Source organism: Paenarthrobacter nitroguajacolicus, from assembly GCF_007786235.1.
Lineage (GTDB): Bacteria > Actinomycetota > Actinomycetes > Actinomycetales > Micrococcaceae > Arthrobacter > Arthrobacter nitroguajacolicus_A.
Genome location: NZ_VNFK01000006.1, coordinates 1 through 230,686, shown reverse-complemented (window position 1 = coordinate 230,686; position 230,686 = coordinate 1). Strand labels below are relative to the sequence as shown.

Sequence of the window (230,686 nt, the reverse complement as noted above, 5' to 3'; positions counted from 1 at the left end):
CAGGCTGAGGTAGTTGGCAAGCAGCTCGGCCGGATCTTTAACATCTGCCTTCGTAATGAGCAGCAGCGGCTCGATGCCGGCGTCGTACGCCGCCACCAGTGCACGGTCGATGAATCCCGTGCGCGGTTCAGGGTTGGCTGCTGCCACCACAATGACGAGTTGGTCCGCGTTGGCCACAACCACCCGTTCGATGGGGTCGGTGTCGTCAGCGCTGCGGCGCAGGAGCGTCTTGCGGTCCTCTACGCGGACCAATCTCGCAAGAGTGTCCGGCGACCCCGAAACGTCTCCCACCAACGCCACGAAGTCGCCGGGAACGACGGGGTTGCGCCGCAGTTCACGGGCGCGCGCGGCGATAACGATGCGCTCGTTGGCGGAGTCTTCTCCCACGATTGCCCGGTAGCGTCCGCGGTCCACCGTGATGATCCGTCCAATCACGGCGTCATCATAGCTGGGGCGGTCCTTGGTCCTGGGGCGTGAGCCTTTTTTATTGGGACGGATCCGGACATCGGACTCGTCCCAGGAGCGTGCGTCGCGGCCCATGGTCAGTTGCTGGCCTCGCTGGTGCCGGCCGACTCAAGCATTCGTGCCCACATCTCCGGGAACTCCGGCATGGTCTTGGAAGTGGTGGCGATGTCTTCAACCTGGACACCTTCGACGGCGAGCCCCAGGATGGCGCCGGCCGTAGCCATGCGGTGGTCTGCGTAGCTGTGGACCACGCCGCCGTGCAGGGTTGCCGGGCGGATCACCAGGCCGTCTGCGGTCTCCTCGGCATCTCCGCCGAGGCGGTTGATCTCGGCCACCAGTGCCGCCAGCCTGTCGGTTTCGTGCCCACGGAGGTGGGCAATGCCGGTCAAACGTGACGGGCCCGTGGCCAAGGCGCACAAGGCGGCTACCGTTGGAGCAAGCTCGCTTGTTTCGTCAAAATCCGCACCCTTGATCTCGTTCCCGCCGGTGACCGTCAGCGTCCCGTCGTCAAGGGTCACGGTTGCGCCCATGGCCGCAAGGATGGTTCGCCACAGATCACCCACCTGCGTGGTACCGGTGGGCCAGTTGGGAATGCGGACAGTGCCGTGCGTGGCCAGTGCGGCGGCCAGGAAGGGGCCTGCATTGGAGAGGTCTTGTTCGATCCGTTGGTCAAAAGCCTTGATGGGCCCGGGGGAAACCCGCCAGTGGTTGGGGACGGAGTCGTCCACGGTGACCCCGACGCTGCGGAGTACCGCCACGGTCATGCTGATGTGGTCAAGGCTCGGAACCGGCTTACCTACGTGCTCCAGGTGCAGGCCTTCAGTGAAACGGGCCCCCACCAGCAGCAAGGCGGAAACGAACTGTGACGACGCACTGGCATCGATGACCAGGTGGCCGCCCCGGACCTCGCCGGTGCCCTCAACCGTGAAAGGAAGGGCCGACGGCGTCCTGCCGCCTTCAGCCGCGACAGGAACACCGAGGGCGATCAGGGCTTCGATAATCGTTCCCATGGGCCGGTTGCGAGCGTGGGGGTCGCCGTCGAAGACGGTGGAGCCATTCCGCAGCGCTGCCAGCGGGGGAACGAAACGCATAACCGTGCCGGCCAAGCCGCAGTCGATGGCCGTCCCTGCGCTGGAAGCGGCCGGATCCAGTGGTGAGATTTCCAGATCGGGACCGTAATCACCGTCGCCCGGAACCTCCGTGACGGTGGCACCCAACTGACGGAGGGCTTGGATCATCAGGGCGGAATCACGTGAATGAAGCGGAGCCCGAAGGCGGGAGGGGCCATCCGCCAAAGCCGCCAGCACCAGGAAACGGTTGGTCAAGGACTTTGAACCGGGTACCGTCACCGTGGCATCCACCGGCCCCTTGGCGTAAGGAGCCGGCCACAAGGGGAGGGCGGCGGCCGTGTGTGGTTCGGTGTTAGCGGCGGTGGTACCTGTCATGCTTCCTTATGCTCCAACTGCATTGTCAACGGCCTTGCGTACTGCTTTGTCTGCTCGCTTGATCTGTTTGCCTGTGACCTTCTTGGCATCTGCTGCCAAATGCTCTGCGCGCCAGGCAATGCTTGGGCGCCCTTCGGTGTCTACAGCGGCAAGCAGAACGCCACCGGTCAGGGAGATGTTCTTCAACAGCTGCGCCTTGCGGGCGTGGCGGCCTTCTTTGGTGCTGATGTCGGCAGAACGCCATTCGACGTAGGAGTTCAGTGCGGAGGTCACAGCGAGCACCGTGGCTGCGAAGCGGGAGAGCTTGCCGAGTCCGAGCAATGCTCCGGCACCCAGCTGGGCACCGCCGAGGACGCGCGCGAGGGTTTTCTCATCCGCCTTGAAGGGCAGGGACTCCGAGGCCCGGCGAAGGACGGGGGAGAGCTGCTTGGCAGTGTCGTCCGCGTTCCTGAGCTTGTCCAGACCTGCGACGACGAAGCTGGACGCGAGCATAGGTCGCGCGAGAAAACGGATAACTGACATGTCTTGCCTCCTGGGTGGCTTGCCACACTGTTCGATGAGTGTTGTGTTCACGGGGTGCAGTCTGCTCTAGTCTTGCACCTTTGCGGAATATTTACCCAGCGGCAGCCGTTGTGAGTTTCAGGTGCGGTGGAGACCGGACCGCGGCATGGTGTTGCCGCCTCGCTGAATGGAGTTGGTTTTTTGACTTTGGTGAAGGACCGCAGGGTTCTACCGGAGGCTGGGTTCGGGACGCAGCCGGATTCCCCCCAGCTGACAGTAGACTTGGCAACGATGAGCACCATTGAACCGGCCGCAGCGGCCATGTACGAAGCAGCCGACGCGTCAGCCGAAGACAGCAGTCCGGCACCGGCCGCCGTCGATGTCTCCACGGAAACTCCCGAGCAGCGGCGGGCGCGCTTCGAGCGCGACGCAATGCAGTACGTGGACCAGCTGTACTCGGCCGCCATGAGGATGGCGCGAAACCCGTCTGACGCCGAGGACCTTGTCCAAGAGGCCTACACCAAGGCATTTTCGGCTTTCCACCAGTACAAGCCGGGCACCAACCTCAAAGCCTGGTTGTACCGGATCTTGACCAACACCTACATCAACCTCTACCGGAAGCGGCAACGCGAGCCGCTGCAGTCCAATTCGGACACGATCGAGGACTGGCAGTTGGCCAAGGCCGAGTCGCATACTTCAGCAGGTTTGCGGTCCGCGGAAGCTGAGGCCCTGGACCACTTGCCCGACTCCGACGTCAAAAACGCGTTGCAGGCGATTCCGGAGGAGTTCCGGCTCGCCGTCTATTTCGCCGACGTCGAGGGATATGCGTACAAGCAGATTTCAGAGATTATGAACACCCCGATCGGCACGGTCATGTCGCGGTTGCACCGCGGCAGGAAGATGCTGCGGGACATGCTGGCGGATTACGCCGCCGAACGGGGCTTCAGGGCCCATACCGAAGATCAGGCCGCGGCCGGAAGCAACAATCAGGAGAAAGAGAAATGAGCGACTGCCAGGGATTGGGCGATTGCGACGATACGCGAATGCAGCGGATCTATGAGTACCTCGACGGTGCGCTGACACGCGAAGACCTCACAGAGATCAAGCAGCACCTGGACACGTGCGAGGAATGCGCTGAGCAGTACGACCTTGAATGCCTGATCCGCACCATGGTCAAGCGTTCGTGCACGGAGTCTGCGCCGGAGAACCTCAAGAACTCGATTCTGGACAGGATTCACTCCATCAAGCCGGTTGACGCTTAGCCGGCCACAACCTGATCTTTACCACCAACGTCGAAGGCCCCGGAAACCGCATGGTTTCCGGGGCCTTCGCTTTAAGGCTGTGACGCTAAGCCGATGGCTTAGGTGTTGGGACGCTTGCCGTGGTTCGCGCCGCCGCGCTTACGGTCACGACGCTTACGTGCACGCTTGCTCATAGCTGGCCTCCTTCAAGGATTGATACTCAATAAAGCTGCCCTCCAGTTTCGCACATCCGAGTGCTGCGCCGCGAACCGGGCTGCTGCTGTGCTGCTTCTGAGCCGGCACTTCGGTCAGTTCCGCAGCGAATTCCTGATGGAGATGCGGGCCTGGTCCAAGACGGCGCGAACCGTTTCCAGCGCTACGGGAGTCAACGGGTGGGAGGCGCCGTGCTGGCGTAGTTCAACCCTGATGTCATCCCGGAAGGACTGAACCATCAGCTCAGCTTCCTTAAGGATGCGCTGGCCTTCGGGGGTGTAGCCCGCAGTCCGGCTCCGGAAGGGGGCCGTGGTTGCGGTGGTGCGCGCGGCTTCCGCAGTCGCCGCCAGGTCTGCCCGCAGGCCCCGCATGTTGGTCCGGATGTCCTCTCGCAGATTGTCGGCGAGCCGCCTCACAGAGGCCGATATGGTGTCCTCGACATCGGCAAGCTCCTGGCGGCGGCTGTCCAGTTCAGCCCGGCCTGCCTCCGTCATGAGGTACTTGGTGCGGCGCCCTTCGGTCTCGGTGGCAACGAGGCCTTCCTCCTCCAGTTTGGCCAGGCGCGGGTAGATGGTTCCGGCGCTGGGGGAGTATGTGCCGCCGAATCTGTCGCCCAGCGCCTTGATCAGCTCGTAACCGTGTTTGGGACCTGTCTCGAGCAGCGCCAGGAGGTACAGCCGCAGTGCTCCGTGCGCGAAAACCGGAGGCATCAGAGGCCCGCTTCCCCGGGGACCGGTTTCCCGTTTTCCGGTGCGGGCGCTGAGCCGTGGATGATGTAGGTCTTGCCGGATACTGTGTTGGTCCGAACCAGCATCAGCCGCTCATCCGGGCCAACAATGGTGTGGACATTGCTGCCGGGCTGGGCGTACATCTGATCGTCGATCACCACGGTTCCGCTGGCGGACTTTGCCACGATGTCCAGGCCGACATCATGCGGCAGGCGGATGGTGAGGTCCCCTGAAACGGAGTTGGCCCCGAGGTCGTTGGTGTAGTCCTGAAGATCGAAGCTGAGGTCGCCGCTCACCGTGCTGGCACGAACGTTCTTGAACGTGCCAGAGGCGGTAACTTCACCGGAAACGCTCTTGGCGGTCAGGACGCCGTCGTGGTTCCTGGCGATCACTTCACCACTGACCGTGTTGACGTGCAATTCGCCACTGGTTCCGTCAGCCATGACGGAACCGGACACGGTGTTCAGTCGCGTGCGGCCGCTGATGCCCGACACCAGGCCGTCGCCGCTCACCGTTCCCGCTTCGACGTCGACGCCGGGCGGCAGTGCTATGCCGACCACCACTGAGTTGGTGCTGGTGTTGTTGACGGTTCCCATCAGGTTGCGGAACCAGCCTTGCGGTCCCTGCAGTTGGTGGCGTACTTCCAAGCGTCCATCCACCAAAGTGACAGTGAGTGGGTCACCGGTGATCTCGCTGATCTCGATGCGGACGAAAGGTTCGTCGTGGGTCATGACGTCAAAGCGGCCTTTGACGATTCCCAGTTTGAGAGAGCGGACGTCGTCCACATCAATGGTTTGTGGTCCTGTCACGGTCCATAATTCGTCAGACATGATCCCTCCAAGTTGCGATATATCGCGTTGATGAAGTCACGATATATCGCGAATTGCCGAGAAGCAAGGGGCAATCGTGGAGAGTCAGGACGAAGCGCGGTAGACCTTGCCGATAAGGGAACGGGCAATAATCGAGGCAGGGTCCCGGCCGTCGGCGGTGGGTGCCAGGTTGGTCCACACCACCAAGGTGACGCCGTTGGTTGGATCGCTGCCCATGAAGGTGTTGAAGCCGGGAAGCTCTCCAGTGTGGCCATAGAGGTTGCCGAACTTCGCAATGCCCCAGCCGTAGGAAGCGCCACCTGGAATATCCGGGTTGGTCGGGGTGACGCTGTCGAGTCTCTTTTGCTGAAGTTCCGATTTCAGGAGCTTTCCGTTGACGAGGGCTTCGCCCAGGGTCTTCAAGTCCGCTGCTGTGGAGATCCCGGAGCCGGCGGCCCAAGCCCACGACGGGTTGACGTCAGTGACGTCGTTAGGGGCAAGGGTACCCGCCGTTGCTTCCTTCTGCATGTCCTCGGGAAGGGCGGGATTGGTCATGGTCAGGACGTTGTCGCCATAGAAGTAGCCCTGGGGGTGCGGCTCCGGAATGCCGTTGGAGGAGATATCGGGAAAGACTGTTCCGTTCAACCCAAGGGGCTTGAAGATGCGTTCGTCGAAAAGCTCACCGAGCGGCTTTCCTCCGACTTCCTCAGCGATGAGACCAAGAAGGACCGTGTTCGTATTGGAATAATGGAAGCCTTGTCCGGGCGCGAAGTACGGTTGATGGGCGAAAGCCAGGGCGAGCAATTCCTCCGGTTTCCACGCCCGTTGAGGTTCCTTGTCCATGGCTGAGTTGAGCTCAAGGGTCTCGGTGTAGTTGAACAGTCCGCTCCGCATGGTCAGCATTTGCTCAAGCGTGATGGCATCACCGTTGGGAACGTCCGGGCGATACTTGGACACGGGATCAGCGAGCGCGAGCTTGCCCTCCTGGACCAGCTGAAGGATCACCGTGGCTGTCCAGGTCTTGGTGACGGACCCTACGCGGATGTGGTCTTCCACTGATAACGGGCGTTCGGCCCCGCGGACACCTGTGCCGTACGAAGCGGTGAGGGTTCCTTCCGGAGTCTCCAGCAGCAGCATGGCGCCGGGAACAAGGACTTCCTTCGCGGTCCGTTCGAAGTCCGCGCGCAAAGTTGCTGCGTCGAAGGGCTGCAAGGCTGCGGGCGCCGCTGAAGAAAGAGGCGTGGACGTCGGCGCCGGTACGGCTGTGGAGGACTCCGCTGAGGGAGCCGGTGGACTGGAACTGCAGGAAACTGTGGCTGCCACTGCGGCTACTAAGGTCGCGGCCATTGCTGCTCTGACAGGTACCTGCACGTTCCGCGTCATGGCTACTCCGGTTGAGCGATGTTAAGCCACTGGAACCAGCCACGGTGCAGGACAAGCCACGCAATCAATCCGTAGCCCGCCTGGCCCGGTGTTCCCCCATTGGCTGCGAGGTCCGTCCTCCACTGCTCATGATTGAGCAAGGGAGAGAACGTGTCAACGTAATGGTGGTTCCGCCGTGTAGTCACATCGGCAAACGCAGTATTGAGTTCGGCAAGCCGCTTGTTCCGCGCTGGATCCAGAGTGGGAGGCGGACCCACCACAAAGACCTCCACGCTGCTGTGCGAAGCCCCGTCCAGGATGTTGGCCAGATTCAGTCGGCTCCGCGCCGTGGACAGGCCAAACTCAAGGTCGCGCCCCGAAAGACCGATTACCAGCCTGTTTTCGTGCGTATCACTGAAGCGCCTGCCGGCTTCGTCCTGCCAGCGGGCTGCGAGACCCTCAGTACCTTCCATGGGGCAGGGGAGCGGGAAACTTTCCACCACAACGGAGTCCTGGGGTGTCCGGGCCAGCACTCGTCCGAGCCAACCCAATGCGCGGGGATCCCCCAGGCCCGCGAGCAGTTCATCTCCTACAGCTGCGATGCGCAGCTTCCTGTCTTCCACGGTTACCTCTTCACACTCGTTACGGTCCTTGCACGGATTGGCGGATCATCGGCCGGTTCTGGAACCGGGTACCTGTCCCATTAAACAGAACTGCCCGGCCTGAGGCGTGCTTATCGCTCCTCAGGCCGGGCAGTTTCGTTTTACTTGCGTTCGAACGCCTGCTTAATCAGGGCATCCTGCTCAGCAGCGTGGCGCTTCATGGAACCGGCAGCCGTGGAGGCCGACGCCGGACGCGACACCAAGCGAAGCTTGCGGTCGAGTTCCGGTGCCAGGTTCAGGCCCATGAACGGCCACGGTCCCTGGTTGGCGGGCTCGTCCTGGGCCCAAACGATGTCAGCGTTCGGGTACTTGGCGAGCTCGGCGTCAATCTCAGCCTTGGGCAGCGGGTACAGCTGCTCAACGCGGATGATCGCAGTCGACGTATCACCGGACTTCTGACGGTTGGACAGGAGATCGTAGTACAAACGGCCCGAGACCAGGATGACCCGATCCACGTTGGCCGGCTGGACGTCCGGGTCTCCAATGACCGGCTTGAAGCCGCCGTTGGTGAAGTCTTCGACGGCGGAAGCGGCACCCTTGAGGCGGAGCAGCTGCTTGGGCGTGAAGATGATCAACGGCTTGCGCGGACGGCTGTAGGCCTGGCGACGCAACAGGTGGAAGTGCGAGGCCGCTGTAGTGGGGTTGGCCACGATCATGTTGTCCTCGGCGCACATCTGCAGGAAGCGCTCGATGCGTGCGGACGAGTGGTCCGGTCCCTGTCCTTCGTAGCCGTGCGGAAGCATGAGCACCAGCGAGGAACGCTGGCCCCACTTCTGCTCAGCAGAGGAAATGAACTCGTCAATGATGGTCTGGGCGCCGTTGACGAAGTCGCCGAACTGGGCTTCCCAAAGCACCAAAGCATCCGGACGCTCCACTGAGTAGCCATATTCGAAGCCCATGGCAGCGTATTCGGACAACAGGGAGTCGTAGATCCACAGCTTCGCCTGGTCATCGGAGAGGTTGCCCAGGGGCAGCCATTCGTTGCCGTTGGCGCGGTCATGGAATACAGCGTGGCGCTGGACGAACGTGCCGCGGCGGGAATCCTGGCCGGCCAGACGCACGGGGACGCCTTCCATGATCAGCGAGCCGAAGGCCGCGATTTCGCCGAAGCCCCAGTCGATTCCACCTTCGCGGGACATCTGCTCGCGCTTCTCCAACAGCTGCTTGAGCTTGGAGTGAACGGTAAAGCCGTCCGGGATTTCCAAGTGGGCCTTGCCAATGCGGGCAAGGGTATCGGCGGAAATCGCGGTGGACGTGGGGGAATTGGTCCCGAAGTCAGCCTGCTGCGCAATGGGGCGCTCAATGTCCGAGACAGCTGCGGAGTCCGCGGTGATAATCGGGATCGGCGACGTCTGCGCAGCGTGTGTCTCGGCGAAGACACGCTCGAGGCGCTCCTGGTAGTCGCGGAGCAGCTGCTCTGCTTCTTCTTCCGTGATGTCCCCGCGGCCAATGAGCGACTCGGTGTACAGCTTGCGAACGGAGCGCTTGGCTTCGATCAGGTTGTACATGAGCGGCTGGGTCATCGAGGGGTCGTCACCTTCGTTGTGGCCGCGACGGCGGTAGCACACCATGTCGATGACGACATCCTTGTGGAAACGCTGACGGAACTCGTAGGCGAGCTGCGCCACGCGCACCACGGCCTCGGGGTCATCGCCGTTCACGTGGAACACCGGAGCCTGGATCATCTTGGCAACGTCCGTGGAGTACGTGGACGACCGCGATGACGACGGCGCAGTGGTGAAGCCAACCTGGTTGTTGACGATCACGTGGATGGTACCGCCGGTGCGGTAGCCGCGCAGCTGCGAGAGGTTGAGGGTTTCCGCCACAACGCCCTGGCCGGCGAACGCGGCGTCACCGTGGACCATGATGGGCAGCACCGGGAAGGACTCGCCCTGGTCCAAACGGTCCTGCTTGGCACGGACGATGCCCTCCAGGACGGAGTCAACAGCTTCGAGGTGGGACGGGTTGGCGGCGAGGTAGACCTTGGTCTGCTTGCCGTTGTCCGAGGTGAACGTACCCTCGGTGCCGAGGTGGTATTTGACGTCACCGGACCCTTGGACCGAGCGGGGATCCTGCGTGCCCTCGAATTCGCGGAATACCTGTGCGTAGGTCTTGCCGGCAATGTTGGTGAGCACGTTCAGGCGGCCACGGTGGGCCATGCCGATGGCAACTTCGTCCAGGCCATCGTCCGCTGCGTCCGAAATAACGGCGTCGAGCAGCGGAATCAGCGACTCGCCACCTTCCAGGGAGAAGCGCTTCTGACCAACGAACTTGGTCTGCAGGAAGGTCTCGAAGGCTTCAGCGGCGTTGAGCTTGGAGACGATGCGCAGCTGCTCTTCGCGGCTCGGCTTGGAGTACGGGTGCTCCAGCTGATCCTGGAACCACTTGCGTTCTGCCGGTTCCTGGATGTGCATGTACTCGATGCCCGTGGTGCGGCAGTAAGCGTCGCGGAGCACGCCGAGGATGTCGCGGAACTTCAGCTGCGGCTTGCCGCCGAACCCGCCCGTGGGCCATTCGCGGTCCAGGTCCCACAGGGTCAGGCCATACGTCAGGACGTCAAGGTCAGGGTGCTTGCGTTGCACGTATTCCAGCGGATCGGTGTCGGCCATCAGGTGGCCACGCACGCGGTAGGAGTGGATCAACTGCTGGATGCGGGCAACCTTGTTGATCTCGTCTGCCGGATCCACCTGGAGATCCGGGCTCCACCGAACGGGCTCGTACGGGATACGCAGGGCTTCGAAGATTTCGTCGTAGAAGTTCTGCGCACCGAGGAGGAGCTGGTGGACAAGCTTGAGGAACTCGCCGCTGCCCGCACCCTGGATGACACGGTGGTCGTAGGTGGAGGTCAGCGTGAGGATCTTGCTGATGGCGTTCTGGGCGATGATCTTCTCGCTGGCACCCTGGAATTCGGCCGGGTAGTCGAGCGCACCGACGCCGATAATGGCGGCCTGTCCCTTGGAGAGGCGGGGTACCGAGTGAACTGTACCGATGCCGCCGGGGTTGGTCAGCGAGACAGTGGTGCCTGCGTGGTCATCGGCCGTGAGCTTGCCATTGCGGGCACGCTTGATGAGGTCCTCGTAGGTGTGCCAGAACTCCGCGAAGTCCATGGTCTCGGCCTTCTTGATGTTGGGAACCATCAGGAGGCGCGTGCCGTCGGGCTTGGGCATGTCGATGGCGATGCCGAAGTTGACGTGTGCAGGCTGCACAGCACTCGGCTTGCCATCAATTTCGTCGTAGTAGACGTTCATCGAGGGGAACTGGGAGAGTGCGCGAACCACGGCGTAGCCGATGAGGTGCGTGAAGGACACCTTGCCACCGCGGGCACGGGCAAGGTTGGAGTTGATGACTACGCGGTTGTCGATGAGCAGCTTGGCGGGAACTGCCCGGACGCTGGTAGCGGTTGGCACTTCGAGGCTGGTGACCATGTTGGTGGCAATGGCCTTGGCCGGACCCCGAAGGACGGAAACGACATCTTCCTCGGGCGCCGTTGGAGCCTTGGTGCTCTTGGGCAACTGGGCGGGGATGGGCTGGGCAGTGGTGCCGGCGGCGGGCTTCTTTGCTCCGTCCCGGGCAACCGTGGCAGGTGCCTTCTTCGCCGGGGCGGGAGCCGCCGCGGCAGGGGCCTCGGCAGGTGCAGCTGCGGGAGCGGCCGGCGCCGGTGCCGGTGCCGCTGCAGCCGGAGCTACCACGGGAAGTACTTGGGTAGGGGGATTGGCAGCTGCTGGAGCTGCTGAGGTTCCGTTGGAAGAAGTGCCGTCAGCGGAAGCAAAGGATTCGAAGAGCGGCCACCACTTGGTGTCCACCGAATTCTTGTCCTGTTGGTACCGCTCGTACAGTTCGTCAACGAGCCACTCGTTTCCGCCAAATTCCTCTGGTAGACGGTGGCTGGGCTGCTCTGGCACTTGAAATACGCCTCTTCCATGAGTGTTGTTTTCCCGCTGGCCAAAGTTGCACTTCCGCAACGATGGGACAGGGTCCGGGTCCCGCGAACTCAGACCCCTGACAGTCTAGTTAGGATCGTTGGTTAACTGCCAATAGTGGTGACCTAAATCATGTTGCGGCTGACTTAGTGAGCTGACTCGGGTTTTTTATTGCGAAGTTACCCGGCACGTGGGAGCCTTCGGCGGGCTGACTGTAGACTGAAACCCTTATGGACAGTAAATCTAGGTGCCGGCCTGGGAACTGTCGGGGGAGCCAATCTGGCAACTCCGCACAGCGCGCCCGTCGAGCCGGCAATACCCGTTCACATGCCCATCCCGCGCCGGCGCTTATAGCCGGTGGTGCCGCAGACCATGCGTCAGCGGCGCCCGACCAGCCTCCGCCGGGGCGAATTCCCCAGCCGAAGGCACCAAGCCCCTTGCACGCGCCCACCCTTGGAGTGATGCGCTAGGTGGAATGGATTCTTCTCCTGGCCGGTTTTGCCCTGATTCTCGGCACCGGCTTCTTTGTAGCAGTTGAGTTTTCCCTCGTTGCCCTGGACCAAGCAAGCGTCCAGCGGGCAGTCGACAACGGCGACCACGCTGCAGCCCCGCTGCTGAAGTGCCTCAAGTCGCTTTCCACCCAACTCTCCAGTTGCCAGCTTGGCATTACGCTGACAACACTGTTGACGGGTTTCGTGATGGAACCCTCCGTGGGGCAGTTGCTTATTGGGCCCCTTGGATTATTGGGCCTCCCGCCCGAGGTGGTTCACTCCGTAGCGTTGATTGTGGCCATGGCTTTTGCCACGCTCCTGTCGATGCTTATCGGCGAGTTGGTTCCCAAGAACATGGCCATTGCCCTTGCGTTTCCGTTGGGGAAACGCCTGGCACGTCCCCAACTGATGTTCACTGCGGTTTTCAAGCCGGCCATCGTGGTGCTTAACGGCTTCTCCAACAAGGTCCTGAACCTCTTCGGGCTCGAAGCCAAGGAAGAGATCTCCGGGGCAAGGACCCCGGCCGAGCTTGCTTCCCTGGTCCGCAGGTCCGCCGAGCTTGGGACCCTGGATGCCGGTACGGCCAACTTCGTTGCGCGCACCCTGAACTTCTCGGGTCGCACAGCAGCCGACGTGATGACGCCCCGTATTCGCATGGAAACGATCGACGCCGACCAGCCAGTGGCTGACATCCTGGACGCCGCCCGACGGACGGGATACTCCCGCTTCCCGATCATAGGTGATTCCACGGACGACATCCGCGGCGTGGTCCACGTCAAGAAGGCTGTGGCTGTGCCCGCGGAGCGTCGGGCGAAACTCCAAGCCGGAGCGATCATGACCGATGTCCTGCAGGTCCCCGAGACCATCCACCTGGACGCGCTCCTGTCCGAATTGCGTGAAGGCAACCTGCAACTCGCCGTCGTGCTTGATGAGTATGGTGGCACCGCAGGCATTACGACGCTCGAAGACCTGGTGGAAGAGATCGTCGGTGAAGTCTCTGACGAGCATGACAAAGTCCGCCCAGGCGTGCTGCAAAGTGCCTCGGGGGATTGGTACTTCCCGGGGCTCCTGCGGCCGGACGAAGTGTCCGAGCAGATCCCCAACCTCACTGTTCCCGACGAATCCGCCTATGAAACTGTGGGTGGCTACGTCATGAGTCAGCTTGGCCGCATTGCCAAAGCCGGCGACGTTGTGGACACGGTGGGCGGCACGCTGACGGTGACCAGGATGGATGGCCGGAGGATCGACAGGATTTGTTTCCATCACGTGGAGACCGATGAGTCGTCTCCGGCGGACGCCGGCAACGCGCGCAATGAAGCAGGTGCCGTATGAACGACTGGGTAGGAATTGTCTGGCTCGTCGTGCTGCTGATCGGCAACGCCTTCTTTGTGGGTGCCGAGTTCGCGGTCATGTCCGCGCGCCGCAGCCAGATAGAACCGCTGGCGGAGGCAGGCTCCAAGCGCGCGCAGACAACCCTGCGTGCCATGGAAAACGTGTCGCTGATGCTCGCGTGCGCGCAATTGGGCATTACCGTCTGTTCCCTTCTGATCCTTCAGGTAGCCGAGCCTGCCATCCATCATTTGCTGGCTGAACCCCTCGAATTGGTGGGCGTTCCGGTGGAGCTCGCGGACATCATCGCTTTTGCGATCGCCTTGCTGTTCGTCACCTTCCTGCACGTCACCTTTGGCGAGATGGTTCCCAAGAACATTTCGGTTTCCGTGGCGGACAAGGCGGCCCTGCTGCTGGCGCCGCCGTTGATGTTCATCGCGCGTGTGGTCAACCCGATCATTTGGTCCCTCAACTGGCTGGCCAACCACATCCTGAGGTTGATGAAGATTGAGCCCAAGGACGAAGTGTCTTCATCGTTCACTCTGGAAGAGGTGCAATCAATCGTCCAGGAGTCCACGCGGCATGGCTTGGTGGATGACGAAACGGGATTGTTGAGCGGTGCCCTCGAGTTCTCAGAGCACACGGCCTCGCACATCATGGTCCCCTTGGACAAGCTGGTGGTTCTCAAGACGGCTTCCACTCCGGTGGACCTGGAAAAGGCGGTCAGCCGTACCGGCTTCTCACGCTTCCCGATGGTGGACGACGACGGCGAACTGGCCGGGTATCTGCATGTGAAGGACATCTTGTCCATCCCTGACGAAGGGCGCAGGCACCCGATCGCCGAGGGTCGTATCCGGTCCCTTGCCAACCTGTCGCCGGACGACGAAATTGAGCAAGCAATGTCCGTCATGCAACGCACTGGTTCCCACCTGGCCCGCGTCGTCGGTCCGGGTGGTGACACCCAGGGTGTCTTGTTCCTTGAAGACGTCATTGAGCAACTGGTTGGTGAGATCCGCGATGCCACTCAGGCGACGGGGATTCGGCGCTACGGCGGTCAACAGGTGCAGTAAAACGCAGCGAAAGCAGTCTGGCGCCGACCGAATCCGGTCGGCGCCAGATGCGTCTAATAGGAATCATTCCCATTTAGGGTTACACTTGAACCTGCCAATAATTGTGTTTGATTCTCATTTTGAGTAGATCCGAGGTCTTCGTGCGTCGTTCCGCCGCCCGCCTGTCCGTGGCCGCTTCCGCCGGTCTTGCCGCCCTCTTGCTTTCCTCCTGTGCCGGCACGGCCGGGGCCGATAGTTCGTCGTCGCCGGGCGCCATCGAGGTGGTCACCTCCACCAACGTGTACGGGGACATCGTGAAGGCCGTTGGCGGGGACAAGGTCAACGTCAACGCCATCATCACCAAAACCAGCCAGGACCCCCACTCCTACGAGGCCAGCGCCCAGGACAAGTTGGTAATCTCCAAGGCCAAGCTCGTGGTGGAGAACGGTGGCGGCTATGACGAGTTTCTTCACAAGATCGCCGACGAGACCAAGATCGGCCACGAGAACATGATCAGCGCCGTGGAAATCTCCGGGCTCGCTCCCGAGGGGGAAGCCCACAGCGAAGAGGCGCACGGCGAAGAAGGCCACACGCACAACCACGGCGAGTTCAATGAGCACGTCTGGTACAGCCTGGACACGATGGGCAAGCTTGCCGATGCGGTGGCAAGCAAGCTCGGCAGCCTGGACGCAGCCTCGGCTTCAACCTTCACCAGCAACGCCGACGCCTTCAAAGCCAAGCTCACTGACCTGACAGGAAAGCTTGACGCCGTAAAGGCGGGCAACGAGCATGCTCCGGTGGCCATCACGGAACCCGTTCCTTTGTACCTCCTGGAAGCTGCCGGGCTGGAGAACAAGACGCCCGAGGCTTACAGCGCCGCCATTGAAGAGGGGACGGATGTCCCGGCCGCTGTGCTGAAGGAAACCACGGACCTCCTCAGCGCCAAATCAGTTCGGCTCCTTGCCTACAACGAGCAGACCGAAGGCCCCCAGACCGAGGCAGTCAAGCGGGCTGCGGAAGCTGCCGGCGTGCCGGTCCTGAACTTCACGGAAACGCTGCCGGACGGCAAGGACTATGTCCAGTGGATGACCGACAACGTGGAATCCCTCTCCTCCGCGCTGAAGAAGTAGCGTTTCCCCACCCCGTATGCGGTGAAGGGCCCCGTCAGCGTCCTAAGATATTGAGGATGGCTGCGGGGCCTTTTGCCTGCCACCAGGACACTCGCCAACCCCAATGGCACAACAACTGCGTTCCCAGCAGCGCATGGATCGAGGACAACTTTTGACACCGGTAGTGAGCCTCCGCGGAGCCAGCCTGCAGTTCGGCAAGAGGACTCTCTGGCGGGATCTCGACCTCGACATCAACCCGGGAGAGTTCTTTGCTGTCCTGGGGCCCAACGGCAGCGGCAAGACGAGTTTCCTCAAGGTCCTCCTCGGACTGCAGGAACTGCACTCCGGAACGGTATCCCTGGGCGGCCACCCGGTGGAACGTGGAAGCAAGCGGATCGGCTACATACCGCAGCAAAAGTCGTTCGCACCGGACACCCCCCTGCGCGCCCGCGACCTGGTGGGCTTGGGCATCGACGGGCACCGCTGGGGCATGCGTGTCTCGTCCGGTAGTGTCAACCAGCGGATCAATGACCTGTTGGAGCAGGTGGGCGCTTCGGACTACGCCAAGGTGCCGGTAGGGCAGCTGTCCGGTGGTGAGCAGCAACGGCTCAGGGTTGCCCAGGCGCTGGCGACTGAACCACAAGTCCTCCTGTGCGACGAACCGCTCCTTTCCCTTGACCTTCATCATCAGCAGGGCGTCAGTTCGCTGATCAACAAGCAGTGCCACGAGCGGAACAGCGCCGTGGTCTTCGTAACGCACGAGATCAATCCCGTGATCGACTATGTGGATCGTGTGCTGTACCTGGCCGGGGGCCAGTTCCGTGTCGGAACTCCCCAAGAGGTCATGACCACAGAAGTCCTGTCCGAACTGTACGACAGCCATGTCGAGGTCATCCATACCAACGGAAGGATCGTCGTCGTGGGTCTTCCAGACGCCACCACGCACTTCCATGACGATGCCCACGCAGCCGCCGGGGAGGAGTTCTAAATGGACCTGGCCAACATACTGCAGACTATTTTCAACTTCGAGAACTACGGCGAATTGCTGGTCCTCGTCCAAAACTCCATCTGGGCCGGTGCCGTGCTGGGCCTTCTTGGCGGGCTGGTTGGCACGTTCGTGATGAAGCGCGACCTCGCTTTCGCCGTCCACGGCATCTCCGAGTTGTCCTTTGCGGGCGCCGCTTTTGCCTTGCTGATCGGTGCCGACATCATCTTCGGTTCCCTGATCGGTTCTGTGGCTGCGGCCGTCCTGCTGGGCTTCATGGGGGTGAGGGCGCGGGATAAGAACTCAATCATCGGCGTCATCATGCCTTTCGGGCTCGGCCTGGGGATCCTGTTTCTCGCTCTGTACGAAGGCCGTGCGGCGAACAAGTTCGGCCTGTTGACCGGACAGATCGTGTCCGTCGATACCGTTCAGCTACAGGTTCTGGCTGGGACCGCGGTGGTGGTGATGATCGCACTGGCGGCCATATGGCGACCGCTGAGCTTCGCCAGCGTGGACCCGGAGATGGCTGAAGCCCGGGGCGTTCCCGTCCGTGGACTGGCGATCGGCTTTATGGTGCTGCTGGGTGTGAGCGTGGCGTTGTCCATCCAGATCGTGGGTGCGCTGTTGGTTCTCGCCTTGCTGATTACGCCGGCTGCAGCAGCCCTGAGGGTGACCACCTCGCCCCGGCTCGTGGTGCTGCTGAGTGTGGCCTTCGCAATGACAGCCACAGTGGGTGGCATCCTCCTGGCACTCGGAAGCCGGATTCCCATCAGCCCGTACGTCACCACGTTGTCCTTCTTGATCTACGTGGTGTGCCGGATCATCGGTCGGGTCCGAGCCAACCGCGGCCTCAACGGCCGCGTGTCGCGGGACCTGCCCGCGGGGGCCCTCTAAAGTTTCCCGGCGGCCTTCTTGGCAGTGCACTCGGGGCACAGCCCAAAGATCTCCACGGTGTGGGCTACTTCGGTGAAGCCATGTTCGGCTGCCGTGCGGGCCGCCCAGGTCTCGACGGCGGGAGCCTCCACCTCAACAGCCTTGCCACAGTTTCGGCACAGCAAGTGGTGGTGGTGCCCGGTGACGGCGCAACGACGGTAGACAGCTTCGCCTTCACCGTTGCGGAGGACATCGATGAGTCCGTCGTCGGCCAGCGACTGAAGGATGCGGTATGCGGTGGCCAAGGACACGGAAATGCCCTTGTTCTGCAGCAGGCGGTACAGCTCCTGGGTGCTGACGAAGTCATCCAATTCATCCAGGGCGGCGCTGACGGCCAAGCGTTGCTTGGTGACGCGCTGCTCCTTTACGCCGCTGGTGGCCGGCGCGGCGGGAGCGGTCGTGGCGGAATTGGTGCCGTGTGGCATGGAAAGACTCACTTCCGTGGGGATGCTGGCAAAGCCTAATTTTACCAGTAGGCCAAGGTTGGAAACTGTCAGCGGGCGACCATAGGCTGTCCCCATGAAGCTCACCAAGTACACCCATGCCTGTGTCCGGTTGGAGAAAGAAGGAAAGGTCCTGGTGATTGATCCCGGGACATTCTCCGAATCGGAGGAGGCGCTGAGCGGGGCCCACGCCGTACTTGTTACACACGAGCACAACGACCACATCGACCGTCCTGCGGTGACGGCAGCCCTGCGGAGCAACACTGTGCTGGAGGTCCACGCTCCGGCCGGGGTAGCTGCTGCACTGAAGGAAAACAGTGATATCGCCGACCGCGTACACGCAGTGGAGCCCAACACCGGCTTTGAAGTGGCAGGATTCAGCATCCGGACCTTCGGTGGGCAGCATGCCGTCATCCATGCCCAGATCCCGGTGGTGGCGAACATCGGTTACCTGGTGGATGACAACGTGTTCCACCCCGGGGACTCTTTTGTGGTCCCGGACGGGATCGATGTCAAAACGCTCCTGGTCCCCATCCATGCCCCGTGGTCCAAAATTGGCGAGGTAGTGGACTTCGTCATCTCAGTCCGCGCCCCCAAGGCCTTCCCGGTCCATGACGGCCTGCTCAACGAGCTGGGACGCGGCATTGTGGAGGGGCATGTCACCCGGATCGGTGCACGTTATGGCACCAGCTACGCCCGGCTCGCAGCCCGGGATTCCGTAGAGGTCTAGCTTGTCCACACGCCGGTGTCGTGAAAGCGTTCCAGAACCGCTTCATGTGGCTCCGGGTCCAGTCCGTGCCCAGCCAGCCAGCCGGCGTCGTTGTAGCTGCCCGCATAGCGATCGCCGCCGTCGCACATGAGCGAAACGATGCTGCCCGTCCGTCCCTCGGAAACCATCCGGGCGACCAGCTGCCAGACTCCCCAAAGGTTGGTGCCGGTCGAAGGGCCGGCGTGCAGTCCGGTGAGCTTCCGGAGGTGGCGCATGGCTGCAACGGAAGCGGCATCGGGGACTTGGATCATATGGTCGATCACCGCGGGTACGAAGCTCGGTTCCGACCGTGGTCGGCCGATGCCCTCGATCCGGGACGGCAAGCCGGTGGCTGCGGCCGCGTTGCCGTCCCGCCAAGCCGGGTAGAAAGCTGAGTTTTCCGGGTCCACTACGGCCAGGCGGGTGCTGTAGCGGTTGTACCGGAGATAGCGGCCAATGGTGGCGCTGGTGCCACCGGTACCGGCGCCCACCACGATCCATTCCGGAACCGGGTGCTCTTCCAAGGAGAGTTGCTCGAATATCGACTCGGCGATGTTGTTGTTACCGCGCCAGTCCGTGGCCCGTTCGGCATAGGTGAACTGGTCCATGTAGTAGCCACCGGACGTCTTGGCTGTCTCTTCCGCCACGGCGTAGACCTCCGAAGCATGGTCCACGAGCAAGCAGGCGCCGCCGAACTCCTCGATCAGGGCGATCTTCTCAGGGCTGGTGGTCTTGGTCATGACGGCGATAAACGGCAAACCGATGAGCCGGGCGAAGTAGGCCTCGGACACAGCAGTGCTTCCGCTGGAGGCTTCCACAATGGTGGTGCCTTCCGTGATCCAGCCGTTGACCAGGCCATAGAGGAACAAGGACCGTGCCAAGCGATGTTTGAGGCTGCCCGATCGGTGCGTGGACTCGTCCTTCAAGTACAGGTGCACACCCCAGTGCTCCGGCAGGGGAACCGCATAAAGATGCGTGTCCGCCGAGCGGTTGTTCTCGGCTTCGATTTTGCGGATGGCCTCGCTGGCCCAGGTCCTGTCCTGAATACACGAATTGCTCACTGGATAAGCCTAGGCTGGAAAGCGGGCGCCGGCAGCAACGGAGCCCGAGCTGACGGAATGAAGGGAGAACCCATGGCCACGTTGATGACTGCGTCGGAACTACGCCAGCGTGTCGAATCAGGGGAAAGGACGGTAGTGCTGGACGTCCGGTGGGTCCTTGGCAGGACTGACGGGCACAGCGAATACCTGGCCGGGCACCTGCCCGGTGCTGTCTTCGTGGACCTCGCCGAAGAGTTGGCCGACCACGCGCAGCCCGGCCTGGGACGCCATCCCCTGCCCTCACCGGATCGCTTCCAGGACGCAGCGCGCTCGTGGGGGATAAACGACGGCGACACCATCGTCGCGTACGACAACAGTGGCAGCATGGCCGCAGCACGTGCCTGGTGGATGCTGCGGAACGCCGGGGTGGAGTCCGTTCACCTGCTCGACGGCGGCCTGGCCGCCTGGCGTACCAGCGGCTACCCGGTGGAGACCGGCGAGGTGCGTCCCGGCGTCGGGAACGTGTCCTTGGGCGATGGCCGCATGCCGGCCATCACCGAGCAGGAAGCTGCGCAGTGGCACCGCAACGGAGTCCTGCTGGACGCCCGGGCGGGGGAGCGGTACCGGGGTGAGGTGGAACCGATCGACCCCCGGGCGGGACACATTCCGGGAGCCGTCAGCGCTCCAACCACGGGAAATGTCACAAGCGACGGCGCCTTCCTGCCGGTGGAGGAGTTGCGGCGGCGGTTTGAGGAGTTGGGACTGGATGAATCGTCCAATATTGCGGTGTATTGCGGTTCGGGCGTGACGGCATCCCACGAGATCGCAGCCTTGGAGATCGCGGGATACCGCGCTGCGCTGTTCCCGGGGTCGTTCTCGCAATGGTCCACCAATGATGCGAATGACGTGGCCGTGGGAAGCGAGCCATTCGAAGGGGACGCCGGTGGTCCAAGTGGCACAAGCACGACTGCCGGGAGTAGCGTCGGAGCATGACACCCGGACGCCCCGTGCCCCCACCCTTGGCCAAACCCATCCTGATTGACAGCAGTGAGTCCCCAGCAGCGACCACGCTGGCTGCCGCATTTGGGGCTACCTCTGCGGACAGTGGCCTGGTACCCCTGACGGTGGCACGCCGCGCACCCAAAGAGGACGACGTGGAGATCGCCATTGAATTCTGCGGGCTCTGCCACTCGGACGTGCATGCAACCCGTGGTGAGTGGCGGGTCCCTCCCTATCCGTTGGTTCCCGGCCACGAGATCGTGGGCCGTGTCACCCGGGTAGGAGCCGCAGTGCAGGATTTCGCCCCCGGTGACCGCGTGGGCGTGGGCTGCTTGGTGGACTCCTGCCGGGAATGCGAGAGCTGCCTGGAAGGGCTGGAGCAATACTGCGAGCGGGGCAACATCGGCACCTACGGAGCCATTGACCCCCGCAACGGCGACTCGATCACCCAGGGCGGGTACTCGACGTCGGTGGTGGTTGATCGGCGCTTCGTGCTGCGCGTACCAGAGTCCCTTGACCCGGCCGCCGCTGCGCCACTGCTGTGCGCCGGCATCACCACCTACTCTCCACTGCGATACTTCGACGTCGAAGAGGGCGATTCCGTGGGCGTTGTGGGGCTGGGGGGACTGGGCCATATGGCGGTCAAGATCGCCAAGGCCATGGGGGCGGACGTCACCGTCTTCACCACCTCGGAGTCCAAGTTCGACGCCGCCCGCGGACTGGGTGCCGACCACGTGGTCCTCTCCAAGGACGCCGACGCCATGGAGGCGGCTAACCGAAGCATCGACGTCATCATCGACACCGTAGCGGCGCCGCATGACCTCAATCCCTACTTCCGGACGCTCCGCCTGGACGGTGCGCTCTTCCAACTGGGGCTCCCCGCCGACGACATGCCTCCTGTCAGTCCTGGACTGTTGATCCGCCGCCGCCTTGCCTACGCGGGCTCGTTGATCGGCGGTATCGAGGAAACGCAGGAAATGCTGGACTTCTGCGCCGAGCACGGTGTGGCCAGCGACATCGAGGTTGTTGGCGCCGATCAACTGAATGAGGCCTACGACCGCATGGTGGCCGGAGACGTGAAGTACCGGTTTGTGCTGGACACCTCAACGCTTCAAGAACCATCAGAAAGGGCCGACGCATGAGCACGCTGTTCACCAAGATCATCAACGGAGACATCCCGGGGCGTTTCGTCTGGAAGGACGAGGACGTGGTGGCTTTCCTGACCATTTCGCCCATTACCCATGGACACACGCTGGTGGTGCCGCGCGAAGAAGTCGACTCGTGGACGCACGCCAGCCCGGAATTGCTGGCAAAGGTCATGGACGTTGCCCAGAGCATCGGCAAGGTCCAGGAGAAGCTGTTTGATGCGAAACGGGTAGGGGTCCTCATGGAGGGCTTCGAAGTTGACCATCTTCACGTGCACGTGTGGCCCGCCTACTCCACTGCGGACTTCGAGGTCCACAATGTGGATCACAACCCGGATCCCGCAGTCATGGATGCCACTGCGGTGAAACTTCGTGCCGCGCTTCGCACAGCCGGTCATGGGAACACCATCCCGGAGGACTGAGTCTTTGCAGGAAGTTAAGGCCTTTACAGCGAGTTAACCCGGCGGTGCTGAATCAGCGCCGCCGGGTTTCTCGTTGCTGCTTGCTAAGCCGGGGCCAGTGCCTGGTTGAGCACCGTGCGGATGCGCTTCTCCGAGACGGAGTAGGCCGTGCCCAGCTCAACTGCGAAGAGGCTCACCCGAAGCTCCTCGATCATCCAGCGCACGCGGGTTAACTCAGTGCCTGCCCTGCGTCCGGGAAGCAGCGCGGAAACGGCGTCGTCGTAGTCATCCTCCAGGGCCTGCACGATTCCCATGTTCAAGCTGTCGCGCTGTACGTTCCCTGGAAGCTTTTCCAAGCGCTTCTCGATGGCCTGCGAATACCGTGGCAGCTGGCTGAGCTGCGCATAGCCCGTCTGTGCCACGAAGCCCGGGAATACCAGTTGCTCCAGTTGGCTTTTCATGTCGTTGAGCGCACTGATCAGCGGCAGGCTCGCATTCGACTTGAGTTCCTTCTGGATCCTGCGGGTGCTGGCCAGGACCCGTTCGACGACGGCCGTCACCGTGAAGACGGTATCGATCAGTTCTGCGCGGACAACTTCGTACAACGCATCGAAGGCCTGCTTATCCCAGGGCAGATCCTGGGGAACCAGTTTGTCGATGGCTGCCAATGCGCAGTCAGCGATCAGGGCGCTCACGGAGCCATGCGGGTTCTGGCTGAACGTCAGCTTCTCGGTGTTGCTCAGGTGTTCCAGGACGTATCGGTCGGGCGAGGGAATCCGCAATGCCAGGAGCCGGATGACGCCGCCGCGCATGGCGGCTTCCTGCTCCGGCCGGGTCTGGAAGACCCGGAGGGCCACGGACTTGCCCTCATCGACGACGGCGGGGAAGCCGGTAACAGAATGCCCCTTGACCGTCCGGGTGACCTGGCGCTCCACCACGCCGAAGTCCCATTCTGTGATTCCGCTGCGCTCGGCGAGTACGCCGTCACCGGTCGAAGTGCCACCGGGGGTTGGTGTTTGGCCGTTGGGCGTGCTGGTTCCCTTGCCACTCTTGGCGCGTGTCGTCGTCGCCGGCGTGGCGCCGAGTGATTCGGCGATGGCGCGGCGTGTGGCCGGGGCCAACTTTTCCTGGAGCGCGGCGAGGTCCTTGCCCTCGTCCAGCACCTTGCCCTTGCTGTCCACCACCTTGAAACTGACCCGGAGGTGCGACGGCACTGCGTCCCAGTTCCATGATCCTGGTGGAATGACGTGGCCGCGGAGTCGGCGCAGGACCAGTTCCAAGGAGGCTTCGAGCTCGTCAGTGGCGGGGTCGAAGTCCGTTTCCAGGGCGGCAGTTGCCTGCCGGGCGACGTCCGGGGCGGGCACAAAGTTCTTACGAACCTGCTTGGGCAGCGATTTGATCAGCGCCGTGACCAGCTCGGCCCGTTGTCCCGGAATCTGCCAGCGGAAGGGGGCGTCATCCAACTGGTTGAGGAACAGTACCGGAACCTCAGCGGTGACGCCGTCGGACGGATTGGGAGCCGAGCCGGGTGCCACGGGGTGGAACTCGTACGTCAGGGGGAGTTCGAAGCCCTTGTGGAGCCACGTCTTAGGATACGCGGAGTCATCCAAAGCCTCGGCGTCTTCGCTCATCAGGAGCGATTGGTCGAAATCCAGCAGGGTGGGATCCGAGTGGCGGGCGTCCTTCCACCACTTATCAAAGTGCCTCTCGGAGACCACTTCCTTGCCCACTCGCGCGTCGTAGAACTCGAACAGGGTCTGGTCGTCCACCAGGATGTCCCGCCGCCTCATGCGGGTCTCGAGTTCTTCGATTTCCTGGAGCAAAGCGCGGTTTCGGTGGAAGAACCTATGGTGCGTTTTCCACTCCCCTTCCACCAAAGCATGGCGGATGAACATTTCCCGTGAGAGTTCAGGATCGATGCGTCCGTAGTTGACCCGGCGGTTGGGAATGATCGGCACGCCGTACAGCGTGACTTTTTCATGGGCCATGACGGCGCCCTGCCGCGATGACCAATGCGGTTCGCTGTAGGACCGCTTCACAAGGTCCGGGGCAACCTGTTCCGCCCACAAAGGATCGAACTTGGCAGCAACACGGGCCCACAGACGACTGGTCTCCACAAGCTCTGCGGCCATCACGAACGCTGGTGATTTCTTGAACAGCGCCGAACCGGGGAAGATCGCGAAACGGCTGCCGCGGGCGCCCGCATATTCGCGCTTGCGCTCATCCAGGAGCCCGATATGGCTCAGCAGGCCTGACAGCAAGCTGATGTGGATACCCTCGTAGTTCCCTACGGGATCGGCCTCCCGCTTGTTGTCCAGCGCTATGCCCAACGGCTTGGCGAGCTGCCTGAGCTGCGTGAAGAGGTCCTGCCATTCGCGGACGCGCAGATAGTTGATGAACTCGTTGCGGCACAGTTTGCGGAACTGCGTGGAGGACAGCTCGCGCTGCTTTTCCTGGAGGTAGTTCCACAGGTTCAGGAAACCGGTGAAGTCCGAGAGCTCGTCCCGGAAACGAGCATGCTTTTCCGAGGCAAGCTGCTGCTTGTCCGTAGGCCGTTCCCGTGGGTCTTGAATGGTGAGGGCAGCTGCCAGGATCATGACTTCGCGGACGCAGCCACGCTTGCCGGCCTCCACAATCATGCGGCCCAGCCGCGGGTCCACCGGCAGTTGGGCAAGTTTCTGCCCGACGGCGGTCAGGCCACTGCCGCCGCGGCCGTTACCCTGCGCGTCCCCGGACTTGGGCGAGCTCAAGGCGCCGAGTTCGCGGAGGAGCGTGACGCCGTCGTTGATGGCCCTGGAATCCGGGGGTTCCACGAACGGGAAGTTTTCTACATCCTTGGGACTGCGGGCAACGCCCATGGCGGTCATCTGCAGGATGACCGCGGCCAAATTGGTCCGGAGGATTTCCGGATCGGTGAACTGCGGCCGCGACTCGAAGTCCTCCTCGGAGTAGAGGCGGATGGCGATGCCCTCGGACACGCGCCCGCAGCGCCCGGAGCGCTGGCTGGCCGAGGCCTGCGAAACGCGTTCAATGGGAAGCCGCTGGACCTTGGTCCGGTGCGAGTACCTCGAGATGCGCGCGGTTCCGGTATCAATCACGTACTTGATGCCGGGGACGGTCAGGGACGTCTCCGCCACGTTGGTGGCCAGGATGATGCGTCGTTTGCCGCCGGGATTGAAGACCCTGTGCTGCTCCTGGAGGCTCAACCGGGCAAAGAGCGGCAGGACTTCGGTTCCGGCAAGCCGCCGGTTGGTTTGGATCCGGCCGTTGATGGCCTCTGCGGCGTCACGGATCTCACGCTCGCCGGAAAAGAAGATGAGGATATCGCCCGGAGCTTCCTTGGCGAGTTCGTCCACGGCATCGCAGACGGCATCCAGGGGATCGCGGTCCTCTTCAAGTTCGTCGTCCGAGCTGTCCTCATCCGCGGCGGGTTGGGACAGCGGACGGTATCGGATCTCCACCGGGTAGGTACGGCCGGAAACCTCGATGATCGGCGCGGGATCTTCCTCGCTGCCGAAGTGCTTGGCGAAGCGTTGGGGATCGATGGTGGCCGAGGTAATGATGACCTTGAGGTCCGGGCGCTGGGGGAGGATGCGCTTGAGGTAGCCCAGGATGAAGTCAATGTTGAGGCTGCGTTCATGTGCCTCGTCGATGATGATGGTGCTGTACTTCCGCAGCAGTTTGTCCCGCTGGACCTCGGCCAGGAGGATGCCATCGGTCATCAGTTTGATCTTGGTGGACGCGCTGACCTCGCCGGTGAAGCGGACCTGGAAGCCAACCTCCTGGCCGATCTCGACGTCGAGTTCGGACGCGATGCGTTCGGCAACCGTGCGGGCTGCCAGGCGGCGCGGCTGGGTGTGCCCAATCAGGCCCTTCTCTCCAAGGCCAAGTTCGAGGCACATCTTGGGGATCTGGGTGGTCTTACCCGAGCCGGTCTCACCGGCAATGATGGTCACCTGGTTTGCGGCGATGGCCGCCATCAGATCCTCGCGTCGCTCGGAGACGGGCAGCTCTGCGGGGTAGGAAATATGAAGTGTCATGGCTGCTGCCAGTCTACTGTGGCTGGGGCCCCACGTCCGCTGTGCCCGTCACGGTCCGGGCTGCGGCACTCAGCCGGTGCGAGAGTTCGAGTGCGTAGGACGCGAATTCCTGGGGTTCGAGGATCTCGAAGTCCATGTCCAGCGCGGCCAGGTACGCGGCCGGTGCGGCCAGGTTGTCCCACCCGGACCTCAGTATTGTTGCCGCCGCACCATCAGCCGTCAGCGTCGCGTATTGGGAACTGACGACGGCGGCCACCTCGGCGAGGGGCGCGCGGAGCCGCACCACGACGTCGAACCTGTAAGGCGACCGGGTGATGGATTGTTGCACGTAGGCCGCGAGGTCCTCGGCAGGGAGTGGCCGTGGCGTGTATTTCTTGCGTTCCGAAGGTAAGGACGCAAAGCGGTCGGCGCGGAAGGTTCGCCAATCCTCCCTATCCACATCCCAGGCCACCAGGTACCAGCGGCGGCCAGTGTCCACCAGACGGTACGGTTCCACGAGCCTTCGTGCTGAGTCGCCGTCGGATTTTACGTATTCAAAGGAGATCTGGCGTCGGTCCGATATCGCGGCCGAGACCACGGTCAGCTGCTGAGGATCGACCGTGGCCGCATTGCTGGGGAGGGTAGTGACGGCGGCCTTCAACATGGCGAACTTGGGGCGCAGCCGGGACGGCAGGACCTGCTCGAGTTTGGCCAAGGCGCGCACCGATGCTTCGCCGATCCCCGCCACGGGGCCTGCCGCTACGGAATTCAAGCCCAAGGCGACGGCCAGTGCTTCATTGTCGTCCAGTAGCAGGGGTGGTAACTGGGCGCCGGCGCCCAGCTGATAGCCGCCGGCGATGCCGGGGGAGGCGTGGATGGGGTAGCCCAGGTTGCGGAGCTTGTCGATGTCGCGACGCACGGTCCGCTCTGTCACGCCCATGCGGTCGGCTAGGGCAGGTCCCGTCCACTCCCGACGCACCTGCAACAGTGACAACAGCTGGAGGAGCCGGGCAGAGGTTTGGATCATGCAAGTGAATCTAGCCTATGCGCCCTGTGCGCGGGTCCCGGGCGGCGTTGCGTCAGGCACTTACGCCGGACATAGGGACGCCCGCCGTTCGGGGAATCCTGCAGAATTCCTTGAACGGACGGGCGTCGGTTGGATATGGCGTGGTGGACCTTGCAGCGGCCTGGCATGCCCCTAGTAAATGCGGGGGTTCCAGTACGGGCTGCTCGGAGCATCGAAGGCGCTCCAAGGTTCCTTGGAATTGATGGGCGGGTTGTGTCCGCGGCCATCCTTCAACAGGGCTGAGACGGTAGCGGCGACGGCAGTGATGAGGACGATGAAGAGGATGATTCCGAAGATTTCCATGTCTCAAGCCTGCTCCTGTGACCGACTAAGAAACAGTGGCAGAAATGCCCCATATAGATAATTTTCTGCCACACTGGAACTATGTTGAAATCAGTGGCAGTGATCGTTGTTCCCAACTTCTCGGTCTTCGAGTTCGGTACGGCTTTCGAGGTCTTCGGCATCGACCGATCGGACCGGGACGCCGGAGTTCCGGCTTTCGATTTCCGCGTGGTGACGCCCGAGCCAGGTGACGTCCGCATGAAGTCCGGCTTGTCCTTGCACGTAAATCTTGGCCTCGAAGCAGCCGCTGATGCCGACCTCGTCATCATGGCGCCCTTCGGCCGGGACCAGGAGGTCCCCGAATCGGTGATGGATGCCTTGCGCGCAGCCCATGCCAGGGGCGCCTGGGTGATGTCCATCTGTTCAGGGGCTTATGCACTGGCCCGCGCCGGCCTGCTGGACGGGCGGCGCTGCACCACGCACTGGCACTATTCGCAGGACCTGGCCAGCCGGTACCCGTCCGCCATCGTGGATGAGAACGTCCTCTACGTACAGGACGGAAACATCATCACCAGCGCAGGCACGGCAGCCGGCATCGATGCCTGCCTCCACCTTGTCCGGGTGGAGCTTGGCGCTAACGTGGCGGCCGCGATCGCACGAGACATGGTGGTTCCGCCTCATCGCGACGGAGGCCAGGCCCAGTTCATCGACAGGCCAATGCCCACGTGCGGCTCGGCGCCCATGGAAGCGCTCTTGCGGTGGATGGTGGAACACCTGGACGAGGAACACAGTGTGAACGAGTTGGCTGCGCGCCTCCACATGTCGCCCAGGACCTTCGCGCGCCGCTTCCGCGCCGAAACCGGTGCTACTCCTGCGGCTTGGCTGAACTCGCAACGAGTCCTTCGTGCCCAGGAACTCCTGGAGACCACCGAACTGAATATCGACGAAATCGCCCGTGAGGCAGGGTTTGGACACTCGGTGTTGCTACGCCACCATTTCACCAGGGTTCTGGATACAAGCCCGCAGAGCTACCGGCGGGCATTCCGGGGGCAGTTGGCCGAGGCTATCTAGGGCTCTGAGCCAGGTTGGTGCTGCGTCAGTTTGGTGCTGCGTCAGCGTCGGCCGCCGAGGCGGCCGCGGGATTCTGCCCCCTCCGCCTTGGCGCACTCGACCAATTCCTGCCAGGGGCCGGTGACGGCGCGGTCCGGCAGGGTGGCGCGGCGTTGTCCGGCTCTGATGGAGTACATGAACCGGTCCGGCTGGTTGGCTGCGCGCGCCTGTCCCTTGGCCTCGTCCCAAGGGCACGCCTCAACAATGGGGAGCCACCGCTCCTTCTCGTCGGGGGACACAGCGTCAACGCTCCAGACACGCGTCATTGCGGCGATGCCCCCACTGCGTTGGACCGTGATCTTCATGACCGGCTGCTTCTCGTTCCACCTACTCACGTCAGTCAGTTGGCGGGTTCCAAACGTGGATGTCCGGTCCCGCCACCTGACTAAACCTTGACCTTCACAGTGTCCCACGCCTTCCGGACGGCGTCATGCTCCGGTGAGCCGGCACCGAAGAGTTCTTCCGCAGTCGTAACCGTGGTCTTCGCGAACTTGCCGAAGGTGCACGTCGCCGGGAGCGCTCCGCTGGTCAACGTGCCGTACCAGATCTGGCCGGGTGCCTCCCACGCATTTCCCCCGAGCTCTTCAGCCACTACGTAGAAGGCCCGGTTGGGAATGCCCGAGTTGATGTGCACGCCGCCGTTGTCCGCACTGGTTCGCACGTAGGTGTCCATGGAGTCGGGCTGCGGGTCCTTACCCAGAACGTCGTCGTCATAGGCGGTGCCCGGTGCTTTCATGGAGCGAAGGGCCGCACCCTGGACTTGATCGGTGAAGAGTCCCTCGCCAATGAGCCAACTCGCCTGCTCAACGGATTCCTGCTTCAGATACTGCTCAACCAGGACCCCAAAAACGTCAGACATTGACTCGTTGAGCGCCCCTGCCTGGTTCCGATAGGCCAGGTTGGCCGTGTATTGGGTGACACCGTGGGCCAGTTCGTGGCCGATCACGCTGACGGACTTGGTGAAGCGTTGAAAGATTTGGCCGTCACCGTCGCCGAAAACCATCTGGCTCCCATCCCAGAAGGCGTTGTCATAGAGCGTTCCGTAGTGGACGGTGGCATCCAGGGCAAGACCGGCGTCATCGATGGAATCCCGGCCGAAGATCTCCCCGTACAGGCGATGCGTGCTTCCCAGGCCGTCATAAGCTTCGTCCGCGGCGGTATCCCCAACCGGTGGCGCACCCTCCTTGCGCACGACGCGGCCAGGGAGGTTTTCCGATGACTCGGCGTCGAAGATGGTCCGCTGCGGCGGCCCTGGCTTGGCTTGCCGGGCACTGGGCGGCGCCGGGGGAATCGGAGCCGTGCGGATGGCCTGCAGGTCCTTGATGTGCAGGAGGGACTCTTTGGCGGCCCGGGCAACGGCCCGCAGCCGGGGTTCGTTCTGGGCGGCAATCCGGCGCAGCATGTAAGGCGGGACGATGGAGCAAATCACGGCAAACCCCTTTGGCTATCGACTAAGACCAACTGGGATCAGCCTAGGAGCAAGGACGGACAATATTGCGCGGTGAACCCGGCAAGCCTTGAACTGATAGTCGGAATCCGGCAGACAAAAATACCCCCGCCAGCAGGACTGGCGGGGGTATTCATTGTGCCCTCGATAGGATTCGAACCTACGGCCTTCTGCTCCGGAGGCAGACGCTCTATCCCCTGAGCTACGAGGGCATCCAGGGTTCCCTCCGTTGCCGGTGGGACGTCCTAGAGCTTAGCAGCCACTGCGCCGCAAAGGAAAACCCGGCGCGGCGGACGTATGTACTGGTCAGCAGCGAGTCAGTACCCGGCAAACGAGTCCACATGGACCCGCCGGGCTCCCGCCCCACGTGCAGCAGCGCGCAGGGAATCAACACTCGCTGGCGAACCTGAGACGAACACTTCCCTGTCCGCGATATCCGGTACCAGCTCCTTGAGGCGTGTTGCATCGATCCGGGACGAGCCGGCGTCGATCATGAATTCCGGGGGAGTGGAGCCGTCGGCGAGCCTTGCGATGACCGCCGCTCCTGATGCTTCCAGTTGCTCAACGCAGGCCAACTCGTCGCGCCCCTTCGCCAGGTACAGCACCACGGTGTCGCGGGCGGTGCCGTCGGCTGCAAGTTGCGACAAGAAAGGTGTGATCCCGATGCCTGCGGCTATCAGCAGGACCGGCTTCCCGGCGTCGTGCGGTAACAGGAAGTCCCCACCAACAGCCGTCGCCGAGACGCTGTCCCCGGGGCGAAGCGCCAGGAGAGCCTTCTTGGCCGTCGACAAGGGCTCTGCAGTACCGACGCCGAAAGTTACCTCCGGCGCGCCGGGGGCACTGGTGATGCTGAAAACCCTCCGGCGGCCCTTGCCGTCGGAACCGGAATGCGGGAGGTTGAGTTCCATGAACTGGCCGGCGGCGAAACGGACCGGCCGTTGCGGTTCGAACTTGAATTCCGTGCTGCCGGGGGTGAGGGCGCGCGAACCCTTGAAGGTCAATTCCACTCCGCCGCGCTGTCCCAGGAAGAACGCGGCGAGGTTGCCCAGCAGGAGTGCCAGTTCGGGGGAGTTGGCCACGAAGCCAAAGTTGTAGGGAACAGCAAAAACAACACCCACGACGGCGGCAAGCGCTAACTGTTGCCAGCGGCGCGGAGGCAGGGTGAGGGGCTCCGAGAGCATGAAGCCCACGAAGAAGAGGAGCGGCCGCTGCGCCAGCGACTGCCACAAGGCCTGGCCAAAGGTCATGCTGCGGCCCAGAAGCTCAATGGTGATGATGCTCGTGGCGGCCACCAGGAACACCCCGGCCATGAGCAGTTTTCGGGTGCGGTAGAGGACAGCCAGCACACCGGGCACCAAGAGCCACAGCATCGCCGGAGTGGCTGCCCACCACGTGGCGATGTTCAGCCCGGTCAGGCCGGTTATGAACGCACCGGCCGCGGCAGGATTGAAGATGTGCCGTCCGCGAAACGCCAAGGCGTACTTGGAAACACTTGCCAGCACGCAAGCCAAGGCCACGCCCGCCATGTCAGTGGCTCCGAAGGTAGGCCAGAACAGGAAGTAGAGCAGCAGCCCGGTGATGAGCGACGACTCCGTGTGCGGCTTGACCCGGAACACCACAGCGAGAAGGCGGTTGGAGGCATAAGTGACGCCCAGGCACAGCGCCAGATGCGCCAGCATTTGAGGAAGCCCGAAGGTCAGCCACCCCAACACGTTCAGAAGCATGCTGTAGGCGACCAGCACGCCCAATACCCAGAGGACCAGGCGGTACATGGTGAAGCGGCCCAGCCAGGTGTCCAGTCGGGACTTAGCGGCAATCATGTGAACAGTCTCCCCTCAAAATGCCTCGAAAACGTGGCAGCGCCATTTGAGGACACTCTGAGCCACGAGAAATCGAAGTCCTCCTCCAACGAGGAAGGTTCCATCATGAACATGGCCGTGGCCAAGGCATCGGCCACCATGGCGCTCGCAGCCAAGGTCCACGTCGCCACTGTGGTTTCGATGGGCTTGCCCGTGGTGCCATCCAGGACATGGTGCAGCCCGTCACCCCATGCACGCCGATTCGAAGCCGACGCGCACAGTGCAGAATTCTGCAATTCCAGGGTGCCGATGGCTTGCTTCGGGTTGTAGGGGTGCTCCAACGCCACGGTGACCGGCTGGCTTCCAGCATGCAGCATGTCGCCGCTGCCATCCACCAGGAAATCGCTGTGCCCGGAGGCGCGCAGGACTTCGCCCAGGAGATCCACGAGCTGGCCTTTTCCGGCGGCACCGATGTCCAGGACCAGCGGCTCCTTGGCGGTCAGCTGTGTGCCGGACCACTCCAGGACGTCTTCCCACCGCGGCGCGGCCTCGGGGTTGCCCGAAGGTTTCAGGGTGTAGCCGGCATCGTAACCCAGCCGTTCGAGGCTGGTGCCAATGAGTGGGGTCATGGCGGCGTCACTGAGTTGATAGAGCGTCGAATAGAGGCTTTGGAGGGCCACTGCGTGCTCCGGAAGCGTGATGCTCCCAGGGCCCCGGGACAGACCGGAGACCAGCGAATCCTGCCGGAACCGAGACCACGTCGCGTCGTACGCTGCGACTGTCTGAAGCAGTTGGTGACTGACAGTGGGAGCCAGCACCTCCGGCGTCGAAATTTCCCACTGCGTACCGATCCCTTCGAAGCTGAAGATGCTCCAGCCAGGGTGCGGCATGGCTGCTACTTGGCCTGGGACTTGATCTGTTCCACGGCTTCGTTGAAGCCGCCGGAAGTCAGGGATGACCCTGCAACCTTGGAGACATTGAGTTCGTCGATGTCCTTGCCCACGATCTGGGCGGCGATGCCACTGGCGAACTCGCCCTGGAACTTCTTGGTGTTCGGGTTGGAAGGGTGCACCGTGATGTTGACGGCGGATACCTTGTCAGCGGCGAGCGTCAGTTCAACGCCCACCGTTTCCTGGCCATTGGGCGACGTGTAGGTGCCATCGGAGCTGTAGGTTCCGTCCTTATACGTCGACTCACCGCTGGCGGCGGCCGCGCCAGACGACGAAGGGCTGGTGGTGGAGGCCTGCCCGCCATTCTGGGTGGCGGGGGTTTGGGTGGACGGGGACTCCGTGGTGGGAGCGCACGCAGCGGCTGTTCCCATGATGGAGAGACCTGCGATACCAACGTAGAGGCTCTTGCGGAGTGGCGTAGTCATGATTCTGCTCGTTTCAACTGGACAAGATTGGTCGATGGGCAATGGAGTCAAAGACAGTGAAGTCGACGGACACTGGGTTGCTTCGGGAGGACCAACGAGGCCACCTCCTACGTCTTCACAACGTTGAATTCAGCGTAATGGTTCAGTCTGTGGCGCCCGATAGCTGTTCCTGTGTGCTGGCTGTGTCCACATTTTCCACATAAGGGACCCTCAATTCCGCGACTTTGCAGGCCCCCGGTAGGCTAGATGCGTGACTCCCGAAGAACTCTCTGCTGCCATATCCGCCTGCCTTAAGGACGCCGTCTCTACCGGTGAAATCGCCTTGACGGAATCTGCTGTGCCCGACGCCGTGCGAGTGGAGCGACCCAAGAACAGGGATCACGGAGACTGGGCCACCAACATCGCCCTGCAGTTGTCCAAGCAGGCCGGTATGAATCCCCGCGAATTCGCCGGCATCCTCAGTAACCATTTGCAGGGTATTCCCGGCGTTACCGGAGTGGAAATCGCTGGGCCGGGCTTCCTGAACATCACGGTGGATGCGGCAACGGCGGGTGCCCTTGCCAAAGCCATTGTTGAGGCCGGAACCTCGTACGGGACCAACACGGCGCTCGCAGGCCGCGTGGTCAACATGGAATTCGTTTCCGCCAACCCCACGGGTCCGCTGCATATCGGACACACGCGCTGGGCTGCCTTGGGCGACGCCATCGCCCGTGTCCTGCGTGCCTCGGGAGCCGACGTCACGGCCGAGTATTACATCAACGACGCCGGCTCGCAGATGAACGTCTTCGCCAACTCCGTGCTCTCCCGCCTTCACGGCCGGGGCGTCCCGGAGGGCGGCTACCCGGGCGAATACATCCGCGAACTCGGTGACGAAGTCCTGAAGGCACATCCGGACATCCGCGAGCTGACGGATGAGGCCGCGCTGCCGGTCATTCGCGCCGCTGCCTACGAGGCACAGATGGCCGACATCAAGTCAACGTTGGCTGAATTCGGCGTGGAGTTCGATGTCTTCTTCTCGGAAAAGGAACTGCACGACGCCGGCGCCATCGAATCTGCCGTGGCCCGCCTTCGCGAGCAGGGCCATGTATTCGACGACGGCGGTGCCGTCTGGTTGCGCACCACCGACTTCGGCGACGACAAAGACCGTGTCATGATCCGTGCCAACGGTGAACCGACGTACTTCGCTGCTGACGCTGCCTACTACCTTTCCAAGAAGGACCGTGGGTTTACCGAAAAGATCTACCTCCTCGGTGCCGACCACCACGGGTACATCAACCGCCTGAAGGCCATTGCGGCCTGCGCTGGAGACGACCCCGAGGTCAACATCGAGGTCCTGATCGGGCAGCTCGTGTCAGTCAATGGTGCCAAGCTGTCAAAGCGTGCAGGCAACATCATCGAGTTGAAGGACCTCATTTCCTGGCTCGGCAAGGACGCAGTCCGCTACTCACTGGCACGTTTCCCTGCTGACTCGCCGTTGACACTGGACCCCGAGCTGTTGAAGAAGCACAGCAACGAGAACCCCGTCTTCTACGTGCAGTACGCGCACGCCCGTTCCCGCGGCACGGCACGCAACGCCGCCGAGGCAGGCGTGGATCGCTCGGTCTTCGACGCGTCGCTGCTCGATCACGCCACGGAAAACGAGTTGCTGTCCTACCTCGGCAGCTACCCGTCCATCGTCGCCAAGGCAGCGGAACTGCGCGAGCCGCACCGTGTGGCCCGCCATCTCGAAGTCATCGCGGGTGCGTACCACCGCTGGTACGACGCTTGCCGCGTTTCCCCGCTGGGAGACGAACCTGTTCAGGACGTCAACCGCACTCGCCTGTGGCTGAACGACGCCACCAGCCAGGTGCTCGCCAACGGACTCGAACTGCTGGGCGTCTCGGCGCCGGAACGGATGTAGGGAAATGAACACAGACGCTGCACACGCTTCTCCGCTTGCGCCGGAGTGGCTGGCCGTTCCCGGGGACCTCAATGCCCTGCAGGCGCCGATGTGGGCGGCCGGAGTCGAGAAGAACGACGCCGGCGAGGTCACCATCGACGGGATTCCTGTCAGTGTGCTCAAGGAACAGTTCGGCACCCCGCTTTTCGTGATGAGTGAATCGGACTTCCGTTCCCGTGCCCGGGCGTTCAAGGACGCCTTTGATGCAGCATTCGAGGACATTTGTGGGGGAGTGGACGTCTACTACGCCGGCAAGTCGTTCCTTTGCACCGCCGTAGCCAGCTGGGTGGCCGACGAGGGCCTGCGCCTGGACACCTGCTCCGGCGGTGAGCTTGCTGTTGCCGCCCGGGCGGGAATTGAGGGGGCCCACCTTGGGCTGCACGGCAATAACAAGTCGGATGCCGAAATCAACCGTGCCTTGGACATGGCGGTTGGCAGGATCGTGGTGGACAGCCTCGATGAACTTGAGCGCGTAGCCAAGATCGCCTCCAGCCGGGGCGAGACAGCCAAGGTCATGCTCCGTCTGACCCCTGGCGTGCACGCCCACACCCATGAGTTCATTGCCACCGCCCACGAGGACCAGAAGTTCGGCCTTTCCATGGCAGAGGACTCCACCGAGGAAGCAGGGCTGTCCGCAGCGGAGGAAGCGGTAGCAGCAGCCACGTCCTATCCCAGCATCGAACTGCTGGGCCTGCACTGCCACATCGGCTCCCAGATCTTTGAACCGGACGGCTTTGCCGTGGCAGCGGAAAAGCTCGTTGGCTTCCTTGCTGCCATGCAGGCCAAGTACTCCATCCACTTGCCTGAGCTGGACCTCGGTGGTGGGTACGGCATTGCCTACACCCCGGTGGACACTCCCCGGCCGCCAGCCGAGATCGCTCAGGCGATGGCCGCCGTCGTGCGTTCCACATGTAGTGAGCTTGGCATTACGCCTCCGCGAATCTCCATTGAACCGGGACGCGCCATCGTAGGCAGCACCACGTTCACCCTCTATGAAGTCGGCACCCTCAAAACCGTGCGTGTTGACGCTCCGGAGGGTGCAATAGGGCAGGAGAACGTTACGTATCCGCGGCGCTATGTGTCGGTGGACGGCGGCATGAGCGACAACGCCCGTCCAGTGCTTTACGACGCGGATTATTCGGCAATTTTGGCCTCCCGGGACTCGGAGGCGGCACCGCAGCTGTCCCGAGTAGTGGGCAAACATTGCGAGAGCGGCGACATAGTTGTTAGAGATGTATATCTGCCCGCGGATGTGGCAGCCGGTGATTTGCTCGCAGTACCGGGTACCGGCGCCTACTGCTGGGCCCTCTCCAGCAACTACAACTACCTGGCCCGGCCTGGCGTTGTCGCTGTACGCGACGGAGCCGCCCGGCTGATTGTCCGCGGGGAAACCGAAGAAGATCTCTTGAACCGCGACATGGGAGTGGCGAATGTCTGAAGTGCGAACCTTGAAGGTGGCCCTGCTGGGCTGTGGCAACGTTGGGGCCCAGGTTGCGCGGATTCTGATTGACGACGCCGAGGCCCTCGCTGCCCGCAGCGGTGCCCGTCTGGAACTGTCAGGCATTGCCGTGCGCAACATCGACTCCCCGCGCGATGTCGAATTGCCCCGTGAGCTGTTCACCACGGACGCCGACACCCTGGTCAAGGATGCAGACCTGGTCATCGAACTGATGGGCGGCATTGAGCCGGCCCGTTCGTTAATCCTGACGGCCATCCAGAACGGCGCCTGTGTCGTCACCGGGAACAAGGCCCTGCTTGCGCAGGACGGACCCACGCTGTACGAAGAGGCTGATAAGGCCGGCGTCCAGCTGTCCTACGAGGCCGCTGTGGCGGGCGCAATCCCGATCCTGCGACCGATCCGCGACAGCTTGTCCGGAGACCGCATCACCCGTGTGCTGGGCATCGTCAACGGCACCACCAACTTCATCCTTGACCAAATGGACAGCACCGGTGCTCAGTTCGCAGATGCCCTCGCCGAAGCGCAGCGCCTCGGATACGCCGAAGCCGACCCCACCGCAGACGTCGAAGGCCACGACGCAGCAGCGAAGGCAGCGATCCTTGCGTCGCTGTCTTTCCACACACGCTTTTCCCTGGACGATGTCTACTGCGAAGGCATCACCAAGGTCAGCGCCGAAGACATCGCTTCAGCCAAGGAAGCCGGCTTCGTCATCAAGCTTCTTGCCATCGCCGAGAAGATTGGCTCCTCGGACAACGGCAGCGGCATTTCCGTGCGGGTGCACCCCACCCTTCTGCCGCGCGAACACCCGCTGGCGGCCGTCCGCGGAGCCTTCAACGCTGTCTTCATCGAGGCAGAGAACGCCGGGGAGCTGATGTTCTACGGCCAGGGGGCGGGTGGAACCCCCACCGCTTCCGCCGTGCTGGGCGACCTCGTCTCTGCTGCTCGCAGGCTGGTGCTGGGCGGCCCGGGCCGTACCGAAACCACCACGGGCCACGTCCCGGCGCTTGCCATCGACGCCTCCAACACGAGCTACTACATCGGTCTGGACGTCGCTGACCAAGCCGGTGTGCTGGCCCGGATTGCCCACATCTTTGCGGAAAACGGCGTTTCCATCGAAATCATGCGCCAGACGATCCACCGCGACTCTGCCTCGAACGTTGAGTCGGCCGAGCTGAAGATCGTGACGCACCGTGCGTCCGAAGCTGCACTCGCAGCAACCGTTGAGGCCGTAAAAGGCCTGGACGTCATCAATTCTGTAACATCCGTTCTGCGGGTAGAAGGGGTCTAAGTGGCTCACCAATGGCGCGGAGTAATCCGTGAATATGCTGATCGTTTGCCCGTAACGGAAGCCACCAAGGTCATCACCCTCGGCGAGGGCGGAACTCCGCTTGTCCACGCCCGGAAGCTTTCCGAACTGACCGGCTCAGAGGTCTACCTCAAGGTCGAGGGCATGAACCCGACCGGTTCCTTCAAGGACCGCGGCATGACTATGGCAATGACGGCTGCTGTCGAAGCAGGAGCCAAGGCAGTCGTGTGCGCCTCCACCGGCAACACGTCCGCCTCGGCTGCGGCCTATGCCACAGCCGCCGGCCTCAAGTGTGCCGTGCTGGTGCCCGAGGGAAAGATCTCCATGGGCAAGCTGAGCCAGGCCATCGCACATGGTGCCACCTTGCTGCAGGTTGACGGCAACTTCGACAACTGCCTGGACATCGCTCGTAAGCTTGGCGAGGCCTACCCGGTGTTCCTGGTGAACTCCGTGAACCCTGCCCGCATCCAGGGCCAGAAGACCGGCGCTTTCGAAGTTGTTGACTCCCTGGGCGATGCCCCGGACATCCATGTGCTGCCCGTCGGGAACGCCGGCAACATCAGCGCCTACTGGAAGGGTTACAAGGAGTACTCCGCTCCCTTCGAAACTGCCAATGGGACGCTGCCGGCAGTGTCCACCAAGACGCCCATTATGTGGGGTTTCCAAGCTGCAGGTGCCGCGCCGTTCGTTGCGGGACACCCCATCACCGAGCCTGACACGATTGCCACAGCCATCCGAATCGGCAACCCTGCTTCATGGGACACCGCCGTCGCGGCCCGCGACGAATCGGGCGGACTGATTGAGGCCGTCACGGATGACGAGATCCTGGCCGCACACCGCTGGCTGTCAGCCAAGGAAGGCGTCTTCGTCGAACCCGGCTCCGCTGCCGGGGTTGCGGGCCTGATCAAGAAGCACGCTGCAGGCGAGGTTCCCTCGGGCAAGACCATCGTTATCACTGTCACCGGCCACGGGCTCAAGGATCCGCAGTGGGCCCTCCGCACCGAAGACGGCAGTGACGTCCAGCCCGTCAAGGTGCCGAACGACGTCGTGACCGTTGCCGCAGAACTGGGACTGGAAGAAAACTAAGAGTGGAATCAACGCAGCCCACCGCGACTGATCGTGCACTTGTCGCGGCAGGCCAGCGGCTGACCGTCAAGGTCCCCGGTACGAGTGCCAACCTGGGCCCCGGCTACGACAGCCTCGGCTTGGCCCTGTCCATTTACGACACCCTGACCGTGGAGACGCTGAGCACCGGAGAGCTCGAGTTCGAGCTCTCCGGTGAGGGCGCTGACACCCTCCCGCGCGATGCCAGCCACCTGGTGGTCCGTGCCATCGACCTGGCGTTGGACCGCCTCGGCTTCCAGCGGTCCGGCCTGAGAATCACTGCTGACAATGTCAACCCCCATGGGCGCGGATTGGGCTCTTCTGCCTCCGCTGTGGTTGCAGCTGTCACGGCCGCCAACGCGTTGGTGCCCGCGGAGTCACAGCAGAACCGCGATTGGATCCTGCAGCTGACCAGCGAGATGGAAGGCCATCCGGACAACGTCGCACCTGCGATTTTCGGCGGACTCGCGCTGTCATGGCAGGACAGCGAGCAGTACAGCAGTACCCATGCCGACGTCGCGCCGACCGTCATTCCCGTAGTGGCCGTCCCGGACTACGAGTTGTCCACGGAGACCGCGCGTGGTTTGCTCCCGGCATCCGTTGGTCACCATGCAGCTGCCATGAATTCCGGGCGGGCCGCCTTGCTGATCCATGCGCTGACGGCCCAACCTGAGTTCCTGTTGCCTGGTACCGAGGATTACCTTCACCAGAGCTACCGTGCCCAGGCCATGCGCCCCAGTGCTGACCTCATTGCCGCCCTTCGAACAGCCGGTCACGCGGCAGTCGTTTCCGGAGCAGGACCCACCGTGATGGTGCTGGCAAACGGCGAAGGCGAAGCGGCTGCGGTTGTTGATTTCATTGAGGCATTCACCTCGTCCAACACACCCGACGTTGGTTGGCGCGTGATGACGCTGGCTGTGGACGTTCAAGGTGCTAGAGTGGAAGTGCACCGCCGGTAAAGCCGCGGGCAGTTCCCTGATTTTGGATTTCGGTGGTTTCGCCGTACCTTTCGTCAACTGTGCCAACGTTGGTGGTGTCGTCTCTTTCCGGCCTGTCTCAGGTGCCGCAGAACTCTCTGTTTCCTGATTATTCAGCCGGCTGTCCGGGCAACTGGATCCAGTGAAGACGATCAGTATCCGGCCCTGTTGGCCACAATCCATCAGGCACGGCCAAATTCACCGGCTGCAGATCTGAACTGCAGCCCAGAACAAATCATCGCGTCCAGCTCTCGCTCTGGACGCCGTCGAGGGGGAAGGATCCTTCGTGACAGAAACCACTGAGCTGGCTTCAGCTGTGGACACAACATCTTCTGCTGCTGAGTCGTCAACTGCAGCAACCACCAAGAGCAGCGGCCTTGCAGGCCTTAAGCTCGCCCAGCTCCAGGCTCTCGCGAGCCAGCTGGGCATCTCCGGGGGATCCCGTATGCGCAAGGGGGACTTGGTCACGGCCATTTCGGCCCATCGTGCCGGTACCTCCACTGCCAAAGCACCGGCCAAGGCCACGGCTCCGGCAAAGGGAGCCACGGCTGTGGTCAAGGAAGCCCCGGCTGCCAAGTCCAAGGCCGCTGACACCGGTGCTGCCGCTGAGGTTGCTGCCGAGACTCCGGCTGAGGAAGCACCCCGCAGCCGTGGACGTGGCCGCAGCCGCCGCGCCACCAGCGATGGTGTTGTGGCAGCACCGGAAACCGCTGCTGCTCCCGCGGAAACGGCAACGGCAACGGCACCCGAAGCTGCCACTCCGGCAGCAGCCGAAGCTACCGACGCCGGTACCGAGCGTCGTCAGCCGCGCACCCGCAACCGCCGCCGTGGCGAAGCTGCCGCAGCCCCCGCTGAAGCAGCAGAGGCCCCGGCAACGGAGCAGCGCGAGCAGCGGGCTGACCGCACCGAACAGCGTGAGCAGCGTGCTGACCGCACAGAGCAGCGTGAGCAGCGTGAGCAGCGTGCCGACCGCACAGAACAGCGCGAGCAGCGTGAGCAGTCCGATTCGGGCGACCAGCAGCGCGAACGCCGCGACAACACCCGTGGACGCCGCGAAGACAACAACGACGGCGAGGACGGCGGCAACCGCCGTAACCGCCGCAACCGTCGTGACCGCAATGACCAGAACGACCGGAGCGATCGTCGGGGAGGTCAGGACAGCCGTGACGGCGGCAACACCCGCAGCGATCGCTTCCGCGACCGCAATGAGCGTCGTCGTGGCCGTGCGCAGGGACCGGACGTTGACGACGTCGAGGTCACTGAGGACGATGTGCTGCTTCCCGTTGCAGGCATCCTGGACGTCCTGGAGAACTACGCGTTCATCCGTACGTCCGGCTACCTCCCGGGCGCGAACGACGTCTACGTCTCCTTGGCACAGGTCAAGAAGTACAACCTCCGCAAGGGCGACGCCGTTGTCGGCGCCATCCGTGCACCGCGTGACGGCGAAGACCGCAGCCAGCAGTCGGCCCGCCAGAAGTTCAACGCCCTGGTTCGCGTCACTTCCGTCAACGGCAAGACGCCGGAAGAACTCAAGGACCGTGTCGAGTTCGCCAAGCTCGTACCGCTGTACCCGTCCGAGCGCCTGCGCCTCGAGACCGACCCCAAGAAGATCGGCCCGCGTGTCATCGACCTCGTGGCTCCGATCGGCAAGGGCCAGCGTGGCCTGATCGTCTCCCCGCCGAAGGCCGGCAAGACGCTCATCCTGCAGTCCATCGCGAACGCAATCACCACTAACAACCCTGAGGTCCACCTCATGATGGTGCTGGTTGACGAACGTCCCGAAGAAGTCACGGACATGCAGCGCACGGTCAAGGGCGAGGTCATTGCCTCCACCTTCGACCGTCCCGCCGACGACCACACCACGGTGGCCGAGCTCTCCATCGAGCGTGCCAAGCGCCTCGTGGAAATGGGCATGGACGTGGTGGTCCTCCTGGACTCCATGACCCGCCTGGGCCGTGCCTACAACCTGGCAGCACCGGCCTCCGGCCGTATCCTGTCCGGTGGTGTGGACTCCGCAGCCCTGTACCCGCCCAAGCGTTTCTTCGGCGCAGCCCGCAACATCGAGAATGGTGGCTCGCTCACCATCCTGGCAACGGCTCTGGTGGAGACCGGTTCCAAGATGGACGAAGTCATCTTCGAAGAGTTCAAGGGCACCGGCAACATGGAGCTCCGCTTGTCCCGCCAGCTGGCAGACAAGCGCATCTTCCCGGCCGTGGACGTCAACGCGTCCGGCACGCGCCGCGAAGAGAACCTGCTCTCGCCTGAAGAAGTCAAGATCATGTGGAAGCTGCGCCGCGTCCTTTCCGGCCTGGAGCAGCAGCAGAGCCTTGAGCTGCTGACCAACAAGATCCGGGAGACACAGAGCAACGTCGAGTTCCTCATGCAGGTACAGAAGACGACGCTCGGAGCGAAGTCGGACAACGACAAATAGCGTTATCTGGGGTGGGGCCGTCGAGTAATATTGCCGGCCCCGCCCCTTCGCGTTGCTGCTGACGTACTGCGTACGTCAGCAGCAACGCTACGACAGGCCCGATGCCACTCCCGGGCCGGCAATATTACTCGACGGCGGTCAGGTCACCTTGGGCGTTGCCGTCACCTTCGCTGGCCGGCTTATTTGAGCGGTTGGTCGTTAAGACACCAATCGTCGCAACTAGACTTGTCTGCGAGTCGAAAGAGGTTTGAAAATGTTTGAGTCCGTACAGGGATTGCTTGATGAGCATGCTGCTATCCAGGCGCAGTTGAGCGATCCTGCCGTTTATGCCGATCAATCTGCTGCCAGGAAATTGGGGCGGCGGTCCGCTCAGCTTCAGGGCATTGTGGAGGCGTACAACAAGTGGCGCGGACTCAATGACGATCTGGAAGCGGCCAAGGAAATGGCTGACGAGGATCCCGAATTTGCTGCCGAGGTTGTGCAGTTGGAGGAGCAGATACCGGCGGCACAGGAGCGATTGCGCCGCCTGTTGATCCCGCGCGATCCGGACGATGCCCGCAACGTCATCCTTGAAGTGAAGGGTGGCGAGGGTGGCGACGAAGCCGCCTTGTTCGCTGGCGACCTTCTGCGCATGTACATGCGTTATGCCGAATCGCGCGGCTGGAAGACCGAAATGATTTCCGCCACCGAGTCCGATCTTGGTGGCTACAAGGATGTCGCCGTCGCGATCAAGGGCAACTCGAATGATCCCGCGCAGGGCGTTTTTGCCCGTTTGAAGTTTGAGGGCGGCGTGCACCGTGTGCAGCGCGTCCCCGTTACTGAATCGCAGGGACGCATCCACACCTCGGCCGCCGGCGTTCTGGTGCTTCCCGAAGTGGACGAGCCCGAAGAACTCGAGATCAACCAGAACGACCTCAAGATCGACGTCTACCGGTCTTCCGGTCCCGGTGGGCAGTCCGTGAACACCACCGACTCGGCCGTCCGCATCACCCACTTGCCCACGGGCATCGTCGTCGCCATGCAGAACGAGAAGTCGCAGTTGCAGAACCGCGAAGCCGGCATGCGCGTCCTCCGCGCCCGACTCCTTGCCCACCAGCAGGAACAGATCGACGCCGCCAACTCCGAGCAGCGTAAGTCGCAGATCCGGACCATGGACCGTTCGGAGCGCATCCGCACGTACAATTTCCCGGAAAACCGCATTGCAGACCACCGCACGGGCTACAAGGCCTATAACCTCGACGCCGTGATGAACGGCGATCTTGAACCGGTCATCCAGTCGGCCATTGAAGCGGACGAACAGGCACGCCTGGACGCCATCGGCGAATAGCCGCACCCCAAGCGCCCACGAATTCAGCAATCAGGGTTCATCCATGACGTTTTATCAAGGCCAGAGCCTCGCGGAAGCTGTTCGCGAGGCTACTGCCGTTTTATCCGACGCCGGTGTCCCGAGCCCGCGGGTGGATGCAGAGTTGCTCGCCGGCCACCTGCTCGGAGTGGGCCTCGGTCGTCTGCGTGCCATGTTGCTCGGCGATGCCCCGGCTCCCGAAGGCTATGGAGAACTGGTGGAGGAGCGTGCCGGACGCGTCCCACTGCAGCACATCACCGGCGTCGCGTATTTCCGCCATCTTGAGTTGCGTGTGGGGCCGGGAGTCTTCATTCCCCGACCCGAAACTGAATCGGTGGTCCAATTGGTCATCGATCACGTCTCGGCAATGGAACATCCCAAGGTGGTGGACCTCGGCACCGGTTCCGGTGCCATCGCAGGCTCCATCGCCCACGAGGTGCAGGGCGCTGAAGTCCACGCCGTGGAATACAGCGCTCTGGCGCACGCGTGGGCTGCCGGAAACCTGAAACCCTTGGGCGTCACGCTGGTCCAGGGCGACCTGCGGGATGCCCTGCCCGAACACAACGGCACCTTCGACGTCGTGGTCTCCAATCCGCCCTACATCCCAGCCGAAGCGATACCCACGGAACCTGAAGTCGCACTGCATGATCCGCCGGAGGCGCTGTACGGTGGGGGAGCGGACGGCATGGAACTCCCGACGGCGGCAGCTGCCTCAGCGGCCCGCCTCCTGAAACCAGGCGGCTACTTCGTGATGGAACATGCGGAGGTCCAAGCAGGCTGGATCGCAGGAATGCTTCGACGCACGGGACGTTGGAATGACGTCACCACGCACTTTGACCTGAACGGCAAGGAACGTGCAACCAGCGCAGTGCTGGCGGGCACCGCTCCGGATGAGTGAAAGAATAGCGCTGTGACCACAACCTACAACTGCACTTCCGATGACCAGCGTGCTGAAGGACTTCAGCACGCCCAGCGTGCCATCAGCGAAAAGAAGTGCATCGTGCTGCCCACGGACACCGTCTATGGCATTGCCGCCGACGCCTTTTCGCCCCTGGCCGTGACCATGTTGCTGGCCTCTAAAGGACGCAGCAGGCAGATGCCTCCGCCGGTGTTGATCCCCCGGATCAATGCCTTGGACGGACTGGCGACCGATGTACCTGCTGATGCCCGGGCCCTCGCCCAGGCGTTCTGGCCGGGTGGCTTGACGCTGATCCTGCATGCCCAGCCCTCCTTGGACTGGGACCTCGGGGAGACCAAGGGCACCGTTGCCCTTCGGATGCCCGATGACCACCTTGCTTTGGACCTGTTGAGCATGACCGGACCCTTGGCGGTGTCGTCAGCAAACCGTACGGGCCAGGAAGCAGCGCAGACGGCTTCGGAGGCGCGCCTTCAGTTGGCAGAATCTGTCGAGGTCTACCTTGAAGGCGGGTTCCGGCCGGTGAAGGGCACCGCTGCCCTTCCGTCCACTATTGTCGATGCGACATCAACGCCGTTCCGTGTGGTTCGTCAAGGGGCCATTGAACTCGAACGTCTCCGCGAGATCGTTCCTTCGATCCTGGGCTTTGGTGAGACCGTCCCGGTCGAAGCAGTGCCTGTTGAAGGCCAGCCTGCGGAACAATCGGCTCGGGACGAAGTGGGTGCGGAAGAAGCAACTCCCGAGGCGGAGGCTGTAGAGGAGGGCACCACGGCGGATGGTTCGCCGCTGGACGCAACCGAAGCCGCCGCCGTCGAGGTTTCAACGCCGGAGGCTGTTGCGTCCGACGCAGCGGAACCGGAGGCGACGGATCCCGAGGCAGTTGTCACTGATGCCGTTGGAACTGATGCCCCAAGAGAAGCCAAGCCCGAATGATTCCTGACCGCCAGCGCGTCCCCGTCCTGGACGTCGACGCTACTCCGTTGCGTGTCAATGAACTCATGGATGCCATGGCCGGCTTGATCGCTGACGGGACCCCCGGCACTGTGCTCGGACACAACCTGCACAGCATCACCCTGTTTCATTCCTGCCAGGATTTTCGTTCGCTCTACCAAAACAGCTCGATTGTCCTCTTGGACGGTGCCCCGGTCGCAATGCTCTGGGGGCTCGCGCACAGGCGGCAACTGCGGCTCCTTGGCCAGGGGACCATGTCCTACCGGCTCGGCTCGATGGACTGGATCCCGGAGCTCGGCAACGTTACTGGGCTGGAGCGCGTGGCCGTGATCGGCGCCGGTCGGGAGGCCAACACCACCGCCGTTGCCCGGTTGCGGTCCATCATTCCAGGCGCCACGGTGGACGGCATGCCCGGCGAAGGATGGGATGACGCCTTGGAGTCTGCTGTGGTGAAGTGGCTCAAGGAATTCCGCCCGCAGTTGGTTTTGCTTGGCTTGGGGATGCCACTTCAGGAGTCCGTGCTGCTTCGCAGGCTCGGACAACTTCCGCCGGCTGTTTACTGCACCGTAGGCGGAGCCATTGAGCAGGTAGCAGGAATCCAGAAACTGGCACCGCGCTGGCTCGGGCGCTTGGGGCTTGAATGGGCCTGGCGCCTGGTTCTCCACCCGGGCCGGGTTGCCTACCGAGTATTCGTTGAACCTTGGAAGCTGGCGGGCCTGTTGATTCGGCGTCGCTTTCAACCATCCAAGACCAAAGGCAAGTAAATGACGTCCCAACCCGTTGTGGTCGCTGTCGTGGTGACCTATAACCGGCGTGAACTCCTCCAGACCACTTTGGCGGGCATCGCCTCCGGCACCCGGGTGCCGGACGCCGTCGTCGTCGTGGACAACGCTTCCACGGATGGAACTGCCGAGTTCCTCCGTGACTACCAAGGACCGGTGACCACCGACGTCGTCACCCTGAATACCAACGTTGGCGGTGCTGGCGGCTTTGTTGTTGGCATGGAACGTGCCCTCCTGGACCACGGTGCCCACCACGTGTGGATCATGGACGACGACACCGAACCGCAACCGAACGCACTCCGCGAGGCATTGGACGTTTCCCTGGCCTATCAGCAGGAGACAGGCCAGGCCCCGGCGTTCATCGCAAGCCGCGTGGTCTGGACCGACGGCCGGGACCACCCCATGAACCGTATGCGACCCCGAATGGGCGCCAGCGAGGAAGCCCGCAGCACTGCTGCGCGCCTGGGTGCCACCCAGATCCGCAGCGCCTCTTTTGTATCCGTGCTGATCCGTGCCGACGAAATCAGGGAACATGGGCTGCCGATCGCGGACTACTTTATCTGGAACGACGATCTCGAATTCACCGCCAGGGTGTCCCGCCGAGGGACCGCGCTGACCACCAATGCGTCAGTGGCCAATCATCACACAAAGGTCTTTGGCGACGCCGGGGCTGACCCTGGCCCACGCTTCTACTACGAAGTCCGAAACAAGATTTGGGTTTATACGAGGTCGAATGCCCTGGCACCGTGGGAAAAGGTTCTGTTCACCGGCGCTTCGCTCCGGAACTGGACCCGCACCATTGCCGCCTCGCCCAACCGCAAAGTGCTGCTGGCCGGTCTTTTCAAGGGCCTGCGGCACAGCCTGAGGGCGCCGCGTTCCAACGCACAAGTGCTCGACGGAGTCTACGCATTGCGCAACGTCCAGGAGCCGGTCAGGTAAAGGCCACGCAGCTTAACCCCAGCCAAACAAGCTGGGCCCTGCGGCTGCGTCACAGGGTGGTCACGGCCGTTGGCATTAGTATCGTGACTAGAGTCCACAGAAATCCCGCAACATTCGGCACAGCCGGTGCAGGCATGGCGACGGAGTAGTTCCATTTATCCAAAGACAGAATTCCACACCTTGAGCTGCCCGGAAATTCTCGGTCCTCAAGCGACGCACCGGCTGCGTTCGCTGGTCCGGGTTTCCGGTGCGGTTGGCGGGCTGCTCGCGGGAGCCGCGTCATGATCATGTATCTGCTGATGGCCCTCACGGCTGCCGTGGTGGCCTATGCGGGAACGTGGGGTGCCCGCGTGGTGGGAAACAAACTGCGGTTGTACCGTCCCATCCGTAGCCGGGACATGCACTCGGCCCTGATCTCCAAGCTCGGTGGGCTGGGCATTTTCGCCGGTTTCTTCGTTGCCTTGGTGGTTGCCAGCAATTCTTTCTTCGTGAAGGACATCTTCAGGCACAACGATGCCCCGTGGGGGATCCTTGCTGGTGCGGTGGTGATCGTTGCAGTGGGAGTCGCCGACGACATCCTGGACATCCGTTGGTGGATCAAACTGCTTGGTCAGGCCGCGGCGGCGTTCATCGTGGCCATTTGGGGCGTTCGAATGTCCGTGGTGCCCTTCATTCCAGAACCGATCTTCCTCGAGTCCGAGGTGGTTCAGATCGTGCTCACTGCCGGTCTCATCGTCACCACCATGAACGCCGTCAACTTCATCGATGGGCTGGATGGCTTGGCGGCCGGGGTGGCGACCATCGGTGGGGGAGCCTTCTTCCTCACCGCCTATTGGGTCCACAGGAACAATCCGTCCACTGACAATTCGGACCTCGCAACGCTCCTGATGGCTATCCTCGTCGGCAGTTGCATTGGCTTCCTGCCGCACAATTGGTTCCCCGCGAAGATTTTCATGGGGGACTCGGGCGCGATGCTCATCGGCCTGCTGATGGCCTCCGCCGGTGTCGTGGCCACCGGACAGATCGGTTCCGGCCTCTACGACCGGGCCAACGGTATTCCCACCGTCGTGCCCATTCTGCTTCCGTTCGCGGTTCTGTCCCTGCCCCTCCTTGACTTGGGGATGGCTGTCGTCCGTAGAACGGCGCGAGGCCAGTCGCCCTGGTCGGCAGACCGAGGGCACCTCCACCACAAGCTGGTGGACCTCGGGTACTCGCACCGCACCGCCGTCGTCATGCTGTACGTGTGGACCTGCATCCTGGCCTTCGGCGGCGTCGCCTTCGCCGTGTTCCCCTGGCAGATTGTGCTCATCGTGGTGATAGCGGCGGCGTTGGTCATGGCTGCTGTAACGGCGTGGCCTTACTTCACCCGGAACTCGACGCGGCCGGGGGAGTAGTTATGACGGCCGGTTATGGTCACAGTTCTATCTCATGTAGAATTCTTTCTGCGGACAGTCACTCGCCCGTAACCCCACTTTGAGAATATGGCACCCGTGCCACGAGGATTGGTATCCCCATGACATCCAACGCCGATTCCGGACGCCCGTCCGGCAAGCGTCGTGTTGGAGTTTCCGGTGAGACATCCAATCTTTGGCTCCGGCTGCTCTTCTTGAGCTCCGTTGCTTCCTTGGCCGGCCTGGCCATCACGAGCATCGTGGCAGCATTGATGAACGGCGGCCAGGGTGCGCTCTCAGCTACCTTCGGCGGCGGGCTGGTCATGGTGTTCTTCGCCATCAGCCTCTTGATCGGCCACTTCGTGGGCCGTAATAACCCCTCCGGCGCTGTCGGTCTCTTCGTGGCCACCTACTTTGTCAAAGTCGTTGGATTCGCCGTGGTTCTCTTTGCGATCGGCACCCCGGCGTGGTTGCACGGCCGTTGGTTCCTCATCGGCGCAGTGGTCGCCGTCGTCCTATGGCAGGCAGCAGAAATCTACGGTTTCAGCAAGGCCCGCCTGCAGATCTACAACGATCCCGCTGATCCGAAGGGTGGTCCGGATGTCTCCGCGTAAGCGTTATTCCCGCCCGTCTCTCGGTGGCCAGCAGGCTTCTCACCGTAATGAATCTGCTGAAGCCGGAAACGACGGCGGATACAACGCAGGCATCGCTGTCTTCAGCTACATCGTTGGCGGGATCATTGTCTGGAGTTTGATAGGCTGGGGTCTGGATAATCTGTGGGGGACCCGCTGGATTGTGCTCCTCGGCGCTCTGCTGGGAGCCACAGGGGGGTTCTATCTTTCCCATATGCACGGCCTCACCAGACAAAGCTCATCTTCTGGCGAGAGCAACGCAGACAGCGGTCCGTCCACGGACGGGGACAGTAATGCCAAATAATTTCACATGGAATACGGATGCGTCCAACGTGTCCACGTTCCGCCAATTGCCCAATGATGGACACAGCAGAGAGGAAACGCGTTGATCGCGCTTGCGCTCCCCGCCCAGGATTCGGGGTCCTTCACCCCGCCCGGAATCGACGAAATGCACCTGCCGGCAATCCTGCCTTGGGGTGCGCACGACGGATTCTCCAAGCAGATGCTGCTGGTGATCCTTTCGGTCGTCATTATCGCTACATTCTTCATCCTCGCTGCACGTAAGCAGCAGCTGGTTCCCGGCAAGCTGCAGTTCGCAGGCGAGATGGCCTACGGCTTCGTCCGCAACAGCATCGCCAAGGACATTATCGGCGGCAAGGACTTCATCAAGTACGTCCCGCTGCTGTTCAGCTTGTTCTTCTTCATACTGGTGAACAACATCTACGGTGCCATTCCGGTGATCCAGCTCCCGAGCTTCTCGCACGTTGGCGGCGCCTATGTGCTGGCCGGCATCGTGTACTTCACCTGGATCATCATCGGCATCAAGAAGAACGGCCTGAAGTACTTCAAGCTCGCAACCGTTCCTTCGGGCGTGCCCTGGTACATCCTCCCGATCGTTGTTCCGATCGAAATCATCTCCAACTTCCTGGTCCGCCCGGTCACGCACAGCCTCCGTTTGTTCGCGACTATGCTTGCAGGCCACTTGATCGTGATGCTCGCAGGATCCGGCATCGAGTTCCTGGTCATGCAGGAAAACGTCCTCCTGAAGGGCACCTCGGTCCTGGTACTTGTTGGCGCCATCGCCATGTACATGCTTGAGGCATTGATTATGGCCCTGCAGGCGTATGTGTTCACGCTGCTGACCGCGATCTACATTGAAGGCGCCCTGCACGCCGACAGCCACTAGGCTCCCAAAAGCTTCCCCTTGTGGGGATTGAAGTAAACCAAACAACCTGCCACATGGGTGGCATCTTGAAAGGAAAAAAATGGAAGGCAATCTCAACCTCGTAGGTTACGGTCTGTCCGCAATCGGCGGTGGTATCGGTGTGGGTCTCGTATTCGCGGCTTACATCAACGGTGTTGCTCGTCAGCCGGAAGCTCAGCGTGTGCTGCAGCCGATCGCGTTCCTTGGTCTGGCACTGACCGAAGCCCTCGCCATCCTCGGCCTCGTTTTCGCCTTCGTTCTCTAGTCTTCGGCTTCAGAACAAAGCGAATTCCGCAACCGAGTAGATAGGACGGGTGAAACATGAATCAGCTGATCATCTCAGCCGCCACTGAAGGCGAGGCCGCCAACCCTCTCGTTCCCAACGTTTGGGAAATGGGCGTCGTCCTCGTCGGCTTTGCTGTCCTCCTGTACATCGTGGTCAAGTTCATTGTCCCGATGTTCGAGAAGACCTTCGCAGAGCGCGCCGAAGCAATTGAAGGTGGCATTGCAAAGGCCGAAGCGGCCCAGGCAGAAGCTTCTGCAGCTCTCGAAGAGTACAAGCAGCAGCTCACCGACGCCCGCGCCGAAGCCAACCGCATCCGCGAAGAAGCACGCGCCGAAGGCGCCCAGATCCTCGCGGACCTGAAGGCCAAGGCAGCTGCGGAGTCCGCACGGATCACCGAGCAGGCACACGCTGCCATCGAATCGGAGCGCCAGGCAGCTGTTGTCTCGCTCCGTTCCGAGGTCGGTACCCTGGCCACCACGCTGGCCGGCCGCATCGTTGGTGAAGCACTCACCGACGACCAGCGCGCCGCACGTGTTGTGGACCGCTTCCTGGCAGATCTGGAGACCCAGAGCGCAGGTGCAGCTAAGTAATGGCAGGTATATCGAGCGAATCGCTGACCACAGCGCTGGCGCAGTTGGAAGCAAAGCTTCCCTTCGCTTCGCTGCAGTTGGCTAAGGACCTCTTCGGAATCCTGGGAACGGTGGACAGCTCGGCTGGCTTGCGCCGCGCCCTGACTGACCCGTCCCGCAGTGGAGACGAAAAGTCGGCGCTGGTCAAGCAGCTCGTTGGCGGAAAAGTCTCCGCTGATGCTGCTGAGATTGCAGGCGGATTGGCCAGCTCACGCTGGGCATCGGCACGCGATATCGGCGATGCACTCGAGACGCTTGCCGCCACGGTGGTTATCGCCGTAGCTGAAAACAAGTCGGCCGTTTCTGCCTCCGGTATCACGGGGCTGGAAGAGCTGGAAAACGATCTGTTTGCCTTCAACCAGGCCGTCGCCTCCAGCCACGAAGTACAACGTGCTTTGTCTGAGCCGCAGGCATCGCCCGCGGCAAAGATTGCACTGGCCGAGAAACTTGTTCCTGGCAGCAGCGAGGAAGCCAAGGTTCTCATCAGCCAGGCAGTTACGCAGCCGCGCGGTGTCAAGCCGAGCAAGCTCGTCGAGTCGTTCGCCAAGCTTGCAGCAAAGCGTCAGCAGCGCTGGATTGCAACTGTCAGCGTTACCCGTCCGTTGACGGAAACGCAGGCCAGCCGTCTGCAGGCCGGGCTGGATGCCCTGTACGGCCGCGAACTGAAGGTCAACGTCAATGTTGACCCCGCACTGATCGGTGGAATCCGTGTCCAGGTAGGTGACGAAGTGCTCGACGCTTCGGTAGTTGCCCGCCTGAGCGAACTCCGCCGTCAGCTCGCTGGCTAGCGAAGACAAAGCACAACTTAACTGATATAAAACCCGGTCATCGTGAGCAACGATGATCACGAAAACAGGAGAGCAGGGACTGCAGATGGCCGAATTGACCATCAACGCCGACGACGTCCGTAATGCGTTGAACGAGTTCGCGGCGTCCTACGAACCCGGTAACGCAGAGCGCGTAGAGGTTGGTCGTGTGACCACCGCAAGTGACGGCATCGCCCGTGTTGAGGGTCTTCCCTCGGTCATGGCGAACGAGCTGCTTCGCTTCGAAGATGGCACGCTGGGCCTGGCCCAGAACCTTGACGTCCGCGAGATCGGTGTCATTATCCTCGGTGACTTCACCGGCATTGAAGAAGGCCAGGAAGTTCACCGTACCGGTGAGATCCTGTCCGTTCCGGTTGGCGACGCCTTCCTGGGTCGCGTCGTCGACCCCCTGGGCCAGCCCATCGACGACCTCGGCGAGATCAAGGCCGAGGCCACCCGTGCACTGGAACTCCAGGCTCCGGGCGTTACCGAACGCAAGTCGGTTCACGAACCGATGCAGACCGGCCTCAAGGCTATCGACGCCATGATCCCGATCGGCCGTGGCCAGCGTCAGCTGATCATTGGTGACCGCCAGACCGGTAAGACGGCCATCGCGGTGGACACCATCATCAACCAGAAGGCCAACTGGGCTTCGGGAGATGTCACCAAGCAGGTACGTTGCGTCTACGTTGGTGTTGGCCAGAAGGCTTCCACCATCGCAGCCGTCCGCCAGACCCTCGAGGACCATGGCGCACTGGAGTACACCACCATCGTGGCGTCCCCGGCATCGGACCCCGCTGGCTTCAAGTACTTGGCACCGTATGCAGGTTCGGCCATCGGCCAGCACTGGATGTACGGCGGCAAGCACGTTCTGGTGATCTTCGATGACCTGTCCAAGCAGGCCGAAGCCTACCGCGCCGTGTCCCTGCTGCTGCGTCGTCCGCCGGGACGCGAAGCCTACCCGGGTGACGTCTTCTACTTGCACTCCCGTCTGCTGGAGCGTTGTGCCAAGCTCTCTGACGAGCTCGGTGCAGGTTCGATGACCGGTCTGCCGATCGTCGAAACCAAGGCAAACGACGTTTCTGCCTACATCCCGACCAACGTGATCTCCATCACCGATGGCCAGATCTTCCTGCAGTCGGACCTCTTCAACGCCAACCAGCGTCCCGCTGTTGACGTTGGTGTGTCCGTCTCCCGCGTTGGTGGCGCTGCACAGGTCAAGTCCATGAAGAAGGTCTCCGGTACTTTGAAGCTGGACCTGGCTCAGTACCGCGATATGCAGGCCTTCGCTATGTTCGCCTCTGACCTGGATGCTGCTTCCCGCCAGCAGCTGACCCGTGGTGCACGCCTGATGGAACTGCTCAAGCAGGGCCAGTACTCGCCGTTCCCGGTTGAGAACCAGGTTGTTTCCATTTGGGCCGGCACCAACGGTTACCTGGACGACGTTCCGGTTGAGGACATCAGCCGCTTCGAGTCCGAGTTCCTGGAGCACCTCACGCACAAGTCCTCCATCCTGACCACGCTGGCACAGACCAACGTCCTGGATGACGACACCGCTGCAGCTCTGAAGGAAGCAATCGTTTCCTTCAAGAAGGGCTTCTTCGGCGAGGGCGACAACCACTTGGTTGGCGCCGGCCACGAGGAGCACGCAGCGATCTCCGGCGGCGACGTCGACCAGGAAAAGATCGTCAAGCAGAAGCGCTAGTTTCGAGAACCTGCTCTGCCGGGGTCCGCAAGGGCCCCGGCAGGGCAGCACATCGGGAACTTAGGAAAGGATAAGTATGGGAGCCCAGATTCGGGTCTACCGTCAGAAGATCAGCTCGACGACGTCGATGCGCAAGATCTTCAAGGCGATGGAACTGATCGCTACCTCGCGCATCGGTAAGGCCCGCGCCCGCGTAGCAGCTTCACTGCCTTACGCGAACGCGATTACCCGCGCCGTTTCTGCTGTCGCAACTCAGAGCGAAATCGACCACCCGCTGACCACCGAGCCGGAGCAGATCCGCCGCGCCGCCGTCCTGATCATTACATCGGACCGTGGCCTTGCAGGATCCTACTCCGCGAGCGTGCTCAAGCAGGCTGAAGGTCTCACCGAGCTTCTTCACGCAGAAGGCAAGGAAGTCAAGGCGTACCTGGTTGGCCGCAAGGCGCAGGCGTACTTCGATTTCCGCAACCGGTCCTACGCCCGCGTATGGACCGGCGGCACGGACGCGCCGGAATTCGAAACCGCGCAGGAAGTCGGAGCTGCACTTCTCGAAGACTTCTCCACTGACTTCGAAGAGGGTGGCGTGGACGAGATCCACGTTGTCTACACCCGCTTCAAGTCCATGGTGACGCAGGAGCCGACGGTCATCCGTTTGCTTCCGCTGGAGGTAGTCGAAGAGGAAGCAGCCTCGGAATCCGAGCTGTTGCCGTTGTACGAGTTTGAGCCGGAAACAGAGCAGGTGCTTGACGCACTGCTTCCGCGTTACATCGAGTCCCGCATCTTCGCAGCCATGCTGCAGGCAGCAGCTTCCGAGCTCGCAGCCCGCCAGCGTGCTATGAAGTCGGCCGGTGACAACGCGACGGATCTGATCAAGAAGTACACGCGCCTTCGCAACACGGCCCGTCAGGCCGAGATTACGCAGGAGCTTTCCGAAATCGTGGCTGGCGCCGACGCTCTCGCGTCCTAGCCGGCAACGGATTCGGCTCGAAGCCGCACCTGCACCAAACAGATAAACTTAACCCCACGCCATCTACTGAGTGAAGTGAGAGAGATGACTGCCACTGCTACCGAACACGTAGCTACGGCCGGTGCCACCGGCCGCATTGCCCGTGTTATTGGTCCGGTTGTCGACGTCGAATTCCCGGCTGACGCAATCCCCTCGATTTACAACGCTCTGACCACTGAGATCACTCTCAACGGCCAGACGAAGACCATCACGTTCGAGACCTCCCAGCACCTGGGTGACAACCTCGTCCGCGCCATCTCCCTGCAGGCAACCGACGGCCTCGTCCGCGGCACCACCGTGCAGGACTCCGGCGCTCCGATCTCCGTGCCCGTCGGCGACGGCGTCAAGGGCCACATCTTCAACGTTCTCGGCAAGCCGCTGGACGTCGAAGAGTCCGAGATCAAGGCTGACGCCTACTGGCCGATCCACCGCAAGGCTCCGGCCTTCGCTTCCCTCGAGGGCTCCACGGAGATGCTCGAGACCGGCATCAAGGTCATCGACCTTCTCACCCCGTACATCAAGGGTGGAAAGATTGGCCTGTTCGGCGGCGCCGGCGTTGGCAAGACCGTTCTGATCCAGGAAATGATCACCCGTGTTGCCCGCAACTTCGGTGGTACTTCCGTCTTCGCCGGTGTTGGCGAGCGTACCCGTGAAGGTAACGACCTCTGGGTTGAAATGGAAGAGGCCGGCGTTCTCAAGGACACCGCCCTTGTATTCGGCCAGATGGATGAGCCGCCGGGAACGCGTCTGCGCGTGGCCCTGTCCGCCCTGACCATGGCGGAGTACTTCCGCGATGTCCAGAACCAGGACGTGCTGCTCTTCATCGACAACATCTTCCGCTTCACGCAGGCAGGTTCGGAAGTTTCCACGCTGCTCGGCCGCATGCCGTCCGCTGTGGGCTACCAGCCGAACCTTGCTGACGAGATGGGTCTGCTCCAGGAGCGCATCACCTCAACCAAGGGTCACTCCATCACGTCGATGCAGGCCATCTACGTGCCGGCTGATGACTACACCGACCCGGCTCCGGCCACGACCTTCGCACACCTCGACGCGACCACGGAACTTTCTCGTGAAATCGCATCCCGTGGTTTGTACCCGGCCGTTGACCCGCTGACGTCGACCTCCCGTATTCTGGATCCCCAGTACATCGGCAAGGATCACTACAACACGGCTGTCCGTGTTAAGCAGATCCTGCAGAAGAACAAGGAACTCCAGGACATCATCGCCATCCTCGGTGTTGACGAACTCTCTGAAGAGGACAAGATCGTCGTGTCGCGTGCACGCCGTATCCAGCAGTTCCTCTCCCAGAACACCTACACCGCCAAGCAGTTCACCGGCGTTGAAGGCTCCACCGTCTCCATCAAGGACACCGTTGAAGGCTTCACGGCCATCTGCGACGGCGAGCTGGACCACATCGCAGAGCAGGCGTTCTTCAACGTCGGCGGCTTGGATGACGTCGAGCGTAACTGGGCCAAGATCCAGGAACAGACCAAGTAGTATGGCTGAGCTCGAGGTTGAGATTGTCGCGGCGGACCACTTCGTGTGGTCCGGTGCGGCCAAGATGGTGAAGGCCCGCACCAGCGATGGTGAAATCGGAATCCTGCCGGGCCACTCGCCCCTTCTGGCCATCATGGCCGCGGGCGAGCTGGCAATCCAGCCGGTTTCCGGTGATCGCATTGCGGTAGTCGTCGATGGCGGATTCTTCTCCGTCGACAACGATCGCGTGGTCATTGTTGCTGACAACGCCAAATTGGGCGAAGCGGCTACAGCGGGGATCCGATAGCACGACCTTGATGGACGATTCCCTTATTCCGTTCATCGCCCTGGCAACGGCGTTTACGTTGCTGATCATTTCACTGTGCCTTTTCGGGGTGCGCCGCTTCAATCTGCGGCGTGCCCTGGGCACGGTCGACGCCTCCATTTGCATGGCTGGAAACAGCTGGCAGATGGGGGTTTGTCGTTATCAGGACAACGAGCTTGAGTGGTTCCGCCTGATGTCGCTCAGCGTGATCCCCAAGCATAAATTCACACGCAGTTCGCTGGAACTGCTGGGCCGCCGCCAACCCACGGAAGATGAACTCGTCAGGGTGCAGCCCGGCGTAGTGGTGGTTGAACTGCAGTACGAAGGCAAGAAGTTCATGCTTGCCATGAATTTCGACGCCTACGCAGGTCTGTCCTCCTGGCTGGAGGCCGGGCCGGTCATCGGCGTCGGCACCTGGCGCTAGGCGTTATGGATTTCCTTTCGGATATCAGCCTTGTGGATGGTCCGTTCCTCTGGTTCAGCATCGCCTGCGGTGCAGCCGGAGGGGCGTACCTGCTGTGGTGGCCACGACGTACGTGGCCACTCATTGTCGCAGCCTCCCTGATCATTTCCGTGGGCGTTGTGGCCTTGGTCCACTGGATCCTGATTGACTTATTGGCCACGTTCTCGGAAAACCTTCCCTTCGAAACGTTGGCGTGGTCCGTTCCTGCAGTAGCGGCCGTCCTCCTCTGCGGTGTCCGCTTCCCACGAAATTCCTGGCGTGGCCGCAGCCTCAGCGTTGTGGCGATGCTTGGTGTCGTTCTCCTCTGTGTGGTGCAGGTGAACTTGTACTTTGGCTTGAACAAGTCGGTAGCCGACCTGCTGGGTACGGCAGTAGCTCGGATACAGCCTCTCGAAGCTGGCCTGGAACGGAACCCGGACGCCAAAACGGGGCCCTCCCTTTCAGCGTGGAAAGCCCCGGAATCCATGCCTGGCAGCGGGATAGTTCGCAGGGCCGACATCCCCGGTACCGCTTCCGGCTTTGCTGCCAGGGAAGCGTACATCTACCTTCCCCCCGCCTACCAGACGACTCCCCGGCCCAGCCTGCCTGTGCTGGTGCTCTTCGCCGGCCAGCCCGGCGGACCGGCGGACTGGCTGAGCGGTGGACAACTTCGTCTTCTCCTGGATCGTTTCGCTGCAGAACATGACGGGCTGGCCCCTGTCACAGTAGTTGTCGACCCGAATGGATCGGCCAACGCAAACACCATGTGCATGGACAGCCGCATCGCCCAAGTTGACACGTATCTTTCGCAGGATGTGCCGGCCTGGATAGCGAATACCTTGGACGTCTCGCGCGATCACCAGCAATGGGCAGTGGGTGGCTTCTCATTTGGAGGCACGTGTGCCATGCAAATGGGAACAGCCCATCCGGGGATTTTTTCGTCCATACTCGGTTTCGCGGCCGAGCGTGAACCAGCACTTGCCAAAGATCGCAGCAAGACGATCGCAGACTCGTTCGATGGGGACATTGAGGCATTCGAGGCCAACACGCCCTTGGTGATGATGGAGCAGCGCAATTACGCGGGCAGTGGCGTGTATCTGGTCTCTGGTGAAGCCGACCACGAGTTCACCGCCTACATGCTCGAGCTCGCCCAAGCGGCGAGGAACGCGGGCTTTGAAACCGAGGATAATTCCATCCCGCATGCCGGGCACTCATGGGACGCTGTGATCAGGGGAATGCCCGGCGCCCTCGATTTCCTCGCCTCCCGGTGGGGATTGCCGCAGTGAGTCTTGCCCTCAGAGCTGTGATCAGGCCAGCTATTGGGCAGGCTGGCAGACATCTGCGGGCCACTCCCTTCACCTTGATTGTCCTTGCCCTCTTTGTGGTGATGTCGTTTGTCTCCGGCAGCTTCCTGGCGGGACCTCCGGAACCGTGGCTTTCCGTAGCTGGTGTTTCCCTGGAAGGGCTGAGGTCGGGGGAGTGGTGGTCCATTTGGTCCTCGCTGTTCTTCACCACCAATCCGCTGGCCTATGCCACAGCGGTCCTGATGATCCTCTTCCTCCTGGGACTGGCAGAGCGGCATTTCGGCTTCCTGAGAACTGCGGCGGTGTTCTTTGGCAGCCAGTTCGCTTGTGTGTCTGCGTTCCTGTTAGTCACCCAAGTGGCACGGTATGCCGATGATGGATGGCTCTCACGGATGGCTGATACGCGGCTGATTGGCCCGTACGGTGCAGTCCTGGCCACCACTTTGGCTGCCAGCGCCCTCCTCCCTACGCTCTGGCAAAGACGCTTGCGTACGGTGGCACTTTCCATTTCACTGCTGCTGGTGCTGTACGTGGGACATGCGGAAACCGTGGTTGGGCTCCTGGGTGCGCTGATAGGGCTCGGCGCCGGTTGGTGGATGCAAAGCAGTCAGGGCCATCTCCATCTCCACCGGTCCACCGGCAGGGAGGTGCGGAACCTGCTGTCGCTGACCATGGCAATCTTCGCGGTGGGTCCAATCGTGACTGCTGCCGCAAAGAGCCCGTCAGGGCCGTTGGCATTGCTCCGGGATGTGATCCTTAACCCGCTACCCACGCTCAGCCAACTGGAAAGCAACTGCGGGGGCACCATAGACGTCGCTTGCTTGGAGGTTGGCCGTCAGGGCTACACGGGCCCCTTCGGCTTGGCACTGGCAGTAGTACCGGTGGTGCTGCTCCTTATTTGTGCCGACGGCATGAGGCGGGGACGTCGGCTGGCACTGGGAATCGCTATCGGTGTTCAGCTGGTGGTGGTGGCGTTGTCGGCCATCTACCTTGGACTATTCGCCGGAATGCCCCGGCCGCCGGGCCGCCCGCAGGTGGGAATGCTGAACTCGGCAGTTGTGCATCTGATCCCCCTCGTCCTGGTCCCGTTGGTTCTTGCCATCCTTCTGTTCGCTTACCGCGGCCACTTCAGGGTGGTGTCTTCGGACCGCCTCCGGCGCAAGGTCTTCTGGTTGGTAGGACTCACCGGGGGAGCATTGATTCTGGCCTATACGGTGGTGTGGTTGGCTTCGGGAGGCATGGACCGCGACGGCGGCCTCTTGGGATTGGCGGCTGAGCTCGCCAGGCAGTACCTCCCCGTTCCCCTGCCGGGGGTCTACCGGAAGGTCTTTGCCGAACGAGACGTTCTGGAGGTCTTTCTCTTTTCCTATTCGGGTACGGTCTTTTGGCTTGTTGCCTTAGTGGGCGTGTGGATCCTGCTTATTCGCGGCCACCATTCCGGCGGCTTGGACCATCAGACACGGCAGGCTGCCCGCGCCCTAGTGAAGCGCGGCGGTGATTCGTTGTCGTGGATGGCCCTGTGGGAACCGAATAAATACTGGTTCAACCCTGAAGGCACTGGAGCGGTGGCGTACCAGCAGCATGGACATGTGGCGCTGACTTTGGCCGGACCGATTGGTTCCGCTGAACACCACGTGACAACGGCCAACGGCTTCTTGGACTACTGCTCGCAGCACGCGTTGATACCTTGCCTGTATTCGTGCACCGACGAGCTCTGGCCGATGCTTCGTGGGCGCGGTTTCCGCAGGGTGGCGGTTGCGCAGGAAACAAGGCTCCGGATCAGGGACCTGGAGTTCAGGGGCAAGGAGTGGCAGAACGTCAGAACGTCCCTGAATCGAGCCGGGAAGTTGGGGATATCGGCCAAGTGGGGCCGCTACTCCGAGCTGTCGCACGGAGTGCGCGCACAGGTGAGCGAGGTTTCAGAGGAGTGGGCGGCGCAGAAGAAGATCCCGGAGATGGGCTTCACGCTGGGCGGCCTGGACGAACTCGACGACGACGATGTGCTGTGCTGCGTCGCCGTGGATGACACGGGGCTTGTCTATGGGGTTACGAGTTGGCTTCCTGTTTACCAGGACGGCAGGGTGGTCAGCTGGACACTGGACTTCATGCGCCGGCGGGGCGACACCTTCCCTGGAGTCATGGAGTTCCTCATCGCCTCGGCTGTCCTCCACTTGCGTGACTCCGTCGAGGTGATCTCACTATCCGGTTCGCCGTTGGCCCGGGAGAAGGGCGAGATCGAGCAGCAGGCAAAAGGCCTGGCCGGAATTCTGGACGTTGTGGGGCAGGCGCTGGAACCTGTTTATGGTTTCAGGTCGCTGGCTTCCTTTAAGTCGAGATTCCAGCCCGAGTACCGAACACTGTATATGTATTACCAAGACCCGCTGCACCTTCCCGCAATGGGTCGCGCACTGAGCAGGGCGTACCTGCCGGGATTGTCAGTGCGGCATTCTGCGCGGCTGCTCAGGACCTTGGTTGGTTGAATTGTCAACGCTTATTCGAGGCCACGTTTTCGCATTTCTTCAAGGTGTCGAAATATCAGACAACTTCGCTGGCATTAACTTGGTTAAACAGGTTGACCCCGGCCCTAAAGCCGGGGTCAACCTGTTTGCTGCATCTGCGACAAGCAGAATTCAGCGGGTAAGGCTAGACGACAGTAACGCCGGTTGCCTGGGGGCCCTTGGCGCCCTGACCGATCTCGAACTGAACGCGCTGGTTCTCATCGAGGGTCTTGAAGCCGCCGGTCTGGATCTCGGAGTAGTGAACGAAAACGTCACCGTCCGAGTCATCCGGGGTGATGAAGCCGAAGCCCTTTTCAGCGTTGAACCACTTGACGGTTCCCAGTGCCATGTATTTCTCCTCATTATGGAACAGCAGTCCGATACACCTCGTACCGGCTTTGTTACTCCGCGAGAAGACCATGGAATCCGTCCGGGATGGGCCCGGATGGTTTCGCAGGAGCTTCACGCTCGCAACTCGTCTTGCGAGCATGAAAACCACCTACACAAAGACTGCTACAACACTTTCATGTGCCCTGCCGGAGGTCAACGGTCTTTTGGGCAATTCGGGAAAATTTTCGGTAAAAAGAAGGTAACAGGAGGCCCTGCAATTCCCTCAAGGCTTTGTTACGACAACCATTGGCCGTTGCGCAGCACGCCGGTGAGTTCCAGATCCTCATTGGTAACTACAACGTCGGCGCGGAGGCCGCGTCGCAGTCCGCCTACTTCGTCGGAAAGTCCCAGGACAGCCGCGGGCACTGCCGTTGCGGAACAAATCGCGTCAGGAAGTGCGACGCCGGCCGCGACAGTCTTGCGGACTATCTCCAGCATGGTTGCGGTGCCTCCTGCGATGGATCCGGTGGCATCCAGGGTGGCGACGCCGTCGCGGACAGTCACGGGGGAGGGGCCCAGCATGTAGCTTCCATCCGACAGTCCGGCGGCCGCCATGGAGTCGGTGACAAGGACGATGTTGGCGGCTCCCACGAGCTGGAAGACCGTGGCTACTGTGCTGGGGTCCAGGTGGGTGCCGTCCGCGATGAGCTCGACGACTGCCTTGCCTTCCTGGGCCATCCGCAGGCAAGCGGCAACAGGGCCCGGTGCACGGTGATGCATGGGAGGCATCCCATTGAAAAGGTGAGTGACCGTGGGGAGTGAGCTGACGCCGTCGAACCCCGCTGACTCAAGCCCCTCGCGGGCCGCAGCCAGCGACGCCGCCGCAGTGGCGTCGTCGCAGTCTGTGTGGCCCAGTGAGGGGGTGACGCCGTGGGAGGTCATCAGGTCCACCAGCGCAGCGGCTCCCGGAAGCTCCGGGGCGTAGGTCATGGTGGCGAGTTTGCCGGCAGCGGCACCGACGAGCTCGTCCATGAGGTCAAGGTCGGGTTCCAACAAGTAGTCCGGGTTCTGGGCTCCACAACGGGCGTGGGACAGGAAGGGACCTTCGAGGTGGATGCCGGCCACAAGCCCTTCGTCAACGAGCTTTACGTAGAGCTCGATGCCGCGCAGGAGGTCCTCGCGGGGAGCCGTGACCATGCTGGCAAGGAATGTGGTGGTCCCTGAACGGTGGAGGAACTCGATGGCCTTGCGGGCCGATGCCTCTTCGCCGCCAGGAAAATCACCGCCGTTGCCACCGTGGCAGTGAACGTCCACGAGGCCCGGGATGAGGTAGCTGCCGCTGGGAACGCCCAGCCGGATTGCGCTCTGGAAACCCTCGAACGTCTCAGCATCAAATCCGTCGGCTGGTCCGGCGTAGGCGATCCGGTCACCGTCGATCGCAAGCAGCCCGTCCTCCACCACCTCGCCATCGCTGACAAGCGTTCCTTTGATGATCTGGTGGCTTGGCGCGGAAGAAGTGGGAAAACGGGATGCGGCAGTCATGGTTTTGATTCTAGTGGTCTGCGGCACACTGGCTTGAAGGTGCGGGCCTAGAAGAGCCGCGACTCACTGTCATCCACGCCGCGCATCGCGTCATAATCCAGAGTGACGCAGTCGATGCCGCGATCATTGGCCAGGACCTTGGCCTGAGGCTTGATCTGCTGGGCAGCGAAGATCCCGCGAACAGGTGCCAGCAGGGGGTCGCGGTTAAGCAATTCCAAATAGCGGGTGAGCTGCTCAACGCCGTCAATGTCGCCGCGGCGCTTCAGCTCAATGGCCACTGTGGCGCCCTTGGCATCCCTGGCCAGGATGTCCACTGGGCCGATCGCCGTGAAGTACTCGCGTCGTATGAGCGAATATCCGGATCCCAGAAGCTCGATTTGCTCGGCCAACAGCCGTTGGAGATCCGCTTCGACGCCGTCCTTGATCAGGCCTGGATCAGTGCCGAGCTCATGGGAGGTGTCGTGCAGGTGCTCATAGATGTTGATGATGAGGCGGTCATCGGTTTTGGCGGACTGGACCGTCCACTGTTCCACCACCCCTTCTTCCACCTCGGTCTCCTCCGGGGACGTCACCCGCAGCGTGGCTGGTGGGCTAATCCAGTTCAGCGGCTTGTAGGAACCACCGTCGGAATGCACCAGCACGGAACCGTCCGCCTTGACCAGCAGCAGCCGGGTGGCGAGGGGGAGGTGGGCCTTCAGGCGGCCAACGTAATCAACAGAACAACGGGCTATGACGAGTCGCACCCGCCCCACATTACCGTCTGTGCCCGGTTGTCTGGGGCAGAATGGAGGTATGCCCCGCTCCAACCGTCCCCGCCGCAACGCGTCCGGCCCACGTACCGGCGGTGGTGGAGGCAAATGGACGGAACCGGTGCCTGAACTCGACCTCGAGCGGGCCCGGGCGGGGATCGCCCGGCGCGAAAGTGCGCCGGACGGCGACTGGATGGTGCGGACCATGACGGCCAAGAAGGCGGAAAAGCAGTACATCTGCCCGGGGTGTTCAACGGCGATCCTGCCGGGAATCGCGCACCTGGTGGTGTGGTCCGACAACCACCTGTTCGGCCAGGCGGCCGGGTTGGCTGAACGCCGCCACTGGCACACCAATTGCTGGACATCCCGGACCTACCGGTACCGCTGATTCGCTTAGGCTTGGAAGCATGACTTTCGACCCCGCCTCGTTCGTTTTCACCCCGCAGGATGCTCCCTCGGAGATCCGTGCCTCCACGGTACTCCCGGCCAAGCGCGAAAATGTGGAATTCACCACCGAGGACGGCAAAGTGCTGCGCGGCGAGCTTGCCATGCCGGAGTCGGGGGAGATCACAGCCACGTTGATTACACTGCACCCGCTGCCCACCCACGGCGGATTCATGGATTCGCACGTCTACCGGAAGGCTTCGTACCGGCTCCCTGCGCTGGCCGGAGTTGCTGTGTTGCGGTTCAACACGCGCGGCACCCAGTCGCCGCGGGGGACCAGCGACGGGCAGTTCGAGGAAGGCATTGGCGAGCGTTACGACGTCGAGGCGGCCGTGAGGTTCGCGGTGGAACGTGGCCTTCCCAATCGATGGCTCGTTGGGTGGTCCTTCGGTACCGAGCTCGCCCTGATGTACGGAGCGGTGGAGCCTGTTGCGGCGCAGATTGAGGGTGCAGTCCTGTTGTCGCCCCCGTTGCACCGGGCCACGGACGTTCATCTCAAGGAGTGGGCCGCCTCCGGCAAGCCGCTAACCGTCTTGGTGCCTGAACATGACGACTACCTGCAGCCGCCTGAGGCAGCCCAGCGGTTCAGTTTGGTGCCGCAGGCCCGGCTGGTCGGCGTCGACGGCGCCAAGCACCTCTGGGTGGGCGAGAAGTACGCGGCGCGGGTGCTGAATGAAATTGTCGACGACGTCACTCCCGCAGGTGCCGGCGTTGACGGTCTGCCCCGCGAGTGGGCGGGGCCGGTTACGACCGGATAGCCGGATTTTCCATGGAGTACAGGTAATGCCCCTCAACAACATGTCGGGGGGCATTACCTGTACTCCAACACAGGGAACTCAGTGCCGGTCTTGTCGGATGATGAAGACTTCCTTGATGAGCAGCATGATGGCCGCGGCAGTGGGGATGGCGATCAGGGCGCCGAGCACCCCCAGCAGGCTGCCGCCGGCGATAACGGAAATCACCGCTACGGCACCTGGGACAGCCACTGCGCGCTGCATGATGCGGGGCGAGATGAAGTACGCCTCGAACTGCAGGTAGGCGAAGTAGGCGATCGCGTAGACAACCGCCGTCTGCCAGCCGCCGGTGAGCGCCACCAGGATGACAACGACGGCAGCGATCATGCCGCCCACCAATGGAATGAATGCCAGCAGTGCAACGACGAACGCAAGCAGGACGCTGAAGGGGATGCCCAGGATGGTCATCACGATGAAAGCGAAGATCGCGTTCAGGAGCGCAACGCAGGCCTGGCCGATCACATAGTTGCCCACGGAGTCGGTGATGGCTTCGGAGAGCGCCTCGACCCTGGGTCGCCGGGAGCGGGGAGCCAGGCGGTAGGCCCACTTTTTCATGGACGGAAGGGCTGCGAGGAAGTAAAGGCTCAGGACCAGGACAATGAGCGAGCCGAACAGTCCATTCGCCACAGTGGAACCGAAGCCCACCACGCCGCCGAAGATGCCGCCCATGGCTTCAGGATCCTTGACGAACTTATCCAGCTCCGTTGTGATCCGGTCCCGAACGCCAAACTGGCTGTCGGCGTTGCGGAAGAAGTCGGAGTCGAGGAAGCCTCGGATCCACTCGGGTGCTTGGCGAACGATTTCCGACACCTGTTCAACGATGGTGGGAATCAATGTTGCGAAGAAACCGGCGACGGCGAGTACCAAGGCCGAGACGGAGATCAGGATGCCTGCGGGGCGGGGGACCCTGCGGGACTCCAACCACCGGACCACGGGGTCCAGGCCGAGTGCAATGAAGAGGGCGGCGACGATCCAGAGGATCAATTGGGTCGTGTTGCTGGCGATGTAGAAGACTGCCAAGGCAACGCCGACGCCTGCAGTCCCCATGAACCCTACATATAAGGGGTGCTGCGAGGACATCCGGGGGCCGGGCGCCCCGAAGCCGTGGTCGTCCTCGGGGCGGAGGCCCTCGCGGGTTCCTTCATCTTGGTCTTCCGGAGGCATCTCGAAGCGAACACGGGTACGGGCGCCGGGGATGGGCTGCCGCAGCCTGCGGCCGAGGGCTGCAAGGCGTCCGGTTCGGACAGGAACCGTAGCGGCGGTGCCGTCTGAGGGCGCCTCCACCGCACTTGACCCGGGCTCATTGGCGGGACGGGGTTCCAAGTGGTCTTTCACGCGGTTTAGCTGCCTTTTCATTGGTGGAGCGAGGGTGAATCAGGCGCCGGATGGCCCGAATATCATGATCATCGCCACACTATCAGGAGGGCCGAACAGGGCTGCAGGGGCGCCACGGCGGGGTTTTCCGGATGTTGGGGAGATCACGCCGATCTGACTCTCTGATAACAAAACGGTTACCCTTGAAGTTCAACGACCGCTGATGATAGGTGATCCTGTGCGTTTGAAGACTGCAGCCTTACTGGTGCTGCTGGGCCTGCTGACGATGCTGGCCGGCATTGGCCAGCTGACTTTTTGGGCCCCCGCCGAGACGGTGACGGCTTCGGTTCCCAGCGATACCAAAGCTGCCCCGCTGACCGTGATCGACCCAAAGTTGATCGCTCTCCATGACGGGCCGGTGAAGATCAAGATCCAAGGTGAAGGCAACTTCATGGTCGCCACGGGTCGCCCGGACGACGTCGAAGCGTGGGTCGGAAAGACTGCCCACACCACGCTGTCCGGAGTCTCGGCCGACCAGAAATCGCTTGAGACCGCCTCAGTCGACGGAGAGGCCACTGCGCCGTCTCCGGCTGGATCCGATCTCTGGGTCAGCACCGAGGACGCCAGCGGCGACCTGGACTACACCTGGAACCCTCCCGCTGATGGCGAGTGGTCCCTTCTGGTAGCCGCCGACGGAACCCAGCCTGCGCCGTCGTCCATTTCCATGACGTTCCCGAACAACGCCACCACCCCCTGGGCCGTGCCGCTGATTGTCTTGGGCATCATCATCATCCTGGTTGGTGCGGCTTTGCCGTTCGTCGCCAAGGCCCTCAGCAACCGCCGTCATGACGGGGAGGGTGATGGCCCGCACGATGGTGGCGAAACCACCACCTTGCCCGTGCAGACGCCGGCCAGCGACGCCGCCCGCCGTCGTGGCAACGAAACCGAAGGCCCCGCCCTTCGCGTCACTGCCCTCGCTGCTGCCCTGGCAGCCGTGATGGTTGGCGGAACCGCCGTCGCCGCGCAGGCGACGACGACCCCCGAGCCGACCACCACCAGCGCTGCAGCGGCCCCCGCTGAAGGTGAAGACGGCACGCCGGTTCTGTTAGAGTCCCAGTTGCAGCGGATCCTGGAGCAGGTTGCCAGCACCGTGGATGCTGCCGACGCCGCCAAGGACGCCGCCAAACTGGCTCCGCGCGTTGACAAGATGGAACTTCAGATCCGCACGCAGAACTACAAGATCCGATCAGCTGTCTCTGCCTACGAACCGCGCATGCCTGTCCGTGCCACCAAGCTCCAGAGCAGTGTTATCAGCACCAAGCGCGATTGGCCGCGCACGGTCTTCGCCCTGACGCAAGGTGAAGGAAACGTTGTTCCGCAGGTACTGACGCTCGTACAACTTTCACCGCGTGAAAACTACAAGCTGTGGGCCAGTGCACCGCTCCAGCCCGGCACCAACTTCCCATCCTTCCCCGTCCCACGGGAGGGAACCGAGGCCGTTCCCGCCGCCGACAACACCGGCTTGGCCTACAGCGGCAACGAGGCCTTGGGCATCCTGGCTGAAATGCTGACCACTCCTGACTCTCCGAACCGAAGCAAGTTGGCCGATGGACAATCGTCGCCGTACATCGCTGGGGCCCTCGCCTACCAGGCGGACACTGTGAAGAACGGAACCAGCGCCAACTTCAAGTTCACGCACACTCCGGTTAATAACCAGACCGTGGTGTTGCGCACTGCCGATGGTGGCGCACTGGTTGTCGGCCGCCTGGACTTCGCTTTTGAGGGAACGCCCAAGGCCGCTGGCGACAAGCTCCTGCTTGAAGACGATTCCGCAGTCTTCGCCGGGGGCAAGGAAACCACAACAGGCATGGTGCTGAACTTTGCCGAGTCCGTGGCCGTGTACATTCCGCCGGCCGGCTCAACCGATCCGATGAAGCTCGTGGCAGCTACGCGTGGCCTGGTGGGGGCCAGCTTCAAGTAGGCGAACCCTTGGCAGGGCAGCGGCTAGAGTGGACGATATGAGTTCGCCCGGATACCGACCCACTCCAGCCGCTGCCAGCCAGCTCAATCTTCGCGGCGCAGTCGACCTCTCGTCGTTGCGCCGCCAGGCCGCGCCCCCGGCGCCACCGGCCTCCGTTTCAGCGGACGGCGGGGCGCCTGACGGCGGCGACGCCGGCAAGGCACCGCTTCGTGTGGAGGCCACTGAAACAAACTTCCAGGACCTGGTGCAGCTGTCTGCCCAGATCCCTGTGCTCTTCCTCCTGTGGTCGCGCTACGCAGCGGAATCTCCCGCAGTACTTGAAGCTGCCGAGCGAGTCGTTGAAAGCTACAGCGGCCGTTTGGTTCTTGCAGCCGCGGACGTTGACGCGTTCCCGCAACTTGCCCAAGCTTTCCAAGTGCAGGCCGTGCCTACCGCCGTTGCCGTGATCAAAGGCCAGCCCGTTCCCCTTTTCCAAGGTCCGGCCGACGACGAGCAGATCCGAAACCTCGTGGACGAGCTCCTCAAGGTGGCCGCTGCCAACGGCGTCACCGGAAGCATCGGTGACGCCGCCCAGGACGAGGACGCCGAACCGGAGCCAGTGCCGCCGCTTCACCAAGCCGCCATCGACGCGATCGAGGCCGGTGACTACGCCGGAGCAGCCTCCGCCTACAAACAAGCCCTCCTCGAGCAGCCTGCCGATTCGGACGCCAAAGCCGGCCTCGCCCAGGTTGAGTTGATGGCCAGGCTGGACAAACTCTCCGCTCCCGACGCTGAAAGCCTTCGCGAACAGGCCGCCCAAGAGCCGGACAATGTCCAGGCCCAGTTGGGCGTCGCTGACCTCGACATCTCCGGCGGCCACATCGAGGACGCCTTCAACCGCATCATCACCTTTATTGGCAGGAATTTCGGTCCCGAGCGTGAAACTGCCCGCGTGCGGCTTCTGGAGCTCTTTGAGGTAGTCGGAACACAGGACGAACGGGTGGCCAAGGCCCGCCAGGGACTCGCGAGGGTTCTCTTCTAGTGCCGTCAGCACTGTTCTCCCCATTGCAGTTGCGTTCGCTCACCGTGCCTCACCGCGGTTGGGTGTCACCCATGTGCCAGTACAGCTGCCACCCGGAGACCGGAGAGGGCGTCCCCAACGACTGGCATTTGATGCATCTGGGCGCTTTCGCCGCGGGTGGCGCCGCTCTGATCATGAGCGAGGCCGCCGCGGTGAACGCGGCGGGCAGGATCAGCCCCCTGGACGCAGGCCTGTACTCCGATGAGCAAGCAGCGGGCTGGGAACGCATAGTCCGGTTTGTGCACCAGCATGGGGCCGTAGAGTGCAAAATCGGTGCCCAGTTGGCCCACGCAGGGCGCAAGGCCTCCACGTACTGGCCGTTCTCCGGCCGATCGGGTTCTGTACCGGAGTCCGACGGCGGATGGCTTACCGTGGGACCCACCAGCCAGGCTTTTGACGGCTATGCAGCGCCGGCGGCCATGAGCGAAGAGGACATCCAGGGCGTGGTGTCCGATTTCGCAAGTGCGGCAGCCCGCGCCGTGGCTATTGGCTTCGACACCGTGGAGATCCACGGCGCACACGGGTACTTGTTGCACCAGTTCCAGAGCCCCCTCATCAACACCCGAACGGACGGCTGGGGTGGAAGCGAGGACGGCAGGAACAAGCTCATGCTCGCAGTGGTGGACGCAGTCCGTGAGGTCATCCCTGATTCCATGCCCCTCCTGCTCCGAATATCGGCGTCCGACTGGGCGGATGGGGGAGTGGACGTCGCGGCGTCTGTCCGTCTTGCCCGTGCAGCGTCCGAGCGCGGGGTGGATCTGGTGGATGTCTCCAGCGGTGGCGCCGTGGCGCATCAGGACATCAGGGCCGTGCCTGGCTACCAGGCGGGATTCGCCGAGCAAGTAAAGCGCGACGCCGGTGTCCCCACCGGGGCGGTGGGGCTCCTCACGAGTGCCACACAGGCAGAGGATATCGTCGCCAACGGCCGCGCCGACGCCGTTTTCATGGCCCGTGCGGCCTTGCGCGATCCACACTGGTGGCTGAGGGCAGCCTACGAACTCGGCCATGACATTTCGTGGGTTCCGCAATACCAGCGGGCCGTTCCCCGCCACGGCTTCTAGGGCTCCCTCAGGTTCCCGCACGCGCGGTTAGGCTGGTCACATGACGGAACCACGCCATGAACCCACGCCCATGTCCGCGCCGCCACACCTTGACGCGCCGCCACACGCCCTGCAACCGCCCCAGGCCGCGGCTCCAGCCGCACCGAGCGAAGGTTCCGTTGCGGGGGCGCCGATTGCTGCGCTGTCCATTCGAGGCTTGGCCAAGCGCTTTGGAGAGAAGATCGCCGTCGATGGTGTGAGCCTCGAGGTACCCGCGGGGTCGTTCTTTGGGATGGTCGGTCCCAACGGTGCCGGAAAGACCACCACTCTTTCCATGGCTACAGGATTGCTGCGGCCGGACTTCGGCACGGCCCTGGTTCACGGCGTGGACGTTTGGGCGCGGCCGCTGGAGGCCAAGAAGCTCATGGGGGTCCTGCCTGATGGTGTACGCCTCTTTGACAGGCTGACGGGCGAGCAGCTGGTCACCTACTCGGGACTGTTGCGCGGCATGGACCGCGATGTTGTCGGGACCCGGGTGTCTGAATTGTTGGCAGCCCTGGACCTTGAAGCGGACGCCGGCTCTTTGGTGGTTGATTACTCGGCCGGTATGACCAAGAAGATCGCTTTGGCTTCCGCCCTGATCCACGCGCCCCGCCTCTTGGTCCTGGACGAGCCGTTCGAATCGGTGGACCCGGTGTCCGCTGCGAACATCCGCGGCATTCTTGAAAGCTACGTCGCCTCAGGCGGCACCGTGATCGTTTCCAGCCATGTGATGGATCTGGTCCAGCGCATGTGCAGCCATGTTGCAGTGGTGGCCGGTGGCCGCGTGCTGGCGGCGGGATCCGTGGACGAGGTCCGTAACGGGTCAACCCTGGAAGAGCGCTTTGTCCAATTGGTGGGCGGCGGACACCGGACGGAGGGGCTGGAATGGTTGCGCACCTTCTAGGCCTGAAGTGGCAACTGCTTCTCAATGGGTTCCAGCGCAGTCCTTGGCAGTTGGTCGGCATGGCCCTCGGGCTGCTTTATGCCCTGGGCGTCCTGGTCCTCCTGGTGGGCGGCTTGATTGCCCTTCGGTGGGCCGACGCCGAAATTGCCCACACCGTTGTGGTCCTGGGCGGTGCCGCCACTGTCCTGGGATGGGCGATCATTCCGCTCGTTGCCTCGGCTGCGGACATGACCCTGGATCCCGCACGTTTCACCACGTTCGCTATCCCGCCAAGGCAACTGCTGGCCGGACTCGCCCTGGCGGGCTTCATCGGGATTCCGGGGCTGGCTACCCTCATAGCGGCCTTGGGGTCTGTTGGAACCTGGTGGCGCAGCGTTCCGGCCGTTACCGGGGCGTTGGTGGGGGCGGTTTTGGGAGCCTTCACCTGCGTGGTGTTGTCGAAAGTGGTGACGACGGCGACTGCCGGTCTTGCCTCCTCGCGACGCTTCAAGGATGTCAGCAGCATCATCGTGTTCATCCCATTGATGTTGCTGGGGCCCATCATGGTTGGTGTCGTCGACGGGGTACGAAGCAGCGCTGACTATCTCCCCGTGCTTGCCCGCACTGTCTCCTGGACACCACTTGGTGCCGCGTGGTCCCTCGGGGGCGATCTTGAGGCCGGTGACTTCGCAGCGGCAGGATTGAAGTTCCTGATCTCGGCGGTCACCATTGCCGGTCTCCTCCTGTGCTGGCATCTCCTGCTGCAACGCGCCCTGGTGACACCTCCCTATTCCGGAGGATCGGCCAGGAAGGGCGGCAAGCTTGGACTGTTCGGCCTTCTTCCCGCAACGCCGTCTGGTGCTGTTGCCGCGCGGGCTTTGATCTATTGGATGAAGGACCCCCGCTATGCGGCATCTTTGGTGATTGTCCCGCTGTTCCCGGTCCTCTTCTTCTTCAGCGGCTCACAGGGAGGTGGCTATGGCTTGCTCATGATCCTTGGGCCTTTGACCGCCTTCATGATGGCATGGTCGATCTGCGCTGATGTTTCCTACGACAACACTGCATTTGCCCTGCACCTTGCTGCCGGAGTTCGAGGGGTTGACGACCGGCTGGGACGGGCCATGGCCTGCCTGGCCATCTCCCTCCCTGTGGTGCTGGTCTTCACGGTCGGACCGCTTTTCGTCACGGGTGATTGGCAATGGCTGCCCAACCTCCTGGGCTTGTCGCTGGGTACCCTCTTCACGGGCCTGGGCCTTTCCTCCGTGATTTCTGCGCGCTACAACATCGCCGTGCCCCTCCCGGGCGACAGCCCCTTCAAGAAGCCGCCAGGAAACGTGGCTCAGACCCTGGCCGTCCAGGCCGTGGGGATGGGTGTCCTGGCGCTACTGCTGATCCCGGAACTTGCCCTGGTGGCTGTCCAGGCGTTCAGCGGCGGTCCTGAGGCGGGCTGGATCAACCTGGCCGTTGGTCCTTTGCTCGGCGTCATACTGTTCGTAGTGGGGGTCCGTCTCGGTGGAAAATGGTTGGACGCCCGTGGTCCTGAAATGTTCGCCCAGCTCAGTGTGAACCGCTAGTTGCGTAACAACCATGCCCAAAGGTGGGACATGGGATAACCTCTCAGACAGATAGTTCGACGACCCTTACCTAGAAAGGCGTGACGATGGAAGTTGTCATTCTCCCTGGCACCAAACAGATCGGTGCGCTTGCCGCCGACGCCATCGAGGCGCTGGTCCGCCGCAAGCCGAACGCTGTGCTGGGCCTGGCAACAGGGTCCTCGCCGCTGCCTGTCTACGACGAGTTGGCGAGTCGCTATGAAGCCGGGGGCCTGGATTTCAGCCAGGCCCACGGCTTCGCCTTGGACGAGTACGTCGGCCTGGAAGCCGGACACCCGGAGTCCTATCGCGAGGTCATTCGCCGCGAATTCACCAACCGTGTCAACATCAAGCCTGAGAACGTCCATGGGCCGGACGGTGCGGCAGAAGACCTCGAGGCGGCGTGCCAAGGCTACGAAGACGCCATTAAGGCTGCGGGTGGCGTGGACCTCCAGATCTTGGGCGTGGGCACGGACGGGCATATTGGCTTCAACGAGCCCGGCTCCTCCCTGGCTTCCAGGACGCGCATCAAAACGCTGATCGAACAGACCCGCAAGGACAACGCCCGCTTCTTCGACAGCATCGACGACGTTCCCCACCACGTTGTGACGCAAGGCCTGGGGACCATCATGGACGCCCGGCACGTGGTGTTGATCGCAACAGGCGCTCAAAAGGCTCAGGCCGTGCGCGATTTCGTGGAAGGCCCAGTAGCGGCAATATGTGCGGCATCCATTCTGCAGATGCACCCTCACGCCACGATCTTGGTGGACGAGGCTGCCGCGTCATCGTTGAAATTGGCGGACTACTATCGGCACACCTACGACAATAAGCCGGAGTGGCAGGGCCTGTAGACGGTAAGATGTTTGGCATGACTACGCTTCCTCCGGATCCATTCGAAAACGACCCCATGCGCGAGCTTTCCGGAGCCGGAACGTCCACTGCCACCATTGAGCGCGAGGAAACGCGCCAGGAAGTGGAGCCCGGCGACCGCGAGCGGTTTTCCCACTATGTGCGCAAGGAAAAAATCATGGAGTCGGCTCTGACCGGCGAACCCGTCATTGCCCTGTGCGGCAAAGTCTGGACGCCGGGTCGCGATCCCCAGAAGTTCCCGGTCTGCCCGGAGTGCAAGGAGATTTACGAAGGCCTCCGCCCCGGCAACGACGGTGGAAAAAACGGCGGCCCGGGCAACTCCAAGTAGTGGGTGGGAAGAGAACACAGGCCCCTTCTGATCGTTACCGCCTCGCGGTCCGCTGCGGCGTGCCGGGAGAGCGTGGGACACTTGTCGCTGCCGTCAGGCCGGGGGAATCAGCATGACAGAAACACTTTTTGGCGGTCCATCCCTGCCTCCGGCGTATCCGGAACGTGCCGCGTGGGGTACAGCCCCCAAGCTCCGTGCCTGGCAGCAGGAGGCCCTTGATCTCTACATGACCCGTAACCCGAAAGACTTCCTCGCCGTGGCTACGCCGGGTGCGGGTAAGACCACTTTCGCGCTGCGGATTGCCACCACCTTGCTGGACAGCGGAGTGGTGAACCGCATTACCATCGTGGCACCCACCGACCACTTGAAGCGGCAGTGGGCAGATGCTGCAGCCAAGGTGGGTATCGCCATCGATCCCAACTTCAAGAACTCCGATGGCCAGCACGGCCGCGGGTTCGTGGGCGTAGCTGTGACGTATGCGCAGGTGGCCAGCAAGCCCATGCTGCATCGGGCGAAAACCGAAGCTGCCCGCACCCTGGTGATTCTGGACGAGATCCACCACGGCGGCGAAGCCCTCTCGTGGGGAGACGGGCTGCGTGAGGCCTTTGACCCGGCCGCGAAGCGCCTGTCGCTGACAGGTACGCCGTTCCGTTCGGATACTTCGCCTATTCCTTTTGTCGAGTACGCGGAGGACCGGGACGGTATCCGCCGTTCCAAGGCGGACTACACCTACGGTTACGGCAACGCCTTGCGGGACCACGTGGTGCGCCCGGTGCTCTTCATGGCTTATTCGGGCCAGATGCGCTGGCGGACCAGCGCTGGCGACGAGATGGCAGCCTCGCTTGGTGAGGCTGCCGTCACCAAAGACATCACCTCGCAGGCCTGGCGCACGGCGTTGAACCCCACGGGCGAATGGATTCCAGCCGTGCTGGCTGCGGCGGACAAGCGGCTCAGTGAGGTACGGAGGACTGTGCCGGATGCCGGTGGCTTGGTCATTGCCACGGATCACGACGACGCACGCGCTTACGCCGGGCAGCTGAAGAAGATCACGGGGCAGTCGCCCACGGTGATCCTTTCGGATGATTCGAAGGCCTCCAGCAAGATCGAGGAGTTCTCCGCCGGCGACAAACGCTGGATGGTGGCCGTCCGCATGGTGTCCGAAGGCGTGGACGTTCCTCGCCTGTCGGTGGGCGTCTATGCAACGTCAACGTCAACGCCACTGTTCTTTGCCCAGGCCGTTGGCCGCTTCGTGCGTGCCCGCAAAAGGGGAGAGACGGCGTCGGTGTTCCTGCCGTCAGTACCTCCGTTGATGATCCTCGCCAATACCATGGAGGCGGAGCGCGACCATGCGCTGGACCGTCCCGAGAAGGACGACGACGGACTCTTCAGCCCCGAAGAGAACCTGATGGCGGAGGCCAACCGCGAGGACAAGGCCTCAGACGAGCTGACCAAGGGAAAGTTCGAGGCCCTGGACTCACAGGCGTCATTTGACCGCGTGCTTTTCGACGGCGGCGAGTTCGGCACGGGAGCGGACATCGGTTCCGACGAGGAACTGGACTTCCTTGGCATTCCAGGACTTCTGGACGCCGAACAGGTTGGAACCCTGCTGCGTCAGCGCCAGCACGAACAGCAGTCACGGAAGAAACGCCAGTCGCCGTTGGCTGCTGCGGCATCGCCGGCAATTCCTGACCACCGTATGCTGATGGACCTCCGGAACGAGCTGGCGAAGAACGTGGCTGCATGGTCGGCCCGTACCGGTACACCGCACGGAGTGGTTCATACCAAGCTGCGTGAAGTGTGTGGTGGGCCGGCAGTTGCCCAGGCCAACGAGGAGCAGCTGCAGGCCCGCCTGCGGAAGCTCCAGGACTGGTTCATCGGCAGGAAGTAGCCACCCTGCCTTGGTCAGGCAGGGGTAGGCAGGGGCTGGTAGGGACAGACAAGGCCGACTGGCAGACAGACGAAAGGGCGCCGCTTTCTGCGGCGCCCTTTCGTGTGCTGATAGGTGATGGGAGGGTCAGTCGCGTTCAACCTCGACGCCGGCCGCTTCCATTTCGTCGAACGCCTCGGAGAGGTCCTCGGCGATGCCTGCCGTGAGCCCGGCGATCACGGAGGTGTTGTACCCGGCCTGGATGGCATCGAGTGCGGTGGCTTTGACGCAGTAGTCGGTGGCGAGACCCACCACCACAACCTCTTCGACATCGTGGCTCTGCAGCCAGTCGTCCAAGCCGATCGCGTCTTCATCAAGGACTTCCGCCACCGCGGCTCCGGCTTTCAGGTCGCCCGTGGGGACGTCGTCTTCCGGCGCCAGGACGCCCTCAAAACCGGAGTAGGCAGCCGTGTACTGTCCCTTGCGGAAGTAGGCCTGGATGTACTCGGGGTCCAGGTCCTCGTGGAGCTCCGCCCCTTTCGTCCGGGCCTGGCAGTGTGGCGGCCAGGAGTCCACCATGTCGGGTTCGTCGGAGAAGTGGCTTCCGGGTTCGATGTGCCAGTCCTGGGTTGCCACGATGTGGTCGAAGTGTTGCTGGTTGGCGTCAACAAATTCGGTGATGGCGCCGGCTACCGCGGCTCCGCCTTCAACTGCGAGGGTGCCTCCCTCGCAGAAGTCGTTTTGCACATCGACGATGATCAGGGCCCTGGACATCAGTTCTCCTCGTAGATGGTGGGAATGGCAGCTTCGCCGCGTTGCAGGCGGTTCACGACGGCGGGCAGTTCAGCCATGGTGGCCGCGTGCCTCTCCTTGGCCCGGACTACGCCTTCAGGGCCGGTCCACCCGGGCAGTACCTCGCCGTTCTTGACGAACTGCTGGAGCAGCGAGCGGTCGTTGCCGTCATCCTCGGGCCGGTGGCCGATACCCACGATTTCATGGGTGGCGCGGCCCCGTTCATTGAGCTTGCGGAGGGCGTATTTGCGTCCGCCCACGCTTGCCTTGTTCTTGGCGGCCTTGGCAACGGAGATGAATTCGCCGGCGTCGTTGGTGCGGCTGACCAACTTGTAGACCATGCTGGCTGTGGGGGCGCCGGAGCCGGTAACCAGAGAGGTGCCCACCCCGTACGAGTCCACCGGGGCGGACTGCAGGGCCGCGATGGCGAACTCGTCCAGGTCCGAGGTCACCACGATGCGCGTATTGACGTTGCCAAGGTCGTCCAGCATCTGCCGGACCCACTGGGCCTGGGCCACCAGGTCGCCTGAATCGAGTCGTACCGCTCCGAGCTTGTCGCCGGCGAGTTCGACGGCGGTTCGCACCGCCGTCTCGACGTCGTAGGTATCCACCAGCAGCGACGTTCCGGGCCCGAAGGCCGCGATCTGTGCTTCGAAGGCTTCACGTTCGGTGTCATGGAGGAGCGTGAAGGAGTGTGCCGCGGTGCCTACGGTCTTGATGCCGTACCGCCGCCCGGCTTCCAGGTTGGAGGTGCTGGCGAAGCCAGCGATTACCGCGGCGCGTGCGGCCGCCGTCGCCGATTCCTCCTGGGTGCGCCGGGACCCCATCTCGATGCATGGCCGGGAACCGGCCGCAGAGGTCATCCTCGAGGCAGCGGAGGCAATGGCGCTGTCGTGGTTGAGGACTGAGAGGATGTACGTTTCCAGGATGCAGGCCTCAGCGAACGTGGATTCCACGATGAGGATGGGGGAATTGGGGAAGTAGGCATCGCCCTCGGCATAACCCCAGATGTCCCCACTGAATTTGTAGTTGGCCAGGTAGTCCAGGGTCTCTTGGTTGACCACCTTGTTCTGCTCCAGGAACGCGAGCTCGGCGTCGCCGAACCGGAAGTCGGCGATGCCCTCCAGCAGGCGTCCGGTGCCGCCCACCACGCCGTAGCGGCGGCCGTCAGGCAGTCGCCGGGCGAAGGCTTCAAACACCGACCGGCGATGGGCGGCACCCGAGTGAAGGGCGGCCTGAAGCATCGTCAGTTCGTAGTGGTCTGTGTACAAGGAAGTTGCGGGGTGGTCCCACGACGTGGCTCTACTCACGAATTCACTCTAGTGCGAGCCGCCATAGAATGGACAGATGAGCCCTAGCGTTGCGTTTGGCACAGACATCGATGAACGGACGGAAGCTGCAGAGCAGACGTCCACCGATGTCCTGACAGCCCCTGATGTCCCCTGGAACCTGGTGATCTGGAACGATCCCGTCAATCTCATGAGTTACGTGAGCTACGTGTTCCAGAGTTACTTCGGTTACTCCGAGTCCAAAGCACACAAGCTGATGATGGAGGTCCACAAGAAGGGCCGGTCCATCGTGGCGTTCGGGAGCAAGGAACAAGTGGAGCAGCACGCGGTGGCCATGCACGGCTTCGGCCTCTGGGCAACGGTGGAGAAAGCCGCCAGCGGCAACGAGACACCCGGAAAGGGCGGCCGCCAACGTGGCTAAGGCATTCAAGTACGGTCTCAAGGGCATCACTGGATACCTTGAACCGGCGGAACGGGACCTCCTTCGCGGTTTGTTGGACGATGTAATTTCCATGCTGGAATCCGATGTCCGGGAAAATGAGGACCCGTTGGCGGCGCTGATCGGGTTGGACATGGACGTGAAGCAGCCCAGCGACCGCGCACTTCTGCGGCTCTTGCCGAACGTCATGAAGGACGACGACGGCGGCTCCCTGGAATTCAGGCAACTCACCGAACGCTCCGTCCGGGAGAATAAGATCGGTGCCTTGAAGGCTACGGCCATGGGCCTGGACAAGGACGACCTTGCCCTGACGCTGGAGGATGCCACCCGCTGGTCCATGGCGTTGAACGACGTTCGGCTGGTGCTGGCCGAACGCCTGGACATCCGGGACGAAGCAGACGCCGAGCACATCCACAGCATGCAGGACTGGAGCCAGGCGGAGGACGTGGAGAGCTATTTGGCCTTGGTGTACAACTTCACCACATGGCTGCAGGAGTCCTTGGTGCAGGCCATGATGTCCGCCAGGCAGGCAAAATCCTGATCCGGGCGGCCGACGGAGTTCCCGTCCTGTGACACATCAGACACGAGGCGGAGACCACAGGTAATGGCCGCACACCATGGGAAGCCTTATTCTCGAATAATTATGACTTCAGCATCGGGCAGTTCAGCGGGCGCCCAGGGCAGTGGCGCCTCCACCAGCACCGGGGGCATCGTGGGGGCGCGCCCGATCGGCATCTTCGACTCCGGCGTGGGCGGCTTGACGGTGGCGCGGTCCATCATCGACCAACTTCCCAACGAGTCCATCCTGTACGTGGGCGACACCGCCAACGGGCCCTATGGTCCACTGCCCATCGCCGAAGTACGTGCCAACGCCCTGGGCGTCATGGATGAACTGGTGGACTCAGGCGTCAAGCTGTTGACCATCGCCTGCAACTCCGCTTCGGCCGCCGTACTCCGGGATGCCCGGGAACGCTACACGGCCCGGTACGGCATTCCGGTCATCGAAGTCATCCAGCCCGCAGTCCGGCGTGCCGTCTCTGCAACGCGTTCCGGCAAGATTGGGGTGATTGGGACCTCTGCGACCGTGGGGTCGCGGGCTTATGAGGATACGTTTGCCGCTGCTCCGGACCTCACCATCACGTCCGTGGCGTGCCCCGCGTTCGTGAACTTCGTAGAGGCCGGCGTTACTACGGGAGCTGACCTCCTGGCTGCTGCCAATGAGTACCTGGCGCCGCTCAAGCAAGCGGGCGTGGATACGGTCGTCCTGGGGTGCACCCACTACCCGTTGCTGACCGGTGTGATCTCCTTCGTAATGGGCGAGGATGTCACCCTGGTGTCCAGCGCCGAGGAAACCGCCAAGGACGTCTACCGCGCACTGGCCAACAACGGCATCCAGCGCACCGAGCCCAGCGCTCCGAGTCACGAATTCATTGCCACCGGTGACGCCGCCCAATTCGAGACCTTGGCCCGCCGTTTCCTGGGACCGGAAGTCCTCTCGGTGAAGCACGTGGACCACGTTGCCGCGCAGTACCCCACAGGGAGCTTGGCTCGCATAACCCCTGAAATGCTGGAAGCGGCGCGTTCCGGATCCGGCCTGTCGCGGCGGTCCTACTTCGTGCAGCCCGATGACATCCTCAATGCCGGCGCAACCATGGGGCGTGCCTGGTGAAACTGACCATCGTAGGGTGCACCGGTTCCTTCCCCGGTCCGGGCTCCCCGGCGTCGTGCTACCTGGTGACAGCGCACGACGGTGAGCGCGAGTGGAAGATTGTGATGGATCTGGGCAGTGGTGCCCTCGGTGCCATCCAGCGCTACACCGATCTGGAGGACATTGACGCGATCTTCCTCACCCACCTGCACCCGGACCACTGCATGGATCTGTGCGGACTCCACGTCGCGGTCCGCTGGAAGCCCGGCGGCTGGGGCAGGGACAGGCTTCCCGTGTGGGGTCCTGCGGCTACCGCGGACAGAATGGCCACAGCCTACGGACTTGAGCTGGACCCGGGCATGCATGAGGAATTCGACTTCACCAACTGGACTGAGCTCAAGCCCGTTACGGTCGGTCCCTTTACCGTGACGCCCTTTGCCGTTAACCATCCTGTGGAAGAGGCCTACGCCCTCCGGGTGACGGCCACGGAACCGGGCAAGGACGGGGTCCCTGTCACCAAGGTCCTGACCTACTCCGGGGACACCGATTCCTGCCAAGGGTTGGAGGACGCGGCCAAGGGATCCGATCTCTTCCTCTGCGAGGCGGCGTTCGAGGAAGGCCGGGACGACGACATCAAGGACGTGCACCTCACGGGCAAACGGGCGGGTGAAGCGGCGACTAACGCCGGTGCCAAGCGCCTGCTCCTCACGCATATTCCTGTGTGGACCTCGCAAACCAAAGTATTGTCCGAGGCCAAGCCTGTCTTCGCAGGCGACGTCGCCGTGGCGGTTGCCGGGGTGCATTACACGATCTAGCGGCAGGCGGCACGGGTACCACCGTCATCGTCGCTAAGCTTGGAGCATGACTTCTGAAGCTACCGCCACACCCGTCATCCGCGCTGATGGCCGGACTCCCGACCAACTGCGCCCCATCAGCATCACCCGCGGTTGGTCGAAGCAGGCCGAGGGCTCGGCGCTGATCGAGTTCGGCAACACCCGGGTTCTGTGCACGGCTTCGCTCACCGAGGGCGTACCCCGCTGGCTCAAGGGGGAGGGCCGCGGTTGGGTCACCGCCGAGTACGCCATGCTTCCCCGGGCTACCAACACCCGTTCGGACCGGGAGTCCGTCAAGGGAAAGATCGGTGGGCGCACCCACGAGATTTCGCGCCTTATCGGCCGTTCTTTGCGGTCCATCATTGATACCAAAGCCCTCGGCGAGAACACGATCGTCCTGGACTGCGACGTCTTGCAGGCGGACGGCGGCACCCGCACGGCCGCGATCACCGGCGCCTATGTGGCGCTTGCAGAGGCCATCCGTTTCGCCCGCGAGAACAAGCTCATTGCCCGCAACGCCGAGCCGCTGGTGGACACCATCGCAGCAGTCTCTGTGGGCATCATCGACGGCGTCCCCATGCTGGACCTCCCATACGTTGAAGATGTCCGCGCCGAGACGGACATGAATGTGGTGGTCACCGGCTCCGGCAAGTTCGTGGAAGTGCAGGGCACCGCTGAAGGCGCTCCCTTCGACCGCGACGAGCTCAACGCACTGCTGGACCTCGCCCTGCTGGGTACCACCCAGCTGTCCGCCATCCAGCGTGAGACGCTGGCGGAGGCTCCGTGAGCGCCGCAGGTGTGGACCAGCCCCGGTTGGTCCTTGCAACCCACAACAAGGGCAAGCTGAAGGAACTCCGCGAACTTCTTCGAGGCCAGGTTCCGGGGTTGGACGTCGATACCCAGGTAGTGGATGCCGCTGCGGCCGGAGCGCCGGACGTTGCCGAAACGGGTGTGACGTTTGCCGAGAACTCGCTCCTTAAAGCTCGCGCAGTCGCTGAGGCGACTGGCCTGGTGGCCATCGCGGACGACTCAGGCTTGGCCGTGGATGTACTGGGCGGGGCGCCGGGCATTTTCTCGGCACGCTGGTCCGGACGGCACGGGGACGATGTCGCCAACCTGAACTTGCTGCTGGCGCAACTTTCCGATGTGCCGGATTCCTTCCGCGGTGCAGCGTTTGTTTGTGCCGCTGCCTTGGCCGTTCCCGGACCTGACGGCATTGCCCAGGAAACCGTGGAGTACGGCCAGCTGGAGGGAACGCTGCTGCGTGAACCTCGCGGTGAAGGTGGCTTCGGCTATGATCCCGTCCTGCAGCCGGCTGGAATGGACCGGAGTTGCGCGGAACTGACCTCCGAGGAGAAGAACGCCATCAGCCATCGGGGACAGGCGTTCCGGGCGTTGCTTCCGTCGATCGTTTCCGCGTTGTTGAAGGCCGGTTCGAACTAGTACCCTCCAGACAAAACAAATGGCACCCCGCGAATGCGGGGTGCCATTACTTGTTGGAGCTGGTCTCCGGCGCTCAGTGCTCGCCGTGCTTGCCGCCCTCGTGTTCCTCGATGAATTCCTCCACGGGGTCGGTACCTTGTGCAGCCGCCTTGCGCTTGGCCATGAAACCACGGGCTACCTCGATGAAGACCGGAATGACCGAGATGAGGACGATGACGATGAAGATGATGTCCAGGTTGTCGCTGACCCACGGCACCCGATCGCCAAGGACGTAACCCAGCAGGGTGACACCGCCACCCCAGAGTAGGGCGCCGATGACATTGAAGAGGAAGAACTTCCGCTTGTCCATCTGGGCCACGCCCACGATCACGGGCACGAAAGTGCGGATGATGGGGACGAACCTCGCCAGGATCAAGGCCTTGCCGCCATGCTTTTCAAAGAAAGCATGGGCACTTTCGACGTTCTCTTTCTTGAAGAGCTTGGAGTCGGGGCGGTTGAAGATCGCAGGGCCGGCCTTGGAACCAATGAGGTAACCGGTTTGGTTACCGATGATCGCAGAGACGATGATCAGGGCCGCCAACGCCCAGATGTTGAACTTGATGGTGTCTGTGGCCACCAGGAGACCCGCGGTAAAAAGCATGGAGTCGCCGGGGAGGAAAAAGCCCACCAGCAGACCTGTTTCGGCAAAGACGATGCCGCACACAAGCAGCACAACCCAGGGGGCGAGGGCCGGGTCGGCCAGGAAGATCTGGGGGTTCAACCAGTCCGGCAGGAACGAGGCCATGGCTGGCTGCACCGGTCCAGCGCCCCCGATGGTGGATACGGCAAGGTCGCTCATCGCAGAAAAGATCACCCAACAAGCCTACTTGACGGCCGTCGTCGTGATTTTCGGGGGAGACCCTTGACTCCTGCCTCACTGCTTGTATGGTTAGTTACATGAGTAATGAACCAGTGAGGCGGCGGTGCTCATGATCGATGACAGCAAACCGATCTTTATGCAGATCGCCGAACTCATCGAGAACGGAATCGTGGACGGCAGTATGGCCGAAGAGTCGCAAGTGCCCTCCACCAACGAGTTCGCAGCGTTCCACCGCATCAACCCGGCAACCGCTGCCAAGGGCGTCAACCTGCTGGTGGATTCAGGAATTCTCTACAAACGCAGGGGGATAGGGATGTTCGTGGCTACAGGGGCGCGCGCCCAGGTGATAGCGCGCCGCACCGAGGAATTCTTCGAACAATACGTGAAGCCGCTGGCGCTGGAAGCCCGCAAGCTGGGCATCTCGGCAGAGCAGCTGAACACCATGATTGAACGCAGCTCCGGACTCGCGCCGGAATCCGGAACAGACAAGGAAAGGAGCGCGGCCCTGTGAACGACACCATCGTCGAGGCCCGTAACCTGTTCAAGCATTACAAAGAGCTCAACGCGCTGGATAACGTCAACCTGAGCCTCACGGCCAACCGCATCTACGGCTTGTTGGGACGCAACGGCGCTGGCAAGACTACCTTGATGTCCATCCTCACAGCCCAGGCCTTCGCAAGCTCGGGGGAAGCCCTCGTCTTCGGTGCCAGCGCCTACGAGAACGACTCTGTACTGTCCCGGATTTGCTTCATCCGTGAATCCCAAAAATACCCGGATGACTTCCAGCCCCAGCACGCCTTCCGCTCAGCTGCGTTGTTCTACAAGAACTGGGACCAGGAATTCGCGGACCGGCTGGCCGAGGACTTCCAGCTTCCGGTCAAACGGCGGATCAAGAAGCTCTCCCGCGGACAGCTGTCCGCCGTCGGCGTCATTATTGGCCTCGCCTCACGCGCGGAACTGACGTTCTTCGATGAACCGTACTTGGGACTCGACGCCGTAGCCCGGCAGTTGTTCTACGACCGGCTGGTAGAGGATTATGCCGAGTACCCGCGAACCATCATCCTGTCCTCCCACCTGATCGATGAGGTCGCCAACCTCCTGGAACACGTAGTTGTTATCGATCGGGGCCGGATCATCATGGACGCTGATGCGGAGGACATTCGTGGTTCGGCTGTCACCGTTTCCGGTTCCGCGGACAAGGTGGACGCCTTCCTGGCCGGCCGGAAGATCCTCCACCGCGAAACGCTGGGCTCTTTGGCGTCCGTCACCGTGGACGAGGCACTGGACAGCCGTGAGCGGACCGAAGCCCAGGAGCTGGGACTTGAGTTGTCGCCCGTTTCCCTGCAGCAGTTGGTGGTCCGCAAGACCATGGCCGGGGCGGCCGCCACCGGAACAGGTACTGGAGACTTCGCCGATGACACGATGGAGGCAAGGCGATGAGCAGGACGGTAGCAGTTGCCCGGATGCAACTGATCAACAAATGGACGTACATCGGATGGCCTTTGACCATCCTGGCGGCATCCTTCCTGATGTCGCTGGCGATTTTCGCGCTCATTCCCGTCAATGAGGGCAAATACGGTGGCGGCAGCCAGGCTCCCATGTGGTACTTCCTGGTCCTCGGGATACAGAGCATGACCCTGGTCTTCCCGTTCTCCCAGGGCTTGAGCATCAGCCGCCGGGCGTTCTACCTGGGTACCTTGGGACTCTTCTCGCTCATCGCCTTGGGCATGACGGGCCTTTACCTGCTGGGTGGCGTCATTGAACGTGCCACCAACGGCTGGGGCGTCTACGGATTCTTCTTTAGCATTCCGTGGGTAACGGACGGTCCCTGGTATTCCACGGCAGCGTTCTTCTTCGTGGTGATGATGTTCATGTTCATCATCGGATTCTGGTTCGCCACCATTTTCAAGCGATGGGGAACCACTGGCACGCTGGTCTCAACGTTGGGAACGTCGATTGCCTTGATCGGCCTTGCCGCCCTCACCACGCTGCTTGAATGGTGGGGACATGTTGGAGCCTGGTTTGCCCAGCAGACACCGTTGAGCATCAGCGGGTGGGCAGCCCTCCTGTGCGTCGTACTTGCCGCAGGCTCCTACACCACCCTTCGTCGAGCCACGCCGTAAACGTGGCGATGTAGCGTTCGCCACAATGAAGTCCGGAAGGGCCGCCCCGCCGTAGAAATCGGCCAAGGGCGGCCCTTCCCGCCTGTAACCTTGTCCAGTGGCATTGGACTTTACGGCGATCGACTTTGAAACAGCCAACGGCTTCAGGGGGTCGCCGTGTTCGGTTGGCCTCAGCAAAGTCCGCGGTGGCGTGGTAGTTGAGGAAGCCTCCTGGCTGATGCGACCACCGGAGAACCACGATCACTTCGAGTTCCACAACACCCGCATTCATGGCATCCGCGCCGAGGACGTGGCTGGTCGCCCCAGGTTCGGGGAGCTCTTCCCGGAAATCGGCGCGTTCTTTGGGAGCGACGTGCTCGCCGCCCATAATGCAGCCTTCGACCTTGGAGTCATCCGGTCCGGCCTGGAAGTCTCCGGTCTTGCCGGGCCTGCCTATGACTATGTCTGTACCGTGATGCTGTCCCGTCGCTGCTATTCGCTGGTGTCCAACTCTTTGCCGTATGCGGCAGAGGAGGCGGGTGTGCCCTTGGTCAACCACCACGACGCTGCCGAGGATGCCCGTGCCTGCGCCGGCATCCTGGTGGACATTGCCCGGCGCAACAACGCCAACAGCATCGCCGAACTCTATCTTTCGCTGGGCCTCACCTTGCCCCAGCAGCCCGCCTTCGACCCCGCGCTCGGCCTGTCCAAAGCAACCATGTCTGCGATCGCAGCCAGGACCGGCAGCACCATGGACCGTACGCCGGGACAGGCTGTTCCTGTTGGTTGGTCAGCGTGGCCGGAAGAAGGCCCCAACCCCCTGCCGAATCCCGCGGCAGAACCGGGCCACCCGCTCTTCGGGCAGACCGTGGTTTTCACGGGCGACCTCACCATCACCCGACCGGAAGCGAAATCCCGGGCAGCAGACATGGGCGCACGGCCGGAGAGCCGGGTAACCGCAAGGACCACTGTGTTGATCGTTGGCGATGGGTTCGTGGCTGGCGATCTTCGGGCCGGGCGGTTGACGGGCAAAGCCAAAAGGGTCCTTGAACTTCACGCCAAGGGCCAGCAGATCGAGGTTGTCTCAGAAGGTGAGTTCCTCCAGATGGTCGGCGGCGCCTAAGAGCGTCCCACACGCTCTCTCACATCCCGCCCCCATTTCCCACACGCTCTCTCACATCCCGCGGTGTGCCCGCCGGACTATCGCGAGCGTCGTCACGGAGCGGATCGGCGCTTGGACAGGATCTGCCTCTGGGCAGGTGAGAAAGGGGCGGGGATGAGGTTGTTAAAGTGCGATTGGGTCATACTGCGCAACAATGCTTCCCGCCGGATCGGCCGCGCTCCTAGCCTTGGTACATGACCAAGCCCTCTCTTCCCCCAGCACCGGTGAGCCAGCCAGCGGATGCTCCCGTGAGCAGTGGGGTTGATTGGCGGAGTGTTTTCGCGTTCCCCAACCCAGTCAATGAATATGCAGCACGGATCACCGCGGGGCTGGTAGTGGTGCTGGCGGTTGCCACGCTTCTGACCGGGTGGGCATGGGGGCTGGTCGCCTTGGCCGTCGGTTTCTGGCTGCGTGTGCTGTTCGGCCCCCGCATTTCTCCGCTGGCCCTGCTGTCCGTCAAAGTCCTGGCACCCAGGATCGGGCACGCCAAACTTGTAGCCGGTCCTCCCAAGCGCTTCGCCCAAGGCATCGGAGCCGCACTGACGAGCGCCGCCGTCGTGCTGTTCTTCATTGGTTACCAGCCAGCCGCGTGGGTTTTGCTGGCCCTTCTCATCGTGGCTGCTTCGCTGGAAGCATTCGTCGGTTTTTGCCTGGGCTGCGCCATTTTTGGTTTCCTGCAGCGCAGGGGGCTCATACCGGCTGAGGTCTGCGAAGCGTGCAATAACATCACGCTTCGCAGCGCCTGAGGTCCATCAGCCGGTGGTTACGGCAAGCAAGCTGTCCGCCATGCCGCGAATAACCTCGGGTGCTTCCAAGGCTTCAAGCCAGTCAGCCGGCAGGCACTCCTCGCCGTAGTAAGCCCCCAGGATATTGCCTGCTATGGATCCCGTGGAATCACTGTCGCCGCTGTGGTTGATGGCCACGGCAATGGCGCGGCGGAAGTGCTCCGTCGGTTCAGTGGCGCTGGTGGACAGGACGGCATAAAGCCCGACGGCGAGTGCCTCCTCGGCGACCCAACCCTCGCCGAGCGCTGCGGTCATTTCTTCGGGACCCAGCATGGTGGGCTGCGCCGACAGCTGCAGTGCGGCTTCCAACCGCTCCGCAAGCTCAGCCGCTTTCGTGGGGACGTTGTTCACATAGGCCAAGGCATCCGTCGCGGCACTGCGGATATCGCTGCCGGCAACGAGATTGTGGATCAGCAGGCTGAAAGCCGCTGCGCTGAGTCGTGCCGACGGGTGTCCGTGGGTCAAGGAGGCGGCGTCGGAGCTGAGTTTGTAGACAGCTTCCCGCGAGATATGGGGGATGAGCCCAAACGGTGCTGAGCGCATCACCGTGCCGCAGCCTTTCGAATCGGGATTGACGGGCCGGGCCACCGTCCCCATTTCTCCAGTCGCGAGGCCGCTGAGGCAGGCGTTCCCTGGAGCACGGCGATGCCGAAGGACGGCCTGGCCATCGATCCACCGCGGTTGCGGCACGGGGGCAGACGCGGAAACGGCGACGTCCTGGGTGCCCAGCCAACGCAGGTACGCCAGCCACAGGCAGGCGATCTCGTCCGCGGCGACGCCGTCGTTGGCCCACTCGAGGGCTTCCACGAGGCCATCAACCGTGTACAGCGTCATTTGCGTGTCGTCCGAGAAGTGGCTTTCGCCGTCGAGCTGTCCAAAGGACGTCAGTCCGGCGGAACCGTAGTGTGCGCGAATCGCCGCGATGGAGTCGAACTCCACGGCGTAGCCCAGGGAATCGCCCAACGCTCCGCCCAACAGGGAGCCCCGGACGCGGGACTCGAAGGACGGGGCAACGGGGGAGGAAGCTTCAACACTCATGCCAGTAACTTACCGTGCCCGTCAGCGGCCGCTGGTATGGTGGGGAAGCTGCCCGCCACTGACCAAACCCTTGGAGAGACAACGTGCGTGAACCTGCTTGGCGACGGACAGGCAAGACTCCTGACTACAGGTTTTCGCTGGCGAACGAGCGTACCTTCCTAGCGTGGATCCGCACATCCCTGGCCTTGCTCGCCGGCGCAGTTGCTGTGGACCAGCTGGCTCCCAATATCGCTCCCACACCCGTCAGGCTGGTCCTGTGCGTCCTGCTGGCACTCGTCGGCGCCGGCCTGGCCGCACTGTCCTATCGCCGCTGGGGGCAGATGGAAGCCGCGATGCGCAACGACCAAGCATTGCCGTTCTCAAGGGTGATGCTGTTCATGACCATCGTGGTGGCCATCGCGGCCTTCGCCTTTGCCGTGCTGATCCTGGTGGCCCGTTGAGTCGAGTGCCCCGATGAGCATGGACGTCCGTGATCCCGGCCTGCAGCCCGAGCGCACCACATTGGCTTGGCGCCGGACGCTGATCTCGCTGGTGGTGGTGGACTTGTTCATCTGGCGGAGCTGGCTCACATCAGAGCCATCGACGGGAAACATCATTGCCGGCCTTCCGGGGCTCGACTACCAAGGGATCTGTGCCTTGATGGCCGCAGCCGCCACTGTTGTCCTTGCCTCCGCAGTGTGGGTTCGCTCACGGCAGCTCCACGCCGCAAATGCGGCGGCTTCCGCGCGGCTGGTCCTGGTCAGCACCCTCGCGGTGATGGGTTTGGGCGCCTCCGCCATCGCGGCCATCGCCCTGGGCGGCTAAGCTCGGAGGCGGGATTCAGCAACCGTCCAGACTCGGCTGCCAAAATGCTCAGGGGCCCGGGCGCCCAAGCCGGGCATCCGCAGAGCTCACCCCAGAGCTCATCCCGAGAGCTCACCCCAGAGCTCAACAAAGTGCAGCGCGCTGTGCCGCCGGCTTCAACCAACCGTTAGGACTCATTCGACATGACCACACCTGTGCAGGCCACTTCCGATCCACAACCGGGGCTCATTGCACGGTTGTCGGCTGAAGCGCTGGGATCGATGTTCGTTGTGGTGGTAGCTGTGGGTGTGGCCATCTTCTCCAACCCCTCGGGTGCGCCACTGCCGGCAGCCTTGGCAACGGGCCTGACGGTGACAGTGGCCATGCTGGCCTTCGGCTACGTCTCCGGAGGGCACTTCAACCCGGTGATCACCTTGGGCAACCTGATCGCGGGCCGTATTCGGGCCGTCGCTGCCCTGGCCTACATCGCGGCGCAGGTTATCGGCAGTGTGGTGGCCGCGGCCTTGGTCTACTTTGTGGTGCTGACCGTACCTGTCCTCACGGACGCGCGGGCGGCCTTTGGGTCCGTGGCGCCGGGGTACGGCGAGCATGCAGCGGCCCAGACGCAATTGGCAGGCGTCCTCCTGGTCGAGGTGGTGGGTTCAGCCCTGCTCGTTGCCGTGTTCCTGGGTGCGACGGCGGGTCGCCGAGCCATTCCGGCCTTGGCTCCTTTCGCAGTAGGACTGTCAGTTGCCGTGTTGCTCCAGTTCGGACAGGTCCTGGGTAACCTTCCCTTCAACCCCGCGCGCGCAACCGCCCAGGCCTTCTTCAGCCCGTCATGGGCGTTGGATGGATTGTGGCTCTTCTGGGTGGCCCCGTTGATGGGTGCCGCACTTGCCGGACTCGCTTTCCGGGGATTCCGTGGCCTTTCCTCCACCAACGACTCCGAAACAGGCGACCTTCCGGGCAGCAGCGATGGCGTCAACGATGCTTTCGATGACGCCGATGACCTGCCGGAGGACATTGACGCCAAGGACGCATCGCCAAAAGCCGAGGCCGTGTTGCCTGCTCCGGCTGCGCCCGCCAAAGATGACGCACGCGACTTTTTCGACGGCAAGAAGGGCTAGCAGCCGGCCAGGATCGACGCCGGGCGGCTTGTCTGCGCTTTATTGTCGGTGACCCCGGTTAGCTTGGAATTATGCGGTTACTCCACACATCCGATTGGCATCTGGGCCGATCATTCCACGGCGTTGGCATGCTCGAAGCCCAACGCAACTTTGTGGACCAGTTGGTGGCGTTCGTCGAAGCCAACTCGGTGGACGTCGTCCTGATTGCGGGCGACGTTTACGATCGTGCCCTGCCGGGCTTGGACGTCGTCAAACTGCTGGACGATGCCCTCGTGCGCCTTACCCAGGCCGGCGCGGGCGTGGTGCTTACCAGCGGTAACCACGATTCCGCCATCAGGTTGGGTTTCGCTTCCCGCCTGCTGGAGCGCGGGGGAGTGCACTTGCGCACGCGCGTGGAGGATCTGGACGTGCCAGTGGTTTTTCCCTTTGGAGTGGAAGGGGAGAAGCAAGGCAACGTGGCCATCTATGGCGTTCCGTATCTGGAGCCCAGGCTGGTGGCAGAGCGGCTGGGCGTGGACAACGCAAGCCACTTCGATGTCACGCAGGAAGCCGTGGAGCGGATCAGGCGCGATGTTGAGCACCGCCGCGAAGCCGGGCCGGTTCATCCGGTGGTCCTGGCACACACCTTTGCCAGCGGAGGCATCACGTCGGAGAGCGAGCGGGACCTCAGTATCGGAGGGCTCGGTGCCGTGCCCCTGGATCTCTTTGACGGCTTCACTTATACGGCGTTGGGCCACCTTCACGGCCGTCAGCAATTGGCCGCCAACGTCCGTTACTCAGGCTCGCCGCTGGCCTATTCCTTTTCCGAAGCCAAGCACCTCAAGGGCGCTTGGCTGGTGGACATCAGTACAGCCGGCGAGATCGACGTCCGGGAAGTGGTGTGGGAAGCGCCCAAAAACCTCGCCGTGCTGCGCGGCACGCTGGACGACCTCCTGGGATCCGACCAGTACGCCTGGGCGGAAGAGGCCTACTGCCAGGTCACGCTTACTGATGCACAGCGGCCCAACCAAGCCATGGAACAACTGAGGGTACGCTTCCCGGACACCCTGGTCCTTGCCTTCGATCCTGAAGGTGCCGGGACCCGGACCACGACGAGCTACAGTGATCGCCTCGCCGAGGCCCGGGACGATCTTGAAGTCTGCTGCGGCTTTCTGGAGCATGTCCGGGACCGTAGCGCCGGGGACGCCGAAGAGGCCGCGCTTCGGGAAGCTCTCGAAGCCGTTCGCTTGGAGGAGGCGGAACTGTGAGAATCCATCGCCTGGAAATCGAAGCTTTCGGCCCGTTCGCCTCTGCCCAGCACATCGACTTCGATCACTTGGGGGCGCAGGGACTCTTCCTCCTCAACGGCGCCACGGGAGCAGGTAAGACCAGCATCCTTGATGCCATCTGCTTTGCCTTATATGGAGCCGTGCCAGGCGCACGCCAGGAAGGAAAGCGGCTTCGCAGCGATCACGCCGCACCCTCGGCCGAACCACGCGTCGTTTGTGAATTCTCGGCTCGCGGCCGACGTTTCGAAGTGACGCGGTCGCCTGCCTGGGAACGCCCGAGTGCGCGGGGCCGGAAGGGGTTCACCACCCAGCAAGCCAAGACCCTCCTTCGGGAATGGAACGCTGGGAGCTGGGAGGAGAAATCCTCAAGGAATGACGAGGTTGGCGCGGAACTCTCGGACGTCTTGGGAATGGACAGGGAGCAGTTCACCCGCGTGGTGATGCTTCCCCAGGGTGACTTTGCTGCGTTCCTTCGATCCAAGGCCAACGATCGCCTGGAACTCCTGCAGAAGCTCTTCGGCACGCAACGCTTCGAAGCCGTCGAGCGCCAGATCGCGCGTCAGGCTGCGGAAGCCGCCCGTGCCGTGCAGGAGAACGCGACGGAACTGAAGATGTTGCTTGACCGGGTTGCTGCAGAATGCGAGCAGCTGGGGCTCGACGGTGCCGAGTCGGAAGCCGGTGGCACTACTGCTGGAAATACGGGTGCTGGAACCACTGCCGCCGAGGAGCCTGAGTCATGGCTGGCCCAGATGGAAGCCATGGTGAACGCTGAATGGATGCGGAGGAAAGACGAGGCAAGCCACGCAGAGTCCCTGTCCTCGCGCCTTGCTGAACAGCTGCAACAAGCCCAGGAAAAATCCTTGCGGCATGGTCGGCTCGGAGCCGCAATGCAGAGGCGCGTCCTCCTTGAACTGGCCGCGCCGCGGGCACTCGAAAACAAAGACAAGCTGGGGAGGCATCGCCGGGCTTCTGTCCTGAGCGGCCAGCTTGACGCCGTCGACTCCTCCGTACGCAAGTACCGCGAGGCCGTTGCCCAGGTTGAGGAAATCCGGGGGAGGCTCGAAGCGGCAGGCTTGGACGCGGCAACCCCCACCACATCCCTTGAAGGCCTCAAAGCCACGTATGCGGTTCTTGAGGCACGTCTTCCTGACGAACAGCGCCTGGAGGACATCGCTGCCCGCCTTGCCGCCAAGCGTGGCGAACTGGCACGCCATGAAGCATCCGCGGAGGAGGCGGTGGCCACCTTGGAACAGCTGCGCGAAGAAACGTCAGCTGTGAGCGGCCTGATCGAACCCCTGGAACCGGTAGCCGATGGGCTCGCCGAACTCGAACGCGAAACGGCTGCAGCTGCCGAGCTGGTGGGCATCGTTTCCCGCCACGCCATGGCAGCCAATGAGTTGGAAATGATCTCCGCGAAGCACCTCCACGCCCGCGCCACGTCCCAGGACCACCGGCAGGACTGGCTGGACATCCGCGAGCTCCGCCTGGCCAACGCGGCGGGGGAGTTGGCGGCGGCGTTGGAGAGCGGTCAGCCGTGCGCTGTGTGCGGGAGCGTGGAGCACCCCCACCCCGCCGCTGCTGTACGGTCAGCCCTGTCCTTGGCTCAGGAAGAGGAAGAAGCCAGGGAACGGTTCGACGCCAGCGAGAAAGCTCTGGGGATCCTTGCTGAGCAAGTGTCTGTGGCAGCCCAAGTCCTTGCCGGACTGGCGGCCCAGGGAGGCACCCTGGATGCTGCAGAGGCTGAGGCGCGTCTGGTGTCCGCCCAAACGGCCACCTCGGCTGCGAAGAAGGCATCCCGGACCTTGGACCAGCTTCGGAGCAAGCTGGAGGTCATTACCAAGAGGCTCGCTCAAGTGCAGGAGCAACACGCAGAGGACACCGGCGCAGCTGCCCGGGCGTCATCGGCAGTCCTTCACCTGCAGGAGCAGCATGACGCCCTTGAAGCAGACCTGGCAGGTTTACGGGAAGATTTCCGGAGCCTGCGTGAACGTTTGGACGCCCTCTCCGCCGAGCGCGTGCTCCTCCAATCGGCAGCTGATGCTGACCGGGAAGTCGAGCGGGCAGGGCAGGCCCAGGCCGACGCCGCCGTTTCCCTCGAGAACGCCTTGCCTGACTCCGGGTTCGGCTCGGCCGAGGAAGCACGCAGGGAACTCCTTCCACCCGCCGATGTGGTGGGCCTGGAAAAAGACGTGGCTGATTTCGACACTGAGACGGCTCGGCTGGACGAGCTGTTTGCCAGCGAGGACCTGGTTCTGGCAGCCAAGGAAGTGCACATCGGCGAACTTCCATTGCCCGAGCCTGAACTCGCGGAGGCGAAGCTTCACGCGGCCAGTGCTGCGGACACGGCGAGGTCCGCGGCTTTGGCGGCGGCGCTGGCCGGCAAGTCGGCGGCGGCTGTTGTCCGGTTCCGTGACGAGTACAACACCTTGGCCCAGGCCGGCAGGGAGCCGCGGAAGCGGGCTCGTGTCCTGGCTGAACTGGCTGACACTGTTCGGGGTGCCGGGGACAACAACTACCGGATGAGCCTGAATGCCTATGTGCTGGCGGCCCGTTTGGAACAAGTGGCCCTCGCAGCCTCGGAAAGGCTCGTTGCCATGAGCGACGGCCGCTATACGCTGCAACACACCGACGCCAGGGCGGCACGGAACCAGAAGTCCGGGCTTGGCCTGGAAGTGGTGGATGAGTGGACCGGCCAACGACGCGACACGTCCACCCTGTCCGGCGGCGAATCCTTCATGGCCTCGTTGGCCCTGGCCCTCGGCCTGGCTGATGTTGTCCAGCAGGAAGCGGGAGGAGTCGACATCGAGACCTTGTTCGTCGATGAAGGCTTCGGCAGCCTGGATGATCAAGCGCTGGAGCAAGTGATGGACGCCTTGGAAGGTCTGCGCGACGGCGGCAGGGTAGTGGGATTGGTCAGTCACGTTGCGGAGATGAAGCAACGCATCACCAATCAGCTTCAAGTGGTCAAAGGACGGCACGGTTCCAGCGTGCGGATTGCCGAAGCAGTTCCGGTCTGACAGGTATCCGATAGACTTAACCCGTTACACCGGGTCGCGCGCATCGGGAGGAGGGACGATGCGCACTCTTTAGCGAACCCGGATTAATGGAAAAATCTTCTGTGGCCTCCCAGCCTTTGTCATCGGCGCCTACGCGCTCATCACGCCTGCCAGGCCGTTTCGCACGCCTTCCGGAACTGGCGGGACCTGGGTTCCTGCCGCTGGGCCTCTTTGCCCGGCTTCCCCTGGCCATGTTGACCGTTGGCACCCTGACGCTGGTGACTGCGGTCAGCCATTCGTATGCAATCGGCGGCATGGCTGCCGGAGCGGTCGGCATTGGCTCGGCTTTGGGCGCCCCCGTCCTTGGCTCGTTGGCTGATCGCGCAGGGCAGCGCATCGTCCTGCTCGTTGCCGCCGTCATCAATACCCTGGCTGTTGCCGGACTCCTGGCCGCGGCCTATGTAACTCCCGGCTACAGTTCAGTGGCCGATGCCACAGGCGTCCTCATCGCAGCCTTCCTCGCCGGCGCCAGCTGTCCCCAAGTTGGTCCCATGGCGCGCGTGCGCTGGATGGCGTTGACCACCCGTAACCTTTCTCCGAGCGGCCCTGGCGGCAGCAAGAGCGTCGCCGCCAACCGGGCGGACCTGGACACCGCCCTGTCCTACGAGGGCACTGCGGACGAGGTCACCTTTGTTCTTGGCCCGGCCTTGGTGGGCGTGTTGGCCAGCATGGTGGCACCGTGGTTGCCGCTCGCGCTTGCTGCTGTCATGACCATCACCTTGGTCCCCGCGTTTGCTGTCCACCCCAGTCAGCAAGCCGTGGTGCCGGCGCCACGGAAGGCGACGGCCGTCGTCGTGGTTTCCGGTGACCAAGTCACGCAGACAACCCCGCCGCGTCGCAGCCGATGGGCCGGTGCCGTAGTGGCCGTGCCGGTGGTGGCGATGGTGTGCATGGGCACCTTCTTCGGTGCCACGCAGAACGCCTTGAGCGCTTTCTCCGCTGAGTACGCGACGGCTGAGATCGCCGGGCTGCTGTATGCGGTGATGGGCCTCAGCTCGGCGGTGGCGGCGTTGTCTGTGGCTTTCTGGCCGCAGCGCTTCAGCTTGGCCTCGCGGTGGGTTGTGGCCGCGCTGGCGATGTCGGTTTTGTCCTTGCTTCTGCTTCTTCCTGCGGGCATTTGGCCGATGATCTTTGTGTTGCTGGTACTCGGCATTCCGGTGGGTCCGGTGATGGTCACGGTCTTCAGCATTGGTGGCGTTGTTGCACCGGCAGGCCGGATGGCGACGGTGATGACGGCCCTTGCCAGTGGCATCGTGGCCGGAACGGCCTTGGGCTCCTACTTGGCTGGACAGTTGGCCGAAACACAGGGCCCGGGTGCGGCGTTCGTGGTTTCCATGGCCGCCGCTGCCGGCCTGTTGCTGCTGGGGGTTGTCACGTCCCTGGTGATGAAGCGCCGGCCTCAGGCGTAGTCAAGCGCTCCGGCGAGGGACAAGGCCATGAGTTCCACCAATCGCATGGACCGTTCCTCGTCGGGGTCGGCCAAATGTTGCATGCTGATGCCGTCGATCCCCGAAATGAACAAACGGGTGATGTCTGCCAGGTTCGCGGGGACGGGTTCGCCGGCGGCCTGAGCTGCTCCGCGGAATAATTCCAGTGTTGAACTGACCCAACCGTCGTACATGGAGCGGTTCATCAGCAATGCCTGCGGCTGGTCTTCGGCTTCCACACGGAAGCGCCGGAGCAAGAGTTCGAACGTGGTGACCTGCTCGTGAGGATTCTCCAGCATACGGCTCCAGATGCGTCGGGCGTGGGCACCCACCATGTGGCGCAACCCCATGCCCGGGTCGTCCACGGGTTCGAGTGCCTTGGCATAGTCCCGGCTGAGGAAGTTGTACACCTCTTCGAGGAGCTCGTCCTTGCTGCGGAAGCAGTAGTGCAAAGCCGCAAGGGGAGCGTCGGCTTCACTGGCGATTCGGCGGGTCGTAGCCGAGGCGAGTCCATCCTGTGCGATCACCCTGGCTGCCGCTTCGACGAACTGCAGCCGCCTTTCTTCGGCGGGAACCCTGGCCATCCGTTCACCTTCCTCATGGTCATTCCACCCGTGATCGGCTTCACCGAACCAAGGGTCTCATCGATCGTAGGTGCTATCCGCCGTGACGGCCTTTTGGCCGTGCCGTGAAGGCGGAAAAGTCCTCTGGAAGAAATTTTACGTCAAAACCTAGTCAAGTGACCCAGTCAAGCGACATACTTCTTGGAAGAACGTTGTCTGCATCACATTTTGATGCGGTGACCTGAGGAGAACCGATGCAAGATTTCGCTGATCTGGTGATTGTGAATGCCTCGGTCCACACCATGGACCCGGCACAGCCAGACCGCATGGCAGACGCCATCGCCGTCAAGGACGGCCGCATCGCGGGGCTTGGCCAAGAAGAAGTGAGCCAGTGGATCGGGCAGAACACGCGTGTGGTCGATGCCGAGGGTGGGGCCGTCATACCGGGCATCAACGACGCCCATCTGCACTTCGTGTCGGCGGCCATGGCCGCCTTTGGGTATGTGCGCCTGGACCCGGCAGTGGCGCCGGACTGGGCGGCCGTCGTCGACGTCGTCTCGGCAGCGCAGGTGGGGGAGGACGGCTGGATTCGTGCCCATGGTTGGGACGAGGCCGTCCTGGGGTCGGCGAAGGGGCATCTGCTGGATTGCGCGCCCGGCACGCCCGTGGTGGCATTCGACAGCACAGGCCATCAACTCCTTGCCAACCGGGAAGCGCTCCGCCGAGCGGGGATTACCGCTGCAACGCCGGACGTCGACGGCGGGGTGATCGTGAGGGCAGTAGATGGCAGTCCCATCGGCCTGCTCCAGGACGGAGCCATGGAACTCGTCTCGCGGGCCATGCCGCCGGTTCCCGCAGCGACGCTGCGCCCCGCGCTGCTAAGCCTCCAGGAACAGCTGCACTCGCTTGGCATCACGTCCCTCACCGACCCTGGTCTGGGGCCAGCCAGCGCGGGACTCATGGACGGGGCCGGCTCGACGGCGGCACTTGAGTTGCTGGGCGACCTCGCCGCTGCGGATGAGCTGACGTTGAGGATCAACGTCCTGATGCTCTTCGCGGGAACCGGTGGAGCCAATGCCCAAGCCATCGACGCCGGCCTCCGCAGTGGGCTGGCAGGAACCTACCTGAATCGCGGCATCGATCCGGAGCAGTTGAGGATCGCAGGCGTGAAGATTTTCGCGGACGGGATTCCACGCAGCGGCACCGCCTGGATGAGCGAGCCCTACGGCGCGGCGTGCACGCACGGCAGCCTGGTGATCCAAGGAGCCACTGATGAAGGGCGGGTGGCCGAACTCAACAAGATCCTGAAGCTCATCAATGACGCCGGTCTGCAGGCCGGTGTCCACGCCACGGGAGATGCTGCCACCGCCGCGGCCGTGGAGGCGATCATCGCAGCGGACGGCGGATCCGGAGGGACGTCATCCTCGGCCGGGAATCGCCACTACGTCATCCACGGAGCCTTCAGCGATTCCAGCCTGCTGAACACCATGGCGTCCCGAGGCATTGGTTACAGCACCAACCCCCTGATCCGCCAAGAAGCAGGTGACATCATGCGCCAAGTGCTCGGTGAGGACAGATTCTCCCACCACCAACCCCTGCATTCAGCCTTGGAAGCGGGCGTCCGTTTCAACTTGGCCTCCGACGCTCCCGTGACCAGCGCGGACTGGCGACGCACCGTAGTGGCTGCCGTCCGCCGGGCCACCCGTTCCGTACCGGGCAGGCACCATGATCCGGAGCGGATCACGGGCCTTCAGGCGTTGGCCGCCATGACCGTTGACGCCGCCTGGCAGGACCACGCCGAGCACTTCAAGGGCGCACTGATACCCGGCAGGGCAGCTGACCTGTGCCTGCTGAACAACCCATGGCCCGCCGATGACGAAATCGAGAAGCTCCTGGACACAGGGGTCAGCCTCACCCTGAGCGGCGGCCGCGTAGTCCACCAATCCACCAGCTAGAACCATCCCTTTCCGTTCCACCATTCATGATTCAAGGAGCACCACATGCGACGCACTATTCCTTTGGCCGTGGCCGCAGTCCTGTCCATGGCGCTTGCAGCCTGCGGGGGCGGGTCGGGCCCGGCTGCCGCCCCAGCCGCGGACGGTACCACCACCCTCAAGGTGGGAACCATCGGCATCGGGTCCGATGCCGGTATCCGCCTGGCCGTTGACAAGGGCTACTTCAAGGAGCAGGGTCTCAACGTCGAGATCTCTGTCATAGCCAACCCGCCGGCAGGCATTGCAGCTGCCCAAAGTGGTCAGATCGACGTCACCTACACGCCCTCCATTCCGCTCCTGAACGCTCTGAGCCAGAACGTGCCGCTCAAGATCGTCGCCGCCGCGGACGGTTACAAGGACGGGGCAGGAGAAGCCAGCGACCTCAACCGCGTGGACGACACTGGCCTCCTTGTCCAGAAAGCATCCTCCATCACCCGACCGAAGGACCTCGAAGGCAAGAGCGTCAGTGTTCCGGCACGGAAAGCGCAGCTGGAGGTCACGGTCAGCAAACTGGTCAAGGACGACGGGGGAGATCCCGCCAAAGTGAACTGGATGGTCCTCGACCCGTCGTCGGCCCTGCAATCGCTGAACTCCGGACGCGTTGACGCGGCCTCCCTGGTTGCCCCCTTTACGTCCAAGGGAGTCTCCGAGGGCAACCAGCTGTTGGCTTCGCCAGGGGTCGAATTCTTCGAACAGGGAGCCATTGGACTCTGGGTTTCCGGGGCCAACACTGTCAAGTCCAAGGAAAAAGCCCTGGAGGGTTTCAAGGCAGCCATCTACAAGGCGAACGCTTACGCCAACGGCCACATCGATGAAGCCCAGCAGCTCAGCGCCGAGATCACCAAGACTCCGTTGGAGGTGGTCAAGTCCGGTGCGGTGAACTACTGGCCGGAGGAGGTTCGCTTGGAGGACATCGAGCGGGCCAACAACAATCTTGCCGACCTTGGCTTCCTGAGTGCCCCGGTGAAGCTGCCTGCCGACATCATTTTCGACAAGTAGGCAGAGGAGCGACGTGGGAGATTCATCATGAAAGCATCCATCCGCCCCTTCGCCTTCAGTGTCCTTGGCGTCGCGGCAGCCCTGGTTATCTGGCAGGTCCTCGCGGACGCCAAGGTGGCAGGAAACGCTCTTCCTCCGGCCACCACGGTCTTCACCACCCTCGCGACCATTCTGGGGACTGGCACCTTCTGGTCCTCCCTCGGTGCCACCATCGGCATCGCATTGCTCGCATTGGCAGTGGCCGCAGTGGCGGGAGTAGCAATCGGGTTGCTTGTCGGCAGCTTCGAAGCCGTCCGGTACGCCACCTTGGCAGTGCTGGAGTTCCTCAAGCCAGTCCCGCCGATCGTCATCCTGCCCCTTGCAGTGCTGGTCCTGGGACCCACCGTCGAGATGTCGCTGTTCCTGGTGGTGTTCGGGTGCTTGCTCCCCATCGTTATGCAAACCGTTGACGGCGTGCAGGGCACCGACCCCGTGGCACGCGACACCGCCCGATCCTACGGCATGGGTGAGGGAGAAATCCTGGCTCGGGTGGTGCTGCCCAGTGCCATGCCCTACATCGGAACAGCGATGCGAGTGGCAGCGCCCGCCGCGTTGGTGGTCACCGTGGTGGCGGGACTGCTCGGCGGCGGTCCAGGCCTGGGCCAAAACATCTACCAAGCCCAAGCAGCAGGTGACTACGCCACTCTGTATGGACTGGTGATTGTCCTCGGTGTCCTGGGTCTGTTGTTCCAAGGTGCCACCAGGCTGGCCGAGCGCCGTGTCCTGCACTGGCATGAGACCTACCGGGAAGTGGTGCCCTGATGCGAAACCTCACAATGCGTAACTGGGTGATCGGCGCAGGCGCCCCCGTACTGCTGCTGGTGGCGTGGTGGTTCCTCTCCGCGAACTCCACCGATCCCTTCTTTCCCCCGTTGGAAACCATCCTTGTCCGTTTCCAGGAGTTGTGGCTCTTTGACCACTTCCAGTCCGATGTCCTGCTCAGCTTGGGAAACCTTCTTATCGGTTTCGCCATCGCAGCCGTGGCGGGCATTGCACTGGGCTTCATTACGGCCCTGGTTCCGCCGGTCCGGTGGATGATCGACCCTTTGATCCACTTCCTTCGGGGTATTCCGCCGGTGGCACTGGTACCGATCTTTATTTCCCTCATCGGCTTCGGTACCCAAATGCGTGTCACAAGCATCGCGCTCGCGGCGTTGTTTCCCACCATGATCGCCACAGTGGACGGCATCCGCAGCGTTAGCAACGACCTCTTGGACGTCGCCAGGGTCTACCGCCTGACACGGAAGGAGCGAGTGCTGAATGTCCTCCTTCCCGCGGCGGCTCCACAGATCTTCTCCGGGCTCCAGGTGAGCCTGCAGGTGGCCTTTATCGTGATGATCGCCAGCGAAATGCTGGGCAGTTCGCAGGGTATCGGGGCCATGACCTTGCTGGCCCAACAGAGTTTCATGACCGCTGACATGTGGGCAGGGATCCTGCTCCTGGGCGTCATCGGATTCCTGGTCAACATCCTGTTCGGCCTGCTCCGGCGCAAGGTCCTGTCCTGGTACATCGGATCCCGTCGCCTGGCGCGTGCAGCATGAGCAGCCGTCAATCCCCGACTCTTTCCACCCGCAACAGAAAGTCCACCATGGCACAGCAACCAGAAACCCGCGTCAGCGAAACCACGCCACGGCTGGACGTGGCGCATCTCGCAAAGACGTACGGCAGCGGCGGAAAAGCCCGCACTGTGATCGAAGACCTGACCTTCACCGTGGATGCCGGCGAGGTTGTCTGCATCGTGGGTCCTTCGGGCGTTGGCAAGACGACGCTCCTGAAATGCCTGGCTGGGCTCCAACCGGCCACCAGCGGACGGGCGTCCATTGACGGGCGGACCATCAGCGGCCCGCCTCCGGAAATGGCACTGGTCTTCCAGGACTACAACCGCTCACTGATGCCATGGCTCACCGTCCGGAAGAACCTGGTCCTTCCCCTGCGGCACCTCAAGCTGCCCGCAGCGGAACTGAAGGAGCGCTGCGACAGTGCGCTGGCCGCCGTCGGTCTCTCCCACGCAGACAACCAGTATCCTTGGCAGCTGTCAGGAGGCATGCAGCAGCGTGTCGCGATTGCCCGGGCACTGGCCTACCGGCCCGAAATCCTGATCATGGACGAGCCTTTCGCCTCAGTGGACGCGCAGACCCGCTTTGACCTGGAGGATCTGTGCTTGACGATCCGGAGGGACTTCAACATGACCATCCTGGTGGTGACCCACGACATCGACGAGGCTGTCTACCTCGCGGACCGGGTAGTGGTGCTGGGGTCCCGGCCAGCGCGCGTCCTGAAGGTGGTGGACGTGGACCTGCCCGCGCCGCGCGACCAGATCACCACGCGCTCGCTGCCGGAATTCGCGCGGCAGCGGACGGATGTGCTCTCGCTCATCAAGAGGCCCGCATGACGGGGCAGCGCCGCAGGACCGATAACCGCCGACCCAACGTGCTGTTCATCATCGCCGATCAGCTCCGGGCCGACCACTTGGGTTTCGGTGGCAATGGCACGGTCAAAACGCCGCGCTTGGATGCGCTCGCGGCCAAGAGCATCGTTTTTGAGAACGCGACAGTGGCCAACCCCACGTGTATGCCAAACCGTGCCAGCCTGATGACCGGAAGATGGCCGTCCGCGCACGGGACGCGGTGCAACGGCATCACCTTGGATCCGCTCACGCAGACCGTTCCAGGGTCCCTGGGCGCGGACGGCTATCGGACTGTGGGTGTGGGAAAGCTGCACCACCAGAACATGGGCTGGGAGTTTGAGCCGCACCAGGCCGAGGAGATCCGGGCCACCGACCCCATGTTGCTGGACGCGGGAGCAACCGACGCCCGTCGCCCGGCTTTCCCTCCGGGGTGGGACCAATGGGAGAACCGTGATGCACACGATGATCGGTTTATTGCGCTGCCCTCGGACTACTACGGCTACCAGCATGTGGACCTGGTGATCGGCCACGGGGACCGGCCCGGCGGCCACTACGTGCACTGGGCACGCGAACGGGGCGTCGACCCGGAAATGCTGGGTGGTCCTGCAAATTCATCCAGCACGTACGGCGGGTGGGACCAGGTATACCAGACGGCCATTCCGGCGGAGGTACACCCCACGAGCTATGTGAGCGAGAAGGCAATCGAGCACCTCAAGGATGCCGCGGGCCAGGACCAGCCCTTCTTCATGTTCGTGTCCTTCCCCGATCCCCACCATCCGTTCTCTCCGCCGGCGGGCTATTCGGACCTCTATGATCCAGAGGACTTGCCGCTCCCGCTCGGCTTTGACCAGGATCACTCAGGGTCGCCGGCGCACGTGAAGGACATGATTGAGCGCCGTGGGGAGCCCAACATGGACCCGACCATGACGTGGGCGGCCACCGAGGACCAGTACAGGAATGCCGCTGCCGCGCAATATGGCCTGATCACCATGATGGACGAGCACATCGGCCGGATCCTGGACGAGTTGGACCGCCAGGGGTTGGCCGAGGACACCATTGTGGTGTTCACCAGCGATCATGGAGACCTGTTCGGCGACCACGGCCTGATGCTCAAGCACTTTGTCCACTACAGGGCAGTGACCAATGTGCCCTTGGTGGTGCATCTTCCCGGCAGCCCGCCGCGCCGCACCGAGGCTTTGGTTTCCAGCGCGGACCTTGCCCCGACACTCCTGGAGCTCACTGGCTCCCAAGGCTACCGGGGAATTCAGGGCCGCTCGCTGGTGCCGTTGCTGCAGGGGAAGGCGGAGCATCATCGGGACGCGCTGTTGGTGGAGGAAGAGCAACCGTTTGGTTTGGACGGACTTCCGGGGCCGGTCCGCATGCGGACGGTCATCACGCCCGAGGGCCGGTTGACCCGGTACTTCGGCACCGGGATTGCCGAACTGTACGATCACCTCTCCGATCCGGGGGAATTGATCAACCGTGCGGGTGATCCCGCTTGCGCAGGGTTGGAGGACCGCCTGCTGCGGACCATGCTGGAGGAGATGGCGGCCCTGACGGACCAGGGGACGGCCCCGACGGCGGCCGCATAGCAGCGGCCGCCAGGTTACGGCCGCCCAGCAACTGCTCGACGGCGTCTGCCGGGCTTTCGGTGCAAGGGCCGTCAGTCGCCGTTGCGGTAGCCGGTGGGGGAGTTCCCGAAGGCGGCCCTGAAGATCCGGCTGAAGTGCGCGGCGTCGGTGAATCCCCAGCGTGCGGCGATGGCCGTGACGGGGCGATCGGCCAGCACGGGATCCCTGAGGTCCCGCCGGCAGCGTTCAAGCCGGCGCTGGCGGATGGAGGAGGCCACGGTGGTGCCGATTTCCTGGAAGAGATCGTGCAGGTGCCGGGTAGAGATGTAGTGCGCCGCTGCAATGCTTCCGGGGGAGAGGTCGGGATCGCCGAGGTTGGCCTCGATGTAGTCGTGGATGCGCCCCAGCAACAGGAGGTGGGGATCCCGGCCGGTCTCGATCAGTTGGTCGAGCTCACCGTTGAAGAGCGTTGTCACCAGGTCCAGGGCGTTGTGGACCAGCCGGAGCTCATTGGCACCGGAGAGGGCTTCAAGGTTGTCGGCCAGCTTCACCAGGAAGGGGCTGATGAGTTCGCCCAGGCCTTCATCTCCCGGAATCCTCAAGGCAGTCACGTGACCCATGGCTTCAGCCGGCAAGTCCAGCAAAACGTGCGGGAACATCAGCACCAGAGTGCGGAAGTCGTCGTCGAACGTTAGCTGATACGGGCGGGAGGTGTCGTAGATGGAAAGATCGCCAGGGCGCAACACGGCTTCACGTTCGTCCTGAACAAGACGACCGGACCCGGTGAGCTGGATGCTGAGCTTGAAGTAGCGACCACTGGACTTGGCAATCAGTTCAGGCGTACGCAGGACAGTGTGGGGTCCGGCGGTGATTTCCACAACGGAGATCTGCCCCAGGACGCGAGCACGCATGGTGCCGTGAAAAGTCGAATTGCGCGGCCCCTGGGCCAGCAGGGGTACGAAGGAGGCAGAGATTGCCCTGCTCCACTCCTGGAACGACTCCGCCACGATGGTTTCCACGGTTGCGGGGCCCGTATCAGCCGCGACGGTCATCAACTTCCCTTTCAATGGCCCGCGGTGCCGCTGCCACTGGGGCCTGAATGCCGGGTGCGCGGACGTGAGCTTGCCCACGATTCTACACCGGAGCCCGCATGCCGCCGTGCTTGCGTGCAGCGACAAACACCTTGCCGTGTGAGACAAGTCACGCGCGCTCCCTGCGGTGGAAGATTGCGGAATGACAGACACCGTGCCGTGCAATCTCCCGCGGCACCGAGGCAGGAGCACACTATGAGCGTGGATAACCCCGTCAAGGGCAGGACCGCCGGAGCGGTCGGCACCAAGAGGCGGCTTGGCGTACCGGCAGTGACCTTCATGATTATTGCGGCCTCGGCGCCGCTCACCGTCCTCGCAGGCGGAGTGACCACTACCTTCGCGGTCACCGGCGTGACGGGGGTTCCGTTGTCCTTCCTCATCCTGGGCGGAATCCTGGCGCTGTTCGCCGTGGGATATGCCGCGATGAGCCGCTACGTCACCAACGCCGGTGCCTTCTACGCCTACATCGCCCAAGGCATCTCAAGGCCCGCCGGGGTCGGAGCGTCGCTGATTGCCCTGATGGCCTACAACCTGATGCAAGTGGGCATTTATGGACTCTTCGGCTTCACGGTTTCATCGCTCCTGTCGGCCCGCCTGGGCGTCAGCGTTCCCTGGTGGATCCCGGTACTCGTCTGCATCGCCATCGTGGGGTGGCTGGGCGTGAACAGGGTGGATCTGTCCGCCAAAGTGCTCGGGGTCCTGGTGGCCCTCGAATTCCTGGTGGTCATTGTGTACGACGTCATCAGCCTCGCCGTGGCTCCTGAGGGAATCAGCGCTGTGACCTTCAGCCCCGAGAGCCTGTTTGTTCCCGGGATCGGAGCAGTCCTGTCCTTCGGCATTGCCGCGTTCATGGGCTTTGAATCCGCCGCCATCTACGGTGAGGAGTCCAAGGACCCCAAGCGCACTGTAGCGCGGGCTACGTTCGCAGCAGTGGGTATCATCGCCGTCTTCTACGCGGTATCGGCCTGGGCCATGACCATGGGGGCTGGCCCGTCCGCTGTCATCGAGACGGCCACCGCCAATGGTCCGGACATGATCTTCGCTTTCCTTGGCGCCAACGGAGGCGTGCTGTTGAGCGACATCGCCCAAATCCTCTTCGTCACCAGTCTCTTCGCCGCACTTGTGAGTTTTCACAACGCCGTGGCGCGCTACTTCTTCTCCCTCGGACGCGAACGCGTCCTGCCGTCGGCGCTCGCCAAGGTCCGGACGGACAGCGGGGCCCCGTTTGCCGGTTCACTGGCGCAGACGGTGATTGCCGTCGTCGTGACCCTGGCTTTTGCCATCGCGGGATCCGGTTCCGAACTTGGCGAACTTTACCCTGTGCTGACCATGTTCACCTGGCTGACCAACAGCGGTGCCATGGGCTTGGTGCTGCTGATGACCGTGGTGTCCTTGGCCGTGATCGGCTTCTTCCGCCGTCAGCAGCACGGAGCGGGTTTGTGGGTCAGGGTGATCGCCCCAGCCCTGGGATTTGTGCTCCTTGCCATCGTGTTTGTTCTTATAGTGGCCAACTTCAACGTCTTGCTGGGCCAGACAGAGTCCACCGCCGCTACGTTCGTCTTACCGATGCTGGTCCTGTTGCCCGGAGTGGTGGGTGTGGTGTGGGGCCTGCGTCTGCGGCGCTCGCAGCCGGCTCTTTACGCCCGGATTGGCCACGGGTCGGACGACTGAAACCGTACCCAGAGAGAAAACCCCGGCACGTTCCACGTGCCGGGGTTTTCTCCGTCCCACCTTCAGGTCAGGTGGCGGTGGCTGGATTCAGTTCCGGCGTGTGATGGGTGATGCTGATCAAGCGGCCGTGTGCGCCGAACGTGAAATGTACGGGTTCCGTGCCTTCCTCGTTCCAGCCGAAGAGGCTGCCGTGGGAGCGGATAGCGCGGGGATCACGGTGGTCGGCCACTGTGACCGAACCGCACGGGATGACTTTCTCCCGCCAGGTGAAGACGAAGATTCCGGGGCGGACCTGGAAAACGGTGTTGGAGTCGGTGTCTGCCAATCCGCGCTCCGGACCGGCGAGGCACTGCCAGGTGTACCAGGTGGGGCTGAGGTAGACGTGTTCGTAAGCGTGTGAGTTGCTGTACACCCATTCGACGCGCCGGCCGATGAGTGCTGTGCTTTCCGAGATGGCCTCGCCCGTTGCGGGGTAACCATCCAGTGTTCCGGGGCGGAAGTCGTGGTGCACGGCGACACTGGAGGCGGTGGCCCTGCCGAGCGCGGCGCCGATGTAGAGCGCCCGGCCCTGCGCAAGATCAAGGACCAGGGATACGGCGAGTTCCGGTTCCAGGACACTCTGCCATTGGCAGTAATACAGTTCCTCGGCTACAACGAAGGCCTCGTAGGCGGCTGTTCCTGCGTGGCCGGCTGCAGCCCATTGCACTTCTTCGTCGTCGAAGCTGAACGTCATGGGTCCGCCGTCACCGCGGACTGAAAATTGTTGTCCCGCAAGGTCCTGCACGGTTGGGGCCTTATTGGCGTCGAAGCCAGGGGCCAAGCCGTCAAGGGGCAGCCAGTTGGAGGTGTCAAGAAGATTCAGGCTCATGGATTCCTTCTCGTGCTCGAAAGAAGGACCGGACGGCGTGTCCGGTCCTTCTTCGAGTATTCGGTGCCCATGCTCCGGAGTCTTGTGCTGTGGGGCACATCACTTGACCTGGACGGAAAGGCTTAGGCCAGCTGGCTTTCGATGCGTGCAGCACTGGCGGCCAGTGCCTTGCCAACGGCGTCGGCGTCCTGGTCCAGACGGATATAGACGACGGCGATCGCGGCCGGCCGCCCGCCCGGAACCCTGATGGGGGAGGCGATGGAGGATAACCCGGCTATGACTTCGTCGTGGCTGGTGGCGTAGCCGAGGCGCCGGGCCTCGTGGGCTTCGGGGCGGTAGGGGTTGCCGGCACCCACTTGCTGCCAGCGCTCCTCCGTCATGGTTGATTGGATGGCGATTCCGGGAGCTCCGGTGCTCACGGGGTGCCGGCTTCCAGGGTGTTGGGCGAGTGCGGCGCCGGAGTGCCGGGGCTCCACGGTGACCAGCGTGACGCATTCCTGGTGATCCCATACCGCAACGAAGGCCGTCATGTGCAGCGTGTTGGCCAGCTGGGTGAGTTCCGGCAGCGCCGCGGTTTGCAGGTTGCGCGAGACGCCGCTGGCGAGGACTGAAAGGCCGGGGCCGGGCTGGACGCGGCCGGAGTCGTCGCGAACCAGCAGGGAGTGATCTTCCAAAGTGCGCAGGATGCGATAGGCAACGGAGCGGTGCACGCCGAGTGCCTCGGTGAGTTCGGCGATGCTGAGGGGGCGCTCGGCCGCGGCGAGGATCTCCAATGCCCGGATTCCCCGCGAAAGGGTTTGCGACGGCGGAGCTTGCGTTCCCGCTTCCTGCGGACCGTTGACGTCGCTGCTGGCTTTCATGCGAACCATCCTATGTTGGCCGATGATCGCAGGGGCTGTGCTTTGGGTCACAAGCTGTAGTATTCTTTCCTAACTGACCGTTCTGTCGGTTAATGCATCTCGCTCGCCGACCAGTCACTCTCACCCCATGGAGTTCCAATGACCGCAACTTCCACTGTCGACTCCCCGTCAGGACCCAGCAGCAAGCGCGAAGAGCGCCGGGTACTGGCCGGGACACTGGTGGGCACCACCATCGAGTGGTACGACTTCTTCATCTTTGCCCAGCTCACGGCCACGCTGTTGGCGCCGTTGTTCCTCTCGCCACTTGAGAAGTCGAACCCGGGAGTGGCGCAACTCCTGTCGTTCGCCACCATCGGCATCAGTTTCCTGTTCCGCCCGCTGGGCGCGTTCGTAGCCGGCCACCTCGGCGACAGGATGGGCAGGAAGGCCGTCCTGGTCATGACGCTCGTCATGATGGGGGCTGCCACCGCGTTGATCGGCCTCCTGCCCACCTATGCCACCATCGGCCTGTGGGCACCCGTCCTGCTGATCACCCTTCGTGTGGTCCAGGGCTTCTCTGCCGGCGGTGAATGGGGCGGTGCCGCGCTCATGGCTGTGGAGCATGCACCGATCAAGAAGCGCGGGCTCTTCGGGGCCTACCCGCAGATCGGTGTTCCCATCGGCATGATCCTGGCCACTGGGCTGCTGTTCCTCCTGCAGTCGGGCATGTCAAAGGAAGACTTTGCCGCTTGGGGTTGGCGCGTTCCGTTCCTGCTGTCCGTGGTCCTCATTGTGGTGGGATACCTGATCCGTCGCGCTGTTGGTGAGAGCCCGGTGTTCAAGGAAATCGCCCAGCGCAAAGCCGAGAGCAAGGCACCGCTCGGTGATCTCTTCCGCAAGAACAAGAAGGAAGTTGTCCTCGCTGCGCTGATCTTCATCGCCAACAACGCCGCCGGCTACCTGCTGATTGCCTTCTTCATCTCCTACGCCACACGAACATTGAAAATGCCCACTCCGCAGGTCCTGTTGGCCACCACCATTGCGTCCTTCGGCTGGCTCATCTTCACCATGGTGGGTGGCTGGTTGTCGGACAAGATCGGCCGCGTCAAGACGTTCCTGATCGGCTATGGCCTGGTCTTCGCCTGGATGATTCCCATGTTCATCCTGATCGATTCCAAGGACATCCTGCTCTACGGAACCGCACTGTTCGTGCTGACCATTGGGCTGGGTCTTTCCTATGGACCGATGTCCGCTATGTACGCCGAGATGTTCCCCGCCCAGGTCCGGTATTCCGGAATCTCCATCGGCTACGCCCTGGGTGCGATCCTCGGTGGAGCCTTCGCGCCACTGATCGCACAGGCACTCCTGGATTCCACCAAATGGTCCGGTTCGGTGGGCCTCTACATCATGGGTCTGTGCATCATCTCCGCAGTGGGCGTCATCCTTGCCAAGGAGACCAGGGGCCGGCCGCTGGGCTACAGCGTCCACCACTAGTCCACCTCGCGGAAGTCGTATACCGGGTGCGGTCCATAGGGGCCGCGCCCGGTATTCGTTAAGAGCCTGTGACCCGGGAAATGCGGCTACTGACGGCCGCTGACGCTGCAGCTTCCAATTGGCCTACGACGTCGGCATCGGAGAGTTGCTCGAATCGCTCGTAAAACGCGCCAACAGCGTGGAACTTTCCCGGCGTGTGGAGGGAAAATACGTGGTCGCACACCCTTGCCAGGGACGTCGATGCCTCCAACGATGCCACTGGGACTGCCGCCACCACGGTGCTGGCTCCTCCCGCCCGGACCGCTTCGACGGCGGCACGCATGGTGGCGCCGGTAGCGAGTCCGTCATCTGCCAGCACTACGGTTTTACCCCGCAGGTCATGGCCGGTTCCCGGGTACTGTTTTGCGCGGCGAAGCAGCTCGGACCGCTCGTGGGCTTCCACGGCATCCAGTGCTGATTGCAGAATTCCGTGGGCGAGAATGAGTTCCTTCAACGGCTTGTTGACGATGCGGAGGACCTCGCCCTGGGACCAAGCCAAAGCCCCAAAAGCGGTTTCGTCCCTGCCCGGGATGCCCAGCTTACGGACCAGGACGGCGCCGAACGGCAGGTACAGCTCGGAGGCTGCAGCCGCTGCCACCGGTACACCGCCACGGGCGAGGCCGAGGATGATGGTGTCCGGGCGCTCCCGCAACTGGGGGAGTCCTTCCGCCAAGCGTCGACCGGCTTCCGCGCGGTCCTTGAAACGCATGCCCATCTGCTCCACTTCCACGTTTTTCCTTGCACTTCCAAGCCTACCGTCCACACCTTGCCCGGTAACGCCTCCACTGAAAGCATGGCCTTGTGAACAAGCCCATCGGATATTGGATCAAGAGGCTCGACGCCGCGTTGGAGGTGCAACTGGACAGTACCTTGGCCAGGATCAAGCTCACGCGGCGCCAATGGCAGACCTTGGGCACCTTGTCGGAGGGCGCCTTGCTTCCGGACCAGCTGGAGACAGCCCTGCAGCCGCTGTGGGGTGGGGATGTACGGTTGCGTGAGCGGGAACTGGCCGCCTTGGTGGGCCGCGGCATGATCACCATGATCGACGACCGCCTCGCCCTGAGTGACCGAGGCCGGGAGAAGTACCATGAAGCCCAGCGCCTGGTGGACGATGCCCGCCACGACTTGTCCATGGGCATCGGCATCGATGAGTACGCCATGGCCCTGAGTGTCTTGGAAAGAATGTCCCTTAACGCCGAGCGGCTGGCCCGCTGATGAGGGGCCAGCCACTGCGGGACAAACTTCCCGGACCGGGAACAGGGACTACACGCCGAGGAACTCGACGGCCGCTTCCTTGAACGCCCGGCTTGTGATGACGTTGGTATGAGTGCGGCCCGGTACAACAAGGGTCTCCACCATGCCGCCATGCTTGCCCGCGATGGACGCAAGCTCCGGCATGGTCGCAGCCCTTTCGTCTTTCTCGCCGGCAACCAGCAAGAGGGGCATGTGCGGGGCCGCCTCTGCAGGATCGAAAGGCTCTCCCTTGATGGCCTCGATCAGCGACAACATGGCGAACAGGTTGTTGCTGGGCAGCATCTGCGCCATTTTCAACAGCCCTGACGTAGAGGCATCCTCGATGGGCGTGCCGTCTGCCAGATGCCGTTGCGCAGCCACAAGGTCGAACGCTGCCAGCGGATCTGCTGAGCTTGGGCCGCCCAGGACCATCCGGTGGACGAGATCGGGCTGGGTGGCGCCGAACTCCCACGCCAGCCGCGAGCCCAACGAGTAGCCGATGACGTCAAGTCCCGTGGAAGGGTCGCCGTCGCGGAGGGGCCGCGCCCCGGCGTCGGTGACAATCTGAAGGAGATCCGCGCGGATGCGGCTGGGCGTGTAGGAATCCAGGTCTTCGGGGGAGTGGCTCCGGCCATGCCCCGGCAGGTCCACGGTGATCACCAGGCGCCCGGCATCCTGCAGGGTGGTAACCCAACCGCTGTCCTGCCAGTTCAGTTTGCTGGAGGACGAGAAACCATGAATCAACAGGACAGGGCGGAGTCCGGCATCGGTGGCTGGCTCATGGACTTCAACAAACAGTCCAGGGTCGGTACCCTCCACGGTGTGCCTGTTCTGTTCCACGGTGTGCCTGCCGGTCATCATGTCAGTCCTCATCGAGTACGGCGCTCAGGCGGACCCGGCGCTTGGGTGCTTCGTCCTTGGGAACAGTGCCCACGATCCCGGCGGTATCGTCCGGAACCTCGAACACGATCAGCGGTTCGCCAACGTTGATGGTGTCACCGGGCGCCCCGTGAATACGCACCACTTTACCCGCCTGGGGGCTGGGCAATTCGAGGGCCGACTTGCTGGTTTCGAGCTCCACGATCGGTTGGTTGCGTTCCACCTGCTGGCCGGCCTCCACCAACCAGTCCAGCACTGTGGCCTCGATGAGGCCTTCACCGAGGTCGGGAAGCGGGAAGGAAATTTCAGCCACGGCGGTACTCCAGTACGCGTTGGATCCCAAAGAGGATGCGGTCGATGTTGGGGATGTATTCGTCCTCCAGGTCGCCGGAGGGGTAGGGGACGTCGAACCCGGTCACGCGTTCCACCGGTGCCTTCAGTGTTGCGAAACAGCTTTGCGTGATGAGCTGGGCCACTTCGGCGCCAAGGCCGGAGGTCAGCGGCGCTTCATGAACGACGACGGCGCGTCGCGTCTTCCCGACGGACCTCGCCAAAGCATCGGCATCAATGGGCTTGAGCCAGCGCAGGTCAAGGACTTCGATGTCGATGCCGTCCTCGGCCGCGAGCTCGGCCACCTGGAGGCATCGGGCCACCATGGCACCCCATGCCACCAGTGTGAGGTGGCGGCCTTCCCTGGCCACACGGGCGCCGGTGAGGCTGCCGCCGTGGGCCGTGCCGTCGTCGTGCGCTGCTGTGACAGGGATAGCGGCCGCGGAGGTGACATCCACCGGGCCCTTCTGCCAGTAGCGGGACTTCGGTTCCATGAAGATGACCGGGTCCGGCCGTGTGGCCGCGTACTTGAGCAGATGGTAGGCGTCGTGCGGGTTCGAAGGGGAGACCACCTTGAGGCCCGGTACGTGTGCGAACAACGCCTCGAGGCTTTCGCCGTGGTGCTCGGGTGCACGGATACCGCCGAAGCTGGGCACGCGCAGGGTGATGGGCATGGGCAACGTGCCGCGGCTGCGGTAGTTCATCCGGGCGATCTGGCAGACGATCTGGTTGATGGCCGGATAGGCGAAGCCATCGAACTGGACCTCGGGGATGGGGTGGAAGCCGGCCATGGCCAGGCCCACGGACATGCCCAGGATGCCGGATTCGGCCAGCGGGGTGTCGAACACGCGGTCCTCGCCGTGTTTGGCTTGGAGGCCGTCGGTGATCCGGAAGACGCCGCCCAAGCGGCCGCAGTCCTCACCGAAGATGACGGCCTTGGGGTTGTCAGCCAGGATCTCGTCGAGTGCCCGATTGAGGGCCTGTTGCATGGACATCTGCTGTACGGCCGCCGCGCCTGCGTTGCTGTCAGCGCTGCGCGGATCGGTGATGGTCTCAGACATGTTCGGACTCCTCGCGCCACGCGGTGGCCTGTGATTGAAGGGCGGGCGTTGGTTCCTGGAAGACCAGGCTGAACATTTCGGCGCCGGGGCGGGGGCCCAGTTCCTCGATGCCTGTACGGATGGCTTCCTCTTCCTCTTCGGCCTTCCGCTGTGCTTCGGCGAAGAAGGCTTCGTCCGCGATCCCTTCGGCGAGCAACCGCTGCTTGAACCGTTCCAGGGGATCCTGGCCGGCGTCCAACCTTTCCTCCTCCAGCGTGCGGTAGCGGCCGGGATCGTCAGCGGTGGAATGCGGGCCCCGGCGGTAGGTCATTGCTTCGATGACCACGGGACCGTTGCCGGCGCGGCAATGGGCGAACGCTGAGCGGGTGGCTTCGTGTACAGCCACCACATCGTTGCCATCCACTTGGAGGGACGGGATGCCGTATCCGGCAGCTCGGGCCGCCACGGAACCGCCGGCCACTTGGCGATCGGTGGGAACGGAGATGGCCCAGCCGTTGTTTTGAATGAAGAAGACCACCGGTGCCTTCATGACGGCGGCGAAGTTCATGGCTTCATGGACATCGCCCTGTGAGGAAGCACCGTCGCCGAAGTACGTGATGGCTACACCGTGGTGGCCGGAAGCCTTGCCGGAGAGCGTCTGTCCGTGGGCCCAGCCAACGGCGTGCAGGACTGAACCCGCCACAACGGCCTGGATGGGCGCGAAGCGCGACTCCAACGGGTTGTACATGCCGCCATGCCAGGTCGCCTTGTGGGTGGACATGTAGCCCACCATGTCCAGCCCCATGGCCCGGGCTACGCCCATCTCCCGGTACGTGGGGAAAACGAAGTCGCGGCTCCGGTCGACGGCGTACCCGCTGCCTACCTGGGCTGCCTCCTGGCCAAGCTCTGGAGCATAGCCGGGAATGATGCCTTGGCGCTGCCAGGCGACGGCCGCTGTGTCCAGGTGGCGGACGGCTGCCATCAGCGTGTACAGCTCACGGAGTTGATGGTGTGTGAGCGGGGCCGCGTCGTCATCGACGGCGGCCAGCACTGGTTCGGTAGTCATGGCTGTGACCCTAGTCACCCATTCCAGGCATGCGCAATAAGCGTAGTTTGAAGGAAACACTTTGTACAACTTGGCTAACAGAAGAAGCCCTGCACAGTACAAACTGTGCAGGGCTTCTGTGTTGAGCTAAGCAGGTGGTTACTTGACGTCCAGGGTCTGCTTTCCAGCCTTCGCCCTGGCATTGAGGAAGCAGCCAGCGGCGATGACGAGGATGAGCAGGAATGTTCCGATCAGCTGCCCGGCGCTCTCCGGGTTGGCGAAGCCCACCACGAAGATGGTGCCCAGCAGGACCAAACCCACGATGGTGAGGTAGGGGAAACCCTTCATGCGCAGGGGAAGCTCGGTTCCCTCGCGGTCCGCCCTGCGGCGCAGGATGAACTGCGACACCAAGGCGGTGCCCCAGACCACCAAGCAGGTGGAGCCCACCAAGTTCAGGAGGGCGGGCAGGATCTTCTCCGGGAACAGCAGTTCCAGCACGGTGGCGATGAAGCCGAATGCGACGGAGATTCCGACGGCGGCGACCGGCACCTTGGCGCCGCTCAGCTTGGACAGGAGGCGGGGAGCCTCGCCGCGCTCGGACAGGGAGAAGATCATCCGGGACGCGCCATAGAGGTTGGCGTTCAATGCCGAGAGCAATGCCACTACGGCCACCAGTGTGATGGCTGTTGCGGCGCCGGGGATTCCTGCGATGTCCAGGACTCCGGCGAACGGGGACTTCAGTCCTTCGGAGCCGACCGGAAGCACGGCTGCGATAACGAAGACCGAGCCGATGTAGAAGACCAGGATTCGCCAGACAACCGTGCGGATGGCCTTGCCCACGCTGTGCGAGGGGTTCTCGGTTTCGGCCGCTGCCACGCTGACGATCTCAGTGCCGCCGAATGCGAAGATCACCACGAACAGGGCGGCAGCCATGCCGCCGATGCCGTTGGGAGCGAAGTCGCCGAAAGCGGAGAATCCGGGCGACGGGACATTCGGCAGCCAGCCGAAGAGCAGCGCTGCGCCGATGAGCAGGAAGATGACGATTGCTGCCACCTTAAGGATGGCGAACCAGAATTCAAACTCACCGAAGTTGCGGACGCCCACCAGGTTGATGGCGGTGAAGGCCACCATGAAGACGAGCGCCAGGACCCATACAGGAATGACCGGCCAAATGGAGAACAGGAGGCCTGCCGCTCCCAGGGCCTCGGCCGCGATGACCACCACCAGTTGCAACCACCAGAGCCAGCCGATGGTTCCGCCAGCGGTCTTGCCCATGGCCTTCTCGGCGTACACGGAGAATGCGCCGCTGTTGGGGTTGGCAGCAGCCATTTCGCCCAAGGCCCACATGACCAGGATGATCAGTGTCCCGGCGATGAGGTACGAAATCAGGACTGCCGGACCGGCGGCCTGCACTCCCGCGCCCGAGCCGAGGAAGAGGCCGGCGCCGATCGCGCTGCCGAGCCCCATCATGGTCAGCTGGCGCGGTTTCAGTGAGTGGCCTAGGCCGGACGTTGGTGCAGGAGCCGCGATGGACTTCGTTGTCATACGTGTCTACCTTCTATGGATTACATGCTGGTTTGGCGTGCCGGCCTCATGGGCTGGGCAAGCGGGCGTCGACGACGCAGCAAGAGCCGTGGAATAATTCTCGCAGTTTGTAAGATACATCACTTTTTGCTTTAGCGATGTGATGGGTACGGATCCCCGGGGACAGGAACTTTGATGCTGGTCGATGCGCTTGATGCAAAAATTGTACGTTTCTTCACTGATTCGCCGCGATCCTCAGTGTTGGAGGCTTCCCGCGTTCTGAGGGTGGCCCGGGCCACTGTGCAATCCCGAATCGACCGGATGATCGAAAACGGGGTCATCGGTTCCTGGGTCCCGCAGCCCGATCCTGCCAACTTCGGCTTCCCGGTAGTGGCGTTCTGTTCTGTCACCATCACCCAGGAAATCGGACACGACGCCATCATCGAAAGCTTGAGTGCCATTCCCGAGATCATCGAGGTCCACACGGTCACGGGAAACTCCGACCTCATGGTGCGGATCGCGGCACGATCCAACCCGGACATGCAGCGTGTGCTGGATGCCATGATCGCCACCAAGTCGGTGGTCCGTTGTTCTTCTGTGATTGTCCTCAACAGCCACATTCAGGGCCGCACCTTGCCCCTGATGGAAGCGGCAGCGAAGTCAGTGTGACGTAAGGCATTTTGCCAAGCGTCCGCAGAGTCGTACCATTAGTTCTAGTCAGTCTGACTTTAACTATTTCACCCGGTACCTGGACCGGACGGCGACGAAGCGAGGTGAACGCCGTGAACACCAACTCGGCAAATGTCGCCGAGCGGCGGCTCGCACCGCCGTCGTTGGCTATTTCCACAGTGATTTTCGCCCTCCGTCCCAGCGAAAAGTCCGGCCGCCCCACGCTCTGGCTGCCGCTGGTCCGCAGGATCCGGGAGCCGTACAAGGACCTGTGGGCGCTCCCAGGTGGCCCTTTGGCCCATGACGAATCGCTGCAGGACGCGGCCTCGCGAAACCTCCGCGAGACCACGGGACTCACGCCGCACTACCTTGAACAGCTCTACGCCTTCGGCGGCCTCCACCGCTCACCCACCCAGCGCGTGGTCTCGATCGTTTACTGGGCCCTGGTGCAACCCACCGAGGCGGCCCTCGCAGACGAATCCGAGAATGTGCGATGGTTCCGCGCGGACAGGCTGGGCGAACTCGCTTTCGACCACAACGCAATCGTGGACTACGCACTGTGGCGGCTGCGCAACAAGATGGCCTACGGGTCCATCGCCTACCACCTGCTGGGGGAGTTCTTCACCCTCGCCCAGGTCCGCGAAGTCTACGAAGCCGTGTTGGACCGCCAGCTCGATCCCGCGAACTTCCGCCGACACGTCAAGGCCACACCGGAAATCGAAGAAACCGGTGAATACCTCCAAGGCGGAAAACACCGCCCACCACGCCTCTACCGCTTCACCGGCACGCCCGGCCTCGGGCCAGATAACAGGAGTACACCATGAGCAGCGTCAACACTGCCGTCCAGCTGATCACTCGCGAAGAAGCCGAGAAAGGCCTCTCCCTCGCAGGGTCCACGTGCAGCCCGGCCTTGGCCAGGGGCCCATGGGAATACGACCTTGCCGAAGCCCTCGCCGGCGAGCCCGCTTATGGCCCCGGTGCCTCGAGCAGCGACGTCGCGCCCCCCGCAACGCCGCGTCAAGGCCAGCTGCCGGAAGAGTACAAAAAAGCCAGCGACGCCGAACTTGACGCCCGCATCAAGGCCGCCAAAGCAACGCTCGGGGACCGCGCCGTCATCTTGGGCCACTTCTACCAGCGTGACGAAGTCATCCAGTACGCAGACTTCGTGGGCGACTCCTTCCAGCTTGCCAACGCGGCACTGACCAAGCCCGACGCAGAAGCAATCATCTTCTGCGGCGTGCACTTCATGGCAGAAACGGCGGATATCCTCTCCACCGCAGAGCAGGCCGTCATCCTGCCAAACCTTGCAGCGGGCTGCTCCATGGCGGATATGGCGGACGAAGACTCCGTGGAAGAATGCTGGGAGCAACTGGAGGAAATTTTCGGTACCGAGATGGACGAGCACGGACGCGTCCCCATCATTCCGGTGACCTACATGAACTCCTCCGCCGCTCTCAAAGCATTCTGTGGCCGCAACGGAGGCATCGTCTGCACCTCGTCCAACGCCAAAGTGGTCTTGGAATGGGCTTTCGAACGCGGGCAGCGGGTCCTGTTCTTCCCGGATCAGCACCTGGGCCGCAACACCGCCAAGGCACTGGGCGTCCCGCTGGAGCAGATGCCCATGTGGAATCCGCGCAAGGAACTGGGCGGCAATGACGAACATGTGTTGCTCGACTCCCGGGTAATCCTTTGGCACGGTTTCTGCTCGGTCCACAAGCGCTTCAACGTGGGCCAGATCGAGAAAGCCCGCCAGGACTTCCCGGGCGTCAACGTGATCGTCCACCCCGAATGCCCCATGGAGGTAGTGGACGCAGCGGACTCCGCCGGTTCCACGGACTTCATCAAGAAGGCAATCGCGGCCGCCACCGAACCCACCACGTTCGCCATCGGTACAGAGATCAACATGGTGAACCGCCTGGCTGCGGAATACCCGCAACACACCATCTTCTGCCTGGACCCCGTCATCTGCCCGTGCTCCACCATGTACCGCATCCACCCCGGCTACCTTGCCTGGGTCCTGGAGGAGCTCGTGGAAGGACGGGTCGTCAACCGCATCACCGTGGACGAATCCGTACAGGACAACGCCAAGATTGCGCTGGAGCGCATGCTGGCGGCCAAACCCGCCTAACCACCAGGCACACTCCACCGGGCATACTCCACCGGACCAGTCGAAGAGAGCGTCACATGACAACGGGAAGCCAAACCGGCCGCCTTCAGCCCCAGCGGCTGGTCGTCGTCGGAAGCGGTATTGCGGGACTGTACTCGGCACTGCTCGCCGCCGAAGCGGGAGCGGACGTCGTGCTGCTGACCAAAGGCGCGCTCGCGGACAGCAACACGTACTACGCCCAGGGCGGGATCTCCGCTGTGTTGGACGAGCCAGCCCCTGGTGACACGGTGGCTGCGCACATTGCGGACACTCTCAAAGCCGGAGCGGGACACTGCAACGAAGAAGCCGTGCGGGTGTTGTGCACCGAAGCGCGGCTGGATATCGCCGGATTGGGACGGTTTGGTGTCCGGTTTGACCTGGACGACGCCGGCGATCCCGCGTTGGGTCTTGAAGCCGCCCACTCAGCTCCGCGTATCCTGCACGCAGGCGGGGACGCCACCGGCGCCGGCGTGGCGGCCGCGCTCATCAGGACCGTCCTGGACTTCCAGGCCGAAGGCAGGATCCAAGTCATCGGCCACGCCCAAGTGACATCGCTCTCGCTGGGTGGAGAACAGGGTGGTCGTGTCGTGGGAGCGAATTTCCTCCACGACGGCCGCCACCTTGGGGTCCACGGTGACGCCGTGCTCCTCGCCACAGGGGGAGCCGGGCAGCTGTTCGCCCAAACCACCAACCCCGCAGTGGCAACAGCGGATGGCCTGGCGCTGGCATGGCGTGTCGGCGCGGCCGTGGCAGACCTTGAATTCTTCCAATTCCACCCAACGTGCATGGTGCTCCCGGCTGAGGCGCGGGAAGCAGAAGGCAACAACGACCCCCTGCTGATCTCCGAAGCGGTGCGGGGCGAAGGTGCCATCCTCCTGGACGCCAACGGGCACCGCTTCATGCCCGCATACCACCCTGACGCCGAACTCGCCCCCCGCGACGTCGTATCCCGCAGCATCGCCCTGCATCTCACAAAGCTCGGCGACCCCAATGGCCACGTGTTCCTGGACGCTACCGTGATTGAGGAAAGTCGAGGAAAAGGTTTCCTCGCCAAGCGCTTCCCCACCCTCAGCAAACGCACACGCCAAGCCGGAGTCGACTGGACCAGGGAACCCGTTCCCGTGGCACCCGCGGCCCACTACTGGATGGGTGGCGTGGTGACCGATCTCTACGGACGGACGTCTGTGCCTGGGTTGCTCGCTGCCGGTGAGGTGGCCTGTACCGGAGTCCAAGGAGCCAACCGGCTGGCCAGCAACTCCCTTCTCGAAGGCTTGGTGTTCGGAAGGCGGGCTGTCGAAGTGTTCCTGAGGAGCAGTTCCACAGGTCCCTTGGCGCCTGCGCTCGCGCCTCGTACCGTCGATTGTCTCGCAAGCTCGGCGGCCGGTTCGGGCGCTCGCGCGACAACGGCGCTGTCGGAACCTCTGGAACTGCCGGCTGGTGACTTCATCCCGATGCCGTGGGAAAAGGAGATGCCCAATGCTCCTGTTTCTTGGGAGTTTGAGTCTTTGCCGGGGCCCGGTGCTCGTGAGGCATCGTTTGCGCGGGTAGGCGTCTTTTCGCGGGGGGCTTTGCGGCGGTTGATGACTGCGAAGGCCGGGGTCCTGCGTACTGGCAGTCTGCTGCGGGAGGCCGGGACCGGCTTGGCTGCCTGGGCGGAGAACGTTCTGCCACAGAATGTCCCTGACTCCCTCAACGTGCGGGAGCATGAGGATTCCAACCTTCTGCTGGCGGCCCAGTTGCTCGTCCATGCGGCGCGGGAACGGCGGGAGTCTTTGGGGGCGCATTACCGCAGCGACAGCCTGAGCCAACCTGCCGCCGTCGACGATTTTGATAAGCGTTACACCATGAGCCGGAAAGCGAGCCTCGTCCATGACTAACCTGACCCTCCCCGCAGCCCCAGTCCGGGACATCCTGGAGCGGGCATTCGCGGAGGACGCACCCAGTGGGGACATCACCTCGCAGTTGCTGATCCCCGCTGACGCCCAGGCCACCGCCGTGCTCAACGCGCGTGTCCCTGGAGTGTTCAGCGGCGGCACCGTGTTCCGAGACGCCATGAGGATTGTGGACCCGGACACTGAGGTGGAGCTGATGCTCGCCGACGGACAAGCGTTCGACGCCGGAACGCACCTGGCCCGTGTCAGCGGCAGCGCCCGCTCGGTGCTGTTGGCTGAACGCGTGGGGCTCAACCTCGTGCAGCGCATGAGTGCCATCGCCACCAAGACCGCAGAATTTGTCAGGCTGGTGGAAGGAACGCGCGCCCGGATCACGGACACCCGCAAGACCACGCCCGGGCTCCGTGTCCTGGAACGCTACGCCGTGCGCTGCGGCGGGGGAGCCAACCACCGCTACAGCCTCTCCGACGCCGTGCTGGCCAAGGACAACCACCTGGCCGTCATGACCGGAGGAGACGCCAGCAAGTTGACCGAGCTGCTGATTGCAGCAAAAGCCCAGCTGGGCCACACCACGCATTTCGAGGTGGAGGTGGACAGCGCCGAGCAGATCGAGCCAGTGTTGGCTGCGGGCGTGGACACCATCATGCTGGACAACTTCTCCATCGAAGAGCTCCGGGCCGGCGTCAAGCAAGTCGACGGTCGTGCCATCGTCGAAGCCAGCGGCAACGTGAACATCAACACCGTCACGGACATTGCCGCAGCGGGCGTGGATGTCATTTCCATCGGCGGGCTCACGCACAGTGTCGCGGCCTTGGATCTAGGCCTCGACATCGAACTCACGTCGACGCGGAAGTGAAGCTGCGCACGCCATGATCTTCCTCGACGCTGCAGCCACCACGCCCGTACGCCGCGAGGTCCTTGAAGCCATGTGGCCTTACCTCAGCGGGGAGTTCGGCAACCCCTCCAGCCATCACAGTTTGGGTGAGGCGGCAGCGACAGCGCTCGCAGGGGCGCGTGCCGGCGTCGCGAAGGCCATCAACTGCCGGGCCGGTGAGGTGACCTTCACCTCCGGTGGTACAGAGGCGGACAACCTCGCCGTCAAGGGCATTGCCTTGGCGCGCAAAGCCGCAGATCCGTCGCTGAACCGAGTGGTGATCAGTGCGATTGAGCATCCGGCCGTGGAAGAGTCGGCCCGGTACCTGGAGCGCGTCCATGGCTTTGCCGTGGATGTTGTGCCGGTGGACGGAGAAGGCCTGGTCACGGTGGAAGCCCTCCGGAAGGTGCTGGGGCCCGCAACAGCGCTGGTCAGCATCATGTACGCGAACAATGAGATCGGAACGGTTCAACCAGTGACCGATCTTGCCTCCGCAGCGCACCAACTGGGTGTTCCTTTCCACACGGACGCAGTGCAGGCGGCTGGGTGGTTGCCTTTGGACGTCAAGGCACTGAGCGTGGATGCCCTCAGCATCTCCGGGCACAAGCTGGGTGCGCCGAAGGGATCCGGGGTGCTCTTCACCAAGGGGCGCCTGAGGCTGGAGCCCTTGGTCCACGGCGGGGGACAGGAACGGGGCAGGCGTTCAGGAACCGAGAATGTGGCTGGTGCGGTGGCGTTGTCCACGGCCCTGACACTTGCCTACGCCGAGCAGCCGGAACAGGCTCCACGGGTATCGGGGCTGCGGGACCGATTCATCGGGCACGTCCTGGCCACCGTGCCGAACGCCATGCTCACGGGTCACCGGGCGAGCCGTTTGCCGTCGGTAGCCTCCTTCTGTTTCCCCGGCACCAGCGGTGAATCAGTATTGCTGGAGCTTGAGCGGCTGGGTGTGGTGTGCTCCAGTGGCTCCGCCTGCGCTGCCGGGTCCGATGCTCCGTCGCCGGTGCTGGTCGCTCTGGGCATAGCCCCGGAAACGGCCCAGACGGCCGTGCGGTTCAGCTTCACTTCAGCCGTTACCGACGCAGAACTTGAGCAAGCAGCCGCAGCCGTGGAAACCGCCGTCGGGCGTGTCCGAAACCTGGCGTCCCCGCAGGCTGGCTAGCTACACGTGCCGTGCGCGCCGAAAGATCCAGTGGCGCAGCAACGTGAACCGGACAGCCGTGGCCACGAAGCCGGAAAGAGTGGTGGTCCACAGCTCCTCGGCCACCGTGGCATCCGGGCGGAAAAGATGCAGCACACCCAGGCTTCCGCCCGTGATGATCAGGGCGATACCGATCACGATCACCCCGCTGAGGTGGTCCTGGGCGCGCTTCTTCCTGCCCGTGATTTTGAAGGTCAGCCGGCGGTTCAAGGCCGTGTTCATCAGCGACGTCAGGATCAAGGCCACAGCGTTCGCGAGCTGCGGATCGATCCAGGGACGCAGCAACGCATAGATCGCCAGCGAACTCGCGGTGCAGACAACGCCGACGCCGGTGAAGCGCAGCAACTGCCGCACCACCGGGTACTTGAGGGGGCCGCGATGCCGTGTGCGTTGGGGTTTCCGGGGAGGAAGCGGGCGCAGCTCAGTGGCGTCCGCGGCTGTCTCCATGCCCTTAAGCCTGACACACTAGGCGGGCTGTTCCTCCCATGAAGCGCCAGTAACGGGGTTGTGAAGCTCGCCGATGCCCTCCACGCGGCACACCACCGTGTCTCCGGGCTGGATGCGGGCGCACTCCGCAGGGAACCCCGTGAGTACCAGGTCGCCGGGCTGCAGTGTCATGAAGGAAGACAGGTACACCAGGATCTCATCCACCTTCCAACCGAGGTCGGCGGAACTCGCAGTTGCCAGCGCGTTGCCATTGTGGACGATCCCGATGGAGAGGTCCGCATCATCCAGTTCCGTGACCATCCATGGCCCCGCAGGAGTGAACGTGTCTTGGCTCTTCGCGCTGATCCACAGTTCGTCGGACTGTTGGAGGTCACGCGCTGAGACGTCATTGCCGATGGTGTAGCCCAGGATGGCCGACCGCGCCGTTTCGAGGGTCAAACCCCGTGCAGGACGGCCGACGACGACCGTCAGTTCGGCTTCCGGGTCTACGTAACCGACGGTGGAGCTGAGCTGGATCGCCTCTCCGGGGCCGATCACGCTGGACGCCGCCTTATGGAACGCCTGGGGTGGAAGGTCACGGCCCGGTTGGCCGGTGTTGTGGGCCATGCCGAAAACATTGACCGGTACTGACGGCGCCAGGAAAGCAAACGCATCCTGGCCGACCACGGTGCCACGTTCCCATCCCTCCCTGGCCGGGCTGCTGGCGTTCGCCCTCGAAGCCGGGAACGGGGAGTCGATGACGGTCCACTGGGTGCCGGCGTCGGAATCGAAGTCCGGGGCGTCGTTGGCCACGAAGTATTGCTCGCCGGGCACCTGCGTTTGCGATGGGGGCGAGGTGGGCCGGACACGGGCGATGCGACGGGGGAGGGACGAAGTCATGATGACATCCTACGTCCTCCCATCCGCCGGCAACACCTCAGGCGAGTGGCGCCGACCCGAACGCAACACTGAACCGGTCGCACCAAAGGACCACGGAGGCCAAGCCCGCGATGTCGGTCCCGGCCGGGATGACGTAGTTCTGGTTTCCATGGGTTGCCTTGACGGCCCCGAGGTCCACATAGCGTCCCGAGCGGTACTTGAACCAATCACCGCCGGCTTCCTGGCTGCTCAGCCAGACTTTGACGTCAGGACCGTCGCTGCTGGCCAGGTTCTCCAGGCGGAGCAGGTGACTTCCATCCGGCAGTTTCAGCAACCGGGCCGTGCCGGTGGTCTCATGTTCCTGGGATTGGAAGGCGCCCGTGCCCAGAACCACCGGTCCACTGGCGGCAGGCGTTTCAACCACGGTCGCCTCAACCTCTGCTGACACGCTCCCGGCCACTGGTGCGGCCGGCAGGGCTTCGTCCACGCTGCTGCTGGTGAAGAGCCGCCACGGCTGGAACAAGGCTGCCCCGACCACCAGCAGGGAAAGGACCGCCACCCCTGCCACAGCAGCGAAGGTCCTGTGGGCCCGGATCAGTCTCCGGAGTGTATTCATGGTTAAAGGCTAGGCTTCGACGCTACGCGGCGGGGGCTTCATTGCTTACAGTACGGTGACGCCTGTTGCCGTGCCGTGAAGGCAGTACGCAGGGACCGGGCTTAGAATCCGTTCCATGCGTCTGGCGATCATCGGCTTGGTCCTTCTCGTGGCAGGTGGGATCACCGTTGCCACGGGTGTCCTGCCATGGCAGGAAGTGGCGGTGCTCGTGGACCGGGTGGCGCCCATCCTGGGTTTCGTCGTTGCCATGACAGTGGTGACCGAGTTGGTCAGCGAAGCCGGCGCCTTTCAGTGGATCGCCCGCCATCTGCGTGGGTGGGGGCGTGGACGCAGTGTGGTGTTGTGGTTGCTTGTGGCGCTGTTCGCCACCCTCAGTACCGTTTTCCTGTCGCTGGATACGACGGCGGTTCTCCTCACCCCGGTGGTGGTCACCGTGGCCCGCCAAGCAGGCCTGCCCGTCCTGCCTTTCGCCCTGACCACTGTGTGGCTGGCCAACACAGCCAGCCTGCTGCTTCCCATTTCCAACCTGACCAACCTTTTGGCGCAGCACAATCTGGGAGGCATCAGTCCCGCCCAGTTCGCCCAACTCATGTGGGCACCTTCGTTGGCCGCCGTTCTGGTCCCCTTGGCGTTCATAGCCATCGTCTTTCGGCATGAACTGCGCAAGACGTATGCGCGCGATTCCACCCGGCCATTCGGGGTGCCCTCGTCCAGGGCATCCCAGGACAGGGTGCTGCTGTTGGTCAGCGCGGTGGTCTTGGTGTTGCTGTTGCCGGCGTTGGTATCCGGTGCCGCCATCTGGATTCCTGCCACGGTTGCTGCGGTCATCCTGGCGGTGGTATTCGCCGTCCGTCGGCCCAAGGTCCTCACATTGACGTTGATTCCATGGTCGCTGCTGCTCTTTACGTGCGGGCTTTTCCTGGTAGTCGAGGCAACCCAGTACCTTGGAGCCTCCGTGCTGCTCGGTGAGGTGGCAGGTGCGGGGAATGGCTTCCCTGACTTGCTGAGGTTGGCCATGACAGGTGCCCTGGGGTCCAATGTCGTGAATAACTTGCCCGCCTACCTGTTGGCCGAACCGCTGGCGGGAACCCCCCAGAGGATGGCCGCCCTGCTGATAGGCGTCAATGCGGGACCCCTGATCACGCCGTGGGCGTCGCTGGCCACGCTGTTGTGGCACGACAGGTTGGTGCGGATGAACGTGCTGGTCAAGTGGAAGGGGTACGCGGTGTTCGGTCTGATCGTGGCACCGCTGACAATACTCGCGGCCATTGCGGCGCTCGCCGCTGTTGGCCCCGGCGGCCTCTTTGGCTAGCCCAGGTAAAGCTCTCCCACAGGCACTTCCACGGCCAACCGGTTGGCCGGACCTGCAAGCGGGCACGCCCACGCCTCGTTGTAGGCGCAGGACGGGTTGTAGGCGAAGTTGAAGTCGAGGACGAACTCTTGCTCGTTCCCGGTTCCGCGGGTCCCATGGAACGACCCCTTGACCGTGTCCAACAGGTACCTGCCCGCTCCGTAGCTTCCGCCATCCTTGCCCGCCGTAGCGTCGCGGAAGGGTACAAAGATCCCGCCGCCATAGCTCCTGAGCCGCCAGGCGGCCAATGAGCCGAGCCCGGGCAGCTCAAACGTGCCGATCCGTGTGAAGGGTACGACGCCGTCGGTGCCCGTCTCGACGTTCATCTCCTGGCCGGCACCTTCCGGAGACAAAGCAACGTAGAGGCGGTAGGAGGGGTCGTAGTCCGCGGTGCGCAGCCCGGAAAATGAAGCCTTCATGTCCGCGGTGAGTGCCGAAGCAGGATGCGTGGCAAACATCAGGTCCCGCTCCTGACGCCAAAAGACATGGGCATCAAAGGGGTTGGTGGCTGCGAGTTGGCGCACCTTGTCGTAGAGCGCGAACGTCCGCAGGCGCCAGTCCGCTATGTCCACCGCTGACATGGTGGGGATGTTGTCCTCGGGTTCGTCGTTCTGGTCGGGAGCCATACCCTCAGCCTAGCCCTGTGCGTGTCGCGGCATCACCGCCGCTAGGCTGAGCCCATGAAGGGCATGATGATCGCGGTCCCTACCTCGACGAGGCTTGCTGCCGTGGTGCTGGCAGGTGGCATCCTCGTGGCCGGAGCGGCCTGTTCGGCCGAAAACAAGGGACCGCAGGTCAGTTCGACAACCAGCTCCCAGCCCAACAGTTCCGAATCGGGGACCGGAACGCCCGAAAGCACGACGGCGGCCACGGACGCCGCCTCCGGCTCGCCTTCCGCATCGGCTGGGCCAAGCGAAACAGCCAGTGCCGGACCGAGCCCTGCAGCCACGGCTGTGTCGTGGAAGACCTACACCGACTCTGCCAAGACTGTCAGCTTCGAGCTGCCTGCGGAGTGGATTGCCCAGTCGGTGAGCCCTGAGCCGGGCTCCTTGGCAGGTGCGCTGAAGGTGGAAGTCAAGGACGGTGAGGGCCGGTACATTGCCGCGCTGCAAACAGGCCTGCCTCCGGCTGACCCGGCCGCCTGCGCTGCGGGACAGGGCCGCCCCTATGTGGTGATCAGCAGTGTCCCCCTGGATGTTCCGCACTCCGATGGTCCGGACACTATCGACCCGAGGGTGGTCTTCCGGGTGGTCCAGGGCTACAAGTTCTTTGGCTCCTACGGCATCACCAACGTGGTGGCGGGCGTGGACGGCCACTCCTGCGAACTGCGGAACCGTGTGCTGGGGCCGGCCGGAAAGGGCGACTATTCGTTCGGGGACGTCCCGGCGATCCACGCCTTCGCCGCCGACGAGAAAGTGGCCCCGGCCAAGTCTTTCGACACGCTGGACCTGGCAGCGAAGTACGTGGCCCACGGTTCGGAATTCGCCAATGTCCAGCGGATGCTACTGTCTCTGAAGGTCAATCTGTAGTCCCGCGATTGACTGATCCACGCCATGGCGGCATTGGGGGCTGCCCGCCGCAACCATCCCGGAGATTAATGGAACGCAACGTTGCTGCCTCGCTCGTTTTCAAGACCGCAGCCAACACGAAGGTGGCCATGGCCATAGCCGTGGCCAACAACTCTGGTTACGACTCGGTGATTGAAGACCTGTCCATCACCGTCGCAGGCGTTGAGGTTCCCTTTGCTGAACTGCGCGACCATCATGGGGGCCGTTTCCACTACCTGGAGTTCAGCGAGCCGAGCGAGGTAACGGTGGATTACCGGGCAACGGTTCACGGCTTTGCCCAGCCGGATACGTCGAGTCCCATGGAACTGATCCGCTACGTCAGGCCCAGCCGCTATGCCGAGTCCGACAGGCTGCTGCCCACGTCCTACGCCGAGTTCAACAGCCTGCAGGGGGCCGACCTGCTGCACGCTGTCCGCAACTGGGTGCATGGGGAACTCCGCTACGTCAGCGGTTCCTCCCGCGGCACGGACGGCGCAGTGGAAACGCTGCTTCACCGTAAGGGGGTGTGCCGGGATTTCGCCCACCTTGCCATTGCGCTGTTGAGGGCCAAGGATGTTCCCGCACGCCTTGCTGCTGTCTACGCCCCGGGCTTGAGTCCCATGGACTTCCACGCAGTGGCTGAGGCCTACGTTGACGGCGCCTGGCGCATCATTGACCCCACCGGGTTGGCGCCGCGTGAATCCATGCTCCGCATCACTGCCGGACGTGACTCCTCGGACACGGCTTTCTTGTCCACGGTGGGTGGGAGCTTGTCACTGAAGACCCTCAGGGTCAGTGCCTCGATCAACGGCGAGCTCCCGGTGGAAGATCCCCGGGAGCTCGTCAGCCTGCGCTAGTGTCCGGCCACTGAAGCGCGGAGCTTCTCCGTCAGACGCAACAGTTCGCGCTGTTCCTCAACCGTGAGTGCCGGTGCCACCAGATGCGCGATGTCGCGCACGTGTTCCCGGCCGATGGTCTTTTGAAGCTCGCGGCCCGCTTCGGTGAGTGACAGCAGGACTCCCCGGCCGTCGTCGGGCGCTGTTGTGCGCTCCACCAGGCCGCGCTTCTCCAAGCGGTCCACCAAGCGGCTCAAGCTGGACTGGCTCAGCAGCACTTTGTCGTTGATTTCATTCAGGCGGAGTTGGCCCGAGGGGCACCTGGAGAGCGTGAACAGGACGTCGTATTCCTTGACGGGAAGGGTCTTGAACGCCGGTCCGGACTGAAGCTTCCGCATCACCGCCACCTGGGAGCGGAACAACGACTCCCAGGTTTCGGCGGCGAGGCGGACGGCCGAGGACGCCGAGGGGCCGGACATCAGGCGTCCTGCCCCGCGGCGCCGGCTGCGGCGGATTCGCTGACCTTGGCCTCCAGTGCTGCAGCAACGCGCGATGCGTGGGTCGGAGCGTCCGGAACATGGGCGGGCTTCATGGCAGCGTATTCCTTGCGCAGGACCGGAAGGACTTCCTCGCCAAAGAGATCCAGTTGCTCCAGCACGGTCTTCAGGGGAAGGCCCGCGTGGTCGATCAAGAACAGTTGGCGCTGGTAGTCACCGAAGGCCTCACGGAAGGTCAGTGTCTTTTCGATGACTTCCTGCGGGCTGCCCACGGTCAGGGGGGTCTGCGACGTGAAGTCCTCAAGCGACGGCCCGTGCCCGTACACAGGTGCGTTATCGAAGTACGGGCGGAATTCCTTGACGGCATCCTGGGAGTTCTTCCTCATGAAGAACTGGCCTCCAAGGCCGACGATTGCCTGGTCTGCCTTGCCGTGTCCATAGTGTTCGTAGCGCTCACGGTAGAGGCCGATGAGCTGCTGGTAGTGCTCCTTGGGCCAGAAGATGTTGTTGGCGAAGAAGCCGTCGCCGTAGTAAGCGGCCACTTCCGCGATCTGCGGCGTGCGGATGGACCCGTGCCAGACGAAGGGGGCAACGTCGTCAAGGGGGCGCGGGGTGGACGTGAAATTCTGCAGGGGCGTGCGGAACTTGCCTGACCAGTTCACCGTGTCCTCGTCCCACAGCTTGCGGAGCAGGCTGTAGTTCTCGATCGCGAGCTCGATGCCGTCCTGGATGTTCTTGCCGAACCACGGGTACACCGGTGCCGTGTTACCGCGGCCGAGCACCAGGTCCACGCGCCCATCCGAAAGGTGCTGGAGCATGGCGAAGTCTTCGGCGATCTTGACCGGATCGTTGGTGGTGATCAGCGTGGTGGCCGTTGAGAGCGTGATGCGTTCGGTCTGGGCCGCGATGTAGGCCAGCGTGGTAGTGGGGGAGGAAGAGAAGAAGGGCCGGTTGTGGTGCTCGCCCAGGGCATAGACATCCATGCCGATTTCTTCGACCTTCTTGGCGATGGCGACGGACGCCTTGATGCGTTCGTTTTCCGTGGGCGTGCGGCCCGTAGTGGGGTCAGTGGTGATGTCGCTGACGCTGAATACGCCGATCTGCATGATATGCCTTTCTCCCTGCCCGTGGTCCCGGGCTCTGTGAACAGTGTACCTCAAACTAGATGCATTTGCATGTATCAGTGCCTGTAACAGGGCAGGGCCGGGAATTGTTCCCGGCCCTGCTTTCAGGGGTGAATCTGTGAGGAGTCCGCTATTCTCCGGGGTTATGTGCCGCCCTGCGGCCCTTTACCCGTGGAATCATGCCTGTGGTCCAGTCCTGGAACTCGTCGGCACCGTTGCCCGGCGGGGCGTTGACGCCGTCGTCAGGTGTCGGTTTCTCCTGCAAATCCTTCAGTAACTGCTTCTTCTCCCTGCGCCCTTCCACCAGCTTGTAGAGCACGGGGACAAGGACCAGGGTCAGGGCCGTGGAGGAGACCAGCCCGCCGATCACCACGATCGCGAGCGGCTGCGAGATGAATCCGCCGCCACCCGTGAGGCCCAACGCCATGGGCGTCAACGCGAACACCGTGGCCAACGCCGTCATCAGGATGGGACGTAGGCGCTGGCGTGCGCCGTGGGTAATGGCATCGGCAACGTTCATCCCGGGACTGCCGTCATGCGGTTTGCGGTACTGGTTGATGAGGTCGATCAGCACAATTGCGTTGGTGACAACGATGCCCACCAGCATGAGCATGCCGATCAGCGACGGCAAGCCCAGCGGAACGCCGGTCGCCAGCAGCAGGCCAACGGCGCCGGTTGCTGCGAACGGTACGGAGACCAGCAGGATCAGCGGCTGGATCAGCGACTTGAAGGCAGCCACCATGATCACGTAGACGATGGCGATAGCGGCCAGCAGCGCCAAGCCCAGCTGCCGGAAGGATTCGGCCTGCTGCGTAGTGGCGCCTCCGATGGTGGCCGTCACGCCGGCCGGCAGCTCCACGGATGTGAGGCGCTCCTGGACCGCGGTGCTGACGCTGCCCAAGTTGGAGCCCGACGGCGTCACGGTCACCCGCGCGGTCCGCTGACCGTTGCTGCTGGTGATGGACACCGGCGTGTCAACCTGTTCGACGGCGGCTACGCTTTCCAGCGTTACGGGGCCACGAGCAGTCGGGAGCTGGAGCGCGCGCACCGCAGCAATGCTGGTGAACCGTGTGCCTTCGCCAATCTGTACCGGGTAATCGTTGGTCTCGATTCTGACTGTGCCGGCCGGGATGGGGCTGACAGTGGATGCCAGGAAGGCCCCTACCTGTTCCTCCGTCAGTCCGGCGGCCACGGCCTTGGCCCGGTCCACGCGGACCTGGACCACCGCTTGGGTGGACGCCAGGTTGGTGGCCACCTCGGTGCTGCCGGGAACGCCCTCCATGGCTTTCACCATGGCATCGCTCGCCGTGCGGAGATCGGCGGAGTTTGCGGCCCTGATGGTGATGTCCACGGTGGACGACGTGCCGAAACCGCCCTGCTGAGAGCCCACCGTCACTTTCCCTGCTGCCCCCTCGAGCTTGGCGCGGACCTCGTCCTGAAGCTTTGCTTGGTTGACCTTCTCGTCCGTGACAATGGTGAACGTTGAGTTCGACGATCCTGTGGACGTCAGCGCAGCGAAACCTGTCTGCGCGTTTCCGGAGGTCACCTGTACGTCCTTGATGCCCTCGATGCCCTTGAGGGAGTCCTCGACCTTCATGGCCTCATCGCTGGTGGCCTGCAGGCTGGTTCCGGCCGGAAGTACCTGGCGCACTGTCATGCTGTTCTCGCCTGAGCGGCCCAGCAGGTCGGTGGCCAAGAGCGGAGACACCGCGATGGTTGCCACGAGGATCAGGGCTGCCGCGGACAACGTGATGACCGGGTGTTTTTGGGTCTTCTGGAGGATCGGAAGGTAGCCACGCTGGAGTCGGCTCCGTTGCTCGGCCTCGCGGGCCTTCGCGGCGGCTTCCTTGGCTGGTACCGCCGCTTCGGCTCCCGCATTGGGAGTGGACAGGAACCAGTAGGCAAGGACCGGGACGATGGTCAGCGACACCAACAGCGAAGACAGCAACGCAATGGTCACCGTCAACGCGAAGGGGCGGAACAACTCTCCGGCAAGGTCACCAACGAACGCGATGGGAAGGAAGACGGCCACTGTGGTGAGCGTGGACGCTGTAATGGCGCCGGCGACTTCGCGGATGGACGTCAGGATGGCCGTCAGCTTGTGTTCCCCATAGCTAAGGTGCCGCTTGATGTTCTCTATCACCACGATGGAATCGTCAACCACCCGACCGATGGCGATGGTGAGCGCTCCCAAGGTCAGGATGTTCAACGAGTAGCCCGTGGCCGAGATGCCAATGAACGTGATCAGCAGGGACAACGGGATGGAGACCGCAGTCACAAGCGTGGACCGCACGGACATCAGGAACACCAGGATGACGGCCACGGCGAATCCCAAGCCGAGCAAGCCTTCGGTGGTGAGGTCCTTGATGGATTTCTCAATGAAGGGCGCTTGGTCGAAGACCGGAGTGAAGGTCGCGTTGTTGCCCAGTTCGTCTTCCATGGGGCCGATTGCGTCCCGTACCGCGTGGGAGATGGCCACGGTGTCGCCCTCGGGCTTCTTGGTGACGGACAACGCCAGCGTCGGCTTGCCATTGGTACGCGTGATGGAGGTGGCGGCGTCGTCCTCGATGCTGACGTCGGCCACGGCTCCGATGGTTGCAGCACCCTTGGCGCCGGCCAGCGGAAGTCCCTTGATGATGTCGAGGGAATCCACAGGGCTGCCCAGCTGGAGCGACAGCGTCTTGCCCTGGTCCTCGATGGTGCCGACGGGAACCAGGGTGCCGTTGTTCTTCAGTGCATTGCCGATGGACTGGACGGACGCCCCCGTGGCCGCGAGGTCCGTGGGACGCGGCTGGATAAGGATGTGCTGGCTGGCACCGCCGGTCACATCGGCGCCGCGGACACCGTCGATCTTCTGGAGCCGGGGGACGCTGAGCCGCAGGAGGTCGGCGTTAAGTTCACTGAGCGGCTTGTCCGAGGACACCGCCAGGTAGACGATAGGGAAGTCGCTGATATTGCCGGCGATGGATTGGGGTTCGACGTCGGCCGGCAGCACGCGTTTGGCGTTGGAGATGGCCCGGTCGATCTGGTTTCGCGCCCTGTCCAGGTTGGAACCATAAGTGAACACCATGGTGATTTGCGAAACACCGTTGCGGGACGTCGACGTAGTGGACTCAAGTCCCTCAACGCTGTTCAGTGCCGTTTCGAGTGGCTGGCTCAGCTGCTTGTCCACAACCTCCGGAGAGGCACCCGGCATGGACGTGACAACCGTGATCTGCGGGAACTCGATGGACGGGATCAGTTCCTGCTTCAGCGACCCCATGGTGATCACGCCGAACACCGCCGCAAAGACGGTGATCAGCGCGATCAGGGCCCGGTTTCCCAGGGACAGCTTGGCCAGGCGGAACATTGCATTGACTCCTGAGGTCTACGAAACGATTCGTCTGACGGGAACCGGCCGCAGCCCCGGGTGTCGCCTAGCTTTGGACGGCGTTGGCCACTTCCAGCTGCAGGGACCGCGCGGTGCTTGCTTCCAGTTCGGCGGCGAGGTCGGGGTTCTCGTTGAGCTTGACCCCGTAGCCCGGCATCATGTCCTTGAGCTTGGACTGCCACCCCTTGAAGTTCTTGGGGAAGGACTTCTGCAGCAGTTCGATCATGATCGGCACGGCTGTGGAAGCACCCGGCGAAGCACCCAGCAGGGCGCCGATGGATCCGTCGCGGGAAGCAATGACCTCGGTGCCGAACTGCAGGACGCCGCCCTTCTGAGGGTGCTTCTTGATGATCTGCACACGCTGGCCGGCAGTGATCAATTCCCAATTACCGCCAGCTGCCTCGGGGTAGTACTCGCGCAGCGACTCCACCTTGGCCTCATGCCGCTTGGCAACCTCCTTGATGAGGTAGGCCGTGAGGTCCATGTTGTCCTTGGCCACTGCCAGCATGGGGATGATGTTTCCCGGACGGATGGACAGTGGAAGGTCCAGGTAGCTGGAGGTCTTTAGGAAGTTGGTTGAGAATCCGGCGTACGGGCCGAAGAGGAGGGAACGCTTGCCGTCCACGTACCGGGTATCGAGGTGGGGAACGGACATCGGAGGGGCGCCAACAGAGGCCTGGCCGTAGACCTTGGCACTGTGCTGGGACGTGATGGCGTCGTCAGTGCAGCGGAAGAACTGGCCGGATACAGGGAAGCCGCCGTAGCCCTTGCTTTCCGGAATGCCGGATGCCTGCAGGAGATGGAGGGCGCCGCCGCCGGCGCCGACGAAGACAAAGTTCGCGTGGATACGGCCGTGCTCACCGGACTTGGGGTGCTTGATGGAGAGGTCCCAGCCGCCGCCTGCTGCGCGGTGGATGTTGGTGACGTCGTGGCCGTAGTTGACCTCGGCGCCGCTGCCCTGAAGGTAACCGGTCAGTTCACGCGTCAGCGCACCGAAGTCGACGTCGGTGCCCTCAGCCGCGCGGGTGGCGGCAACGCGCTGCTTGGGGTCGCGACCCTTGACGATCAGCGGGGCCCACTTGGCGATCTGGGCCTGGTCCTCGGTGTACTCCATGCTCCGGAACAGCGTATTCGGCTTGAGTGCCTCGTAGCGGGTCTTCAGGAAGTTCGCGTGGTCATCGCCAATGACGAAGCTCATGTGTGGAACGGTGTTGATGAAGCCCTTGGGGGATCCGATGACATTGCTGTCCACCAAGTGGGACCAGAACTGGCGTGAAAGCTGGAACTGTTCGTTGATGTGCAGCGCCTTGGACGGGTCAACGGAACCGTCCTTGGCTGCGGGGGAGTAGTTAAGCTCACACAGCGCAGCATGCCCCGTGCCGGCGTTGTTCCACGGACCGGAGCTCTCGAGCCCCGCTTCGTCGAGTCGTTCGAACAGGGAGATGGTCCAGGTGGGTTCAAGTTGCTTGATGAACGCACCGAGGGTGGCACTCATGATTCCGCCGCCAATCAGGACGACGTCGGCATGTTGAGTCTTGGAAATGAAGGTCACAATCAATCTCCGTTAGCGGCGGCACTGGCTGCTACAGAATATCCCCGTGCAGACTCAATACTGAAATTGCGGGGAATCGTCAAGGCTTTAAGCGGACGTTCGTGAAAACTTCGTTGAGGACAGGGGAAGCGGGGTAGCTTTCCACCTTGTCTGACAGGGCCAGGGCGGAGATGGGGAAGGCAATCGGGACAGCTGGTACCGATGCCGCGATCTCTGCGTTGATCGCCTGATACTGGGCGTTCCGGTCATCGCCGTCCGGCATGGCCCGGGCACGTTCGATCTTGTGGAAGACTTCCGAATCCGAATAGCCGAACTCTGCCCGGGTCTCTCCGAACAAGGGCCCCAGGAAGTTGTCGGCGTCGGCGTAGGAGCCGTTCCAACCGAGCAGGTGCAGGGCGCGATCACCCGGCGACTGAACTTTCTGCAGGTAGCCCTGCTCCCAGTCCACGGGCACAGGTTTGATGTTGAAGCCCACCGCTACCAGTTGGCGGCTGATCTCGGCGTAGATCTTTTCCGGAGTGGGCATGTAGGCCCTTGTGGCGTTGAGCGGATAGTAGAACTTCAGCTCTTCGCCCTTGTACCCGGCCTTTGCCAGCAGTTCTTTGGCTTTCTCCGGGTTGTACCCCAACGAAGGAGCATTGTTGTTGAATCCGCTGAGCTTGGGGGGCACGAACTGGGAAGCTTGGGCAGTGTTGTCGATGAAGAACTTGCGGATCAGCGCTTCCTTGTCGATGGCCATCTCGATAGCCTGGCGGACCTCGGGCTTCTCCAACGGTGCAACGGCCTGGTTGATTCCCAGGTACATCACGGAGAAGGGGTCGCGCTGGATGATTTGGACACCCTTCTTGACCAGCTGGTCAAACGTTCCCGAGGTGACGAGGTCGTAGGCATCGATCTTTCCATCCAGCAGGGCCTGCTGGCGTGTCTCCGCACGGTCGTAAGGAATGAAGTTGATGGTTGCTATTTGGCCCCGGTTGCCCCAGTAGCCCTTGTAGCTGGACAGGGTGACTTTGTCAGCGTCCCAGGCGCTGAACTGATAGGGGCCGGTACCTACCGGATGGCCGGCGTAGGCAGAAACGGACTGGCCATTCCGGACCTGATCCAGGACATTGGCTTTCTGGGCTTCAAGTGCCGCCGGCGAAGAAATCGCGAAGGCCGGCAGCGTCAGCGCCTGGAGGAATCCGGTGAAGGGTCTGGTCAGGTTGATCTGGACGTCGCTGGCATTAATTACCTTGCAGTCCTTGAAGATGGAGAAAACCGGCTCGTCCGAGTAAGCCTTGAAAACGCTTTGAAATGAAATGCCCGGGGCTTGCTTGCGCAGGTCTGAAGGGAACGTGAACCAGCGGTTGAAGTTGGCGCAGACAGCCGTGGCATCCAGCGGAGTACCGTCGTGGAAGGTCACGTTGGACCGCAGCGTGAAATCGTAGCTGAGCCCGTTATTGCTGTCCTTCCACTCCGTAGCGAGGAGGGGAGTGGTCTGCCCTGTTTCGCCATCCACCCCCACCAGCCCCTCAAGGACTTGGCGGGTGACCCGGTAGGACTCCGAATCAGCGGTCATGGCGGGATCCAAGCCCAAGGGCATGGACGCCGTCCCAAAGTTGAAGGTGGCAGCAGGCTCGGCAGCAGCGGTTCCGCTGGCGGACGAGGACGGGGGAGGCCCCGGCGTTCCCGTGCACGCTGTCAGTCCCAAAGCCACAAAGACGGCTCCGAACTGTACGGTCAGGCGCCGCATCTTGCTGCTTGCCACTCTTGTCCCCTCAAGCCGGTTGGAAGTGCTGTGGCCGGCTTCGGCCAGACCGCATTCCAGTCTAATTGAACGTCCTGAGTGCACTTCCCAGCGCATCCACAGGAAGCTCTCCCCGCTGCTTGAGGAAATAAAATACCCCCGGTTCTTCAACCGGGGGTATTCACCTGGTTCCAAGCCACTCTGCTTGGGTACCAGTACTGTGCGCAAGGGGGGACTTGAACCCCCACGCCCGAAGGCACAGGAACCTAAATCCTGCGTGTCTGCCAATTTCACCACTCGCGCTGGCTGGCAATGGGACCACCGCGAGAGCGGACCTGCCATATACCGGCCTCCAGTGTACCCGCTACTTGTCCAGCTTGAGGTCCCGGCGAAGCTTTGCCACGTGCCCGGTGGCGCGGACGTTGTACTGCGCCAGGGACACCGTGCCATCCGGGTCAACGACAACCGTGGAGCGGATCAGTCCCATGTAGGTCCGTCCGTAGTTCTTCTTCTCGCCCCACGCACCGTAGGTTTCGGCCACGGCGTGGTCCTCATCCGACAAGAGCGGGAACGTCAGGAGTTCCTCTTCTGCGAACTTGGCCAATGCCTTGACGGGATCGGGGGAGACGCCCACCACCTCGTAGCCGGCTGCCTGCAGGGATCCGAGCGTGTCACGGAAATCGCAGGCTTCCTTGGTGCACCCTGGCGTGGAGGCCGCCGGGTAGAAATACACGATGGTCTTTCGCCCACTGAAGTCGGACAAGCTGACGTCATTGCCGCTTTGGTCTTTGAGGGTGAAGTTTGGGGCAACGTCGCCCGGGATAAGTCGTTCAGTCAAAATATGCTCCTTGCTTACGATCGCGATTTCCCAGTTTAGAGGGGAGAAGCCGCGTCATCACCCCTGACGCGCATATACTGTCGGCATGCCAGATATGGAGAGATGGCCCACTACCCGATTGCTTTCGACAGCTGCGCGCTTGGTTGAAATCTCGTGGAACGAAAAATTGAAGTCCATCGGCCTTACCCACGCCGGTGTCATTGCGATGCAGGTGCTTGCGGCCAAGGGTGCAATTACGCAGGCGGCCCTGGCCGAGGTTGCTCGAGTCAAGGCGCAGACGATGGGCACCACCCTCGCGAGGCTGGAGTTGCACGGCCACGTCACGCGCCACCGCAGTGACTCCGACCGCCGGAGCCACGTCGTGACCCTCACTGAGGCCGGTATTGCCGCCCTCGAGGAGGCGGTCAAGCTTGAGCAGGACGTCTTGGCTCCTGTTGCTGTTGACACGGCGCGGCTACGCGATGAGCTCAGGATCGTGGTCCGTGGGCTGGCGGGCCTGCCGGCGCCGGAGCAGGAACCCCGGGGTATTGACTCCGACTTGCCACAATCCTGACAGCGGCCTGTTGCTTGGAGGGCTTTTAGGAGGCTGCGGGCAGGGAACAGAATTCGGCCAGAGAACAGAAAAGGCTCCGGATCGCAACAAGCGATTCGGAGCCTTTTCCTTTGGTGCACCCCCCGGGACTCGAACCCGGAACCCATTGATTAAGAGTCAATTGCTCTGCCAGTTGAGCTAGAGGTGCAGCAATTGTTTCGGCCTGTTCAAGGAATTCGCATTCCTCGCTGACCTCCGCAACGACAAATAACACTACACCACTTTTTGCCCACTTCCGACCACTGGGCAGGGGTCGTGATGAATGCCACGTGATGGTCAATCTCCGGAGTCTTTAAAGCAAAAAAGGACTTGGAGTGAATATCCACTCCAAGTCCTTCTCTTTGGTGCACCCCCCGGGACTCGAACCCGGAACCCATTGATTAAGAGTCAATTGCTCTGCCAGTTGAGCTAGAGGTGCAGCTGTTGAATTCAACCAACCGAAGGGCGTTTATTTCCTCGGCGATCTCCGCAACGACATGTAACTCTACACGACTTTTCCCGAAGTGTGAAATCCGCACCCCCGCCCATGGGTGACTCAGGATCCGGCCCGCAAAATCAGCGCAAAATCAGGGTTTCTGTTGTTGCTGAGGACCCAGATGGCCCCGTCGGGGGCTCGTGCCACGTCCCTCAGTCGCCCATATTGTCCTGTGAAGTAAGCCACAGGAGTGCCGGCGGATTCACCGTTGAGGGGGACCGCCCACAGCCGTTGACCTCGGAGGGCTCCGGTGTAGGCGACGCCGTCCACTATTTCCAGTCCGCTGGGCGACGCCTCGGACGTTGAAGGCCACACCACCTTGGCGTCGATCAGACCGTTCCTGCCCGGCGCGCCGGTCACGGTTGGCCACCCGTAGTTGCCTCCCGGCGTGATCAGGTTCAGTTCGTCGTCCACGTCCGGACCGAACTCGCTTGCCCAAAGTCGGCCTTCGCTGTCCCAAGCCAATCCTTGAACATTCCGGTGCCCATAGCTGTAGACGGGATTGTCGCCGAAGGGATTCCCCGGCGCGGGTCGTCCTTCCGGGGTCAGTCGGAGGATCTTTCCGCCCAGGGCAGTGGTGTCCTGGGGCTGTTCCCGGCGCTGTGAATCGCCGGTCCCAACGTAAAGGAATCCGTCGGGGCCAAAGCGGATTCGGCCGCCGTTGTGTGTTGATGCCTTGGGCATCCCGGAGAAGATCACTTCGGCCTCGCCAAGGCTCAACGTGCCACCCGCATCCTCGGCCAGCCTCATCCTCGCAATCCGGTTGTCGCTCGCTGAAGTGAAGTAGGCATAGAGCCACTGGTCGGCCTGGAAGGCGGGTGACAATGCAAGGCCCAGCAACCCCCCCTCGCCGCCGGGGTCGACGTCGGCAACCTCGCCAATGGTGGTTGCTTGGCCGTCGCGGATGCTCTTGACCTGTGCGGAATCGCGCTCGGAAATTACCGCTGTGCCGTCGGGCAGGAACACTGCAGACCATGGCAGCTGCAGTCCGACGTCGAGCTTCTCGACGACCTCCGGCGTCCGCGCCGGAGTCCCGGCGCCAGCAGCAGGGCCGGCGCCAGCAGTAGGACCTGTGCCCGCAGTAGGACCAGCGCTGGAGGAGCCAGCCGTCCCGCCGGGCGTGGCCGCTGTCCCCGGGGAGGACGGACTGCCGGTACACGCGGCAAGCATCAGGATCATTGCCAACGCAGGGGCAGTCCCCAAGCGCGTGCGGTGGTTGCCGCGTTTCGCTGGGTGCCTGCCCATGGTGGTGGCCACTGCGTTCGAATCAGTGCCGACTGCGCCGTGGCGGCCGGAATCCGGCGGCTTCTGCGTGCGCGGCGGATTCGAACCAGACATCCGCCGCCACGTCGCCATAGCCGGCGCTGTCTTCGTCGTGATAGGTCATGTCCGTAGCGGAGGCCTTCACCGGATAGCCGTCTCCGGCTGCACTTGAAGAACCCGTGCCGTAAGGGTGGTCGACGGCCAGGTGCCCCGCAGGTCCTGTGTCCGCTGCAGTCCCGGAATCCTCGGCCGCGGCAGATTCGGCGCCTGGCAGGGTGGGAGCATGCGCGTCGGTGTACTCGTGGTGGTGGACTGGGGCACCGCTCTCATCTGTCCATGATGATTCCCACTCCGCTTTGTCCTCGGCTTTGTCTTTCTCCGCCGCCTCCTCGGCGCGGGTGACATCGTCGGCCGTGACCGCCGCAGCAGAACCCGCGCCCCAGTCGTCCACGTCGCCGGCATCGGCCGCGTGCAGTTTTGCATCGGTATCCACCACCGGCTCGTCAACCACGGGTTCTTCAACTACGGGCGTGGCAATGACCGGCTCCGCCACGGTCAGTCCCGGGGTGGCGGCCGGCTGGGTGTCGGAGGGGCCTTCATCCGGTGAATCGACGACGGCGGTATTTGTTTCGGTCCCGGCGACGCCGCTGGCGGGGGAGGAGCTGTGGGGTTCCTGGCGTGCTGGAGAGCCGTCCAGTACAGGCTCGTCCCCGGTGGGTTCATCGGCCGGTGATTCGCGAGTGCCTGATTCGTCGGTGGTCGGACCGCTGCCCTCGGCGGCCGCCTTCCCCAGGTTCGTTACTCCGGCCAAGCCGGCCACGCCTGCTGCCGTGGCGGCAGGATCAGGCATTGATGAAGTATTGCTGGGCTCCATCGCCGCAGGCGCCGCAGCTTGGGTTGTGGTGGAATTTTGTGCCTTGTTGCGACTCATGAGCCACCAAACAATCGCGACGACCAAAACAATGACAATGACCCAAATTAACCAATCCATGGCGGATGCCCTTCTGCTTGCAGGGGTGCAGCTCGTGGTATTTCCGACGTTACGTGCCTGCCAATGGGCTGTCCAGCGTTTGACCTGCTGGTTTGCACCAAGTGATCAGTTTGCTTAGTGATTGTGGGTATTGGTAATCCGCAGATCGGAATTACTCTGTGTCGCCTAGTCTGGCTCCATGGACTTCAAAAGGCTGCAGGTTCTGCGCGAATTGGCGGACAGGCAAAGCGTCGGTGCCACGGCCGACGCCATGAATGTCACGGCCTCGGCTGTTTCCCAGCAATTGAAGACGTTGCAGGCTGAGATCGGCGTTGTTTTGGTGGAGAAAGTTGGCAGGGGCGTTCAGCTGACGGAAGCCGGGCTGGCCATGGCCGCAGCAGCCTCGGACATCGCCACTGCCATGGCCCGTGCGGAGTCAACCATCGACACGTACCGGAAGGGCTGGCAGACCCGTGTTTCGGCGGCTTTCTTCCCCAGCGCTGCGGAAATGCTGCTGCCTGGGGTGCTCCACCGGGTTTCGGCCGTGGAAGGGCTCACTTTCGATGCCCATTTCGAGGACCCTGGAACAGCGCATTTTGCTCCCTTGGTGGCCGACTACGACATCGTCCTTGCGCACAGCGTGGATGGGCCGGAGGTTTTTGCCCGTCGCGGGCTTACGGTGGTGCCGTTGCTGGAGGAGGCCCTGGACGTCGCCATGCCGGTGGGGCATCCCCTGGCAGCCAAGGCGCGGCTGAGCCCCGAGGATGTTGTCGACTACCCCTGGATTGGTGTCCCGGAGGGATTTCCCTTCGACACGGTTCTTCGCCAGATCGAGCTCCACGCGGGCAGGCAGGCCCGCAGGGGCCAGCGGTATCCGGATCTGCGCGTATTGGAGGCTTTGGTGGGTGCGGGCCACGGGATCTGCCTCCTGCCGCGGTACACGGCCCGGGCGAGCTCCAGGCGCGGCCTGGTTCTGCGGCCGCTGACGGAAGTGAAAGCGAGCAGGAGCATTGTTGCGCTGGCGCGGCAGGAAGTTGCTGCGCGGGCCACGATCGCCAGTGTCCTGGAGATGCTCAAGGGCGAGGCTGCTGCGATTGCCCGGGAACTGCACGAGTCACGTCTCAACATTTGAGACCCAAGTCCATTGCCTGGTGGAGAAATCCACGCAATATTCGACTGTTCGTGCTTAACCCGGCTGGGAACAGCGTTCGCCGGCACCAGGTACACATAGACTTTGGACCATGAGTGACACCACCCACATCGCCACAGACAATAAGCCGGATATCAAACCCCGCAGCCGGGTCGTCACCGACGGCATCCACGCGGCGCCCGCACGCGGCATGTTCCGGGCGGTCGGCATGGGCGACGACGACTTTGCCAAGCCCCAGATTGGTGTCGCGAGTTCCTGGAATGAAATTACCCCCTGCAACCTCTCCCTGAACCGCCTGGCGCAGGGCGCCAAGGAGGGCGTCCATGCCGGGGGTGGATTCCCTATGCAGTTCGGCACCATCTCCGTTTCGGATGGAATCTCCATGGGTCATGAGGGCATGCACTTCTCCTTGGTTTCCCGCGAAGTCATCGCCGACTCCGTGGAGACCGTGATGCAGGCCGAGCGTATCGACGGCTCGGTTTTGCTGGCCGGGTGCGACAAATCCCTTCCGGGCATGCTCATGGCTGCTGCCCGCCTGGATCTCGCGTCCGTGTTCCTCTACGCCGGCTCGATCATGCCCGGCTGGGTCAAACTTGAGGATGGCTCGGAGAAGGAAGTCACCCTCATTGACGCTTTCGAAGCGGTGGGAGCCTGCGCCGCCGGCAAGATGAGCATGGAAGACCTGACTCGTATTGAAAAGGCCATTTGTCCCGGCGAAGGCGCCTGTGGCGGCATGTACACGGCCAACACCATGGCCTGCATTGGCGAGGCCCTGGGCATGTCCCTCCCGGGGTCGGCCGCCCCGCCGTCGGCAGACCGTCGTCGTGATGACTTCGCCCGCAAGTCGGGCGAGGCGGTAGTCAACCTGCTGCGCCTGGGCATCACTGCCCGCGACATCATGACCAAGAAGGCCTTTGAGAATGCCATTGCCGTGACCATGGCGTTCGGCGGTTCCACCAACGCCGTGCTGCACCTGCTCGCGATCGCACGCGAGGCCGAAGTTGAGCTCACGCTGGACGACTTCAACCGCATCGGCGACAAAATCCCGCACCTCGGGGACCTGAAGCCCTTTGGCCGCTACGTCATGACCGACGTAGATAAGATCGGCGGCGTGCCGGTGATTATGAAGGCACTGCTCGACGCCGGTCTGCTCCACGGCGATTGCCTCACCGTGACAGGCAAGACCCTTGCCGAAAACCTCGCCTCGATCAACCCGCCGGACCTCGACGGCAAGATCCTCCGTGCCTTGGACAACCCCATCCACAAGACGGGTGGCATCACCATCCTCCACGGTTCCATGGCACCTGAGGGCGCTGTGGTGAAGAGTGCAGGCTTTGATGCCGACGTCTTCGAAGGAACCGCCCGTGTGTTCGAGCGCGAGCAGGGCGCCCTGACGGCCCTGGACAATGGCGAGATCCACAAGGGTGACGTTGTGGTCATTCGCTACGAGGGCCCCAAGGGTGGCCCGGGCATGCGCGAAATGCTTGCCATTACCGGCGCCATCAAGGGCGCGGGGTTGGGCAAGGACGTGCTGCTGCTCACCGATGGCCGCTTCTCGGGCGGTACCACCGGCCTGTGCATCGGGCACGTTGCGCCCGAGGCCGTCGACGGCGGACCCATCGCCTTTGTCAGGGATGGCGACCGCATTCGAGTGGACATCGCTGCGCGTTCCTTCGATCTGTTGGTAGACGAGGCTGAGCTCGAGGCCCGCAAGGAGGGCTGGGAGCCGCTCCCGGCAAAGTTCACCAAGGGTGTCCTGGCTAAGTACGCCAAGCTGGTGCACAGCGCGTCCACCGGCGCCTACTGCGGTTGATTCCTGCTGCGGACTCCGCTCGTCTTCGATGGGTGGAGTCCGGTAGGCGGACACCGTTGTCCAAATAGTGAGATACGATGGTGCTCAATTGACACGTATCTCCCTTAGAGGGAACACTGAACGCATGATCACATTCGTTACCGTCGGCATCGTCGTCCTTACCAAGCGCGTGGCTTAGTCCGACTGGTAACGAACCGTCACGCGCAAACCCCTCGAAGAGCCGGAAGGCTGAGGGGTTTTTTTATTCCCAAGACCCACTAATGAAGATCCACAAAGGAAGAGTCCGATGAGCAAAGGATCGCCGATCAGCCCCTCGCTGATGGCTTCAAAGTCCACTGGAGCCCACAAGGCTCCGGAAAAGATCGACCGAACGGCCGAGGCCGTCGTCGACGCTGCTGCACCTCTCTCTCCTGTACTTGGGCCGAACAACGTCGTACCCCCGACGGTGATGACCGGCTCGCAAGCAATTGTCCGTTCGCTCGAAGAACTCGGCGTGGACGATATTTTCGGTTTGCCCGGTGGCGCGATCCTGCCCACCTATGACCCCTTGATGGCCTCCAGCATGAATCACATCCTGGTCCGTCACGAACAGGGAGCCGGCCACGCCGCGCAAGGCTACGCCATGGTTACCGGACGGGTTGGCGTTTGCATCGCCACCTCGGGCCCCGGTGCCACCAACCTCGTTACCGCCATCATGGACGCCCACATGGACTCCGTGCCGATGGTAGCCATCACCGGGCAGGTAGCCAGTGGTGTCATTGGCACCGATGCCTTCCAGGAAGCGGACATCGTGGGAATCACGATGCCCATCACCAAGCACTCGTTCCTGGTGACCGACCCCAACGACATCCCGCATGTCATGGCGGAGGCCTTCCACCTCGCTTCCACGGGCCGTCCCGGTCCGGTGCTGGTGGACATTGCCAAGGACGCCCAGGTGGGCCAAATGACGTTCTCCTGGCCACCCAAGGTGGACCTGCCGGGCTACCGCCCCGTTGTCCGGGGCCATAACAAGCAGGTCCGCGAAGCTGCCAAGCTGATCGCGGCAGCCAGCAAGCCGGTCCTGTACGTGGGCGGTGGTGTGGTCAAGGGCCACGCTTCGGCGGAACTCATGGAGCTGGCCCTGGCCACAGGCGCCCCAGTGGTCACCACTCTGATGGCGCGCGGCGCCTTCCCTGATTCGCACCCGCAGCACGTGGGCATGCCCGGCATGCACGGTTCCGTTTCCGCTGTGACTGCGCTTCAGCAGGCCGACCTGCTGATCACGTTGGGCGCCAGGTTCGATGACCGCGTCACCGGTGTGCTGAAAACCTTCGCTCCCTTTGCAAAGGTCATCCACGCCGATATCGACCCCGCCGAAATCTCCAAGAACCGGACTGCCGATGTCCCCATCGTTGGCTCGGTCAAGGAAATCATCCCGGAGCTCACCGAGGCCGTAAAGACGCAGTTCGAACTGAGCGGTACCCCGGACCTGGATGCCTGGTGGGCTTTCCTGGGCAACCTGCGGGACACCTACCCTCTGGGTTGGACCGAGCCGGAAGACGGCCTCACTGCGCCGCAGCGCGTAATCAAGCGCATTGGTGAACTCACGGGTCCCGAAGGCATCTACGTCGCAGGCGTTGGCCAGCATCAGATGTGGGCCGCGCAGTTCATCAACTACGAACGCCCCCACGCCTGGCTGAACTCCGGCGGTGCAGGAACCATGGGATACTCGGTTCCGGCAGCGATGGGTGCCAAAGTCGGTGAACCGGACCGTGTTGTCTGGGCCATCGACGGCGACGGCTGCTTCCAGATGACCAATCAGGAGTTGGCCACCTGCGCCATCAACAACATCCCGATCAAGGTGGCCATCATCAACAACTCCTCGCTGGGCATGGTCCGCCAATGGCAAACCCTGTTCTACGAGGGCCGCTACTCGAACACGGATCTGAACACAGGCCACGACACCATCCGGATTCCGGACTTCGTCAAGCTGGCCGATGCCTACGGCTGTGCGGCACTGCGCTGTGAGCGTGACGAAGACATCGACGCCACCATCCAGAAGGCACTCGAGATCAACGACCGTCCGGTGGTCATTGACTTCGTCGTGAGCCCCAACTCGATGGTGTGGCCCATGGTGCCCTCGGGCGTCAGCAATGACCAGATCCAAGTTGCCCGAAACATGACCCCGGAATGGGAAGAGGAGGACTAGGCATGAGCCGCCACACACTGTCCGTTCTGGTCGAAGACAAGCCCGGCGTGCTGACCCGCGTGGCCAGCCTCTTCGCCCGGCGCGCCTTCAACATCAACTCCCTCGCTGTGGGACCCACCGAGGTTCCAGGCATGTCCCGCATGACGGTTGTCGTCGACGCCGACGGCGACCTCATCGAGCAAGTCACCAAGCAGCTCAACAAGTTGGTCAACGTGATCAAGATTGTGGAGCTGACTTCAGAATCTTCCGTACAACGAGACCACATCCTGGTCAAGGTACGTGCGGATGCCGCGACACGTCTGCAGGTTACCCAGGCTGCAGACCTGTTCCGTGCCGCCGTCGTCGACGTGTCCACAGACTCGTTGGTGATTGAGGCAACCGGTACCCCCGAGAAGCTCGCTGCACTGCTTTCAGTGCTCGAGCCGTTCGGCATCCGTGAAATCGTGCAGTCCGGCACCTTGGCCGTTGGACGGGGATCCCGCTCCATGAGTGACAGGGCGCTCCGCTCCGCGTGAAACCAGGCAGGCGCAGTCAGCGGTTTCGTTGACCCGCTATGCCGAGCGTTGCGTCCAGTACCGCAGCACCATAATCAATATCTAAGAAAACCACTCAAGAGGAGTTACGCAAGTGACTGAAATGTTCTACGACGACGACGCAGACCTGTCGATCATCCAGGGCCGCAAGGTAGCCATTGTCGGCTACGGCTCCCAGGGCCACGCCCACGCGCTCAACCTGCGCGATTCCGGCGTCGAGGTTGTCATCGCGCTCAAGGAAGGCTCGAAGTCGACCGCCAAGGCCGAGGACGCAGGCTTCACTGTCAAGAACGTTGCGGACGCCGCCGAATGGGCCGACGTCATCATGATCCTGGCGCCGGACCAGCACCAGCGCTCGATCTACAACGACTCCATCAAGGACAAGCTGACCGAGGGCAAGGCACTTGCCTTCGCCCATGGCTTCAACATCCGCTTCGGCTACATCGAGGCTCCGGCCGGCGTTGACGTCATCCTCATCGCTCCGAAGGCTCCGGGCCACACCGTCCGCCGCGAATTCGAAGCCGGCCGTGGCATCCCGGACATCATTGCTGTTGAGCAGGACGCCTCCGGTTCCGCATGGGACCTGGCAAAGTCCTACGCCAAGGCCATCGGCGGCACCCGCGCCGGCGTCATCAAGACCACCTTCACCGAAGAGACCGAGACCGACCTCTTCGGTGAGCAGTCCGTTCTTTGTGGCGGCGTATCCCAGCTCGTCCAGTACGGCTTCGAAACGTTGACCGAAGCCGGTTACCAGCCGCAGATCGCCTACTTCGAGGTTCTCCACGAGCTCAAGCTCATCGTTGACCTCATGTGGGAAGGCGGCATTGCCAAGCAGCGCTGGAGCGTTTCCGATACCGCTGAGTACGGCGACTACGTCTCCGGCCCGCGCGTGATCACCCCCGAGGTGAAGGAAAACATGAAGGCTGTCCTCGCGGACATCCAGAGCGGTGCTTTCGCAAAGCGCTTCATCGATGACCAGGACAACGGTGGCACCGAGTTCAAGGAACTCCGCGCCAAGGCCGAGCAGCACCCGATCGAAGAAGTTGGCCGCGAGTTGCGTTCACTCTTCTCCTGGCAGCAGCAGGACGCCGACTACGTCGAGGGTTCCGCAGCCCGCTGATTGTTCCGCGTGGCAGCAGCACTGCACCAGCACTAAGCAGCGACGCCCGTCCGGCGAGTTTCAGCCGGGCGGGCGTCGCCGTTTCCAGCACCGTTTCTCCACCGAATTGCACTCCCGGTGGTGCTGTGAACTTCTTCACATCGCTTCCGGTCCGGCCGTAACATCCCTCGCCGGCACCGGAAACGCGGCCCGGATTCGATATTCTGGGCTGGTCCCGGCGCCGTGCCCCGGGCCACGCATCCGCTCCTTGTCCAGTTCTGTCCCAAGTTGTCCAAAGTAAGGTGCCACCCCGTGTCAGCCAGCAAACCCGTCGTCCTCCTCGCCGAGGAACTCTCGCCCGCCACAGTCGAGGCATTGGGCCCGGACTTTGAAATCCGCCAGACCGACGGTGCCGACCGTTCCCAGCTGCTGTCCGCCATCGCCGACGTCGACGCCATCCTGGTTCGCTCTGCCACCCAAGTAGACGCCGAGGCAATCGCCGCAGCCAAGAACCTCAAGGTCATTGCCCGCGCAGGCGTGGGCTTGGACAACGTGGATATCAAGTCCGCCACCCAGGCCGGCGTCATGGTGGTCAACGCCCCGACGTCCAACATTGTCTCGGCCGCGGAACTCACGGTAGGCCACATCCTGAGCCTTGCCCGCCACATTCCGCAGGCCAGCTCCGCGCTGAAGAACGGCGAGTGGAAGCGTTCCAAGTACACCGGAATCGAGCTTTTCGAGAAGAAGATCGGCATTATCGGCCTGGGCCGCATCGGTGCCTTGGTGGCAGCCCGCCTGCAGGGATTCGAAACTGAAATCCTCGCCTACGACCCCTACATCACAGCCGCCCGCGCCGCGCAGCTGGGCGTCAAACTGGTCACCTTGGATGAACTCCTGGAGAATTCCGACTTCATCACCATCCATATGCCCAAGACGCCGGAGACTGTGGGCATGCTGGGCGCTGACGCCTTCCGGAAGATGAAGGAAACGGCGTACGTCATCAACGTCGCCCGTGGTGGACTGGTGGACGAAGAAGCACTCCACATTGCCTTGAAGGAAGGCCAGATTGCCGGCGCAGGCGTGGACGTCTTCGTCAAGGAGCCCAGCACCGATCTGCCGTTCTTCGAGTTCGACAACGTCGTAGTCACCCCGCACCTCGGTGCATCCACCGATGAGGCCCAGGAGAAGGCCGGCGTTTCCGTCGCGAAGTCTGTTCGCCTGGCCCTTGCCGGCGAGCTTGTTCCGGATGCCGTGAACGTGGCCGGAGGCGTTATCGCTCCCGACGTTCGTCCGGGCATTCCGCTCATCGAAAAGTTGGGCCGTATCTTCACGGCGCTGACCCACGCATCCCTCACCCAGATCGACGTCGAAGTTGCGGGTGAAATAGCGGCACTGGACGTCAAGGTGCTTGAATTGGCTGCCTTGAAGGGCGTGTTCGCGGACGTGGTGACGGAGCAGGTCTCCTACGTCAACGCTCCAGTCATCGCAGAGCAGCGTGGCATCAATACCCGCCTCATCACGACGGCGGAGGCTGAGGACTACCGCAACGTCCTGACCATCCGTGGTGCGCTCAGCGACGGTTCGCAGATCTCCGTAGCCGGCACCCTGACGGGTCCCAAGCAGGTGGAGAAGCTTGTTGGCGTCAATGGGTACGACGTCGAAATCCCCATCAGCGAGCACCTGGTGGTGGTGGCCTACGCCGACCGTCCCGGTGTGATTGGCACCATCGGGCACATCCTGGGCATGAACAACATCAACATCGGCGGAATGCAGGTGGCGCGCCAGACTGAAGGCGGCCAGGTTCTTGCGCTCCTGACCATCGACAGTTCCGTTCCACAGCAGGTGCTCGAGGCCATCAAGGCCGGTATCGGCGCAGACATGGTCCGCGAAGTGGACCTGGAGGACTAGCACTGATCCCCATCAGCTGAGTTCGCGTGCCGGCGACACACCTTTGGCACGCAGGAGTGGCCGGTCTGCTTACAATGGCTGGGTCCGGGATTCGGACCCGGCAGCAGGCCGGCCACAACTTTTTGCACATACAGCCCGGTATTCCTCTGTGTCTTTTGGGGAATTACGGACTACGTGTGCGCGCCCGCAATCAAGGTCTCAGGGAGCCCAATGAACGCCGTCCAAAGGTTCATCAGAAGCCGTGTGCTGCTGCTGACCGCGGCCATTTTGATCGTCGCGATGTGCTTGTCCGTCCTCGTCCAGAGCCAGTCGCAGGCTGCTCTGAACCGGACTGTGGACGAGAACTCGCGGGGACTCTACGACATCCTGGTCCAGGCCAAGCCGGACCAGTCACAAGATGGCGACGGCGGTGCCTTGATCCAGCCGGAAATCGCCAACGGCCAAGGTGGCATCAGCTTTGAGCAGCTGGAAAAGATCAGGACCATGGGCCAGACGGCCGTGGCAGCCCCGATCAGCCTGGTCTCGCGTGTCTCTCAAAACCTCGAAGCGCCCCGCCTCAACGCCATGGACTACTTGGGCTACAACGCCGGGCTTGCCGGGGCGGTGACCGCGGGGGATCCTTCCGCAATGGATTCCAGCAAGTGGCCTGCCGCGGAATCCGTGTTGCCGGATTCCCCCAAGAAGTACCGCCTGACGGCCTCCGCCACGAGTTCTGACGGCGTCAACCAGCAAACCCTTTTCAAGACCAGTGCTGAAGGCACCCTGGGCAAGGGTCGCCTGATCCAGGAACAGGCCGCCGGCGGCAGCAACGTCCGGATCGCCGGGCCGGACGGCGAGACCGGCATCAAGTTCCCGGCCCCTGCGCTGGGTTCGGAGCACAACCTCTTCAATCTCTCCGTGGCACTTCCCTTGGCCCCTGAGGTGACGGAATCCGTCGTCGCAGTCGACCCTGCCGCCGAAAGGGCGCTGCTGGGTTCCGCCGGCGACTTCCTGGCACCGCTGGAGAAGGCTCCGCCGGCCGATGCCCGCGACGCTGGCGCCATCGGACGCCACTTCGAGAGCCTCTTCACCACCGGCCTGAGTATGGACCAGCTGGAAGAAGGACCGGATTTCCTCGGCGTCAAGCTCAAGTACTGGGCTCCGCTGATGACGCAGTACCAGCAGGCCAAGCGCGATGGCTTGCTGACCGATGACTCGCAGGCGATTCCGCTGATCGTCCGCACGGGAACCTCTTTGGACCTCCAGTACTCGGTGAAGATCGAGGAACTGGACTCGAGCGGCAAGGTCGCCAAGGAGGTTGGCACCGTCACGCGGTCCCTGGACAAGGATTACCTCCCCTTCGTCTCCAAGTCGCCGTTCTCGCTTGAATGGCCGGGGTCCACCGACCACAGCAAGTTGCTTGGCAGCACCGCTTCCTTCAGCCAGGGCCTGTACAACCCCGCAGCCTGGAGCACGGCATTTGCCGCTGCGCCGCAGTACAAAGACGGCGATGAAGCCGCCAATGGCGCGACGGACAAGAGCGCGACGCCGGGGGACTGGGTAACGGTCAACCGCCTGCCCGAGAAGTCGTCCTTCGGTGCAGCCGTGGACCAGACGCAGCGCAAGCCTGTTGACGAGCGTTCCTACCGGGAAGACTTGGAAACCGGCAAGAAGCCTGCGGCTCCTCTGCCCATGGTGTACGGCACGTTTGACCCCGCCGATGTCCAGGCCGCAGCCGGAGACGTCAACAAGCTTCCCTTGGGCGGTTACGATCCCGCGCCGATGACGCTGAGCAAGGACGCCGAAGGCAAAGACGTTGAGGGTACAGAGCTGAAGCCGTCACTGAGCGCCACGGGCTTGGTAAGCCAGTCCGCCGGTGCCATAACCGACTACTACGGACTCGCGGCTGCCCGTGGCTACGATTCCAACGCCAACGTCATCGACGCCATCCGTGTTCGCGCGTCCGCGACCGGTAACTGGAAGACGGCACAGCCCGAGGTGGAGAAGCTCGCAACCCAGATCCGCGAACTCGGCCTTGAGGCCACTGTCGTCGCCGGTTCGGCTCGCGAAGACGCCAACATCTTTGTTCCCGGCTACAGCAAAGACGACGCCGGCAAGGAATCACCGCTGGGCACCGTCCAGCAGTCGTGGGTCCGCCAGGATGCGGCGGACGCCGTGTCCGGCTCGCTGACCGGAACCAACATCACCCTCCTCTTCCTGACGCTTCTGGGGGCGACCCTGCTGACCGGGGCGTCGACGGTGAGCTACATCCGCCAGCGCCGGAGCGAGGCCGGTATCCTCCGCGCGATGGGGTGGACCCAGAAACGGATCCGGTCCTGGGTCCTGGAAGAATTCGCCGTGGGGGCCGCGGCCTTGGCCGCGGCCGGAATCATCCTGAGCCTGCTGAGTTGGAACGTCGCTACGGTGATTGTCTCGGTCACCATGCTGGTGATCTACGTTGGCGCCGCCTTGCTGGCTGCCCAGCAGTTGCGGCACCGCGTGGTGGTTGACCAGGAACCCCAGCATGATGAGCGCCTGGTGACAGTGGATTCGCCACTGACGTTCGCCAACAGGCAGCTCACCACCAACCGCTTCAACTCGATCTCGCTGGCCGTGGCCGTAGGTGTGTTCGGTGCCGCAGTGGGAGCGTTGATCGCGCTGCTGATCGATATCCCGCGTGCCGCCGGCGCCAGTGCTTTGAGTGGCCTGGCCGCGGCAAGCATTGCCCTCCCGAGCGTGATCCTCGCGGTCTTCGGCGTCGTGGTTGGCCTGCTGCTGACACTGGTCACCGGCCGATTTGAGCTTCATGCCAAGCGGGAGTACCTCGGCACCCTGCGGGCCATGGGCTGGAACCCGGACATGTTGGGGCAGGTTCGCTTCTTCGAAAACGCTCTTGTGGGCACTGTGGCACTTCCCTTGGGTGTCCTGGGCGCCCTGGGGCTGGGACTGCTCCTGGCTCCGTACGCGGCTCTCTGGGCCGGACTGGCCGGTTTGCTGGCCGTAATTTGCTGGATTCCGATTGCAACGAAAGTAGTCAAATGACTGACAACCTCAACCCCGAGCTGGCGGCCACCCCGGAATCCACGGACGAGTCGCTGCAAACCCGCGCCAACACCATCGTGAAGGCTGCTGACCACGCCACTCCCTTGGAACTCAGCCGCGTCACCATCCACTATGGCGGCGACAAGGGCGGAGCCGAGGAAGTCGACGTCGTTGACGACTTCAACCTCACGCTGCACGCCGGCGAGATGCACTGCATCGCCGGCCGAAGCGGCTCCGGCAAGACCAGCATCCTGACCGTCAGTGCTGGTCTCACTCTGCCCACCTCAGGCAAGGTCTTCTGGGAGGGCCACTCCCTGGAATCCATGGGTGATGACGAGATTGCCGACCGTCGTCGCGCCCTGATCGGCTACGTGGACCAGGGCGGTGCCTTGATCGACGGGATGAGCGCCCTGGAAAACGTGCTGTTGCCCGCCGTGCCCGATGGCGAAGTGGAACAGCGTACGGAAATGGCCAAGGACCTCCTGGACCTGGTGGGCCTTGGCCGGCGAATGCGTCACCGTCCGGCCCAGCTCTCCGGTGGTGAGCGCCAGCGTGTGGCCATCGCCCGTGCACTGATCCTGGGCACCCGTGTGTTGGTAGTGGACGAGCCGACAGCCAGCCTCGACCGTGCCGCTGCCAACCGGATTATCGGCATTCTGAAGGACACCACCAGCGATGGCATCGCTGTGCTGGTGGCGTCCCACGACCATGAGCTGGTCCGGCTCAGCGATACGCTGACCGAACTTAACTAAGCTATTTCATCCGAAAAAAAGGTAACTTCTTAGAGTGACGTCTCCAGAGAAATCCCCGTTCTACATCACTACCGCGATCAGCTACCCCAATGGTGTGCCGCACATCGGCCACGCCTACGAGGTCATTGCGACTGATGCCATGGCGCGTTTCAAGCGCCTTGACGGCCATGAGGTGTTCTTCATGACCGGAACGGACGAGCACGGCCTCAAGATGCAGCAGTCCGCCGAGAAGGAAGGCATCTCTGCCAAAGAACTCGCGGACCGCAACTCGGCAGCGTTCAAGCAGATGAGCCAGGATCTGGGCATCTCCCATGATCGCTTCATCCGCACCACGGACAAGGACCACTACGCCGCGTCGCAGGCCATCTGGAAGAAGATGGAAGCCAACGGCGATATCTATCTGTCCAAGTACGAGGGCTGGTACTCGGTTCGTGATGAGGCGTACTACGTCGAGGACGACACCGTAGTGAAGGAGGACGGACTCCGTTACTCCAAGGAGACGGACACCCTGGTGACCTGGACGGCTGAGGAAAGCTACTTCTTCCGGCTGTCCAACTACCAGGACAAGCTTCTGGCGCTCTACGAGGAACAGCCTGAGTTCGGCGCGCCGCAATCCCGTTTCAATGAGGTCATCAGCTTCGTGAAGCGCGGCCTGGAGGACCTTTCCATCAGCCGTACCACCTTCGACTGGGGTGTCCCGGTTCCGGGCGACGAGAAGCACGTCATGTACGTGTGGGTTGACGCCCTGACCAATTACCTGACGGGCGTCGGGTACCCGGATATCGAATCGGAGGCCTTCCAGAAGTTCTGGCCGGCCGATGTCCATGTCATTGGCAAGGACATTTCCCGCTTCCACGCCATCTACTGGCCTGCTTTCCTGCTGAGCGCCGGGCTGGAACTTCCCAAGCGCGTCATGATTCACGGTTTCCTCACCAACAACGGTGTGAAGATGTCCAAGTCCTTGGGCAACGTGGTTGCTCCGCAGGATTTCGTGGCCCAGTACGGACTGGATCAGTGCCGCTATTTCTTCCTCCGCGAAGTCCCGTTTGGTGCCGATGGCAACTACAACCACGAGGCGATCGTGGGCCGGATGAACTCGGACCTTGCCAACAACTTCGGCAACCTTGCGCAACGTTCGCTGTCCATGGTCGCGAAGAACTGCGACGGCAAAGTTCCCGTTCCCGGCGAGTTCACGGCAGAGGACAACGCTTTGCTGGCGCAGGCCGGAGAACTGCTGGAAACCGCCCGTGCCGCCTTCGACAAGCAGGAGTTCAGCCGCGCCTTGGAGGCAATCTGGACGGTTTTGGGCGATACCAATGCGTACTTTGCCGAGCAGGCTCCGTGGGTGCTCCGGAAGACCGACATCGACCGCATGAACACGGTCCTTTACGTCACCTTGGAGGTTGTCAGGATCGTGGCGATTCTCGCTCAGCCGGTCATGCCGTCGTCGTCCGCAAAGCTGCTTGAGGTTCTGGGCCAGCCGGAAGGCGAGGCGCGGCGGTTCGCTGCCGTCGCCACGCCGATCGTCGCAGGTACGGAGCTGCCGGCCCCGGCGCCGGTGTTCCCGCGCTACGAGGAGCCCGCCGAGGCATAGATCCTCTCTCACAAAACAGCCTTAAACACCGAACGCTCTCTCACATCCTGCCGGTCTGCCGGCGGGAAGTGAGAGAGCGTTTCGCGCTTATGGGTGGTTATCTGAGAGAGCGACGGAGCTCTACGCCGTGGCCAGTCCCTCAACAGGGGACAAACGTGCAGCGCGACCGGCCGGTATCACTGACGCCAGGAGCCCTGCCACCACCGCGACACCGAACACAGCAGCCAGCTGAAGCCACGGCACCGCTGGAACAACTGTCGCCACGCCGCCGAGGGTTGCCTGTGCACCGAGCCACCCGTAAACGATGCCCATGCCGGCACCCATGATGGCGGCCACGCCCGCCACGAGCACGGCCTCGATGGCCAGCATCCCGCGGAGCTGGCCCTTGGTCAGGCCAAGGGCGCGGAGGAGCGAGTTCTCGCGGGTCCGTTCAAGGACAGACAGGGACAACGTGTTGGCCACACCGATCAACGCAATGACCACCGCGACGCCGAGCAGCCCGGTGACCACCAGCAGGAGGACGTCAATGATGCTGTTGAACGTCACGCGTTCGATTGCAGCGCCGCTAACGGTTCGTTCGTGGACTCCCAGGGCAGCGGCGATCTCCTTCTGCAGGGCCTGAACCCGATCCCCGGACACGGAATCGTCCAGTTTCACCCACACCATTCCGGGAGTTTCAGGGAGCGCTGAAGCGGAGATGCTGGAGCTTTCCACGAAGGCGGGGACATGGCGGGTGCGCAGGACCTTGGAGTCGAGCGTAACGCTGCCTGCCGCCGTCGAAATGCTGGCCGGCCCCTGCGCTGAGTCTTCGGGGAGGTAAACCGTGCCGGGGCTCGGCTTCAGTTTGTTGTCCCGCAGGATGGAAGCGGCATCTGCGGCAGAGAGCGAGTAGATGGTGGTGCCGCCGTCGGCCGTGGACGAACCGCTGAGCGTCCCCACAGGCTGCAGCAGGACCGCTGCGCTGACGCCGTCCAGCGCCTGGATGCGGGAGAGAGCCTGTGCGGGATCGGTGGAACTCGTGCCCTCCAGCGCGGTCTGCGCGGAAAGGTCCACCGGATAGTTCTCCGCCAACGTGTCGTTGAAGGCACTGCGGGACGTGGCTGCTCCGGTCATCATGAGCGATACCAGCGTGACACCAATCAGCAGCGCCGCAGCAGTTGCCGAGGTCCGGGCTGGGTTGCGGGTGGCGTTGACGGCGGCCAGCCTGCCGGGAACGCCTGCCGGTGCGGCCAGGCGTCCGGCCAAGGCAACAACCGTGGGGATAAACAGCGTGGAGCAGAGCAGGATGCCCACGAAGGAGGCCGCGCCGCCCACCAGGGCGATGGGGAGGGACACATTCAGGCTGCCGTACACCAGCAGGGCCGCGCCACCCACCAGGGCTGCCACGCCAAGGACCAGGCGTACTTTGCCGCGGCGGTTCTTTACGGATGCGTCATCCGCGGGCCGCAAGGCGGCGAGGGGTGCGACGGCGGTGGCCGCCTTCGCCGGGACCAGGGCCGCGACGACGGTCAGCAACGTACCGGCCACCAGGCCGGCAATGATGGCCGACGGCGGCACAGCCAAGGTTGCGAACGCCTGCTCGGGCTGGGACTTGGCCCAGGCAATCAAGCCGGTCATGAGGCCGGTAGCGGCGAGGACGCCGAGGACAGAGGAGATGAAGCCGACCACGAGTGCCTCGAGCATGACCGATCCTCGGATCTGCGAGCGACCGGCGCCGAGGCAGCGCAGCAGCGCAAGCTCCCGGGTACGTTGGGCTACCAGGACGGAGAACGTGTTGGCCACCACCAGGGTTGAAACCAGGATAGCGACGCCTGCGAAGGCCAAAAGGACCACCGTGAGCTGGTCCTGCCCCGCGCTAAGCATGGCAACAGTAGAGGTGACCTTCTCTTGAGCCGTTTCCAGCACGGGGTCAACGGCGCCGGCGGCTTCCATTCTGTGGGTGATGTATTCCTTGGCCTCGGACACGTTTTCCCCGGGCTTGAGCGCGAACTGCAGTCCCGAGAACCCGGCTCCTGCATCCTGAACGGCATTCAGAACGGATTCGGAGGCAACCAGTTGGGCAGCCGAGGACGAGAAGGGATCATTCGTGGCCTGGATCAAGCCCGTAATGGTCACCTTGGCATTCTTTACCGGGCCCGCTCCGTGCAGCTCCAGCGTGCTGCCGACAGAGAGGCCAAGATGCTGGGCCGTCTTGACGTCGATGACAACGTCCAAAGCATGGGAGGGCAGAGTCCCGGAGGAGAGGATGGCGCCTTCCAATGATGCCGGGGCAGCGTTTCGCAGGCGCCCGTATTGCTCGCCGCCACCAGCTTCAAACGTTACATACGTGGACCGCTCGGCATAGCTGTCCTCCACTGCCGGGGAGGAAGCGGCCGCCTCCACCGCGGACTGGGTGAACGCTTCGCCGTTCTTGGAGGTGGCAACGAGGTCCGCGTTACGGTAAGCCTCGCCGATGCTCGCGCCCAGTGACGCATTGGTGCTTGCGCCCACCATGAGTGTGGAAGAGAGGAACATGACCGACAGCATCACGGCAAGGCCGATCGCGATGAACCGCCGGAAATGCGTCGTCAATTGGGAAAGGGCAACACGCAACATGCCTTAGGCCCCCAGCTTGCCGAGGGCGTTCAGGACGGAGTCTGCCGTTGGATCGTGGATCTCGCCCACCAGGCCACCGTCGCTCATCAGCACCACGCGGTCTGCATAACTGGCTGCCACGGGATCGTGGGTGACCATGATGATGGTCTGGCCCATTTCCTGGCTGCTCCGGCGCAGCAGCGCCAGCACCTCACCGCCGGCTTTAGAGTCCAGGTTGCCTGTGGGTTCGTCGCCGAAGACGACGTCGGGACGCGTCAGCAGGGCGCGGGCCACGGCCACGCGCTGCTGCTGACCGCCGGACAACTCGTGCGGGCGGTGCTTCAACCGGTCCTTCAACCCCAGCGTGCTGACCACGGTATCCAGCCACCCGGCGTCGGCCGTGGTTCCTGCCAGGGCGAGCGGAAGCGTGATGTTCTGTTCTGCAGTCAAGGTGGGCACCAGGTTGAAGGCCTGGAACACGAAGCCGATCCGCTCGCGCCGGAGTGCGGTGAGCTGGCGGTCATTGAGTCCAGTCAGTTCCGTGCCACCGAGGACGATGCGCCCGGAGTCTGCGGTGTCCAGGCCGGCCAGGCAGTGCATGAGCGTGGACTTGCCGGACCCGGACGGTCCCATGATGGCTGTGAACTTCCCGGCGTCGAAGCTTACCGACACCTCGTTCAAGGCTGTCACGCTGGTGTCTGCCCGGCCGTAACTCTTGGTCAGCTTGAAAGCCTCGACGGCGGGACGGGACTGGGCGCCGTCCGATCCTGCGGGGCGGTCGGTTCCAGACGGGTGGGGGAGAGGCGTGAATGTTGTCATGTTTCCACGCTAGGCAGTGGGGCACTCCTGCCGGATCGGGCCGCAGGTCCATTCTTCGGAGCCCTTGCTCATACCGTGGTCTGAGTCCGGCTCCCATTTGGTCGGAGGACGCTGCTGCTCGGAGGACAATGCGGGTGGGGGACGCTGCGTACGTCCCTCGCTAGGTCCCGGGGGCAACAACGCCCGTCTCGTAGGCGATGACAACCACCTGCACACGGTCCCGGGCCCCAAGCTTTGCCAGGATGTGGCCTACGTGGGTCTTCACCGTCGCCTCGGACAGGAACAGGCCCGCCGCGATCTCCGGATTGGATTGGCCCTGCGCGATCAGTTGGAACACCTCGCGCTCACGGGCGGTGAGGCGCTCCACGGCAGCAGCGTGCTCGCTCTGCTCCGGCGTCTGCGTCCTTAGCAGTGGTGCCACGTGGTCCAGCAACCTTCGCGTCGTGGAGGGGGCAATGACGGCGTCGCCACGGTAAACGGTGCGGATGGCGTCCAGGAGTTCCTCGGGCGGCGCATCCTTCAAGAGGAACCCACTGGCACCTGCCTGAATGGCGGCCAGGGCGTACTCATCGAGGTCGAAGGTTGTCAGGACCACGATCTTGACCTCCGCACGTTGTGAGCCCGACGGCTGGGCCGCTGCCTGCTCCAGGATGCGGCGGGTTGCTTCGATGCCGTCCATACCGGGCATGCGCACATCCATGAGGACCACATCAGCGGCGGTGGCATTGAGGGCCTGCACGGCTTCAATTCCGTTGCCGGCCTCGGCAACTACTTCAAGGTCGGGTTGCGAATTGATCAGCATGCCAAAGCCCGAGCGGACCAGGTTTTGGTCGTCAACGAGGGCAACCCGGATGGGCGCGGGAAGTTCAGGCATGGCTCAGGCCTCCGAATAGGGGATGAAAGCGGACACGCGGAAACCGCCACCCTGTTCCGGGCCTGCGGTCAAGGAACCATCGTAGAGGGAGACGCGTTCGCCCATACCCCGGAGGCCATTACCGCCACCGGCCGCAGGGGGATCAGCGGCGGCGCCACGGCCGTCGTCCACGATGTCCAGTTGCAGGCCGCGGGCCTGCCAGGCCAGGGTGACCCCCGCGGTTGCCTTCGGCCCGGCATGCTTCATGACGTTGGTGAGGGCTTCCTGGATGATGCGGTACGCGGTGAGCTCCGCTCCGGCCGGGAGGGCCCTGCGAGGTACGCCCACCTGTTCGAAGGCGACCTGGAGGGTAGCGGCGCGGAAACCGAGGAGAAGCTCGTCCAAGTCCGAGAGCCGGGGTTGTGGACGTGTGGGTGAATCGTCGTCGGAACGGAGGACGCCGAGCAACCTCCGCATTTCGCCCAGGGAGTCCCTGCCCGTGGCGGCAATGGTGGCCAGCGCTTCGGTAGCCAGTTCCGGCTTGGCGGCAGCGGCGTACCGCGCGCCGTCGGCTTGGGTAATGATGACGGACAGCGAATGCGCCACGATGTCGTGCATTTCCCGCGCGATGTGGGAGCGTTCGTCGGCAGCGGCCAGTTTTCGCTCCTGCAGTTGTTCCACTTCCATCCGACGGGTACGGTCCTCGAGCGCCTGAAGTTGGAGCCTGCGGACGCGAGTAAGGTCGCCCAGGGTCCAGCTCACCAGCACCAGCATCCAGATCAACACTGTGTAGAGCGCGCCGATGGTGAGCCCCATGATGCCCGACTCGGCGGTGCTGGAGTATTCGCGGGTGGTCAGCATGACGCCACCGAGCAAACCAGCCACCAGCACCGTGCGGCTTGCCCACGCTGGCCCGTAGGCCGCGGTGGCATAGATGACCAGGGGGACTGCCACCTGGCCCGCCACGGGCTCGGCGCCCGCCGCCCATTGGACCAGGCATACGAGGACTACGACGCCGGCCGCCACGGCGGGGCGCGTGCGTCGCCACGCCAGCGGAAGCAGGAGGCTGCAGGACAAGAGGAAAAGCCAGGGGCGGTCAGCGAGCAGATAGACCGGACCGAAGAGCAGGATCAGGAGGCACGTGGCCGTCATGTCCACTGCGAAGCGGTTGATCCGGAACCATTCATAAACTGCGTGCCTTCTGTCCACGCTAAGACTCTATGCGCTGGGTCGGGGCCCGGGCATCATGCCGTGGTTTGAGTTCCCCCTCCCGAGGTGTTCGTAGAATGAGACGATTTTGACCAGCATGTGGATTGCTTGGCTAGATAGACGTATGAGTGCATCGTCCATCAATCTCGCTGTCATCCCCGGCGACGGCATTGGCCCGGAGGTCATCGCCGAAGCTGTCAAGGTCCTTGAAAAGGCCGTCGCCGCAGAAGGCGTCGACCTCAAGCAGACCCACTACAAGCTCGGTGCCCAGCACTGGCTTGAGACAGGCGAGACCCTCCCGGACGAGGTCCTTGCCGACCTTCGCACCCGCGATGCCATCCTCTTTGGCGCGGTGGGCGCCGCCCCCGGCGATACCCGCATCCCCTCCGGCATCATCGAGCGCGAGATGTTGCTGAAGCTCCGCTTCAGCCTGGACCACTTCGTCAACCTGCGCCCGTCGCGGCTGTACGGAACCGTCGGCAGCCCTCTGGCCAACCCCGGCGCGATCGATTTCATCGTGGTACGCGAAGGAACCGAAGGCCCCTACGTGGGCAACGGTGGAACCTTGCGTGGCGGCACTCCCCACGAGGTAGCCACGGAAGTCTCCCTTAACACCGCCCACGGCGTGGAGCGGGTAGTCCGCGATGCTTTCCGCCGTGCCAGCGATCGTCCCCGCAAGCACGTTACGCTCGTCCACAAGCACAACGTGCTGGTTTACGCCGGACACCTGTGGAAGCGGACGGTCGAGGCCGTGGCACGGGAATTCCCCGAGGTTACCCACGACTACCTGCACATCGACGCCGCCACCATCTTCATGGTGACCGACCCCTCGCGGTTTGACGTCATCGTCACCGACAACCTCTTCGGCGACATCCTTACCGACCTCGCAGCTGCCATCACCGGTGGCATTGGCTTGGCGGCATCGGGAAACATCAACATGGACCGTACAGCGCCGTCCATGTTTGAACCCGTCCACGGCTCGGCTCCGGACATCGCCGGACAGCAGAAAGCCGATCCCACCGCGGCCATCCTCTCCGCAGTGCTCCTCCTGGACCACCTTGGCTACACCACGGCGGCCCGTAAGATCGAAGCGGCAGTAGTCGCCGACGTCGAGAGCCGCACCGGCGAGCCGCGCAGCACAGCTGCCATCGGCGACGCCATTGCGGCCGCACTTTAGGCCCAATACTCAGGCGTAAGCTTGTCTTGAATTATTTACCTGCTTCCCTGGTCCATCGCTGAACCACACCCTTTTGGGGACCCGGTTCGCCCTGCCAGGTAGCTGACTGTGGAGGAAACATGACTCAGACTGCCCATGGCGTCGAATTCAGCCAGCAGCTTTCGGAAACCCCGAAATCTGCTGAGGAGCGTGCAGCCGTCCTGGCGAACCCAGGCTTCGGCGACTACTTCACCGACCACACCGCCGTCGTCGACTACAAAGTTGACGCCGATGGCAATGGCGGTTGGCAGAATGCCCGGATCGAGCCGTACGGACCCATTTCCCTGGACCCGTCGGCCGCTGTCCTGCATTACGGCCAGGAAATCTTCGAAGGACTCAAGGCCTACCGCCACGCTGATGGTTCCGTGTGGACCTTCCGCCCCGAGGCCAACGCCGCCCGCCTGAACAAGTCGGCCCGTCGCCTTGCCCTCCCGGAACTCCCGGAGGAGTACTTCCTTGGTGCCATCCGCGAACTCGTGCAGGCAGACAAGGAATGGGTTCCGTCCGGCGACGGCGAAGCCCTTTACCTTCGCCCGTTCATGATCGCCACGGAGGCGTTCCTCGGCGTTCGCGCCGCCCGCGAGGTGTCCTTCCGCGTCATCGCGTCCCCGGCCGGAAACTACTTCGGTGGCGAGCTCAAGCCGGTCTCCATCTGGATCTCGCGCGAATACGCCCGTGCCGGCCGCGGCGGAACCGGTGCGGCCAAGTGCGGTGGCAACTACGCCGCGTCCCTGATCGCACAGCAGGAAGCAGAGGCCAACGGTTGCAAGCAGGTCCTCTTCCTGGACCACTTCAATGACGACGCCGTGGAAGAACTCGGCGGCATGAACGTCTTCTTCGTCATGAAGGACGGTTCGTTGGTAACGCCCGCCCTCAGTGGCACCATCCTTGAGGGCGTTACACGGATGTCCGTCATTCAGGTGGCTAAGGACATGGGCCGCGAAGTCACCGAACGCAAGATCACCCTCGACGAGTGGCGCGACGGCGTGGCGTCCGGCGAGATCACCGAAGTCTTTGCGTGCGGTACGGCAGCCGTCATCACGCCGATCGGTGTGCTCAAGGACGCCACAGAGTTCATTGGCGCTGAGGACGCGAAGGCCGGGGAAACCACCATGGCCATCCGCGAACAGCTCCTGGGTATCCAGACCGGAACGGTCGAGGACCGCCACGGCTGGCTGACCCGCCTGGTCTAACCCAGGAATTTCCTGAAACAACTGAAACGCACGACGGCGGTCCTGCCCTTGGTTTCCAAGCGGCAGGGCCGCCGTTCTGCTTCCCGCACGCTCTTTCACATCCCGTCGCTTTTTTGACGGCGCTCTCTCACATCCCGTCGCTGGGGCCGGACGGTGGGTGAATGTCATCGGTTGGATTCGGTGGGAGGGGTGGGATGTGGGAGAAGGTTGGTGGTTTGGGGGTGGAATGTGAGAGAGCGTCGGTTCGGTGCCAAGATGGGACAGTGACTTCTGAATCAAGGGCGACTTCCGACAACGCACCCACCGAAAGCGACACCTCCTTGCAGCGCAGCAGCGGGCTCACGCGCTTCCGGCTGGCCCCCAACCCGGGCCCCATGAGCCTGGACGGCACCAACTCCTATGTCATCGGCGCGCCTGGCTCCGGCCACGTTGCCGTGGTGGACCCGGGCCCGGAAGACGAACAGCATTTGACCGAGTTGGCGGCAGCCGGTGTGGTGGATGTCGTGCTCATTACCCACCGACACGCAGACCATACAGAGGCATCAAAGCGCTTCCAGGAATTGACAGGGGCGCCGGTCCGGGCTGCGTCCCCAGAGTATTGCCATGGCGGCGCGCCCCTGCAGGACAACGAGGTCCTCCACGTTGGCGGCGTCGAAATCCGCGTCGTGGCAACCCCCGGCCACACCTCCGATTCTGTTTGCTTCCACCTTCCCGGCGACGGGCCCAACGGCTCGGTCCTCACGGGCGACACCATCCTGGGCCGCGGCACCACGGTGTTGGACTACCCGGATGGCCGTCTGGGGGACTACCTGGCAAGCCTGGACCGGCTGGAAGCACTTGGCCCTGCCACCCTCCTGCCCGCCCATGGTCCCGTGCTCCCTGCCTTGGACGAGAAGTGCCGCGAGTATCGGGACCACCGCGAGCAGCGGCTCGACCAGATCAGGGCAGCTCTGCAAAGCCTGGGACTGGACGCCTCGATCGCTGCCGTTACTGATGCCGTGTATCCCGACGTCGACCCGTCGGTCCGGTGGGCGGCCGAGACTTCCGTGGCAGCGCAGTTGGATTACCTTCGCGGCTAGGCCGGGACGGTAGGCTTGAGCCCATGCGTATCGCCCGGTTTGTAGTTGATTCTGATCCCCTTTATGGCGTTGTGGAAGGCGAGCCCGGCAGTGAGGAGATCACTGTCATCAATGGCGACCCGTTCTTCAACGGCGTCGAACGTACCCATGTCAAGCACAAGCTTGAGGACGTCCGGCTCCTCGCTCCGATCATTCCGCGCAGCAAGGTGATCGGCGTGGGCCGGAACTTCGCCGAGCACGCCGCGGAACTGGGCAACGAAGTTCCCCAGCAGCCCCTGCTGTTCCTTAAGCCCAACACCTCGGTGATCGGGCCGAATGATCCCATCATCCTCCCCGAGTTCTCCGAGGAGGTCTCCTTCGAAGCCGAGCTGTGCGTGGTGATCGGACGCATCTGCAAGGACGTTCCGGAGGAGCGCGCGGACGATGTCATCTTCGGCTACACCTGCGGTAACGACCTCACGGCCCGCGATGTCCAGAAAACGGACCTCCAGTGGGCGCGCGCCAAGGGCTTCGATACTTCTGCGCCATTGGGCCCGTGGATTGAAACCGAGCTCGACCACGAAGACCTGTCCATCCAGGGCCGCCTGAACGGTGAACTCCGCCAGGACGGCAGCACCAACCAGATGATCCGCGGCGTGCGAGAGCTCGTCTCGATCGTCTCCCACGCGTTCACCCTGCTGCCGGGCGACGTCATCATGACCGGCACCCCTGCCGGCGTTGGCCTTGTCAGCGAAGGCGACCGCTTCGAGGTAGAGATCGAAGGCATTGGCCGGCTCTCCAACCCGGTGGTTCGCCGCTAGGCAACCAGCTACAGGCAGAAACCTCGACGGCGGCACTTACCTTTTAGTCCGAAAGGTAAGTGCCGCCGTCGAGCGCTTTCCGCCGGGAAACCGAGGCGGCGCCAAGCGGTAAAGTTGGAACCACTATGACTACTGCTTCTGCGTCGAACGCTGCCTCCAGCGCCATCCCTGCCGTTAACGCCGAGACTCCGGTCCGCGTCCGTTTCTGCCCGTCGCCCACGGGAACGCCGCACGTTGGCCTGATCCGCACCGCCCTGTTCAACTGGGCCTATGCCCGCCACACGGGTGGCAAGCTGATCTTCCGCATCGAGGACACCGACTCTGCCCGCGACAGCGAGGAAAGCTACCACCAGTTGCTCGATGCCCTGAAGTGGCTCGGCATCAACTGGGATGAGGGTGTAGAGGTCGGTGGGCCGCACGAGCCGTACCGCCAGTCGCAGCGCGGTGACATCTACCAGGATGTCATCGCCAAGCTCAAGGCCGGGGGACACGTCTACGAGTCCTACTCCACGCCGGATGAGATCGAAGCCCGCCACAAGGCCGCCGGCCGCGACCCGAAGCTGGGCTACGACGGCTTCGACCGGCACCTCACGGACGAACAGCTCGCACAGTTCAAAGCCGAGGGCAGGGAGGCTGTCCTGCGGCTCCGCATGCCGGACGAGGACCTGACCTTCACCGACCTCGTCCGCGGGGAGATCACCTTCAAGGCCGGCTCCGTTCCCGACTTCGCTGTTGTCCGTGCCAATGGCGCACCGCTGTACACCTTGGTGAACCCGGTGGATGACGCTCTGATGGGGATCACCCACGTCCTGCGCGGCGAGGACCTGCTGAGCTCCACCCCGCGCCAGATCGCACTGTACCGTGCGCTCTACGCCATCGGTGTTGCCGAATACATGCCGGAGTTCGGCCACCTGCCGTACGTTATGGGCCAGGGCAACAAGAAGCTCTCCAAGCGTGACCCCGAATCCAGCCTGTTCCTGCACCGCGAGCGTGGCTTCATCCCCGAGGGCCTGCTCAACTACCTGTCCCTGCTCGGCTGGTCCCTGAGCGCGGACGAGGATATCTTCACGGTGGAGCAGTTGGTGGCCAACTTCGACATCCATGACGTCCTGGGCAACCCGGCGCGTTTCGACATCAAGAAAGCCGAAGCCATCAACGGAACCCACGTCCGGATGCTTGCTGCCGAGGACTTCAAGGAGCGGCTGGTTCCCTACCTCCGCGCCGCCGGATTCGTAGGAGAGATCCTCACCCCGCGGCAGGAGGAGATCCTCGCGGAGGCAGCCCCGCTGGTTCAGGAACGAATCACCCTTCTGGGTGAAGCTCCGGAGATGCTGGCCTTCCTCTTCAAGGCCGATGACGCCATTGACGTTGCGGACGATGCTCGCAAGGGACTTCCCGCCAACTTGGAGGAAGTCCTTGACGCTGCCCTGGCGGCGCTGGCGCCCATTGAAGAGTGGACCGCCGAGAACATCCAGAGCGCGCTGAAGCAGGCGCTCGTCGAGGATCTGGGCATCAAGCCGCGCGCGGCGTTCGGGCCAGTGCGCACGGCCATCTCAGGGCGCCGCATTTCTCCGCCGCTGTTCGAATCGATGGTGATCCTGGGCAAGGATTCCTCGTTGGCCCGCGTTCGCGCTTTCCGCGGCTAGGAGCGGGACCAGTCATGGCGATCGCAAGCTCCTTCGGCACTATCCGCGGTGTCCTGTTCGATATTGACGACACTTTGGTGGACCTCGAGTACGCCATGACAACAGCACTCCGCGATGTCAGTGAACATCTCCTGCCCGGCCTGGACCAGGCCGGGTGGGTGAAGTTTGGCCGGATCTTCACCCACGAGACCACGCACTTCTACGACCGCTACCTGGCCGGGGAGCTGACCTTCAACGAGCAGCGGCTGCTGCGCGGCAGGGCCGCTTTGGGCCATTTTGGCGTGGAGCTCGACGACGGTGAGGATGCGCAGGCGTGGGTGGCTGAGTACCACCAGCGCCAGACGGCATATGTGAGGGCTTTCGACGACGTGGCAGGGGTGCTGGATGCGCTTGACGCCGCAGGCGTCCCGTACGGAGCTGTCAGCAACAACGTGCATGACTACCAAAGGGCCAAACTCGATGGTGCCGGCCTTTCCAGGATCAGGGTCCTCGTGGGAACGGACACGGTAGGCGTGCCCAAACCGGATCCCGCTATCTATCTCGAAGGCGTTCGGCTCCTTGGCACCCATCCGGGGGAGACGCTCTACGTTGGCGATAACAGGCTTCTCGACGCCGACGGCGCAACGGCAGCCGGGCTGGTGGGAGTGTGGCTCAACCGGACCGGAGAAGCAGTGGAGGAATTCACTGGGCGCCAGGTGGATTCCCTCTCACGCCTGCTGCTGGCGGCTCCCAGCAGCGCTAGATCCATGTGATGCAGGTAACGGGTTCTCGATTTGTGCAGGTGGCAAGACTCCGGTAGAGTCATTACTCGTGCTGAGGGGCACGGAGGGAAAAGCTGAGGGAAACCGAGGCAAGGAACTCCGGTCCAAAAGTCACTTTGGGATATGGTGTAATTGGCAACACTACGGTTTCTGGTACCGTCATTCTAGGTTCGAGTCCTGGTATCCCAGCTCTGATATTCCGCGTGAACACGCTGGAAATTCGGAAATTCCAAGCCGCTGAAGCGATTTGGAGTGAAGCTGAAAGTGTGAAATACTCATTCAGCTTTATCGCCGGAAACGGCGACAAAAAAGTGCAAGGCCCCATCGTATAGCGGCCTAGTACGCCGCCCTCTCACGGCGGTAACGCGGGTTCGAATCCCGCTGGGGTCACAGATAAATCCCCCGGAACCCAGGTTCCGGGGGATTTCTTTTTGCCCTTTGCGCCTTCCCGACACTCGAGACCGGGAACCGGCTGGCATGATGATGCTGTGACTGCAAACAATGACCGGACAGCTGACGGGTCAAATCCCGTAAAGCCTCCCGTGCCACCGGCCGCGGCAGCCGCCGTCGAAACCTTGGAAGCTGCCCGTCTGGAACTTGCGGCCACCACGCTTCCGCTCGCCGTACCGGACGTCCAGGAAGCCCGCCAGTGGATCCGCGAATCCCTCGCGCAGCTGGACGATTACGTAATACCCCGGTATCGCAGCCTGGACGCTCCGCTGCTTGCCGTCGTCGGCGGTTCAACCGGAGCCGGTAAGTCGACGCTGGTCAACGCGCTGGTCGGCTATCCGGTGACTCGAGCGGGTGCCATCAGGCCCACGACGCGCCAACCGATCCTCCTGCACCATCCGCAGGACGCGGGGTGGTTCGCGGGCAATCGCATCCTGCCAAGCCTGGAGCGGATTCGCGGGACCGTATCAGCGACCCCTGTGCCCGCCAACCAGGCAGGTGCCGCCCCGGATGCCCAGGCGATCACCTCCTTGGTGTTGGTGGGGCATGAGCGCGTACCCCAGGGCATCGCCCTTCTTGATGCCCCCGACGTCGACTCGATTTCCGACGACAACCGCAGGCTCGCCGGACAACTTCTGGCCGCTGCGGACTTGTGGATATTCGTCACCACCGCAAATCGGTACGCCGACGCCGTTCCCTGGCGCTTGCTCCTGGACGCGGCTTCGCGGGATATCACTGTTGCCGTGGTGCTGGACCGCGTGCCGCCCGCCGCCGAGGACGAGGTGCGAACCGACCTGCAGGCGATGCTTGACCGGCAGGGCCTCGGGGAAGCGAAGCTCTTCGTGGTGCCGGAGAGCGCTCTGGACGGCCTGGGAATGCTGCCGGCAGAATCCGCGGACCCTTTGCGTCAGTGGCTGGCAGCCTTGGCTGAGAACGCAGCGGGGCGGGCAGAGGTCGCACGTCGGACGCTCAATGGCGCCGTCAACGCTGTCAGCGTCCGTCTGGAGGGCATCGCCGCTGCAGCGGAGGCGCAGGACGCCGCGGCGCTGGATCTCCAGTCAGTCTGCGTTGCCGAGTACGAACACGCGCTCTCGCGTATCCTCGAGGCCACCAAGGACGGAGCGTTGCTTCGAGGAGAGGTCCTGGCGCGGTGGCAGGATTTCGTGGGAACGGGGGAGTTCTTCCGGGCCGTGGAGCAGAACATTGGCCGCATGCGGGACCGGGTGGGTGCCTTCTTCCGCGGTGAGCCTGCTCCGGCGGTGAAGGTCGAGACAGCCATAGAGACCGGCCTGCAAGCTGTGATCCTGGACGAAGCCGCCAACGCAGCGGAGAACGTGGACAGGCGCTGGCGCTCGGACACTGCGGGCCGCCATCTCCTTGGCCCCGATGACCTCTCCGGGACAAGCGAAGGTTTCGATGCCAAGGCCGCTTCGGCCATCCGCTCCTGGCAGGAAGGGCTTATGGAGATGATCCGCACGCAGGGTCAGGGTAAACGGACCCAAGCCCGATGGCTCTCCTTCGGCGTTAACGGGCTTGGTGCTGCGCTCATGGTGGTGGTGTTCTCCATGACGGCCGGTCTGAGCGGCTTGGAGATCGGGATCGCGGGCGGAACAGCCGTGGTCGGCCAGAAGCTGTTGGAGACGGTGTTTGGCGAGGATGCTGTCCGCCGCCTCGCCCAGCAAGCCAGGGATGACCTGCACACGCAGTGCCAACGGCTCCTGGATGACGAGGGGCAACGATTCCTCAGCCGCCTTGAAGCAGCCTATCCAGGCTCCGGCAATGATCTTTCCCGGCACGCCAAGGCCCTCCGCCGTCTGGCGGGGGCCGCATGAGCCGCCACAGCCAGGTGCGTGAGTCGTCCCAGTTGCAGCGCCGGCTCGAAGCACTCAACACCGCCCGAGAGCTCGCCGAGGGCGTTCTTCCGGACCAGGAACTGCAATCCGTCTATGACGTTCTCGAACGAGCGGCGTCCCGGCGTTCGTTGTCGGCCGGCCACACCGTAGTGGGCTTCTTTGGGGCTACCGGCAGTGGCAAGTCTTCCTTGTTCAACGCGGTATCCGGCAGCGAGCTGGCCACGGCTGCTGCCCGCCGCCCCACCACCTCGCAGCCTTTGGCGGGCATCTGGGGCGAAGACGGCAGCGGGCCGCTGCTCGACTGGTTGGACGTGAAGGAGCGGCACATATTGCCGCCGGTCCAAGGAATGGCCGATGATGCCACCGGACTGGTGCTCCTTGACCTTCCGGACTTCGATTCCACCCGGGTCGAAAACCGGGAGATCGTGCAACGAATGGTGGGCATGGTGGATGTCCTGGTGTGGGTTTTGGATCCTCAGAAGTATGCCGACGCCGCGGTGCACAATGAGTTCCTGCGGCCCATGGCCTCCCATGGTGCGGTCACCTTGGTGGTCCTGAACCAGGTGGATAAGCTCACCGCCGCCGATGCCTCGGCGGTCATGGAGTCTTTGGAAGCGATCCTGGCGCGCGACGGCCTGGGCAAGGTTCGGGTGCTCAGTGCATCAGCACTAACAGGCGACGGCGTTCCAACCGTCCGCGGGGCCATCAGGAACGTCGTGGTCCAGCGGGAGGCAACAACACAGCGGCTGGCCGCAGACGTTGCGAAAGCGGCCGCTGAACTCGCCCAGGTCTCCGGCGAAGGGGAGGCCAGGGGCATCAAAGGAAGTGCCAAAGCCCGCCTCGCGTCCGAGCTGGCGACGGCGGCGAACGTACCCGTGGTGGTGGACGCGGTCGAGCGGTCCTTCAAAAGGGAGTCGGCCCGCAGGACGGGCTGGCCCGTTACCCGTTGGTTGTTGCGCTTCCGGCCGGACCCGCTGCGTCGACTCAACTTGGGCAGGGACGACACCAGGCCCGAGCTGAGCCGGACCTCCTTGCCTCCTGCGGGCGCGCCTGAGCGTGCTCGGACGGATGCCGCTGTCCGGGATTTTGCGGACGACGCATCCGCAGGTGCTCCCGGTCCGTGGCGGGCAGCCATCCGTGGAGCCGCAAGGGACGGCCGCGAACAGCTGCCTGATGCGCTGGATCAGGCCATTGCCGGAACCGACCTGAAGGCAAGTAAGCGACCCCTGTGGTGGGTGCTCTTCAATACCGTGCAGTGGCTCGCTCTTTTGCTGGCCGTGGGTGGGCTTGGCTGGCTGGGAGTCCTGGCCGCGCTGGGCTATTTCCAGATGCCCGTTCCGGAGGTTCCGCGGACGGAGGGGTGGCCTTGGCCTACGTTGATGGTAGCCGGGGGAGTGTTGTTGGGGATCGTCCTGGCCATCACGGGGCGCATCCTCGGAAGCTGGACAGCCCGCGTTCGCGCGTCAGGGGCAGGGAAGCGGTTGAAAGCGGCCGTGGCCGTGGTTGCAGAGCAGAGGATCGTGGAGCCCGTTGACGTGGAAGTTATGCGATTGAAGGCATTCAACGCCGCCTTGAAAGCCGCGCGCTAAACCTCGAGAGCCGCTGCAGCGTCCCTGACCTTGATGAGCGTGCGCAGGTTCCTGGTGGTGGTGTGGGCCTTGTAGCGTGCCTTGGCCGAGAGCTTGCTGAACGGGCTGTCCAGGGTTCCTCCGGCGGGGGCCAGCCACGCAGAGGCTTCCGGGCCAAGCCGCACCTGCTCCACGCCACCCAGGGCTTCGCCTGCTTCAAAAAGCTCATCAAGCATGGCGGTATCGGAGGCCAAAGTAATGTAACTGTGGGTGGATGTGTCATCGGCGGGGTACGGGCAGGCTTCGACGAGTTCGGCCACCCTGGATGCCGACAGCACCACCACCCAGGCGTCATATCCAAACGTGTCCCGCAGGCACTTCTCGAACTGTGCTTTGACCTCCTTGGCGCTGAGATCGCTTTGCAGCACCACGTTTCCGCTGGCCAGCAGGGTCTTGACCTTGGCAAACGGGTAGTCCCCGAGCGCGGTCCTGAGGTCGGCCATCTTGATGTTGATGCCGCCCACGTTGATGCCGCGCAGGAAGACGGCGTAGCTTTCCATGGCTAGTCGTTGTTCTTCCGGAGTGCCTCGGTCAGTACCCGGGCGGCGTTACAGACCACTTCGGCGTGCAGCCTGCCCGGCTGGCGGGTGAGTCGTTCAATAGGACCGGAAATCGATACCGCGGCAATGACCCTTCCGGAGGGTCCACGCACGGGGGCCGAAACCGAGGCGACCCCGGGTTCGCGTTCGCCGAGGCTCTGACCCCAGCCCCGGCGTCGTACTCCTGCCAGGACGGTGGGGGTAAAGCGGGCGTTTTGCAGCCCCTCAAGGAGGCGGTCATGGTCTTCCCATGCCAGCAGTACTTGGGCGGCGGAGCCGGCCTTCATGGACAGCTGGGTGCCGACGGGAATGGTGTCCCGAAGGCCGATGGGGCGCTCAGCGGAGGCAACGCACACGCGCCAGTCACCCTGGCGCCGGAAAATCTGGGCGCTTTCGCCGGTGGCGTCGCGCAGTTGGATCAGGACCGGACCGGCCGAAGCGATGAGTCGGTCCTCTCCGGCGGCCGAAGCCAGTTCCACCAGGCGGCTGCCCAGGACGAAACGTCCTTGGATGTCGCGGCTTACCAGGCGGTGGTGAACCAGTGCCAGCGCGAGCCGGTGAACCGTAGGCCGGGCAAGGCCCGTGGCCGCTACGAGTTGCGCGAGCGTGGTGGGCCCGGCCTCAAGTGCATCGAGTACTTGAGCCGCTTTATCAATGACACCGACTCCACTAGAATTGTCCATGTAATGATATTGCCGTCTCAATATCTGAGATGCAAGTTGTTTCACTGGCCTATTTCGCAGCCGTGCTGGTTCAGTGGAAGAAGAACAGTTCAGTGGATGAAGAACATCCAACCGCAGTGAAGGGAGCAAGGCCGTGGGAAAGACACTGGCCGAGAAAGTCTGGGACGCGCACGTAGTGCGCAAGGGTGAAGGCGAAGGAGCCAATGCCCAGCCAGACCTTCTCTTCATCGACCTGCACCTCGTCCACGAAGTGACGTCTCCGCAGGCATTCGAAGGCCTGCGCCTGGCCGGCCGGCCATTGCGCCGTGTGGACCTCACCATCGCGACGGAGGACCACAACACTCCTACGCTGGACATCGACAAGCCCATTGCCGATCTCACCAGCCGCACCCAGATTGAAACCCTGCGCGCCAACTGCAAGGAATTCGGTGTCCGCCTGCACTCGCTCGGCGACAAGGAACAAGGCATCGTACACGTCGTGGGCCCGCAGTTGGGCCTCACCCAACCGGGCATGACCGTGGTCTGCGGCGACTCGCACACTTCCACTCACGGCGCCTTTGGTGCCTTGGCCATGGGCATCGGTACCTCGGAAGTGGAACATGTCATGGCCACCCAGACCTTGTCCCTGAAACCGTTCAAGACCATGGCCATCAACGTCGAAGGCACCCTGCGTCCCGGCGTCACAGCCAAGGACATCATCCTGGCAGTCATCGCCAAGATCGGCACCGGTGGTGGCCAAGGTTACGTCCTGGAGTACCGCGGCTCTGCCATCCGAGCTTTGTCCATGGACGCCCGCATGACCATCTGCAACATGTCCATCGAGGCCGGCGCCCGTGCCGGCATGGTGGCTCCGGACCAGATCACCTACGACTACATGGAGGGCCGCCCGCACGCGCCGGAAGGCGCCGACTGGGATGCCGCCGTCGAGTACTGGAACACCCTCCACACGGACGCCGACGCAACTTTCGATGTCGAGGTGGACCTGGACGCTGACGCGCTGGAACCCTTCGTGACCTGGGGTACCAACCCCGGCCAGGGTGTTTCCCTCTCTGCCAAGGTTCCTTCCCCCGAGGACTTCGGTGACGAGAACGCCAAGGCTGCCGCAGAGCGTGCCCTGCAGTACATGGGGCTCGAGGCCGGCACGCCCATGAAGGACATCCGCGTGGACACCGTGTTCCTGGGGTCCTGCACCAACTCCCGCATCGAGGACCTCCGCGCCGCTGCCGACATCATTCGCGGACGTGCCAAGGATCCCAACGTGCGCATGCTGGTAGTTCCGGGCTCGGCGCGCGTCCGCCTGGAGGCCGAGGCAGAGGGCCTGGACAAGGTCTTTAAGGAATTCGGTGCCGAATGGCGCTTTGCTGGGTGCTCCATGTGCTTGGGCATGAACCCGGACCAGTTGGAACCGGGGGAGCGCTGCGCTTCGACGTCCAACCGCAACTTTGAGGGTCGCCAGGGCAAAGGCGGCCGCACGCACCTGGTCTCACCCGTGGTGGCAGCAGCCACAGCCGTCCGCGGCACGCTGAGCTCGCCGTCGGACCTTGAGTCCGCGCCAGCAGGCACACTGACCGGAATCGCAGTCTAGGAGGATCCCATGGAAGCATTCACTACCCACACCGGCATCGGCGTCCCGCTGCGCCAAAGCAATGTGGACACGGACCAGATCATCCCCGCGGTCTACCTCAAGCGCATTACGCGCACCGGCTTCGAAGACGCCCTGTTCGCGGCGTGGCGCAAGGACGAGTCGTTCATTCTCAACCAGGCACCGTTCAATGCAGGCTCCGTGCTGGTTGCCGGTCCTGACTTCGGCACGGGATCATCCCGCGAGCACGCCGTTTGGGCCCTGAAGGACTACGGATTCAAAGCCGTTCTCTCTTCCCGGTTCGCCGATATCTTTCGTGGCAACTCAGGCAAGCAGGGACTCCTCGCCGCCCAAGTGGCACAGGATGACATTGAACTGATCTGGAAGGTCCTGGAAAACGCTCCGGGCACCGAGGTGAAGGTTGACCTGGTCAGCAAGACCGTGGAATGCGGCAATGTCGTGGCGCCCTTCGATATCGACGACTACACGCGCTGGCGCCTGCTGGAGGGCCTCGATGACATCGGACTGACCCTCCAGTATGAGGAAGACATCACCGCTTACGAAGCCACCCGTCCGTCCTTCAAACCGAAGACTCTCCCGGCGAAAGTAGATGCCCGGTAGCTCCTCCGGACTTGCGCTGACAGAGGACCGTCGGACCCCCTGGAAGGGTCCGACGGTCCTTTTTCGCAGGAGTTTGGTGGGGGCCGGATCCGTGCGGCGCGGGGCGGGTCCATTTCGGTTCGGTAACACGAGCTTCTATGCTTAGCTGGAGCCTTTGTAAGTTTGGGGGGCGAGTAGTCGTGAGGAAACCGGTATAGATGAGTAGTGTTCTGACAATCCGCGGTGGCGTCCCGTTGACGGGACGAGTGACCGTTCGCGGTGCCAAGAACCTGGTGCCCAAAGCCATGGTGGCTGCGTTGCTGGGCAGCGAACCATCGGTGCTGAGGAACGTGCCGGAAATCAAGGATGTAGAGGTTGTCACCAGCCTTCTGCAGCTCCATGGTGTGACTGTCGCGAAAGACCCTGTCACAGGTGACCTCACCTTGGACCCCAAAGATGCGAAGACCGCCTCCAGCACGGCAATTGATGCGCATGCAGGCGATTCGCGGATTCCCATCCTGCTGTGTGGACCCCTGATTCACGCCATCGGCGAGGCCTTCATCCCCGATCTCGGCGGCTGCAAGATCGGTGACAGGCCCATTGACTACCACCTGAATGTCCTTCGCCAGTTTGGCGCAGTGGTGGAGAAGCGCCCGGGTGGCATTCACATCTCCGCACCGCACGGCCTGCATGGCGCCAAGATCTCCCTTCCATACCCGTCGGTTGGTGCCACTGAGCAGGTCCTGCTCAGCGCAACCCGCGCCGAGGGCATCACGGAACTCATTGGGGCAGCAACCGAGCCCGAGATCATTGACCTCATCGCGGTCCTGCAGAAAATGGGCGCCATCATCAGCGTCCAAACCGACCGCACCATCCGGATCGAGGGCGTCAAGGACCTTCGCGGATACAACCACCGCGCGCTTCCGGACCGCAACGAGTCCGCCTCCTGGGCATCTGCTGCGCTGGTTACCCGTGGCGATATCTTTGTTGAAGGCGCTTCCCAGCGCGACATGATGACGTTCCTGAATACCTACCGCAAGGTGGGCGGCGGCATGGACATCGGCGACGACGGCATCCGTTTCTACCACCAGGGCGGCAAGCTTTCCCCGTTGGTTCTGGAGACGGACGTGCACCCGGGCTTCATGACGGACTGGCAGCAGCCCCTGGTGGTCGCCCTGACCCAGGCCGAAGGCGTGTCGATCGTCCACGAGACCGTGTACGAGAACCGCTTTGGATTTACCGAGGCCCTGGCACGGATGGGCGCGAACATCCAAGTCCACCGCGAGTGCTTGGGCAGCGTGCCTTGCCGTTTCGGGCAGCGGAACTTCCTGCACTCCGCCGTGATTTCGGGGCCAACTCCGCTCCGGGGTACCGACATCGATATCCCTGATCTCCGCGGTGGTTTCAGCCACCTCATCGCGGCGCTGGCAGCCACTGGTACGTCGCGTGTCACCGGCATCGACATCATTAACCGCGGCTATGAGCGCTTTACCGAGAAGCTGGCCGGCCTGGGCGCCGACTTCGACATCACCACCACCAAGTAGCGGGGGATCCTTTGAAGGAATCGGCCAAGAGCCGTGCCACGTTCGTGCTGTTGGCGGGCCTCGCGCGCCCACTCATGAACCTCCTGATGAACAAGAAATGGGAGGGCATCGAGAAGCTTCCAGCCGGTGGCTTCATCGCAGTGCCCAACCACTGCACAGAGATCGATCCTGTGGTGGTAGGCCACATGGTGTACAACCAGAAGCGGCCACCGCACTTCCTCGCGAAGGCGGGTCTTTTCAAGGTCCCCGTCCTGGGAGCCCTGCTGCGCGCAACCAAGCAGATTCCGGTGGAACGCTCGACGGCGGGAGCGAACCGCTCGCTGCAAGTGGCCAAGGAGGTGGTGGACGCCGGTGGCGCCATCATCATCTACCCGGAGGGAACCCTCACCAGGGATCCCGACCTCTGGCCCATGAAAGGCCACACGGGAGCTGCCCGCCTGGCCCTGCAGACGGGCGCGCCAGTGGTCCCTGTGGCCCATTGGGGCGCGCATGAAGTCTTCCCGCGGTATGCCAAGCGCTTCCATGTGTTTCCGCGTAAGACGGTCCGGGTCCTTGTCGGGGAGCCCGTGGACCTGAGTGCCTTCGCTGACCGACCCCTGGACCGGGCGACGTTGACTGAGGCCACGGACGTGATCATGGACGCCATCACAGACCTCTTGGCGACACTTCGCGGTGAAGCTGCACCGGCTGAGCGCTGGGACCCGGCCGTGCACAAACAGTCCAAGCACGGCCGCTTCGTTGACGGGACATCCCCTGATGCGCAGCAACCGGAGGACGGCAAGTGACGGTGCTCGAAAACCCAGGCTTTGTTCCTGCGACCGTAGCTGTCCTCGGAGCAGGATCGTGGGGCACTACTTTTGCCAAGATCCTCGCCGACGCGGCGGCAGCTTCCGGCGCCGAACGCAGCATCCGGATCTGGGGACGGCGCGCAGAAGTCGTGGAGCAGATCAACTCCATGCACCGCAATGAGCAATATCTGAAAGACATCGAACTTCCGGTATCCGTTACGGCATCGATGGACGTGGCGGAGGTGCTGAGGGACGCCGGCTTGGTGGTCCTCGCCGTGCCGGCCCAATCTTTGAGGCCGCAGCTGGGTGAATGGAAAACCTTGCTCGCACCCGATGCTGTGGTGGTGTCCCTGATGAAGGGCCTTGAGTTGGGCACCGACGCCAGGATGAGCGAAGTCATCGCCCAGGAACTGGGTCTTCCTGAATCACGTGTGGCCGTTGTGTCCGGGCCCAACCTCGCGATGGAAATTGCGCGGGAGCAACCGACGGCGTCGGTGGTAGCCTGCCGCGATGCAGACACGGCGGCTGCCATAGCCCTGTGCTGCACTGCCCCCTATTTCCGTCCTTACACCAGCACCGACGTTGTGGGGGTGGAGATCGGTGGGATCGTCAAGAACGTGATCGCGCTTGCCGTGGGTATCTGTGAAGGCCGCCAGATGGGGGACAATACCAAGGCCTCAGTGATTACCCGTGGGCTCGCCGAGACCTCGCGCCTGGCCTTGGCACTCGGCGGGGAGGCCCACACCATGGCCGGCCTGGCTGGCCTCGGCGACCTCGTGGCCACCTGCTCCTCCGCCCTCTCGCGAAACCACACTGCGGGCCGGTTGCTCGGCGAGGGACTCACCCTGGAACAAGTGGCCGAAAACATGACCCAGACCGCCGAGGGCATCAAGTCCGGCCCTGCCGTGCATGAGCTCGCTGGCAAGTTGAATGTTGAAATGCCCATCACAGCAGCCGTTGTTGCGGTGCTTGAAGGCAGAATGTCCGTTGATGACCTGGGGCCACGACTACTGGCCCGGGCACTGAAGTCCGAAGGCGACTACTGATAGTGACTGAAGAAACTACTCCTGTTGCAGGCAGCCGTCCCCGGGTTGCGATCCTCTTTGGCGGGCGTTCCAGTGAACACGCCGTCAGCTGTGTCACCGCGGCCGGCGTCATGGGGGCCATCGACAAGAACAAGTACGAGGTGATTCCCATTGGCATCGCCAAGTCGGGGCAGTGGGTTTTGGCCTCGGGCGACACCAGCCAGTGGTCCTTGAGCTCTGCGGCGCTTCCTGAAGTTGCGCCGTCGGGCAGGACCGTCACCCTGGCGGAGGTGGGTGGCGAACACCAATTGATCGTCACCGAGCCCAACGCCGTTCCCCAGGAACTCGGTTCCGTGGACGTGGTCTTCCCGCTGCTGCATGGGCCGTGGGGCGAGGACGGAACCATTCAGGGCCTCCTCGAATTGTCCGACACCCGATATGTGGGCGCCGGAGTGCTGGCCTCTGCAGTCGGCATGGACAAGCACTTCATGAAGGTAGTCTTCGAATCCGCTGGACTGAGCGTTGGCCCGTACATCGCTGTGACGGACCGCGAATGGGTTACTGACGCCGAGGCCGTCCGGAAGCGTGTGGACAAGCTTGGCTTTCCGGTGTTCGTCAAGCCGGCCCGTGCCGGTTCATCCATGGGAATTTCCAAGGTGGACTCGCTGGAAGGGCTGGACGCTGCCATCGAGGAAGCCCGGCGCCATGACCTCAAGCTGGTCATCGAGGCGGGCATCGTGGGCCGCGAGATTGAGTGTGCCGTCCTTCAGGGGCGTGGCACAGACGCACCACGCACCTCAATGCCCGGTGAAATCGCGGTAGCGGCCGGTGAGCACCAGTTCTATGATTTCGCCGCCAAGTACGTGGAAGATGGTGCCGCAGCATTGAGCTGTCCGGCTGACATGCCGGATGAAGCAATAGCCCGGGTGCGGGAACTGGCTGCTGTGGCCTTCGACGCCGTGGGAGCAGAAGGCCTGAGCCGCGTGGACTTCTTCTACACGCCTGCCGGCGACCTGGTGATCAACGAAATCAACACCATGCCTGGCTTCACGCCCAAGAGCATGTACCCGCAGATGTGGGCGGCCTCGGGACTGGCTTACGGTGATCTGATCGATGAACTGATCCACTTGGCGCTGACCCGAAAAACGGGCCTGCGCTAACGCACTATTGCGTGGTTGGCAGGTTTTGCAGGTCTTCTTGGCCTACACACTTGCCGGTCGCCTTGATCTTGCCCACCGCGGCTGCAAGCTCGGTGAGGACCGTCGCCGAGCTGATGTTGGCCGCCTCCAGCTTGACCGGATCGATCAGGATTTCCGTCGCCGGCTCGCGGCCGAACGTCGTCAAGGTGTAGACGGGGTCGCCTTCCTTGATGACCCAGTCGATGTCATTGACGCTCACGCAGCGGTCAGTGGTGGGTCCGGGAACATTAACGCCGCAACGGAGGATGACCTGGGATGGATCGCCCCAGGCGGCTGTCGCCTGGCTGTTGGTCTTGCGGAGGGCGGCGTCGCCGATCTGATCCGGCAGGGCCACCATCATGGGGGCACAGGCAGGATTCGCGGCGTCCGCCGCGGCCGTGACGTCTACAGCTGGGGAGCAAGCCGACAATACGAGGACGGATGCGGCAGCCATGGAAACGGCCAGAGCAGTCCGGCGGAGGGTCTTTCGGTGCATCCATCCAGCCTATCCCGCATGCGCTCCCGGGCAGATTCGCGTAGCCCCGGTCACATTCCCGCCAAGGCCCAGCCGATGGAACGCGGCATTATCCTGTCGGTGGATCGCGATAGCGTAGAGCCGTGCCCGCAGAACAGTTGACTGTCCAAGACCTTTCGGAGTCCGAGCTCCTCGCCCGGATCTTTCCGCGCCTGAACCACAGCCCCGGCGTCCTGCTGGGGCCCGGCGATGACGCGGCCCTGATCGCAGCGCCCGATGGCCGGACGCTGATCTCCATCGACACCCAGACCCAGGACCAGGACTTCAGGTTGGACTGGAACAACGGCTACCAGACCAGTGGCTATGACGTTGGCTGGAAAGCCGCTGCTCAGAACCTCAGTGACATCAATGCCATGGGCGGCAGCGCTACGTCCCTTGTCGTCAGCCTGACCATGCCGCCCGTTACACCTGTGGAGTGGGTCGAAGCGTTCGCTGACGGCCTCACAGCGGCCATCATTGCCCTGGGCGCCCCGGACTGTTCAGTAGCCGGGGGAGATCTCGGCAGGGGTCGTGAGCTCGCGGTGACGGTCGCCGTCGTCGGAACCCTTGACGGGTTGGCACCTGTGCTGCGTTCCGGGGCGAAACCCGGCGACACCATAGCGGTGGCAGGGACGCTGGGCCGGGCGGCGGCCGGCTGGGCCCTGTTGGAAAGCGATATTCGGATGGACAGCCTCAGCAGCGAGCTGAGGGGCTTGGTGGAAAGCCAATGCCGGCCTGTTCCTCCACTGGCGGCGGGCCCTGCGGCCGCGCGTGTGGGTGCCACTGCGATGCTGGATATTTCCGATGGCCTGCTTCGCGATGCCAGCCGACTTGCCGGGGCAAGCGATGTGGTCCTGGATTTCGATCCCGTGGCACTGAAGGTTCACGCTCTTCCGCTGGAACCGGCGGCCGCACGGCTGGGCGTGGACGCCATGCCGTGGGTGCTTGGTGGGGGAGAGGACCACGGACTGCTTGCCACCTTCCCAGCAGGAATTCAGCTGCCGCAGGGCTTCACTGCGATAGGCTCAGTTCAAGCCGTTGTCGAGCCGCCAGGCAGCGGCGTCCGGATTGCCGGGCAAGCTGCTGACACCGTTGGATGGGATCACTTTGCAGACTAAGATCGCCGCGAATGCGCACGCCATGAAGCGTTGGCTCGGCAAGGCAGAGGTGGTCCTCGGGAACCATAGCGACCGCCTCAACGCGATCAACATTTTCCCCGTCGCTGACGGCGATACCGGCACCAACCTGTACCTCACCGTTCGGGCAGCGGTTGCCGCCCTGGGCGGGGCTTCGCCCGAGACTGCCGAAACCGGCAATGACGTAGGCGGCCTGCTGTCCCGCGCCGGGCAAGCGGCCATGGAGCAAGCACGAGGTAACTCGGGCACCCTGTTCGCCGTTTTTCTGTGTGCTGCCGCGGAGCCGTTGGCCGGCAAGTCCCGCCTGAGCGCCCCACTGCTTGCCACCGCACTGAACAGGGCCCAGATCCGGGCTTGGTCTGCGCTGAGTGAACCAGTAGCCGGAACCATGCTCTCCGTCCTGGAAGCGGCTGCGCACGCGGCCCAGGCTGTGGACGCAGCCCAGAGCGGAGACGACAGCAACCATGCGCTGGGCCTCTCGCTGGACGCCGTGGTGGAAGCCGCCTACCAAGCCGTGGTACGCACAGAGGATGAACTCGCCCAACTTCATGAAGCGCACGTTGTGGATGCAGGTGGCGTGGGCATGCTGCTGGTGCTTGACTGCCTTCGCTCGGCCGTCCTGGGAGAGGAACTCCAAGACGAACTCCTGGATGGCCTGCACGGCTACAAGCTGCAGGATCCCCATATTCATGAGCACATGCCTGCCGACGACGGAGTGGAAGTCATGTGCACCATCAGCCTGTCGCCCTTGAACGCGGCCATCCTCCGCCAACGGCTGGACGAGATGGGCGATTCCGTGATCATGAGCCAGGTGGGTGGCGCCCAAAGCCAGGATGACGATGACGAATCCACAGTGGAAGCCAGCTACCGTTGGCGTGTCCATGTCCACGTCCCGGACCCGGAGCCGGCCGTCGCGCTGATACGTTCGCTGGGAGAACCCACGGATATCGCCGTCAGCCAATTGGCCGTACCCAGCGGCGCTTCCACGGAAAGAACTTCCCCTGGTATCGACGATCCCAGCGTTACAGGCCAGTCACGGCATGAATACTGAGCTGGAACTGCCCCTCGAGCGCAGGATCGGCAAGCGGTCGGCAGCTGTCATCGAAAAGCATCTGGGCCTCAAAACGGCCGGAGCTTTGCTGAACTATTTCCCACGCCGATATTTGAGCCGCGGTGAACTGACACCCATCAGCAACCTCCCGTTGGATGAAGAAGTCACGCTGATTGCACGCGTCCTGTCCAACAGCACGCGCCAAATGCGGGCCCGGCGGGGTTCCATCACGGATGTCGTGGTGACCGACGAGGCCGGCGGAAGCGGCGTTCCCGGCACTTTGAAGGTGAGCTTCTTCAACGGGTTCCGGGCCAAAGCAGAACTCCTCGCTGGTCGCAGGGCCATGTTCTCGGGCAAAGTGACCCGCTACGGAGGAGCCCTCGGCCTGACCAATCCGGATTTCCTGCTGCTGGACGAGGACCCTGAGGCTGAGGGCTCAGTGGATCCCGAAAAGCTCGCCGCCATGCCCATTCCCGTTTATCCGGCAACGGCCAAGCTCACCAGTTGGTCCATCCATAAAGTCATCACAGCCTTGCTCCAAACCCTGGATCTGGATGCCTTGGAGGATCCTCTACCAGCCAGCATTGTCCGCCGGGACGGGCTGCTCAGCGTCGCCGAAGCTTACAGGCTGATCCACTCACCGGAGGTTGCCAAGGATTGGCAGCAGGCCCAGCAGCGCTTCCGCTACCAGGAAGCCCTGGTCCTGCAAACTGCCCTGGCTCGCCGTCGTGCCCAGCTTGCGGCCGAGGAAGCTACTGCCCGCCGGCCGCGCAACGGGGGGTTACTCAGCAAGTTCGATCAAAACCTGCCGTTCACTCTGACTGCCGGCCAATCCGCCGTCGGAAAGACCCTCGCTGAGGAACTGGGCCGGGACAATCCCATGAACAGGCTGCTCCAGGGAGAAGTAGGTTCCGGAAAGACCATTGTTGCCCTCCGCGCCATGTTGCAGGTAGTGGATGCCGGTGGACAAGCCGCCCTCCTGGCACCCACCGAAGTCCTGGCCGCCCAGCATTTCGATTCGATCCGCCGGACCCTTGGGCCGCTCGCTCGGGACCACATGTTCGGTGGTGCGGGCATGCTTGGCGGTGACGGCGCACAGGAAGCCGTGCAGGTGACGCTGCTGACGGGTTCCATGCCCACCGCGGCGCGCAAGCAGGCGATGCTGGATGCAGCCTCCGGAAATGCCGGAATCGTCATAGGCACGCATGCTTTGCTCAGCGACAAAACGAGTTTCCAGGATCTTGGCCTGATTGTGGTGGACGAGCAGCACCGTTTTGGCGTGGAACAGCGTGACGCCCTCCGGGCCAAGGCCCAGCGGCCGCCGCATTTGCTGGTGATGACAGCCACCCCTATCCCGCGCACGGTGGCAATGACAGTCTTCGGCGACCTTGAGACCTCCATCCTTGACGAGCTTCCCGCCGGACGGGCACCCATCTCCACGCATGTGGTGGGGCTCGCTGAAAATCCCGGCTGGGTGGACCGTATCTGGAAGCGGTCCCGCGAAGAAGTCGAGTCGGGCCATCAGGTCTATGTGGTGTGCCCCAAGATCGGATCGGACGACGACGGTGACTTCAGTCCGGGGGAAGCGGAACCAACCGACGCCGACCTCGCTGACGAAGGTGGGGCGCGGGAGCTCGCATCGGTGACTGCCGTCGTCGAGAACCTCCTCCAGGAGCCCTCCCTGTCGGGTGTCCCCGTGGCGCCGCTTCATGGCCGTCAGGACCCGCAACTAAAGTCCGACACCATGGCCTCGTTCGCGTCCAATCAGACCAAGGTGCTGGTTTCCACCACCGTGATCGAGGTGGGAGTGGATGTCCACAACGCCACCTTGATGGTGATTTTGGACGCCGACCGCTTTGGAATTTCGCAGCTCCATCAGTTGCGTGGCCGGGTGGGGCGTGGTGGATTGCCGGGCACCTGCCTGCTGGTAACAACGCTGGAGCCGGGGCACCCCAGCCGGCGGCGGCTCGAGGCTGTCGCTTCAACCACCGACGGTTTTGAGCTGTCCCAGGAAGACTTGAAGCTCCGTAGGGAAGGCGACATTCTGGGTGCTTCCCAGTCCGGCGGACGCTCGACGCTCAAGTTGCTTCGCGTTCTGGAGCACGAGGACATCATCGCGCGCGCACGTACTGACGCCCAAGGCCTGGTGTCCCAGGATCCTGCCCTGGAGCACCAGCCGGCCCTGGCTGCCGCAATAGACGAATACTTGAACCCTGAAAAGGAGGCGTTCCTTGAACGCGGATAGAGATCTACGGTTGCACACAAAGGACGACTACCTGTGAGCCGTATCATCGCCGGAGTCGCTGGCGGTAACCCGCTGACCAGCGTCCCCGGAACAGCTACACGGCCCACTACCGATCGGGTCAAAGAAGCGCTTTTTTCCCGTCTGGAATCCTTGGCAGTCATCGCAGACGCGCGGGTCCTGGACCTTTACGCGGGATCGGGCTCCCTGGGAGTCGAGAGCGCCAGCCGGGGTGCCCGGAGTGTGGACCTGGTGGAGTTCGATGCCAAGGCCAGCGATATCTGCCAGCGAAATGCCGACATGGTGAACCAAATCCTCTCAGCTAAGAGGGTGTCGGTTCATCGCTCCAAAGTGGAGTCTTTCCTGGAGCGGGCGGGCAACCAGGACATGTGGGACCTGGTCTTCCTGGATCCGCCTTATCCCCTGGATGAGCCAGCGCTCAGTGCCGTCCTCGCCAAGTTGGCGCCGCATCTGGACGACGCCGCCGTGGTGGTCGTGGAGCGGAGTTCCCGCAGCCCCGAACCTGAATGGCCTGAGGCCTTGGAGTGTTTCGCTGACAAAAAGTACGGCGAGACCAAGCTGTGGTTCGCGGAACCGGCGTAGTCGTTGATGCTGCCTAACCGGTGATCGGGTCCAGGTCCACGCCGGTCAGTACCGCCGCCGGATGCGGGCCGCGGGCCAGTAGTTCAGCCGTCCACTCCGAGGGCCACGCAGTGCGGGTGCCCACCAGGATGATGTTGCCCGGGTAGCGTCCCGCGAACATTCCCGTTTCCGCGAAGGCCGCGACATCCGGCATCGCCTGACGCAACGCAGCAACCTGGCTGCGTACGAGCGTCAGCGCAGGTTCATCGCCCACGTTGACGATCAGGACTCCATCAGGACCCAGCCTCGCTGCCGCCTCCTCGTAGAACTCCCTGCATGCGATGTGGGCCGGAGCCTCCGGCCCGGAGAAGATATCGAGGATCACGACGTCGAACATCACTTGTGCCGGTAGGTCGGCCAAGGCGTCGCGGGCGTCGCCGATGTGCGTGGTCAATGTGGTGCCCGTCGGCATGGGCAGATTGTGGAGGACGAAGTCCAGGAGCTCGCGTTCAAGTTCAACGGCGTATTGTTCCGATCCCGGACGTGTGGCTTGGATGTAACGCGCAAGCGTCAGTGCCCCGGCCCCGAGGTGCAGGGCCCTCAGGGGTTTGCCCGGTTCTGCCGCAAGGTCCACTACATGCCCGATCCTTCGCAAGTACTCATAGAAGATCTCCGCGGGATCAGCCAGGTTCACGTGCGACTGCTCGGCTCCGCCAATACTGAGGATGAAGCTCCCCTCGATGAGCGAGTCCGCGTCGATGCTGGCGTGCTGCCCGGTAGTCCGGAGGAAACGGGTGGCATGGTGGCCGGAGCCTGGGGGGTTCAGAGTCGGTCCTTGAGTGTAGCGAGGCGTGCGGCGGCTTCTTCCAGGACATCAATCTTTTTGCAGAAGGCAAAACGCAGCAAGCTGCGCGTCCGTTCGGCTCCCTCAGGGTGGCAGAAGACGGGCACGGGGATGGCTGCCACTCCAACGAGTCCCGGCAGCCGCCGGGCGAGGTCGACTGAGTCGCGGATGCCCAGGGGCGCGGTGTCGACGTTGATGAAGTAGGTGCCCCTCGGGTTGTAGACCCCGAAACCGGCAGCACGCAGGCCTTCGGCAAGGATATCGCGCTTGTGGCGGAGGGTTTGGGCGATGCCGGTATAGAACTCATCGGGAAGTGCGAGCCCCACCGCAATGGCGCTCTGGAAGGGCGTGCCCGAACTGTACGTCAGGAATTGCTTCACGGTGCGTACGGCGGCAACCAAGTGTTCAGGCCCGCTGAGCCAGCCGATTTTCCAGCCCGTGAAGGAAAACGTCTTTCCGGCGGAAGAGATCGTGATGGTGCGTTCGGCAGCGCCCGGTAGGGAAGTGATCGGGATGTGCGGTACGCCGAATGTCAGGTGCTCATACACTTCGTCGCTGACGATCACGGCGCCGTACTTTGCAGCGAGTTCCACGATCTTCGCCAGGACGTGCTCCGGGAACACGGCGCCGGTGGGATTGTGCGGATTGTTCAGGAGGACAACCTTGGTGCGGTTGCTGAAGGCGTCCTCCAATGCTGCAAGGTCCGGCAGGAAATCCGGGGCGAGCAGGGGAGCAGTAACGTGCCTGGCTCCGGCCATGCCAATGATGGCTCCGTAGGAGTCATAGAAGGGCTCAAAGGTCAGGACTTCGTCTCCGGGTTGGACCAAGGCGAGCAGCGTGGCTGCGATGGCTTCTGTTGCGCCCGTGGTGATCAGGATTTCAGTGTCCGGGTGAGGAGCCAGTCCATAGAATCGCTGCTGGTGTGCGGCCACCGCTTCCCTCAGCGCGGGGATTCCCTTGCCGGGGGCGTATTGGTTGGCCCCTGCCGCGATGGCGTCCTGGGCGGCCGCCTTGATCTCGGCGGGGCCGTCTTCATCCGGAAACCCTTGACCCAGGTTGATGGCACCCGTGGAGATCGCCAGGGTGGTCATCTCCTCGAAGATGGTCACACCCAATTCGCCGTCGGGCGACAACAGATTGGCTCCGAGGGCCGCCCGTTGCCATGGTGCGGCGATGCTGGTTTCAGTGGAGGGGCTGCGGCCTGCGGATGACATGTGAGCCATGGTATCCCGGCAAAGCTATGGGGTAGGTTCGACTCATGAGACGCGCGGTATGCCCTGGATCCTTTGACCCCATCCACAACGGACATCTCGAAGTCATCGCCCGGGCCGCCGGCCTGTTCGACGAAGTCATCGTGGCCGTGTCCACCAATTACGCCAAGAAGTACCGGTTCAGCCTCGAGGACCGTATGGAGATGGCTCGCGAAACCTTGGCCTCCCTGCGCGGCATCATCGTGGAGCCTATGGGTGAAGGGCTGCTTGCCGAGTACTGCCGCCACCGCGGCGTCTCGGCGATCGTCAAGGGCCTCCGCTCGTCGTCGGACTTTGACTACGAACTGCCAATGGCCACCATGAACCGTCAGTTGACCGGCGTCGAAACCGTGTTCCTTCCGGCGGAAGCGCACTACGTGCACCTTTCCTCCACCTTGATCAAAGAGGTCAATGTCCTGGGCGGAGATATCTCCGATTTCGTCCCCAAATCGGTCCTGAAGAGGCTCCTCGCGGGCGAGCCGCCAACCGAAGGGTCCCGTAAGGGGTAGGCTTGACAGGTACCTTGCGCCTTTATGCAGAGTCCCAAGCCGAAACCCCACCGTGTATCTACGCGCGCCCGGCGTCGGTTTGAGTCCTCAAGCGTGATCAGGCTAAGATGGTACGTCGGTCATATGTTCTACAGGAGTTCTCATTAAGCGAGATGCAAGTTCGCCCTTGGCGCTGGTAGTCAAGGACCTTGGACGTAGTCCAGGGACCATGCGGACACTCAACGAGCATGTACCTGCGCCAAGTGACCTTGGTGTGGCGCTCATTGGCGTAAAGGAAGGCTCGGACATCGAGCTGGATCTTCGTCTTGAGGCCGTACACGAAGGAATTCTGGTATCCGGATCCGCAATCGTCGAAGTAACAGGCGAATGCGGGCGATGCCTGGATCCCCTTGCGTATGACCTTGAGGTCAATGTGCAAGAACTTTTCTTCTACGAAGGCGTTGAGCTTTCGGGCGAAGAAGACGATGAAGAGCAACGTCGAGTCGAGTACGATCTAATCGATCTTGAGCCGGTGTTGCGGGACGCAGTTGTCACTATGCTGCCGTTCCAGCCGGTGTGCCGGGAAGACTGCCAGGGTCTGTGCTCCGAATGCGGAGCGCGCCTGGAAGACGAGCCGGGGCACCACCACGAGGTCATTGACCCTCGCTGGGCTGCCCTAGCTGATCTGGCTAAGACTGACCGGCAAACCGATTAGTAAGTGTTCGTCTAAGAGAGAAATGAGATAGCCGTGGCTGTTCCCAAGCGGAAAATGTCTCGCGCAAATACACGCGCCCGCCGTGCCCAGTGGAAGGCAACTGCCCCCAACTTGGTCAAGACCATCGAAAACGGTCAGGTTACCTACAGCCTGCCGCACCAGGCAAAGGTCGTCACTGACTCTGCCGGCACCGCGCTGTTCCTTGAATACAAGGGCCGCAAGGTCGCAGACGCCTAATCTGCCGTACAGGCTGACTAAGGATGTCTTCAACTGAAGAGCTTCTGAAGCGTCTCGGTGTCTCCATTGACACCGAGACGCTTCGTCTTGCTCTCACACATCGCTCATACGCGTATGAGAACGGCGGGATTCCCACCAACGAGCGCCTTGAGTTCCTCGGCGACTCCATCCTGGGATTCTCCGTCACCGATTCTCTTTACCGTGAGAACCCCTCGCTGCCTGAAGGTGAACTCGCCAAGCGGCGTTCCGCCGTCGTCAGTACGCGCGCCCTGGCCGGAATCGGACGCGAGATCGGCGTCGGCGAGTTCATTTACCTCGGGCAAGGCGAGAAGCTCACCGACGGCAAGAACAAAGCCTCCATTTTGGCTGACACCATGGAAGCGCTGATTGGTGCCACTTATCTGTCAAACGACATCGAGACCGCACGCCAACTGGTCATGCGCCTGGTGGGCCCGCTCCTGAAGGACGCAGGCGCCCTCGGAGCCGGGACTGACTGGAAGACGAGCATCCAGGAACTGACGGCCAGCCGCCAGCTGGGAGCCATCCACTATGCAGTGGAAGGCTCAGGGCCGGACCATGCCCGCACTTTCGAAGCAGTGCTGAACATCGGCGGCACCCCTTACGGCCGCGGCTCGGGACACTCCAAGAAGGAAGCGGAACAGGAAGCTGCCGCTGATGCCTGGCGTGCCCTGACTGCGTTGGATACCACCCCGACTGGTCCGGCATCCGCTTGATCCATGCCTGAGCTTCCCGAGGTAGAAGTGGTCCGCCGTGGCCTGGCGCGTTGGGTCCGTGGCCGGACCATCACCGGCGTGGACGTCCTGGATCCACGCTCCATCCGACGCCATGTCCTCGGAACAGAAGACTTCGTTGGGAACCTCGAGCACGCCACAGTGCTGGACGTTGTCCGTCGAGGCAAGTTCCTGTGGATGCCACTGGCTATGGCCGCTCCCTTCGAGACCAAAACCCGTGCCGGGGAATTGCCCAATGTTGCACTCATGGCACATTTGGGCATGAGCGGCCAGCTGCTGATGCAAGACCCCGCAGCGCCGGACGAGAAGCACCTGAAGGTCAGAATCAGCCTCAGCCCCGCGGACGGTATGCCGGAGCAGCTGCGATTCGTGGACCAACGCATCTTCGGTGGTCTCTTTGTCACGTCCTTGGTGCCCACTGCCGACGGCGGCCCTGGCGGCTTAGGCGAAACGCCCCTGCCGGAGATCGCAGAAGAGGCCTCCCATATTGCCCGGGATCCGCTGGACCCCTTCTTCTCCTTCGACGCGTTTTACCGGAAGGTCAAGAACCGGAAAACAGGCCTTAAGCGGGCTCTCCTGGACCAAGGGGTCATTTCCGGCATCGGCAACATCTATGCTGACGAGGCCTTGTGGAGGGCACGCCTCCACTATGCCAGGGCGACAGACACCTTGCGCCGTGCCGATGCAGAGCGGCTCGTGGAGTCTGCAAAGGATGTCATGAATGCTGCGCTGGCTGCCGGGGGGACCAGTTTCGATTCCCTCTACGTGAACGTCAACGGCGACTCCGGGTACTTCGCCCGCTCGCTTAATGCCTATGGACGAGCAGGCGAACTCTGCGGACGCTGCGAAGCGGTGGGCCTGCACAGCATCATTAAACGGGAACAGTTCATGAACCGTTCCTCCTATACCTGCCCCGTGTGCCAGCCACGGCCGCGGAATGGACGTTGGTAGCGCCAAAACTGTTCCGGATTCACGATCGCAATGGCAGACTGTCCCCATGAAACGCTCGGCGCTTCGAATCGCCATCGGAAGGGCTAACGCCACCACATCGTGGGTGGCGTCAGATCTCACTGTGGTCCTTCCGGAAGCGACCGCCGGCCAGCCGGTCGCCGGTCCAGGACTGACATGATAGCGCGGCGGCTGGTCATTGCAGGCATCTGCCTCGCCGTGCTCATCGTCGCCGCGGCAATAGTCCTTGACCAGATGGCGGGAAGACCAGGCAACACCTCCGCCCAGAGTTCGTCGTCCTCCGGGCCCAGCAGTTCCTCGAGCGCTCCCGCGTCGGGCAGTGCTACCCCCAGCGGCGCCGGTGCTCCAACGCCCGGCAGTCCGTCGTCGGGCCTTGAAGGCGGCAGCGGCGAGAACGGAAACGGCGGCCCGTCCACCGCCAAACCGCTCGAAGTCCTCCCGCCCGTAACAGCCACGCCTACAGGCCTGCCGGAACCCGCACCCCCTGCGCCGCTCATCACCGGCGACCTGCCCCAGGCCGGTACGGCCTCCGGAGAGATGGTGGACGGCTGGCCCGCCGACATTGTGTCCTTACCGCCCGGGACCACCATTGGCTCAACGTCGGTGTCCACCTCCGGCAACGTCCTCCAGGTATCTGCGGACGGAATCATCGCCAAGCCGCAGTCCGAGGTGTTGGGGTCCTTCCGGCAATCGCTGGTATCCCACGGATTTTGGTCCGAGACCGCCCCCGCCGCGGAAGGCGCAGTAGCTGAACGGTTCGTTCGTGGTACGGACACTGTGACTGTTTCCGTCTCGACGACAGGGACCGGCGCCTCGCGCTTCCAGCTTTTGGGCAGCCTGCACACGACGGCGGACTAGGGGCAACGGTGTACATCTCACTCTCAGACCGCGGCGGCGGAAAACGGGACAAGTCCCTGGGGGCGCAAACGGCACTAGCAAGCGAAGTGCCGTTCCGTTTGTCGCCCGTCATCCTGTGGCTGGGAATCGTGAGCATGGTGACGGATGTTTCCTCGGAATCGGTCACGGCGATTCTTCCGCTGTACGTGACAGGTTTCCTGGGACTGTCCACCATCGCCTTTGGGTTCATTGACGGCATCAACCAGGGCGCCAGTGCGATCGTCAGGATTGCTGCCGGCTGGGCTGCGGACCGCACCGGCCACCCTAAGCGGATTGCGCTGGCGGGCTACGGTCTGTCCATGCTTGCCAGGATCGGTTTCCTGTTCGCGGGAGGATTTTGGGCTATCGCGGCCATCGTGACCGGTGACAGGATCGGCAAGGGCATCCGCACAGCACCACGGGACGCCCTCATCTCGGTCTCTGCCCAGCCCGAACATTTGGCCCGATCATTTGGCGTCCACAGAATGTTGGACAACATTGGGGCTGCGGCAGGGCCGTTGATTGCCTTCTTCGTCCTGTTGATGATTCCCAACGGGTTCAGCACAGTGTTTGTGGTTTCGCTCGCCTTCGCGGTGATCGGTGTGGCTGTCCTGGCCTTGGTGGTGCCGGACATTCGGGCCCACGGCCTGAAAAGTTCCGAGGCCGGTGGGAACCGACGACTTTTCGCTTTCTCCTGGAGCCACTTGAAGGAACCTGGCCTGGGTAAGCTGCTGATCGCCGCCGGCTTCTTGGGCTTGGTGACCATAGGCGACGGCTTCATCTACCTGGTGCTGCAGGCGAGGGATTCTTTCGCCGTTCAGTGGTTTCCCTTGCTGTTCGTGGGCACCAATGTGGTGTTCCTGGCGCTGGCGATTCCTCTGGGTCGTTTGGCTGACCGGGTGGGCAAGGTCCCGGTGTTCGTGGGTGGCCACATCGCGCTGCTCGCCACCTACCTCCTGGCCGCTGCACCATTTGGGGGCCTGTGGGCGACCACGGGCTGCCTCATCCTGCTGGGCGCTTTCTACGCTGCCACTGACGGCGTCCTGGCCGCCTTGGCCAGCCAACTGACACCGCCGGGGAAGCTTGCCACCGGAATTGCTTCGGCCCAGACGGTGGTGGCGCTGAGCAGGATGACCGCCTCTGCGGGCTTTGGCGTCCTGTGGTACGCCGTGGGCGCGCCGACGGCCATGCTCGTGGCGGCCGCGTTGTTGGCGTGCGCCGTGGTGGCTGTCGCCTTCATCCTGCGAGCAGCCAAGGTTGCGGCCGGCCAGGATACGAATGGCGGGGCATGAGCGGAACGTTGATTGCGGGAAAGGCCCGGTGGGCCATCCTGCTCGCCGTCACAGCCCTCGTCCTGGTGGCAGCCGGGATCTACGCGGTTGGCGCCTACCAGCGTTTCGAGGAGAGCCGGGCCTCTGCGTCTTCCGTAGGTGTCTCCGCTGGCCAGGGGCTTCCGAAGGTGCCGTTCGTGCTTTTCCGGAACACGGCGTCGGGCCAAGGCTATGGCAACGCGGCAACAGTGCCTCTGTCCGCTCCCGGGGGGACTCGGGCGGTCAGTGAACCAGAGTGCGACCGCGTGTACGGGACTCCGGAAACGGTGGTGTGCCTCAAGACAAACCGGGGCCTGGTGACGGCTTTCGAAGCGGTTGTGTTGAACAGCGACTGGCAACCCCAGCGGTCATGGCCCGTCCCGGGCATACCCAGCCGGACTCGGATCAGTCCGGACGGTTCCATGATTGCCACCACGGTGTTCGTGTCAGGGCACTCGTACGCCACGGCAGGGTTCTCCACGGCTACCGAGATCAGCCTTCCGGGTGGGACTTCCGGGAACCTGGAGGATTTCGCTTTGATGGTGAACGGCGAGCGGTTGCTGGCAACGGACCGGAATATTTGGGGAGTAACATTCGTGCCGGGCAACAGTGACGCCTTCTATGCCACCGCCGCGTCCTCAGGGCGCATTTGGCTGGTGAAAGGGAGCCTGTCAAAGAAGACTCTGACAGCTGTCCACGACAATGTGGAGTGCCCGTCCATCTCGCCGGACGGCACCCGCATCGCCTACAAGAAGAACGACGGCGGCGCGCTGGCTGCCCATTGGAAGGTCGCTGTGCTTGACCTCGCCACGGGACAGGAAACGGTCTTGTCAGAGAAGCGCAGCGTGGACGACCAGATCGAGTGGCTGGACAACCAGAACCTGCTCTACGGCCTGGCAGATGACGCTGCGGCGGGGGACAGCAACATCTGGAAGCTCGGAACCGATCCCGGATCGCAGCCGGGCCTGTTCATCGCCCATGCGTGGTCACCCAGCGTCGTGCGCTGAGCCCGGCTGTGTCAGCAGAGCCCGAGCAACCCGCAGAGCAACCCACCGGACGACGACGGGCTCGGGGACGGGCTCGGCGACGGGCTCGGGGTTGGCGTTGCAGTGGCGGTTGCCGTCCCTGTTGGGGTCGGTGTTGGCGTAGGCGTAACTGTTGGAGATGGAGCCGGCGCAGCCTGTTGTTGGGCCGCGACGGTGGTGGAGTACACCACGTCCACGAAGTAATTCGTGGCGTTCCAGGAGTTGGCTGGCATGACCCCGCCGGAGCCGTACCGATAGCGGCCGTTGTTCGGGCCGGAGGCCGTGAACACCCCGCTGGTCCACGTTTGGTTGAAGAAGCCCGACGTGTAGGAATAGCGGCCGTTGGGGGCCCTGTACGAGACAACGTAGGTTTGGCCCGTTACCAGGGCCACCGGAGAGGACAAGGTTGCCGTCTGCCAGCCCGTGGCTGTTTCGTTGGTGAAGGTGACTTGGGCGAGGCGGGTGCCCGCCGAATTCCAGAGCGAACCCACATGGGTACCGGTATTTCCGGCCCCTTTGTAGAAACGGATTCCGGTCACATTCCCTGCCTGCGACACAGTGAAGGCAGTCCCAAGCTCCACGGGCATGAAGTCGGACGCGGAAACTATCTGGGGAGTCAGCGATCCGAAGATCGTGGACAGTTGCACTGTGGGGGCGGCTGTGGTGAATTGCCAGGTGGTGGTGGGAAGGGTCTGTCCTTGCTGGGACACAACATTCGTCACGTTGGCCGTTATCACCGTGCTGGCGGGCAGCGCCGCTGTTGGGGTGAAAGTGATGGAGCGGTTGTCCGCAGACAGTGCGGCGGTGCCGGCCACAGCGCTGCCGTTGGCCGTCAACGTGAACGAGGCACCGGATTGGATGGGGGAAGAGAAGGTGATGGATGGCTTCACGTCCGCAGGGATACCCGTGGCGCCGGGGGCCGGAACCTGCTCCGAGACCGTCAACGGTGGTGTGGCCGTAGCGAAGACCACATCCACCAGGTAGCTGGCGGTGGACGCGGAATTCGGGAAGTCACTGTTGTAGGCGAAAGCTCCGGAGTCCGCCGCAGTACGCAGCGGCCCGCTGGTGAAGCCCTCGCCGAATCCGCCGGCAGTGTAGGAGTATTTGCCGGTGGGCGCCTTATAGGCCATCACGTACTCGGTGTCGGCCTCGATGGTCACGGGCTGGCTGAACGATGCCGTCTGCCAGCCGACGCTTGACTCGTTGGTGAAGGTCACGGTGGCCAGGAGTTGTCCGGTCACCGTGAACAGGGAACCGGTGTGCGTTCCTGTGTTGCCGGCCGCCTTGTAGAAGCGGACGCCGGTAACCTGCCCGGCGGTATCACTGGCGAACCGGACACCAAGGGCCAGCGGGACGCCGTCGTTGGCGTCGGGCGTCGTGGGGGTCACGGTGTCCTGGTACAAGGTGCAGGGGCACACGCCCGGAGTCCTCGGCGCCGGAACCGTGGTGAACGTCCACGTGCTGCCTCCCGACATCGGCTGTCCTGACACCGAATTCGCAGTGACCGTGGCCGTGTAGGAAGTTCCCGCCGCGAGCGGAGCAGCCGGTGTGAAGGTCACCTTGCGCGTTGCCTGGTCGTAAGTGGTGGACCCTGCCACTGCCGCGCCATTGGTTACCTTTACTCCCAGGGTGACGCTGGATGCCACTGCGGCCTCCGACAGAACGCCACTCACAGCGGTGCTGAGGGGAACGCTGGACGCATTCGGCAGCGGTGACTGGGAACCTACAGTGAACGGCGTGTTGGGAACTGTGACCACAACATCCACGAGGTAGCTTGCCGTAGACCGGGAGGCGGCAAAGTCTCCGCTGTAGGTATAAGCACCGGCATCCGGCGCAGCCCGCAACGGACCAACGCTCATGCCTGAACCGAATCCATTGGCCGTGGCCGAGTAAGTCCCGGTCAGTGACTTGTAGGACACGATGTACTCGGTGTTCGCAGCCATCTGGACCGGCTGGCTGAACATTGCCGTCTGCCATCCGGAGGCGCTCTCATTGGTGAACGCCACGGTTGCCAGTTGCTGCCCGGAAGCCGTGTACAGGGCGCCGTTGTGGGTGCCCGTATTTCCTGCCGACTTGTAGAAGCGCATGCCAATCACTTCACCCGCCGAGACACTGGAGAACCTCACCCCGAGGGTCACAGGAACGCCCTCACGAAGCTCGGCAATGCCGGGTGTCACGGAGTCGTCGAACAGGCTGCACGGGCAGGCGCCGGGCACAGGCAGCGTCGCAGCCGTCGTGAAGGACCAGGTCCCGCCGGCAGTCACGGGTCCGCCGATCGAATCGGTCCCGGACAGCGTGGCCGTGAATTGGGTACTGAACGCAAGAGCGTTCGACGGCGTGAACGTCGCCCGCCGCGTGGCGGCATCGTAAGCTGTCGTGCCTGCAACGGGACCCGACGGCGACTGCAACGTCAGCTGGACGCTGGCCGCAGTGACGGGCTTGGAGAAGACAGCGCTCACCTTGGTATTGACGGACACGCTGGACGACGACGGGAACGGCGTGTGGCCGGACACGGTCATCGGCGTGCTGTCCACCGTGCTGAAGAGTGCGTCCGCGAAGTAATTGCCACCGTTGTAGCTGGTGGTGGGGAAGCTTTGGGATGTCGCATAGACACCGGCTGGCTCAGCCCCGAAACCTCCAGCCACTTTCAGGGGCGCATCGGTCGAACCAAAGCTGGCCCACTGGTGGTCCTTGCTGGCGTAGTGCCCGTTGGGCGCCCAGTAGGAAACCGTGTATTTCTGTCCTGCCGCTACGGGCACGGCCTGGCTGAACAAGGCCGTCTGCCACCCGGACGCGGTCTCGTTGGTGAACGTGGTGGTGGCAAGGCGCTCGCCGGTGGAGCTCCACAAGGAGCCGGTGTGGGTTCCTGTGTTTGCCGTGCTCTTGTAGAAGCGGACGCCTGTGATGAAACCGTCCACTGAAGGTGTAAAGCGCAAGCCCATTTCGTAAGCGCCGCCGTCACCGGAGTCCTTGACCACCGGCACCGTTTGGCCGAAGACGCTGTAGGGGCCGCTGAGGGTCAGGTTCCTGGTCACGGCGGTTCCGATGTTGGCGCTGTCATCAATGGCGCGCGCCTGGATGGTCGCCGTGGCGAGGCCCTTCTGGATATAGGTGTAGGTCCAGCTCGACTTACCTTGCGCGGGGTGCCATGTGGCCCCGCCATCGGTGGACACTTCCACGCCGGCCACAACGCCGCCCACGTCGGTGGCCGTCCCGGTCACGGTGACGCTGCTGCCGTGGGCCACGGTGGCTCCGTTGGCAGGAGCGGAGATGGCCGCAGTGGGCTTGGTCGTGTCGGTGCTTGCGACGGCTGCCACCAGTCCTGCGGCCCTGGTGGCAGGCTGCGCACCCATGTCGGCGAGGATGTTGACCTGCGCTTGCCGCATGCGGGCGTCGGCCGGTGCGCCATCGCCGTCGTGCTCCTGGTCCAGGCCCCATGTCCACTGAACGCTGCCCGCGGAGAAGACCAGCGCACCACTTGCGGCCCGGTAGAGGGTCACATTGTGGGTGGTGCTTCCCGGGGCCACTGTATTACCGAAATCCTGCAGGTACTCCGGGACGTTGCCCACCGTGGTGGACAGCCGGATGAGCCCTGCCGGCCGGAAGCCGTTGTCCAGGTCCTCGTTGGACTCGTACCCCACGGTATGCGGCGCCAACGCTGCCGACGAACCGGCCGGCAACGATGCCAGGGAAGTATTGCGCCATAGCCTTGTCTTCCCTTCGTCCGCCTTCACCGTCACGGGAAGGTCCGAGTGGTTGGACATATACAGGGTCCCCGTCAGGCCGTTCTCGGGCAGGCCTCCGCCGTTGGCCTGGGAGGCGAAGCGGGGATCACGCCAGGTGCCTGTCCACTGCGTGCTGGGATCGATCTTGGCGTTTCCCCAGGTTTCCTTGTAGCAGGTCAGCGTCCGATTGGCGGCCCCGTCCACTGTGGAGGGCTCGAACCGGGTCCGCCAGTACATCTCGTTGCCCGAAAGGAACTGGAGGTTTACGCCTGCGTCCCGGGCGGCCGTGACATTTGCCCGTTGAGGGCCCGACCAGTACTCATCGTGCCCCACGGACAGAAACACCTTATGGTTCAGCAGCTCCGCACCGTTGCGGTCGGTATCAAGGCCGCTGATGTAGCTGACGTCGTAGCCGTTCTGCTCAAGGAACCGCACCATGGGGTACTCGTTGGAGAAGTAGAAGTCCCTGCCCCCCGGACCATCCCGGGTTGCCATTGGGCGGTTGTAGCTGACCTTGTAGGACCGGCCGTTCGCGGCTCCCTGGTAAAAGTCCGAGCCGCCATAGGTGTTGTACGCCTGCCAGGTCTGGTCCGCAGTCTGGAAGACGACGGCGGAACGGTTTCCGTCGTTGCGCACGATAAACGTGATGTGGCTCTTGGCCCCGGTGTCGGGGCGCCTGAGCAAGGCAATGTACACCCCTGACACAGCAGTGGCCGGCACCTGCCACGTTGCAGACACCGCCCAGGTGCCGCAGTCATAAAGTTCCGTGGTCAGGTCACTCCGGCACGCCGGTTGGTTCTGGCGCAGGACCGACGGCGTGACGTCCGCGATCTTCCGGGCTCCGTTGCCCGCGTACCAACCGGTGCGATAGATCGCTATGGTGTAGCTCGGCGCGGTGGTGTCCACCTTGAAACGGATGGGCTGACCGGCATTGACGCTGATCTCGGTGGAGAAGCCTTGGATACTGTCGTCGCCCGCCCCGTTGATGTCCCATTCGGAAGGGGGACTTCCGGTCTTGGAGTTCTCGCAGGCGACAAGGTTCACCACAGGATCGCAGGGACCCGCCGCGACCGCCGCTGGTGCGGTGAGGGGCAAAAGCGCTGCCACTGTTGCGATCACCAGGGGCACAAGGAAGCCCTTGAGGATTCGCTGGGGTCGGGTAGCTTGAGGACCGGGCATCAGAACTCCTGGAGTGGTACGCCAATTGCTTAGACGAGACCGCCCTTTAAGAGCACGGTCCCTGCTTGCCGCTCCCCAGCCAGGGTCAAACCAAGATCTTCAGTTATGCATCACAGGGTTGTGCACTTGGATTCTCGTTCCGAAGATCGGGACCGGATCCGGCAGCGACTGAACAAAAATTCCCGTCGTCGCCGGATCACCAGAACGAATAGGCCAAGTAGCCCTTGGCAGGAGTGTAGGGGTGCGGCCTGCCACCCGCAAGGCGTTCCGGCCCCGGATCCGAAGATTTCACACAAACGGCAGTAGATTTAGGTGATACGAACACCCGGGCCATCCAGGAGAACCGAAGCGCCTTGCACCTGAAAAGTCTGACTGTCCGAGGATTCAAGTCGTTCGCGTCGGCCACGACGTTCGACTTCGAACCCGGCGTCACTGCCGTCGTGGGACCCAACGGATCGGGCAAATCCAATGTGGTGGATGCCCTGGCCTGGGTCATGGGGGAACAGGGCGCCAAAACCCTGCGCGGCGGCAAAATGGAAGACGTCATCTTCGCAGGCACGTCGGGTCGGCCACCCCTGGGGCGGGCCCATGTGTCCCTGACCATAGACAACGCAGACAACGCGCTTCCCATCGAGTACAGCGAAGTCACGATTTCCCGGACACTCTTCCGCACAGGCGGGTCCGAATACGCCATCAACGGCGCCCCGTGCCGGCTCCTCGATATCCAGGAACTGCTGTCCGATTCCGGCCTCGGGCGCGAAATGCACGTCATCGTGGGACAAGGCCAACTGGACCGGGTCCTGCACGCCACACCAGAAGACCGCCGGGGTTTCATCGAAGAAGCAGCCGGGATCCTCAAGCATCGGCGCCGCAAGGAAAAGACTGTTCGAAAGCTTGAGGCGATGCAGGCCAACCTTGCCCGGCTCGGCGACCTCACCGCGGAGATCCGGCGCCAGCTCACTCCGCTGGGCAAGCAGGCAGAAATAGCCCGTCGCGCCCAGACAGTGCAGTTCGACGTCCGGGATGCCCGCGCCCGCCTCTTGGCGGACGACCTTGTGCAACTGACAACTTCCCTCGAAAAGGACGTCGCGGACGAAGCGGCCCTCAAGGAGCGCCGCCAGGTTGTTGAGGCTGGACTGGGGTTGGGTCGTCGGCGCCAGGCCGCGCTCGAGCAGCAGGCCGCCGAAGCGACGCCTCGCCTGAACGCCGCCCGGGACCATTGGTATCAGCTCTCCGCTGCGAGGGAGCGCCTGCGCTCCCTCGGTTCCCTGGCCACGGAGCGCCGTCGCCTCCTGGGCTCTTCTGAAGCCACCGTGGACTCCGGGCGCGACCCCGAACAGCTTGAGCGCCAGGCCGCCCGGGTCCGCGAAGAGCAGGCCGCCTTGGAACACGACATCCTTGCCAAACAAGCTGCGCTCCTCGAAGCGACAGTGGCCAAGGATGGAGCAGAGGCGCTCGCAGCCGCCGAAGACAAGCGACTGACCGCCATGCTCAGGGCAGCGGCTGATCGGCGGGAGGGGTTGGCCAGGTTGGCGGGCCAGGTTGCAGCCGCGCGATCCCGTGCCGAGGCGGCGGAGGCCGAACGCGGTCGCCTGAGGGAATCCCTCGGAGCCGGCGACGAGCGGCGCCGCAAGGCCCTGAGCGAGTTCACCGCCCTTGAGTCGCAGGTGGCTGGCGTTGAAGATGGTGAAGAGAGCCTCGACGCCGAATATGAGGAAGCCAGCGACCTCCTGGATGCTGTCATCGCCGAAATCGAAGAACTCAAGGCCTCCGAGCGGGAAGCCGTCCGGGAGAGGGATGCCCTGGTGGCGCGGCGGGATGCCCTTCAGCTGGGGCTCAACCGTAAGGACGGGTCCGCCAGCCTCCTCACCGCCGACGGCATTTTAGGTCCGCTGGCCGCACTGGTAACCATCGAGCCGGGATGCGAGGCCGCGATTGCTGCTGCCCTGGGCAGTGCCTCGGACGCCTTGGTGGTGGCCGATACGAAGAGTGCCCTGGCCGCCATCCGGACATTAAAAGACGACGACGCCGGCCGGGCTGCGTTGCTCCTGGCGGACAGTTCCGGCGCGGGTGACGAAACCCACGCCACGGTGGAGCTCCCCGCTGGTTGTCGCTGGGCCGCCGATGTCGTGAAGATCGCTGACCCAACTGCCCAAGGCGCCCTGGCGCTCCTGGACGCTACCGTCGTCGTCGATGATGTGCGGGCGGCCGCGGCCCTGGTCGCTGAACAGCCGACGCTCACGGCAGTCACCCGCGATGGTGACATCTTCACGGCCCTGACCATCCTGGGTGGGTCAGCCACCGCGCCGTCGCTGTTGGAGGTCCAGGCAGCAGTGGACGACGCCGTCGCGCGCCTTCAGGAGGTAACTGCCCGCCTGGAGCGTGGCCGCTTCGCCCTGGCTGGCGCCCAGTCCCGCCGCACCGAGGCGCAGGAGCGGGCCGATACCGCCCTGGAGCGGCTTCACGAATCGGATGCCCGGCTTGCCGCGGTGGCCGAGCGCCTGGGCCATCTCAATTCGGTTCTCCGCAGTGCCGTAGGAGAAAGTGACAGGCTCGCTGCGTCCATGGCCAAGGCGGAAGCCAACATCGCGGAGGCCCAGCTGGACCTGGAAGTCGCGGCAGAACGGCTTGCTGCGGCGCAGGAAGCCCCGGACGAAGAACCGTCCACGGATCAGCGCGACGAACTTGCGGCGCGAGCCAGGACTGCCCGTTCCCTTGAAACAGAAGCCCGGCTTGCCCTGAGGACTGCGGAAGAGCAGCTGGGGGCCATCAGCAACAGGGCCGCTTCTCTGGAGCGGGCTGCCGCCACCGAACGACGGGCCCGGGAAGAAGCGGCGCGGCGGGCCCAGCGTCGGCGGGCCCAGGCCCAACGTGCGTCGGCTGTCGCGGCGGCGGTGGAGCAAACGCTCCGTTTCATCGACATCTCGGTGGATCTGGCCGGCAATGAACGCGACCTGGCTGAGCAGACGCGGGAGCAGCTTGAGAAAGAACTGTCCGAGGTCCGCACCGGCAACGACGCCCTGGCCCGGGAGCTGGCCGAGCTCACAGATTCCGTACACCGTGACGAGATGGCGCGGACCCAACAGCGGCTGCGTATCGAGGCCTTGGAAACACGGTCCATCGAAGAGCTGGGACTTTCCGCGGAGCAGCTGGTAGCGGACTATGGCCCGGACCGGCCCGTTCCGCTGCCGGCAGGGGCTACCACCGACAAGTGGGCCGAGCTTAGGGCGCCGGTGGACGAGAAAGGGGAACCAGTCGTTGAAGGGATTCCTTTCGTCCGTGCGGAGCAGGAGAAGCGGCTTAAGAAGGCGGAACGGGAACTGGCAGCGCTGGGAAAGGTCAACCCGCTCGCGCTGGAGGAGTTTGCTGCGCTGGAAGAACGCCACCAGTTCCTGAGCTCGCAACTGGAGGACCTCAAGTCCAGCCGCAAGGACCTTTTGGACATCATCAAAGAGGTGGACAACCGGGTCCAGCAGGTCTTCACCGAGGCGTTTGCGGACACTTCGGCGCAATTCGACCACGTCTTTGCGAGGCTCTTTCCAGGCGGAGAAGGCCGGTTGGTGCTCACGGATCCCGACGACATGCTGACTACCGGGATTGAGGTGGAGGCCCGGCCTGCGGGTAAGAAGATCAAGCGGCTCTCGCTTCTCTCCGGCGGTGAGCGCTCCCTGACGGCAGTGGCGCTCCTGGTGGCCATCTTCAAAGCCCGGCCATCGCCGTTCTATGTCATGGACGAAGTGGAAGCTGCGTTGGATGACACCAACCTGGGCCGGCTCATCACTATTTTCGAAGAGCTGCGCGAGTCCAGCCAGCTGATCGTGATCACCCACCAGAAGCGCACCATGGAAGTTGCCGACGCCCTTTATGGCGTCACGATGAGGGGCGACGGCGTCTCGACCGTCATCAGCCAGCGGCTCGGTGCCGGGGCATAGCTTTATGAGAAGGTAGGGGAGTGAACGATTTCCTACCCATAATTCTGTCCATTCTCGCTGCGCTCGTCGTGGTCGGCGGACTCGTGCCGGTATTGATGAAAGCCCGGAAGTCAGGGGCGAAGTACCCCGGAACGCGAGATACGAACGACCCCGTCCAGTCGTCGGCGGCTGGCGGCGGAACCCTTGTGGAGGACCGCCCGGATGAGGTGAAAGCACCGGCCCCCACCTTCGATGGATCCGTGGAAGGCACGGATGTGCCCGATGATGCGGCCGGGCTCGAAACCATTGCCGTTGACACCCCGGCGCCGGTGGAAGGACGACTCACCCGCCTCCGCGCCCGCCTGATCAAGTCCAACAACATCCTGGGCAAGGGCCTCCTGGCATTGCTGTCCGGCGACAAGATCGACGAAAACGTCTGGGACGAGGTTGAAGAGACCCTCCTGCTGGCGGACCTCGGCACCGAACCCACCATGCAGCTGGTTGATGCCCTGCGTGAGCGCGTCAAGGTCTTGGGCACCCGCAGCCCCGAGGACGTCAAGGCCATGCTGCGCGAAGAGCTCATCAAGCTCGTTGACCCCACCATGGACCGCTCCCTGAACGTCGAGCGCAAGACGGACCGGCCCGCCGTCGTGCTTGTTGTTGGTGTGAACGGCGTCGGCAAGACCACCACCGTTGGCAAGCTGGCACGGGTGCTGGTGGCTGAAGACAAGGATGTCCTGCTGGGTGCCGCTGATACCTTCCGTGCGGCGGCGGCGGAGCAGTTGGCCACGTGGGGACAGCGCGTGGGTGTGCCCACGGTCAAGTCCGACATTGATGGCGCCGACCCCGCATCGGTTGCCTACGAGGCCGTTAAGGCCGGCATCGACCAGGAAGTCGATGTTGTCATGGTGGACACTGCAGGACGCCTCCAGAACAAGACCGGCCTGATGGATGAGCTCGGCAAGGTCAAGCGTGTCATCGAGAAGCTGGCCGACGTGGATGAGGTCCTGCTGGTCCTTGACGCCACCACGGGCCAGAACGGCCTCAACCAAGCTCGCGTTTTCGCGGAGGTTGTGAACATCACTGGCATCGTGCTGACCAAGCTGGACGGAACCGCCAAGGGCGGCATCGTGGTGGCCATCCAGAAGTCGCTGGGCGTTCCCGTCAAGCTCATAGGCCTGGGTGAAGGCCCTGACGACCTCGCGCCTTTCGATGCTGAAAGCTTCGTTGACGCGCTGCTTAACTAGCGCTGCCTGCCCAACTGGCTGGCAGTTGTGGTTGTTCTGAGCCCTCGGAACAACCACAACTGCCAGTCAGTTTTTGGGTTTAAGGGGTTCGCGTGCCAGCGACCAGCCTGCGGCGGTCAGCAGGAGCACGCCCCCGGTGATGCCGAATGCCCAGCCATAGCCAAGGCGGTCGGCCAGGAGACCTGCCACGATGGGTCCGATAATGGCGCCCGTGTCCGCCGCCATTTGGAAGACGGCCAGCACCTTGCCTCCGGAGCGTCCCCGGCCAATGACATCGGCGACGGCGGCCTGCTGCGCCGGGCCCAGCAAACCGGAACCGAAACCCGCCACCGCGGATGCAGCGAGGAAGGCCGGCAAATCAGTCGTGAAGCCAATGACCCCTGTGGCCAAGCCGGTGATGGCCAAACCGGGGATCAGCAGGGGCTTCCGTCCCCAGGCGTCGGCCAAGCGCCCGCTGAACGTCAGGGCAACGGCGTTGCCCACCGCAAAGATGGCCAGCGCCCAAGCGGCAGTCTCAGGCGCGGACTGCAAAACCGCCACCGCGAACAGCGGGATGGTGGCCATCCGGACACCGAACGTCACCCAACCGTTGCCGAAGCTCGAGAAGACCGCGGCTCGGTAGGCGGAGTCGGTCAGGGCTTCCTTCAAGGTCATGGCCGGGACAGGCGTGGCGTCCTCCGCTGCGTTGCCCTCGCCGCTGAGCATGGTGCGGACCACCACGGCGGCCACCAATAAGGCCCCGGCGTAGGCCAGGAACGGGACCCGAAGGCCGAATCCCGCCAGCAGCCCGCCCACTACGGGACCCAGCACGCTTCCGATCAGGAAAGCCGATGCATAGGCCCCGGACACGCGTCCGCGGCGTTCAGGCGGCGCGAGCCGGATCAGCAAACCCATGGCGGCAACCGTAAACATCACGGAGCCGGCACCTCCGAGTCCACGAAAAATCAACAGCTGCCAGTAGTCCTGGGCAAAGGCGCATGCGGCAGTGGACACCGCGACGATCAGCAGGCCGGATACGTACACGTTCCGTTCCCCGAACCGTCCGATCAGGGCACCGCCTGCGGGTGCGAAGACCAAGCGCATGAAGGCGAAGATACTCACGATCACGGCGGCCGCAGTGGCGCCGACGTCGAACGTCGTGGCGAACTGCGGGAGCACCGGAGCCACCAGGCCGAAGCCAAGCGCGATCAGGAACGCTGCAGCCAACATCACCTTGATATCGCGAGGCAAGGGAGCCTTCTCCGGCCGGATCCTTGGAGCTTTGACGGATCGTGGCGACTGGGTCATACGGTGCTGGTCCTTCGAATGGGGTTTGTTGGCTTTGGCCCCAAGGGCGCGAAAGCTGGGTAATTCCGGTGAAGTCTGACGCCTGAAACATATCCGTAACACCGGGGATATGCACCATTTACGTTGGGGAGGTTGTTGTAACGAGCCCGCAATGTAAAACCTGCGCAGGTGAAACACGGCGGCACAAAACTCTTAAGCAGGACGCAAAGGGCGTCAGGACAGCGGTTGAACCGCAGATCTAGCAAGAGAGGAACGTGCACCATGGAACTTACCGCAGGTCACGTATGGGTCATGGTGGCGGCGGCGCTTGTGCTGTTCATGACACCTGGTCTGGCATTTTTCTACGGCGGCATGACACGCGCCAAAGCAGCCCTGAACATGATGATGATGAGCTTTATCTCCATCGGCATCGTAGGCGTTGTATGGGTGCTGTGGGGCGCATCAATGAGCTCCGGCGAAGGCTTCATGGAGATCGTGGGCAACCCGTTCGCCACCTTCGGCCTCGAAGGCATCAACACCCCTGACGGCTTGATCAAGGTTGGCTACGCCTCAACGTTCGCCATCATCACCGTCGCACTGATCAGCGGCGCGATCGCTGACCGCGCCAAATTCGGCGCCTGGAGCATCTTCGTTCCGGTTTGGGTCACGCTGGTTTACTGCCCGCTGGCTTACATGGTCTGGGGCGGTGGCCTGTTCGGCCCAGAAGGCGCCATTGGTAAGGCCCTCGGTCCGGCCATCGACTTTGCCGGCGGCACAGTGGTGCACATCAATGCTGGTGTGGCGGCGCTCGTCCTGGTCCTCATCATTGGTAACCGCCGTGGCTTCGGCAAGGACCCGAACCACCGCCCGCACAACATTCCGTTCGTCATGCTTGGCGCTGCCATCCTGTGGTTTGGTTGGTTCGGCTTCAACGGCGGCGCAGCAACCACCGCCGAACAGGGCGGCCTGATCTGGATCAACACCCTCGCAGCTCCGGCGGCAGCCATGATCGGCTGGCTCATCACTGAGCGCATCCGCGACGGCCACCCCACCTCCCTCGGTGCAGCCTCCGGTGTAGTTGCCGGCTTGGTCGCGATCACCCCGGCCTGTGCAAACGTCAGCCCTGTGGGTGCCCTGGGCCTCGGTGTGGTTGCCGGTGTGGCTTCCGCCCTGGCTGTCGGCCTCAAGTTCCGCTGGGGCTTTGACGACTCCCTGGACGTTGTTGGTGTCCACCTCGTCTCCGGCATCATCGGCACCGTGGCCCTGGGCTTCATTGCCCTTCCCACCGACGGTGTTGGCGGCGGCCTCTTCTACGGTGGCGGAATGACCCAGATGTGGGCCCAGCTCGCAGCGGCCGGCATCGCCATCGCATTCTCGGCCATCATGACGGCCATCATCGCCTTCGCCATCCACAAGACCATGGGCTTCCGGGTCTCCACGGAACAGGAAAACGTGGGCGTGGACCTCAGCCTGCACGCTGAAACGGCTTACGAGTTTGGTGTCAACGGCCACGGCGGCAGCTTCCAGCCGCTGCACGAGGCGATGACCGGGAAATCCGAAGAGAAGGTTCCCGCAGAAGGCAAGGAGAGTGTCCAGGCATGAAGCTCATCACAGCGATCGTCCGACCCGAAAAGCTTGAAGCAGTCCGGGAGGGCCTCGAATCATATGGGGTCCAGGGCCTGACGGTCAGCGCGGCCAGCGGCTACGGCCGTCAGCGCGGCTACACCGAGGTGTACCGCGGAGCCGAGTACAACGTGGATCTGCTGCCGAAGATCCGCATCGAGGTCCTTGCCACCGACGAGCAGGCAGACGACATCCTGGATGTCCTCATCGCCAGCTCCAACACAGGCCGAGCCGGCGATGGCAAGGTATGGACCGTGGATGTTTACGAAGCAGTCCGGGTCCGGACAGGTGAGCGCGGCGCTGCCGCGATCTAAGTTCCAGGCCGCGGCCTAAGTTCCGGACAGCACAGCGGGCCGGGTACCGATACAGGTACCCGGCCCGCTGGTGCGTTGCCGCTGCCGTGGGTCCGCGGCCGCCGTTAGTCCACGACGTCGGTGGGCCAGCCCGCGGGCCCGGCGGTGCCGGCGTCGTACTCTTCCAACGGAACGGAACCGTCCTCCCAGGCGCGGAGGACCGGCTCGATGATCCGCCAGCAGTCCTCGGCTGTGTCACCCCGGACGGACAGGAGCGGGTCACCGTTGAGGATGCCTTCCAGCACTTCACCGTACGGCAGCATTCCGGGCGCATTGAGTTCGGCCACCAGGCTGGCACGGTCCAGCGTAAAGATATCGCCGGGTCCGTTGACATCAACGTCGAGCTGGAGCACATCCGGACCGAAGCCGATCCGCAGCTGGTTGGGGGAGTCCACGCCCGAGAAGCCCCTGGGCAGGTGGGGGACAGGACGGAAGGTAATCACGGCTTCCTTGCGTCGACGCCCCAGGGCCTTGCCCGAGCGAAGGATGAACGGGACGCCCTTCCAGCGCCAGTTGTCGATGTCCACGCGCACTTCCGCGAGGGTCTCGGTATTTCGGGACGGGTCCACGCCTTCCTCGGCGGCGTAGTCCGGCACGGTCCTTTCGCCGAGGGTCCCCGCTGTGTAGCGGGCGCGCCGCGTGGAGTCGCCGTAGGGGGCCTTGATGCTGCTGGCCCGCAGGACGGTGGCCACGGCGTCCCGAAGGTCCCGTTCTTCGATGGTGGCAGGGGCGTCAATGGCGAGGAACGCCATGATGTGGAGGAGGTGGCTCTGGATCATGTCCCGGAGCGCCCCGGCAGTGTCGTAGTAGCGGGCCCTGCCCTCAAGGGCGAGGTCCTCGTCGAAAATGACCTCCACCTTTTCGATGTGTTCGCGGTTCCACACCGGCTCCAGGAACCTGTTGGCGAAGCGAAGGCCAAGGATGTTCAGCACCGTGGCTTTGCCCAGGAAATGGTCCACACGGTGAATGTGGTCCTCGGGCACCAAGGCTGCCAGCGTCTTGTTCAGCTCATGCGCTGACTCTGTTCCGGAACCGAACGGCTTCTCCATCACCAGGCGTGTCCCGGGGGGCAGTTGATCCTTGTGCAGGACTTCGCAGGCCTTTTGGCTCACATGCGGTGGCAGCGCGAAGTAGATGGCTGTGGGCCCCTCCAGCTGGGCAAGCAGCTCGGCCAGTGGTCCGTCCGCTGTGACGTCAACCTGGTGGTAGCTGGTGTTTTCCGCGACAGCTGCCATGGCGGCGAGCCCGGAGGCATCCGCCGTGCCCGACGCCGTTTCAAAGGCGGCGCCGACTCGTTGCTTCCATTGTTCGGGAGACCAAGGATCGGACCCTGCGCCCACCAACCGGAGCCCGGGAGCCCGGCCGGAAGCCAACAGCCCGGCAAGTCCAGGAAGGAGCAGTCTGCCTGTGAGGTCCCCGGACGCGCCGAGGATGAGCAACGTTCTTACAGTTGTTTTGCTGGTCACTGTGCCAGCATGCCATCTTGCAGGTGCGACTTGGTACCCTAGATAGTCGAGTCCCCTAGTCGACGCTTAGTAGTTGGGGTTGAGACACCTTTGTGGGGGCAGGAATCGTCAAGACTCTGGCGTGCCGCATTGGCCGCCATTCGTAGACCATCGAAAGAAGTGCACGGCGCGTGTTCAATTCACTCTCTGACCGGTTGACAGCAACCTTCAAGAACCTCCGTGGCAAGGGCCGCCTCACCGAGGCTGATGTCGATGCCACCGTCCGGGAGATTCGCCGCGCCCTCTTGGACGCGGATGTTGCCGTCTCCGTGGTCCGCGAGTTCACCGGCCGTGTCCGCGAACGTGCCTTGGGCGCCGAGGTCTCGGGAGCATTGAACCCGAGCCAGCAGATCGTCAAGATCGTTAACGAGGAACTCAAGGAGATCCTTGGCGGCGAGACCCGTCGAATCCGCCTGGCCAAGACCGGCCCCACCATCATCATGCTGGCGGGCCTCCAAGGTGCGGGTAAGACCACCCTCGCCGGCAAGCTGTCCAAGTGGCTCAAAGCCCAGGGACACAGCCCCATGCTGGTGGCGTGTGATCTTCAGCGCCCCAACGCAGTGACCCAGCTCCAGGTTGTTGGCCAGCGTGCCGGTGTCCCGGTTTTCGCCCCGCATCCCGGCGCTACTTCCGAGCTCGAGCATCCCGCCGGAGACCCGGTGGCCGTTGCCAAGGCCGGCGTCGAGGAAGCCCGCCAGAAGCTCCACGACGTCGTGATCGTTGATACCGCCGGCCGTCTCGGTGTCGACGCAGAAATGATGGACCAGGCCCGCCGCATCCGTCAGGCGATCATCCCCAACGAAGTCCTCTTCGTGATCGACTCCATGATTGGCCAGGATGCCGTCAACACGGCGATGGCCTTCGATGAAGGCGTCAACTTCACGGGCATCGTTCTGTCCAAGCTCGACGGCGACGCCCGCGGTGGTGCCGCGCTGTCCGTTGCATCGGTCACCGGTAAGCCGGTCATGTTTGCGTCCACCGGTGAAGGTTTGGACGACTTTGAGCTCTTCCACCCTGACCGCATGGCTTCGCGCATCCTGGACATGGGCGACGTCCTCACCCTGATCGAACAGGCTGAGAAGGCGTGGGACAAGGACGAAGCAGCCCGGATGGCGAAGAAGTTCGCCGACCAGGAAGACTTCACCCTGGACGACTTCCTGGCCCAGATGCAGCAGATCCGCAACATGGGCTCCATGAAGAAGATGCTCATGATGATGCCGGGTGCGCAGAACATCCGTCAGCAGTTGGAGAACTTCGACGAAAAAGAGATCGACCGCGTCGAAGCGATCGTCCGTTCCATGACCCCGCACGAGCGTGTGGCTCCCAAGATCATCAACGGCTCACGCCGCGCCCGTATCGCCAAGGGTTCAGGTGTCCATGTTTCCGAGGTCAACGGCCTGCTGGAGCGTTTCGCCCAGGCCCAGAAGATGATGAAGAAGCTTGCCCAAGGCGGCGGCATGCCAGGTATGCCGGGAATGCCCGGTCTTGGTGGCCCCGGCGGCGGACGCAAGAACGGTAAGAACGCTCCCAAGAAGAAGGCGCGTTCCGGCAACCCGGCCAAGGCGGCTCAGGAGCTGCGCGACGCGGAAACCAAGCGCGCCAACGCGGCCTCGGCAGCACCTACGGGTGCGGCGTTTGGCCAGGGCGCAGCGGACTTCGACCCGTCCTCCCTGAACCTTCCCAAGGGCTTCGACAAGTTCCTCGGAAAGTAGAACTTGCCTCCCGAGGGGTTGAGTTCCGCCCCTTGGGATGTCAGAGCCGTGGAATAGGCTGAACCAATGCATAAGCAGCGCGTAGTCTTCGTTCACGGCCTGGGCAGTTTCGGTGCTGCGGCATGGCCGAAGCAGCATGGCATGGCCCTGGCTTATGACGCCCTGTTCCTCCGCCGGCACGGCTTTGATGCCGTTGCCGAACCACGGGAATCCAATGTGACGGCGGACGTCGCCATCCTGACCAATGCGTTGGTCGATTCCGGCGGCGGCCACATTGTCGCCCATGAACAAGGCGCCATTTCGGCCATGCTGGCCGCAATCGAGCGCCCCGACCTCGTGCACTCGCTGTCTTTGGTTGAACCGGCTTGCCTGTCATTGACGGCGGAGCTTCCTGCGACGAGTTCCCATCGGGCCCTCATGGAACCGCTGTTTGACGTTCGGAACCAACTCAACGATGCCGATTACCAACGCGAGTACTTCCGCCGGGCTTATTCGGCCGAAACGGGAGGGCTGGACACTCCGGAGGCGCGTCGTTCTGCTCGCAGGCTCAGGCTCCAAGAACCTCCGTGGGAGGCTCCGCTTCACATTGTTCCCGGTGTTCCCACCTTGGTGCTCACCGGCGGCTGGGAACCCCTGTACGAAGAGATTGCAGGGTACCTCCAGGAGACCGGCGCCCTCCGCCGTGTGGCGGCGGGCGGACACCGGCCCCAGGATTCAGTCGACGGCGATCACATCATCCGTTCGTTCGTCGCGGATGTGGGACGGGCAAGGTCAGTTCAGGCGTCCTGAAATATTGGCCGCCCGGGCCTTGGTGCTCTCCGGGCCCGAGGGGATTTCAAGTTCAGGCAGGTACACCTTCCCGCCTGATTCCAGGAACTCCCTGCTCTTTTCCCGCATACCGCTGTACATCCCGGCGATTGCCGCCTGCGATTCGGCCGAACCATACTCGTCGCGGATGTCCTGGCTAATGCGCATGGAACAGAATTTCGGCCCGCACATCGAGCAGAAGTGGGCGGTCTTCGCAGGCTCGGCGGGCAAGGTCTCGTCATGGAATCCCTCAGCTGTCACCGGATCCAGGGACAACGCGAACTGATCGCGCCAGCGGAACTCAAAACGTGCTTTGGACAGGGCATCATCACGCTCGCTGGCCCCTTGATGTCCCTTGGCGAGGTCGGCTGCGTGGGCGGCGATCTTGTAGGTAATCACGCCCGTTTTGACGTCATCCCTGTTCGGCAGCCCGAGGTGTTCCTTGGGTGTCACGTAGCAGAGCATGGCCGTGCCATAGCGGGCAATCTCGGTGGCACCGATGGCCGAGGTGATGTGGTCGTAGCCCGGGGCGATATCGGTGACCAGCGGACCCAGGGTATAAAACGGCGCACCCTTGCAGAGTTCCTGCTGGCGTTCCACATTTTCGCGGACCAGGTGGAAGGGGATATGCCCGGGGCCCTCCACCATGACCTGGACGTCGAATTCCCAGGCCCGCTGTGTCAGCTCCGCCAGGGTGTCCAGCTCGGCGAATTGCGCGGCGTCGTTGGCATCGGCAATGGAGCCGGGGCGCAGCCCGTCGCCCAGCGAGAACGAGACGTCGTACTGGGCGAAAATCCGGCACAGCTCATCGAAGTGTGTGTATAGGAAATTCTCCTGGTGGTGCGCCAGGCACCAGCCGGCCATGATCGAGCCGCCGCGGGACACGATGCCCGTGACGCGGTTGGCGGTCAGGGGTACGTACCGCAGCAGCACGCCGGCGTGGATGGTCATGTAATCCACGCCCTGTTCACACTGCTCGATCACAGTGTCGCGGAAGATTTCCCACGTCAGCTTGTTGGCTTCACCGTTGACCTTCTCCAATGCCTGGTAGATGGGCACCGTTCCGATGGGGACGGGTGAGTTGCGGATGAGCCATTCACGGGTTGTGTGGATGTCGTCGCCAGTGGAGAGGTCCATGACGGTGTCTGCGCCCCACTGGGTGGCCCACTGAAGCTTGTCCACTTCTTCGGCGATGGAACTGGTGACCGCCGAGTTTCCGATGTTGGCGTTGATCTTCACCAGGAAGGCCTTGCCAATAATCATGGGCTCGGACTCCGGGTGGTTGATGTTGTTGGGGATGATGGCCCGGCCGGCGGCCAGTTCGCTTCTGACCAGCTCCACATCGCAGTTCTCCCGCAGCGCAACGAAACGCATTTCCGGCGTCACGACGCCCTGCTTCGCGTAATGCATCTGCGTGACGGTTTTACCCTCGACGGCGCGGCGGGGCACCGGTTGTGCACCCTTCCACTCCGCCGATGCGGCTCCGCGCCGCACGGCCGACTTGCCGTCGTCGAGCAGGTTCCGGCCGCGGCCGGAATAGATCTCCGTATCGCCGCGCGCTGCGATCCACGGTGCCCGGAAAGGCTCCAACCCCACCACTGGATTGCTGCCCGGCCCGGCGGTGCGATACACCCGCAGCGGCGTGTTGGCCTGGCCGTTGGGGGAGGGTTCCAGGGCGATTTCCGTGACGGGGACGCGGATTCCGGCGTCATGGTCTTCAATCCATGCCAGCGAATGGGACCTGAGGGACTGCGTAACAGGCTCGTTTTGGGCAGGGGTGTGCTGTGTTTCTGTGGTGCTCAAGGATTACTCACTTCCTTCGCCGGCATTACCCGGACAGGTTCAACGGTCGCAGACTGCGTCAGTCCGATCTCAGCCCCTGCAGGGGCCCCCGTGTGGTCGTAGACGAAGCTACCACAGCGCCGAACGAGTACGCAGTCACATGGGCGCAGCAGGTTTCCGGTGATGACGGGCGGACTAGGCTTTTGCCATGGCCAGCATTATTGAATTCAGCGGACCTGTGCTCGTGGCTCGGGATATCGAGCGGCGCGGCATGTGGTCCGTGGACGGAGTCCTGACCTTCGAGCGCCCAGTGGCCACACCGGACAGGGTTGTGGATGGTTGGGTGCTGCCAGGCTTTGTTGACGCCCACTGCCACATCGGGCTCGGCGTCGGAGGGGCGGTTGACGAGGCGACCACGCTTGCCCAGACCCAGGCGGACCTTGCCGCCGGAACGCTGCTGATCCGGGACGCGGGATCGCCCAGCGACACGCGCTGGGTCCAGCAGCGGACGGACTTGCCCCGCTTGATCCGATCCGGCCGGCACATCGCCAGGAGTCGGCGCTACCTCCGCGGACTGGGCCATGAAATTGAACCGGACCAGCTCGTGGAGACGGTCCGAAAGGAAGCCCGGGACGGTGATGGCTGGGTGAAACTGGTAGGCGATTGGATTGATCGTGGCGTTGGCGACCTCGCTGCGTCGTTCCCGGCAGAGCTGGTCAAAGACGCCATTGCTGCCGCCCACGATGAAGGTGCCAGGGTCACGGCGCACTGCTTCGCGGAGGACACCATCGACGACATGCTCGATGCCAACATCGACTGCATTGAACATGCCACTGGCCTTCTGCCCCGGCACATTCCACGGCTGGTGGAGCAGTCGGTGCCGATCGTTCCCACGTTGGTCAACATTGCGACCTTTCCGGAGATCGCTGCCCAGGCAGCGCCGAAGTTTCCGGAGTACGCGGGCCACATGGTGCGCCTTTGGGAGCGTCGGCGTGAGCGGGTGCTTGAGGCTTTCGAGGCCGGGGTCGCGATCTACGCGGGAACGGATGCGGGCAGCGTGATCAAGCACGGTCGGATCGCGGACGAGATGAGGGAACTGCACGACGCCGGCCTGCCGCCGTGGGCGGTGCTCGAGGCCGCCTGTTGGGGCGCCCGATCATGGCTGGGAGCTGAGGGCATCAGCGAAGGGGCGAGTGCCGACGTCGTGCTGTGCGCTGACGACCCGAGGCTTGAGGTGGCCACTGTCTGCGACCCCAAACACATCGTCCTTCGCGGAAGAATCATCCGTTAGGAATAAATTGAAGCTTCAAGTAATTTACAAGGGTAGGAAGGTGCCGATGCGCGGCCACCTCAGAACCGGGAGCTTCACATGACCACTTCATTCAGCCAGGATCTTCTGCCTGCCGAACTCACCATGGGCACCGTCATGCTCAAGGTTGGCGACATGAAGGTGATGAGCGACTACTACCAGCGGGCCTTGGGCCTGGATGTGGTGGCCGAGCAGGATGGCGGCCTGTATCTGGGGCGCGTCGGAAAGCCGGTTGTTCATCTTGCTCCCGCGGCTGGCCTCCAGGTTCCGGGGCGTGGCGAAGCGGGCTTGTTCCACACGGCCATCCTGTTCAAGGACCAGCCTTCCCTTGCCGCCACCATTGCTACCGCCGCCGAGTTTGAACCCCGCGCCTTCGCCGGCAGCGCAGACCACCTCGTCAGCGAAGCGTTCTACTTCACCGATCCCGAGGGCAACGGCATCGAGCTCTACTACGACAAGCCCCGTGAGCTGTGGCAGTGGGATGGCGCGAATGTGGTTATGGACAACGTTGCACTCCCGCCACAGCGGTTCCTGCAAGAGCACTTGAGTGAAGCTGCCGTGACCGGGCAGCGCGAGGCGGCCGCCGGCGTCGGGCATGTGCACTTGCAGGTGGGTGATGTCGAGACTGCGCAAAAGTTCTATGTGGAAACCTTGGGTTTTGAGCGGACCGCAGGCTGGCATGGTCAGGCGCTGTTCGTCTCCGCCGGCGGCTACCACCACCATATGGCGATGAATGTCTGGAACAGCCGCGGTGCCGGACCCCGTCGGGACACGCTCGGGCTGGGTGAAGTGCTGATTGAAGTCCCTGGCGCTGATGATGTGTCGGCGCTGGCGGATCGGCTAAAGGTTGCCGGCGTGCACAACCATCACACCGGCGCTGAGCTGCGGTTCGAGGATCCTTGGCGCAACAAGCTTCGGGTCGCCGTTCGCTAGGCCGCCATGGCGACTGCGTCCCTGCGGCCTTTCGCTGCATTAGGCTGGGCAGTGACGGCACGGAACCCCAGGGTCCTGTGCCGCCGCCCCGTCAGCACGAAGGAATGAGAGTACTTTCCCATGGGCTTTGCCGAAATTTTTGTAGCCACCCACGATGAAGCACTCAAGCGGGCCGCAGCCCTGGACAGGGGCGCTGAAGTAGCCGGTCCCGCCGTCAGGATCGAGGGAATCACGGACTTCGAAGTCGAACAGCTGGGCGACCTCGCGGGCCAGGCTGTTCACGCGTCCGGCGCTGACTATGAACTGGCCCTCGTGGATGTCACCAGCGATGCACTCCTTGGCGTTCCCGAGGCAATGGTGCGGGCTCTTGCCGAACTGCTCACGTATGAAAGCGAGGGCGAGGAAAACGTCCTCGACGACGTTGCCGCGGCATGGGCTGCCCAGGACGACATGCCTTTCGATGCAACCGCGTCGCGCCAGTACGTCCAGCAGTTGGCTGCGCTGGCCACTGACGTTGAGAAGGTGGAGCGTTCCGGGCTCTACGTCTGGTCCGTCTGACGAATCGCACGTCCCGCGGCGCTGCGTTGGATGCCTTCCGGTGACCAACAACACACCGCCCCACGTGGTGTAAGTCGTAATTGCACCCGGCATCTGGCACAATAGACAGGTACTCGATCGGTGCGGCCCCTCTCTCCGTGCTCGTATCTTGTCCTTCGAACCGTCAAGTATGGCCCGCCCCACGGGTGCAGAACGTCGGGTTCAACCTCGTTTCAGAAACAGGAGTGACCACAAAAGTGGCCGTAAAGATTCGCCTTAAGCGCTTCGGTAAGATGCGCGCACCGTACTACCGCATCGTCGTCATGGATGCCCGCGCCAAGCGCGATGGCCGTGCCATTGAAGAAATCGGCAAGTACCACCCCACCGAAGAGCCGTCGTACATCGAGGTCGCTTCCGAGCGCGCTCAGTACTGGCTTTCCGTTGGTGCCCAGCCCACCGAACAGGTTGCTGCGATCCTCAAGATCACCGGTGACTGGCAGAAGTTCAAGGGCCTCCCGGGCCAGGAAGGCACCCTGAAGACCAAAGCTCCGAAGGAAGCTTTCGTAGCTCCGGAGAAGGGTTCCGTCATCATCCCGGAAGCCATCACCAAGAAGGCCAAGAAGGACGACGCTGCTGAGGCTCCGGCCGAGGCTGAAGCAGAGACCACCGAGGCTGAGTAAGTTGCTGGCAGAAGCGCTCGAGCACTTGGTCCGTGGGATCGTTGACAGCCCTGAGGATGTCAAGGTCAGTGCCAAGAACAACCGCCGCGGGGAATCCCTTGAGGTGCGCGTTCACCAGGAGGACCTCGGACGGGTGATCGGCCGTCAAGGACGCACTGCACGTGCTTTGCGCACTGTGGTTGCAGCTTTGGCTGGTGGCGAGCAGGTCAGGGTCGACGTCGTCGACACCGACCGTCGCCGGTAACGCGCTCAGCACTACTTGTCTTAGATCCGGCCCCTTCACCGAATATGGTGGAGGGGCCGGATTGCTTTATCCACCAAATCATCACCGTGGCTGCCCGGCGGCGCGGTCCACAAGAATTCAGAGGAATCCATGCAGCTCCAGGTGGCCCGGATCGGCAAGCCCCACGGCATTCGCGGCGAGGTAACGGTGCAGGTGCTTACCGACGCACCGTCCGAGCGGTTCGTCGCCGGAACCGAGTTCGTTGTGGAGCCGGCTTCTGCCGGACCGCTGACCATCCGCAGTGCCCGGTGGAACAAGGACATCCTCCTGTTGGGTTTCGAGGAAATTGCCGACCGCAACGCAGCCGAGGTCATCCGTGGCGCCAAGCTCTTTATTGAAACCGAAGAACTCGACGACGAAGACGACGACGAAGGTTGGTACGAGCACGAGCTGGTCGGCTTGGAAGTTCGGGTCGGTTCGCAGGTTGTCGGCAAGGTTGCCGCCCTCACCACGCTGCCCGTCCAGGATCTGTTGACGGTCACAACAGAGGACGGCAAAGAAATCCTCATTCCCTTCGTCGATGAGATCGTGCCCGAGGTCAACGTTGAGGCAGGGTACATCCTGGTCACTCCGCCTGATGGCCTCTTCGAGATTAATGACGGTGCCTCGGAGGAGCCTCAGGACGGCGCCGGGGTTGATGCCTGAATGAGGATCGATGTCGTCAGCATTTTCCCGGAGTACCTTGCTCCGCTGGAGCTGTCCCTCATAGGCAAGGCCCGGCAGGACGGGTTGTTGGAACTCAATGTCCACGATCTCCGCACCTTCACCACCGACAAGCATCGGACAGTGGACGACACCCCTTATGGTGGCGGTGCAGGAATGGTCATGAAACCCGAACCATGGGCGCAGGCCCTTGAGTCGGTTGCGAAGCCAAGCGAGGGTGCAAAGCCTGTATTGATTGTTCCGTCGCCTGCGGGGGAGCGGTTCAATCAAGCCCTGGCCTACGAGCTCGCCGAGGAAGAGCAGTTGGTCTTTGCCTGCGGACGCTACGAGGGTATTGACGAACGCGTGATCGAGTGGGCGCAGGAGCATTTCACTGTTCGGCCCATGAGCCTGGGTGACTACGTGCTCAACGGTGGCGAAGTGGCTGTGCTGGCCATGGTCGAGGCCATCGGGCGCCTGCTGCCCGGGGTCGTAGGCAACCCCGAATCCCTGGTTGAGGAGTCCCACTCCGATGGCCTGTTGGAGTACCCGGTGTACACCAAGCCGTCCGCGTGGCGAGACTACGACGTCCCTGCTGTCCTGCTCAGTGGCAACCACGGCAAGATCGCACAATGGCGGCGCCACGAGCAGTTTCGACGCACTTCGGAGCGCCGGCCGGACCTCCTGGCGGAGTTCGACGCCGGTTCCCTGAGTCGGGCTGACCGCAACGCCCTGGCGGATCTCGGCTATGACGTGGTGGATGGTCGACTGCAGGCCAGGCACGGCGACGCCGCCAGCTAGCGCCGCCCGCCGTCGTCGGGAGTTCTGGTCCCGCCAGTTGGCCGGATGGTCGCGCTTGTGGCAGAATTAACCCTCGTGTCTACTGGGCTGACACCTGCCACAGGGGGAGATCAGCCAACAGTCGGGCAACCCGGTGGCGCCAATCAGTGGCGAAACCGGACACCAAGAAAACTTCGGCGGAAATTTCCGGCTGGCCTTCGCGCCGCGGGCTTGTCCGTCGTAACCCAAAGTGAATGACCTGTGGCGTTCACCAGGAGTGGATTAATGCATATCCTCGATAGCGTAGATGCAGCCTCGCTGCGTAACGATGTTCCGGAGTTCCGCGCGGGCGATACCCTCAAGGTTCACGTCAACATCATCGAAGGCAAGAACTCCCGTGTCCAGGTCTTCCAGGGCTTCGTCCTTGGCCGCCAGGGTGACGGCGTTCGCGAAACCTTCACCGTACGCAAGGTTTCCTTCGGTGTCGGCGTAGAGCGTACCTTCCCGGTACACTCCCCGATCATCGAGAAGATCGAGGTCGTCACCAAGGGTGACGTCCGCCGCGCCAAGCTTTACTACATGCGCGCACTGCGCGGTAAGGCTGCGAAGATCAAGGAAAAGCGCGACTTCGCCAAGTAAGTCCTCCGACTTACGTAACGGGTCCAGGATTCGTGCCCGGTTGTTCCGGAGCAATCCGCAACGCAACAGGGATACGAATCATGGAAACATCAGAACGCCGGCCCCGGAAACAGGGCTGGCGTTTTGTTTTGCTCGCACTGGTCCTCGCCATCGCGATCAGCGGGCTTGTGCGGTCGCTGTGGCTTGATGTGTATTACATTCCCTCGGAGTCCATGGAACCGCTCCTGGGAGCGGGGGACAGGATCCTGGTCTCGCGCACGGCCTACAGTTCCGAACCGATCCGTCGGGGCGATGTGGTGGTTTTCGATGGCCGCGGTTCCTTCGCCCCGCTGAGCAGCGGCAAGGGCCCATTCGTCGACGCCGTATCGGCCGCCAGCCAATGGTTTGGACTGACGGGGAGCGACACGACATACGTGAAGCGGGTCATTGGGGTCGCGGGGGATCGCGTCCAATGCTGCGACGCCAACGGCCTTCTCACAGTCAACGGTCAGCCGCTTGAGGAACCCTATGTGTTCCAAGGGGACGAACCCAGCAAGCAGAAATTCGATGTCGTGGTGCCTGAGGGCCGCCTTTGGCTGATGGGCGATCACCGCTCACGTTCAGCAGATTCGCGTGGACTGCTGGGAGCGCCGGGCGGCGGCATGGTTCCCACGGAACGCGTTATCGGGCGGCCGGTCCAAATCATCTGGCCCCTTGATAGATTTGCAGAGATGCCTCGCTCGACGCAGGCCGAGACACCCTTGAAGAACGGACAGTAAATGCCGGACAAAGCTCCTGAGAATCCCGAGCGGTACGACGACGACGCCCGGCTCTCGGACGGAACGGCCGGCGTTGCTGGTGTGGCTGAGTCCAACCCGGCGGACACTGGCGTGTCCCGCGAAGGCAATGGCGGTCAGCGTGATTCCGAGGGAGGCGCTCACGCTGCGGAAAAACCACGTAAGAATCCCGTGCTGGTGTGGGTCAAGGAGATTGTCACTGTGGTGGCTATCGCGTTGGTGTTGTCCTTCCTACTTAAGACTTTCTTGTTCAGGGCGTTCTACATACCTTCTGAGTCCATGGAAAGCACATTGGACGTCAATGACCGAATTTTTATCAACCTCCTGGTCCCTGAACCCTTCGCGCTGCAGCATGGCGATGTGGTGGTCTTCAAAGACTCCCAAGGCTGGCTGCCTGCCGTGGAGAAAAAGCCTGCCGGTCCGATGGACTGGGTAGGGGATGCACTCGAATTCGTAGGCTTGGCCGCAGATGACAATGAGCAGCACCTCGTCAAGCGCGTCATTGGGCTCCCCGGTGATCGGGTTTCCTGCTGTGATGCGGAGGGTCGCATCAGTATCAACGGCGTGCCCGTGGACGAAACCTACATCAACCCGGCCGAAATACCCCAGCCGAACCCCTTCGACATCGTGGTTCCCGACGGCAAGGTCTGGGTCATGGGGGACAACCGCAACCACTCTGCGGACTCCCGGGCCCACCAGGAAGCCAACGGAGGCTTCATCAACATGGCTGACATCGAAGGAAAGGCCACTGTCATCGCCTGGCCTGTGAGCCGGTGGACCATCCTCGACAACTACCAGGATGTTTTCCGTAACGTCCCTGAAGGCACCCCGGCGAAGTAATGGCTACGACGACCACCCGGAAGAAGACCCTGCCCGCCGCAAAGGCCAAGGCCCCGGTGAAATTCCCTACCCTTGATGTCGAACGATCTTTCCTGTCGTCCGGCGTGCGATTGCTGGCCGGCGTGGACGAGGTTGGGCGGGGAGCTCTGGCGGGCCCGGTCAGCGTTGGCATTGCCGTGGTGAACCTCCAGGACCACGGTCTGTTGGCTGATGTGCGGGACAGCAAGCTGCTCAAACCCGAGGACCGCGACAGACTGGAACCGCTCGTACGTGACTGGGCAGTTGCCTCCGCAGTGGGGCACGCGTCCTCGCGGGAAATTGATGAGGTTGGCATCATTGCGGCATTGCGCCTGGCAGGTACTCGCGCTTGGTTTGACGTCCTGGCGTCCGGCGTTTGCCCCGACATGGTGCTGCTGGACGGTAGCCACAACTGGCTTTCCCCGGAAGTTCAGGCCTCGCTTTTCGACACCTCCGACTCTGGTCCTTGGTGCGAAGCTCCTGTCCACACCAGGGTAAAGGCAGACATGAGCTGCCTCAGCGTTGCGGCGGCCAGTGTTCTGGCCAAAGTAGCGCGGGACCGCATCATGGTGGACCTGCATTCCGAACTACCCGCTTATGGCTGGAACGAGAATAAGGGCTACGCCACCGCCGCGCACAGGGATGTGATCCGCCTGCAGGGTCCCAGTGCTTATCACCGGACCAGTTGGCACCTCACCGGACCCGAGCTGCTGGAGTGATCGGGGCCGGGCAGCGACCGCTGCACTACGGCGTTTGATGCGCTACGGCGTTTGCTGCACGGGGTGGCGCTGGCTGCCCGGCAGATAGTGCAAGATGGAAGTATGAGCGCCGAGGACCTTGAGAACTATGAAACCGACATGGAGCTGCAGCTCTACCGCGAGTACAGGGACGTAGTCGGTCTGTTCAGCTACGTTGTTGAAACGGAGCGACGGTTCTACTTGGCCAACCATGTTGATCTTCAGGCCCGCAGTGCGGACGGGGAAGTCTACTTTGACCTGACCCTGCAGGATGCCTGGGTCTGGGACGTCTATCGCTCGGCCCGCTTCGTGAAGAACGTCCGGGTGATCACGTTCAAGGACGTCAACGTCGAAGAACTGCCCCGGAGTGAGGACCTCGCCTTGCCCAAGGACGGCGGCCTGGGGGATCTCGGCAACTAGCCTGTTCGCGGGCGACTTTTCCTCCACAACCCTAATTCTTGAGGGTTTACGCACATAGCTATTTGACGCCCTGCCGCCAACCGCTACCAGCCTGAAAGCTGGTATCGGAGGTGATGGTCATGAGAGCAAAAGACCTGCTGGGCCGTAACGGCGAGGCGTTGGCGGCCGATTTCCTGGAGAACCAGGGAATGCGGATCGTAGACCGCAATTGGCGGTGCGCCGACGGTGAAATAGACATCGTGGCGTTGGAAGGCGACACCCTTGTAGTGGCGGAAGTGAAGACCCGTCGGAGCCTTGACTACGGGCATCCATTTGAAGCGGTAGGTGCGGCCAAGCTGGCCCGCCTCCACCGGCTGGCTTCGTCGTGGTGCCGCGCGCACCAGCTCAACGCGCCACGACGACGCGTCGACGTCGTATCGGTGATAGACAGCGGTGTGGGGCATCCGCAGCTGGAGCACTTGCGGGGTGTTGTCTAGGTGGGCGTTGGTCGCAGTTACTGCGTCGCCCTGGTTGGCCTGAACGGCTACATCGTGGAGGTGGAGGCCGATATCGGCCAGACCCTCCCCAATTTCGTCATTCTGGGGTTACCGGACGCGGCCCTCAACGAGGCCAAGGAGCGTATCCGGTCTGCCGCCCAGAACTCGGGCATACCCCTCAGCCGTCGGAAAATCACGGCCAACCTGATCCCGGCCTCCCTCCCTAAGCGGGGTTCCGGCTTCGACCTTGCCATCACCATGGCTGTGCTTCGTGCAGCGGACGACATCCAATCCATTGGTGGGACTGTCTTCATCGCCGAGCTTGGCCTGGACGGAAGGCTGAGGCCCGTCCGGGGCATCTTGCCGGCGGTGATGGCTTCCGTACAGGCCGGCTATCCGGACATCGTGGTGGCTGAGGCGAATGCCGCTGAGGCCGCGTTGGTTCCCGGAGCAAACGTTCGTGGCTATAAGACACTTGCCCGGCTTGCCTTCGACTTCGGGGCAGATCCCAAGGACCTGGCACTGGACTACGATCCCCCCGGTGAGGACGTACCGGATGAGGCCGATACAGCTACCCTTGCGCCGGATCTTTGCGACGTTTCGGGACAGGGAGAGGCCCGCCGGGCTTTGGAAGTGGCCGCCGCCGGCGGACACCATATGCTGCTCACCGGTCCGCCTGGGGCTGGAAAAACCATGCTGGCGGAGCGGTTGCCGGGGCTTCTCCCCGATCTTGCGGATACGGCCGCCATGGAGGTTACGGCGATCCACTCCCTGGCAGCTGTCCAGTCGTCCGCGGTGCGGTTGCTTCGCCGGCCGCCCTTCGAAAATCCCCATCACAGTGCCACGGCCGCAGCCATCATCGGTGGTGGTTCCGGGCTCCCCAGGCCTGGGGCCGCCTCGCGGGCACATAGAGGCGTCTTGTTTTTGGACGAAGCTCCTGAGTATGAACGCCGCGTGCTGGATGCCCTCCGTCAGCCCCTGGAGAGCGGCGAACTGGTGATCCACCGCTCGGCCGGAACGGCGGCCTATCCCGCACGATTCCAACTCATACTGGCAGCCAACCCCTGTCCCTGCGGTAAGGCTGCGGGTAAGGGCACGGAATGTACCTGCACGGCCATGATGCGGCGAAGGTACTTCGGACGAATATCCGGACCGCTTTTGGACCGGGTAGATATTCAACTTCACGTGGAACGGGTGTCCTTGGCCGACTTCGGCAACTCAGGCAGGGAAGAGGACACCGCCACGGTGGCCGGACGGGTGCTTGCGGCCCGGCTGCGGCAGTTCCAGCGCTTGCGGACCTTCGGGCTCGAAACCAATTCGCAGGTCCCCGGGCGGACGCTGCGGGGCCAACTTCGTTTGCCTCCCGGAACTACCCGGATTCTGGATACGGCGCTCGAACGGGGGACCCTCACTGCCCGTGGATATGACCGTGTCCTGCGGCTGGCGTGGACCCTTGCCGACCTGGGACGCAGCGACAGCCCGGACATCGACCATATCGGGCAAGCACTCGGGCTCCGCCAGGCGGCGGCCGCAACATGAGTCACAGCAGCGGGGAATATGCAGCAACGGGCAGAAAACACGGCAACGGGCAGAAAACACGGCAACGGGCAGAAAACACGGCAACGGGAAGAAAACACAGCACAGTGAAGGGAAGTTCAGGAGTGGCCGTAGTGGGCAGGCAGGACAGGGAACGGATTGCACGGGCTGCCCTGGCGCGCCTCATGGAACCCCAGGACTCAGTAGGTCTGGCCTTGGTGCGTGCTGTCGGGGCAGTCGACGCCCTGGGTGTGGCCACCGGAGAAGTAGCCACGGGGCTTGACCTGGAACGGGAGATCTCCGCCCTGCTCGTCGAGGGCGGTGGGCCGGCTGCGTGGGCCGGGCTTTCGGCCAGCCTGAGACGATGGGCGCCCCGCGTCCCGGACCTTGCGCCGGAGCGTGACTTGGAGACCATGCGCCGGCTGGGCGGCAGGTTGATCATCCCGGGGGATACCTCGTGGCCGGAGCAACTGGAGGATCTGGGCCTCCAGGAGCCCCTGTGCTTGTGGTGGCGCGGACACGAACAGCCGCTGCCGAGCGCGCGGCAAGCCGTTGCCCTGGTGGGATCGAGGGACAGTACAAGTTACGGAGGGTCTGTGACCGGGGACTTCGCCTATGGCTTGGCCCAACGAGGTTACACGGTGGTCTCCGGTGGAGCCTATGGCATTGACGCCCATGCGCACCGCGGAGCACTCAATGGCGGTGTAGCCAGCGTGCCCACCATCGCGGTCATGGCAGGGGGCGTAGACCGCTTCTACCCCTCCGGCAACGAAGACCTCCTCCGAGCGGTGTCCACCCAAGGGGCGGTCATTTCCGAGGTACCCCCGGGGTCAGCACCAACCCGCTACAGGTTCCTGCAGAGGAATCGGATCATCGCAGCGCTGGCATCCGTCACCGTGGTGGTGGAAGCCCGATGGCGTTCGGGTGCCCTCAACACCGCCCACCACGCCGAGACCATAGGCAGGGCAGTGGCTACTGTCCCTGGCTCCATCCACAGTGCCAACTCCGCAGGCTGCCACCGGCTGCTCAGGGATGGGGGAGCCGTCTGCGTCACCGACGTTGGCGAGATCGTGGAGTTGGCAGGCGCTATCGGCGTAACGGGCAGCGTGGACAAGGCAGCGGGCTCCGCACCACACGACGACCTTTCCATGGAGGACCTCATACTTCTGGACGCCTTACCGCTCCGGTCAACCAGTTCCGTAGAGAAATTGTCGGTGGTGGCAGGACTGAGCCCGGAGTCCGTACGGGCGGGGTTGGGACGCCTCGGATTGTTGGGGCTGGCGTGTTCGGAAAGGGGTGGCTGGAAGCGGGCCAAGGGCGGGTAGCCCCCGCACAAGAACACGCATGTTGCTGCACTCCCTTGCTCGCTGTTGCTGGCACAGTTGGAAGCGTGGACGGACAATCACTACCAACATCCCTGCAAGCTGCAGTCGAAGGCTTTCGACGCTATCTGGAGGGTGAACGCGCGAGGTCGGCACACACCTTACGCGCCTATCTGGCAGATGTTGAGAGCCTCCTCGGTTTTGCCGTCCAGGAGGGGATCAGTGAACTCGGGCAATTGGAATTGGGATCCCTCCGACGCTGGCTTGGCGCGCAAAGTGAGGCTGGAATGGCGAGGGCTACTTTAGCGCGCCGCGCGGCAACCGCCAGGGCATTTACGGGATGGGCCCTGCGCGAGGAGCTCATCACCACGGATCCCGCGATTCGCCTGCAGGCACCTAAGCGGGACAAGTCCCTGCCCGGTGTCCTGCAACAGCAGCAGGTCACGCGAATGGTGGACGACCTGAACACGGCGGCCGGCGACGGAGGCCCCCTGGCTGTCCGCAATCGGGCGATGGTTGAACTGCTCTACGCCACGGGAGTCCGAGTCGGCGAACTGGCCGGCCTGGATATCGACGATCTTGATCCCGACCGAAGGACGCTACGGGTCGTGGGCAAGGGAAACAAAGAACGCACTGTGCCGTATGGTGTTCCGGCGGCACTTGCAGTAGATGATTGGCTGAGGCGGGGAAGGCCGGCGCTGGCGACCCCCACCAGTGGACCGGCCTTGTTCCTCGGCGTTCGGGGCAAGCGCGTGGATCCCCGGCAGATCCGCGCGGTGGTGAACGAACTCCTGCAAGCGCTGGGCGACACGTCGGCGACAGGTCCCCACGCGCTTAGGCACAGCGCTGCAACGCACTTGCTGGATGGGGGAGCCGACCTGCGCGCCGTCCAGGAGATCCTGGGCCACAGCAGCCTGGCGACCACTCAGATCTACACCCATGTCTCAGTGGATCGGCTCCGCAGGAGCTATCAGCAGGCTCACCCGCGGGCGTGAACATGACCTCCCACGAGCTGCACTGGCGGAAACAGGCAGCGTACGGCAAAATGAAAGCACCACGGGGAAACCTTCAATGAACGGTCGAGGGTTACTTCTGTGCCAATATCGTCAGTAGTACTTCATACAAGTAAATAGCCTGTCAGGGCCCACATGGATTTCATGGCATCCGGCAGCAACACATCCAGGCAGAGGTCGTTGGGGAAGACGTACCTACAGCTATGGAGGATGGAATGTCTGTTGCAACAACCCGCGGTGTCCTGTTCGTGCACTCGGCCCCGACGGCACTTTGCCCGCACGTTGAGTGGGCCATCGGGTCGGTCGTTGACAAGAGGACCGATCTTGAGTGGACCCCTCAGCCAGCTGCGCCTGGAATGTTCCGCGCCGAGTTGTCCTGGACCGGGACGCCCGGTACAGGGGCTCAGTTGGCGTCGGCACTGCGGGGCTGGGCGCACCTGCGCTATGAGGTCACCGAGGAACCGAGCCAAGGCGTAGATGGAGCGCGTTGGTCGCACACGCCGGAGCTTGGGATCTTCCATGCCGTCACGGATGTGCACGGCAACATCATGGTGACCGAAGACCGAATCCGCTATGCATACGAGTCCGGTGCCGGGGACCCTTCAGCCGTCTACCACGAACTGTCATTGGCCCTGGGTGAAGCCTGGGACGAAGAGCTGGAGCCGTTCCGCCACGCGGCTGAAGGCGCACCCGTGCGTTGGCTGCATCAGGTCGGCTAGCAGTCTCGGGCAAGCAACACCCCATAGCTACGAAGAGGGCCCCACCAATTGGTGGGGCCCTCTTCATGTCACCTGGAGGCGAGTCGTCGAGTCCGACTTAGACGTTCCGGACGGCGATCACGGCGTTGTGTCCGCCAAAGCCGAACGAGTTGCTCAATGCGACGATATCGCCGGCGGGCAAGTCCCGGACCGACGTCACGACGTCGAGGGGGATCTCGGGATCCTGGTTCTCGAGGTTGATGGTGACCGGTGCCTTGCGCTCGTAGACGGCCAGGACCGTCAGCACGGCTTCAACGGCGCCTGAAGCGCCCAGGAGGTGTCCCATCTGGGACTTGGTGGCGGAGACCGCCACGTTGTCCACATGGGTGCCCAGGGCGGCACGCAGGGCCGTGTATTCAGGCTTGTCGCCAACGGGAGTGGACGTGGCGTGGGCGTTGACATGCACAACGTCCTCGGCCTGGATGCGGCCGTCGAACATTGCGGCCTTGAGGGCTCGGGTTGCCCCCAGGCCTTCGGGGTCCGGTGCCGTGATGTGGTAGGCATCCGCGGTCACCGACGTTCCTGCGAGTTCGGCGTAGATGCGTGCGCCACGTGCGATTGCGTGTTCCTCGGCCTCAAGGACCAGGGCGCCGGCACCTTCGCCCATGACAAAACCGTCACGGTCGATGTCGTACGGGCGGGAGGCACGTTCCGGGTCGTCGTTGCGGCGGGAGAGCGCCTGCATCGAGGAGAACGCGGCCAAGGGCATGGGGTGGATGGCTGCTTCGGCGCCGCCGCATACCACTACGTCCGCCTTGCCGGACCGGATCAGGTCCAATCCAAGGTGGAGGGCTTCGGTGCCTGATGCGCAGGCAGAAACCGGAGTATGTGCTCCGGCGCGGGCACCAAGGTCAAGACTGACCGCGGCAGCAACACCATTGGGCATCAGCATGGGAACGGTCATGGGAAGGACTCGGCGGGGGCCCTTGTCCCGGAGGGTGTCCCAGGCATCCAGGAGCGTCCAGACGCCGCCGATGCCGGTGGCGAAAGCTACAGCCAAACGGTCGTGGTCGATCTCTTCAATCCCGGCGTCGGACCAAGCTTCACGGGCCGCGATGACGCCAAACTGCGTGGACGGGTCCATGCGCTTGGCCTCAACCCGGCTCAGTACTTCAAGGGCCGGCGTAGAGCACCTGGCAGCAAAGTGAACGGGGAGGTCGTACTTGGCCACCCACTCATCTTCGAGCGTGCGGGCGCCGGAGAACCCTTTCAGCGCGTTCTGCCACATTGTGGGTACGTCGCCGCCGATGGGAGTGGTGGCCCCCAGACCGGTTATGACTACTTTGCGTGCCATGCGATCACTCTCTGTCGGATAAGCCATCCCCTGCAGGTTGCACAGGAGGAGGCACTAAAAACTTTGGGCTTACTGCGGCTGTGCCGGGCACAGGGACAAGGGTCCCGGCCCGGCACAGCTGGTGTCAGGACTAGGCCTGTGCGTTGGCGATGAAGCTGACGGCGTCGCCGACGGTCTTGAGGTTCTTGACCTCTTCGTCGGGGATGCGAACGCCGAACTTCTCTTCAGCGTTGACAACGATGGTCATCATGGAGATGGAGTCGATGTCCAGGTCCTCGGTGAAGGACTTGTCCAGCTCTACGGCTTCAGTGGCGAGGCCGGTCTCTTCGTTGACGATTTCAGCCAGGCCGGCCAGGATTTCTTCGTTGCTAGCCATTGTTGGCTCCTTTTCTTGTTGTACCGGCTGCTGCCGGAAAGGGGGCAAACCGCGGATACGGTTTGGGTTTGTAAGTCGTATTCAGTTGGCTGGAGGCCACCGGGGCCAGTCCAGGTCTACGGCAGAACCACGACCTGGGCGCCAAAGACCAATCCGGCGCCGAAGCCGATCTGCAGGGCAAGGCCGCCGCTCAACTCAGGGTTTTCCTGAAGCAAACGGTGGGTTGCAAGCGGGATGGAGGCCGCAGACGTGTTCCCGGCTTCAGCGATATCGCGGCCGATCACAACGGACTCCGGAAGCTTCAGCTTCTTCACCATTTCGTCGATGATGCGCATGTTCGCCTGGTGGGGAACGAACGCAGCGAGATCCGAGGCTTCGATGCCGGCGGCATCCAAGGCCTGCTGGGCTACCTTTGCCATTTCCCACACGGCCCAACGGAAGACGGTCTGGCCGTCCTGGCGCAGGGTCGGCCACACATCCTGTGTTGCGGAAAGGATGGCGGGATCGTCAATTTCGTCGGAGTGCCTGGCGGATTCGCCAAGCTTCTTGACGTCTTCGAGCGAGTGGGTCATGCCGATGGCATCCCATTTGCTGCCATCGGATCCCCAGACGGAAGGACCGATGCCAGGGGTCTCGGAGGGGCCCACCACAACGGCGCCGGCGCCGTCACCGAGGAGGAAGGAAATTGTGCGTTCATGGTTGTCGATGACATCCGAGAGCTTCTCTGCACCGACCACGAGGACGTACTCTGCCGCGCCGGACCGGACCAAGGCATCAGCCTGGGCCACGCCGTAGCAGTACCCCGCACAGGCGGCCGAGATGTCGAAGGCGGGTGCCGGCGTCGCGCCCAAACGATCGGTGAGCGCAGCGGCAGCCGAAGGCGTCGCGTAGGGGTGCGTCACGGTGGAGACGATGACCGCTCCCAGCTGCGACGGTTCGATCCCCGCTTGCTGGAGGGCTTCACGTGCGGCGCCTTCGGCCATGTCGATGACGCTGACGTCGGCGGCGGCCCGGTGACGGGTAATGATGCCGGTCCGCTGGCGGATCCATTCGTCAGAGGAGTCGATCCACTGGCAGACGTCGTCGTTGGTGACGATGACGTCCGGGCGGTAGGCGCCGATTCCCAGAATGCGGGCATTCTCGTTGACAGCGGCCTTCTTGAGTACGGGGGTGCTCATGCCTGTCCCTCCAATTCAGCGAAAAGTGCCAGAGCCGCGGACAGGTCATCCGGGGTCTTGACGGCCACGGTCTTCACGCCCGGCATGCCACGCTTGGCCAGGCCGGCGAGCGTCCCCGCAGGGGCGAGCTCGATAACACCGGTCACGCCGCGTTCAACGAGCGTCTCCATGCACTGATCCCAGCGAACAGGCCGGGACACCTGGGCGATCAGGCTTTCGACGGCGGCAGGTCCTGCCGTGACTTCCTGGCCGTCGTAGTTCGACAACAGCGGAACGGTTGGGCTCTGCGGAGACAGCGAGGGCTTGAGGGACTCAAGCGCGCTGACGGCCGGAGCCATGTGGGAAGTGTGGAACGCGCCTGCAACCTTGAGCGGAATGACGCGCGCTTTCGCCGGCGGGTTCTCTGCCAGGGCCTTGAGCTGTTCGAACGTGCCCGCAGCGACAGTCTGGCCTGCGCCGTTGACGTTGGCCGGTGTGGCGCCAGAAGCTTCAATGGCTGCCAGGACCTCGGCGGGGTCGCCTCCCACTACTGCGCTCATGCCGGTGGGGGTCACCGCAGCTGCTGCCGCCATGCTGTTGGCCCTCTCGCGGACGAAGGTCATGGCCTCGGACTCTGTGAGGACTCCAGCCAGCGCTGAGGCCGTGATCTCGCCAACAGAGTGTCCGGCAAGGATGACGGGGAGCGTGTTGAGTTCGACGTCGAACAAGGACTTTGCGGCCACCAGGCCGGCAGCGACAATCAGTGGCTGCGCTACCGCAGTGTCCTTGATGGTCTCTTCGTCCGAGGTGGTGCCGTGGGCCTTGAGGTCAATGCCTGCGATCTCGCTCAGGGAGGCCAGCTGGCCTTCGACGGAGGGGAGTTCCAGCCAAGGGGCCAAAAATCCAGGGGTCTGGGAGCCCTGTCCAGGGCAGACGATTGCAAGCACGTATCCAGCTTTCCAAATTGCCACGTGATCCACTGGTGTTTTGGTACACCAAGCTCACTGGGTCAGTTTGTAGGAAGTCTACAACGGTTCAGTTCTGTGAACGTGACGCGTGACGTTCGGGAGAGGCTTTCGGTTGTGCCGAAAGCCGGCCCACCACCAACGCCGTTTGCAGGACGAACGCCTCTCTCGGGAGGAGCGGATCCCAGCCAGTCACGTCGCAGACACGCTTCAAACGGTAGCGCACGGTGTTGGCATGGACGAACAGCTCCCGGGCCGTGGCCTCCAATGAATGCCCCAGTTCAAGGTAGGTCCCGAGGGTTTCCACCAGGCCATTTGAGGCCGCCAACAGTGGTCGGTAGATGTTCTTGATCAATGACCGGCGTGCGGCGTCATCTCCGGAAACTACGCGTTCGGGGAGCAGGTCGTCGGCGGCTACGGGGCGCGGCGCTGAAGGCCACGCTCGGGCAGCTGTGAGGCCTGCAAAGGCAGCTTGGGCGGAGCTGCTGGCCTCCAACAACGAACCCGCCTCCGGACCATAAACCACGGCCCCCGGGGCGAATAGTTCACTGAGCTTCAGGTAGGCGGTGTCACGATCTTGGAGTCCACCAAGAATCAGGATGAGCCGGTCACCTTGGATTCCCACCAGCGCGTCTTCGGCGAAACGCCCAGCGGTCCGGCGCAGTTCGCTGACGTAGCTCGCACTGGGTTCCGACGGCGAATTGCCCACCATGACTGTGAACCGCTCCTGTGCCTTCCAGCCGAGGGCGGCGATCCTGGACCTCAAGGCGTCAGTATTTTCACCACGCAGGATGGCGTCCACGATCAGCGCTTCGAGTCGGGTGTCCCACGATCCGCGGGACTCGGCCGCCCGGGCGTAGACATCGGCTGCTGCGAAGGCCACTTCGCGCGAGTAGCGCAGGACGGCCTCGCGCAATGATGGCTGATCCGATTCCGGAGCAATCACGGGAACCTGGTCCTCGACGACTTCCACCACGATACGGATCAATTGCAGGGCTTTCTGCAGGCTGATGGAGCGGGTCAGTTCCGTCGGGGCGTTCCCAAAGACGTCGGTGAGGATCCACGACGGTGAACTAGGACGCTCGTACCACGTCACAAACGCGGCGATACCGTTCTGGGCCACCAAGCCCAACGCCGAGCGCTCATCGGAACTCAAACGGCTGTACCAAGGCAGTGACTTTTCCAGCTTGCGCATGGTGCTGGTGGACAATTGCCCCACATTGGCGCGGAGCTGCCGCAGAGTCTCGGCCTTTTCCGGCGACAATGCCTGGGTTGCTGCCTTGCGCTTGGTAGGTGTTTTGGTGGGCTCTGCCATGGAACGAGCATACGGCCCATCCCGGGCAAGCTCCATTTGTGAGAAGGCTACAACTGACGTTGTTGCCGGTCACGTGCCTTGGGAGCCTCTTCCGGCCTGATTAAAGCCCGACGGCGGCCCCCACCTTTCGGTGAAAGCCGCCGTTGCGGATACTGCTGTTCCGTGGGACTTGCCCGTGGGGTGTTAGGCGTCGCCGCCTGCTCCGCCGGTGGTGCCGGCATTCACATCAAGGAGCCGGTACTTTTCGATGGCCTTCTCCAGGGCGCCTTCTTCAACTTCTCCCTTGGCGGCGAGGAGTTGGAGGGTTTTGGCGACGATGGAGTGGGTGTCGTTTTTGAAGTAGCGGCGGGCGGCTTGGCGGGTGTCGGAGAAGCC

211 protein-coding genes, 6 tRNA genes and 1 riboswitch (1 of these 218 cut by a window edge) are annotated in these 230,686 nt (G+C 63.2%); of the genes, 145 read left to right on the top strand and 72 right to left on the bottom strand.

Annotated features, from left to right (window positions below; translation table 11 throughout):
- The 3 genes in view from rsgA to FQP90_RS10330 are tightly spaced (at most 6 nt apart) and all read right to left on the bottom strand, a layout consistent with a single transcriptional unit that may run on beyond the window.
- Positions 1-540: the start of a ribosome small subunit-dependent GTPase A gene (rsgA, locus tag FQP90_RS10340; RefSeq protein WP_144649864.1), read on the bottom strand. The gene continues 576 nt to the left of window position 1, outside the view; the window shows 540 of its 1,116 coding nt (coding positions 1-540); its start codon is at positions 538-540; the stop codon falls past the left edge of the window.
- Between the two features lie 2 nt (positions 541-542).
- Positions 543-1,910: a 3-phosphoshikimate 1-carboxyvinyltransferase gene (gene aroA / locus FQP90_RS10335; protein WP_208759980.1), complete on the bottom strand. Its 1,368-nt coding sequence runs from the start codon at positions 1,908-1,910 to the stop codon at positions 543-545.
- Between the two features lie 6 nt (positions 1,911-1,916).
- Entirely contained in the window at positions 1,917-2,432 is a 516-nt protein-coding gene (locus FQP90_RS10330; RefSeq protein WP_144649862.1) for a DoxX family membrane protein, read from the bottom strand.
- Positions 2,433-2,612: 180 nt separating this feature from the next.
- On the opposite strand from FQP90_RS10330, the gene FQP90_RS10325 reads away from it, so the two are divergent.
- Both FQP90_RS10325 and rsrA read left to right on the top strand, forming a co-directional pair.
- Complete coding sequence (locus FQP90_RS10325; protein WP_144649860.1) at positions 2,613-3,416, top strand: sigma-70 family RNA polymerase sigma factor; 804 nt, start codon at positions 2,613-2,615, stop codon at positions 3,414-3,416.
- Positions 3,413-3,673 (top strand): mycothiol system anti-sigma-R factor, encoded by a 261-nt coding sequence (gene rsrA, locus FQP90_RS10320; protein WP_018776387.1) that lies wholly within the window; start codon positions 3,413-3,415, stop codon positions 3,671-3,673. Before FQP90_RS10325 ends, rsrA begins: the two co-directional genes overlap by 4 nt.
- 98 nt (positions 3,674-3,771) lie before the next feature.
- Here rsrA and FQP90_RS23995 read toward each other — a convergent pair whose 3' ends face one another.
- The 6 genes from FQP90_RS23995 to FQP90_RS10295 all read right to left on the bottom strand — a co-directional run bounded on the left by FQP90_RS23995 (position 3,772) and on the right by FQP90_RS10295 (position 11,328).
- Positions 3,772-3,846, bottom strand: coding sequence for a 50S ribosomal protein bL37 (locus tag FQP90_RS23995; RefSeq protein WP_369299106.1), 75 nt, complete (start codon positions 3,844-3,846; stop codon positions 3,772-3,774).
- Positions 3,847-3,960: 114 nt separating this feature from the next.
- Positions 3,961-4,575: a PadR family transcriptional regulator gene (locus tag FQP90_RS10315; protein WP_144649858.1), complete on the bottom strand. Its 615-nt coding sequence runs from the start codon at positions 4,573-4,575 to the stop codon at positions 3,961-3,963.
- Positions 4,575-5,423 (bottom strand): DUF4097 family beta strand repeat-containing protein, encoded by an 849-nt coding sequence (locus FQP90_RS10310; protein ID WP_144649856.1) that lies wholly within the window; start codon positions 5,421-5,423, stop codon positions 4,575-4,577. The genes FQP90_RS10315 and FQP90_RS10310 overlap by 1 nt, the downstream gene beginning before the upstream one ends.
- Positions 5,424-5,507: 84 nt before the next feature.
- Positions 5,508-6,785, bottom strand: a complete 1,278-nt coding sequence (locus FQP90_RS10305) for a serine hydrolase domain-containing protein (protein WP_144649854.1) — start codon at positions 6,783-6,785, stop codon at positions 5,508-5,510.
- Positions 6,786-6,787: 2 nt separating this feature from the next.
- Positions 6,788-7,387, bottom strand: coding sequence for a GDSL-type esterase/lipase family protein (locus FQP90_RS10300; RefSeq protein WP_014922202.1), 600 nt, complete (start codon positions 7,385-7,387; stop codon positions 6,788-6,790).
- Between the two features lie 140 nt (positions 7,388-7,527).
- Positions 7,528-11,328 carry a multifunctional oxoglutarate decarboxylase/oxoglutarate dehydrogenase thiamine pyrophosphate-binding subunit/dihydrolipoyllysine-residue succinyltransferase subunit gene (locus FQP90_RS10295; protein WP_144649852.1) on the bottom strand — a complete coding sequence of 1,267 codons (3,801 nt, stop codon included), beginning with the start codon at positions 11,326-11,328 and terminating at the stop codon, positions 7,528-7,530.
- 488 nt (positions 11,329-11,816) lie between these two features.
- Between FQP90_RS10295 and FQP90_RS10290 the strand changes: the two genes are divergently transcribed.
- The 5 genes from FQP90_RS10290 (at position 11,817) to FQP90_RS10270 (ending at position 17,203) form a co-directional block, all read left to right on the top strand.
- Complete coding sequence (locus tag FQP90_RS10290) at positions 11,817-13,169, top strand: hemolysin family protein (protein WP_144649850.1); 1,353 nt, start codon at positions 11,817-11,819, stop codon at positions 13,167-13,169.
- Complete coding sequence (locus FQP90_RS10285; RefSeq protein ID WP_144649848.1) at positions 13,166-14,236, top strand: hemolysin family protein; 1,071 nt, start codon at positions 13,166-13,168, stop codon at positions 14,234-14,236. The genes FQP90_RS10290 and FQP90_RS10285 overlap by 4 nt, the downstream gene beginning before the upstream one ends.
- A 107-nt stretch (positions 14,237-14,343) precedes the next feature.
- Positions 14,344-15,345: a metal ABC transporter solute-binding protein, Zn/Mn family gene (locus FQP90_RS10280; protein ID WP_144649846.1), complete on the top strand. Its 1,002-nt coding sequence runs from the start codon at positions 14,344-14,346 to the stop codon at positions 15,343-15,345.
- A 103-nt stretch (positions 15,346-15,448) separates the two neighbouring features.
- Positions 15,449-16,312, top strand: coding sequence for a metal ABC transporter ATP-binding protein (locus FQP90_RS10275; RefSeq protein WP_244296649.1), 864 nt, complete (start codon positions 15,449-15,451; stop codon positions 16,310-16,312).
- Positions 16,313-17,203 carry a metal ABC transporter permease gene (locus FQP90_RS10270; RefSeq protein ID WP_144649844.1) on the top strand — a complete coding sequence of 297 codons (891 nt, stop codon included), beginning with the start codon at positions 16,313-16,315 and terminating at the stop codon, positions 17,201-17,203.
- On the opposite strand, the gene FQP90_RS10265 is transcribed toward FQP90_RS10270, so the two are convergent.
- Positions 17,200-17,667, bottom strand: a complete 468-nt coding sequence (locus FQP90_RS10265) for a Fur family transcriptional regulator (RefSeq protein ID WP_144649842.1) — start codon at positions 17,665-17,667, stop codon at positions 17,200-17,202. The two genes, FQP90_RS10270 and FQP90_RS10265, sit on opposite strands and share 4 nt — an antisense overlap.
- 94 nt (positions 17,668-17,761) lie before the next feature.
- On the opposite strand from FQP90_RS10265, the gene FQP90_RS10260 reads away from it, so the two are divergent.
- Complete coding sequence (locus tag FQP90_RS10260; protein WP_144649840.1) at positions 17,762-18,415, top strand: MBL fold metallo-hydrolase; 654 nt, start codon at positions 17,762-17,764, stop codon at positions 18,413-18,415.
- Here FQP90_RS10260 and FQP90_RS10255 read toward each other — a convergent pair.
- Positions 18,412-19,494 carry a PLP-dependent cysteine synthase family protein gene (locus FQP90_RS10255; RefSeq protein WP_144649838.1) on the bottom strand — a complete coding sequence of 361 codons (1,083 nt, stop codon included), beginning with the start codon at positions 19,492-19,494 and terminating at the stop codon, positions 18,412-18,414. The genes FQP90_RS10260 and FQP90_RS10255 overlap by 4 nt on opposite strands.
- Positions 19,495-19,566: 72 nt before the next feature.
- Between FQP90_RS10255 and FQP90_RS10250 the strand changes: the two genes are divergently transcribed.
- Genes FQP90_RS10250 through FQP90_RS10240 form a run of 3 tightly spaced genes read left to right on the top strand, consistent with a single transcriptional unit; the run spans position 19,567 to position 22,039 of the window.
- Positions 19,567-20,466 (top strand): sulfurtransferase, encoded by a 900-nt coding sequence (locus tag FQP90_RS10250; protein ID WP_144649835.1) that lies wholly within the window; start codon positions 19,567-19,569, stop codon positions 20,464-20,466.
- Complete coding sequence (locus tag FQP90_RS10245; RefSeq protein ID WP_144649833.1) at positions 20,463-21,614, top strand: NAD(P)-dependent alcohol dehydrogenase; 1,152 nt, start codon at positions 20,463-20,465, stop codon at positions 21,612-21,614. Before FQP90_RS10250 ends, FQP90_RS10245 begins: the two co-directional genes overlap by 4 nt.
- Positions 21,611-22,039: an HIT family protein gene (locus tag FQP90_RS10240; protein WP_144649831.1), complete on the top strand. Its 429-nt coding sequence runs from the start codon at positions 21,611-21,613 to the stop codon at positions 22,037-22,039. The genes FQP90_RS10245 and FQP90_RS10240 overlap by 4 nt, the downstream gene beginning before the upstream one ends.
- 83 nt (positions 22,040-22,122) lie before the next feature.
- Here FQP90_RS10240 and hrpA read toward each other — a convergent pair whose 3' ends face one another.
- The 3 genes from hrpA to FQP90_RS23285 form a co-directional block, all read right to left on the bottom strand.
- The gene (hrpA, locus tag FQP90_RS10235; protein WP_144649829.1) at positions 22,123-26,058 is read right to left on the bottom strand and encodes an ATP-dependent RNA helicase HrpA; all 3,936 of its coding nucleotides are present in this window, start codon (positions 26,056-26,058) and stop codon (positions 22,123-22,125) included.
- Between the two features lie 13 nt (positions 26,059-26,071).
- Positions 26,072-27,064 carry a helix-turn-helix transcriptional regulator gene (locus FQP90_RS10230; protein ID WP_144649827.1) on the bottom strand — a complete coding sequence of 331 codons (993 nt, stop codon included), beginning with the start codon at positions 27,062-27,064 and terminating at the stop codon, positions 26,072-26,074.
- 171 nt (positions 27,065-27,235) lie between these two features.
- Complete coding sequence (locus FQP90_RS23285) at positions 27,236-27,406, bottom strand: hypothetical protein (protein ID WP_014922190.1); 171 nt, start codon at positions 27,404-27,406, stop codon at positions 27,236-27,238.
- Between the two features lie 81 nt (positions 27,407-27,487).
- Between FQP90_RS23285 and FQP90_RS10225 the strand changes: the two genes are divergently transcribed.
- Positions 27,488-28,456 carry a GlxA family transcriptional regulator gene (locus FQP90_RS10225; protein ID WP_144649825.1) on the top strand — a complete coding sequence of 323 codons (969 nt, stop codon included), beginning with the start codon at positions 27,488-27,490 and terminating at the stop codon, positions 28,454-28,456.
- Positions 28,457-28,497: 41 nt separating this feature from the next.
- Here FQP90_RS10225 and FQP90_RS10220 read toward each other — a convergent pair whose 3' ends face one another.
- The 6 genes from FQP90_RS10220 to FQP90_RS10195 form a co-directional block, all read right to left on the bottom strand.
- Complete coding sequence (locus FQP90_RS10220) at positions 28,498-28,800, bottom strand: protealysin inhibitor emfourin (protein ID WP_144649823.1); 303 nt, start codon at positions 28,798-28,800, stop codon at positions 28,498-28,500.
- Positions 28,801-28,880: 80 nt separating this feature from the next.
- Positions 28,881-29,897, bottom strand: coding sequence for a M4 family metallopeptidase (locus tag FQP90_RS10215; protein WP_144650040.1), 1,017 nt, complete (start codon positions 29,895-29,897; stop codon positions 28,881-28,883).
- A gap of 184 nt (positions 29,898-30,081) precedes the next feature.
- Positions 30,082-30,154, bottom strand: a tRNA-Arg gene (locus tag FQP90_RS10210).
- A gap of 105 nt (positions 30,155-30,259) precedes the next feature.
- On the bottom strand, positions 30,260-31,762 hold the full coding sequence (locus tag FQP90_RS10205; protein WP_144649821.1) for an FAD-dependent oxidoreductase: 1,503 nt from the start codon (positions 31,760-31,762) through the stop codon (positions 30,260-30,262).
- Positions 31,759-32,631: an FAD:protein FMN transferase gene (locus FQP90_RS10200; protein ID WP_144649819.1), complete on the bottom strand. Its 873-nt coding sequence runs from the start codon at positions 32,629-32,631 to the stop codon at positions 31,759-31,761. The genes FQP90_RS10205 and FQP90_RS10200 overlap by 4 nt, the downstream gene beginning before the upstream one ends.
- A 5-nt stretch (positions 32,632-32,636) precedes the next feature.
- Positions 32,637-33,116 (bottom strand): FMN-binding protein, encoded by a 480-nt coding sequence (locus FQP90_RS10195; protein ID WP_144649817.1) that lies wholly within the window; start codon positions 33,114-33,116, stop codon positions 32,637-32,639.
- A gap of 250 nt (positions 33,117-33,366) precedes the next feature.
- Between FQP90_RS10195 and argS the strand changes: the two genes are divergently transcribed.
- The 25 genes from argS (at position 33,367) to FQP90_RS10070 (ending at position 60,951) form a co-directional block, all read left to right on the top strand.
- Positions 33,367-35,016, top strand: a complete 1,650-nt coding sequence (argS, locus tag FQP90_RS10190) for an arginine--tRNA ligase (protein WP_144649815.1) — start codon at positions 33,367-33,369, stop codon at positions 35,014-35,016.
- 4 nt (positions 35,017-35,020) lie between these two features.
- Positions 35,021-36,493: a diaminopimelate decarboxylase gene (gene lysA / locus FQP90_RS10185; protein WP_144649813.1), complete on the top strand. Its 1,473-nt coding sequence runs from the start codon at positions 35,021-35,023 to the stop codon at positions 36,491-36,493.
- Positions 36,486-37,802 (top strand): homoserine dehydrogenase, encoded by a 1,317-nt coding sequence (locus FQP90_RS10180; RefSeq protein WP_144649811.1) that lies wholly within the window; start codon positions 36,486-36,488, stop codon positions 37,800-37,802. The genes lysA and FQP90_RS10180 overlap by 8 nt, the downstream gene beginning before the upstream one ends.
- Positions 37,803-38,906 (top strand): threonine synthase, encoded by a 1,104-nt coding sequence (thrC, locus tag FQP90_RS10175; protein ID WP_144649808.1) that lies wholly within the window; start codon positions 37,803-37,805, stop codon positions 38,904-38,906. It begins immediately after the preceding gene.
- Positions 38,907-38,908: 2 nt separating this feature from the next.
- Positions 38,909-39,883: a homoserine kinase gene (thrB, locus tag FQP90_RS10170; RefSeq protein WP_144649806.1), complete on the top strand. Its 975-nt coding sequence runs from the start codon at positions 38,909-38,911 to the stop codon at positions 39,881-39,883.
- Between the two features lie 304 nt (positions 39,884-40,187).
- Positions 40,188-42,332: a transcription termination factor Rho gene (gene rho / locus FQP90_RS10165; protein WP_144649804.1), complete on the top strand. Its 2,145-nt coding sequence runs from the start codon at positions 40,188-40,190 to the stop codon at positions 42,330-42,332.
- A 253-nt stretch (positions 42,333-42,585) separates the two neighbouring features.
- On the top strand, positions 42,586-43,659 hold the full coding sequence (gene prfA, locus FQP90_RS10160; RefSeq protein ID WP_014922181.1) for a peptide chain release factor 1: 1,074 nt from the start codon (positions 42,586-42,588) through the stop codon (positions 43,657-43,659).
- 43 nt (positions 43,660-43,702) lie between these two features.
- Complete coding sequence (gene prmC / locus FQP90_RS10155; RefSeq protein ID WP_144649802.1) at positions 43,703-44,575, top strand: peptide chain release factor N(5)-glutamine methyltransferase; 873 nt, start codon at positions 43,703-43,705, stop codon at positions 44,573-44,575.
- A 12-nt stretch (positions 44,576-44,587) separates the two neighbouring features.
- Positions 44,588-45,526, top strand: coding sequence for an L-threonylcarbamoyladenylate synthase (locus tag FQP90_RS10150; protein ID WP_244296646.1), 939 nt, complete (start codon positions 44,588-44,590; stop codon positions 45,524-45,526).
- Positions 45,523-46,308 (top strand): WecB/TagA/CpsF family glycosyltransferase, encoded by a 786-nt coding sequence (locus tag FQP90_RS10145; protein ID WP_144649800.1) that lies wholly within the window; start codon positions 45,523-45,525, stop codon positions 46,306-46,308. Before FQP90_RS10150 ends, FQP90_RS10145 begins: the two co-directional genes overlap by 4 nt.
- Complete coding sequence (locus FQP90_RS10140) at positions 46,309-47,265, top strand: glycosyltransferase (protein WP_144649798.1); 957 nt, start codon at positions 46,309-46,311, stop codon at positions 47,263-47,265.
- A gap of 281 nt (positions 47,266-47,546) precedes the next feature.
- A complete protein-coding gene (locus FQP90_RS10135; RefSeq protein WP_144649796.1) occupies positions 47,547-48,659 on the top strand; it encodes an MraY family glycosyltransferase in 1,113 nt (370 codons plus the stop codon).
- Positions 48,660-48,778: 119 nt separating this feature from the next.
- On the top strand, positions 48,779-49,270 hold the full coding sequence (locus FQP90_RS10130) for a hypothetical protein (protein WP_144649794.1): 492 nt from the start codon (positions 48,779-48,781) through the stop codon (positions 49,268-49,270).
- Positions 49,257-49,592 carry an AtpZ/AtpI family protein gene (locus FQP90_RS23625; RefSeq protein ID WP_144649793.1) on the top strand — a complete coding sequence of 112 codons (336 nt, stop codon included), beginning with the start codon at positions 49,257-49,259 and terminating at the stop codon, positions 49,590-49,592. Before FQP90_RS10130 ends, FQP90_RS23625 begins: the two co-directional genes overlap by 14 nt.
- Before the next feature lie 81 nt (positions 49,593-49,673).
- On the top strand, positions 49,674-50,474 hold the full coding sequence (gene atpB / locus FQP90_RS10120) for a F0F1 ATP synthase subunit A (protein ID WP_144649791.1): 801 nt from the start codon (positions 49,674-49,676) through the stop codon (positions 50,472-50,474).
- Between the two features lie 79 nt (positions 50,475-50,553).
- Positions 50,554-50,757, top strand: coding sequence for an ATP synthase F0 subunit C (gene atpE, locus FQP90_RS10115; protein WP_009356484.1), 204 nt, complete (start codon positions 50,554-50,556; stop codon positions 50,755-50,757).
- A 56-nt stretch (positions 50,758-50,813) separates the two neighbouring features.
- Positions 50,814-51,368, top strand: coding sequence for a F0F1 ATP synthase subunit B (locus FQP90_RS10110; protein WP_144649789.1), 555 nt, complete (start codon positions 50,814-50,816; stop codon positions 51,366-51,368).
- Positions 51,368-52,195 (top strand): F0F1 ATP synthase subunit delta, encoded by an 828-nt coding sequence (locus tag FQP90_RS10105; RefSeq protein WP_144649787.1) that lies wholly within the window; start codon positions 51,368-51,370, stop codon positions 52,193-52,195. The genes FQP90_RS10110 and FQP90_RS10105 overlap by 1 nt, the downstream gene beginning before the upstream one ends.
- 85 nt (positions 52,196-52,280) lie before the next feature.
- The gene (gene atpA / locus FQP90_RS10100) at positions 52,281-53,918 is read left to right on the top strand and encodes a F0F1 ATP synthase subunit alpha (protein ID WP_011775259.1); all 1,638 of its coding nucleotides are present in this window, start codon (positions 52,281-52,283) and stop codon (positions 53,916-53,918) included.
- A gap of 76 nt (positions 53,919-53,994) precedes the next feature.
- Positions 53,995-54,885 (top strand): F0F1 ATP synthase subunit gamma, encoded by an 891-nt coding sequence (locus FQP90_RS10095; RefSeq protein ID WP_011775258.1) that lies wholly within the window; start codon positions 53,995-53,997, stop codon positions 54,883-54,885.
- Positions 54,886-54,969: 84 nt separating this feature from the next.
- A complete protein-coding gene (gene atpD, locus FQP90_RS10090) occupies positions 54,970-56,421 on the top strand; it encodes a F0F1 ATP synthase subunit beta (protein WP_144649785.1) in 1,452 nt (483 codons plus the stop codon).
- A 1-nt stretch (position 56,422) separates the two neighbouring features.
- Positions 56,423-56,707 carry a F0F1 ATP synthase subunit epsilon gene (locus tag FQP90_RS10085; RefSeq protein WP_014922172.1) on the top strand — a complete coding sequence of 95 codons (285 nt, stop codon included), beginning with the start codon at positions 56,423-56,425 and terminating at the stop codon, positions 56,705-56,707.
- Positions 56,708-56,717: 10 nt separating this feature from the next.
- The gene (locus FQP90_RS10080; protein WP_144649783.1) at positions 56,718-57,149 is read left to right on the top strand and encodes a DUF2550 domain-containing protein; all 432 of its coding nucleotides are present in this window, start codon (positions 56,718-56,720) and stop codon (positions 57,147-57,149) included.
- Between the two features lie 5 nt (positions 57,150-57,154).
- A complete protein-coding gene (locus FQP90_RS10075; protein WP_144649781.1) occupies positions 57,155-58,453 on the top strand; it encodes an alpha/beta hydrolase in 1,299 nt (432 codons plus the stop codon).
- Positions 58,435-60,951, top strand: coding sequence for a DUF2156 domain-containing protein (locus tag FQP90_RS10070; RefSeq protein ID WP_144649779.1), 2,517 nt, complete (start codon positions 58,435-58,437; stop codon positions 60,949-60,951). Before FQP90_RS10075 ends, FQP90_RS10070 begins: the two co-directional genes overlap by 19 nt.
- 163 nt (positions 60,952-61,114) lie before the next feature.
- Here the strand turns inward: FQP90_RS10070 and FQP90_RS10065 are convergent, their stop codons facing one another.
- The 3 genes from FQP90_RS10065 to nucS form a co-directional block, all read right to left on the bottom strand.
- Complete coding sequence (locus FQP90_RS10065; protein ID WP_018776337.1) at positions 61,115-61,318, bottom strand: cold-shock protein; 204 nt, start codon at positions 61,316-61,318, stop codon at positions 61,115-61,117.
- 275 nt (positions 61,319-61,593) lie between these two features.
- Positions 61,594-62,841, bottom strand: coding sequence for an N-acetylglucosamine-6-phosphate deacetylase (nagA, locus tag FQP90_RS10060; RefSeq protein WP_144649777.1), 1,248 nt, complete (start codon positions 62,839-62,841; stop codon positions 61,594-61,596).
- Between the two features lie 47 nt (positions 62,842-62,888).
- The gene (gene nucS / locus FQP90_RS10055) at positions 62,889-63,584 is read right to left on the bottom strand and encodes an endonuclease NucS (protein WP_144649775.1); all 696 of its coding nucleotides are present in this window, start codon (positions 63,582-63,584) and stop codon (positions 62,889-62,891) included.
- A 49-nt stretch (positions 63,585-63,633) separates the two neighbouring features.
- On the opposite strand from nucS, the gene FQP90_RS10050 reads away from it, so the two are divergent.
- Together FQP90_RS10050 and FQP90_RS10045 are read left to right on the top strand one after the other, a co-directional pair.
- Positions 63,634-63,978: an ATP/GTP-binding protein gene (locus FQP90_RS10050; RefSeq protein ID WP_144649773.1), complete on the top strand. Its 345-nt coding sequence runs from the start codon at positions 63,634-63,636 to the stop codon at positions 63,976-63,978.
- 19 nt (positions 63,979-63,997) lie between these two features.
- The gene (locus FQP90_RS10045; RefSeq protein ID WP_144649771.1) at positions 63,998-64,792 is read left to right on the top strand and encodes an alpha/beta hydrolase; all 795 of its coding nucleotides are present in this window, start codon (positions 63,998-64,000) and stop codon (positions 64,790-64,792) included.
- A gap of 78 nt (positions 64,793-64,870) precedes the next feature.
- On the opposite strand, the gene FQP90_RS10040 is transcribed toward FQP90_RS10045, so the two are convergent.
- On the bottom strand, positions 64,871-66,163 hold the full coding sequence (locus FQP90_RS10040; RefSeq protein WP_144649769.1) for an AI-2E family transporter: 1,293 nt from the start codon (positions 66,161-66,163) through the stop codon (positions 64,871-64,873).
- 202 nt (positions 66,164-66,365) lie between these two features.
- Between FQP90_RS10040 and FQP90_RS10035 the strand changes: the two genes are divergently transcribed.
- From FQP90_RS10035 to FQP90_RS10000, 8 genes are all read left to right on the top strand, one after another.
- A complete protein-coding gene (locus tag FQP90_RS10035; RefSeq protein WP_144649767.1) occupies positions 66,366-68,123 on the top strand; it encodes a hypothetical protein in 1,758 nt (585 codons plus the stop codon).
- A 37-nt stretch (positions 68,124-68,160) separates the two neighbouring features.
- On the top strand, positions 68,161-69,144 hold the full coding sequence (locus FQP90_RS10030; RefSeq protein WP_144649765.1) for a tetratricopeptide repeat protein: 984 nt from the start codon (positions 68,161-68,163) through the stop codon (positions 69,142-69,144).
- Positions 69,144-70,244, top strand: a complete 1,101-nt coding sequence (locus tag FQP90_RS10025) for an NADH:flavin oxidoreductase/NADH oxidase (RefSeq protein ID WP_144649763.1) — start codon at positions 69,144-69,146, stop codon at positions 70,242-70,244. The genes FQP90_RS10030 and FQP90_RS10025 overlap by 1 nt, the downstream gene beginning before the upstream one ends.
- Before the next feature lie 70 nt (positions 70,245-70,314).
- Positions 70,315-71,169: an ABC transporter ATP-binding protein gene (locus tag FQP90_RS10020; RefSeq protein WP_434371372.1), complete on the top strand. Its 855-nt coding sequence runs from the start codon at positions 70,315-70,317 to the stop codon at positions 71,167-71,169.
- Positions 71,151-72,722, top strand: coding sequence for a transporter (locus FQP90_RS10015; RefSeq protein WP_144649759.1), 1,572 nt, complete (start codon positions 71,151-71,153; stop codon positions 72,720-72,722). Before FQP90_RS10020 ends, FQP90_RS10015 begins: the two co-directional genes overlap by 19 nt.
- Positions 72,723-72,808: 86 nt before the next feature.
- Positions 72,809-73,591 (top strand): glucosamine-6-phosphate deaminase, encoded by a 783-nt coding sequence (gene nagB, locus FQP90_RS10010; protein ID WP_144649757.1) that lies wholly within the window; start codon positions 72,809-72,811, stop codon positions 73,589-73,591.
- A gap of 8 nt (positions 73,592-73,599) precedes the next feature.
- Positions 73,600-73,938 carry a DUF3039 domain-containing protein gene (locus FQP90_RS10005; protein WP_089595519.1) on the top strand — a complete coding sequence of 113 codons (339 nt, stop codon included), beginning with the start codon at positions 73,600-73,602 and terminating at the stop codon, positions 73,936-73,938.
- A gap of 112 nt (positions 73,939-74,050) precedes the next feature.
- A complete protein-coding gene (locus FQP90_RS10000; protein WP_144649755.1) occupies positions 74,051-75,826 on the top strand; it encodes a DEAD/DEAH box helicase in 1,776 nt (591 codons plus the stop codon).
- A 126-nt stretch (positions 75,827-75,952) separates the two neighbouring features.
- On the opposite strand, the gene FQP90_RS09995 is transcribed toward FQP90_RS10000, so the two are convergent.
- The gene (locus FQP90_RS09995; protein ID WP_144649753.1) at positions 75,953-76,579 is read right to left on the bottom strand and encodes an isochorismatase family protein; all 627 of its coding nucleotides are present in this window, start codon (positions 76,577-76,579) and stop codon (positions 75,953-75,955) included.
- A complete protein-coding gene (locus tag FQP90_RS09990) occupies positions 76,579-77,907 on the bottom strand; it encodes a nicotinate phosphoribosyltransferase (RefSeq protein WP_144649751.1) in 1,329 nt (442 codons plus the stop codon). Before FQP90_RS09990 ends, FQP90_RS09995 begins: the two co-directional genes overlap by 1 nt.
- A 37-nt stretch (positions 77,908-77,944) precedes the next feature.
- Here FQP90_RS09990 and clpS point away from each other — a divergent pair, with 37 nt between their 5' ends.
- The 6 genes from clpS to rdgB all read left to right on the top strand — a co-directional run bounded on the left by clpS (position 77,945) and on the right by rdgB (position 82,249).
- On the top strand, positions 77,945-78,307 hold the full coding sequence (clpS, locus tag FQP90_RS09985; RefSeq protein ID WP_018776321.1) for an ATP-dependent Clp protease adapter ClpS: 363 nt from the start codon (positions 77,945-77,947) through the stop codon (positions 78,305-78,307).
- Positions 78,300-78,866: a DUF2017 domain-containing protein gene (locus FQP90_RS09980; protein ID WP_144649749.1), complete on the top strand. Its 567-nt coding sequence runs from the start codon at positions 78,300-78,302 to the stop codon at positions 78,864-78,866. Before clpS ends, FQP90_RS09980 begins: the two co-directional genes overlap by 8 nt.
- A gap of 63 nt (positions 78,867-78,929) precedes the next feature.
- The gene (murI, locus tag FQP90_RS09975; protein WP_144649746.1) at positions 78,930-79,994 is read left to right on the top strand and encodes a glutamate racemase; all 1,065 of its coding nucleotides are present in this window, start codon (positions 78,930-78,932) and stop codon (positions 79,992-79,994) included.
- The gene (locus tag FQP90_RS09970; RefSeq protein WP_144649744.1) at positions 79,991-80,788 is read left to right on the top strand and encodes an MBL fold metallo-hydrolase; all 798 of its coding nucleotides are present in this window, start codon (positions 79,991-79,993) and stop codon (positions 80,786-80,788) included. Before murI ends, FQP90_RS09970 begins: the two co-directional genes overlap by 4 nt.
- A 46-nt stretch (positions 80,789-80,834) precedes the next feature.
- A complete protein-coding gene (gene rph, locus FQP90_RS09965; protein ID WP_011775233.1) occupies positions 80,835-81,593 on the top strand; it encodes a ribonuclease PH in 759 nt (252 codons plus the stop codon).
- A complete protein-coding gene (rdgB, locus tag FQP90_RS09960) occupies positions 81,590-82,249 on the top strand; it encodes an RdgB/HAM1 family non-canonical purine NTP pyrophosphatase (RefSeq protein ID WP_144649742.1) in 660 nt (219 codons plus the stop codon). The genes rph and rdgB overlap by 4 nt, the downstream gene beginning before the upstream one ends.
- Before the next feature lie 73 nt (positions 82,250-82,322).
- Here the strand turns inward: rdgB and FQP90_RS09955 are convergent, their stop codons facing one another.
- Positions 82,323-83,087 carry a DedA family protein gene (locus FQP90_RS09955; RefSeq protein WP_144650038.1) on the bottom strand — a complete coding sequence of 255 codons (765 nt, stop codon included), beginning with the start codon at positions 83,085-83,087 and terminating at the stop codon, positions 82,323-82,325.
- Positions 83,088-83,217: 130 nt separating this feature from the next.
- Between FQP90_RS09955 and FQP90_RS09950 the strand changes: the two genes are divergently transcribed.
- From FQP90_RS09950 to FQP90_RS09930, 5 genes are all read left to right on the top strand, one after another.
- Positions 83,218-83,619 carry a GntR family transcriptional regulator gene (locus FQP90_RS09950; protein WP_144649740.1) on the top strand — a complete coding sequence of 134 codons (402 nt, stop codon included), beginning with the start codon at positions 83,218-83,220 and terminating at the stop codon, positions 83,617-83,619.
- Positions 83,616-84,548 (top strand): ABC transporter ATP-binding protein, encoded by a 933-nt coding sequence (locus FQP90_RS09945; protein WP_144649738.1) that lies wholly within the window; start codon positions 83,616-83,618, stop codon positions 84,546-84,548. The genes FQP90_RS09950 and FQP90_RS09945 overlap by 4 nt, the downstream gene beginning before the upstream one ends.
- The gene (locus tag FQP90_RS09940) at positions 84,545-85,231 is read left to right on the top strand and encodes a hypothetical protein (protein ID WP_144649736.1); all 687 of its coding nucleotides are present in this window, start codon (positions 84,545-84,547) and stop codon (positions 85,229-85,231) included. The genes FQP90_RS09945 and FQP90_RS09940 overlap by 4 nt, the downstream gene beginning before the upstream one ends.
- A gap of 97 nt (positions 85,232-85,328) precedes the next feature.
- Positions 85,329-86,333 carry an exonuclease domain-containing protein gene (locus FQP90_RS09935; protein WP_144649734.1) on the top strand — a complete coding sequence of 335 codons (1,005 nt, stop codon included), beginning with the start codon at positions 85,329-85,331 and terminating at the stop codon, positions 86,331-86,333.
- 233 nt (positions 86,334-86,566) lie between these two features.
- Complete coding sequence (locus FQP90_RS09930) at positions 86,567-87,118, top strand: DUF4395 domain-containing protein (protein WP_144649732.1); 552 nt, start codon at positions 86,567-86,569, stop codon at positions 87,116-87,118.
- Positions 87,119-87,124: 6 nt separating this feature from the next.
- On the opposite strand, the gene FQP90_RS09925 is transcribed toward FQP90_RS09930, so the two are convergent.
- Positions 87,125-88,195, bottom strand: coding sequence for an ADP-ribosylglycohydrolase family protein (locus tag FQP90_RS09925; protein ID WP_144649730.1), 1,071 nt, complete (start codon positions 88,193-88,195; stop codon positions 87,125-87,127).
- 83 nt (positions 88,196-88,278) lie between these two features.
- On the opposite strand from FQP90_RS09925, the gene FQP90_RS09920 reads away from it, so the two are divergent.
- The 6 genes from FQP90_RS09920 (at position 88,279) to FQP90_RS09895 (ending at position 95,838) form a co-directional block, all read left to right on the top strand.
- Positions 88,279-88,635: a YidH family protein gene (locus FQP90_RS09920; protein WP_144649729.1), complete on the top strand. Its 357-nt coding sequence runs from the start codon at positions 88,279-88,281 to the stop codon at positions 88,633-88,635.
- Positions 88,636-88,648: 13 nt separating this feature from the next.
- Positions 88,649-88,999, top strand: coding sequence for a DUF202 domain-containing protein (locus FQP90_RS09915; RefSeq protein ID WP_244296644.1), 351 nt, complete (start codon positions 88,649-88,651; stop codon positions 88,997-88,999).
- 182 nt (positions 89,000-89,181) lie between these two features.
- Positions 89,182-90,105 carry an MIP/aquaporin family protein gene (locus tag FQP90_RS09910; protein ID WP_144649728.1) on the top strand — a complete coding sequence of 308 codons (924 nt, stop codon included), beginning with the start codon at positions 89,182-89,184 and terminating at the stop codon, positions 90,103-90,105.
- A 71-nt stretch (positions 90,106-90,176) separates the two neighbouring features.
- Positions 90,177-91,352 (top strand): exonuclease SbcCD subunit D, encoded by a 1,176-nt coding sequence (locus tag FQP90_RS09905; protein ID WP_144649726.1) that lies wholly within the window; start codon positions 90,177-90,179, stop codon positions 91,350-91,352.
- The gene (locus FQP90_RS09900; RefSeq protein WP_144649724.1) at positions 91,349-94,390 is read left to right on the top strand and encodes an AAA family ATPase; all 3,042 of its coding nucleotides are present in this window, start codon (positions 91,349-91,351) and stop codon (positions 94,388-94,390) included. The genes FQP90_RS09905 and FQP90_RS09900 overlap by 4 nt, the downstream gene beginning before the upstream one ends.
- An 86-nt stretch (positions 94,391-94,476) precedes the next feature.
- On the top strand, positions 94,477-95,838 hold the full coding sequence (locus FQP90_RS09895) for an MFS transporter (protein WP_144649722.1): 1,362 nt from the start codon (positions 94,477-94,479) through the stop codon (positions 95,836-95,838).
- Here FQP90_RS09895 and FQP90_RS09890 read toward each other — a convergent pair.
- Positions 95,829-96,440, bottom strand: a complete 612-nt coding sequence (locus tag FQP90_RS09890; RefSeq protein WP_144649720.1) for a TetR/AcrR family transcriptional regulator — start codon at positions 96,438-96,440, stop codon at positions 95,829-95,831. The two genes, FQP90_RS09895 and FQP90_RS09890, sit on opposite strands and share 10 nt — an antisense overlap.
- 233 nt (positions 96,441-96,673) lie before the next feature.
- On the opposite strand from FQP90_RS09890, the gene FQP90_RS09885 reads away from it, so the two are divergent.
- From FQP90_RS09885 to FQP90_RS09860, 6 genes are read left to right on the top strand one after another with little or no spacing between them, the layout of a single operon-like run.
- Positions 96,674-98,374 (top strand): amidohydrolase, encoded by a 1,701-nt coding sequence (locus FQP90_RS09885; protein ID WP_144649717.1) that lies wholly within the window; start codon positions 96,674-96,676, stop codon positions 98,372-98,374.
- Positions 98,375-98,419: 45 nt separating this feature from the next.
- Positions 98,420-99,412: an ABC transporter substrate-binding protein gene (locus FQP90_RS09880; protein ID WP_144649715.1), complete on the top strand. Its 993-nt coding sequence runs from the start codon at positions 98,420-98,422 to the stop codon at positions 99,410-99,412.
- Positions 99,413-99,439: 27 nt separating this feature from the next.
- Positions 99,440-100,213 (top strand): ABC transporter permease, encoded by a 774-nt coding sequence (locus FQP90_RS09875; protein ID WP_144649713.1) that lies wholly within the window; start codon positions 99,440-99,442, stop codon positions 100,211-100,213.
- The gene (locus FQP90_RS09870) at positions 100,213-100,992 is read left to right on the top strand and encodes an ABC transporter permease (RefSeq protein ID WP_144649711.1); all 780 of its coding nucleotides are present in this window, start codon (positions 100,213-100,215) and stop codon (positions 100,990-100,992) included. The genes FQP90_RS09875 and FQP90_RS09870 overlap by 1 nt, the downstream gene beginning before the upstream one ends.
- Positions 100,989-101,843 carry an ABC transporter ATP-binding protein gene (locus FQP90_RS09865; protein WP_144649709.1) on the top strand — a complete coding sequence of 285 codons (855 nt, stop codon included), beginning with the start codon at positions 100,989-100,991 and terminating at the stop codon, positions 101,841-101,843. The genes FQP90_RS09870 and FQP90_RS09865 overlap by 4 nt, the downstream gene beginning before the upstream one ends.
- Complete coding sequence (locus FQP90_RS09860) at positions 101,840-103,450, top strand: sulfatase family protein (protein WP_144649707.1); 1,611 nt, start codon at positions 101,840-101,842, stop codon at positions 103,448-103,450. The genes FQP90_RS09865 and FQP90_RS09860 overlap by 4 nt, the downstream gene beginning before the upstream one ends.
- 71 nt (positions 103,451-103,521) lie before the next feature.
- On the opposite strand, the gene FQP90_RS09855 is transcribed toward FQP90_RS09860, so the two are convergent.
- On the bottom strand, positions 103,522-104,481 hold the full coding sequence (locus tag FQP90_RS09855) for a helix-turn-helix domain-containing protein (RefSeq protein WP_144649705.1): 960 nt from the start codon (positions 104,479-104,481) through the stop codon (positions 103,522-103,524).
- Positions 104,482-104,715: 234 nt separating this feature from the next.
- On the opposite strand from FQP90_RS09855, the gene FQP90_RS09850 reads away from it, so the two are divergent.
- Entirely contained in the window at positions 104,716-106,191 is a 1,476-nt protein-coding gene (locus FQP90_RS09850; protein WP_144649703.1) for an APC family permease, read from the top strand.
- 67 nt (positions 106,192-106,258) lie between these two features.
- Here FQP90_RS09850 and FQP90_RS09845 read toward each other — a convergent pair whose 3' ends face one another.
- Both FQP90_RS09845 and FQP90_RS09840 read right to left on the bottom strand, forming a co-directional pair.
- Positions 106,259-107,059 (bottom strand): MoaF C-terminal domain-containing protein, encoded by an 801-nt coding sequence (locus FQP90_RS09845; RefSeq protein ID WP_144649701.1) that lies wholly within the window; start codon positions 107,057-107,059, stop codon positions 106,259-106,261.
- Between the two features lie 122 nt (positions 107,060-107,181).
- Complete coding sequence (locus FQP90_RS09840; protein WP_144650034.1) at positions 107,182-107,928, bottom strand: IclR family transcriptional regulator; 747 nt, start codon at positions 107,926-107,928, stop codon at positions 107,182-107,184.
- A 129-nt stretch (positions 107,929-108,057) separates the two neighbouring features.
- Here FQP90_RS09840 and FQP90_RS09835 point away from each other — a divergent pair, with 129 nt between their 5' ends.
- Positions 108,058-109,392, top strand: coding sequence for an MFS transporter (locus FQP90_RS09835; protein ID WP_144649699.1), 1,335 nt, complete (start codon positions 108,058-108,060; stop codon positions 109,390-109,392).
- Positions 109,393-109,450: 58 nt separating this feature from the next.
- Here FQP90_RS09835 and FQP90_RS09830 read toward each other — a convergent pair whose 3' ends face one another.
- Positions 109,451-110,161, bottom strand: a complete 711-nt coding sequence (locus FQP90_RS09830) for a phosphoribosyltransferase (RefSeq protein WP_144649697.1) — start codon at positions 110,159-110,161, stop codon at positions 109,451-109,453.
- A 71-nt stretch (positions 110,162-110,232) separates the two neighbouring features.
- Between FQP90_RS09830 and FQP90_RS09825 the strand changes: the two genes are divergently transcribed.
- Complete coding sequence (locus FQP90_RS09825) at positions 110,233-110,646, top strand: MarR family transcriptional regulator (protein WP_144649695.1); 414 nt, start codon at positions 110,233-110,235, stop codon at positions 110,644-110,646.
- A 48-nt stretch (positions 110,647-110,694) separates the two neighbouring features.
- Here the strand turns inward: FQP90_RS09825 and FQP90_RS09820 are convergent, their stop codons facing one another.
- The 5 genes from FQP90_RS09820 to FQP90_RS09800 form a co-directional block, all read right to left on the bottom strand.
- Positions 110,695-111,525 (bottom strand): alpha/beta fold hydrolase, encoded by an 831-nt coding sequence (locus FQP90_RS09820; protein ID WP_144649693.1) that lies wholly within the window; start codon positions 111,523-111,525, stop codon positions 110,695-110,697.
- Position 111,526: 1 nt separating this feature from the next.
- The gene (locus tag FQP90_RS09815; RefSeq protein WP_144649691.1) at positions 111,527-111,856 is read right to left on the bottom strand and encodes a biotin/lipoyl-containing protein; all 330 of its coding nucleotides are present in this window, start codon (positions 111,854-111,856) and stop codon (positions 111,527-111,529) included.
- Positions 111,849-112,934: an alpha-ketoacid dehydrogenase subunit beta gene (locus FQP90_RS09810; protein ID WP_144649689.1), complete on the bottom strand. Its 1,086-nt coding sequence runs from the start codon at positions 112,932-112,934 to the stop codon at positions 111,849-111,851. The genes FQP90_RS09815 and FQP90_RS09810 overlap by 8 nt, the downstream gene beginning before the upstream one ends.
- Positions 112,927-113,979, bottom strand: a complete 1,053-nt coding sequence (locus tag FQP90_RS09805) for a thiamine pyrophosphate-dependent enzyme (RefSeq protein WP_144649687.1) — start codon at positions 113,977-113,979, stop codon at positions 112,927-112,929. Before FQP90_RS09805 ends, FQP90_RS09810 begins: the two co-directional genes overlap by 8 nt.
- 138 nt (positions 113,980-114,117) lie before the next feature.
- Positions 114,118-115,503 (bottom strand): amino acid permease, encoded by a 1,386-nt coding sequence (locus FQP90_RS09800; RefSeq protein WP_144649685.1) that lies wholly within the window; start codon positions 115,501-115,503, stop codon positions 114,118-114,120.
- A gap of 174 nt (positions 115,504-115,677) precedes the next feature.
- Here FQP90_RS09800 and FQP90_RS09795 point away from each other — a divergent pair, with 174 nt between their 5' ends.
- The 6 genes from FQP90_RS09795 to FQP90_RS09770 all read left to right on the top strand — a co-directional run bounded on the left by FQP90_RS09795 (position 115,678) and on the right by FQP90_RS09770 (position 122,225).
- Complete coding sequence (locus FQP90_RS09795; protein WP_141282652.1) at positions 115,678-116,151, top strand: Lrp/AsnC family transcriptional regulator; 474 nt, start codon at positions 115,678-115,680, stop codon at positions 116,149-116,151.
- A 104-nt stretch (positions 116,152-116,255) separates the two neighbouring features.
- A complete protein-coding gene (locus FQP90_RS09790) occupies positions 116,256-116,975 on the top strand; it encodes an NUDIX hydrolase (protein ID WP_144649683.1) in 720 nt (239 codons plus the stop codon).
- Entirely contained in the window at positions 116,972-118,279 is a 1,308-nt protein-coding gene (nadA, locus tag FQP90_RS09785) for a quinolinate synthase NadA (protein ID WP_144649681.1), read from the top strand. The genes FQP90_RS09790 and nadA overlap by 4 nt, the downstream gene beginning before the upstream one ends.
- 56 nt (positions 118,280-118,335) lie before the next feature.
- Entirely contained in the window at positions 118,336-120,174 is a 1,839-nt protein-coding gene (locus FQP90_RS09780; protein WP_144649679.1) for an L-aspartate oxidase, read from the top strand.
- Entirely contained in the window at positions 120,167-121,045 is an 879-nt protein-coding gene (gene nadC / locus FQP90_RS09775) for a carboxylating nicotinate-nucleotide diphosphorylase (RefSeq protein WP_144649677.1), read from the top strand. Before FQP90_RS09780 ends, nadC begins: the two co-directional genes overlap by 8 nt.
- Before the next feature lie 13 nt (positions 121,046-121,058).
- A complete protein-coding gene (locus tag FQP90_RS09770) occupies positions 121,059-122,225 on the top strand; it encodes a cysteine desulfurase family protein (RefSeq protein ID WP_144649675.1) in 1,167 nt (388 codons plus the stop codon).
- On the opposite strand, the gene FQP90_RS09765 is transcribed toward FQP90_RS09770, so the two are convergent.
- The 3 genes from FQP90_RS09765 to FQP90_RS09755 are packed head-to-tail and all read right to left on the bottom strand — an operon-like array spanning position 122,226 to position 124,185.
- Entirely contained in the window at positions 122,226-122,711 is a 486-nt protein-coding gene (locus tag FQP90_RS09765) for a GtrA family protein (protein ID WP_144649673.1), read from the bottom strand. It lies immediately after the preceding gene.
- A gap of 18 nt (positions 122,712-122,729) precedes the next feature.
- Positions 122,730-123,590 (bottom strand): fumarylacetoacetate hydrolase family protein, encoded by an 861-nt coding sequence (locus FQP90_RS09760; protein WP_144649671.1) that lies wholly within the window; start codon positions 123,588-123,590, stop codon positions 122,730-122,732.
- Between the two features lie 37 nt (positions 123,591-123,627).
- Positions 123,628-124,185, bottom strand: coding sequence for a DM13 domain-containing protein (locus FQP90_RS09755; RefSeq protein WP_144649669.1), 558 nt, complete (start codon positions 124,183-124,185; stop codon positions 123,628-123,630).
- Between the two features lie 115 nt (positions 124,186-124,300).
- Here FQP90_RS09755 and FQP90_RS09750 point away from each other — a divergent pair, with 115 nt between their 5' ends.
- Entirely contained in the window at positions 124,301-125,497 is a 1,197-nt protein-coding gene (locus tag FQP90_RS09750; RefSeq protein ID WP_144649667.1) for an SLC13 family permease, read from the top strand.
- Here FQP90_RS09750 and FQP90_RS09745 read toward each other — a convergent pair.
- Positions 125,494-126,162: a DUF1684 domain-containing protein gene (locus FQP90_RS09745; RefSeq protein WP_144649665.1), complete on the bottom strand. Its 669-nt coding sequence runs from the start codon at positions 126,160-126,162 to the stop codon at positions 125,494-125,496. The two genes, FQP90_RS09750 and FQP90_RS09745, sit on opposite strands and share 4 nt — an antisense overlap.
- 54 nt (positions 126,163-126,216) lie before the next feature.
- Here FQP90_RS09745 and FQP90_RS09740 point away from each other — a divergent pair, with 54 nt between their 5' ends.
- Complete coding sequence (locus tag FQP90_RS09740) at positions 126,217-127,065, top strand: hypothetical protein (RefSeq protein WP_144649663.1); 849 nt, start codon at positions 126,217-126,219, stop codon at positions 127,063-127,065.
- A gap of 68 nt (positions 127,066-127,133) precedes the next feature.
- A complete protein-coding gene (locus tag FQP90_RS09735) occupies positions 127,134-127,940 on the top strand; it encodes a transglutaminase-like domain-containing protein (protein WP_144649661.1) in 807 nt (268 codons plus the stop codon).
- Here the strand turns inward: FQP90_RS09735 and FQP90_RS09730 are convergent.
- The 7 genes from FQP90_RS09730 to bcp form a co-directional block, all read right to left on the bottom strand.
- Entirely contained in the window at positions 127,937-128,398 is a 462-nt protein-coding gene (locus tag FQP90_RS09730; protein ID WP_144649659.1) for a MarR family winged helix-turn-helix transcriptional regulator, read from the bottom strand. The two genes, FQP90_RS09735 and FQP90_RS09730, sit on opposite strands and share 4 nt — an antisense overlap.
- Positions 128,398-129,522, bottom strand: a complete 1,125-nt coding sequence (locus FQP90_RS09725; RefSeq protein WP_144649657.1) for an LLM class flavin-dependent oxidoreductase — start codon at positions 129,520-129,522, stop codon at positions 128,398-128,400. Before FQP90_RS09725 ends, FQP90_RS09730 begins: the two co-directional genes overlap by 1 nt.
- A gap of 148 nt (positions 129,523-129,670) precedes the next feature.
- Positions 129,671-132,889, bottom strand: coding sequence for an efflux RND transporter permease subunit (locus tag FQP90_RS09720; RefSeq protein WP_144649655.1), 3,219 nt, complete (start codon positions 132,887-132,889; stop codon positions 129,671-129,673).
- Positions 132,890-132,956: 67 nt separating this feature from the next.
- A complete protein-coding gene (locus FQP90_RS09715; RefSeq protein WP_144649653.1) occupies positions 132,957-134,462 on the bottom strand; it encodes a malate:quinone oxidoreductase in 1,506 nt (501 codons plus the stop codon).
- A gap of 79 nt (positions 134,463-134,541) precedes the next feature.
- Positions 134,542-136,194, bottom strand: a complete 1,653-nt coding sequence (locus FQP90_RS09710; RefSeq protein WP_208759984.1) for an ABC transporter substrate-binding protein — start codon at positions 136,192-136,194, stop codon at positions 134,542-134,544.
- Between the two features lie 215 nt (positions 136,195-136,409).
- A tRNA-Leu gene (locus FQP90_RS09705) sits at positions 136,410-136,491 on the bottom strand.
- 61 nt (positions 136,492-136,552) lie between these two features.
- Positions 136,553-137,026, bottom strand: coding sequence for a thioredoxin-dependent thiol peroxidase (gene bcp / locus FQP90_RS09700; RefSeq protein ID WP_144649649.1), 474 nt, complete (start codon positions 137,024-137,026; stop codon positions 136,553-136,555).
- Positions 137,027-137,111: 85 nt separating this feature from the next.
- Here bcp and FQP90_RS09695 point away from each other — a divergent pair, with 85 nt between their 5' ends.
- On the top strand, positions 137,112-137,579 hold the full coding sequence (locus tag FQP90_RS09695; RefSeq protein ID WP_144649647.1) for a MarR family winged helix-turn-helix transcriptional regulator: 468 nt from the start codon (positions 137,112-137,114) through the stop codon (positions 137,577-137,579).
- A gap of 111 nt (positions 137,580-137,690) precedes the next feature.
- On the opposite strand, the gene FQP90_RS09690 is transcribed toward FQP90_RS09695, so the two are convergent.
- From FQP90_RS09690 to FQP90_RS09675, 4 genes are all read right to left on the bottom strand, one after another.
- A tRNA-Lys gene (locus FQP90_RS09690) sits at positions 137,691-137,766 on the bottom strand.
- Between the two features lie 194 nt (positions 137,767-137,960).
- Positions 137,961-138,036 (bottom strand) — tRNA-Lys (locus tag FQP90_RS09685).
- Positions 138,037-138,153: 117 nt separating this feature from the next.
- Positions 138,154-139,338, bottom strand: coding sequence for a PQQ-dependent sugar dehydrogenase (locus FQP90_RS09680; protein ID WP_144650032.1), 1,185 nt, complete (start codon positions 139,336-139,338; stop codon positions 138,154-138,156).
- Between the two features lie 22 nt (positions 139,339-139,360).
- Positions 139,361-140,206, bottom strand: a complete 846-nt coding sequence (locus FQP90_RS09675; protein WP_144649645.1) for a sunset domain-containing protein — start codon at positions 140,204-140,206, stop codon at positions 139,361-139,363.
- On the opposite strand from FQP90_RS09675, the gene FQP90_RS09670 reads away from it, so the two are divergent.
- From FQP90_RS09670 to metG, 10 genes are all read left to right on the top strand, one after another.
- A complete protein-coding gene (locus FQP90_RS09670; RefSeq protein ID WP_144649643.1) occupies positions 140,187-140,465 on the top strand; it encodes a hypothetical protein in 279 nt (92 codons plus the stop codon). The genes FQP90_RS09675 and FQP90_RS09670 overlap by 20 nt on opposite strands.
- Positions 140,466-140,525: 60 nt before the next feature.
- Positions 140,526-141,458, top strand: coding sequence for a LysR family transcriptional regulator (locus tag FQP90_RS09665; protein WP_144649641.1), 933 nt, complete (start codon positions 140,526-140,528; stop codon positions 141,456-141,458).
- Between the two features lie 109 nt (positions 141,459-141,567).
- Positions 141,568-143,289 carry a dihydroxy-acid dehydratase gene (gene ilvD, locus FQP90_RS09660; RefSeq protein WP_144649639.1) on the top strand — a complete coding sequence of 574 codons (1,722 nt, stop codon included), beginning with the start codon at positions 141,568-141,570 and terminating at the stop codon, positions 143,287-143,289.
- A 286-nt stretch (positions 143,290-143,575) separates the two neighbouring features.
- Entirely contained in the window at positions 143,576-145,477 is a 1,902-nt protein-coding gene (locus tag FQP90_RS09655; RefSeq protein WP_144649637.1) for an acetolactate synthase large subunit, read from the top strand.
- Positions 145,478-145,479: 2 nt separating this feature from the next.
- A complete protein-coding gene (gene ilvN, locus FQP90_RS09650; RefSeq protein ID WP_011775174.1) occupies positions 145,480-145,992 on the top strand; it encodes an acetolactate synthase small subunit in 513 nt (170 codons plus the stop codon).
- A 112-nt stretch (positions 145,993-146,104) separates the two neighbouring features.
- Positions 146,105-147,130 (top strand): ketol-acid reductoisomerase, encoded by a 1,026-nt coding sequence (gene ilvC, locus FQP90_RS09645; RefSeq protein WP_144649635.1) that lies wholly within the window; start codon positions 146,105-146,107, stop codon positions 147,128-147,130.
- Between the two features lie 291 nt (positions 147,131-147,421).
- Entirely contained in the window at positions 147,422-149,017 is a 1,596-nt protein-coding gene (serA, locus tag FQP90_RS09640; RefSeq protein WP_144649633.1) for a phosphoglycerate dehydrogenase, read from the top strand.
- Between the two features lie 210 nt (positions 149,018-149,227).
- The gene (locus FQP90_RS09635; protein WP_144649631.1) at positions 149,228-152,038 is read left to right on the top strand and encodes an ABC transporter permease; all 2,811 of its coding nucleotides are present in this window, start codon (positions 149,228-149,230) and stop codon (positions 152,036-152,038) included.
- Positions 152,035-152,790: an ABC transporter ATP-binding protein gene (locus FQP90_RS09630; RefSeq protein WP_144649628.1), complete on the top strand. Its 756-nt coding sequence runs from the start codon at positions 152,035-152,037 to the stop codon at positions 152,788-152,790. The genes FQP90_RS09635 and FQP90_RS09630 overlap by 4 nt, the downstream gene beginning before the upstream one ends.
- Before the next feature lie 34 nt (positions 152,791-152,824).
- A complete protein-coding gene (gene metG, locus FQP90_RS09625) occupies positions 152,825-154,384 on the top strand; it encodes a methionine--tRNA ligase (protein WP_144649626.1) in 1,560 nt (519 codons plus the stop codon).
- Positions 154,385-154,504: 120 nt separating this feature from the next.
- Here metG and FQP90_RS09620 read toward each other — a convergent pair whose 3' ends face one another.
- The 4 genes from FQP90_RS09620 to FQP90_RS09605 all read right to left on the bottom strand — a co-directional run bounded on the left by FQP90_RS09620 (position 154,505) and on the right by FQP90_RS09605 (position 159,839).
- A complete protein-coding gene (locus tag FQP90_RS09620; protein WP_144649624.1) occupies positions 154,505-156,979 on the bottom strand; it encodes an ABC transporter permease in 2,475 nt (824 codons plus the stop codon).
- 3 nt (positions 156,980-156,982) lie between these two features.
- On the bottom strand, positions 156,983-157,777 hold the full coding sequence (locus FQP90_RS09615) for an ABC transporter ATP-binding protein (RefSeq protein WP_144649622.1): 795 nt from the start codon (positions 157,775-157,777) through the stop codon (positions 156,983-156,985).
- Positions 157,778-157,937: 160 nt separating this feature from the next.
- Positions 157,938-158,651 (bottom strand): response regulator, encoded by a 714-nt coding sequence (locus FQP90_RS09610; protein ID WP_144649620.1) that lies wholly within the window; start codon positions 158,649-158,651, stop codon positions 157,938-157,940.
- Positions 158,652-158,654: 3 nt separating this feature from the next.
- Positions 158,655-159,839 carry a sensor histidine kinase gene (locus FQP90_RS09605; protein WP_167510454.1) on the bottom strand — a complete coding sequence of 395 codons (1,185 nt, stop codon included), beginning with the start codon at positions 159,837-159,839 and terminating at the stop codon, positions 158,655-158,657.
- 124 nt (positions 159,840-159,963) lie between these two features.
- On the opposite strand from FQP90_RS09605, the gene FQP90_RS09600 reads away from it, so the two are divergent.
- The 10 genes from FQP90_RS09600 to FQP90_RS09555 all read left to right on the top strand — a co-directional run bounded on the left by FQP90_RS09600 (position 159,964) and on the right by FQP90_RS09555 (position 170,426).
- The gene (locus FQP90_RS09600) at positions 159,964-161,016 is read left to right on the top strand and encodes a 3-isopropylmalate dehydrogenase (protein ID WP_144649617.1); all 1,053 of its coding nucleotides are present in this window, start codon (positions 159,964-159,966) and stop codon (positions 161,014-161,016) included.
- Positions 161,017-161,135: 119 nt separating this feature from the next.
- Positions 161,136-162,248, top strand: coding sequence for a branched-chain amino acid aminotransferase (locus tag FQP90_RS09595; RefSeq protein WP_144649615.1), 1,113 nt, complete (start codon positions 161,136-161,138; stop codon positions 162,246-162,248).
- A gap of 263 nt (positions 162,249-162,511) precedes the next feature.
- The gene (locus FQP90_RS09590) at positions 162,512-163,327 is read left to right on the top strand and encodes an MBL fold metallo-hydrolase (protein WP_244296640.1); all 816 of its coding nucleotides are present in this window, start codon (positions 162,512-162,514) and stop codon (positions 163,325-163,327) included.
- Between the two features lie 23 nt (positions 163,328-163,350).
- Positions 163,351-164,127, top strand: coding sequence for a fumarylacetoacetate hydrolase family protein (locus FQP90_RS09585; RefSeq protein ID WP_090818840.1), 777 nt, complete (start codon positions 163,351-163,353; stop codon positions 164,125-164,127).
- A gap of 125 nt (positions 164,128-164,252) precedes the next feature.
- Entirely contained in the window at positions 164,253-165,773 is a 1,521-nt protein-coding gene (gltX, locus tag FQP90_RS09580; protein ID WP_144649611.1) for a glutamate--tRNA ligase, read from the top strand.
- Positions 165,774-165,787: 14 nt separating this feature from the next.
- Positions 165,788-166,525: an HAD family hydrolase gene (locus tag FQP90_RS09575; protein WP_144649609.1), complete on the top strand. Its 738-nt coding sequence runs from the start codon at positions 165,788-165,790 to the stop codon at positions 166,523-166,525.
- 126 nt (positions 166,526-166,651) lie between these two features.
- Positions 166,652-166,723: transfer RNA gene (locus tag FQP90_RS09570), tRNA-Gln, on the top strand.
- Between the two features lie 128 nt (positions 166,724-166,851).
- Positions 166,852-166,924: transfer RNA gene (locus tag FQP90_RS09565), tRNA-Glu, on the top strand.
- 98 nt (positions 166,925-167,022) lie between these two features.
- The gene (locus FQP90_RS09560; protein ID WP_439898642.1) at positions 167,023-168,816 is read left to right on the top strand and encodes a dynamin family protein; all 1,794 of its coding nucleotides are present in this window, start codon (positions 167,023-167,025) and stop codon (positions 168,814-168,816) included.
- A complete protein-coding gene (locus tag FQP90_RS09555) occupies positions 168,813-170,426 on the top strand; it encodes a GTPase (RefSeq protein WP_144649607.1) in 1,614 nt (537 codons plus the stop codon). The genes FQP90_RS09560 and FQP90_RS09555 overlap by 4 nt, the downstream gene beginning before the upstream one ends.
- On the opposite strand, the gene FQP90_RS09550 is transcribed toward FQP90_RS09555, so the two are convergent.
- Positions 170,423-170,965: a DUF1697 domain-containing protein gene (locus FQP90_RS09550; RefSeq protein WP_144649605.1), complete on the bottom strand. Its 543-nt coding sequence runs from the start codon at positions 170,963-170,965 to the stop codon at positions 170,423-170,425. The two genes, FQP90_RS09555 and FQP90_RS09550, sit on opposite strands and share 4 nt — an antisense overlap.
- A gap of 2 nt (positions 170,966-170,967) precedes the next feature.
- Positions 170,968-171,687: an IclR family transcriptional regulator gene (locus FQP90_RS09545; RefSeq protein ID WP_014922101.1), complete on the bottom strand. Its 720-nt coding sequence runs from the start codon at positions 171,685-171,687 to the stop codon at positions 170,968-170,970.
- A gap of 133 nt (positions 171,688-171,820) precedes the next feature.
- Here FQP90_RS09545 and leuC point away from each other — a divergent pair, with 133 nt between their 5' ends.
- From leuC to FQP90_RS09515, 6 genes are all read left to right on the top strand, one after another.
- On the top strand, positions 171,821-173,272 hold the full coding sequence (leuC, locus tag FQP90_RS09540) for a 3-isopropylmalate dehydratase large subunit (RefSeq protein ID WP_144649603.1): 1,452 nt from the start codon (positions 171,821-171,823) through the stop codon (positions 173,270-173,272).
- A gap of 9 nt (positions 173,273-173,281) precedes the next feature.
- Entirely contained in the window at positions 173,282-173,890 is a 609-nt protein-coding gene (gene leuD, locus FQP90_RS09535) for a 3-isopropylmalate dehydratase small subunit (protein WP_144649601.1), read from the top strand.
- A gap of 197 nt (positions 173,891-174,087) precedes the next feature.
- The gene (gene murA, locus FQP90_RS09530; RefSeq protein WP_144649599.1) at positions 174,088-175,413 is read left to right on the top strand and encodes a UDP-N-acetylglucosamine 1-carboxyvinyltransferase; all 1,326 of its coding nucleotides are present in this window, start codon (positions 174,088-174,090) and stop codon (positions 175,411-175,413) included.
- An 11-nt stretch (positions 175,414-175,424) separates the two neighbouring features.
- Positions 175,425-176,198 carry a lysophospholipid acyltransferase family protein gene (locus FQP90_RS09525; protein ID WP_144649597.1) on the top strand — a complete coding sequence of 258 codons (774 nt, stop codon included), beginning with the start codon at positions 175,425-175,427 and terminating at the stop codon, positions 176,196-176,198.
- Positions 176,195-177,247 (top strand): NAD(P)H-dependent glycerol-3-phosphate dehydrogenase, encoded by a 1,053-nt coding sequence (locus FQP90_RS09520; protein ID WP_144649595.1) that lies wholly within the window; start codon positions 176,195-176,197, stop codon positions 177,245-177,247. Before FQP90_RS09525 ends, FQP90_RS09520 begins: the two co-directional genes overlap by 4 nt.
- Positions 177,247-178,386: a D-alanine--D-alanine ligase family protein gene (locus FQP90_RS09515; RefSeq protein ID WP_144649593.1), complete on the top strand. Its 1,140-nt coding sequence runs from the start codon at positions 177,247-177,249 to the stop codon at positions 178,384-178,386. Before FQP90_RS09520 ends, FQP90_RS09515 begins: the two co-directional genes overlap by 1 nt.
- Positions 178,387-178,390: 4 nt before the next feature.
- Here FQP90_RS09515 and FQP90_RS09510 read toward each other — a convergent pair whose 3' ends face one another.
- Positions 178,391-178,900, bottom strand: coding sequence for a DUF3515 family protein (locus FQP90_RS09510; protein ID WP_144649591.1), 510 nt, complete (start codon positions 178,898-178,900; stop codon positions 178,391-178,393).
- Between the two features lie 122 nt (positions 178,901-179,022).
- Here FQP90_RS09510 and FQP90_RS09505 point away from each other — a divergent pair, with 122 nt between their 5' ends.
- The 4 genes from FQP90_RS09505 to rsmD are packed head-to-tail and all read left to right on the top strand — an operon-like array spanning position 179,023 to position 183,950.
- Positions 179,023-180,036: a thiamine-phosphate kinase gene (locus tag FQP90_RS09505; RefSeq protein WP_144649589.1), complete on the top strand. Its 1,014-nt coding sequence runs from the start codon at positions 179,023-179,025 to the stop codon at positions 180,034-180,036.
- 22 nt (positions 180,037-180,058) lie between these two features.
- A complete protein-coding gene (locus tag FQP90_RS09500) occupies positions 180,059-181,105 on the top strand; it encodes a DAK2 domain-containing protein (protein ID WP_144650026.1) in 1,047 nt (348 codons plus the stop codon).
- Positions 181,095-183,350 (top strand): ATP-dependent DNA helicase RecG, encoded by a 2,256-nt coding sequence (locus FQP90_RS09495; RefSeq protein ID WP_144649587.1) that lies wholly within the window; start codon positions 181,095-181,097, stop codon positions 183,348-183,350. The genes FQP90_RS09500 and FQP90_RS09495 overlap by 11 nt, the downstream gene beginning before the upstream one ends.
- Positions 183,351-183,383: 33 nt before the next feature.
- The gene (gene rsmD, locus FQP90_RS09490) at positions 183,384-183,950 is read left to right on the top strand and encodes a 16S rRNA (guanine(966)-N(2))-methyltransferase RsmD (protein WP_144649585.1); all 567 of its coding nucleotides are present in this window, start codon (positions 183,384-183,386) and stop codon (positions 183,948-183,950) included.
- 13 nt (positions 183,951-183,963) lie between these two features.
- On the opposite strand, the gene FQP90_RS09485 is transcribed toward rsmD, so the two are convergent.
- Together FQP90_RS09485 and FQP90_RS09480 are read right to left on the bottom strand one after the other, a co-directional pair.
- Positions 183,964-184,623 (bottom strand): spermidine synthase, encoded by a 660-nt coding sequence (locus FQP90_RS09485; RefSeq protein WP_144649584.1) that lies wholly within the window; start codon positions 184,621-184,623, stop codon positions 183,964-183,966.
- Positions 184,624-184,751: 128 nt separating this feature from the next.
- The gene (locus FQP90_RS09480) at positions 184,752-185,996 is read right to left on the bottom strand and encodes an aminotransferase class I/II-fold pyridoxal phosphate-dependent enzyme (protein ID WP_144649582.1); all 1,245 of its coding nucleotides are present in this window, start codon (positions 185,994-185,996) and stop codon (positions 184,752-184,754) included.
- 35 nt (positions 185,997-186,031) lie between these two features.
- Here FQP90_RS09480 and coaD point away from each other — a divergent pair, with 35 nt between their 5' ends.
- The 9 genes from coaD (at position 186,032) to FQP90_RS09440 (ending at position 192,377) form a co-directional block, all read left to right on the top strand.
- Positions 186,032-186,532 carry a pantetheine-phosphate adenylyltransferase gene (gene coaD / locus FQP90_RS09475; RefSeq protein ID WP_144649580.1) on the top strand — a complete coding sequence of 167 codons (501 nt, stop codon included), beginning with the start codon at positions 186,032-186,034 and terminating at the stop codon, positions 186,530-186,532.
- Positions 186,533-186,698: 166 nt separating this feature from the next.
- The gene (locus tag FQP90_RS09470; protein ID WP_144649578.1) at positions 186,699-187,226 is read left to right on the top strand and encodes a YceD family protein; all 528 of its coding nucleotides are present in this window, start codon (positions 186,699-186,701) and stop codon (positions 187,224-187,226) included.
- A 33-nt stretch (positions 187,227-187,259) separates the two neighbouring features.
- Positions 187,260-187,463 carry a 50S ribosomal protein L32 gene (gene rpmF, locus FQP90_RS09465; protein WP_011775139.1) on the top strand — a complete coding sequence of 68 codons (204 nt, stop codon included), beginning with the start codon at positions 187,260-187,262 and terminating at the stop codon, positions 187,461-187,463.
- 23 nt (positions 187,464-187,486) lie between these two features.
- Complete coding sequence (rnc, locus tag FQP90_RS09460; protein WP_144649576.1) at positions 187,487-188,197, top strand: ribonuclease III; 711 nt, start codon at positions 187,487-187,489, stop codon at positions 188,195-188,197.
- Positions 188,198-188,200: 3 nt separating this feature from the next.
- Positions 188,201-189,166, top strand: a complete 966-nt coding sequence (gene mutM / locus FQP90_RS09455; protein WP_144649574.1) for a bifunctional DNA-formamidopyrimidine glycosylase/DNA-(apurinic or apyrimidinic site) lyase — start codon at positions 188,201-188,203, stop codon at positions 189,164-189,166.
- Positions 189,167-189,212: 46 nt separating this feature from the next.
- Positions 189,213-189,344, top strand: a complete 132-nt coding sequence (locus FQP90_RS23760; protein WP_280115957.1) for a hypothetical protein — start codon at positions 189,213-189,215, stop codon at positions 189,342-189,344.
- Positions 189,341-190,042, top strand: coding sequence for a hypothetical protein (locus FQP90_RS09450; RefSeq protein ID WP_144649572.1), 702 nt, complete (start codon positions 189,341-189,343; stop codon positions 190,040-190,042). The genes FQP90_RS23760 and FQP90_RS09450 overlap by 4 nt, the downstream gene beginning before the upstream one ends.
- A gap of 8 nt (positions 190,043-190,050) precedes the next feature.
- Positions 190,051-191,352 (top strand): MFS transporter, encoded by a 1,302-nt coding sequence (locus FQP90_RS09445; RefSeq protein WP_439898641.1) that lies wholly within the window; start codon positions 190,051-190,053, stop codon positions 191,350-191,352.
- Positions 191,349-192,377: a TolB family protein gene (locus FQP90_RS09440; RefSeq protein WP_144649570.1), complete on the top strand. Its 1,029-nt coding sequence runs from the start codon at positions 191,349-191,351 to the stop codon at positions 192,375-192,377. Before FQP90_RS09445 ends, FQP90_RS09440 begins: the two co-directional genes overlap by 4 nt.
- 11 nt (positions 192,378-192,388) lie before the next feature.
- Here the strand turns inward: FQP90_RS09440 and FQP90_RS09435 are convergent, their stop codons facing one another.
- A complete protein-coding gene (locus tag FQP90_RS09435) occupies positions 192,389-197,299 on the bottom strand; it encodes a DUF4082 domain-containing protein (RefSeq protein WP_144649568.1) in 4,911 nt (1,636 codons plus the stop codon).
- Between the two features lie 353 nt (positions 197,300-197,652).
- Between FQP90_RS09435 and smc the strand changes: the two genes are divergently transcribed.
- Together smc and ftsY are read left to right on the top strand one after the other, a co-directional pair.
- Positions 197,653-201,231: a chromosome segregation protein SMC gene (gene smc / locus FQP90_RS09430; protein WP_208759979.1), complete on the top strand. Its 3,579-nt coding sequence runs from the start codon at positions 197,653-197,655 to the stop codon at positions 201,229-201,231.
- A 20-nt stretch (positions 201,232-201,251) separates the two neighbouring features.
- Positions 201,252-202,457: a signal recognition particle-docking protein FtsY gene (ftsY, locus tag FQP90_RS09425; RefSeq protein WP_144649566.1), complete on the top strand. Its 1,206-nt coding sequence runs from the start codon at positions 201,252-201,254 to the stop codon at positions 202,455-202,457.
- Between the two features lie 66 nt (positions 202,458-202,523).
- Here ftsY and FQP90_RS09420 read toward each other — a convergent pair whose 3' ends face one another.
- Complete coding sequence (locus tag FQP90_RS09420) at positions 202,524-203,744, bottom strand: MFS transporter (protein WP_144649564.1); 1,221 nt, start codon at positions 203,742-203,744, stop codon at positions 202,524-202,526.
- A 261-nt stretch (positions 203,745-204,005) separates the two neighbouring features.
- Between FQP90_RS09420 and FQP90_RS09415 the strand changes: the two genes are divergently transcribed.
- Together FQP90_RS09415 and FQP90_RS09410 are read left to right on the top strand one after the other, a co-directional pair.
- Entirely contained in the window at positions 204,006-205,325 is a 1,320-nt protein-coding gene (locus tag FQP90_RS09415) for an ammonium transporter (protein ID WP_144649562.1), read from the top strand.
- The gene (locus tag FQP90_RS09410) at positions 205,322-205,660 is read left to right on the top strand and encodes a P-II family nitrogen regulator (protein WP_011775128.1); all 339 of its coding nucleotides are present in this window, start codon (positions 205,322-205,324) and stop codon (positions 205,658-205,660) included. The genes FQP90_RS09415 and FQP90_RS09410 overlap by 4 nt, the downstream gene beginning before the upstream one ends.
- A 104-nt stretch (positions 205,661-205,764) precedes the next feature.
- On the opposite strand, the gene FQP90_RS09405 is transcribed toward FQP90_RS09410, so the two are convergent.
- A complete protein-coding gene (locus FQP90_RS09405) occupies positions 205,765-207,165 on the bottom strand; it encodes a glucose-6-phosphate dehydrogenase (protein ID WP_144649560.1) in 1,401 nt (466 codons plus the stop codon).
- A 170-nt stretch (positions 207,166-207,335) separates the two neighbouring features.
- Between FQP90_RS09405 and ffh the strand changes: the two genes are divergently transcribed.
- The gene (ffh, locus tag FQP90_RS09400) at positions 207,336-208,916 is read left to right on the top strand and encodes a signal recognition particle protein (protein ID WP_144649558.1); all 1,581 of its coding nucleotides are present in this window, start codon (positions 207,336-207,338) and stop codon (positions 208,914-208,916) included.
- A gap of 66 nt (positions 208,917-208,982) precedes the next feature.
- Positions 208,983-209,705 (top strand): alpha/beta fold hydrolase, encoded by a 723-nt coding sequence (locus tag FQP90_RS09395; protein WP_144649556.1) that lies wholly within the window; start codon positions 208,983-208,985, stop codon positions 209,703-209,705.
- On the opposite strand, the gene thiC is transcribed toward FQP90_RS09395, so the two are convergent.
- Complete coding sequence (thiC, locus tag FQP90_RS09390; protein ID WP_144649554.1) at positions 209,688-211,526, bottom strand: phosphomethylpyrimidine synthase ThiC; 1,839 nt, start codon at positions 211,524-211,526, stop codon at positions 209,688-209,690. The genes FQP90_RS09395 and thiC overlap by 18 nt on opposite strands.
- Positions 211,521-211,628: riboswitch (TPP riboswitch) on the bottom strand. Its footprint overlaps the gene before it by 6 nt.
- 85 nt (positions 211,629-211,713) lie before the next feature.
- On the opposite strand from thiC, the gene FQP90_RS09385 reads away from it, so the two are divergent.
- The 17 genes from FQP90_RS09385 (at position 211,714) to FQP90_RS09305 (ending at position 225,165) form a co-directional block, all read left to right on the top strand.
- The gene (locus FQP90_RS09385; RefSeq protein ID WP_144649552.1) at positions 211,714-212,796 is read left to right on the top strand and encodes an amidohydrolase family protein; all 1,083 of its coding nucleotides are present in this window, start codon (positions 211,714-211,716) and stop codon (positions 212,794-212,796) included.
- A 78-nt stretch (positions 212,797-212,874) separates the two neighbouring features.
- The gene (locus FQP90_RS09380) at positions 212,875-213,747 is read left to right on the top strand and encodes a VOC family protein (protein ID WP_144649550.1); all 873 of its coding nucleotides are present in this window, start codon (positions 212,875-212,877) and stop codon (positions 213,745-213,747) included.
- 120 nt (positions 213,748-213,867) lie between these two features.
- Positions 213,868-214,305, top strand: coding sequence for a hypothetical protein (locus tag FQP90_RS09375; protein WP_144649548.1), 438 nt, complete (start codon positions 213,868-213,870; stop codon positions 214,303-214,305).
- A gap of 236 nt (positions 214,306-214,541) precedes the next feature.
- Positions 214,542-214,964 (top strand): 30S ribosomal protein S16, encoded by a 423-nt coding sequence (gene rpsP / locus FQP90_RS09370; protein WP_018776208.1) that lies wholly within the window; start codon positions 214,542-214,544, stop codon positions 214,962-214,964.
- 1 nt (position 214,965) lies between these two features.
- On the top strand, positions 214,966-215,208 hold the full coding sequence (locus FQP90_RS09365; protein ID WP_011775119.1) for an RNA-binding protein: 243 nt from the start codon (positions 214,966-214,968) through the stop codon (positions 215,206-215,208).
- A gap of 129 nt (positions 215,209-215,337) precedes the next feature.
- Positions 215,338-215,892, top strand: a complete 555-nt coding sequence (gene rimM / locus FQP90_RS09360; RefSeq protein ID WP_144649546.1) for a ribosome maturation factor RimM — start codon at positions 215,338-215,340, stop codon at positions 215,890-215,892.
- Positions 215,893-216,690: a tRNA (guanosine(37)-N1)-methyltransferase TrmD gene (trmD, locus tag FQP90_RS09355; protein WP_144649545.1), complete on the top strand. Its 798-nt coding sequence runs from the start codon at positions 215,893-215,895 to the stop codon at positions 216,688-216,690.
- A 264-nt stretch (positions 216,691-216,954) separates the two neighbouring features.
- Positions 216,955-217,308 carry a 50S ribosomal protein L19 gene (gene rplS / locus FQP90_RS09350; protein WP_144649543.1) on the top strand — a complete coding sequence of 118 codons (354 nt, stop codon included), beginning with the start codon at positions 216,955-216,957 and terminating at the stop codon, positions 217,306-217,308.
- Positions 217,309-217,388: 80 nt separating this feature from the next.
- Positions 217,389-218,066: a signal peptidase I gene (gene lepB, locus FQP90_RS09345; RefSeq protein ID WP_144649541.1), complete on the top strand. Its 678-nt coding sequence runs from the start codon at positions 217,389-217,391 to the stop codon at positions 218,064-218,066.
- Positions 218,067-218,924 (top strand): signal peptidase I, encoded by an 858-nt coding sequence (gene lepB / locus FQP90_RS09340; RefSeq protein WP_144649539.1) that lies wholly within the window; start codon positions 218,067-218,069, stop codon positions 218,922-218,924.
- On the top strand, positions 218,924-219,661 hold the full coding sequence (locus tag FQP90_RS09335) for a ribonuclease HII (RefSeq protein ID WP_144649537.1): 738 nt from the start codon (positions 218,924-218,926) through the stop codon (positions 219,659-219,661). The genes lepB (FQP90_RS09340) and FQP90_RS09335 overlap by 1 nt, the downstream gene beginning before the upstream one ends.
- A 102-nt stretch (positions 219,662-219,763) precedes the next feature.
- Positions 219,764-220,099 (top strand): DUF2469 domain-containing protein, encoded by a 336-nt coding sequence (locus FQP90_RS09330; protein WP_144649535.1) that lies wholly within the window; start codon positions 219,764-219,766, stop codon positions 220,097-220,099.
- Between the two features lie 110 nt (positions 220,100-220,209).
- On the top strand, positions 220,210-220,575 hold the full coding sequence (locus tag FQP90_RS09325; RefSeq protein ID WP_208759978.1) for a YraN family protein: 366 nt from the start codon (positions 220,210-220,212) through the stop codon (positions 220,573-220,575).
- Positions 220,576-222,114 (top strand): YifB family Mg chelatase-like AAA ATPase, encoded by a 1,539-nt coding sequence (locus tag FQP90_RS09320; RefSeq protein WP_144649531.1) that lies wholly within the window; start codon positions 220,576-220,578, stop codon positions 222,112-222,114.
- A gap of 182 nt (positions 222,115-222,296) precedes the next feature.
- On the top strand, positions 222,297-223,436 hold the full coding sequence (dprA, locus tag FQP90_RS09315) for a DNA-processing protein DprA (protein WP_244296673.1): 1,140 nt from the start codon (positions 222,297-222,299) through the stop codon (positions 223,434-223,436).
- Between the two features lie 65 nt (positions 223,437-223,501).
- Entirely contained in the window at positions 223,502-224,428 is a 927-nt protein-coding gene (locus FQP90_RS09310) for a tyrosine recombinase XerC (RefSeq protein ID WP_144649527.1), read from the top strand.
- Positions 224,429-224,661: 233 nt separating this feature from the next.
- On the top strand, positions 224,662-225,165 hold the full coding sequence (locus FQP90_RS09305; RefSeq protein WP_026005636.1) for a DUF3145 domain-containing protein: 504 nt from the start codon (positions 224,662-224,664) through the stop codon (positions 225,163-225,165).
- A gap of 97 nt (positions 225,166-225,262) precedes the next feature.
- On the opposite strand, the gene FQP90_RS09300 is transcribed toward FQP90_RS09305, so the two are convergent.
- The 6 genes from FQP90_RS09300 to FQP90_RS09275 form a co-directional block, all read right to left on the bottom strand.
- Positions 225,263-226,498, bottom strand: a complete 1,236-nt coding sequence (locus FQP90_RS09300) for a beta-ketoacyl-[acyl-carrier-protein] synthase family protein (RefSeq protein ID WP_144649525.1) — start codon at positions 226,496-226,498, stop codon at positions 225,263-225,265.
- A 130-nt stretch (positions 226,499-226,628) separates the two neighbouring features.
- Entirely contained in the window at positions 226,629-226,874 is a 246-nt protein-coding gene (locus FQP90_RS09295) for an acyl carrier protein (RefSeq protein ID WP_011692310.1), read from the bottom strand.
- A 116-nt stretch (positions 226,875-226,990) separates the two neighbouring features.
- Positions 226,991-228,052, bottom strand: a complete 1,062-nt coding sequence (locus FQP90_RS09290; RefSeq protein WP_144649523.1) for a beta-ketoacyl-ACP synthase III — start codon at positions 228,050-228,052, stop codon at positions 226,991-226,993.
- Positions 228,049-228,978 (bottom strand): ACP S-malonyltransferase, encoded by a 930-nt coding sequence (locus tag FQP90_RS09285; RefSeq protein ID WP_208759977.1) that lies wholly within the window; start codon positions 228,976-228,978, stop codon positions 228,049-228,051. The genes FQP90_RS09290 and FQP90_RS09285 overlap by 4 nt, the downstream gene beginning before the upstream one ends.
- 88 nt (positions 228,979-229,066) lie before the next feature.
- Positions 229,067-230,311, bottom strand: coding sequence for a PucR family transcriptional regulator (locus FQP90_RS09280; protein WP_144649519.1), 1,245 nt, complete (start codon positions 230,309-230,311; stop codon positions 229,067-229,069).
- A gap of 183 nt (positions 230,312-230,494) precedes the next feature.
- Positions 230,495-230,686 (bottom strand): hypothetical protein (locus tag FQP90_RS09275; RefSeq protein WP_144649517.1); only part of this gene is annotated, 192 nt, incomplete at its 5' end.

Bases quoted from the DNA above. Each gene is read 5' to 3' on its own strand.
- FQP90_RS09280 (WP_144649519.1), bottom strand. From the start codon at position 230,311: ATGGCAGAGCCCACCAAAACACCTACCAAGCGCAAGGCAGCAACCCAG.
- FQP90_RS09870 (WP_144649711.1), top strand. From the start codon at position 100,213: ATGCGAAACCTCACAATGCGTAACTGGGTGATCGGCGCAGGCGCCCCC.
- FQP90_RS09585 (WP_090818840.1), top strand. From the start codon at position 163,351: ATGCGTATCGCCCGGTTTGTAGTTGATTCTGATCCCCTTTATGGCGTT.
- FQP90_RS10135 (WP_144649796.1), top strand. From the start codon at position 47,547: ATGATCATGTATCTGCTGATGGCCCTCACGGCTGCCGTGGTGGCCTAT.
- murI (WP_144649746.1), top strand. From the start codon at position 78,930: ATGGCCGCACACCATGGGAAGCCTTATTCTCGAATAATTATGACTTCA.
- FQP90_RS09665 (WP_144649641.1), top strand. From the start codon at position 140,526: ATGGACTTCAAAAGGCTGCAGGTTCTGCGCGAATTGGCGGACAGGCAA.
- FQP90_RS09745 (WP_144649665.1), bottom strand. From the start codon at position 126,162: ATGGCTCCCGACCAGAACGACGAACCCGAGGACAACATCCCCACCATG.
- FQP90_RS10215 (WP_144650040.1), bottom strand. From the start codon at position 29,897: ATGCTGCGCCGGATTGCCGCCCAGAACGAACCCCGGCTGCGGGCCGTT.
- FQP90_RS09905 (WP_144649726.1), top strand. From the start codon at position 90,177: ATGCGGTTACTCCACACATCCGATTGGCATCTGGGCCGATCATTCCAC.
- FQP90_RS10220 (WP_144649823.1), bottom strand. From the start codon at position 28,800: ATGAAGATCACGGTCCAACGCAGTGGGGGCATCGCCGCAATGACGCGT.
- FQP90_RS10000 (WP_144649755.1), top strand. From the start codon at position 74,051: ATGACAGAAACACTTTTTGGCGGTCCATCCCTGCCTCCGGCGTATCCG.
- murA (WP_144649599.1), top strand. From the start codon at position 174,088: ATGAGTAGTGTTCTGACAATCCGCGGTGGCGTCCCGTTGACGGGACGA.
- FQP90_RS09885 (WP_144649717.1), top strand. From the start codon at position 96,674: ATGCAAGATTTCGCTGATCTGGTGATTGTGAATGCCTCGGTCCACACC.
- ilvN (WP_011775174.1), top strand. From the start codon at position 145,480: ATGAGCCGCCACACACTGTCCGTTCTGGTCGAAGACAAGCCCGGCGTG.
- FQP90_RS09415 (WP_144649562.1), top strand. From the start codon at position 204,006: ATGGAACTTACCGCAGGTCACGTATGGGTCATGGTGGCGGCGGCGCTT.
- FQP90_RS09290 (WP_144649523.1), bottom strand. From the start codon at position 228,052: ATGAGCACCCCCGTACTCAAGAAGGCCGCTGTCAACGAGAATGCCCGC.
- FQP90_RS10045 (WP_144649771.1), top strand. From the start codon at position 63,998: ATGACTTTCGACCCCGCCTCGTTCGTTTTCACCCCGCAGGATGCTCCC.
- FQP90_RS10285 (WP_144649848.1), top strand. From the start codon at position 13,166: ATGAACGACTGGGTAGGAATTGTCTGGCTCGTCGTGCTGCTGATCGGC.
- dprA (WP_244296673.1), top strand. From the start codon at position 222,297: ATGGAACCCCAGGACTCAGTAGGTCTGGCCTTGGTGCGTGCTGTCGGG.
- FQP90_RS09925 (WP_144649730.1), bottom strand. From the start codon at position 88,195: ATGAGTGTTGAAGCTTCCTCCCCCGTTGCCCCGTCCTTCGAGTCCCGC.
- FQP90_RS09395 (WP_144649556.1), top strand. From the start codon at position 208,983: ATGCATAAGCAGCGCGTAGTCTTCGTTCACGGCCTGGGCAGTTTCGGT.
- FQP90_RS09795 (WP_141282652.1), top strand. From the start codon at position 115,678: ATGCTGGTCGATGCGCTTGATGCAAAAATTGTACGTTTCTTCACTGAT.
- FQP90_RS09510 (WP_144649591.1), bottom strand. From the start codon at position 178,900: ATGCACCGAAAGACCCTCCGCCGGACTGCTCTGGCCGTTTCCATGGCT.
- FQP90_RS09910 (WP_144649728.1), top strand. From the start codon at position 89,182: ATGACCACACCTGTGCAGGCCACTTCCGATCCACAACCGGGGCTCATT.
- FQP90_RS10140 (WP_144649798.1), top strand. From the start codon at position 46,309: ATGACGTCCCAACCCGTTGTGGTCGCTGTCGTGGTGACCTATAACCGG.
- trmD (WP_144649545.1), top strand. From the start codon at position 215,893: ATGAGGATCGATGTCGTCAGCATTTTCCCGGAGTACCTTGCTCCGCTG.
- mutM (WP_144649574.1), top strand. From the start codon at position 188,201: ATGCCTGAGCTTCCCGAGGTAGAAGTGGTCCGCCGTGGCCTGGCGCGT.
- FQP90_RS10075 (WP_144649781.1), top strand. From the start codon at position 57,155: ATGGATTTCCTTTCGGATATCAGCCTTGTGGATGGTCCGTTCCTCTGG.
- FQP90_RS10240 (WP_144649831.1), top strand. From the start codon at position 21,611: ATGAGCACGCTGTTCACCAAGATCATCAACGGAGACATCCCGGGGCGT.
- FQP90_RS09810 (WP_144649689.1), bottom strand. From the start codon at position 112,934: ATGTCTGAGACCATCACCGATCCGCGCAGCGCTGACAGCAACGCAGGC.
- FQP90_RS10030 (WP_144649765.1), top strand. From the start codon at position 68,161: ATGAGTTCGCCCGGATACCGACCCACTCCAGCCGCTGCCAGCCAGCTC.
- FQP90_RS09595 (WP_144649615.1), top strand. From the start codon at position 161,136: ATGACTCAGACTGCCCATGGCGTCGAATTCAGCCAGCAGCTTTCGGAA.
- FQP90_RS10205 (WP_144649821.1), bottom strand. From the start codon at position 31,762: ATGATTGCCGCTAAGTCCCGACTGGACACCTGGCTGGGCCGCTTCACC.
- atpE (WP_009356484.1), top strand. From the start codon at position 50,554: ATGGAAGGCAATCTCAACCTCGTAGGTTACGGTCTGTCCGCAATCGGC.
- FQP90_RS09950 (WP_144649740.1), top strand. From the start codon at position 83,218: ATGATCGATGACAGCAAACCGATCTTTATGCAGATCGCCGAACTCATC.
- nagA (WP_144649777.1), bottom strand. From the start codon at position 62,841: ATGACTGCCGCATCCCGTTTTCCCACTTCTTCCGCGCCAAGCCACCAG.
- lepB (WP_144649541.1), top strand. From the start codon at position 217,389: ATGGAAACATCAGAACGCCGGCCCCGGAAACAGGGCTGGCGTTTTGTT.
- FQP90_RS09805 (WP_144649687.1), bottom strand. From the start codon at position 113,979: ATGACTACCGAACCAGTGCTGGCCGCCGTCGATGACGACGCGGCCCCG.
- FQP90_RS09800 (WP_144649685.1), bottom strand. From the start codon at position 115,503: ATGACAACGAAGTCCATCGCGGCTCCTGCACCAACGTCCGGCCTAGGC.
- lysA (WP_144649813.1), top strand. From the start codon at position 35,021: ATGAACACAGACGCTGCACACGCTTCTCCGCTTGCGCCGGAGTGGCTG.
- FQP90_RS09435 (WP_144649568.1), bottom strand. From the start codon at position 197,299: ATGCCCGGTCCTCAAGCTACCCGACCCCAGCGAATCCTCAAGGGCTTC.
- prmC (WP_144649802.1), top strand. From the start codon at position 43,703: ATGACGTTTTATCAAGGCCAGAGCCTCGCGGAAGCTGTTCGCGAGGCT.
- FQP90_RS09675 (WP_144649645.1), bottom strand. From the start codon at position 140,206: ATGCCTGATCCTGCCGCCACGGCAGCAGGCGTGGCCGGCTTGGCCGGA.
- gltX (WP_144649611.1), top strand. From the start codon at position 164,253: ATGACTACTGCTTCTGCGTCGAACGCTGCCTCCAGCGCCATCCCTGCC.
- ilvD (WP_144649639.1), top strand. From the start codon at position 141,568: ATGAGTGACACCACCCACATCGCCACAGACAATAAGCCGGATATCAAA.
- FQP90_RS09440 (WP_144649570.1), top strand. From the start codon at position 191,349: ATGAGCGGAACGTTGATTGCGGGAAAGGCCCGGTGGGCCATCCTGCTC.
- FQP90_RS09840 (WP_144650034.1), bottom strand. From the start codon at position 107,928: ATGGTTCGCATGAAAGCCAGCAGCGACGTCAACGGTCCGCAGGAAGCG.
- FQP90_RS10145 (WP_144649800.1), top strand. From the start codon at position 45,523: ATGATTCCTGACCGCCAGCGCGTCCCCGTCCTGGACGTCGACGCTACT.
- FQP90_RS09955 (WP_144650038.1), bottom strand. From the start codon at position 83,087: ATGAGCGACCTTGCCGTATCCACCATCGGGGGCGCTGGACCGGTGCAG.
- FQP90_RS09620 (WP_144649624.1), bottom strand. From the start codon at position 156,979: ATGTTGCGTGTTGCCCTTTCCCAATTGACGACGCATTTCCGGCGGTTC.
- FQP90_RS09330 (WP_144649535.1), top strand. From the start codon at position 219,764: ATGAGCGCCGAGGACCTTGAGAACTATGAAACCGACATGGAGCTGCAG.
- FQP90_RS09725 (WP_144649657.1), bottom strand. From the start codon at position 129,522: ATGCAGATCGGCGTATTCAGCGTCAGCGACATCACCACTGACCCCACT.
- FQP90_RS09755 (WP_144649669.1), bottom strand. From the start codon at position 124,185: ATGAATACACTCCGGAGACTGATCCGGGCCCACAGGACCTTCGCTGCT.
- FQP90_RS09495 (WP_144649587.1), top strand. From the start codon at position 181,095: ATGAATACTGAGCTGGAACTGCCCCTCGAGCGCAGGATCGGCAAGCGG.
- FQP90_RS10310 (WP_144649856.1), bottom strand. From the start codon at position 5,423: ATGTCTGACGAATTATGGACCGTGACAGGACCACAAACCATTGATGTG.
- FQP90_RS09930 (WP_144649732.1), top strand. From the start codon at position 86,567: ATGACCAAGCCCTCTCTTCCCCCAGCACCGGTGAGCCAGCCAGCGGAT.
- FQP90_RS09740 (WP_144649663.1), top strand. From the start codon at position 126,217: ATGAAGGGCATGATGATCGCGGTCCCTACCTCGACGAGGCTTGCTGCC.
- FQP90_RS09820 (WP_144649693.1), bottom strand. From the start codon at position 111,525: ATGATGACCGGCAGGCACACCGTGGAACAGAACAGGCACACCGTGGAG.
- FQP90_RS10225 (WP_144649825.1), top strand. From the start codon at position 27,488: ATGTTGAAATCAGTGGCAGTGATCGTTGTTCCCAACTTCTCGGTCTTC.
- FQP90_RS09295 (WP_011692310.1), bottom strand. From the start codon at position 226,874: ATGGCTAGCAACGAAGAAATCCTGGCCGGCCTGGCTGAAATCGTCAAC.
- FQP90_RS09845 (WP_144649701.1), bottom strand. From the start codon at position 107,059: ATGAGCCTGAATCTTCTTGACACCTCCAACTGGCTGCCCCTTGACGGC.
- FQP90_RS10250 (WP_144649835.1), top strand. From the start codon at position 19,567: ATGGCCACGTTGATGACTGCGTCGGAACTACGCCAGCGTGTCGAATCA.
- FQP90_RS09545 (WP_014922101.1), bottom strand. From the start codon at position 171,687: ATGGACAATTCTAGTGGAGTCGGTGTCATTGATAAAGCGGCTCAAGTA.
- FQP90_RS09680 (WP_144650032.1), bottom strand. From the start codon at position 139,338: ATGGGCAGGCACCCAGCGAAACGCGGCAACCACCGCACGCGCTTGGGG.
- FQP90_RS23285 (WP_014922190.1), bottom strand. From the start codon at position 27,406: ATGGAAATCTTCGGAATCATCCTCTTCATCGTCCTCATCACTGCCGTC.
- FQP90_RS10275 (WP_244296649.1), top strand. From the start codon at position 15,449: ATGGCACAACAACTGCGTTCCCAGCAGCGCATGGATCGAGGACAACTT.
- FQP90_RS10330 (WP_144649862.1), bottom strand. From the start codon at position 2,432: ATGTCAGTTATCCGTTTTCTCGCGCGACCTATGCTCGCGTCCAGCTTC.
- atpA (WP_011775259.1), top strand. From the start codon at position 52,281: ATGGCCGAATTGACCATCAACGCCGACGACGTCCGTAATGCGTTGAAC.
- FQP90_RS09450 (WP_144649572.1), top strand. From the start codon at position 189,341: ATGATAGCGCGGCGGCTGGTCATTGCAGGCATCTGCCTCGCCGTGCTC.
- FQP90_RS09865 (WP_144649709.1), top strand. From the start codon at position 100,989: ATGAGCAGCCGTCAATCCCCGACTCTTTCCACCCGCAACAGAAAGTCC.
- FQP90_RS09770 (WP_144649675.1), top strand. From the start codon at position 121,059: ATGATCTTCCTCGACGCTGCAGCCACCACGCCCGTACGCCGCGAGGTC.
- nadC (WP_144649677.1), top strand. From the start codon at position 120,167: ATGACTAACCTGACCCTCCCCGCAGCCCCAGTCCGGGACATCCTGGAG.
- FQP90_RS09305 (WP_026005636.1), top strand. From the start codon at position 224,662: ATGTCTGTTGCAACAACCCGCGGTGTCCTGTTCGTGCACTCGGCCCCG.
- FQP90_RS09635 (WP_144649631.1), top strand. From the start codon at position 149,228: ATGAACGCCGTCCAAAGGTTCATCAGAAGCCGTGTGCTGCTGCTGACC.
- FQP90_RS10005 (WP_089595519.1), top strand. From the start codon at position 73,600: ATGTTTGGCATGACTACGCTTCCTCCGGATCCATTCGAAAACGACCCC.
- FQP90_RS10050 (WP_144649773.1), top strand. From the start codon at position 63,634: ATGCCCCGCTCCAACCGTCCCCGCCGCAACGCGTCCGGCCCACGTACC.
- FQP90_RS23760 (WP_280115957.1), top strand. From the start codon at position 189,213: ATGAAACGCTCGGCGCTTCGAATCGCCATCGGAAGGGCTAACGCCACC.
- FQP90_RS09760 (WP_144649671.1), bottom strand. From the start codon at position 123,590: ATGACTTCGTCCCTCCCCCGTCGCATCGCCCGTGTCCGGCCCACCTCG.
- FQP90_RS09600 (WP_144649617.1), top strand. From the start codon at position 159,964: ATGAGTGCATCGTCCATCAATCTCGCTGTCATCCCCGGCGACGGCATT.
- FQP90_RS09835 (WP_144649699.1), top strand. From the start codon at position 108,058: ATGACCGCAACTTCCACTGTCGACTCCCCGTCAGGACCCAGCAGCAAG.
- clpS (WP_018776321.1), top strand. From the start codon at position 77,945: ATGAGCCCTAGCGTTGCGTTTGGCACAGACATCGATGAACGGACGGAA.
- FQP90_RS10095 (WP_011775258.1), top strand. From the start codon at position 53,995: ATGGGAGCCCAGATTCGGGTCTACCGTCAGAAGATCAGCTCGACGACG.
- FQP90_RS10020 (WP_434371372.1), top strand. From the start codon at position 70,315: ATGTCCGCGCCGCCACACCTTGACGCGCCGCCACACGCCCTGCAACCG.
- FQP90_RS09500 (WP_144650026.1), top strand. From the start codon at position 180,059: ATGAAGCGTTGGCTCGGCAAGGCAGAGGTGGTCCTCGGGAACCATAGC.
- FQP90_RS09780 (WP_144649679.1), top strand. From the start codon at position 118,336: ATGACAACGGGAAGCCAAACCGGCCGCCTTCAGCCCCAGCGGCTGGTC.
- FQP90_RS09850 (WP_144649703.1), top strand. From the start codon at position 104,716: ATGAGCGTGGATAACCCCGTCAAGGGCAGGACCGCCGGAGCGGTCGGC.
- FQP90_RS10260 (WP_144649840.1), top strand. From the start codon at position 17,762: ATGAAGCTCACCAAGTACACCCATGCCTGTGTCCGGTTGGAGAAAGAA.
- FQP90_RS09995 (WP_144649753.1), bottom strand. From the start codon at position 76,579: ATGTCCAGGGCCCTGATCATCGTCGATGTGCAAAACGACTTCTGCGAG.
- FQP90_RS10195 (WP_144649817.1), bottom strand. From the start codon at position 33,116: ATGACTACGCCACTCCGCAAGAGCCTCTACGTTGGTATCGCAGGTCTC.
- FQP90_RS09385 (WP_144649552.1), top strand. From the start codon at position 211,714: ATGGCCAGCATTATTGAATTCAGCGGACCTGTGCTCGTGGCTCGGGAT.
- FQP90_RS10305 (WP_144649854.1), bottom strand. From the start codon at position 6,785: ATGACGCGGAACGTGCAGGTACCTGTCAGAGCAGCAATGGCCGCGACC.
- FQP90_RS09610 (WP_144649620.1), bottom strand. From the start codon at position 158,651: ATGCCTGAACTTCCCGCGCCCATCCGGGTTGCCCTCGTTGACGACCAA.
- FQP90_RS09895 (WP_144649722.1), top strand. From the start codon at position 94,477: ATGGAAAAATCTTCTGTGGCCTCCCAGCCTTTGTCATCGGCGCCTACG.
- nagB (WP_144649757.1), top strand. From the start codon at position 72,809: ATGGAAGTTGTCATTCTCCCTGGCACCAAACAGATCGGTGCGCTTGCC.
- rph (WP_011775233.1), top strand. From the start codon at position 80,835: ATGACTTCTGAAGCTACCGCCACACCCGTCATCCGCGCTGATGGCCGG.
- FQP90_RS09335 (WP_144649537.1), top strand. From the start codon at position 218,924: ATGGCTACGACGACCACCCGGAAGAAGACCCTGCCCGCCGCAAAGGCC.
- FQP90_RS09555 (WP_144649607.1), top strand. From the start codon at position 168,813: ATGAGCCGCCACAGCCAGGTGCGTGAGTCGTCCCAGTTGCAGCGCCGG.
- FQP90_RS09550 (WP_144649605.1), bottom strand. From the start codon at position 170,965: ATGGAAAGCTACGCCGTCTTCCTGCGCGGCATCAACGTGGGCGGCATC.
- rimM (WP_144649546.1), top strand. From the start codon at position 215,338: ATGCAGCTCCAGGTGGCCCGGATCGGCAAGCCCCACGGCATTCGCGGC.
- FQP90_RS09695 (WP_144649647.1), top strand. From the start codon at position 137,112: ATGCCAGATATGGAGAGATGGCCCACTACCCGATTGCTTTCGACAGCT.
- FQP90_RS09730 (WP_144649659.1), bottom strand. From the start codon at position 128,398: ATGTCCGGCCCCTCGGCGTCCTCGGCCGTCCGCCTCGCCGCCGAAACC.
- coaD (WP_144649580.1), top strand. From the start codon at position 186,032: ATGAGACGCGCGGTATGCCCTGGATCCTTTGACCCCATCCACAACGGA.
- FQP90_RS09300 (WP_144649525.1), bottom strand. From the start codon at position 226,498: ATGGCACGCAAAGTAGTCATAACCGGTCTGGGGGCCACCACTCCCATC.
- FQP90_RS10105 (WP_144649787.1), top strand. From the start codon at position 51,368: ATGGCAGGTATATCGAGCGAATCGCTGACCACAGCGCTGGCGCAGTTG.
- FQP90_RS10200 (WP_144649819.1), bottom strand. From the start codon at position 32,631: ATGCCGCACCCTGGCTGGAGCATCTTCAGCTTCGAAGGGATCGGTACG.
- FQP90_RS09375 (WP_144649548.1), top strand. From the start codon at position 213,868: ATGGGCTTTGCCGAAATTTTTGTAGCCACCCACGATGAAGCACTCAAG.
- FQP90_RS09765 (WP_144649673.1), bottom strand. From the start codon at position 122,711: ATGGAGACAGCCGCGGACGCCACTGAGCTGCGCCCGCTTCCTCCCCGG.
- FQP90_RS10315 (WP_144649858.1), bottom strand. From the start codon at position 4,575: ATGCCTCCGGTTTTCGCGCACGGAGCACTGCGGCTGTACCTCCTGGCG.
- FQP90_RS10180 (WP_144649811.1), top strand. From the start codon at position 36,486: ATGTCTGAAGTGCGAACCTTGAAGGTGGCCCTGCTGGGCTGTGGCAAC.
- FQP90_RS09880 (WP_144649715.1), top strand. From the start codon at position 98,420: ATGCGACGCACTATTCCTTTGGCCGTGGCCGCAGTCCTGTCCATGGCG.
- FQP90_RS09860 (WP_144649707.1), top strand. From the start codon at position 101,840: ATGACGGGGCAGCGCCGCAGGACCGATAACCGCCGACCCAACGTGCTG.
- hrpA (WP_144649829.1), bottom strand. From the start codon at position 26,058: ATGACACTTCATATTTCCTACCCCGCAGAGCTGCCCGTCTCCGAGCGA.
- FQP90_RS09480 (WP_144649582.1), bottom strand. From the start codon at position 185,996: ATGGCTCACATGTCATCCGCAGGCCGCAGCCCCTCCACTGAAACCAGC.
- FQP90_RS10270 (WP_144649844.1), top strand. From the start codon at position 16,313: ATGGACCTGGCCAACATACTGCAGACTATTTTCAACTTCGAGAACTAC.
- rplS (WP_144649543.1), top strand. From the start codon at position 216,955: ATGCATATCCTCGATAGCGTAGATGCAGCCTCGCTGCGTAACGATGTT.
- FQP90_RS10080 (WP_144649783.1), top strand. From the start codon at position 56,718: ATGGACGATTCCCTTATTCCGTTCATCGCCCTGGCAACGGCGTTTACG.
- FQP90_RS09720 (WP_144649655.1), bottom strand. From the start codon at position 132,889: ATGTTCCGCCTGGCCAAGCTGTCCCTGGGAAACCGGGCCCTGATCGCG.
- FQP90_RS09630 (WP_144649628.1), top strand. From the start codon at position 152,035: ATGACTGACAACCTCAACCCCGAGCTGGCGGCCACCCCGGAATCCACG.
- prfA (WP_014922181.1), top strand. From the start codon at position 42,586: ATGTTTGAGTCCGTACAGGGATTGCTTGATGAGCATGCTGCTATCCAG.
- FQP90_RS10035 (WP_144649767.1), top strand. From the start codon at position 66,366: ATGATAGGTGATCCTGTGCGTTTGAAGACTGCAGCCTTACTGGTGCTG.
- FQP90_RS09735 (WP_144649661.1), top strand. From the start codon at position 127,134: ATGGAACGCAACGTTGCTGCCTCGCTCGTTTTCAAGACCGCAGCCAAC.
- FQP90_RS10265 (WP_144649842.1), bottom strand. From the start codon at position 17,667: ATGCCACACGGCACCAATTCCGCCACGACCGCTCCCGCCGCGCCGGCC.
- FQP90_RS09575 (WP_144649609.1), top strand. From the start codon at position 165,788: ATGGCGATCGCAAGCTCCTTCGGCACTATCCGCGGTGTCCTGTTCGAT.
- FQP90_RS09710 (WP_208759984.1), bottom strand. From the start codon at position 136,194: ATGCGGCGCCTGACCGTACAGTTCGGAGCCGTCTTTGTGGCTTTGGGA.
- FQP90_RS09915 (WP_244296644.1), top strand. From the start codon at position 88,649: ATGAGCATGGACGTCCGTGATCCCGGCCTGCAGCCCGAGCGCACCACA.
- FQP90_RS23625 (WP_144649793.1), top strand. From the start codon at position 49,257: ATGTCTCCGCGTAAGCGTTATTCCCGCCCGTCTCTCGGTGGCCAGCAG.
- FQP90_RS09890 (WP_144649720.1), bottom strand. From the start codon at position 96,440: ATGGCCAGGGTTCCCGCCGAAGAAAGGCGGCTGCAGTTCGTCGAAGCG.
- FQP90_RS09940 (WP_144649736.1), top strand. From the start codon at position 84,545: ATGAGCAGGACGGTAGCAGTTGCCCGGATGCAACTGATCAACAAATGG.
- FQP90_RS10065 (WP_018776337.1), bottom strand. From the start codon at position 61,318: ATGGCACTGGGAACCGTCAAGTGGTTCAACGCTGAAAAGGGCTTCGGC.
- FQP90_RS10110 (WP_144649789.1), top strand. From the start codon at position 50,814: ATGAATCAGCTGATCATCTCAGCCGCCACTGAAGGCGAGGCCGCCAAC.
- FQP90_RS09750 (WP_144649667.1), top strand. From the start codon at position 124,301: ATGCGTCTGGCGATCATCGGCTTGGTCCTTCTCGTGGCAGGTGGGATC.
- nadA (WP_144649681.1), top strand. From the start codon at position 116,972: ATGAGCAGCGTCAACACTGCCGTCCAGCTGATCACTCGCGAAGAAGCC.
- FQP90_RS10015 (WP_144649759.1), top strand. From the start codon at position 71,151: ATGGTTGCGCACCTTCTAGGCCTGAAGTGGCAACTGCTTCTCAATGGG.
- FQP90_RS09380 (WP_144649550.1), top strand. From the start codon at position 212,875: ATGACCACTTCATTCAGCCAGGATCTTCTGCCTGCCGAACTCACCATG.
- aroA (WP_208759980.1), bottom strand. From the start codon at position 1,910: ATGACAGGTACCACCGCCGCTAACACCGAACCACACACGGCCGCCGCC.
- atpD (WP_144649785.1), top strand. From the start codon at position 54,970: ATGACTGCCACTGCTACCGAACACGTAGCTACGGCCGGTGCCACCGGC.
- FQP90_RS10230 (WP_144649827.1), bottom strand. From the start codon at position 27,064: ATGATCCAAACCTCTGCCCGGCTCCTCCAGCTGTTGTCACTGTTGCAG.
- FQP90_RS09855 (WP_144649705.1), bottom strand. From the start codon at position 104,481: ATGACCGTCGCGGCTGATACGGGCCCCGCAACCGTGGAAACCATCGTG.
- leuD (WP_144649601.1), top strand. From the start codon at position 173,282: ATGGAAGCATTCACTACCCACACCGGCATCGGCGTCCCGCTGCGCCAA.
- FQP90_RS10085 (WP_014922172.1), top strand. From the start codon at position 56,423: ATGGCTGAGCTCGAGGTTGAGATTGTCGCGGCGGACCACTTCGTGTGG.
- rsrA (WP_018776387.1), top strand. From the start codon at position 3,413: ATGAGCGACTGCCAGGGATTGGGCGATTGCGACGATACGCGAATGCAG.
- FQP90_RS09410 (WP_011775128.1), top strand. From the start codon at position 205,322: ATGAAGCTCATCACAGCGATCGTCCGACCCGAAAAGCTTGAAGCAGTC.
- FQP90_RS09655 (WP_144649637.1), top strand. From the start codon at position 143,576: ATGAGCAAAGGATCGCCGATCAGCCCCTCGCTGATGGCTTCAAAGTCC.
- FQP90_RS09875 (WP_144649713.1), top strand. From the start codon at position 99,440: ATGAAAGCATCCATCCGCCCCTTCGCCTTCAGTGTCCTTGGCGTCGCG.
- rnc (WP_144649576.1), top strand. From the start codon at position 187,487: ATGTCTTCAACTGAAGAGCTTCTGAAGCGTCTCGGTGTCTCCATTGAC.
- lepB (WP_144649539.1), top strand. From the start codon at position 218,067: ATGCCGGACAAAGCTCCTGAGAATCCCGAGCGGTACGACGACGACGCC.
- FQP90_RS10130 (WP_144649794.1), top strand. From the start codon at position 48,779: ATGACATCCAACGCCGATTCCGGACGCCCGTCCGGCAAGCGTCGTGTT.
- FQP90_RS10245 (WP_144649833.1), top strand. From the start codon at position 20,463: ATGACACCCGGACGCCCCGTGCCCCCACCCTTGGCCAAACCCATCCTG.
- FQP90_RS09615 (WP_144649622.1), bottom strand. From the start codon at position 157,777: ATGACAACATTCACGCCTCTCCCCCACCCGTCTGGAACCGACCGCCCC.
- FQP90_RS09420 (WP_144649564.1), bottom strand. From the start codon at position 203,744: ATGACCCAGTCGCCACGATCCGTCAAAGCTCCAAGGATCCGGCCGGAG.